Source organism: [Empedobacter] haloabium, assembly GCA_008011715.2.
Classification (GTDB): domain Bacteria; phylum Pseudomonadota; class Gammaproteobacteria; order Burkholderiales; family Burkholderiaceae_D; genus Rugamonas; species Rugamonas haloabia.
The window spans coordinates 5,858,784-6,089,469 of sequence record CP136508.1; the positions used below are offsets into that span (position 1 = coordinate 5,858,784).

The 230,686-nt window shown below is 66.1% G+C and carries 202 protein-coding genes, 3 tRNA genes and 1 pseudogene (2 of these 206 only partly in view); 60 read left to right on the forward strand and 146 right to left on the reverse strand.

Going from position 1 to position 230,686, the window contains the following annotated elements:
* A protein-coding gene (locus E7V67_025475; GenBank protein ID WUR13000.1) for a LysR family transcriptional regulator crosses the window boundary here: on the reverse strand, positions 1-470 show its 5' portion. 451 nt of this gene lie to the left of the window's left edge; only the first 470 of its 921 coding nucleotides appear in the window; the start codon lies at positions 468-470; its stop codon lies beyond the left edge, outside the window.
* 108 nt (positions 471-578) lie between these two features.
* On the opposite strand from E7V67_025475, the gene E7V67_025480 reads away from it, so the two are divergent.
* Positions 579-1,367, forward strand: coding sequence for an SDR family NAD(P)-dependent oxidoreductase (locus E7V67_025480; GenBank protein ID WUR13001.1), 789 nt, complete (start codon positions 579-581; stop codon positions 1,365-1,367).
* On the opposite strand, the gene E7V67_025485 is transcribed toward E7V67_025480, so the two are convergent.
* From E7V67_025485 to E7V67_025520, 8 genes are read right to left on the reverse strand one after another with little or no spacing between them, the layout of a single operon-like run.
* Entirely contained in the window at positions 1,368-2,630 is a 1,263-nt protein-coding gene (locus tag E7V67_025485) for an NAD(P)/FAD-dependent oxidoreductase (GenBank protein ID WUR13002.1), read from the reverse strand.
* Entirely contained in the window at positions 2,627-3,004 is a 378-nt protein-coding gene (locus E7V67_025490) for a c-type cytochrome (GenBank protein WUR13003.1), read from the reverse strand. Before E7V67_025490 ends, E7V67_025485 begins: the two co-directional genes overlap by 4 nt.
* A 10-nt stretch (positions 3,005-3,014) precedes the next feature.
* Positions 3,015-3,767, reverse strand: a complete 753-nt coding sequence (soxA, locus tag E7V67_025495) for a sulfur oxidation c-type cytochrome SoxA (protein ID WUR13004.1) — start codon at positions 3,765-3,767, stop codon at positions 3,015-3,017.
* Complete coding sequence (gene soxZ / locus E7V67_025500) at positions 3,764-4,090, reverse strand: thiosulfate oxidation carrier complex protein SoxZ (protein WUR13005.1); 327 nt, start codon at positions 4,088-4,090, stop codon at positions 3,764-3,766. Before soxZ ends, soxA begins: the two co-directional genes overlap by 4 nt.
* Complete coding sequence (locus E7V67_025505; GenBank protein WUR13006.1) at positions 4,087-4,542, reverse strand: SoxY-related AACIE arm protein; 456 nt, start codon at positions 4,540-4,542, stop codon at positions 4,087-4,089. The genes soxZ and E7V67_025505 overlap by 4 nt, the downstream gene beginning before the upstream one ends.
* Entirely contained in the window at positions 4,539-5,036 is a 498-nt protein-coding gene (gene soxX, locus E7V67_025510; protein WUR13007.1) for a sulfur oxidation c-type cytochrome SoxX, read from the reverse strand. The genes E7V67_025505 and soxX overlap by 4 nt, the downstream gene beginning before the upstream one ends.
* Position 5,037: 1 nt before the next feature.
* On the reverse strand, positions 5,038-7,212 hold the full coding sequence (locus E7V67_025515; protein ID WUR13008.1) for a molybdopterin cofactor-binding domain-containing protein: 2,175 nt from the start codon (positions 7,210-7,212) through the stop codon (positions 5,038-5,040).
* The gene (locus E7V67_025520) at positions 7,209-7,712 is read right to left on the reverse strand and encodes a (2Fe-2S)-binding protein (protein WUR13009.1); all 504 of its coding nucleotides are present in this window, start codon (positions 7,710-7,712) and stop codon (positions 7,209-7,211) included. The genes E7V67_025515 and E7V67_025520 overlap by 4 nt, the downstream gene beginning before the upstream one ends.
* Before the next feature lie 166 nt (positions 7,713-7,878).
* Here E7V67_025520 and E7V67_025525 point away from each other — a divergent pair, with 166 nt between their 5' ends.
* Positions 7,879-8,490, forward strand: coding sequence for an OmpW family outer membrane protein (locus tag E7V67_025525; GenBank protein WUR13010.1), 612 nt, complete (start codon positions 7,879-7,881; stop codon positions 8,488-8,490).
* A gap of 67 nt (positions 8,491-8,557) precedes the next feature.
* On the opposite strand, the gene E7V67_025530 is transcribed toward E7V67_025525, so the two are convergent.
* On the reverse strand, positions 8,558-8,995 hold the full coding sequence (locus E7V67_025530) for a DUF2244 domain-containing protein (GenBank protein WUR13011.1): 438 nt from the start codon (positions 8,993-8,995) through the stop codon (positions 8,558-8,560).
* A 226-nt stretch (positions 8,996-9,221) separates the two neighbouring features.
* On the opposite strand from E7V67_025530, the gene E7V67_025535 reads away from it, so the two are divergent.
* Entirely contained in the window at positions 9,222-10,919 is a 1,698-nt protein-coding gene (locus E7V67_025535; protein ID WUR13012.1) for a methyl-accepting chemotaxis protein, read from the forward strand.
* A gap of 143 nt (positions 10,920-11,062) precedes the next feature.
* Here E7V67_025535 and E7V67_025540 read toward each other — a convergent pair whose 3' ends face one another.
* Genes E7V67_025540 through E7V67_025565 form a run of 6 tightly spaced genes read right to left on the reverse strand, consistent with a single transcriptional unit; the run spans position 11,063 to position 19,494 of the window.
* On the reverse strand, positions 11,063-11,317 hold the full coding sequence (locus E7V67_025540; GenBank protein WUR13013.1) for a hypothetical protein: 255 nt from the start codon (positions 11,315-11,317) through the stop codon (positions 11,063-11,065).
* 14 nt (positions 11,318-11,331) lie between these two features.
* A complete protein-coding gene (locus E7V67_025545) occupies positions 11,332-13,356 on the reverse strand; it encodes a S8 family serine peptidase (protein WUR13014.1) in 2,025 nt (674 codons plus the stop codon).
* 1 nt (position 13,357) lies between these two features.
* Positions 13,358-14,557, reverse strand: a complete 1,200-nt coding sequence (locus E7V67_025550) for a hybrid sensor histidine kinase/response regulator (protein ID WUR13015.1) — start codon at positions 14,555-14,557, stop codon at positions 13,358-13,360.
* Positions 14,554-15,159, reverse strand: coding sequence for a chemotaxis protein CheB (locus tag E7V67_025555; protein WUR13016.1), 606 nt, complete (start codon positions 15,157-15,159; stop codon positions 14,554-14,556). Before E7V67_025555 ends, E7V67_025550 begins: the two co-directional genes overlap by 4 nt.
* Entirely contained in the window at positions 15,159-15,989 is an 831-nt protein-coding gene (locus E7V67_025560; protein ID WUR13017.1) for a protein-glutamate O-methyltransferase CheR, read from the reverse strand. Before E7V67_025560 ends, E7V67_025555 begins: the two co-directional genes overlap by 1 nt.
* 1 nt (position 15,990) lies before the next feature.
* Entirely contained in the window at positions 15,991-19,494 is a 3,504-nt protein-coding gene (locus E7V67_025565; protein ID WUR13018.1) for a response regulator, read from the reverse strand.
* 120 nt (positions 19,495-19,614) lie between these two features.
* Between E7V67_025565 and E7V67_025570 the strand changes: the two genes are divergently transcribed.
* Positions 19,615-20,031, forward strand: a complete 417-nt coding sequence (locus E7V67_025570; protein ID WUR13019.1) for a hypothetical protein — start codon at positions 19,615-19,617, stop codon at positions 20,029-20,031.
* Between the two features lie 79 nt (positions 20,032-20,110).
* On the opposite strand, the gene folE is transcribed toward E7V67_025570, so the two are convergent.
* Together folE and nudC are read right to left on the reverse strand one after the other, a co-directional pair.
* A complete protein-coding gene (gene folE / locus E7V67_025575; protein WUR13020.1) occupies positions 20,111-20,674 on the reverse strand; it encodes a GTP cyclohydrolase I FolE in 564 nt (187 codons plus the stop codon).
* Positions 20,675-20,735: 61 nt separating this feature from the next.
* Positions 20,736-21,569, reverse strand: a complete 834-nt coding sequence (nudC, locus tag E7V67_025580; GenBank protein WUR16346.1) for an NAD(+) diphosphatase — start codon at positions 21,567-21,569, stop codon at positions 20,736-20,738.
* A gap of 192 nt (positions 21,570-21,761) precedes the next feature.
* On the opposite strand from nudC, the gene E7V67_025585 reads away from it, so the two are divergent.
* Together E7V67_025585 and E7V67_025590 are read left to right on the forward strand one after the other, a co-directional pair.
* On the forward strand, positions 21,762-24,461 hold the full coding sequence (locus E7V67_025585; GenBank protein ID WUR13021.1) for a TylF/MycF/NovP-related O-methyltransferase: 2,700 nt from the start codon (positions 21,762-21,764) through the stop codon (positions 24,459-24,461).
* Between the two features lie 15 nt (positions 24,462-24,476).
* Entirely contained in the window at positions 24,477-26,165 is a 1,689-nt protein-coding gene (locus tag E7V67_025590) for a hypothetical protein (GenBank protein ID WUR13022.1), read from the forward strand.
* A 155-nt stretch (positions 26,166-26,320) separates the two neighbouring features.
* On the opposite strand, the gene E7V67_025595 is transcribed toward E7V67_025590, so the two are convergent.
* From E7V67_025595 to E7V67_025660, 14 genes are all read right to left on the reverse strand, one after another.
* A complete protein-coding gene (locus E7V67_025595; protein WUR13023.1) occupies positions 26,321-27,697 on the reverse strand; it encodes an amidase in 1,377 nt (458 codons plus the stop codon).
* Positions 27,694-28,851 carry an N-acetyl sugar amidotransferase gene (locus E7V67_025600; protein WUR13024.1) on the reverse strand — a complete coding sequence of 386 codons (1,158 nt, stop codon included), beginning with the start codon at positions 28,849-28,851 and terminating at the stop codon, positions 27,694-27,696. The genes E7V67_025595 and E7V67_025600 overlap by 4 nt, the downstream gene beginning before the upstream one ends.
* The gene (locus tag E7V67_025605; protein WUR13025.1) at positions 28,848-29,786 is read right to left on the reverse strand and encodes a hypothetical protein; all 939 of its coding nucleotides are present in this window, start codon (positions 29,784-29,786) and stop codon (positions 28,848-28,850) included. The genes E7V67_025600 and E7V67_025605 overlap by 4 nt, the downstream gene beginning before the upstream one ends.
* Positions 29,780-30,310 (reverse strand): GNAT family N-acetyltransferase, encoded by a 531-nt coding sequence (locus E7V67_025610; GenBank protein WUR13026.1) that lies wholly within the window; start codon positions 30,308-30,310, stop codon positions 29,780-29,782. Before E7V67_025610 ends, E7V67_025605 begins: the two co-directional genes overlap by 7 nt.
* Before the next feature lie 11 nt (positions 30,311-30,321).
* Entirely contained in the window at positions 30,322-31,623 is a 1,302-nt protein-coding gene (locus E7V67_025615; protein WUR13027.1) for a DegT/DnrJ/EryC1/StrS family aminotransferase, read from the reverse strand.
* Positions 31,620-32,606, reverse strand: coding sequence for a Gfo/Idh/MocA family oxidoreductase (locus tag E7V67_025620; protein WUR13028.1), 987 nt, complete (start codon positions 32,604-32,606; stop codon positions 31,620-31,622). The genes E7V67_025615 and E7V67_025620 overlap by 4 nt, the downstream gene beginning before the upstream one ends.
* A gap of 4 nt (positions 32,607-32,610) precedes the next feature.
* Positions 32,611-33,657 (reverse strand): pseudaminic acid synthase, encoded by a 1,047-nt coding sequence (gene pseI / locus E7V67_025625; protein WUR13029.1) that lies wholly within the window; start codon positions 33,655-33,657, stop codon positions 32,611-32,613.
* Between the two features lie 16 nt (positions 33,658-33,673).
* On the reverse strand, positions 33,674-35,221 hold the full coding sequence (gene pseG / locus E7V67_025630; protein ID WUR13030.1) for a UDP-2,4-diacetamido-2,4,6-trideoxy-beta-L-altropyranose hydrolase: 1,548 nt from the start codon (positions 35,219-35,221) through the stop codon (positions 33,674-33,676).
* Complete coding sequence (pseF, locus tag E7V67_025635; protein ID WUR13031.1) at positions 35,221-35,913, reverse strand: pseudaminic acid cytidylyltransferase; 693 nt, start codon at positions 35,911-35,913, stop codon at positions 35,221-35,223. The genes pseG and pseF overlap by 1 nt, the downstream gene beginning before the upstream one ends.
* Positions 35,910-37,061: a UDP-4-amino-4,6-dideoxy-N-acetyl-beta-L-altrosamine transaminase gene (pseC, locus tag E7V67_025640; GenBank protein ID WUR13032.1), complete on the reverse strand. Its 1,152-nt coding sequence runs from the start codon at positions 37,059-37,061 to the stop codon at positions 35,910-35,912. Before pseC ends, pseF begins: the two co-directional genes overlap by 4 nt.
* On the reverse strand, positions 37,058-38,065 hold the full coding sequence (gene pseB, locus E7V67_025645; protein ID WUR13033.1) for a UDP-N-acetylglucosamine 4,6-dehydratase (inverting): 1,008 nt from the start codon (positions 38,063-38,065) through the stop codon (positions 37,058-37,060). The genes pseC and pseB overlap by 4 nt, the downstream gene beginning before the upstream one ends.
* 128 nt (positions 38,066-38,193) lie before the next feature.
* On the reverse strand, positions 38,194-39,552 hold the full coding sequence (locus E7V67_025650) for an HlyD family type I secretion periplasmic adaptor subunit (protein ID WUR13034.1): 1,359 nt from the start codon (positions 39,550-39,552) through the stop codon (positions 38,194-38,196).
* On the reverse strand, positions 39,525-41,666 hold the full coding sequence (locus tag E7V67_025655) for a peptidase domain-containing ABC transporter (GenBank protein ID WUR13035.1): 2,142 nt from the start codon (positions 41,664-41,666) through the stop codon (positions 39,525-39,527). The genes E7V67_025650 and E7V67_025655 overlap by 28 nt, the downstream gene beginning before the upstream one ends.
* A 268-nt stretch (positions 41,667-41,934) precedes the next feature.
* Entirely contained in the window at positions 41,935-47,850 is a 5,916-nt protein-coding gene (locus E7V67_025660; GenBank protein WUR13036.1) for a heme utilization protein, read from the reverse strand.
* 687 nt (positions 47,851-48,537) lie between these two features.
* Between E7V67_025660 and E7V67_025665 the strand changes: the two genes are divergently transcribed.
* Positions 48,538-49,566 carry a type IV toxin-antitoxin system AbiEi family antitoxin gene (locus tag E7V67_025665; protein WUR13037.1) on the forward strand — a complete coding sequence of 343 codons (1,029 nt, stop codon included), beginning with the start codon at positions 48,538-48,540 and terminating at the stop codon, positions 49,564-49,566.
* 6 nt (positions 49,567-49,572) lie between these two features.
* Here the strand turns inward: E7V67_025665 and E7V67_025670 are convergent, their stop codons facing one another.
* On the reverse strand, positions 49,573-50,730 hold the full coding sequence (locus E7V67_025670; protein WUR13038.1) for a glycosyltransferase family 2 protein: 1,158 nt from the start codon (positions 50,728-50,730) through the stop codon (positions 49,573-49,575).
* Between the two features lie 43 nt (positions 50,731-50,773).
* Positions 50,774-51,868, reverse strand: a complete 1,095-nt coding sequence (locus E7V67_025675; protein WUR13039.1) for an ATPase, T2SS/T4P/T4SS family — start codon at positions 51,866-51,868, stop codon at positions 50,774-50,776.
* 247 nt (positions 51,869-52,115) lie between these two features.
* Here E7V67_025675 and E7V67_025680 point away from each other — a divergent pair, with 247 nt between their 5' ends.
* Positions 52,116-52,805, forward strand: a complete 690-nt coding sequence (locus E7V67_025680; protein WUR13040.1) for a response regulator transcription factor — start codon at positions 52,116-52,118, stop codon at positions 52,803-52,805.
* Between the two features lie 8 nt (positions 52,806-52,813).
* Here E7V67_025680 and E7V67_025685 read toward each other — a convergent pair whose 3' ends face one another.
* From E7V67_025685 to E7V67_025855, 35 genes are all read right to left on the reverse strand, one after another.
* A complete protein-coding gene (locus tag E7V67_025685; protein WUR13041.1) occupies positions 52,814-53,299 on the reverse strand; it encodes a lytic transglycosylase domain-containing protein in 486 nt (161 codons plus the stop codon).
* Positions 53,296-54,720, reverse strand: a complete 1,425-nt coding sequence (gene pilV, locus E7V67_025690; GenBank protein WUR13042.1) for a shufflon system plasmid conjugative transfer pilus tip adhesin PilV — start codon at positions 54,718-54,720, stop codon at positions 53,296-53,298. The genes E7V67_025685 and pilV overlap by 4 nt, the downstream gene beginning before the upstream one ends.
* A complete protein-coding gene (gene pilM / locus E7V67_025695) occupies positions 54,717-55,208 on the reverse strand; it encodes a type IV pilus biogenesis protein PilM (GenBank protein ID WUR13043.1) in 492 nt (163 codons plus the stop codon). The genes pilV and pilM overlap by 4 nt, the downstream gene beginning before the upstream one ends.
* A 29-nt stretch (positions 55,209-55,237) precedes the next feature.
* A complete protein-coding gene (locus tag E7V67_025700) occupies positions 55,238-55,798 on the reverse strand; it encodes a type 4 pilus major pilin (protein WUR13044.1) in 561 nt (186 codons plus the stop codon).
* Between the two features lie 61 nt (positions 55,799-55,859).
* Entirely contained in the window at positions 55,860-56,936 is a 1,077-nt protein-coding gene (locus E7V67_025705; protein WUR13045.1) for a type II secretion system F family protein, read from the reverse strand.
* Complete coding sequence (locus E7V67_025710; protein WUR16347.1) at positions 56,926-58,482, reverse strand: ATPase, T2SS/T4P/T4SS family; 1,557 nt, start codon at positions 58,480-58,482, stop codon at positions 56,926-56,928. Before E7V67_025710 ends, E7V67_025705 begins: the two co-directional genes overlap by 11 nt.
* Before the next feature lie 86 nt (positions 58,483-58,568).
* Positions 58,569-59,078 carry a type IV pilus biogenesis protein PilP gene (gene pilP, locus E7V67_025715; protein WUR13046.1) on the reverse strand — a complete coding sequence of 170 codons (510 nt, stop codon included), beginning with the start codon at positions 59,076-59,078 and terminating at the stop codon, positions 58,569-58,571.
* Positions 59,068-60,330, reverse strand: a complete 1,263-nt coding sequence (gene pilO2, locus E7V67_025720; GenBank protein WUR13047.1) for a type 4b pilus protein PilO2 — start codon at positions 60,328-60,330, stop codon at positions 59,068-59,070. The genes pilP and pilO2 overlap by 11 nt, the downstream gene beginning before the upstream one ends.
* Positions 60,331-60,334: 4 nt before the next feature.
* Positions 60,335-62,098 carry a PilN family type IVB pilus formation outer membrane protein gene (locus E7V67_025725; GenBank protein ID WUR13048.1) on the reverse strand — a complete coding sequence of 588 codons (1,764 nt, stop codon included), beginning with the start codon at positions 62,096-62,098 and terminating at the stop codon, positions 60,335-60,337.
* The gene (locus tag E7V67_025730) at positions 62,095-62,649 is read right to left on the reverse strand and encodes a TcpQ domain-containing protein (protein ID WUR13049.1); all 555 of its coding nucleotides are present in this window, start codon (positions 62,647-62,649) and stop codon (positions 62,095-62,097) included. Before E7V67_025730 ends, E7V67_025725 begins: the two co-directional genes overlap by 4 nt.
* 128 nt (positions 62,650-62,777) lie before the next feature.
* Positions 62,778-64,793, reverse strand: coding sequence for a type III secretion system outer membrane ring subunit SctC (sctC, locus tag E7V67_025735; GenBank protein ID WUR13050.1), 2,016 nt, complete (start codon positions 64,791-64,793; stop codon positions 62,778-62,780).
* Positions 64,793-65,203, reverse strand: coding sequence for a hypothetical protein (locus E7V67_025740; GenBank protein WUR13051.1), 411 nt, complete (start codon positions 65,201-65,203; stop codon positions 64,793-64,795). Before E7V67_025740 ends, sctC begins: the two co-directional genes overlap by 1 nt.
* A gap of 4 nt (positions 65,204-65,207) precedes the next feature.
* Positions 65,208-65,441, reverse strand: a complete 234-nt coding sequence (locus tag E7V67_025745) for a hypothetical protein (GenBank protein WUR13052.1) — start codon at positions 65,439-65,441, stop codon at positions 65,208-65,210.
* Between the two features lie 72 nt (positions 65,442-65,513).
* Complete coding sequence (locus E7V67_025750) at positions 65,514-66,101, reverse strand: FliH/SctL family protein (GenBank protein ID WUR13053.1); 588 nt, start codon at positions 66,099-66,101, stop codon at positions 65,514-65,516.
* Positions 66,098-66,667 (reverse strand): hypothetical protein, encoded by a 570-nt coding sequence (locus E7V67_025755; GenBank protein ID WUR13054.1) that lies wholly within the window; start codon positions 66,665-66,667, stop codon positions 66,098-66,100. Before E7V67_025755 ends, E7V67_025750 begins: the two co-directional genes overlap by 4 nt.
* Positions 66,664-67,476: a type III secretion inner membrane ring lipoprotein SctJ gene (gene sctJ, locus E7V67_025760; GenBank protein ID WUR13055.1), complete on the reverse strand. Its 813-nt coding sequence runs from the start codon at positions 67,474-67,476 to the stop codon at positions 66,664-66,666. Before sctJ ends, E7V67_025755 begins: the two co-directional genes overlap by 4 nt.
* A 2-nt stretch (positions 67,477-67,478) precedes the next feature.
* On the reverse strand, positions 67,479-67,883 hold the full coding sequence (locus E7V67_025765) for an EscI/YscI/HrpB family type III secretion system inner rod protein (protein WUR13056.1): 405 nt from the start codon (positions 67,881-67,883) through the stop codon (positions 67,479-67,481).
* Between the two features lie 124 nt (positions 67,884-68,007).
* A complete protein-coding gene (locus tag E7V67_025770) occupies positions 68,008-68,388 on the reverse strand; it encodes a hypothetical protein (GenBank protein WUR13057.1) in 381 nt (126 codons plus the stop codon).
* Entirely contained in the window at positions 68,388-69,503 is a 1,116-nt protein-coding gene (gene sctU, locus E7V67_025775; protein ID WUR13058.1) for a type III secretion system export apparatus subunit SctU, read from the reverse strand. Before sctU ends, E7V67_025770 begins: the two co-directional genes overlap by 1 nt.
* A complete protein-coding gene (sctT, locus tag E7V67_025780; GenBank protein ID WUR13059.1) occupies positions 69,500-70,300 on the reverse strand; it encodes a type III secretion system export apparatus subunit SctT in 801 nt (266 codons plus the stop codon). Before sctT ends, sctU begins: the two co-directional genes overlap by 4 nt.
* Before the next feature lies 1 nt (position 70,301).
* On the reverse strand, positions 70,302-70,565 hold the full coding sequence (gene sctS, locus E7V67_025785; protein ID WUR13060.1) for a type III secretion system export apparatus subunit SctS: 264 nt from the start codon (positions 70,563-70,565) through the stop codon (positions 70,302-70,304).
* Positions 70,566-70,577: 12 nt separating this feature from the next.
* Positions 70,578-71,237: a type III secretion system export apparatus subunit SctR gene (sctR, locus tag E7V67_025790; GenBank protein ID WUR13061.1), complete on the reverse strand. Its 660-nt coding sequence runs from the start codon at positions 71,235-71,237 to the stop codon at positions 70,578-70,580.
* Positions 71,231-72,247 (reverse strand): type III secretion system cytoplasmic ring protein SctQ, encoded by a 1,017-nt coding sequence (sctQ, locus tag E7V67_025795; GenBank protein ID WUR13062.1) that lies wholly within the window; start codon positions 72,245-72,247, stop codon positions 71,231-71,233. Before sctQ ends, sctR begins: the two co-directional genes overlap by 7 nt.
* 43 nt (positions 72,248-72,290) lie before the next feature.
* Positions 72,291-72,902, reverse strand: coding sequence for a hypothetical protein (locus tag E7V67_025800; protein ID WUR13063.1), 612 nt, complete (start codon positions 72,900-72,902; stop codon positions 72,291-72,293).
* 2 nt (positions 72,903-72,904) lie between these two features.
* Positions 72,905-73,387, reverse strand: a complete 483-nt coding sequence (locus tag E7V67_025805) for a hypothetical protein (GenBank protein WUR13064.1) — start codon at positions 73,385-73,387, stop codon at positions 72,905-72,907.
* Positions 73,384-74,748, reverse strand: coding sequence for a FliI/YscN family ATPase (locus tag E7V67_025810; GenBank protein WUR13065.1), 1,365 nt, complete (start codon positions 74,746-74,748; stop codon positions 73,384-73,386). Before E7V67_025810 ends, E7V67_025805 begins: the two co-directional genes overlap by 4 nt.
* Entirely contained in the window at positions 74,742-75,734 is a 993-nt protein-coding gene (locus E7V67_025815; GenBank protein WUR13066.1) for an FHA domain-containing protein, read from the reverse strand. The genes E7V67_025810 and E7V67_025815 overlap by 7 nt, the downstream gene beginning before the upstream one ends.
* The gene (locus E7V67_025820) at positions 75,731-76,108 is read right to left on the reverse strand and encodes a hypothetical protein (GenBank protein ID WUR13067.1); all 378 of its coding nucleotides are present in this window, start codon (positions 76,106-76,108) and stop codon (positions 75,731-75,733) included. The genes E7V67_025815 and E7V67_025820 overlap by 4 nt, the downstream gene beginning before the upstream one ends.
* Positions 76,105-76,827, reverse strand: coding sequence for a hypothetical protein (locus E7V67_025825; protein WUR13068.1), 723 nt, complete (start codon positions 76,825-76,827; stop codon positions 76,105-76,107). Before E7V67_025825 ends, E7V67_025820 begins: the two co-directional genes overlap by 4 nt.
* A 55-nt stretch (positions 76,828-76,882) precedes the next feature.
* Positions 76,883-78,973, reverse strand: a complete 2,091-nt coding sequence (gene sctV / locus E7V67_025830) for a type III secretion system export apparatus subunit SctV (GenBank protein ID WUR13069.1) — start codon at positions 78,971-78,973, stop codon at positions 76,883-76,885.
* Positions 78,974-78,998: 25 nt separating this feature from the next.
* Positions 78,999-79,298, reverse strand: coding sequence for a hypothetical protein (locus E7V67_025835; protein WUR13070.1), 300 nt, complete (start codon positions 79,296-79,298; stop codon positions 78,999-79,001).
* Positions 79,276-79,725 (reverse strand): hypothetical protein, encoded by a 450-nt coding sequence (locus E7V67_025840; GenBank protein WUR13071.1) that lies wholly within the window; start codon positions 79,723-79,725, stop codon positions 79,276-79,278. The genes E7V67_025835 and E7V67_025840 overlap by 23 nt, the downstream gene beginning before the upstream one ends.
* Entirely contained in the window at positions 79,722-80,051 is a 330-nt protein-coding gene (locus tag E7V67_025845; protein WUR13072.1) for a hypothetical protein, read from the reverse strand. The genes E7V67_025840 and E7V67_025845 overlap by 4 nt, the downstream gene beginning before the upstream one ends.
* A 20-nt stretch (positions 80,052-80,071) precedes the next feature.
* Complete coding sequence (locus E7V67_025850; GenBank protein ID WUR13073.1) at positions 80,072-80,551, reverse strand: hypothetical protein; 480 nt, start codon at positions 80,549-80,551, stop codon at positions 80,072-80,074.
* A gap of 22 nt (positions 80,552-80,573) precedes the next feature.
* Positions 80,574-81,362, reverse strand: coding sequence for a hypothetical protein (locus tag E7V67_025855; GenBank protein ID WUR13074.1), 789 nt, complete (start codon positions 81,360-81,362; stop codon positions 80,574-80,576).
* 249 nt (positions 81,363-81,611) lie between these two features.
* On the opposite strand from E7V67_025855, the gene E7V67_025860 reads away from it, so the two are divergent.
* Positions 81,612-82,256 (forward strand): RNA polymerase sigma factor, encoded by a 645-nt coding sequence (locus E7V67_025860; GenBank protein WUR13075.1) that lies wholly within the window; start codon positions 81,612-81,614, stop codon positions 82,254-82,256.
* A gap of 16 nt (positions 82,257-82,272) precedes the next feature.
* Here the strand turns inward: E7V67_025860 and E7V67_025865 are convergent, their stop codons facing one another.
* The 6 genes from E7V67_025865 to E7V67_025890 form a co-directional block, all read right to left on the reverse strand.
* On the reverse strand, positions 82,273-82,710 hold the full coding sequence (locus tag E7V67_025865) for a hypothetical protein (GenBank protein WUR13076.1): 438 nt from the start codon (positions 82,708-82,710) through the stop codon (positions 82,273-82,275).
* A gap of 95 nt (positions 82,711-82,805) precedes the next feature.
* Positions 82,806-83,888 carry a class I SAM-dependent methyltransferase gene (locus tag E7V67_025870; GenBank protein ID WUR13077.1) on the reverse strand — a complete coding sequence of 361 codons (1,083 nt, stop codon included), beginning with the start codon at positions 83,886-83,888 and terminating at the stop codon, positions 82,806-82,808.
* A gap of 209 nt (positions 83,889-84,097) precedes the next feature.
* Positions 84,098-85,720, reverse strand: coding sequence for a hypothetical protein (locus E7V67_025875; GenBank protein WUR13078.1), 1,623 nt, complete (start codon positions 85,718-85,720; stop codon positions 84,098-84,100).
* A 169-nt stretch (positions 85,721-85,889) separates the two neighbouring features.
* On the reverse strand, positions 85,890-86,039 hold the full coding sequence (locus tag E7V67_025880) for a hypothetical protein (protein ID WUR13079.1): 150 nt from the start codon (positions 86,037-86,039) through the stop codon (positions 85,890-85,892).
* 8 nt (positions 86,040-86,047) lie between these two features.
* Positions 86,048-86,260, reverse strand: a complete 213-nt coding sequence (locus tag E7V67_025885) for a hypothetical protein (protein ID WUR13080.1) — start codon at positions 86,258-86,260, stop codon at positions 86,048-86,050.
* A 55-nt stretch (positions 86,261-86,315) separates the two neighbouring features.
* A complete protein-coding gene (locus E7V67_025890; GenBank protein ID WUR13081.1) occupies positions 86,316-86,471 on the reverse strand; it encodes a hypothetical protein in 156 nt (51 codons plus the stop codon).
* Positions 86,472-86,709: 238 nt separating this feature from the next.
* On the opposite strand from E7V67_025890, the gene E7V67_025895 reads away from it, so the two are divergent.
* Both E7V67_025895 and E7V67_025900 read left to right on the forward strand, forming a co-directional pair.
* Positions 86,710-87,117, forward strand: coding sequence for a hypothetical protein (locus E7V67_025895; protein WUR13082.1), 408 nt, complete (start codon positions 86,710-86,712; stop codon positions 87,115-87,117).
* 69 nt (positions 87,118-87,186) lie between these two features.
* The gene (locus E7V67_025900) at positions 87,187-88,146 is read left to right on the forward strand and encodes a phytanoyl-CoA dioxygenase family protein (protein ID WUR13083.1); all 960 of its coding nucleotides are present in this window, start codon (positions 87,187-87,189) and stop codon (positions 88,144-88,146) included.
* Positions 88,147-88,359: 213 nt separating this feature from the next.
* Here E7V67_025900 and E7V67_025905 read toward each other — a convergent pair whose 3' ends face one another.
* The 3 genes from E7V67_025905 to E7V67_025915 form a co-directional block, all read right to left on the reverse strand.
* Positions 88,360-90,288, reverse strand: a complete 1,929-nt coding sequence (locus E7V67_025905) for a hypothetical protein (protein ID WUR13084.1) — start codon at positions 90,286-90,288, stop codon at positions 88,360-88,362.
* 107 nt (positions 90,289-90,395) lie between these two features.
* Complete coding sequence (locus tag E7V67_025910; GenBank protein WUR13085.1) at positions 90,396-92,153, reverse strand: hypothetical protein; 1,758 nt, start codon at positions 92,151-92,153, stop codon at positions 90,396-90,398.
* Positions 92,154-92,522: 369 nt separating this feature from the next.
* A complete protein-coding gene (locus E7V67_025915) occupies positions 92,523-97,040 on the reverse strand; it encodes a serralysin-like metalloprotease (GenBank protein ID WUR13086.1) in 4,518 nt (1,505 codons plus the stop codon).
* A gap of 159 nt (positions 97,041-97,199) precedes the next feature.
* Here E7V67_025915 and E7V67_025920 point away from each other — a divergent pair, with 159 nt between their 5' ends.
* Together E7V67_025920 and E7V67_025925 are read left to right on the forward strand one after the other, a co-directional pair.
* The gene (locus tag E7V67_025920) at positions 97,200-97,874 is read left to right on the forward strand and encodes a response regulator transcription factor (protein WUR13087.1); all 675 of its coding nucleotides are present in this window, start codon (positions 97,200-97,202) and stop codon (positions 97,872-97,874) included.
* Positions 97,871-99,328, forward strand: coding sequence for a HAMP domain-containing sensor histidine kinase (locus tag E7V67_025925; protein WUR13088.1), 1,458 nt, complete (start codon positions 97,871-97,873; stop codon positions 99,326-99,328). The genes E7V67_025920 and E7V67_025925 overlap by 4 nt, the downstream gene beginning before the upstream one ends.
* A gap of 132 nt (positions 99,329-99,460) precedes the next feature.
* On the opposite strand, the gene E7V67_025930 is transcribed toward E7V67_025925, so the two are convergent.
* Together E7V67_025930 and ssb are read right to left on the reverse strand one after the other, a co-directional pair.
* Positions 99,461-100,252 (reverse strand): hypothetical protein, encoded by a 792-nt coding sequence (locus E7V67_025930; GenBank protein ID WUR13089.1) that lies wholly within the window; start codon positions 100,250-100,252, stop codon positions 99,461-99,463.
* Positions 100,253-100,505: 253 nt separating this feature from the next.
* Positions 100,506-101,013 (reverse strand): annotated as a pseudogene (ssb, locus tag E7V67_025935) (single-stranded DNA-binding protein).
* Positions 101,014-101,432: 419 nt separating this feature from the next.
* On the opposite strand from ssb, the gene uvrA reads away from it, so the two are divergent.
* The gene (uvrA, locus tag E7V67_025940) at positions 101,433-104,297 is read left to right on the forward strand and encodes an excinuclease ABC subunit UvrA (protein WUR13090.1); all 2,865 of its coding nucleotides are present in this window, start codon (positions 101,433-101,435) and stop codon (positions 104,295-104,297) included.
* 9 nt (positions 104,298-104,306) lie between these two features.
* Here the strand turns inward: uvrA and E7V67_025945 are convergent, their stop codons facing one another.
* Both E7V67_025945 and E7V67_025950 read right to left on the reverse strand, forming a co-directional pair.
* Positions 104,307-104,927 carry a 2-hydroxychromene-2-carboxylate isomerase gene (locus E7V67_025945; protein ID WUR13091.1) on the reverse strand — a complete coding sequence of 207 codons (621 nt, stop codon included), beginning with the start codon at positions 104,925-104,927 and terminating at the stop codon, positions 104,307-104,309.
* 198 nt (positions 104,928-105,125) lie between these two features.
* A complete protein-coding gene (locus tag E7V67_025950; GenBank protein WUR13092.1) occupies positions 105,126-105,740 on the reverse strand; it encodes a TetR/AcrR family transcriptional regulator in 615 nt (204 codons plus the stop codon).
* Positions 105,741-105,824: 84 nt separating this feature from the next.
* Here E7V67_025950 and E7V67_025955 point away from each other — a divergent pair, with 84 nt between their 5' ends.
* Positions 105,825-106,784 carry an SRPBCC family protein gene (locus E7V67_025955; protein WUR13093.1) on the forward strand — a complete coding sequence of 320 codons (960 nt, stop codon included), beginning with the start codon at positions 105,825-105,827 and terminating at the stop codon, positions 106,782-106,784.
* Positions 106,785-106,854: 70 nt separating this feature from the next.
* Positions 106,855-107,610 carry a ZIP family zinc transporter gene (locus tag E7V67_025960; protein ID WUR13094.1) on the forward strand — a complete coding sequence of 252 codons (756 nt, stop codon included), beginning with the start codon at positions 106,855-106,857 and terminating at the stop codon, positions 107,608-107,610.
* Positions 107,611-107,632: 22 nt separating this feature from the next.
* On the opposite strand, the gene E7V67_025965 is transcribed toward E7V67_025960, so the two are convergent.
* The 3 genes from E7V67_025965 to E7V67_025975 form a co-directional block, all read right to left on the reverse strand.
* Positions 107,633-108,487, reverse strand: a complete 855-nt coding sequence (locus E7V67_025965) for an autotransporter (GenBank protein WUR13095.1) — start codon at positions 108,485-108,487, stop codon at positions 107,633-107,635.
* A 64-nt stretch (positions 108,488-108,551) separates the two neighbouring features.
* Positions 108,552-108,932 carry a glyoxalase superfamily protein gene (locus tag E7V67_025970; GenBank protein ID WUR13096.1) on the reverse strand — a complete coding sequence of 127 codons (381 nt, stop codon included), beginning with the start codon at positions 108,930-108,932 and terminating at the stop codon, positions 108,552-108,554.
* Between the two features lie 221 nt (positions 108,933-109,153).
* Positions 109,154-111,019 carry a phosphoenolpyruvate carboxykinase (GTP) gene (locus tag E7V67_025975; GenBank protein ID WUR13097.1) on the reverse strand — a complete coding sequence of 622 codons (1,866 nt, stop codon included), beginning with the start codon at positions 111,017-111,019 and terminating at the stop codon, positions 109,154-109,156.
* Between the two features lie 349 nt (positions 111,020-111,368).
* Here E7V67_025975 and E7V67_025980 point away from each other — a divergent pair, with 349 nt between their 5' ends.
* Positions 111,369-112,376: a D-2-hydroxyacid dehydrogenase family protein gene (locus tag E7V67_025980; protein ID WUR13098.1), complete on the forward strand. Its 1,008-nt coding sequence runs from the start codon at positions 111,369-111,371 to the stop codon at positions 112,374-112,376.
* Between the two features lie 123 nt (positions 112,377-112,499).
* Here the strand turns inward: E7V67_025980 and E7V67_025985 are convergent, their stop codons facing one another.
* Entirely contained in the window at positions 112,500-113,252 is a 753-nt protein-coding gene (locus E7V67_025985; protein WUR13099.1) for an L-asparaginase, read from the reverse strand.
* 208 nt (positions 113,253-113,460) lie between these two features.
* Here E7V67_025985 and E7V67_025990 point away from each other — a divergent pair, with 208 nt between their 5' ends.
* On the forward strand, positions 113,461-113,946 hold the full coding sequence (locus E7V67_025990; GenBank protein WUR13100.1) for an asparaginase domain-containing protein: 486 nt from the start codon (positions 113,461-113,463) through the stop codon (positions 113,944-113,946).
* Positions 113,947-114,007: 61 nt separating this feature from the next.
* Here E7V67_025990 and E7V67_025995 read toward each other — a convergent pair whose 3' ends face one another.
* The 3 genes from E7V67_025995 to dinB form a co-directional block, all read right to left on the reverse strand.
* Complete coding sequence (locus E7V67_025995; protein ID WUR13101.1) at positions 114,008-114,904, reverse strand: recombination-associated protein RdgC; 897 nt, start codon at positions 114,902-114,904, stop codon at positions 114,008-114,010.
* A 144-nt stretch (positions 114,905-115,048) separates the two neighbouring features.
* Entirely contained in the window at positions 115,049-115,591 is a 543-nt protein-coding gene (locus E7V67_026000) for a PEP-CTERM sorting domain-containing protein (protein ID WUR13102.1), read from the reverse strand.
* Positions 115,592-115,785: 194 nt separating this feature from the next.
* Positions 115,786-116,943, reverse strand: coding sequence for a DNA polymerase IV (gene dinB, locus E7V67_026005; GenBank protein ID WUR13103.1), 1,158 nt, complete (start codon positions 116,941-116,943; stop codon positions 115,786-115,788).
* Positions 116,944-117,160: 217 nt separating this feature from the next.
* Here dinB and E7V67_026010 point away from each other — a divergent pair, with 217 nt between their 5' ends.
* Both E7V67_026010 and E7V67_026015 read left to right on the forward strand, forming a co-directional pair.
* Entirely contained in the window at positions 117,161-118,255 is a 1,095-nt protein-coding gene (locus tag E7V67_026010) for a porin (protein WUR13104.1), read from the forward strand.
* 22 nt (positions 118,256-118,277) lie between these two features.
* On the forward strand, positions 118,278-120,014 hold the full coding sequence (locus E7V67_026015) for a methyl-accepting chemotaxis protein (GenBank protein WUR13105.1): 1,737 nt from the start codon (positions 118,278-118,280) through the stop codon (positions 120,012-120,014).
* Between the two features lies 1 nt (position 120,015).
* Here the strand turns inward: E7V67_026015 and E7V67_026020 are convergent, their stop codons facing one another.
* Complete coding sequence (locus E7V67_026020) at positions 120,016-120,843, reverse strand: helix-turn-helix transcriptional regulator (protein WUR13106.1); 828 nt, start codon at positions 120,841-120,843, stop codon at positions 120,016-120,018.
* Between the two features lie 215 nt (positions 120,844-121,058).
* Here E7V67_026020 and E7V67_026025 point away from each other — a divergent pair.
* The 7 genes from E7V67_026025 (at position 121,059) to E7V67_026055 (ending at position 124,730) form a co-directional block, all read left to right on the forward strand.
* A tRNA-Val gene (locus E7V67_026025) sits at positions 121,059-121,134 on the forward strand.
* 19 nt (positions 121,135-121,153) lie between these two features.
* Positions 121,154-121,230: transfer RNA gene (locus tag E7V67_026030), tRNA-Asp, on the forward strand.
* Between the two features lie 80 nt (positions 121,231-121,310).
* A tRNA-Asp gene (locus tag E7V67_026035) sits at positions 121,311-121,387 on the forward strand.
* Positions 121,388-121,680: 293 nt separating this feature from the next.
* A complete protein-coding gene (locus tag E7V67_026040) occupies positions 121,681-122,028 on the forward strand; it encodes a transposase (protein ID WUR13107.1) in 348 nt (115 codons plus the stop codon).
* Positions 122,025-122,891: an IS3 family transposase gene (locus tag E7V67_026045; protein WUR13108.1), complete on the forward strand. Its 867-nt coding sequence runs from the start codon at positions 122,025-122,027 to the stop codon at positions 122,889-122,891. The genes E7V67_026040 and E7V67_026045 overlap by 4 nt, the downstream gene beginning before the upstream one ends.
* Before the next feature lie 238 nt (positions 122,892-123,129).
* Entirely contained in the window at positions 123,130-123,615 is a 486-nt protein-coding gene (locus E7V67_026050) for a cyclic nucleotide-binding domain-containing protein (protein ID WUR13109.1), read from the forward strand.
* Positions 123,615-124,730 (forward strand): AI-2E family transporter, encoded by a 1,116-nt coding sequence (locus E7V67_026055; GenBank protein ID WUR13110.1) that lies wholly within the window; start codon positions 123,615-123,617, stop codon positions 124,728-124,730. Before E7V67_026050 ends, E7V67_026055 begins: the two co-directional genes overlap by 1 nt.
* Before the next feature lie 95 nt (positions 124,731-124,825).
* Here E7V67_026055 and ahpF read toward each other — a convergent pair whose 3' ends face one another.
* The 5 genes from ahpF to E7V67_026080 form a co-directional block, all read right to left on the reverse strand.
* On the reverse strand, positions 124,826-126,418 hold the full coding sequence (ahpF, locus tag E7V67_026060) for an alkyl hydroperoxide reductase subunit F (protein ID WUR13111.1): 1,593 nt from the start codon (positions 126,416-126,418) through the stop codon (positions 124,826-124,828).
* A gap of 68 nt (positions 126,419-126,486) precedes the next feature.
* Positions 126,487-127,050, reverse strand: a complete 564-nt coding sequence (gene ahpC, locus E7V67_026065; GenBank protein WUR13112.1) for an alkyl hydroperoxide reductase subunit C — start codon at positions 127,048-127,050, stop codon at positions 126,487-126,489.
* Between the two features lie 198 nt (positions 127,051-127,248).
* Complete coding sequence (locus E7V67_026070; protein ID WUR13113.1) at positions 127,249-127,971, reverse strand: hypothetical protein; 723 nt, start codon at positions 127,969-127,971, stop codon at positions 127,249-127,251.
* Between the two features lie 40 nt (positions 127,972-128,011).
* Positions 128,012-130,831 (reverse strand): EAL domain-containing protein, encoded by a 2,820-nt coding sequence (locus E7V67_026075; protein WUR13114.1) that lies wholly within the window; start codon positions 130,829-130,831, stop codon positions 128,012-128,014.
* A gap of 130 nt (positions 130,832-130,961) precedes the next feature.
* The gene (locus tag E7V67_026080) at positions 130,962-133,238 is read right to left on the reverse strand and encodes a YgiQ family radical SAM protein (GenBank protein WUR13115.1); all 2,277 of its coding nucleotides are present in this window, start codon (positions 133,236-133,238) and stop codon (positions 130,962-130,964) included.
* A gap of 300 nt (positions 133,239-133,538) precedes the next feature.
* Between E7V67_026080 and E7V67_026085 the strand changes: the two genes are divergently transcribed.
* Complete coding sequence (locus E7V67_026085; protein ID WUR13116.1) at positions 133,539-134,051, forward strand: DUF1269 domain-containing protein; 513 nt, start codon at positions 133,539-133,541, stop codon at positions 134,049-134,051.
* Positions 134,052-134,134: 83 nt separating this feature from the next.
* Here the strand turns inward: E7V67_026085 and E7V67_026090 are convergent, their stop codons facing one another.
* Complete coding sequence (locus E7V67_026090) at positions 134,135-134,419, reverse strand: DUF4404 family protein (protein WUR13117.1); 285 nt, start codon at positions 134,417-134,419, stop codon at positions 134,135-134,137.
* Positions 134,420-134,496: 77 nt separating this feature from the next.
* On the reverse strand, positions 134,497-135,171 hold the full coding sequence (locus tag E7V67_026095; GenBank protein ID WUR13118.1) for a CCXG family PEP-CTERM protein: 675 nt from the start codon (positions 135,169-135,171) through the stop codon (positions 134,497-134,499).
* Positions 135,172-135,461: 290 nt separating this feature from the next.
* On the opposite strand from E7V67_026095, the gene E7V67_026100 reads away from it, so the two are divergent.
* On the forward strand, positions 135,462-135,602 hold the full coding sequence (locus E7V67_026100; GenBank protein ID WUR13119.1) for a hypothetical protein: 141 nt from the start codon (positions 135,462-135,464) through the stop codon (positions 135,600-135,602).
* Here E7V67_026100 and E7V67_026105 read toward each other — a convergent pair.
* Positions 135,577-136,032 (reverse strand): helix-turn-helix domain-containing protein, encoded by a 456-nt coding sequence (locus E7V67_026105; protein WUR13120.1) that lies wholly within the window; start codon positions 136,030-136,032, stop codon positions 135,577-135,579. The genes E7V67_026100 and E7V67_026105 overlap by 26 nt on opposite strands.
* Positions 136,033-136,096: 64 nt before the next feature.
* Here E7V67_026105 and E7V67_026110 point away from each other — a divergent pair, with 64 nt between their 5' ends.
* From E7V67_026110 to E7V67_026125, 4 genes are all read left to right on the forward strand, one after another.
* The gene (locus E7V67_026110; GenBank protein ID WUR13121.1) at positions 136,097-136,933 is read left to right on the forward strand and encodes a class I SAM-dependent methyltransferase; all 837 of its coding nucleotides are present in this window, start codon (positions 136,097-136,099) and stop codon (positions 136,931-136,933) included.
* A 50-nt stretch (positions 136,934-136,983) separates the two neighbouring features.
* A complete protein-coding gene (locus tag E7V67_026115; GenBank protein WUR13122.1) occupies positions 136,984-138,672 on the forward strand; it encodes an alkaline phosphatase D family protein in 1,689 nt (562 codons plus the stop codon).
* Positions 138,673-138,796: 124 nt separating this feature from the next.
* Positions 138,797-139,264: a hypothetical protein gene (locus E7V67_026120; GenBank protein ID WUR13123.1), complete on the forward strand. Its 468-nt coding sequence runs from the start codon at positions 138,797-138,799 to the stop codon at positions 139,262-139,264.
* Position 139,265: 1 nt separating this feature from the next.
* Positions 139,266-140,177, forward strand: coding sequence for a restriction endonuclease (locus E7V67_026125; GenBank protein WUR13124.1), 912 nt, complete (start codon positions 139,266-139,268; stop codon positions 140,175-140,177).
* 49 nt (positions 140,178-140,226) lie between these two features.
* Here E7V67_026125 and E7V67_026130 read toward each other — a convergent pair whose 3' ends face one another.
* Positions 140,227-142,356, reverse strand: a complete 2,130-nt coding sequence (locus E7V67_026130; protein WUR13125.1) for a M3 family metallopeptidase — start codon at positions 142,354-142,356, stop codon at positions 140,227-140,229.
* Positions 142,357-142,365: 9 nt separating this feature from the next.
* A complete protein-coding gene (locus tag E7V67_026135; GenBank protein WUR13126.1) occupies positions 142,366-144,468 on the reverse strand; it encodes a M3 family metallopeptidase in 2,103 nt (700 codons plus the stop codon).
* A 181-nt stretch (positions 144,469-144,649) separates the two neighbouring features.
* Between E7V67_026135 and E7V67_026140 the strand changes: the two genes are divergently transcribed.
* Complete coding sequence (locus E7V67_026140) at positions 144,650-145,936, forward strand: GMC family oxidoreductase (GenBank protein WUR13127.1); 1,287 nt, start codon at positions 144,650-144,652, stop codon at positions 145,934-145,936.
* Between the two features lie 53 nt (positions 145,937-145,989).
* Here the strand turns inward: E7V67_026140 and E7V67_026145 are convergent, their stop codons facing one another.
* From E7V67_026145 to E7V67_026160, 4 genes are all read right to left on the reverse strand, one after another.
* Positions 145,990-146,835: a type 1 glutamine amidotransferase domain-containing protein gene (locus E7V67_026145; GenBank protein ID WUR13128.1), complete on the reverse strand. Its 846-nt coding sequence runs from the start codon at positions 146,833-146,835 to the stop codon at positions 145,990-145,992.
* A 148-nt stretch (positions 146,836-146,983) separates the two neighbouring features.
* Positions 146,984-147,445: a host attachment protein gene (locus tag E7V67_026150; protein ID WUR13129.1), complete on the reverse strand. Its 462-nt coding sequence runs from the start codon at positions 147,443-147,445 to the stop codon at positions 146,984-146,986.
* Positions 147,446-147,538: 93 nt separating this feature from the next.
* Positions 147,539-147,745 (reverse strand): SlyX family protein, encoded by a 207-nt coding sequence (locus tag E7V67_026155; protein WUR13130.1) that lies wholly within the window; start codon positions 147,743-147,745, stop codon positions 147,539-147,541.
* A complete protein-coding gene (locus E7V67_026160; GenBank protein WUR13131.1) occupies positions 147,742-149,814 on the reverse strand; it encodes a UvrD-helicase domain-containing protein in 2,073 nt (690 codons plus the stop codon). The genes E7V67_026155 and E7V67_026160 overlap by 4 nt, the downstream gene beginning before the upstream one ends.
* Before the next feature lie 118 nt (positions 149,815-149,932).
* On the opposite strand from E7V67_026160, the gene E7V67_026165 reads away from it, so the two are divergent.
* Positions 149,933-150,415, forward strand: coding sequence for an SRPBCC family protein (locus E7V67_026165; protein WUR13132.1), 483 nt, complete (start codon positions 149,933-149,935; stop codon positions 150,413-150,415).
* Here the strand turns inward: E7V67_026165 and E7V67_026170 are convergent, their stop codons facing one another.
* Positions 150,416-151,528: an HD domain-containing phosphohydrolase gene (locus E7V67_026170; protein WUR13133.1), complete on the reverse strand. Its 1,113-nt coding sequence runs from the start codon at positions 151,526-151,528 to the stop codon at positions 150,416-150,418.
* Between the two features lie 113 nt (positions 151,529-151,641).
* Positions 151,642-153,087: a dihydrolipoyl dehydrogenase gene (locus E7V67_026175; protein ID WUR13134.1), complete on the reverse strand. Its 1,446-nt coding sequence runs from the start codon at positions 153,085-153,087 to the stop codon at positions 151,642-151,644.
* Between the two features lie 121 nt (positions 153,088-153,208).
* Between E7V67_026175 and E7V67_026180 the strand changes: the two genes are divergently transcribed.
* Together E7V67_026180 and E7V67_026185 are read left to right on the forward strand one after the other, a co-directional pair.
* Positions 153,209-154,096 (forward strand): ArgP/LysG family DNA-binding transcriptional regulator, encoded by an 888-nt coding sequence (locus E7V67_026180; GenBank protein WUR13135.1) that lies wholly within the window; start codon positions 153,209-153,211, stop codon positions 154,094-154,096.
* A 154-nt stretch (positions 154,097-154,250) separates the two neighbouring features.
* Complete coding sequence (locus E7V67_026185; protein ID WUR13136.1) at positions 154,251-154,919, forward strand: hypothetical protein; 669 nt, start codon at positions 154,251-154,253, stop codon at positions 154,917-154,919.
* A 5-nt stretch (positions 154,920-154,924) separates the two neighbouring features.
* Here the strand turns inward: E7V67_026185 and E7V67_026190 are convergent, their stop codons facing one another.
* Together E7V67_026190 and hemE are read right to left on the reverse strand one after the other, a co-directional pair.
* Positions 154,925-156,946, reverse strand: a complete 2,022-nt coding sequence (locus tag E7V67_026190) for a primosomal protein N' (GenBank protein WUR13137.1) — start codon at positions 156,944-156,946, stop codon at positions 154,925-154,927.
* Between the two features lie 655 nt (positions 156,947-157,601).
* Positions 157,602-158,681 (reverse strand): uroporphyrinogen decarboxylase, encoded by a 1,080-nt coding sequence (gene hemE / locus E7V67_026195; GenBank protein WUR13138.1) that lies wholly within the window; start codon positions 158,679-158,681, stop codon positions 157,602-157,604.
* Positions 158,682-158,757: 76 nt separating this feature from the next.
* Between hemE and E7V67_026200 the strand changes: the two genes are divergently transcribed.
* The 6 genes from E7V67_026200 (at position 158,758) to E7V67_026225 (ending at position 168,948) form a co-directional block, all read left to right on the forward strand.
* Positions 158,758-160,680 carry a S9 family peptidase gene (locus tag E7V67_026200; protein ID WUR13139.1) on the forward strand — a complete coding sequence of 641 codons (1,923 nt, stop codon included), beginning with the start codon at positions 158,758-158,760 and terminating at the stop codon, positions 160,678-160,680.
* On the forward strand, positions 160,681-164,850 hold the full coding sequence (locus tag E7V67_026205) for a DEAD/DEAH box helicase (GenBank protein ID WUR13140.1): 4,170 nt from the start codon (positions 160,681-160,683) through the stop codon (positions 164,848-164,850). It abuts the gene before it with no gap.
* 83 nt (positions 164,851-164,933) lie between these two features.
* Positions 164,934-165,296: a hypothetical protein gene (locus E7V67_026210; protein WUR13141.1), complete on the forward strand. Its 363-nt coding sequence runs from the start codon at positions 164,934-164,936 to the stop codon at positions 165,294-165,296.
* A 48-nt stretch (positions 165,297-165,344) separates the two neighbouring features.
* Positions 165,345-165,827, forward strand: coding sequence for a hypothetical protein (locus E7V67_026215; GenBank protein ID WUR13142.1), 483 nt, complete (start codon positions 165,345-165,347; stop codon positions 165,825-165,827).
* A gap of 127 nt (positions 165,828-165,954) precedes the next feature.
* Positions 165,955-167,817 carry a DUF885 domain-containing protein gene (locus tag E7V67_026220; GenBank protein ID WUR13143.1) on the forward strand — a complete coding sequence of 621 codons (1,863 nt, stop codon included), beginning with the start codon at positions 165,955-165,957 and terminating at the stop codon, positions 167,815-167,817.
* A gap of 198 nt (positions 167,818-168,015) precedes the next feature.
* Positions 168,016-168,948: a CsgG/HfaB family protein gene (locus E7V67_026225; GenBank protein ID WUR13144.1), complete on the forward strand. Its 933-nt coding sequence runs from the start codon at positions 168,016-168,018 to the stop codon at positions 168,946-168,948.
* A gap of 90 nt (positions 168,949-169,038) precedes the next feature.
* Here the strand turns inward: E7V67_026225 and E7V67_026230 are convergent, their stop codons facing one another.
* Positions 169,039-169,659, reverse strand: coding sequence for a flavin reductase family protein (locus E7V67_026230; GenBank protein WUR13145.1), 621 nt, complete (start codon positions 169,657-169,659; stop codon positions 169,039-169,041).
* A gap of 136 nt (positions 169,660-169,795) precedes the next feature.
* Between E7V67_026230 and E7V67_026235 the strand changes: the two genes are divergently transcribed.
* Entirely contained in the window at positions 169,796-173,110 is a 3,315-nt protein-coding gene (locus E7V67_026235) for a DEAD/DEAH box helicase (protein ID WUR13146.1), read from the forward strand.
* A gap of 73 nt (positions 173,111-173,183) precedes the next feature.
* A complete protein-coding gene (locus E7V67_026240) occupies positions 173,184-174,326 on the forward strand; it encodes a branched-chain amino acid ABC transporter substrate-binding protein (GenBank protein ID WUR13147.1) in 1,143 nt (380 codons plus the stop codon).
* A gap of 11 nt (positions 174,327-174,337) precedes the next feature.
* Here the strand turns inward: E7V67_026240 and tatC are convergent, their stop codons facing one another.
* The 24 genes from tatC to E7V67_026360 all read right to left on the reverse strand — a co-directional run bounded on the left by tatC (position 174,338) and on the right by E7V67_026360 (position 191,587).
* Positions 174,338-175,093 carry a twin-arginine translocase subunit TatC gene (gene tatC / locus E7V67_026245; GenBank protein ID WUR13148.1) on the reverse strand — a complete coding sequence of 252 codons (756 nt, stop codon included), beginning with the start codon at positions 175,091-175,093 and terminating at the stop codon, positions 174,338-174,340.
* Positions 175,093-175,605 carry a Sec-independent protein translocase protein TatB gene (gene tatB, locus E7V67_026250; GenBank protein WUR13149.1) on the reverse strand — a complete coding sequence of 171 codons (513 nt, stop codon included), beginning with the start codon at positions 175,603-175,605 and terminating at the stop codon, positions 175,093-175,095. The genes tatC and tatB overlap by 1 nt, the downstream gene beginning before the upstream one ends.
* Before the next feature lie 34 nt (positions 175,606-175,639).
* A complete protein-coding gene (tatA, locus tag E7V67_026255) occupies positions 175,640-175,876 on the reverse strand; it encodes a Sec-independent protein translocase subunit TatA (protein WUR13150.1) in 237 nt (78 codons plus the stop codon).
* A 228-nt stretch (positions 175,877-176,104) separates the two neighbouring features.
* Positions 176,105-176,476: a histidine triad nucleotide-binding protein gene (locus E7V67_026260; protein ID WUR13151.1), complete on the reverse strand. Its 372-nt coding sequence runs from the start codon at positions 176,474-176,476 to the stop codon at positions 176,105-176,107.
* 27 nt (positions 176,477-176,503) lie between these two features.
* Positions 176,504-176,842 carry a phosphoribosyl-ATP diphosphatase gene (locus E7V67_026265; GenBank protein WUR13152.1) on the reverse strand — a complete coding sequence of 113 codons (339 nt, stop codon included), beginning with the start codon at positions 176,840-176,842 and terminating at the stop codon, positions 176,504-176,506.
* Positions 176,839-177,279, reverse strand: a complete 441-nt coding sequence (hisI, locus tag E7V67_026270) for a phosphoribosyl-AMP cyclohydrolase (GenBank protein WUR13153.1) — start codon at positions 177,277-177,279, stop codon at positions 176,839-176,841. Before hisI ends, E7V67_026265 begins: the two co-directional genes overlap by 4 nt.
* Positions 177,280-177,291: 12 nt before the next feature.
* Positions 177,292-178,053: an imidazole glycerol phosphate synthase subunit HisF gene (gene hisF / locus E7V67_026275; GenBank protein WUR13154.1), complete on the reverse strand. Its 762-nt coding sequence runs from the start codon at positions 178,051-178,053 to the stop codon at positions 177,292-177,294.
* A 1-nt stretch (position 178,054) separates the two neighbouring features.
* Positions 178,055-178,852: a 1-(5-phosphoribosyl)-5-[(5-phosphoribosylamino)methylideneamino]imidazole-4-carboxamide isomerase gene (gene hisA, locus E7V67_026280; protein ID WUR13155.1), complete on the reverse strand. Its 798-nt coding sequence runs from the start codon at positions 178,850-178,852 to the stop codon at positions 178,055-178,057.
* A 35-nt stretch (positions 178,853-178,887) separates the two neighbouring features.
* Positions 178,888-179,523 carry an imidazole glycerol phosphate synthase subunit HisH gene (gene hisH, locus E7V67_026285; protein ID WUR13156.1) on the reverse strand — a complete coding sequence of 212 codons (636 nt, stop codon included), beginning with the start codon at positions 179,521-179,523 and terminating at the stop codon, positions 178,888-178,890.
* Positions 179,524-179,543: 20 nt separating this feature from the next.
* Positions 179,544-180,143, reverse strand: a complete 600-nt coding sequence (hisB, locus tag E7V67_026290; protein WUR13157.1) for an imidazoleglycerol-phosphate dehydratase HisB — start codon at positions 180,141-180,143, stop codon at positions 179,544-179,546.
* A 20-nt stretch (positions 180,144-180,163) separates the two neighbouring features.
* Positions 180,164-181,252: a histidinol-phosphate transaminase gene (hisC, locus tag E7V67_026295; GenBank protein WUR13158.1), complete on the reverse strand. Its 1,089-nt coding sequence runs from the start codon at positions 181,250-181,252 to the stop codon at positions 180,164-180,166.
* A gap of 6 nt (positions 181,253-181,258) precedes the next feature.
* The gene (locus E7V67_026300) at positions 181,259-182,131 is read right to left on the reverse strand and encodes a site-specific DNA-methyltransferase (GenBank protein ID WUR13159.1); all 873 of its coding nucleotides are present in this window, start codon (positions 182,129-182,131) and stop codon (positions 181,259-181,261) included.
* A gap of 92 nt (positions 182,132-182,223) precedes the next feature.
* Complete coding sequence (hisD, locus tag E7V67_026305; GenBank protein WUR16348.1) at positions 182,224-183,546, reverse strand: histidinol dehydrogenase; 1,323 nt, start codon at positions 183,544-183,546, stop codon at positions 182,224-182,226.
* A 4-nt stretch (positions 183,547-183,550) separates the two neighbouring features.
* Positions 183,551-184,231 carry an ATP phosphoribosyltransferase gene (gene hisG / locus E7V67_026310; protein ID WUR13160.1) on the reverse strand — a complete coding sequence of 227 codons (681 nt, stop codon included), beginning with the start codon at positions 184,229-184,231 and terminating at the stop codon, positions 183,551-183,553.
* Between the two features lie 7 nt (positions 184,232-184,238).
* Positions 184,239-185,489, reverse strand: coding sequence for a UDP-N-acetylglucosamine 1-carboxyvinyltransferase (gene murA, locus E7V67_026315; protein WUR13161.1), 1,251 nt, complete (start codon positions 185,487-185,489; stop codon positions 184,239-184,241).
* Positions 185,490-185,492: 3 nt separating this feature from the next.
* The gene (locus E7V67_026320; GenBank protein ID WUR13162.1) at positions 185,493-185,729 is read right to left on the reverse strand and encodes a BolA family protein; all 237 of its coding nucleotides are present in this window, start codon (positions 185,727-185,729) and stop codon (positions 185,493-185,495) included.
* A gap of 40 nt (positions 185,730-185,769) precedes the next feature.
* Positions 185,770-186,531: an ABC transporter permease gene (locus tag E7V67_026325; GenBank protein WUR16349.1), complete on the reverse strand. Its 762-nt coding sequence runs from the start codon at positions 186,529-186,531 to the stop codon at positions 185,770-185,772.
* Positions 186,531-187,445: an ABC transporter ATP-binding protein gene (locus E7V67_026330; GenBank protein WUR13163.1), complete on the reverse strand. Its 915-nt coding sequence runs from the start codon at positions 187,443-187,445 to the stop codon at positions 186,531-186,533. The genes E7V67_026325 and E7V67_026330 overlap by 1 nt, the downstream gene beginning before the upstream one ends.
* A gap of 180 nt (positions 187,446-187,625) precedes the next feature.
* Positions 187,626-187,958, reverse strand: coding sequence for an STAS domain-containing protein (locus tag E7V67_026335; GenBank protein ID WUR13164.1), 333 nt, complete (start codon positions 187,956-187,958; stop codon positions 187,626-187,628).
* 60 nt (positions 187,959-188,018) lie between these two features.
* Positions 188,019-188,663 (reverse strand): ABC transporter substrate-binding protein, encoded by a 645-nt coding sequence (locus E7V67_026340; protein WUR13165.1) that lies wholly within the window; start codon positions 188,661-188,663, stop codon positions 188,019-188,021.
* Positions 188,664-188,711: 48 nt separating this feature from the next.
* Positions 188,712-189,467, reverse strand: coding sequence for a VacJ family lipoprotein (locus E7V67_026345; protein ID WUR13166.1), 756 nt, complete (start codon positions 189,465-189,467; stop codon positions 188,712-188,714).
* Entirely contained in the window at positions 189,467-189,937 is a 471-nt protein-coding gene (gene mlaD / locus E7V67_026350; GenBank protein WUR13167.1) for an outer membrane lipid asymmetry maintenance protein MlaD, read from the reverse strand. Before mlaD ends, E7V67_026345 begins: the two co-directional genes overlap by 1 nt.
* A gap of 64 nt (positions 189,938-190,001) precedes the next feature.
* On the reverse strand, positions 190,002-190,784 hold the full coding sequence (mlaE, locus tag E7V67_026355) for a lipid asymmetry maintenance ABC transporter permease subunit MlaE (protein WUR16350.1): 783 nt from the start codon (positions 190,782-190,784) through the stop codon (positions 190,002-190,004).
* Positions 190,784-191,587: an ABC transporter ATP-binding protein gene (locus tag E7V67_026360; protein WUR13168.1), complete on the reverse strand. Its 804-nt coding sequence runs from the start codon at positions 191,585-191,587 to the stop codon at positions 190,784-190,786. The genes mlaE and E7V67_026360 overlap by 1 nt, the downstream gene beginning before the upstream one ends.
* A 367-nt stretch (positions 191,588-191,954) precedes the next feature.
* On the opposite strand from E7V67_026360, the gene E7V67_026365 reads away from it, so the two are divergent.
* A complete protein-coding gene (locus E7V67_026365) occupies positions 191,955-193,094 on the forward strand; it encodes an IS481 family transposase (GenBank protein ID WUR13169.1) in 1,140 nt (379 codons plus the stop codon).
* Between the two features lie 129 nt (positions 193,095-193,223).
* Here E7V67_026365 and E7V67_026370 read toward each other — a convergent pair whose 3' ends face one another.
* The 3 genes from E7V67_026370 to E7V67_026380 form a co-directional block, all read right to left on the reverse strand.
* Positions 193,224-194,687 (reverse strand): glutamate synthase subunit beta, encoded by a 1,464-nt coding sequence (locus E7V67_026370; GenBank protein ID WUR13170.1) that lies wholly within the window; start codon positions 194,685-194,687, stop codon positions 193,224-193,226.
* A 14-nt stretch (positions 194,688-194,701) separates the two neighbouring features.
* Positions 194,702-199,426 (reverse strand): glutamate synthase-related protein, encoded by a 4,725-nt coding sequence (locus E7V67_026375; protein ID WUR13171.1) that lies wholly within the window; start codon positions 199,424-199,426, stop codon positions 194,702-194,704.
* Between the two features lie 188 nt (positions 199,427-199,614).
* Positions 199,615-200,325: a transposase gene (locus E7V67_026380; GenBank protein WUR13172.1), complete on the reverse strand. Its 711-nt coding sequence runs from the start codon at positions 200,323-200,325 to the stop codon at positions 199,615-199,617.
* 206 nt (positions 200,326-200,531) lie between these two features.
* Here E7V67_026380 and E7V67_026385 point away from each other — a divergent pair, with 206 nt between their 5' ends.
* The gene (locus E7V67_026385; GenBank protein WUR13173.1) at positions 200,532-201,305 is read left to right on the forward strand and encodes an alpha/beta hydrolase; all 774 of its coding nucleotides are present in this window, start codon (positions 200,532-200,534) and stop codon (positions 201,303-201,305) included.
* A gap of 113 nt (positions 201,306-201,418) precedes the next feature.
* On the opposite strand, the gene E7V67_026390 is transcribed toward E7V67_026385, so the two are convergent.
* The 3 genes from E7V67_026390 to E7V67_026400 all read right to left on the reverse strand — a co-directional run bounded on the left by E7V67_026390 (position 201,419) and on the right by E7V67_026400 (position 206,314).
* Positions 201,419-202,099 carry a response regulator transcription factor gene (locus E7V67_026390; protein WUR13174.1) on the reverse strand — a complete coding sequence of 227 codons (681 nt, stop codon included), beginning with the start codon at positions 202,097-202,099 and terminating at the stop codon, positions 201,419-201,421.
* Between the two features lie 71 nt (positions 202,100-202,170).
* On the reverse strand, positions 202,171-203,190 hold the full coding sequence (locus E7V67_026395; protein WUR13175.1) for a PAS domain-containing sensor histidine kinase: 1,020 nt from the start codon (positions 203,188-203,190) through the stop codon (positions 202,171-202,173).
* 7 nt (positions 203,191-203,197) lie between these two features.
* A complete protein-coding gene (locus E7V67_026400) occupies positions 203,198-206,314 on the reverse strand; it encodes a DEAD/DEAH box helicase (GenBank protein ID WUR13176.1) in 3,117 nt (1,038 codons plus the stop codon).
* 185 nt (positions 206,315-206,499) lie between these two features.
* On the opposite strand from E7V67_026400, the gene E7V67_026405 reads away from it, so the two are divergent.
* The 4 genes from E7V67_026405 to E7V67_026420 all read left to right on the forward strand — a co-directional run bounded on the left by E7V67_026405 (position 206,500) and on the right by E7V67_026420 (position 211,201).
* Positions 206,500-208,848, forward strand: a complete 2,349-nt coding sequence (locus E7V67_026405; GenBank protein WUR13177.1) for a Tex family protein — start codon at positions 206,500-206,502, stop codon at positions 208,846-208,848.
* Between the two features lie 94 nt (positions 208,849-208,942).
* Positions 208,943-209,260 carry a Grx4 family monothiol glutaredoxin gene (gene grxD / locus E7V67_026410; protein ID WUR13178.1) on the forward strand — a complete coding sequence of 106 codons (318 nt, stop codon included), beginning with the start codon at positions 208,943-208,945 and terminating at the stop codon, positions 209,258-209,260.
* The gene (locus E7V67_026415) at positions 209,253-209,864 is read left to right on the forward strand and encodes a UbiX family flavin prenyltransferase (protein WUR13179.1); all 612 of its coding nucleotides are present in this window, start codon (positions 209,253-209,255) and stop codon (positions 209,862-209,864) included. The genes grxD and E7V67_026415 overlap by 8 nt, the downstream gene beginning before the upstream one ends.
* Positions 209,865-210,073: 209 nt before the next feature.
* Positions 210,074-211,201 (forward strand): erythromycin esterase family protein, encoded by a 1,128-nt coding sequence (locus tag E7V67_026420; GenBank protein ID WUR13180.1) that lies wholly within the window; start codon positions 210,074-210,076, stop codon positions 211,199-211,201.
* A 47-nt stretch (positions 211,202-211,248) separates the two neighbouring features.
* Here E7V67_026420 and E7V67_026425 read toward each other — a convergent pair whose 3' ends face one another.
* Positions 211,249-211,605: a hypothetical protein gene (locus E7V67_026425; GenBank protein ID WUR13181.1), complete on the reverse strand. Its 357-nt coding sequence runs from the start codon at positions 211,603-211,605 to the stop codon at positions 211,249-211,251.
* Positions 211,606-211,966: 361 nt separating this feature from the next.
* Positions 211,967-213,022, reverse strand: coding sequence for an MBL fold metallo-hydrolase (locus E7V67_026430; GenBank protein WUR13182.1), 1,056 nt, complete (start codon positions 213,020-213,022; stop codon positions 211,967-211,969).
* Positions 213,023-213,107: 85 nt separating this feature from the next.
* Here E7V67_026430 and E7V67_026435 point away from each other — a divergent pair, with 85 nt between their 5' ends.
* The 7 genes from E7V67_026435 (at position 213,108) to E7V67_026465 (ending at position 220,629) form a co-directional block, all read left to right on the forward strand.
* Positions 213,108-213,506, forward strand: coding sequence for a MerR family DNA-binding transcriptional regulator (locus E7V67_026435; protein ID WUR13183.1), 399 nt, complete (start codon positions 213,108-213,110; stop codon positions 213,504-213,506).
* A gap of 83 nt (positions 213,507-213,589) precedes the next feature.
* Positions 213,590-214,774, forward strand: a complete 1,185-nt coding sequence (locus tag E7V67_026440; protein ID WUR13184.1) for an isovaleryl-CoA dehydrogenase — start codon at positions 213,590-213,592, stop codon at positions 214,772-214,774.
* 149 nt (positions 214,775-214,923) lie between these two features.
* Entirely contained in the window at positions 214,924-216,729 is a 1,806-nt protein-coding gene (gene aceK / locus E7V67_026445; GenBank protein ID WUR13185.1) for a bifunctional isocitrate dehydrogenase kinase/phosphatase, read from the forward strand.
* Positions 216,726-217,925 carry an acetyl-CoA C-acetyltransferase gene (locus E7V67_026450; protein WUR13186.1) on the forward strand — a complete coding sequence of 400 codons (1,200 nt, stop codon included), beginning with the start codon at positions 216,726-216,728 and terminating at the stop codon, positions 217,923-217,925. The genes aceK and E7V67_026450 overlap by 4 nt, the downstream gene beginning before the upstream one ends.
* Positions 217,925-218,593 carry an SDR family oxidoreductase gene (locus E7V67_026455; protein WUR13187.1) on the forward strand — a complete coding sequence of 223 codons (669 nt, stop codon included), beginning with the start codon at positions 217,925-217,927 and terminating at the stop codon, positions 218,591-218,593. Before E7V67_026450 ends, E7V67_026455 begins: the two co-directional genes overlap by 1 nt.
* 92 nt (positions 218,594-218,685) lie before the next feature.
* The gene (locus E7V67_026460; protein WUR13188.1) at positions 218,686-219,813 is read left to right on the forward strand and encodes an acyl-CoA dehydrogenase family protein; all 1,128 of its coding nucleotides are present in this window, start codon (positions 218,686-218,688) and stop codon (positions 219,811-219,813) included.
* Between the two features lie 135 nt (positions 219,814-219,948).
* A complete protein-coding gene (locus E7V67_026465; GenBank protein ID WUR13189.1) occupies positions 219,949-220,629 on the forward strand; it encodes a response regulator in 681 nt (226 codons plus the stop codon).
* Positions 220,630-220,635: 6 nt separating this feature from the next.
* Here E7V67_026465 and E7V67_026470 read toward each other — a convergent pair whose 3' ends face one another.
* Together E7V67_026470 and E7V67_026475 are read right to left on the reverse strand one after the other, a co-directional pair.
* A complete protein-coding gene (locus E7V67_026470) occupies positions 220,636-221,337 on the reverse strand; it encodes a hypothetical protein (protein ID WUR13190.1) in 702 nt (233 codons plus the stop codon).
* Positions 221,338-221,339: 2 nt separating this feature from the next.
* Positions 221,340-222,260 carry a MipA/OmpV family protein gene (locus E7V67_026475; GenBank protein WUR13191.1) on the reverse strand — a complete coding sequence of 307 codons (921 nt, stop codon included), beginning with the start codon at positions 222,258-222,260 and terminating at the stop codon, positions 221,340-221,342.
* Between the two features lie 261 nt (positions 222,261-222,521).
* On the opposite strand from E7V67_026475, the gene E7V67_026480 reads away from it, so the two are divergent.
* Positions 222,522-223,826, forward strand: a complete 1,305-nt coding sequence (locus E7V67_026480) for an ATP-binding protein (GenBank protein ID WUR13192.1) — start codon at positions 222,522-222,524, stop codon at positions 223,824-223,826.
* Here the strand turns inward: E7V67_026480 and E7V67_026485 are convergent, their stop codons facing one another.
* Positions 223,827-224,729, reverse strand: a complete 903-nt coding sequence (locus E7V67_026485; GenBank protein WUR13193.1) for a YihY/virulence factor BrkB family protein — start codon at positions 224,727-224,729, stop codon at positions 223,827-223,829. It abuts the gene before it with no gap.
* Between the two features lie 175 nt (positions 224,730-224,904).
* Between E7V67_026485 and E7V67_026490 the strand changes: the two genes are divergently transcribed.
* Positions 224,905-227,103, forward strand: coding sequence for an NADP-dependent malic enzyme (locus E7V67_026490; protein WUR13194.1), 2,199 nt, complete (start codon positions 224,905-224,907; stop codon positions 227,101-227,103).
* A gap of 16 nt (positions 227,104-227,119) precedes the next feature.
* Here the strand turns inward: E7V67_026490 and E7V67_026495 are convergent, their stop codons facing one another.
* Both E7V67_026495 and E7V67_026500 read right to left on the reverse strand, forming a co-directional pair.
* Positions 227,120-228,082 (reverse strand): LD-carboxypeptidase, encoded by a 963-nt coding sequence (locus E7V67_026495; GenBank protein ID WUR13195.1) that lies wholly within the window; start codon positions 228,080-228,082, stop codon positions 227,120-227,122.
* Between the two features lie 89 nt (positions 228,083-228,171).
* Positions 228,172-230,686, reverse strand: the 3' portion of a protein-coding gene (locus tag E7V67_026500; GenBank protein WUR13196.1) for a TonB-dependent receptor. The gene runs 254 nt beyond the window's last position; only the last 2,515 of its 2,769 coding nucleotides appear in the window; its start codon lies off the right edge, out of view; the stop codon is at positions 228,172-228,174.

Consider the following 230,686-nt stretch of genomic DNA (forward strand, 5'->3'; position numbering starts at 1 on the left):
CGGGCGCGGAAGGTGGCGTCCGCCAGGGGCCCCATCCGGATGGCGACGTCGGTCTGCTCGCGCTGCAGGTCCACCAGCGCATCGGACAGCGACAGGTCCACCGTCACGTCCGGATAACGTTCGCTGAACGCGGCCAGTAGCGGCACCACGTGGTGGGTGCCGAACGGGACCGACGTGTTCACGCGCAGCAGGCCGCGCGGCGCCACCCCGCCGCTGCCCAGGCCCAGCTCCGCTTCGTCGATGTCGGCCAGGATGCGCAGGCAGGCCTCGTGAAAGGCGCGGCCTTCCGGCGTCAATGTCAGTTGACGCGTCGAGCGTTGCAGCAAGGTGACGCCCAGCCGTTCCTCCGTGCGCGTGACCAGCTTGCTGACGGCCGATGGCGTCAGTCGCAAGGCGTCGGCGGCGGCCGAGAAACTGCCCAGCTCGACCACCCGGGCAAACACCGTCATTTCCCAACTGCGTGTGTCCATGACCTCATCCATGAATTGAATTCACAGATGATATTCCATTATGGCGGCTTATCGCTGGAGTACGCCGGCGCGATACTGCCTCCATCGACACCTCATGGAGAAACCAGAATGAACCTGCACCTCGCCGGCAAGACCGCCCTCGTTACCGCTTCCACCGCCGGTATCGGCCACGCCATCGCGGCGCAGTTGCTGGAGGATGGCGCCACCGTCATCGTCAACGGCCGCACGGCGGACGCCGTCGACGCGGCCATCACGGCGCTGGCGCAGCGCTTCGACGCCGCCCGCATCAAGCCGCTGGTGGCCGACATGGCCGTTGCCGACGCAGAGCAGATCGCGCGTGCGGCCTACCCGGACATCGACATCCTCGTCAACAACCTGGGCCGTTACGAGTTGAGCGACTTCTTCGAGACCACGGACGCGGACTGGGAGGCGATGTTCAACTTTAACGTGTGGAGCGGCGTGCGCCTGGCGCGCACCTATATGAAAGGGATGCTGGCACGTGGCCACGGCCGCGTGGTGTTCATCTCCAGCGAAGTGGCCGTGACGCCGATGGCCGCGATGGCGCACTACAGCGCCAGCAAGGCAACCCAGCTGTCGATCTCGCGCAGCCTGGCCGAGCTGACCAAGGGCACCGCCGTCACTGTCAACGCCGTGCTGCCCGGCCCCACCGAGACGGAAAGCCTGAAGGGCTTCATCGAATCGGTCAATCCGGACCTGGCGTATGCGGAGGCGGAACGCAAGTTCATGGCCGAGAATCGGCCGTCGTCGCTGATCTATCGGCTGGCCAAGCCGGCGGAAGTGGCGAATGTCGTCGCGTTCCTGGCCAGCGAGCGAGCTGCCGTCATCAATGGCGCCGCCATCCGCGCCGAGGGCGGTACCGTGCCGACGATCGCCTGATCAGCCCAGCGTATCCGCCCAGATATTGGCGGCCCAGCTGAAGGCGTAGGTGCCCTCCAGCGCGCTGGCTTCTTTCGACAGCCCGCCGGAGCCAGGCACCACCAGCAGCGTCTTCTTGGCAGCGTCATAGGCGTGCACCGAGGCGACGTGGATGACGTCGCGGTCGGAGACGAAGCTGTAGCACGTATTCGTCAGCACCGGCGCGGCGGCGGGGGCGCGGCCGGCCAGCAGGTCGACCACGGCCGCGGCGCACACCTTGCCGTGCTGGTTCGCCATGTGGGCGGACTTCGGCATCAGCGGCGCCGTCTGGATCGCGTCGCCGATGACGTGGATGCCCGCTGCTTGCGTCGATTCGAACGTGCGGAAGTCCACCTCGCACCAGCGGCCGTTGGCAGTGGCGAGGCCCGTCTGCGCGGCGATCGCGCCAGCGCGGTGCGGCGGGATCACGTTCAGCACGTCCGCCCGTACCCGCTCGCCCAGTTCCGAGACCGTCGTGCGCGCGGCCACGTCCACGTCCACCGTGCGAAAACCGGGCCGGTACTCAAGGATGCCTTTGTAGCGCTCGCGCCAGATGCGCTTGAACAGCGGGCCTTTCGACACCACGTCCTCGTTCGCATCGAGCAGCAGCACTTTCGAGCGCGGCTTGTGGCGGCTGAAGTAGAACGCCACCTGGCAGGCGCGCTCGTACGGTCCGGGTGGGCAGCGAAACGGCGCTGGCGGCACCGCCAGCGCATAGACGCCGCCGTCGGGCATCGCTTCCAGCTGCGCGCGCAGCGCCGTCGTCTGCGCGCCCGCCTTCCATGCATGCAGCACCCGTTCCTGCGCGCCCGGCGCCGCCAGGCCCGGCAAGGCATTCATCAGGAACTCGATGCCGGGCGACAGGATCAGCCGGTCGTACACCAGCAGGCTGCCGCTGGCCAGCACCACGGTGCGCCTGGCTACGTCGATGCTGGCCGCGCTGTCGGCCAGGATGCGCACGCCGTGCCGGGCCAGCCCGTCGTAGCGCAAGGTCAGGTCGCCGATGCGGCGGCTGCCGCCCAGCACCAGGTTCGACAGCGGGCAGGAGATCATCGTGGGGTTCGGCTCGACCAAGGTGACGTCGATGTCGCCGCCGCTCCACAGGCGCACGTAGCGGGCCGCCGTGGCGCCGCCGTAGCCGCCGCCGACCACCACGACGTGGGGCTTCGCCTTCGGGGCCACGCTCGTGCAGGCGGACAGCAGGGCTGCGGTGCTGCCTGCCGCGAGGAAGGTGCGGCGCTTCATTTGCGGACCTCGGCGCAATTTGAGGTAGACCCGAGGTGACAGGCTCCCATCCACGGGTCGGAGACCCGCGGATGGGAGCCTGTCACCGGTGCCTCAGCGAACCACGCGGCGATCAGCGCCAGCTGTTCGTCCGTGTAGCCCTTGGCCAGTTGCGTCATGATCGTTGCCGGACGCGTGCCGGCCTTGAAAGCGCGCAGGCTGGCCAGCAGCGCTTCCTGCGACTGCCCGGCCAAGGGCGGCAGCGCGTTGCCCTGGACGGGCGTGGTGCTGTGACAGGCGGTGCACGTGGCGGCGAGCCGCGCGCCTTCGCTGATCGGTCCGGCCGCGGCGACCGGCGCGCTTGCCGCCAGCAGCAGTAAGGCTATCGCTCGCATCGCAATTCCTTCACGGTCGTACTCCAGGCGTTTCCAGCGGCATGCCCTGCGCGCGCAAGGCCAGCCACGCTTCCAGGTCCACCAGCTCCTGCGCGCCCAGCGGCGGCACCTGTGCGCGCACCCCACTCATGCAATTGCGCAGGCGCCGCTGCAGGCTGCCCATGCCCTGCCATTCCAGGCGGTAGATCGGATAGGCGTTGGCGTGCGCCTGCGGGATCGTGGCGCCGGCCAGCTTGCGGCCCCAATTATCGTCGTGGCACTGCGCGCACGACAGGTTGAGCTGGCCGATGCGCTGACCGTACAGTTCTTTACCCCGTGCCGCCGCCGCGCGCGTGGCCGCATCCGCCGGCGGTGCCAGCGGCAGGCCGCGCGACTGCAGCGCCACGTGCGCCTCGAGGCCCAGCAACGCTGCCGACTCGGGCGTGAACGCCGGTGCCTGCTGCTTGCCGGTGCGGCACAGGTTGATGCGCTCGCCCAGCGTGATCACGCGGCCGGCGCCCCGGTCGAAAGCAGGATAGCGGGCGGCCACGCCGCGCATGCCGGCCGCGTCGCCATGGCAGGCCGCGCAGCTCCGGTCGGCCTTGCCGGCCTTTGTCTCCCACAGCGCGGCGCCATTCGCCACCCACAGCATCGCCGGATTTTGTGTGTCGTCGCGCTGCATGGCGCGTGTGGACTCGCTCATGAATTCGGCGCCCGACTTGCGTGCCTCCTGCGCGGCTGTGCTGGCGGCGACCAGCGCCAGCGCGATGCCGAGGCGCCTCATGGCGCCACCGTCAGCGTCTTGCGCTCCGTTTTCGCGAAGCCGTTATCGCCGCGCCACGTGAATTCCAGCGTGCCCGTGACGGTCGCGCGGGTAAAGAACGCCAGGTAGGGATTGGCGGCGATGGCCGGATGCAGCTCGGCCGCGAAGACCTGCTCGCCGTCGTAGGTGCAGGTAAAACGGCGGATGACGTCCTGCGGTACCGGCTTGCCGTCCGCGCCGGGCCGGTAGCCCGATTCCATCGGATGCGCGATCAGCGCGCGGATCTCGACGATCTCGCCGGCCTTGGCGCTGGCCGGCATATGGATCAGCGCGCGCGCGGTCACGGTGCCTCTCCTTCGATGCAGGCAGCCAGCGTGACGATGACGTCCGCCGTCTGCTGCCAGCAGCTGCCGTCGCTCAGCTTTGCCACCGCCGTCAGCCGCTGCGACGTGGCGAGGCGGATGCGGGTCGAGACCTCGGCCTTGCCGGCGCGCGGACCAAGCGTGCAGCGGATCACGTCCGCCTCCGGGTTCTTCTCGTTGAAGAGGGCGATGCCGGTGACGTGGTCGGTGGCCGTCATCGGACTGTCCACCCGGATCGTGACGGGGACCGCGTTGCCGTTGTCGATCAGCTGGGCGATCTCGAACGTGACGCGGCCGGTTTTCGGCGCGACGTCGCCCGTGTACGCGGCGATGGCCTGCGCCATGCGCTCCGGCGTGGCCGCGGCGGGACGCACCAGTACCGACAGCGTGCCTGCGGCGATCAGCTGGCGGCGGCGGACATTTGGCCTAGTCATGATGGATTGCGCAGCGTGGCCAGGTACGCTACCACGTCTTCGATCTGCTGCGCGGACAGCAGCGGCTTGCCCTGCTGCGCCGGCGCCACGCGCGCCAGGCCGCTGCCGCGGTGATACGACGGCATGATCGTGCCCGGATTGATGCGGGCCGGGTCGGCCACGCGCAGGCGCAGTTGTGGCACCGTCCAGCGGCTGCCCGTGCCGGCCAGGTTGGGGGCGAGATTGCCCTGGAACGGTTCTTCCGAAATTGGCGCCGTGTGGCACAGCAGGCAGGTGCCGAGCTGGCGGTTGGCGACGATGGCGCGGCCGCGGGTGGGGTCGCCCGGGGTGGTGTTGGGGAGGGGATTCGGCAGCGTGTCGGTTTGGCCTTGAGCTGGTGGAAGGACGGCACACGCCAGCAACACCGGGGACAGCCCCCTTGCCAGCGCTTGCCATCCCTTGCGGGCGACAGCAGTGGCGGGGTCAGTCCCCTCGGTCAGCTCCTCGGCATGCACGTCAGGCCTTTTTGAGGCTGTGGTTCTTCAGCGGCAGGTCGCGGATGCGCTTGCCGGTGGCGGCGAAGATCGCGTTCAGGACCGCCGGGGCGGCGACGGCGATGGTCGGCTCGCCCACGCCGCCCCAGAAGCCGCCGGAAGGCATCAGGATCGATTCCACCGCCGGCATCTCGTCGAGCTTCATCACTTGGTAGGTGTCGAAGTTGGATTGCTCCATCTGGCCGTCCTTCAGCGTGCAGGCGCCGTACAGCGCGGCCGACAGGCCGTACACGAACGAGCCCTCGATCTGCGCCTCGACCTGCTGCGGATTGACGACGTGGCCCGGGTCCGTAGCGGCCACGATGCGGTGGATCTTGAGCTTGCCGTCTTTACTTACCGAGACCTCTGCGCAGGCGGCGACGTAGCTGCCGAAGCCCATGGTCTGCGCCAGGCCGCGATAGATGCCTTTCTTCGGCGGCTTGCCCCAGCCGACCTTGTCCGCCACCGCGTTCAGCACGGCCAGGTGCTTCGGGCTGTCCTTGAGCAGCTTGCGGCGCAGCGCCAGCGGATCCTGCTTCGTCGCGTGCGCGATCTCGTCGAGGAAGCACTCGACGTAGATGGCGTTCTGGTTCAGGTTGACGCCGCGCCAGAAGCCCGGCGGCACCGGCGGGTTGCGCATTGCATGGTCGATCAGGAGGTTCGGCACCGTGTAGCCGAACGACGCTTCCGGTCCTGGCGGATTGAGGCCCTGGAACGTGGCGGGGTCCTTGCCGTCCTTGATATTGGCCGGCAGCACCGCCGCCAGGATGGACTGGCCGGAGATGCGCATATGCAGCGCCGTCAGGTTGCCCTGCTTGTCCAGGCCCGCCGTCAGCTTGCACTGGGTGACCGGGTGGTAGCGCCCGTGCAGCATGTCTTCCTCGCGCGACCAGATCAATTTGACGGGCGTGCCCGGCAGCGCCTTCGCGATCAGGACCGCCTGCGTGACCCAGTCGTGCACGGCACCGCGCCGGCCGAAGCCGCCGCCCAGGTGCAGCTTGTAGACCTCGCACTGCGTTTGCGGCAGCCCGGCCGCTTCCGACGCTGCCGCCAGCGCCGCCTCGCCGTTCTGCGTCGGCGTCCAGACCTCGCAGCGCTGCGGCGTCCATTTCGCCGTCGCGTTCATCGTCTCCATCGTCGCGTGGTTCTGGTGCGGGTACGAGTACACGGCTTCCAGCTTGCGCGGCGCGCCGGCCAGGGCCGCTTTGGCGTCGCCGTTCTGATTGCCGACGGCGGCATCGGGCGCGTCCAGCCCGGCCTTCAGGGTGGCCGCCACGTCCGCACTGGACACCTTCGCGTTCGGACCCTTGTCCCATTCGATCGGCAGCGCGTCCAGCGCGCTTTTCGCGCGCCACCACGTGTCCGCCACCACCGCAATGGCGGAGTCGCCCACCTGCAGCACCTTTTTGACGCCGGGGCGGTCCTTGATCGCATCCGCGTTGAAACTCTTCACCTTGCCGCCGAACACCGGGCAGTCCTTGATGGCCGCGTTGAGCATGCCCGGCAGGACCAGGTCCATGCCATAAATCTGCTTGCCGGTCGTCTTCTCTACCGTGTCCAGGCGGGCCAGGCGTTTGCCGGCGATCTGCCAGTCCTTCGGGTCCTTCAGCGCCACGTCCTGCGGCGGCGCCAGCTTGCCGGCCGCCGCGGCCACGCTGCCATACGTGAGCGTGCGCCCGCTCGGCACGTGCGTGATGACGCTGCGCGCGGCGCGGCATTCGGTGGCGGGCACGTTCCACTGGTTGGCCGCCGCTTGCACCAGCATCGTGCGCGCCGCTGCGCCGCCCTTGCGCACGTAGTCGTGCGATTCGCGCACGCCACGGCTGCCGCCCGTGGAGAAGCTGCCCCACACGCGCTTGCGCGCCAGGTTCGTGCCCGGCGTCGGATATTCCGTGGTGACGCGCGACCAGTCGGCATCGAGCTCCTCGGCCACCAGCTGCGCCAGCCCCGTCAGCGTGCCCTGCCCCATCTCGGAGCGGGCGATGCGGATGACGACGGTGTCGTCCGGCTTGACCACCACCCAGGCGTTGACCTCGGGCGCCTGGCCGTCCTGCGCGGCCACGTCGAACGGGATGTGGAAGCCGACCACCAGGCCGGCGGCGGTGGCGGCCGAGCGCCCCAGGAAGCGGCGGCGCGAGGGCGACAGCACGGCGTTCATGCCTGGCTCCCGGTGGTGCGATGTTCGATGGCGAGGCCCGCGGTCTTGGCGTCGCCGCCGCGCGCCACCACGTGGATGGCCTTGCGCACCCGGTTGTAGGTACCGCAGCGGCAGATGTTTGTCATGGCCGCGTCGATGTCGGCATCGGTGGGCTTTGGTTTTTCCTTCAGCAGCGCCGCGGCCGCCATGATCATGCCGGACTGGCAGAAGCCGCACTGCGGCACGTCCAGTGCGCTCCAGGCCTTTTGCACGGGGTGCGAGCCGTCCGGCGACAGTCCCTCGATCGTGACGATCTTCTGCGCCGCCGTCACGGTGGAAACGGGCCGCACGCAACTGCGCGTGGCTTCGCCGTCGATGTGCACGGTGCAAGCGCCGCATTGCGCGATGCCGCAGCCGTATTTGGTGCCCGTCAGGCCCAGTTGCTCGCGCAGTACCCACAGCAGCGGCGTATCCTCCTCCGCCTCGAATTGCCTGACCTGTCCGTTCACGTTCAGCTGCATGCCTGCCTCCTGAAAAGGTGGGGTTACGGGAGCACCGCGTGCATCTTACGCCGAAACGACCGCCGTGTATTCGTTTGGACAATTTTGATCTGGGTCAAAGTTTTTGCTGCGCCGCATCACTAAACTTCTTCTCGGCAACAAAACAACATGTGAAAGAGGAAGTGAAATGAAAAAAGCAATCCTGGCAGTTCTCGCCGTCTCGATGACCATGGTGGCCGCCGGTGCCGCCGCACAAACCTCGCCATGGCAGGTACGTGCCCGTGCCGTCCACATCGATCCGGCCGACAAGTCCGACCCTGTCGCTGGCGTCGGCGCTTCGGACCGCATCGGCGTATCGGACAAGACCATCCCGGAGCTGGACGTCTCCTATTTCTTCACCCCGAACATCGCCGCGGAACTGGTGCTGACCTACCCGCAAAAGCATGACGTGTATCTGGATGGCCAGACCATCGGCACCTTCAAGCACCTGCCGCCTTCGCTGCTGGCCCAGTACCACTTCATGCCGGGCGCGACGATCAGCCCCTACGTGGGCGCCGGCATCAACTGGACGACGTTCTCCAAGAACAAGATCCTGAACGGCCAGGGCAGCCTGGAACACGACAGCTGGGGCCTGGCGCTGCAAGCCGGCTTCGATTACAAGCTGAACCAGAACTGGTCGCTGAACGTGGACGTGAAAAAGCTGCAACTGCGCAGCGACGTGATGATCGCCGGCGTCAAGGCCAGCAAAGTGAAGGTCGATCCGGTGCTGTTCGGCGTCGGCGTCGGCTACCGCTTCTAATTCCCGCTAATACCGTTTTATTCCAAGCCTTTGCCTGCCCCCGGAGTCATGCCGGTGGCAGGTTTTTTTATTCCCCCAGCGCCCGCCGCAACTCCTGCGCCAGCGCGCGCCGCTCCCCCTCCAGCAGATACAGCCCCACCTCGACCGTGACCGCGCCCGCCGCCAGCCGGATCGGATCGCGCCGCCGCACCGGTGGCGACACGCGTAGCCACGGCGCCGGCAGGCGGACCTGGCGGCTGCGCCCGCCTCGTACCTGCTCCACCGTCAGGCTGCCGTGCTCCAGCACGATGCGGTCGAAGTCCGTCGCGTGGCGGCTGTAGATCACGAACGCCACGGTCACCGCCGTCATCTCGAGCGCCGAGAACACCAGCACGTAGGGGGCGCCCTGCCAGGCACAGACCAGGCCGATCGCCAGCGACAGCAGCATCAGCACCGCCCAGGCCGCGACGGTCTGGCGCGGCGTCAGCGAGCAGTTGCGCTTGAGCAGCCATTCACGTCGTCCCATTGTCGATTGCCAATCGCGTTTCACGTGATCTCCCGGGTTGCCGTTCATTGTACGGCGGGATGCAAACGGCAACGTGAGCGGCTCGACAAGAATACGTTGTTCCCGTGAGACAACATTCGATGAAATGCGCTGGACGATAGGCGATGCGGTCCCTTTTGATCAACAATGGACGCAAGGGCGACCGCCTCGAGCCGCCGTTTCAATCATCACATCAAGTGGGGAAGACATGTCTCTCGCCAACCTCCGGATCGGCGCCCGCCTCGGGCTCGGTTTCGCCACCGTGCTCGTGCTGCTGGTGGCCATCATCGCCCTCGCCCTGACGTCGCTCGCCCGCATCGGCCAGCGCACGCACGACATCGTGCACGACAAGAACGTCAAGCTGGCCGCGGCCAACACGATGGTCGACAATATTCGCAATATCACGCTGTCGCTGACCACCATCATGGTCACGCCCAGCACGGAAGCCATGAACGCCGAGCTGGCGAAGGTCGCGGAAGCCCGCAAGCGCTACGGCGCGGCCAAGGCCGAGCTGGTGAAGCGCCTGACAACCGACAAGGAAAAGGCGCTGATGGCGACCGTCGACAAGCTGCTGGCCGAAGGCGCCGTCAAGAACAACAAGCTGATCGAATTGCGCAAGGAAGGCGAGGTGCAGGACGGCACCGATTACCTGCTGAAGGAAGCGGCGCCCAGCCTGACCGGCGTGCTGGCCGCGATGGACGAACTGATCGCCTACGAGGCCGAGCAGGCCAACGCCGCCGGCGAGCAAGCCACCGCGGTATACGGCAGCACGCAGACGCTGATGCTGGCCCTGGGCGCCATCGCGCTGCTGGCCGGCTGCGCCGTCGCCTACCTCGTCACGCGCTCGATCACGCAGCCGCTGGGCGAGGCGCTCAAGGTGGCGGAGACAGTGGCGGGCGGCGACCTGTCGTCCACCATCGTTGCCGACCGCAAGGACGAAACGGGCCGGCTCTTACAGGCGCTGAAGGGCATGAACGACGCGCTGCTGAACGTCGTCACGCAGGTGCGCGGCGGCACGGAAGCCATCGGCACGGCGTCGCGCGAAATCGCGGCGGGGAATATGGACCTGTCGTCCCGCACCGAAGAGCAGGCCAGCTCGCTGGAGGAGACTGCGTCGTCGATGGAGGAACTGACCTCCACCGTGCGCCAGAACGCGGACAACGCGCAGCAGGCCAACGAGCTGGCACGCAGCGCGTCGCAGGTGGCCGTGAAGGGTGGCGCCATCGTCGCCCAGGTGGTGGACACGATGGGCACCATCAACACATCGTCGCGCAAGATCGTCGACATCATCGCCGTCATCGACGGCATCGCCTTCCAGACCAATATCCTCGCGCTGAACGCGGCCGTCGAGGCGGCGCGCGCGGGCGAACAGGGGCGCGGCTTCGCCGTCGTGGCCAACGAGGTGCGCGGGCTGGCGCAGCGCTCGGCCGCCGCCGCGCGCGAGATCAAGGAACTCATCACCGCATCGGTGGCCAGCGTGGACGAAGGTTCGCGCCTCGTGCACGACGCCGGCCAGACGATGGGCGACATCGTGCAGAGCATCCAGCGCGTGACCGACATCATGGGCGACATCGCCTCGGCCAGCCAGGAACAAACCACCGGCATCGGCCAGATCAACACGGCCATCACGCAGATGGACGAGGTGACGCAGCAGAACGCGGCACTGGTCGAGGAAGCGGCAGCGGCATCGCAGAGCATGCAGGAGCAGGCGGCGCACCTGGCGCAGGTGGTGGCGTTCTTCCGCACTGGTGCTGCCGTGGCGGCGCCCGTCGCGGTCGAGCAGACAGTAGCCAAGCCGGCGGCGCTGGCGCGGCCGGTGGCGGCTGCCGTCAAGCCGGCCGTCGTGGAGAAGCCGGCTGTCGTCAAGCCTGCGGTGAAGGCTGCGGATGAGTGGGAAGAGTTCTAATCCGCGCGCGGTAACAGCGGGCTGGCGCTGGGCTTGCCGGACCCAAGACCGACGACCGGGGTCAGACCCGGCGGGTCTGACCCCAGCTCTTCGCTTTTGGTTTTAAAACTGCAGCGCGGCGCCTTCATAACAGCAGTGATAGCTCAGGTCTTGATATGCAGGCAGTGATCCGGCACCGGCACCGGCGGCCCCTGCTCCGATACCAGCCAGCCCGGCAGCCGTTCGCGCAGCCGCTCGATCTCGCATGGGTCGAAATCGACCAGCATCGTCTTGCCGTCGCGGTTGAGCACGCGGGCCTGGTCGAACGCGCGCACCACGCCTTCCGCCTGGTCGGCGGACAGCGTGGCATCCCTCGTTTGGCGGATCAGCAGGCGGCGCATCGTTCCAGTGTAGTCCATCGCCGCCCTTTGTGTCAGTCCGGCGCGTGCGGCGCCAGCATCCCCAGTCCCTCGAAGGTACGCTCGAAGCCGAGCGTGCCGGCGGCGGCATTCACGAGGCGCAACATCTCGACGGCGCGGCGGCTGTCGCGCGGCATCGCCAGTACTTCGGGGTGGCAGGCCAGCAGCGCGGCCGCCACGCCGGTGACGGCCGGGCAGGCCATCGACGTGCCGCTCATCACGGCGTACGCGCCGCCCGGTACCGTCGAGACGATGCCGACGCCGGGCCCCGTCAGGTCCACCTCTTCCCCCACGTTGGAAAAGCCGGCCACGAACACGGCCGCGTCGTCGCGCGCGAACGGCGCCAGCACGTCCAGCGCTTCGGACGACTCGGCGGGAAACGTGCCCGTGTCACCGACGGCCGATACCGCCACCGCCTCCGGCCAGCGCGCCGGATAGCTGACCGGGCCGCGGCCGTCGTTGCCGGTGGCGACAATGCACAGCGTGCCCTTGTCGAAGGCGTCCTTGATCGCCTCGCGCACGGCCTCGTCGCGGGTCGAGCCGCCCAGGCTCAGGTTGAGCAGGTCGCAGCCGTCGGCCACGCCGCGGTCGATGGCGCGCACGATGTCGTAGTTGGTGGCGCCCGTGCCGCCATTGGGGAAGACGCGATAGCTCATCAGCCGCACGCCCGGCGCCACGCCGCGCTTGCCCGACGGCGGCCGGCCCCGACTGGCGATGATGCCGGCCACGTGGCTGCCATGGTCGCCGTCGATGGCGGCCGGGCCGGCGCCGCCCGCGTCGTTTTCCGCCACCACAAAGGCGGCGCCGCCCGCCACCACCAGGTCCGGATGGGTGTCATCGACGCCGGTGTCGATGACACCCACCGTGACGCCGGCGCCCGCGTTGTCGGGCGCGCCGCCGTACAGCTTCGACAGGAAGTCCGGCGCGCCCAGGTCGATGGGCTGCAGCGCCAGCGTCTCGCCCTTGCGCAAGGTGACGTCGCGACGGAACAGGCCCCAGTAGCCGGGTGGGCCATACACCAGCAGGGCCTGCAGCGGCACGCCCGCTTGCAGATCCAGCTTCGCCATGCCGCTGGCGTCGCTCAGGCTTTCGGCGCCGGCGCGCTGGGCGAAATCGGTAAACGCGATCACGCGCGCGCCCGCCACGGGCGCCGGCCTGCCGCCCGTGCCAGCGCGTACCACCTGCACGGTCAGGGCCAGGGCGGCGCCCAGCGCCGCAGCCGCATGGTCCGGCCCCTTCGCCACTTCCAGCATGGGCCGGCGCGTCAGTTCGTAATACACCAGCGGCAGCACGCGCACGCCCGGCGCGCGTGCCTTCAACTGCAGCACGTCGTCGCTGGTCAGCGCGGCCAGCTTCGGGCCGTCCGCATGGGTCGAGTGCAGGATCTGCGGCGTCGCCACATTGGCCGTCTGCAGCGTGCCGATCGTCGAGGCCACGCGCGCGATCGCGCCGGACGCCGCCGTCACCGGCGCGCGCTCGGGCTGCACGGCCTCCCCGATCTCGGCCATGTCGGGCGAGCGCAAGCCGCGCAACGGCATCAGCACGTACTGTGCCGCTTCCCAGGCGCGGGCGTGGAAATCGGCCAGGCGGTAGCGACCTGCCAGGACGCCGGCGGATGGCGTGCCGGCATCGCAAGCGTCCTTCAAGCGCCGCGCCGAGGCCACGATGGCATCGCCTTCGCCGCGCAGCACGTCCTGGAAGAAGTCGAGCAGCGCGTCGATCAGGGCGATGCGCGCGGCCAGCGAGCCGCAGCGGCTGCTGGCCGCCATGACATAATCGATGGCGTCGTTGACCTGGGCCGCTGTCACGCGCGGCTGGCCGGGCGCCAGTGCGATATCCGGACCGCCGTCCAGCCAGGTGGACAGGTTCAGCAGGCTGTGCGTGCGCCGCAGGATCTGGCGCTGTTCCGGGAACGTGGTGTTGTCCGCCACCGCGTCGCAGAACTCGCCCGCCAGCTCGACCAGCCGGCCAACGGCATGCTGCAGCGCGCGCGCATCGATGACGTCGCCCGCGCGGGCCGGCTCCAGCGGTTCGCCCACCTCAGGCCCCCGCGGCTTGGCCGCGCGGCAGCGTCAGCGTGAATACCGACCCTTCGCCCGGCTTGCTTTGCACCGTCAGCGTGCCCTGGTGCGCCTCGGCCAGTTGGCGCGAGATGTACAGGCCCAGGCCCAGGCCGGACGGCACGCCGTTGCCCTGGCCCCGCTCGTACGGCAGGAAGATGCGCTGCTGCATGTCCTCGGCGATGCCGGGGCCCTGGTCGATCACGTCGATGCGGGCCTCGCGTTCGCTGGCGGACAGGCGCACCTGCACCGGCTTGCCGCCGCCGTAGCGCAAGCCATTCGTCAGCAGGTTGATGATCACCTGTTCGATGCGGAACTCGTCCCAGCAGCCCTTGACCGGCACCGGCGCGTCCAGCACGAACATGGTGCCGGCGTCGGCAGCCTGGCGCGCCAGGTCGGCCGTCAGGCGGCGCAGGATCTCCTGCAGCTCGGTATCGCAGGGCCGGATCGACAGCACGCCGCTACGGATGCGCGAGACGTCCAGCATGTCGTCGATCAGCCGGATCATGGCCTGGATCTGGCGCTCGTCGCGCGCCACCATGCCGGCCAGCTTGTCCGGTGCGAATGCCTCCAGGTTGCCCCGGTCCAGCTGCATCTTGCGCATCTGCGTTTCCAGGAACAGCGTGTTCAGTGGCGTGCGCAGCTCGTGCGCCACCATCGACATGAACTCGTCGCGCATGCGCAGCGCGTAGCGCATCTCCTCCTGCGCGGCACGCAGCTCGTTCATCGTGGCCTGCTGCTCCTCCACGCGACGACGGATCTCCATGCGCTGGCAATGCAGGTCGACGAACACGTTGACCTTGCTGCGTACCGCGTCAGGATCGAGCGGCTTGTAGAGGAAGTCGACGGCGCCGGTCTCGTAGCCCTTGAAGGCGTAGTTCAGTTCCTTGCCGGCGGCGCTGACGAAGACGATCGGGATGTGGCGCGTCTTGTCGGTACCGCGCATCAGTTCGGCCAGTTCGAAGCCGTCCATGCCGGGCATCTGCACGTCCAGGATCGCCAGCGCGAAGTCGTGCTCGAGCAGCAGCGCCAGCGCCTCTTCGCCGGACGTGGCTTGGTACACCACGCGGTCGTCGGCGCGGATGACGGCATTGAGCGCGCGCAGGTTCTCCGCCAGGTCGTCCACGATCAACAGCTTCGTCGCTTCGCGCGTGGCACCCTGGTTGGCCATAGTGTTCATTGTCTCTTCTCCAACATCGTCAGCAGGCTGCGTATCTCCCGCAGGGTCAGCACCAGGTCCGGCTGGCGCAACCTGATCGCTTCGTTCGGCATCACGGCCACCTGTGCCTCGGCCGGGTCCTGCACCACCGTCAGGCCGCCGGCCGCGCCGATGGCCGCCAGGCCCGCGGCGCCATCCTGGTTGGCGCCCGTCAGCAGGATGCCCACCAGCTGGTCGCCATACACGTCCGCCGCCGACTGCATCGTCAGGTCGATCGCGGGCCGGGCGAAGTGCACCGGCTCCTCCTGGCTCAGCGAAAACACGCCGCCCTCCTCGACCGACAAGTGATAACCGGCCGGTGCGAAATACAGGGTACCCGGGCGCAGGTCATCCTTGTCGCCGGCCTCGAGCACCCGCAGCGCGAGGCGCTGCTGGAACACCTCGGCCAGCTGGTTCTGGCGCCCCTTCATCACGTGCAGCACGGTCACCACGGGATAAGGATAGTCCTTCGGCAGGCCGGGCAGGATCTCCAGCAGCGCGTTGACGCCGCCGGCGGAGGCGCCGATCACGATCGCGGCGAACTCGCGTCCCTGCAGCAGTGCCTGCAATGCCGTCGTGTCCATCACAGTTTCCTGAACAGCCGTTCGCGCTTGACGATCGGCTCGAAGCGCGGGCCATAGCTGGAGAAGTCGATGCTTTCCTTGCTGCCAAGACCCAGGAAGCCCCGATGGCACAGCGACTCATGGAACAGGCCCAGCGCCCGCTCCTGCAGCTTCTTCTTAAAATAGATCATCACATTGCGGCAGCTGATGAATTGCGTTTCCGCGAACACCGTGTCGGTTGCCAGGCTGTGGTCCGCGAACGTCACGTTCTCGGCCAGCGAGCGGTCGAACAGCGCCGCATTGTAGGCCGCCGTGTAGTAGTCCGAGAACGCGCGCTTGCCGCCGGCGGCCTGATAGTTTTCCGTGTAAGCGCGCATGCTGTCGAGCGGGAACACGCCCTTTTTCGCCTTTTCCAGCGACTGCGGGTTGATGTCGGTGGCGTAGATGATGCTGCGCTCGAGCAGCCCCTCTTCCTTCAGCAGGATCGCCAGCGAATACACTTCCTCCCCCGTGCTGCAGCCGGCCACCCAGATCTTCAGCGACGGATACGTCGACAGCACCGGCATCACATGTTCGCGCAGCGCCGCGTAGTAGCTCGGGTCGCGGAACATCTCGGTGACGGGAATCGTCAGGTACTGCAGCAGCTCGGAGAACGCGGCCGGCTCGTGCAGCACGCGCGACTGCAGCTGCGAGATCGTGTCGCAACCCATCTCGCGCATCGCATGGAGCACGCGCCGCTTCTGCGACGCGCCCGTGTAGTCGCGGAAGTCGTAGCTGTATTTCAGGTAGATCGCCTCCATCAGCATTCGCAGCTCGATGTCGGTATCGCTGTGCTGTTGGCGGTGCTGCATGTCAGATCCGGTCCAGGGCAGGCATCCACACACGCAGCAGCGAGTACAGGCGCGACAGGTCGATCGGCTTGGCCAGGTAGTCGTTGGCGCCGGCGGCCAGGCACTGCTCCTGGTCGTCCTTCATCGCCTTGGCCGTGATGGCGATGATCGGCAGGCGCGCGAAGCGGCTGTCGGCGCGGATGCGGCGGGTCGCTTCCAGGCCGTCCATGCCGGGCATCATGACGTCCATCAGCACCAGGTCGATGTCGGCCACCGCGTCCAGTTTCTCCAGCGCCTCGAAGCCGTTGCGGCCGATCTCCACGATGGCACCCTTCTGCTCCAGCGCGGAGGTCAGCGCGAAGATGTTGCGCACGTCGTCGTCCACCAGCAGGATGCGGCGGCCTTCGAACACGCGGTCGCGCGAGCGCACCGTTTTCAGCATCGTCTGCCGTTCGCTGGAGAGCTCCGATTCCACCTTGTGCAGGAACAGCGTGACCTCGTCCAGCAGGCGCTCGGGCGAGCGCGCGCCCTTGATGATGATCGAGCGCGAGTAGCGGTGCAGGTCCGCCTCCTCGGCGCGCGTCAGGTTGCGGCCCGTGTAGACGATCACCGGCGGGAACGACGCGATCTCCTCGTGCGACATGCGCTGCAGCAGCTCATTGCCCTGCATGTCCGGCAGTTTCAAGTCGATGATCATGCAGTCGAAAATCGTCGTGCGCAGCAGCGCCAGCGCCTTCTCGCCCGATTCGACCGCCTCGATCTCGATGTCCTCGTCCGAGATCAGCTGCACCACGCTGTCGCGCTGGCGCGCGTCGTCCTCGACCAGCAGGATGCGCTTGATCTTCTGTGTGAACTTCTGCTCCAGGCGCGCGAACACGTCCAGCAGCTCCTCGCGCGTGGTGGGTTTCAACGCGAAACCGACGGCGCCCATGTGCAGCGCCGCCTCCTCCGCGTCCGAGGCGGAGACCACGTGCACCGGGATGTGCCGCGTGCGTGGATTATCCTTCAGCAGCTGCAGCACGGACAAGCCGGAGCGGTCCGGCAGGCGGATGTCCAGCAGGATCGCGCTGGGCTGGTACTGCTCCGCCATCGCCAGGCCCTCGTCGGCGGCGAAGGCCACCAGGCAGCGGTAGTTCATCTCGTGCGCCAGGTCATACAGGATGCGGGCGAACGCGGGTTCGTCCTCGATGACGAGCACCGTGCGCTCCGGCGGCGGTGCCTTGTCGCGGTCGTCGTCGAACGCGCGCGGCACCTGGACCGGCGCCGGCGCCGGCACCGGCGGCACCGGTGGCAGCGCGCTGCGTTCCGGCTGCGGCGCCGGGCGGGGTGCCGGTACGGCCACGTGCGGCGTCGCCGGCGGCAGTTGCGCTTCCGTCTTGTGCGGAGCCGACCACTGCAGCGGCAGGGTCAAGGTAAACGTGCTGCCCTTGCCTTCCTCGCTGACGAGGGTGATGGAACCGCCCAGCAGGGTGGCCAGGTCGCGCGAGATCGACAGGCCCAGGCCCGTGCCGCCGTACTTGCGGCTGGTGGTGCCGTCGGCCTGCTGGAAGGCCCCGAACACGGTCTCATGCTGGTCGGCGCGGATGCCGATGCCGGAATCCTCGACGGCGAAGCTGACCTGGCCGTTCGGCCCTGGCGCCACGCGCAGGGCGATCCGGCCCGCATCCGTGAACTTGACGGCGTTCGACAGCAGGTTCTTCAGGATCTGTTCCAGGCGCTGGCAATCGGTGTACACCGTCTCCGGCAGGCCCGGTGCCATCTCGACGATGAACTGCAGGCCCTTCTGCTGGGCCAGCGGCTCGAAGGTGCGCTGCATGCCCTGCACCACCTGCTGCAGGCGCAGTTCCTCGGGATTCAGTTCCAGCTTGCCGGCCTCGACCTTGGAGATGTCGAGGATGTCGTTGATCAGGTTCAGGAGGTCGTTGCCGGCCGAGTAGATGGTCTGGGCGAAGCGCACCTGTTCCTCGTTCAGGTTGCCCTGCGGATTGTCGGACAACAGCTTGGCCAGGATCAGCGAACTGTTCAGCGGGGTGCGCAGTTCGTGCGACATATTCGCCAGGAACTGCGATTTGTACTGGCTGGCGCGCTCCAGGTCGCGTGCGCGTTCCTCCAGCTGCAGCTGGACGTCGTTCAGCGCGCTGTTGCGCTGGTCCAGCACCACGGCCTGTTCGGCCAGTTGCTCGTTGGTCTGTTCCAGCTCGGCCTTCTGGTTTTCCAGCGTGGCCTGCGATTCCTCCAGCACGCGCGACTGCTCTTCCAGTTCCTCGTTGGCGGTGCGCAGTTCTTCCTGCTGCACTTGCAGTTCCTCGTTCAGCTGCTGGGTTTCCTGCAGCACTTCCTGCAGGCGCTGGCGCGACAGCGTCGATTCGATCGCCGTGCCGATATTGCCGGCCACCAGCTTCAGGAAATCGATCTCGCGCTCGCCTACCGGGCGCAGGAAGCCCAGCTCGACGACGCCGTTGACCTCGCCGTCGCTTTCCACCGGCGCCACCAGGATCTGGTTGGGCGAGCCGCTGCCCAGCGCCGAGCTCAGCTTCAAGTAGTAATTCGGCAGGTTTTCCAGATGGACGATGCGGCGGTCCTCGGCCGCCTGACCGACGATGCCCTCGCCCGGCGCGATGTCCTTGGCGTATTCCTCCTCGTGGTTGGCGAAGCCGTAGCCCGCCGTGCGGTGCAGCGTGCCGTCCGGGCCACGCACGTAGATCGCGCCCACGGCCACGTCCAGGTAGCGCGCCAGGAAGCTCAGCAGCGCCGCCGACATGGCCGGCAGCGAGCGCTGGCCGATGCCCTGCTCGGCCAGCTTGCTCTGGCCCGAACGCAGCCAGGCTTGCCGCTCGACGCGCTCGGCCTGCACGCGCTGCTCCTCCAGCGCCTTGCCGTACACCTCGGACAGGCGGGTCAGCTCGCGCCGGCCCCAGTAGGCAAGGAAGCCGCTGATGATCAGGCTGATGGTGAGATAGCCCGTTACCGTCACGTAGGTGACGGTCTTGGCATTGTCGGCGCGCTCGGTGCGCATGCGGTCCTCTTCCAGGATGAAGGCCTGGAATTGGCTGCGCAGCTCGTCGAACTCGACCTTGGCGCGCTGCGACTTGATAATGCCCAGGTAGTCGCCGCCCGTGGTGCGGGCGCGGATCAGGTCCTGCGCCACCTTGTCCCATTGCAGTTGCTGGGCGCGGATGTTGCGCAGCCGCTCCATCTGGCGCGGGTCATCCTTGACCAGCTCGCCCAGGGTGTTCAGCGCCGTCTCGATCTTCGGCTTGGCCAGGCGGTAGGGCGCCAGGAACGGTTCCTCGCCCGTCAGCAAGAAGCCGCGCACGCCGGTTTCCATGTCCACGGCCAGCTTGCGCAGCTCCTGGGCGTTGCCGATGACCCGCTCCGAGTGCTCCACCAGTGTCAAGGCATTGAGCAGATAGGCCAGGATTGCCACGAACACGGCGGCGCTGACGACGCCTGCTGCCAGCGGCAATGTAATGTTGCGGTACAGAATACGGCGGAAGGACTGGTCGTCGGTGCGGGATCCGGGCATGTTATTGATTGGACAAGCAAAGGGAAGCTGCAAGTTTATCCGAAATGCAATGGCAGCCGTGTCTATCGTGCGCAGCCGCTATAATCGGCGGCAACACCATTTCTGTCCCTTCGCCCATCCATGCGTACATATCGGAGTCACCTCGCCATTGCCGTCGCGGCGCTGCTGCTGGCCGGCTGCTACAACGATTCCGCCACCTATTATGCGGACAGCACGCAGGACCACCGCCTGACCGTGCGGCGGCAGCAGGACTATTTCTGGAGCGAGGAAGGCCGCTTCACCTTGCTGGCGGCGCGCATGCCGGATTGCCAGCGCGCGATCCCGCTGGGCGAGCTGCCGCTGGAGGACACGAAGCTGGAACTGTTCAGTGAAGGGGACAGGCGTTGGAGCCTGCGCGCAGGCAAGCAGGTATGGCACGTCGACACGCAGCAGTGCGCGCTGGTCGAGGACGAGGCACCGGCGGCCGGGCAGAAGCTGGGCGATTTCCTGGCGGAGATCGATCAGTTGACGTTTGTCGAAGCGGCCGAGGGCAAGTAAGCAACCGTGGTCTCAACCGGGGTCAGGTCTGACATTCGGACAAAATGTCCGAATGTCAGACCTGACCCCGGTTTGCTGTTTAGTCGCGTGCCAGCGACAGGAACTCGGTGCGCAGGCCCAGGTTCGACTGCAGCTCGCCCAGCATCGACGAGGTGATCGTTTCCTCGCCCGGCGTGCGGATGCCGCGGCTTTCCATGCACATGTGGCGGCACTTGATGACGACGCCGACCGCCTTCGGTTCCAGCACTTCCATCAGCGTATTGGCGATCTGCACCGTCAGGCGCTCCTGCACTTGCAGGCGCTTGGCGAAGCAGTCCACCAGGCGCGTCAGCTTCGACAGGCCGACGATCTTGCCGTTCGGCAGGTAGCCGACGGTCGCCATGCCGAAGAACGGCGCCAGGTGATGCTCGCAGTGGCTATAGACGGGAATGTTGCGCACGACGATCAGCTCGTTGTACGCCTCGGCGCCGTCTTCGAACGCCTTCAGCAGTTCGACAGGGTCCTGGTCGTAGCCGGAGGTCCAGTGTTTCCACGCCTTGGCCACGCGGTGCGGCGTTTCCGCCAGGCCTGGGCGATCGGGGTCCTCGCCCAGCGTGGACAGCAGGCGACGCCAGTCGTTCTCGGAGAAAGCTTCTTTAGACATAATTGAACTGCCGAATTAAGAGTATCCGCCAGTATACCTAAGAAGCGCCGCCCGCGCCGGCTCAGCCCTGCCCTGGCCGGTTCGCCTCGATCAGCGCGCTGGCGATCGAGATGCTGTGCGGCGTGTCCGGCCAGTCATCGCCCGGTCCGAACCAGCGCGCTTCCTCGATCTCGGCCGGATCGACCCGGATCGTGCCGTCCAGGTACTCGGCCGTGAAGGCCACCATCAGCGAATTCGGGAACGGCCACGACTGGCTGCTGAAGTAGCGCAGCTTATGCACGCGCAGGCCCACTTCCTCGTACACCTCGCGGTGCACCGCCTCCTCGATCGATTCGCCGGCTTCCACGAAGCCGGCCAGCGCCGTAAACAGGCCGGGCGGCGAACGGGTGTGCTTGGCCAGCAATACGCGGTCGCCGTCGCGGATCAGTACCATCATGGCGGGACAGATCTGCGGATAGGCCGTGTGACCACAGGCCTCGCATTTGTAGGCCCGCTCGCCGGTCGCACGCCGCATCGGCGTGGCGCAGGCGCCGCAATAGCGATGGGTACGGGCCCAGTCCGCGATCTGGCTGGCACGGCCCGCAAGGCCGATGAAGCCGTGGTCGGCGACGCCGAACAGCGTGCGCAGGCCATGCCAGCCGTGCGCGTCGTCCGGCAGCTCTTCGCTGTCCGTCCACGCCGCCTGACAGTAGCGGCCCTGCCAGATGCCGACCGGGTGCAGCCGTTCAACGGGGATGCCCAGGCTGGCGAGATCGGTCGGCAGCGCCTCCACGCCCGCGGCACCGTCAACGCTGCGCAGCAGCAGTTTCCCTTTGTGGAACACGAACGTCAGCGGTGCGCCGCCATGCGGGGCAGGGTCGATCAGCGGGGTGAAGCCGGCAGGGGTATGCAGCATGACAAAGCCCATCAGGTAAGAAGCGTCCATCTTACCGGTTTCGTCCGGCGGTTGCCGGCCGGCAGCCACGTGTACTTCGTGTGTCAGCTTCCCGACTGGAAGGTTATAGTGTTTCTTTTGACCGGGACGGCGCTCCGTGGTTTAGAATCGTTGCCGCCCGGAACCATCGGCGACACGGACTACGACAGGACAATGACCAACACCTCCATCTCCCATGCCGACGCGGCCGCGATCCTGCAGGACGCCCTTGCCCGCAATGCCCTCGAACCCGCGGCCCAGGCCGCCGCCGCGCTGGCGGCCGACGGCAAGCTCCCGATCATCGAACTGTTTACCGTGACGCAGATGCTGACCGAGGCGGGCTATCCGCACCGCTCCGTGCAGCTGTTCCAGAGCTGGCTGGACAACACCACCTCGCCGGTCGCGTACGCCGTCTACTTCAACCTGGGCGTGACCCTCGCCAATATGAAGGACGACCTGGGCGCCGAGCGCTGCTACCTGCACGCGCTGGCCCAGAACCCGCGTTTCATCGAAGCGAACATGAACATGGCCACGCTGCTGGAGCGCAAGGGCCAGGTCGAGGACGCGCTGGCGCTGTGGCGCAAGATCACCGTGCTGGCCGATCCGTCCGTGCCGGCCGACCGCGGCTTCCACATCCAGGCGCTGAACAACCTGGGCCGCGTGCTGGAGCTGAGCAAGCGCTTCCCCGAAGCCGAAGAGATCCTGAAGCAGAGCCTGCTGCTCGACCCGGACCAGCCGAAGGTGCTGACGCACGTGATCCATCTGCGCCAGAAGCAGTGCAGCTGGCCCGTCTACGCGCCGCTGCCCGGCATCACGCACGAGCAGCAGGTCGCGGCCACGTCCGCGCTGGCGATGCTGAGCGCATCGGACGATCCGCAGACCCAGCTCGACGCCGCCCGCCGCTTCGTGGCGGACAAGGTGATGCCGGCCGTGGCGCAGGCGATGGCGCCAGCCGACGGCTACCATCACCACCGGGTACGCATCGGCTACCTGTCCTCCGACCTGTGCTCGCACGCCGTGGCGATCCTGACCGCGGAACTCTATGAGCTGCACGACCGCGAACAGTTCGAGGTGTACGCGTTTTCCTGGACCCGCGAGGACGGCACGCCGCTGCGCGCCCGCGTGGTGCGCGCGATGGACCATTACATCCGCATCGACGGCATGACGGACGAGGAGGCGGCGCGCTGCATCCGCGCCCACGAGATCGACATCCTGATCGACCTGCACGGGCTGACCCTGGGCACGCGGCCGGATATCCTGTCCTACCGCCCCGCGCCCGTGCAGATCACCTACCTGGGCTTCCCCGGCCCGACCGCCCTGCCCTGCATCGATTACGTGCTGGCCGACCGCTTCGTGCTGCCGCCCGAGCTGGCGCCGTACTTCACGGAACAGCCGCTGTACGTGCCCGAGTGCTTCCAGATCAACGACCGCCAGCGCGAGATCGCGCCGAAGCCGCAGCGCGGCGAGGTAGGCCTGCCGGACAATGGCTTCGTGTTCTGCTCGTTCAACAACAACTTCAAGATCACCGAGGACGTGTTCGCGCGCTGGATGAACATCCTGCGCCGGGTGCCGGACAGCGTGCTGTGGCTGGTCTCGGACCACCAGGCCGTGCGCGACAACCTGCGTGCCGCCGCCACCGCCGCCGGTGTCGATCCGGACCGGTTGTATTTCGCCGAACGGGCCTCGCCCGCGAACTACCTGGCACGCTACCAGCTGGCCGACCTGTTCCTGGACACGCTGCCGTTCAACGCCGGCACCACCGCCAGCGATGCGCTGTGGGCCGGTCTGCCGCTCCTGACCTGCACCGGCCAGACGTTCTGCGCGCGCATGGCGGGCAGCCTGCTGCAGGCCGTGGGCCTGCCGGAGCTGATCACGCATTCGCTGCAGGAATACGAGGACCTGGCCGTGACCCTGGCTGGCCAGCCCGACCGCATCGCCGCCTTCAAGCAGCACCTGCAGGAGCAGCGCGCCACCTGCATCCTGTTCGACAGTCCGCGTTTCGTGCGCCACATGGAAGCCGCGCTGCGCTCGGTGGTGAAAACCCCGGCCGCACCGCTGCACCTCCCCTCCACCGACCCGAAGGACATCATCATGCAATTACCGCAACATACGCCGATCGACGACCCGCGCCGGGTCATCAACTTCATGGTTCAGACCGTGTGGGGCCTGTCCGATCCCGTGCGCTTCTACAAGCTGATGGAGGAAGCGCGCGCGCTGTGCGTGCCGGGCACCTACCTGGGCGACAACCTGTTCACCTGGGGCAAGAGCAACTCGCCGTTCGAGGACAAGGTGTTCGTGCAGGCCTGGGAGTCGAACACACAGAACGACGCCGACCGCGCGATCGCCTGGCGCCGCTACATCCTGGCCACGTCCGCCTACCACTGCATCCAGCTGGAAGGCGACTTCGTCGAATGCGGCGTGTACCGCGGCACGGGCATCAAGACGGTGGTGGATTACTTCGGCAAGGAAAACTTCAACAAGACCTACTGGGGCTACGACACGTTCGACTACAACCCGGTGGAAAACCACGCCTTCGCCGGCCAGGAGGAAGGGCTGTACAAGGAGATCTGCGCCCGCTTCAACGGCTACGACAACGTGCGCCTGGTGCAAGGACTGCTGCCGCAGTCGCTGGAAAACAACTCGCCGGACAAGATCGCCTTCCTGCACATCGACCTGAACAGCGCGCAGTTCGAGATCGCCGTGCTGGACGCCCTGTTCGACCGCGTGGTGCCGGGCGGCATGGTGATCCTGGACGACTACGAGTGGTCGGGCGAATACCGCAACCAGAAAATGGCCGAGGATGCGTGGTTCGACGCCCGCAAATACCGCGTGATGCCGCTGCCGACGGGCCAGGGCCTCGTCATCAAGCGCTGACGGGAGGCGCGGCCCATGGAGCAAGTGCTCATCATCACCTCCTCGTACGACCTGCCGGCCGCGCAGGAGCTGGCTCCCACGCTGGGCGACTATCGCACGTATTTCTTCGACCCGACCCTGGTCGACGAGATCGCCAAGACGTCGCTGAAGCGGCCCGAGCTGCTGCTGTGGGACGACGCGCCGACCTATCCCGAGCTGGAACACCAGGCGTATGTGCGTGTACGCGAACTGGAACGGCAGGTCGACGACGCGCTGCGCCCCCTGCTGGCCGCGTACCACCCCACGCTGTCGCTGCGCGGCTGGCAGTCGCTCAACCTGTATTACCTGATGCTGGGCTGGCAGTGGTACAGCGGCCTGTGGAGCAGCATCGCGGGACGGCTGCGCGACTGCCACGTGCACGTGCTGGTGTGCGACAACCCCGCCAACTTCTACTGGCCGTCGTTCGTGCCGGCGCTGCTGCTGATCGAGCGGCTGCGCACCTGGGGCGTGCCGTTCTCGGCCGTGGCCTACGGCGAGCGCGCCGACGAGTCGGACGTCATGATGGACCTGTTCGGCAGTGTGCCGGAACAGTACGACGTACTGACGCACCTGCCGACCTGCTTCTACGACGCGCCGCACTTCCGCGCCGAGCTGGCGGCCGCCGGCAGCCGCATCGTCAACATCGAGCCGAAGTACTGGGGCATGCCGATGACGCCGAATCTGCAGGTCAAGATGGCGCGCCTGGACCATGCGCGCCTGGCCCAGGCCGGCGTGCCGTCCTTGCAGGAGCCGGGCCAGCAGCTGCTGACATTGCTGCACGGCCTGCTGGAGCCCTACATCGCCAGCAGCGACTACCGCGCCCGCCAGGCCGTGCACCTGGCCAAGCTGTACCAGTCGCAACTGGCCAGCCTGTTCCTGCTGGAGACGTATTTCGGCGGCATACGGCCGGGTCGCATGCTGATCTCGGACCACGACGCCGGCTTCCACGGCCCGCTGCTGACGTACGCCTCGCGCCACCGCATGCCGGTCTACGTGCTGCCGCACGCCAAGGTCAGCATCAGCAGCGAGTTCACGTTCCGCAACATGACGGCGCTGACGCACGTGATGCAGGGCCGCACGGTATTGGACGGCAATGGCCGCGCGCTGCGCCACATGACGCTGGCGTATCCCGAGCAACTGAGCCTGAACACGGCCAGCGCGCCGCTGCGCCGCCTCGGCGTGCTGCTGAGCGGGCTGTCGCTCAATGGCGTGCCCAGCACCGCGCTGCGGCCTTACCTGGACGGGCTGAAGGAAATCGAACAATGGTGCCGCCGGCATGGCGTGGAACTGGCGGTGCGGTGCCGGCCGGGCCAGTCGCTGTTCGAACTGATCACGGGGTCCACCGCGATCGCGCGGGCGGACCTGGAAGCGGCCTTGCGCGGCTCGCTGGGCGAGTTCGCGCAGGGCGTCGACGTGTGCCTGATGTACGACGCGCCCACCAGCGCGGCGATCGAGTTCCTGCGCAACGGCGTGCCCTTGCTGAACCCGTTGCCGGAAGCGCTCAGCACGGCCGAGCATTTGTGGTCGGATGCGGAGCTGATCCCGCGCGAGTCGCTGGCGGACACGCTGCGGCGCCTGGATGCGTACGTGGCCGACACGGATTTGCTGGACAGCTTCCGGCGGCACCAGTTTGCGCGCTATGCCGCGGGTACGGCGCAGGCGCGCTCGCTGCGGAGTTTGTTGTAAGCAACGAACGTGTCAGGCTTGGGGTCTGTCCCCGCACGGGGACTGACCCCGGTTTTTATCCGGGAACGTTGCGCTACTTGCACGATTAAAACCAGGGTCAGTCCCCTGCGGGGACAGACCCTAACCCAGCGACTGTCCTGCCTGACTTAGCAGTATTATGCGGTAAACGGCGGCAGCGCCGTATTGGCGCCGATGATGCCATTGGCCTGCAGGTGCCGCGCGAAGTCCAGCAGCAGGTAGTCGTTGTAGCGCCGGCTGAAGATCTGCGCGCCGAACGGCAGGTCCAGCGGGCCCTTGAACACGGGCAGGTTCAGGGTCGGCACGCCGCACAGCGTCCAGATCAGGCAGTTGTCCGGCCGGTCCACCGATTCCAGTCCCTGCAGCGCCTCGCCCCCCGTCGACAGGTCGACGATGATGTCATAGCGGCCGTTGAGGAAATCGTCCAGCTCGTGCGCCAGCGCGGTCTGGCGTTTCAGCGCTTCCTGGTACTGCGCCACGCTGACGTCGTTGCCGCGCGTGACGATGTCGTACATGACCGGGCTGACCAGCGTGTGTGCCGCGAACTCTTCCTTGAAGTAGTAGGCCAGCGCGCGGTCGTAGATCGTGCCGTGGATCGCGTGCGCCTGGTTGAAACTCTCCGGCAGCACCACGTCGCTGACCTCCAGGCCCGGCACCTCGCGCAGGCGGCGGCCGAAGTCGGTCAGTGCCTGCTGCGCGTACGGCTCGGCATCGTCCCAGCGCGGACCGCGCAGCACGCCCACGCGCCACGGCCGGTCGCCGATCTGCTGGCGCGCCGGGTCGTTCAGGATCTCGTGCGCGATCGGGAAGTCGATGCCCTTCACGCGGATCGTGTCGAACATCAGCGCGGCGTCGTCGACGTTGCGGGCGAACACACCCACCGTGTCGAGCGTGTCGGTGGTCTTCAGCATCGCCGTGCGCGGCACCAGGCCGAACGAGGGCTTGAAGCCGATCACGCCGCAATAGCTGGCCGGACGGATGATGGAACCGGCCGTCTGCGTGCCCAGTGCCACCGGCACCATGTGCGCGGCGACGCCGGCGGCCGAGCCGCTCGACGACGTGCCGGGGATGTACGACAGGTGGTGCGGATTGCAGGTAGGACCCGGGGCGTGGACGGCGAATTCCGCCGTCACGGTCTTGCCCAGCATCGTCGCGCCGGCCATGCGCAGGTAGTGCACCACGCGCGCATCGTTCCCGGGCGTGAAGTCCTTGAAGATGGGGCTGCCCATCTGGGTCGGCATGTCGCTGGTGTTGAAGATGTCCTTGACGCCCACCGGCAGGCCGCACAGCTTGCCGCCGGTGCCGGCCGCCAGGTGGCGGTCGGCCTCGTCGGCCTGGCGCAGCGCCAGCTCGGGGTCGAGGTAGGTCCACGCGTGGATCTTGCTCTCGTTGCGGGCGATGCTGTCCAGCAGGGCCTGCGTCACCTCGCGGGCGCTGACGGCGCGGCTCTGCAGCAGCGGCAGCAGCTCGGTCGCGGTGGCCGCCGCCAGGTCCATCGGCGTGCGCGCGTTCATGCCTTCACCTGCGAAGCGCGGTAGGCTTGCACGGCCTCGTTGAAGGCGGCGTCCGTCAGGCCGCCGCCGGCGGTGACCTTGGCGCGGTGTTCGCGCATCACGGCGTTGAATTCGTCTTCCGTGAAGCCCGTGATGCTGAGGTAGTAGTCCAGCGCCGGCGGGCGTTCCGTGTCCGTCTTCTTGGCCAGCTCGAACGCTTCCTCGCGCGTCAGCAGGCCCGCGCGCACGTCCTGGCTGGCGTGGTCGGTGCCGCGGCCGAAACCGCGCTTGAGGAACTTGGTGTAGTCGTGCACGCCGGCCATGCGGCACTCGACGCTCTTGTAGTTCTTGTACGTGCCCTCGACCTTGTCTTCCTTCCAGCCGTACACGTCGCGCACGAATTCCATCTGGCGCTCGTCGTCCCAGAAGATGAAGTCGCCCAGGTGGATGCCGGTGACGCCCAGCGCCTCGATATCTTCGACGGACGGCAGCTTGAAGGCCGACATCTCGCGCAGGCTGATCTCGCTGTTGACCATCTCCTCCGGGTAGCGCTTGGCCGACACCTGCGTGAAGTAGTCGCGGTCGAACTTGCGCACCGGATTGCGGTGGGTGGCGCGGCCGGAGGCCTCGGCGATCGATTCGCCCCAGATCAGCAGCGGAATCTTGTAGCGCACCGCCGTCTGCATCGGGAACGCGCCCACGCCGGAGTGGCAATGCCAGCAGGCGTCGCCGATCTTGAACAGCGACTGGCGCGCCAGGCGGTTCACCAGCGAGCGGCTGGGCGAGAACATGACGTGGTCGACGTCGAACTTCTCCAGGCAATTCTGCAGGTTGTACTTGCCCGTCTCCGTGAACCAGGTGTGGCTGAACGTGACGGCCAGCGCGCGCATGCCATACACCTTGGTCAGCACGTGCAGCTGGAACGTGGAATCCTTGCCGCCCGAGATAGGGATGATGCAATCGTATTCGTTGTTCAGGCTCTTGTAGTAATCGAGGATCTTGCGCAGTTCCTTTTCCCGTTCGACCCAGTTGATGCGGATCTTCTGCTCGGACGACTGGCAGGCCTGGCAGATGCCCATCTCGTCGAATTGCATCCCTTCGTTCGTCTCGGGCATGCAGCAGCGCGCGCAGTATTTGATATCGGGGAACAGTGGCTGACCGTAGGTATTGATCATGATAGTGCACCTTCAGTGGTAGAAGCGCGCGGCCCTTCCGCGTGCGACAGTAAATCGGATAAACGGACGATGTCCGGATGCGGCAGCACGCACGGCGGCGCCCACGGCGGCACGCTGCTGACGACTTGCTTGCCGGCGGCCAGCGCCACGACCATCGCGTAGGTCTGGCAGCCGGCCACCGTGTCGGCCCACGCCAGCGCCTCGGCCAGCGACAGCGCCGGGTCGATGGCCGCGTTCAGCGCCGCGTGCCGCGCAAGCCAGGCGTCGTACTTGCCAGGCGGGTCGGAAGGATGCGGCCGCAAATGCAGCGTGCAGCCTTCCAGGCCAAGGCGCGCCAGGTGCTCGACAAAAAAGTCCAACGCCAGGAACTCGCCCGGCTGCGACAGCTGGCCCCACGTATCGCGCAGCGGCTCCAGCACATACAGCACCCGCGCCGCCATGCTTCCCGTGCCGGCCGCCGCCGCCAGCGCGCGCACCTGCGCGGCCTGCCGCTCCAGGTACACGTTCGGCTGCTCGGTCACGGGCACGCCCGGGAACGTGGCCTCGGCCAGCGCACGCGCATGGGGATCGGTCACCCACAGCGCATCGGGCAGCACCGTTTCGCCATGGCGCTCGAACCGTTGCGGGTAATTGGTCCAGTGATCGATCACCGCCAGGGAGATCAGACCACGGTCGCGCGCGGCGCGGCGCGCGTCATGTTCCAGGTCGGTCGCCCAGCCGGTGCCGCTCAACACGGCGGCGGCGCCGTCCAGCGCGGCGTCCAGCGTCAGCACCGGTCCCCGTTCGCCCCACAGCTTCGCCGCCGGGCCGGCCACGCACGCCCGGATCGCGCCGGCAGGGCCCAGCAGGCCGGCGTCGTACCAGGCCAGCAGGTGGTTGAACGCGCCGGCATCGTGCGCCACCAGCGCGAGGGGATAATGGGCCGGAGTCAGCATGGGCTGTTGAAGCGGGCAAAGTACAGGATGTCCTGCGGTTGGCCGTCGACCAGTTCCTGGCCCACGCGCACGCCGTCCGGCTGCATGCCGCAGGCCTGCATGATCTTCACCATCGCCACGTTGCAGCGCAAGGTGCCGCCGGTGACCTTGCGGGTGCCTTGCGCCAGCAGGTAGTCCAGCATCGTCGCCCAGGCATCGCGGCCGAGGCCACGGCCGCCGGCACCGATCATCAGGCCGATATCGGCCGTGCCATGCACCGCCGAGCGATACACCGACATCGTGCCGACCAGCCGTCCCGCGTGACGGATCGCCATGAACAGGTTGCCGCTGCCGGCGAAACTGGCCACGTAGGCGCGGCACGTGTCCTCGCTGTGCGTGCGGAAGCGCTGGCTGCTGTACTTCATCAGCTCGCGGTCGTTCAGCCAGCCCACATAGTCCGGGCCGATATCGGCCGCCGTGAACGGCTGCAGCGTCACGCGTTGGCCCTGCAACAGCAGGCCGCTTTCGTCACCCGGTTGGTACATGGCTGGACTCCTCAAGCAGCCGGCAGTTCGTCTTTGTGGCGCAGCACCTTGCGGATGGCGGCGGCGAAGTCGTCGATGTCCGCTTCCGTCAGCGGCTCGCGCACCAGCATCGTCAGCAGCATCTGCTCCTCGTGCAGCTTTTCCACCACCGGGCAGGAGCCCTTGCTGTAGTCGTACCTCACGTCCGGATTGACGGTCCACGGGAAGCCCTTGCCGCCGATGGCGATTTTCTTCTGGTACAGCTGCGCCAGGTACAGCGGGCGCACGTAGGCCGGCGACAGGCCGACCTGCTCCGGGTGGCCCGGCGTGGGCAGCTCGGCGTTCACGGCGCGCACGAACAAGGCGCGCGGGATGCCCGTCACGGTCGCGTCGTACTTGATCGGATACACGTAGTACGCATGTTCGGCACCGTCGGCCACGCGTGCGGTCTGGATGCCTTCGATGCCGGCCAGCGCCTGCTCCAGGTGGCGCGCCAGCTTGCGGCGCTGCTCCAGGTAGGCGTCCAGCCGGTCCAGCTGGACGATGCCGATGGCGGCCTGCAGCTCCGTCAGGCGGTAGTTACTGCCGAGCATATTGGTCAGGTCCTGCACGCCGTGCGCCTCGACCAGGTTTTCCGCATGGTTGCGGATCAGCTGGCAGCGCAGCGCCACGTCGTCGTTGTTGGTGACGAGCATGCCGCCTTCGCCCGTGTGGATGTGCTTGTGGTAATTCAGGCTGAAGCCGCCCACGTCGCCGATGGCACCGACCGGCTTGCCCTTGTACAGCACGCCGGGCGACTGCGCGCCGTCCTCGATCACCTTCAGGTTGTGCTGGCGCGCCAGCGCCATGATCGGGTCCATGTCGCAGGCCTGGCCGAAGATGTGCACCAGCATGATGGCCTTGGTGCGCGGCGTGATGCGGGCGGCGATCGTCTCGGCCGTCAGGTTGTACGTGTCCGGGTCGACGTCGGCAAACACGGGGATGCCGCCGTAGAACAGGATGGCGGTGGCGCTGGCGGACATCGTGTACGGCGACACGATCACCTCGTCACCGGGGCCGATGCCCATCGCGCCGACCGCCGTCATCAGGCCGGTCGTCCACGAGTTGACGGAGATGGCGTGCTTGAAGCCGTACTTGTCGGCCCACTTGCGCTCGAATTCCTTGACCTTCGGACCGCCCAGCCACTGGTCGCCCGGGCTGCCGAAGAAGGACGACAGCTGGTCGCTGTCCATCACCTCGTTGACGGCCTGCTTCTCCTCGGCGCCCATCGTGCGGCGCAGCGTGAACGGGGCGGTGCGCAGCGGGGTGCCGCCGGCGATTGCAAGGTTTTTCATGCTGACATCCTTCCAAGACTTTCATCGATGATCTGCTGTACGTGTTCCAGCGTGGCCAGCGCGGCATTGCCGTCGCACAGCACGTGCGGCTGCCCGGCCAGCGCGGCGGCCAGCTGGTCGGCCACGTGCCACTGGTAGCGCTGCATGCCCGTGGGCAGCTCCCGCGCCTGCGGCGCCAGGGTGCGGTAGCCCGCCAGCGCCCCGGCCTCGGCCGGCTGCCACAGCACCAGCCGCCCGCCCTGTTCGTAACGCAGGCGGCCGTTGCCGGCCACCAGCTCGATCGTGTAATGCGAGAATGCTTCCTCGCGCGCCGCCAGCATCGTCACGTTGCCTTGCGCGAAGCGCAGTTGCACATCCGGTTCGGCGTCGTCGTCATGCCACGGCCGCCCCGCTGCGATCAGCTGGTAGCCCGCCAGGGGCCCCAGCCAGTATTCCAGCAGGTTGACGAAATGGGAACCGTTGTGACGCAGACCTTTCGAGTACCAGCATACGCCCTTCACGGGTCCGGTTATCGCACCGCTGCGCAGCCGCTCGGCCACGGCGATGACGGCGCTGTCGGAACGGCGCATATAGTTGACGTAGAGCGCGACGTCGCGCCCGGCGCAGGCGGCCACCATGGCGCGCGCCTCGTCGAGGCTGTCCGCCAGCGGCTTTTCGCACAGCACCGCGCGCGGCTGGCGCGCCGCCAGCACTGCGCGCAGCACGGCGCCATGGGCCGGCGTGGGCACGGCGATGACGAGCACGTCCACCGCCACCTGGGCCGCCAGCGCTTCCTCGACGGTGGCGTAAGCCGGCGCGCCGTAATGCCGGGTGAACGTGGCGCGGCTGTCCGGGTTGCCATCGACCCCGGCCGCCAGCCGGTAGGCCGCATGGCGGTCGAACGCCCGCGCATGCGAATAGATGCTGGCCTCGTCCAGCTGCAGGTCGTAGCCGACGCCGATCTGGCCCAGGCCCACCAGCAATACCCGCAACGGTGCGGTCACGGGTTCAGCCACCCAGCAGGTCCCAGTTCATCGGCGTGCCGGCCGCCACGTCGCGGTTGACCTTGCGGCCCAGCAGCAGCTCGTAGTACTTCGGCGGCAGGCCCAGGCCCGGGCGCACGCAGCGCAGGTTTTCCTGCGTCAGCACGGTGCCCGCCGGGATGTCCTGCGCGATGTAGATCGAGCGGCGGAACACCAGCGATTTCTTCTCCGCCTCGGTCGGGCCATAGGTGACCTGGCCCAGCGATTGCCAGGCGCGCTCGCTCTCGACCACCAGCGCGGCCAGCTCTTCCGGCTCCATCGAGAACGTGGAGTCGACGCCACCATCGGCGCGGCGCAGCGTGAAGTGCTTCTCGATCACGGTGGCGCCATGGGCCACCGCGGCGATCGACGCGCCCAGGCCCATCGTGTGGTCCGACAGGCCCACCTGGCAGTTGAACAGGGTGCGCATGTGCGGGATCGTCAGCACATTGGTATTGGCCGGCGTGGCGGGATAGGTGCTGGTGCACTTGAGCAGGATCAGGTCCTGGCAGCCGGCCTCGCGCGCGGCGCGCACGGCTTCGTCCAGCTCGGCGATGCTGGCCATGCCGGTCGACATGATGATCGGCTTGCCCGTCGCGGCGACGCGGCGGATCAGCGGCAGGTGGATGTTCTCGAACGATGCGATCTTGTAGCAAGGCACGTTCAGGCTTTCCAGGAAGTCCACGGCGGATTCGTCGAACGGCGTCGAGAAGCAGATCATGCCCAGCGCGTTGGCGCGCTCGATGATCGGTGCGTGCCACTCCCATGGCGTGTAGGCCTGCTGGTACAGCGCGTGCAGGTTGTTGCCCTTCCACAGGCTGTTCTCGTCGCGGATCGTGAACTCGCCGCTGGTCAGCGCCAGCGTCATCGTGTCCGCCGTGTAGGTTTGCAGCTTGAGCGCGTGCGCGCCGGCCTTGCCGGCCGCGTCGACGATGGCCAGCGCGCGGTCGAGCGACTGGTTGTGGTTGCCCGACATCTCGGCAATGATGAAGGGAGCGGCGCCGGGGCCAATGGTTCGGTTCTGGATTTGCATGGTATGTGCCTTCATGTCACGCCTGGATGCGCTGTCGGTAAATATCGAATTCGTGGCGGTAGCCGGCGCTGGCGAAGGCCGCGCTGGATGCCAGGTTGTCGGGGCGGATGACGGCCTCGATCGTGTCGACCCCGGGCCAGTGACGGGCCACCCAGGCGCTGCCCTGGGCCAGCAGGGCGGGACCGATGCCCTTGCCGAGATAAGCGGGCGTCAGGTACACCGAAACGGTGGCCTGCGCCCCGCTACGATCATACCGCAAGACGCCCGCCGCACGCCCGTCGATTTCTCCCAGAAGCAACACTCGTTCCGTATCGGTTAACACTTTGGCAAACCACTCGCGGTGCGCCTCGAGCGCGACGGGGCGGGTGTCGCCGGACACGCGCCGGATCGCCTCCGCGTTGCGCCACGCGTGGATGTCGTCGCAGTCGGCCATCGTCGCGCGCCGCAGCGTGAGGCTGTCCGCCAGGCCCTGGGCCACCAGCCGGCGCGCCACGCGGTCGGCACCCTGCCCGTCCACCAGCGCCAGGCCGGTCGCGCTCATGTGGCGCAACAGCCCCGGCGACGTGCGTGCCACCTGCAGCGCGGCCGCCAGGCGGGCACCGTTGTCCGGGCCCGATTCGCCCAGGTACAGCGTGCCGCCGATGTCGGCCAGCGCAGTGCAGCCTGGCCGTTGGTTCTCCGCCAGCGCCAGCGCGATGGTCGGCAGGCCGACACTGCAGCGCTCCCACATCGCGCCGCCGCCGGCGCCGATGGCCAGGTCAGCCTGCGCCATCAGGGCCGCCACGTTGTCGACCTGGCGGTGCAGCCGCACGCCCGGCAGCGCGGCGCACTGGCGCGCCAGGGCTGCGTGATGAGGATTGGCGCCGCCGATGACGACGTCCGTTTCGATGTTGTCCATGCCGGCCAGCGCGGCCAGCACGCTGCCGGTGTCGTTGTGCTGGTCGGCGCCACCGAGGAACACGAACAGGCGACGCACGCTGCCGTCGCGCGCGGCCAGCGCGGCGCGGGCGGCGGCGAATTCCGCGCGCAGCAGCGCATAGCGCGGGCCGCACAGCCGGGCGCAATGGGCGGGAACGAGGCCGTCGTAGCGTGCCGCGCCGGCCGGCGCCAGGTTCTGGTCCAGCAGCACGTCGCAGTCGTGCACGCGGTCGGCCAGGTCGTCGATGACGAGGATGTGCCCGACGGCCGGGCGCAACAGGCGCTGCCACGTTTCATCGATGCCGTAGTGATCGACGATCAGCCAGTCGGGACGCTGCCCTGACAGCAGCGCCAGCGTGTCGGCCGCGTCCTGCGCCTGGGTCGCGCCCAGCCAGCCGGCGTGACCAGGCGCCGCGAAGGTCGCATCCGGCGCGGGCAGCAGGTCGACGGCAAAGCCGCGCGCGGCGATCAGGTCGGAGAGGTGGCCGCCATGGGCGCGGCAGATGAAACGCACGACGGCGCCCAGGGCGCGCAGCCGGTCGGCCAGGGTCAGGCAGCGCATCACGTGGCCGGTGCCGATCGCGGGCGCCGCGTCGGCGCGGATGACGACGTGCAGCGCGGGAGTTTGCGGGCCGCTGGCCGGCATCAGTCCTCGATCCCCGCGAACGCCTGGAACGCCAGCTCGGCGCGGCGCCAGTCGTCCGGCGTGTCGATGTCCACCGCGCGCCATTCCGGAATCACGAGGCCCTTGCCGTTCTCGTGCGGCGACTGGCCGCGTTGCCAGGCGGCGGCCGTGCCCCAGTAGAACTGGCCGGCGTCGTAGTAGCCCGGTTCCAGGTCCTGGGTGCGGGTGCGCACGAATTCCGGATTGAACGGCGCCATCTTGCCATCCGCGCCGCGGCGCAGCGCGCGCTGCACGGCGGCCGGGAACGGCGCCACCGTGAAGGCATAGTCGGCGTCGCCCGCGTCCAGCAACGCATGCGCCGCGCGCAGGTCCGCCACGCGCAGCAGCGGCACGCCCGGGTAGATGCAGCACACCTGCGTGGCCTGCCAGCCCAGCGCCGCGCAGGCGTCGATCGCATGGGCGATCACGGGGACGGTGCCGGCATGGTCGTCCGACAGCTCGGGCGGCCGCATGAACGGCACCTCGGCGCCGAACTGGCGCGCGATGGCCGCGATCTCGTCGTCGTCGGTGCTGACGACGATGCGGTCGAACAGGCCGCTTTCCTGGGCCGCGCGGATCGCGTAGGCGATCATCGGCTGGCCGGCGAACGGCTTGATATTTTTGCGCGGGATGCGCTTGCTGCCGCCGCGCGCGGGGATGATCGCCAGTCTCATGTGAGCTCCGCGCGCAGTGCCGCCACCACCGCATCCTGCTCCGCCTCGGTCAGGCTGTAGAACATCGGCAGGCTGATGGCGCCGGCGTAATACCGTTCGGCGTTGGGGAACTGGCCGGGCTGGAAGCCGCGCGCCTGGTAGTAGGGCTGGTTCGGCACCGGGATGTAGTGCACGTTGACGCCGATGCCGGCGGCGCGCAGGCCCTCGAACACCTTCAGGCGGCCGTGGCGGGACTTCGCCTCGTCGATCCACACCGGGTACAGGTGGTACGAGGAGGTGCCGTTCGGGTCCTGCTTCGGCACCTGCAGCGGCAGGTCCGCCAGCAGGCGGTCGTAGCGCGCGGCCAGCTCGCGCCGGCGCGCCACGAACGTGTCGAGCCGGTCCAGCTGCGACACGCCCAGCGCGGCCTGGATATCGGTCATGCGGTAATTGAAGCCCAGCTCCTGCTGCTCGTAGTACCACGGCCCGTGCGCCGCCGTCAGCGCGGCATCGCGCACCATGCCGTGCGAGCGCAGACGCTGCAGGCGCTCGCGCATCACGGGACTGTTGGCCATCACCATGCCGCCCTCGCCGGTCGTCAGGATCTTCACCGGGTGGAAGCTGAACACGGTCATGTCGCTGTACTGGCAGTTGCCCACCTTGCCGCCGCAGTAGTCCGCGCCGATCGCGTGCGACGCGTCCTCGATGACCTTGAAGCCGTACTCGCTGGCCAGGCGGGCGATGCCGGCCATGTCGCAGGACTGCCCGGCGAAGTGCACGGGAATCACGACCTGCGGCAGCCGGCCCGCGGCGCGCGCGGCCATCAGCTTGACCTCCAGCGCCCACGTGCTCATGTTGTAGGTGCCCGGATCGATGTCGACGAAGTCGACGTCCGCACCGCAGTACAGGGCGCAGTTGGCGGAAGCGAGGAAGGTGTTCGGCGACGTCCACACCAGGCTGCCCGGCCCCACGTCCAGCGCCAGGCAGGCGATGTGCAACGCGGCCGTGGCGTTCGCCACCGCGACGCCGTAGGCGGCGCCGCAATAATGCGCGACCTTGCGCTCGAATTCGTCGATGCTGGGCCCCTGGGTGATCCAGTCGGAGCGCAGCACCTTGACGACGGCCGCGATGTCCTCGTCGGAGATGCTCTGGCGGCCGTAGGGAATCACTGTTCGGTCCCCAGGCCGAGTTGCACCAGGGCCTTCAGGCCCGCCTCGTCCAGCACATCCGGATTGGTGCCGGAGCTGTATTCGAAGCCGTCCGCCACAGGTTCGCCGTGCTCGCCGCAGCCGTTGTTGGCATAGTCGGGCCGCGTGGTGAACGCGATCGACGGCTGGATCACGAAGTGGTCGTGGAACTCCAGCGTCAGGCGCGAGTCGTCCACCGGGCACATCACTTCATGCAGCTTCTCGCCGGGGCGGATGCCGATGACCTTGGTGGGCAGGTGCGGCGCCATCACCTTGGCCAGTTCCAGCACGGTGGCCGACGGGATCTTCGGCACGAAGATCTCGCCGCCCTGCATGCGTTCGAAATTGCGGATGACGAAGTCCACGCCTTGCTGCAGGGTGATCCAGAAGCGCGTCATGCGCTCGTCCGTGATCGGCAGCTCGGTGGCGCCGCTGTTGAGCAGGCGCTGGAAGAACGGAATGACGGAGCCGCGCGAGCCCACCACATTGCCGTAGCGGACCACGGCAAAGCGGGTCGGACGGTTGCCGACCATGTTGTTGGCGGCCACGAACAGCTTGTCGGAGGCCAGCTTGGTGGCGCCGTACAGGTTGATCGGGCTGGCCGCCTTGTCGGTCGACAGCGCGATGACCTTTTCCACGTTCGCGGCCAGCGCGGCGTGGATGACGTTCTCGGCGCCGTAGATATTGGTCTTGATGCACTCCATCGGGTTGTACTCGGCCACCGGCACGTGCTTCAGCGCGGCCGCGTGGATCACGTAGTCGACGCCGTCCATGGCCTGCATCAGGCGCGCCTGGTCGCGCACGTCGCCGATGAAGTAGCGCATCTGCGGCGCATTGTAGGTCTGGGCCATCTCGAACTGCTTCAGTTCGTCGCGCGAGTAGATGATGACTTTCTTCGGCTGATAGCGCTCGAGGATGGTCCTGGTGAACTGCTTTCCGAAGGAACCCGTACCGCCGGTAATCAGAATGGTTTTATTGTTAAGCATGATTTTCCTTGTCCCTCAAAATGGAGTCCTCGCCAGACTGCGCATTATGCCCGCTGGCCCAGACGTTCAACCCATGGAACAGAGCCGGTAAACCGGCCCAATTGCACAGGAGGCTACTGACACCGCGGTCACGGCTCGCGGATCGACTCGTTGACCGACTTCTTCAACGGCCACAACAGGTACGACATCACCGTGCGCTTGCCCACCACGATCTCCGCCTTCAAGGTCATGCCCGGCAGCAGGCGCGCCTGCGGCGTCATATTCGTCAAGGTGGCGCCCTTCTGCAGCGCGATCCGGCTCAGGTAGTACGCGCCCTGCGCGCCGCCCTGCTGGTTCTCGCGCCGGAACGCGTCCTCGCTGATCGTGCGCACCGTGCCGGGCAGGTCGCCATGGCGCTGGTACGGGAACGCGTCGAGTTTCAGGTGGACCGGATGACCGACGCGGATATAGCCCACGTCGAGCGACTCGATCTGCACCTCGGCCTCCAGCTCGGCCGCCAGCGGCACCAGCGTGAAGAACGGCTCGGCTTCGCGTGCGATCGAGCCGGGCGACAGCTTGGCCACCTCCAGCACCACCGCATCGGCCGGCGCCACCATGCTGACCATCTGCCGGCGGCGGTCGGCCTTGGCCACCTGCTCGTTCAGCGTGTCGCGCTCGCGCGTCACGGCCAGCAGGTCTTCCAGGGTCTTCTGGCGCCAGCCCTTGCTGAAGGCGGACAATTCCGATTCCTGGCCGGCCAGCTCGCGCTTGATCTCCTGCTCGCGGTTCTTCGCCAGCAGCTGGTCGCGTTCGACCTCCAGCCGGCGGTCGCGCGCTTCCAGCAGCTTCATGCGGGCGCCATATTGCTGGGCGACGAGCTTCTCCTGCATCGCTTCCATTTCGGCCACCGACTTCAGGCGCGAGGCGAGCACTTCCTGGTCGCGCTGGTTGGTCTCCAGCGAGGCGCGCAGGCGCGCCACGTTTTCCTCGATGCGGCGCTTCTGCGCCTCGAAGTTGGCACGCCGTTCGCTGGCCAGGCGCTGCTGCAGCTGGCTGTCCGCGTCCGCGCCGGCACCGCGCCCGGCGGCGCCGCCCAGTTCCGCCGTCAGGCTGGCGATCTGCGTGTCCAGGCTTCTCAGGCGCGCGCGCAACTGGTCTTCGTCCGCCTGGGCAAACGTGGGGTCGAGCGTGGCCAGCACCTCGCCCTTGCGCACGACCTGGCCCTGGCGCACGTTGATGCGCTGCACGATCGACGTCTCCAGCGGCTGCAGCAGGATATTCGGCAGCGGATTGACGAGGCGGCCGTCGGCCACGACGACCTGGTCCACTTCGGAGAAGCTGGCCCACAGCGCCGCCACCAGGAGGCCGGTGGCCAGCACGGGCACCGTGATGCGGGCATACAGCGGCAGCGGGCGCAGTTCGATCTCGTCCGCGTCGGGCAGGAATTCGACGTCGGGCTTGCGCGCGTTGGCGCCGCCTTTTACAGATGACTTGTTTGCTGGTTCCATAAGTGCTGATAGGTGTCGCTGCGCTGCAGCAGTTCCTCGTGCCGGCCGCTGTCGACCAGTGTACCCCGCTGCATCACGAGGATGGTGTCCGCGTTGACCAGGGTGGAGAGGCGGTGCGAAATCATCACGACGGTGCGGCCGACGGCGATGCGCGACAGGTTGCGGATGAAGATCGCCTCGCTTTCCGGGTCCAGCGCGCTGGCTGCTTCGTCCAGGATCAGGATGCGTGGCTTGGCCAGCAGCGAGCGGGCGATGGACAGGCGCTGCTTCTGGCCGCCGGACAGGTTGGACGCGTTCTCTTCCAGCAGCGTGTCGTAGCCCTGCGGCATGCGCTCGATGAATTCGTCGGCACCGGCCGCGGCGGCCGCCTCGACGATCTCCTCGAACGTGGCATCGGGCTTGGTGGCCGAGATGTTCTCGCGCACGGTGCCGCGGAACAGGAAGTTCTCCTGCAGCACGACGCCGATCTGGCGGCGCAGGTGGCTCAGTTCGATCTCGCGGGCATCGATGCCGTCGAAGCGGACGATGCCCTCGGGCACCGGATACAGGCCCTGGATCAGCTTGGTCAGCGTGGTCTTGCCGGAGCCGCTGCGGCCCACCACGCCAACCACCGTGCCGGCCTTGATCGTGAAGCTGGCGCGGTCCAGCGCGTTGTTGGCGGCGCCCGGGTAGCGGAACGTCACCTGGTCGAAGGTGATGTCGCCTTCCAGCTGCGGGCGCAGGCCGCCCGCGCCGGCGCGCCCCTCCGGCGCGCGGTTCATCACCTCGCCCAGCATCTTCACCGACAGCGCCGTTTCCTGGTACTCGTTGATCAGGCCGACGATGGAAATCAGCGGCGTCGTGACCTTGCTGGTGATCATCTGGAACGCGATCAGCGCGCCCACCGACAGGGTCTGCTCGAACACGTCCTGCGCACCGATGATGATGATGATCACCGGCAGCAGCTTGCCCAGGAAGTCGACGATGGTGTTGCCCGCGATCGAGATCTGGCCCACGCGGAAGTGCGTGTTGATGGACTCGGCCGAACGCTGGTCCCAGGCCTTGCGCTGCGCCGGTTCGATCGCCAGCGCCTTGACGGTGCGCATGCCGTGCACCGTTTCCACCAGCATGCCCTGGCGCTTGCCCTCGGCCGAGTACAGGTCGTTCAGGCGGCGCTGGTACGGCGGCACCATCACGGCCACCACCAGCGCGATCAGCACCGTGAAGGCCAGCGTGATCATGGCCAGCTTGACGGAATAGGTGAACAGGATCGGCAGGAAGATCACCAGCGCCGTCGCATCCAGCGCCGTGAAGAACAGGCGGCCGGTCAGGAAGGCGCGGATCTTTTCCAGCTGCTGCATGTGGCGCGTGATGACGCCGGCCGTGGTGGTCTCGAAATAATCGATCGGCAACGACAGCAGGTGACCGAACGTGCGCCGCGTCAGCCGCATGTCGATCTTGTTGCTGGCGCCCAGCATCAGGATCTGGCGCAGGGCGCTGAAGGTGGCGTCGAACGCCAGCGCGCAGACGATGCCCACGCCCAGCACGGACAAGGTGCTGATGCTCTGGTGCACCAGCACCTTGTCGATGACGAGCTGGAAGAAGATCGGCGACGCCAGCGCCAGGAAGTGCATCGCGATCGCGGCGATGGCGATGTCGCGGAAGGCCGCCTTCTGCTTCAGGATTTCGGGAATGAACCAGCGCAGGCTGAACGGCTGGCTGGGGTCGGTCAGCGCATGCTGGCGCTTGACGAAGATGACCTCGCCCTTCCAGCGCGAGGCGAACTGCTCACGGTTGAGCAGCATGATGCCGGCCCGTTCCTCGAGCGGGTCGAGGATGGCGACCTTGCCGCCGTCGTCCGGCTTGGCGCCGACGATGATGACGGAATTGCCATTGTCGAGCCGGCCGATCAGGGGATACACGCCCTGCTGGCCCAGCAGCGCATCCCAGCTGATGGTCGCGCGCTTGGCCTTCAGGCCGATCTCGTTTGCCATGCGCAGGATCTGCGCAGTCCCCGGCTCTTCCGCCCGCAGCGCGAAGTCTTCGACCAGGCGCTCGGGGTTGATCTGCAGGCCATGATGCTGCGCGATCGCAGTCAGGCACTGTACCGCGGTATGGGAAAATTTTTCTTGCATGGATCCAGGCAGTGTACGCGATGGCATGGCGTTGATTCTACCCTGCCGTTGTGCCCGGACGGAGCGCGTTTCGCCCGCCTGGCACGATTTCAGAAAACCCGCACGCCCGGACCTCAGCCCTACGCCAACGTAAGGCTGAGGTCCGGGCGCGCGGGGCCTAAACCGAAACAAAAACGAAAACGGGCGACGGGGTTAACCGTCGCCCTTGCGCCCCGCTCGCGCGGGGCGATCAGCCGTTATAGCCGATGGATGTTACTGACCGGTGCGATCACTTGCTTGCCAGGAAGCCCTTGTCCGCATCGTTCTGGCCCGGGGCCTTAGGCGTGCCGGTCGCGGCGGCCATGGTGTTGCCACCGAAGCCCGTGCCGTTCGCGTCGAAGCGCTTCAGCGCGTCCGCCATGTTGGCGGCGCTGACCGCGAGGGTCGGCGTGCCGTTGGCGTTCGGCAGCTGCAGCTGGCCGGCCGGGGCGGCGGTACCGTTCGCCTCGGCGCTGAACGCCGCGATCGACTGGGCCATGCCGCTGACCTTGCTGCGCAGGTCGGCACCTTTCTCGACGCTGAACCACACGTCGGCCATTTCATGCGAAGCACCATCCACCGTTTCGAAGCTCGACGTCAGGCCGATCCAGTTGCCGTTGCTGTTCACCGACGTTGCCGTGGCGTTCAGGTTCAGCTTCGAGATGCCGGCATCGGTCAGGCTGCGCAGCTCGCCAGCGTCGGTGACGCCGTCGGCATTGCCGTCCACCCACACCTTCAGCTCGTTGAAGGCCTTGTCGCTGCTGTCGAGCACGCCGTCGGTATTGCCGTCCAGTGCACGCATCGCTTCGTAGCCGTCCTTCGCCTTGCTGCCGTCGGCCAGCGTCACCGCTTCACCGAACAGTTCGCTACCATCGTTGATGACACCGTCACCGTTGATGTCGCGCACCAGCAGTGCGTCGCCTGCACCCACCCAGCCGGTGCTGATCTTCGTGCCGCTGGCCGCCAGGTCGAACTGCACACCGGAGGACATCGACAGCGTCGAGATACCGTCACCGTTCAGGTCCAGCACGATCGGCGTCAGCTTCGGCTGCAACACCGCCAGCTGGGCCGTCGTCAGCGAGGACACCTGCTGCGAGGTCAGCGACTGGGCCTGGGCCGTCGTCAGCGCCTTGATCTGCGACGTCGTCATGCCAGGCAGCTGCGTGGTCGACAGCGCCTGCAGCTGCGAGGTCGTCAGGGCGGCAACACCTGCCGTCTTCAGCGCGGCCAGGTCGGCCGTTTCCAGCGCGGCCAGGTTGGCGGTCGACAGGCCGGTGATCTGGCTCGACGACAGCGCCGCGGCCTGGGCCGTGGTCAGGGACTGCACTTGCGTGCTGCCCAGGGCACCCAGCTGGGTGGTGGACAGGCCGGCGATCGCGCTCGTCTTCAGCGCTTGCAGGTCCGCCGTCTCCATCGCGGCCAGGCTGACAGTCGACAGGGCCGACACTTGCGACGAGGTCATCGCCGCCACCTGGGCCGTCGTCAGTGCCACGATCGAGGTCGAGTTCAGGGCCGCGGCCAGCGAGGCCGTGGACAGCGCGGACATCTGCGCGGTCGTCAGGGCACCCACTTGCGTGCTGGTCAGTGCCGCTACTTGCGTGCTGGTCAGCCCGCTGACAGCCTTCGTGCTCAGCGAACGCAGGTCCGCCGTTTCCATCGCCTGGATGTTGGCGGTGGACAGACCCACCACCTGGGCCGAGGTCAGCGAAGCCGCCTGGGCGGTGCTGAGCGACTGCACCTGCATCGAGGTCAAGGCACCGACTTGCGTCGAGGACAGGCCAGCGATCGTCGAGGTCTTCAGCGCGGCGAAGTCGGTCGTCTCCATCGCGGCCAGGTTGGCCGTGGACAGGGCGGCGATCTGGCGCGAGGTCAGGCCGGCAGCCTGGGTCGACGTCAGGCCGATCACTTGCTGCGAGGTCAGGCCGTTGGCGATCACGCTGGTGGACAGGCCGGACAGCTGGGCGCTCGTCATGGCACCGACTTGCGTCGAGGTCAGGGCGGCGAACTGCGTCGTCGTCAGGCCGGCGATACCGCTGGACTTCAGTGCCACGAAGTCAGCCGTTTCCATGGCGGCCAGGTTGGCCGTGGTCATGGCACCGATCTGGGCCGAGGTCAGCGCGGTTGCCTGCGCCGTCGTCATGCCTTGCACCTGGGCCGAGGTCAGGCCACCGATCTGCGTCGTCGTCAGGGCCATCGTCTGGCCGGTGGTCAGGCTGCCGAACTGCGCCGAGGTCAGCGCGGAGAGCTGCGTCGTCGACAGGCCGGCGATCGCGGAGGTCTTCAGCGCCACCAGGTCGGCCGTTTCCAGCGCGGCCACGTTGGCCGAGGCCAGCGCACCCACTTGCGACGAGGTCAGGGCATTCACCTGGCCGGTCGACATGCTGATGACCTGCTGCGAGGTCAGCGCACCCATCTGGGTCGTCGTCAGGCCGGCCAGTGCCGAGCTCTTCAGTGCAGCGAAGTCGGTCGTTTCCATCGCGGCCAGGTTGGTCGTCGACAGGGCGGCGATCTGGCGCGAGGTCAGGCCAGCCACTTGCGTCGAGGTCAGGCCGATCACCTGCTGCGACGTCAGGCCGGTGGCGATGACGCTGGTGGACAGGGCCGACAGCTGGGCGCTCGTCATGGCGCCGACTTGCGTCGACGTCAGAGCCGCGAACTGCGTGGTGGACAGGCCGGCGATACCGCTGGACTTCAGTGCGACGAAGTCAGCCGTTTCCATCGCGGCCAGGCCAGTCGTGGTCAGGGCACCGATCTGCGTGGACGTCAGGGCCGCTGCCTGGCCGGTGGACAGGCTGATCACCTGTTGCGAGGTCAGCGCGTTGACTTGCGTCGTCATCAGGCCGGCGATCGTCGCGGTCTTCAGCGCGGCGAAGTCGGTCGTTTCCATCGCGGCCAGGTTGGCCGTGGACAGGGCGGCGATCTGGCGCGAGGTCAGGCCGGCGACTTGCGTCGAGGTCAAACCGATCACTTGCTGCGAGGTCAGGCCGTTGGCGATCACGTTGGTGGACAGGCCGGACAGCTGGGAGACAGTCATCGCACCGATCTGGGTCGAGGTCAGGGCGGCAAATTGCGTGGTGGACAGGCCAGCGATGCCGCTGGACTTCAGTGCCACGAAGTCAGCCGTTTCCATGGCGGCCAGGTTGGCCGTGGTCATCGCGCCGATCTGGGTCGAGGTCAGGGCGGTGGCTTGCGCCGTCGTCATGCCCTGCACTTGCGCCGAGGTCAGGCCGCCGATCTGGGTCGACGTCAGGGCCACGGTTTGGGCGGTGGTCAGCGTGCCGAACTGTGCCGAGGTCAGCGCGGAGAGCTGCGTGGTCGACAGGGCGGCGATCGCGGAGGATTTCACGGCGACCAGGTCGGCCGTTTCCAGCGCGGCGACGTTGGCCGAGCTCAGGGCGGCAACCTGGGCCGAACCCAGCGAAGCCACTTGCGCGGTGGACAGGCTGATCACCTGCTGCGAGGTCAGCGCACCCATCTGGGTGGTCGTCAGGCCGGCCAGTGCCGAGCTCTTCAGTGCTGCGACATCGACCGTTTCCATCGCGGCCAGGTTGGTCGTCGACAGGGCGGCGATCTGGCGCGAGGTCAGGCCGGCAACTTGCGTCGAGCTCAGGCCGATCACCTGCTGCGAGGTCAGGCCGTTGGCGATGACGCTGGTGGACAGGCCGGACAGCTGGGCGCTCGTCATGGCGCCGACTTGCGTCGAGGTCAGGGCGGCGAACTGGGTGGTGGACAGGCCGGCGATACCGCTGGACTTCAGTGCCACGAAGTCAGCCGTTTCCATCGCGGCCAGGCCGGCGGTCGTCATCGCGCCGATCTGGGTGGACGTCAGGGCCGCTGCCTGGCCGGTGGACAGGCTGATCACCTGCTGCGTGGTCAGCGCGTTCATCTGGGTCGTGGTCAGGCCGGCGATCGTCGCGGTCTTCAGCGCGGCGAAGTCGGTCGTTTCCATCGCGGCCAGGTTGGTGGTCGACAGGGCGGCGATCTGGCGCGAGGTCAGGCCGGCGACTTGCGTCGAGGTCAGGCCGATCACTTGCTGCGAGGTCAGGCCGTTGGCGATCACGTTGGTGGACAGGCCGGACAGCTGGGCGCTCGTCATGGCGCCGACTTGCGTCGAGGTCAGGGCGGCGAATTGCGTGGTGGACAGGCCGGCGATGCCGCTGGACTTCAGTGCCACGAAGTCAGCCGTTTCCATGGCGGCCAGGTTGGCCGTGGTCATGGCGCCGATCTGGGTCGAGGTCAGGGCGGCGGCTTGGGCCGTCGTCATGCCTTGCACCTGGGCCGAGGTCAGGCCGCCGATCTGGGTCGACGTCAGGGCGATCGTCTGGCCGCTGGTCAGGCTGCCGAACTGGGTCGAGGTCATTGCCGAGAGCTGCGTCGTCGACAGGGCGGCGATCGCGGAGGATTTCACGGCAACCAGGTCGGCCGTTTCCAGGGCGGCAACGTTGGCGGAGGCCAGCGCGGCGAACTGGGCCGAGCTCAGGGCGGCGGCTTGCGCGGACGACAGGCTGATGACCTGCTGCGAGGTCAGGCCACCCATCTGGGTGGTGGTCAGGCCGGCGATGGTGGCGGTCTTCAGCGCGGCGAAGTCGGTCGTTTCCATCGCGGCCAGGTTGGCCGTGGACAGGGCGGCGATCTGGCGCGAGGTCAGGCCGGCGGCTTGCGTCGACGTCAGGCCGATCACTTGCTGCGAGGTCAGGCCGTTGGCGATCACGTTGGTGGACAGGCCGGACAGCTGGGCGCTCGTCATCGCGCCGATCTGCGTCGAGGTCAGGGCGGCGAACTGCGTGGTGGACAGGCCGGCGATGCCGCTGGACTTCAGGGCAACGAAGTCAGCCGTTTCCATGGCGGCCAGGTTGGCCGTCGTCATTGCGCTGATCTGGGCGGAGGTCAGGGCACCGGCTTGTGCCGTCGTCATGCCTTGCACTTGGGCCGAGGTCAGGGCGCCGACCTGGGCCGACGTCAGGGCCGTGGTCTGGCCGGTCGTCAGGCTGCCGAATTGCGTCGAGGTCAGTGCCGACACCTGGGTCGTCGTCATCGCGGCGATGGCGGCGGACTTCAGGGCGACCAGGTCGGCCGTTTCCAGCGCGGCCACGTTGGCCGAGCTCAGCGCGGCCAGCTGGGCGGAACCCAGCGCGGCGGCTTGTGCGGTCGACAGGCTGAGCACCTGCTGCGAGGTCAGGCTGTTCATCTGCTGCGTCGTCAGGCCGGCCAGGGCGGCGGTCTTCAGCGCGGCGAAGTCGGTGGTTTCCATCGCGGCCAGGTTGGACGTCGACAGGGCGGCGATCTGGCGCGAGGTCAGGCCACCGACTTGCGTCGAGGTCAGGCCGATCACTTGCTGCGAGGTCAGGCCGTTGGCGATGACGCTGGTCGACAGGCCGGACAGTTGCGCGCTCGTCATGGCGCCGACTTGCGTCGAGGTCAGGGCGGCGAACTGGGTGGTGGACAGGCCGGCGATACCGCTGGACTTCAATGCCACGAAGTCGGCCGTTTCCATCGCGGCCAGGTTGGCGGTGCTCATCGCGCCGATCTGGGCGGACGTCAGGGCGGCAGCCTGGGACGTCGTGATGCCCTGCACTTGCGCCGAGGTCAGGCCGCCGATCTGGGTCGAGGTCAGGCTGGCGATCGTGGCGGTCTTCAGGGAAGCCAGGTCGGTGGTTTCCATCGCGGCCAGGTTGGTCGTCGACAGGGCGGCGATCTGGCGCGACGTCAGGCTCGCTGCCTGGGTCGAGGTCAGGCCGATCACCTGTTGCGAGGTCAGGCCATTGGCCAGCACGTTGGTGCTCAGGGCACCCAGCTGGCCGGTGGTCAGCGCGCCCACCTGGGTCGAGGTCAGGGCGGCAAACTGCGCGGTGGACAGGTTGGCGATGCCGCTCGTCTTCATCGCCATCAGGTCGGCGGTTTCGATGGCGGCCACGTTTGCCGTGCTCAGCGCACCCAGCTGCGCGGAGCTCAGCGCGGCGGCTTGCGCCGTGCTCAGTGCCTGCACTTGCACGGACGAGAGCGCGGTACCGATGTTGGTGGTGGTCAGGGCCGCGATCTGCTGGGTGGTCAGCGCGGTGATCTGGTCGGATGTCAGCGAGGCCACGTCATCCGTGGTCAGGCCTGCAATGAAAGCCGTTGACAGCGCACGAATCTGCGATGAGCTCAGGCCGGCTAAGTTGGACATTTCTCTCTCCTTGGGAACTGCAAACTGCGATATTTGATGGTGATTTGCCAACCTGGCCGATGCCTTGTGTGGCTTTGCTACCTGCTGCCGCCAGACCCCTCGCTCGCGCTCGCGTATCGGACGGTGCCTGCCTGTGTAATTCTTTACGGCAATTACTCCCGAAACTTGAGAGTTGCTACCGCTAGTTGCCCACTGGCAGGCCAATTTTTTCCAAAGCTTTAGCATGCGGACCTGGCGCTGCGCCCTGTTCACCCAACATTGCTTTGGAGCATGAGGGTAAGGCGACGGGTTTCCCGACTGCATTAAGTAAACACGCTGTTCAGCTCGCCGTTCGGCTTCCAAGGCTTGTTTACGTAAGGCAATACCAAGTCACTGGCGTGAGTATAGCCCAGCAGGTTGCCGTGTGGAATTTATTTGAGGACTGCCGTCGTACCTCGACAACGAACCACGCGGCACGATGGAGAAGGTGCTAACACCTTGAATTCAAAGTGTTTCCTTGTCATGCGCCGGTCACATGGGAAAGGTTGGCGGAACGTCACGCTTTGTTATCGGAACGGCAGCGGCAGCGGCTGCAGGCACGCTGTTGTTCACGTGCGCAGCGCCTTCGCATTCACGTGAACAAAGAAATACCGTGAACACGGCGCCTACTCGTTCATAATTACTGCCCTGTTCACGTACACGAAAACCATGAACGACACAGTATTTCCGGCGGATGAGGCCAGCCTGGTGACGCGCGCCCTGGCGGCGCTGCGCGCCTCGGCGGGCGTCGACGGGGGCCTCCTGCCGCGCCAAGGCGGCACGTCCGTCCTGCTGCATATCGCCGGCCGGGCATTGCGCTACGAGTGCGCGGTACGACGCAAGGTCGACCGCTATGGCCTGCTGCCCGACCTGGCGCAGCGTCATGCCGGCGGACCGAAGACCTTGCTGGTCAGCGCTCCTCTCAGCGCCGAGATGGCGGGACGTTGTCGCGAGCTGGGCCTGGAGTTCATCGACACCGCCGGCAATGCCTACCTGAGCGATCCCGGCATATATATATGGGTGACGGGCCGTAAGACCCAGGAAGAGCTGCGGCCGGCGCGCGAGACGGCCACCTCGCCTGCCGCGTTGCGCATGATGTTCGCGTTCCTGGCCGCGCCGACGCTGCTCAACGCCTCCTACCGCGACCTGGCCGCCCATGCCGGCATCTCGACGGGCGTCATCGGCAAGGCGCTCGACGCGCTGCAGGCGCGCGGGCTGGTCGGCACCGGGCCGGACGGCCGCCGCCGCATCCTGCAGCCGGAGCAATTCCTGAACGAATGGGCCAGCGGCTACCTGGGCCGCCTGAAACCCCGGCTGGCGCAGTACCGCTTCGCCAGCGCCGACTTCGACCGCTGGAGCCCGGCCCAGGGCAGCTCGGCCTGGGGTGGCGAGGTGGGTGCCGCCTACCTGACCAAGCACTTGCAGCCACGGACCGCCACGATCTACCTGGACATGAGCGATCCCACCCTGCTGGCCTCGATGGTGCGGGAATACGGCCTGCGCGAACAGGCGGAAGGGCACGTGGAAGTGGTCGAGATGTTCTGGCACGCGCGCAGCTTCGTCGAGTGGTTCCCGACGGTACCGCCGCACCTGGTCTATGCCGACCTGCTCGGCAGCGGCGACGTGCGCCACGTGCCGGTGGCCCAGCAGCTGGCCGGGCAGATCGTCGAGCGCCTGCAGCAGGCGTCCGAGCGCTAGGCGGCGTCAGAACGCGCCGCGCATCCAGTCCGGCAGCGCGATCATGGGGCCGTTGCCGATGCCGCTGTCATGCTTGACGACGGTCTTGCCGGCCTCCAGCGTGGCCAGCAGGATCTCCTGCCATTGTTCGCGGTTGGGCCGTGTCATGTCGCGCGGGATGTGCTGTGCGTCCAGCGCCGAGCGGCGCAGGGCCGACCATTTGCGGTCGCGCTCGACGGAGCGCTCGAAATCGAAGTCGCGCAGGTGCACCAACCACAGCTGCTCCATCGTCACCGTGTCCGGCTCCAGGCAGCTGTGGAAGCCGATCGTCCACGTCGTGGGACGGGAAGCGATCACGGGTTTATGGAAGGCCGGACTGGCCACCAGCAGGCTGCGCTGCAACGACACCGGTGACGCCAGGTCGATCGCGGGCTCGCTGCGGATGTCGTGGATCAGTTCATACGCATGGGCCGGGCGCAGGATGGTCGGGTCCGGCTGCGCCGGCAGCGCGGCGCGGAGCGCGTCGAAGCCGTGCTCGTGCAAGACGAGTTCGTCGGCATCCACGTGCAGTACCCAGTCGTACTGCGTCAGCAGGAAGCGCTGGAAGTGGCCGCAGAAGGCGGAGATGTTGTAGTGGTCCGTTTCGCCGCGCGGGATGTCCACCACGTGCACGATGTTGCGCAGGTGATCGATCTGGTCGCGGTCCGAGCCATGGTTGATGACGTAGATGTCGGCCGCGGCCACCAGCTGTGTGTAGCAGCGCAGGAAAACCTCGAGCACGGCCTTCTCGTTGTACACGTGCGTGAACACGGCCAGCCGCCCGGGTTTGGTGTAGGGCAGGGCTTCGAACAGCTTCAGCCAATCCGCCGCATTGCCATAAAAACTACGGTCGACCTGCAGCTCGCTCTTGAAGAAGAACGTGCCGTTGTCCAGCGAGTCGAAAATGCAGAGCTGGGCGGGTCCGGCCTTCAGGACGGAGTGCAGCATGTATTCCGTATTGATGCCCTGGCCGATGACCTTCCATTCCTGCGCGGTGCGCTCCACTTCCAGCATCTGCAGGGAAGTCTGCCCGGCCGGCAGCAGGCCGAAACGGCACTGCGACGGAATCGCGGCGAATTCGGGAATGCGCAGGTACAGCTCGGATGTCGCCCCGTCCGGGGTGGCGATACGCAACAGTTCGGCCATGGTGCCCTTCGATGATGTGATCGGGTGCCGGCCGGCAGCCGCCTTAGCGCAGGTTGCCGAGCACCTCGTGCAGTTCCAGCCGATTATAAGCGGCCCGCATCGCATCGCGCGACGTGATCAGCTTCTTGCTGACCAGCTGAAACAGCGCATCGTTCAGGGTGCGCGACATATTGTCATCCTTGCGCTTCATGAAGTCCGCCGCCATATGCAGCTTTTCCGGCTCGGCGATAAAGGGCGCGACCTGCTGGTTATTATTGAAGACCATTTCGCTGGCCAGCACGAAATTGCGGCCGTTTTCGCTCGGCAGCAGGGCCTGGAACACCACGCCCACCAGCGCCGCAGCCAGCGCGGCGGCGCGCTGGTCGCGCTGCTCGGCCGGGAAAAAGCTCAGCAGTTTGGTAATGGCGCCCAGCGCGTTATTGGTATGCATCGTCGCCAATACCAAGTGGCCGGACTCGGCCGCGTGCAGCACCGTTTCCGCCGTGGCGAAGTCGCGGATCTCGCCGACCATCAGCACATCCGGCTTTTGCCGCAGGGCTTCTCTTAGTCCACTGGCAAAGTTGACAGTGTCGGTGGGTACCTCCTTTTGCGAGATAATGGAACGCTTGCGTTCCAGCGCATACTCGATGGGCTCCTCGATCGTCACGATGTGGGCGTTGCGGGTCGCGTTGATATAGTCCAGCATTGCCGCAATGCTGGTGGTCTTGCCCGAACCGGTGGGACCGGAGACGAGCACCAGGCCGTTGGACGCGTCCAGCAGCGTGCGCACGTACAGCGGCAGTCCCGTGCTTTCCAGGCTGAGGGGATGCAGCGGCAGGCGCCGGATCGACACGCCGACCTTGGTGCCGGAAGCCATGCGGTAGATATTGCAGCGGAAGCGACTGTCCTGCAAGGTCAGGGGGCGGTCCAGGGCCCGCTCGACAATCTTGTCTTCCCAATCCTCGTCGACCGCGTTGAGGAAAGGTTTCATCTCGCTCAACGTGACAGGCGCCTCGCGCAACGGTTGCCAGCCGCGCGGCGTCTTGACCATCGCCTGCGCGTCCTGTTCCAGGTGCACGTCTGAAAATGCCTGACCATCCTGGGCAAGCGCCGTCATCTCCCGCAGGAGGTCGATAGGGCTGGAAGATTGGTACGACATTGGTTTCACCTGGAAAATAGAAAACAGTTAAGATTCGAAAAAGTGCCAGTTCAACAGTGTTCGATGTCAGTGGAGAGCATCGGACGCGGATTGGCCCGCGTTGCCTGGTAACGATAAAACTGTATCGATAATTACAACATAATTTTACCTCGGTTAATTGTAATCCCGCCGTCATATAAAGAGTTTAGACAAGCGGCTGGATACCACGGCAGCACAATGCACATCAGAGGAAGTTGATCAATCGAACATGAAGATCGCATGCTACATCCGCAACTCCACCGTGTCCGACACCGTCAAAACCGTGCTCTCTCGGGCCAACCACGAGACGTCCCACTTTGACAACGAGGCGGCCCTGTTGCGCAGCGTCCGGCGCAGCCGGTTCGACCTGATCCTGATCGACATGGGCGCGGAACCGCGGGACGACAACAGCATCTTATCGTGGCTGAATCTGCGCACGGGGGACAATACGCCGGTCATTATCCTGTCTCCTTTACGCAGCCCGGAACTGGCAGCCCTGACACTGAACAGCGGCGCGGACGACTTCGTCAACCGGCCGTTCGAAGCGGTCGAGCTGGTGGCGCGCATCAATGCCCTGCTGCGCCGCTGCGCCCCGCTGCAGGCGCGCCGCTCCATCTCGTTCGCCGGCTACACCCTGGACCGCGACAGCGCCAGCTGCACCTTCCAGGACCAGGCCATCGAACTGACCCCGCGCGAATTCTCGATGGCCTGGCTGTTCTTCTCGTCGCCCGGCATTTATATTTCGCGCGAGACCATCGGCGCCGTGATCTGGAGCGCGGACAGCGAAGTGGCGGGCCGCACGATCGAGCAGCACGTCTACAAGCTGCGCAAGAAGCTGCAGGTGGGCGAGGAAAAAGTGGTGATGATCCGCACCGCCTACTCGCAGGGCTACCGGCTGGAGCTGTGCACGCCCGAGTAAGCCCGCCATCACGATCCCCCCGCCATGTCGCCGCCATCCGCCAGCGCGGCCGCATCCAGATTCTTGTACACCTTCCACGCATACTTGACCCGCAGCGCCGAATCGCGCGCGTTGTAGGCCCCCACCGCTTCCCATGTGCTGCCCATGCGGCGCATATTGTCCGCCAGGATCCACGCCGCCACCTGGATGCTGGTGCACGGGTCGTACAGCTGCTTCTCCTCGATCCCATGCTTGCGCAGCATCGGCAGCCAGCGGCTGTTGATCTGCATCAGGCCGATATCGTAGGTGCCGTTCTTGTTGGACCGGTTGATCGCGTTCGGGTTCAGGCCCGACTCCGTTTTCGCGATGGCGTAGAGGAGGTGGGCGCTGACGCCGTAGTAGCTGGCGGCTTCTTCCCAGCAGGCGGAGGCTGGGGTGGAGAGTAAGGCCAGGGTTGCCGCGATGGCGGCTTGGCTGGCTGCTCGTTTGGCGACGGTTATGAATTTAGCGTTCATTGGACATAGATAAATACATCGTCGGTGCCACAGATCATCAGGCGTGCGTTCCTGTCTGGAACGATGATGCCTCGTGGGTAGACCTTGACCATTCTCTTGGCGTACTTCGAGTACGCTTCATAATTGCAATTTTTGCCGAGGGATACTTGTTCGGTCGACAGTGCGATGGCTGGTGCCGACATCCACTCTTCCGCTTCCATGCCTTTGGCGTAGATCGCGAGATCGCTTCTGATATCACCTGCGACTGCAAGTTCGCCTTTAATCGCGGCGTCGCGCTCGACTGCAAGATCGCCATTGATCTTGGCTTTGCGTTCCACGTAGAGATCCTGGCCAACATGCACGTCCAGATTCGTCCAGATATGGTCATCCGCGTGGATTGTGCCTTTTGAAACAATCTTCGTTCGTGCCTCTACGGTTCCCGCAGTGAGATTTTCTGGCACGTTGAAGTTGCCGTCGTTATCGACCGCGAGCGCCTTCCATCCGGAGCCGGTGAACATGAACGCGAGCCCCTTGTCCATGGTCATTCGCACGTCACCAGGTTTGGCTCCCTTGACTGCAAGCAGGTCGTCATGATCAGCAACGGGGCTCTTCCAAGATGACGACGACCACCTTTCGTCTTTGCATGTCAATATCTCACGCGTATCGGGATCGATGGTTAGCCCGGCTTCAGTGGGACCATCGATGGGCTTGCACGGTGTCCCATCTTTAGCAAGGGCGGTACCGACGAACCTCAGCGCCGTCGACATTTGATTGGCTTCCGGCCGACCCGGCACGCGGCTGCGATACAGAAAATCAGCGGGCTGCTGCGCCGCTCCGTCATAAAACAGGCTGGAAACCAGGTGGCCACCATCGTCTTTCTTGCCCTGCAATGCCGGCACCGTGCCCACGCATGGCTTGCCGCGGAACGCGGTAGTTTGCATCTGCCACGACGCACCGCGCGCCTGTTCGAACGCCTTGCTGGCAATGTAACCACCGCCGCTACCAGCTTGTATTGCAATGGCTGGCAAGTCCTTATCGTCGATAGGGGTGCCGGCCGTCGTGACGATCAGCGCGTCGAGCTGGTTAGGATAAAACTTGGGGTCCGGCCGCCGGACCAGCACGCAGGTGCCTTGGCCATAGCCATTGGTGTCCGCAAAGCCTGCTGGCAGGAATTTGCCCGTCCGAAGCTGTTCCAGCGTGATGGGCAGAACGGTGGCCGCCGTGGGGGTTCCCGCGACCACGCCCGCAAAATTCGCGTCGAGATAGCGGCGTGCCGCGTCAACCACCTGCGCCTGGTAGTTGGCGGTCTGCTGGACTTTCATATCGTCGAGCGAGCGGTCGACCAGGCTGGCCAGGCCCACCAGCAGCACGGCACCGATGGCCAGTGCCGCCAGCACCTCGATCAACGTCATGCCGCGCTGGCGTGCGTCTATGCGCTTCATTGCGCCCCCGCCAGCCAGACCGGCACGCCATCGGCCAGTGCACGACGCGCCAGCAGGGGTGCCAGCGCAACATGGGTGTCGCCTTCGGCCGGCGAATGCAGCATGCCAGTCGCCTGCCGGTACGTGCCTGCCATCAGCGAGTTATGCGAGTATCTGGCCAGCGCCGCGCCCACGTCCGCGCCCGGCGCCTTCATACCGTAGATGTAAATGGTGCCGTCGGCCGTGCGGTAGTTGTTCCACTGCCCGTCCGCCAGCGTCGACCAGCCGCGCAGCGCGCCTTCCGCACGCAGCGTAGCCAGGTCGACGGCGGTATCGCGCTGGTCGTCATGCGCGCTGAAGTACCGCACCACGGCGGCGCGATAGATCGCCATGCTCTCCACCTGCGCCGCCACGCTGGCCCGCTGCTCCAACCGTTCGGTCGGCTGCGTGAAATGAGCCATGGCGCCGATCAGCGAGACGATCACCGTCGATAACGCGATACTCCACATTCTCAGGTCCTTTCGTTTCGCTAGAGGCTTTAGGACGCGGTAAAAGTCACATCATTGCTAGCGGCGCTGCACACCTCTTGAGCCTTCGCCGCCTTCACGGGGAACTCGTCGGCGATGTTTTTTCCCTGAGCAACCGAGGTCCAACCGCTGGCGCCACTCACCACATTCATACATACTTCCTTTGGCAGCCCGGCATAAACGATCGTAAACGCGGACGTGTCTCCCGTCACCGTCACGGTACCGCCCCAGCTGTTGGTAATCCCGTCAGTGCCGCTGCGTGTCAATGTGGAAGGCACAGCACTGGCCGCGATAAGAGCGCCGTTCATACTTGTGGTGCCATACGTCTGCCCCAGATACAGCTTACGTACCGCCGTGCGCAGCGACACTATCTCCTCGCTCGTCTGATTCGACTTGGCACTACCAAACGCCCCATTCAACAAAGAAACCGCCCCCAGTACGACAACGGCCGCCACGCCCAGGTAGGCAATGGCCTCCAGCAGCGAAGCGCCGCGCTGTCGCCGCGCCCCGACCGGACGCTTGGCCGTCGTGGTGGCGCCGACAGAATTACGTTGTTGGTGCATGCTGTTCATGATGTGACTCCGGATTCCATGGGTTGGTTGATGACTACACTGGTATTTCAAAAAATCGTTGCTACTGCACGCCGCGCGCCATCGTGGCGATCTCCTGCTGGATGCCGAAAAAGCCCGACACCAGCCACGCGATCACCAGCGCCAGCGTGACGATGGCAAAGCCGTTCAGCACCTTCATGCGCAGGGCGATGGTCTCGACGCCCTCCTCCATCCATTCGGTCGCCAGGAGCTTCAGCGCCTCGGAAAAGCCCTTGTACTCGGCGTACACGCACAAATCGTCGATGACTTCGCGCGACGGGAACACGTAGCCGGCATTCCTCAGCGCCTCGCCGCAGTTCAGGCCGGAGCGCACGCCCAGCAGCGCGCCGTCGAGCCGTTCGCGCAGCCACGGCTGCGCCATGCCGGACAGCCGCAGCAGCGACTTCTCCACCGTCACGCCGGCCGACTGCAGGGCCGAGAAGGCCATCAGGAAACCGCTGCCCACCACCAGCCGGTAGATCGAGTACGGCGCGAAGCGGTCGGCGAACACGCGCGCGTCGCCGCGCCACAGCGGCATCGAGACGAACAGCGCCACCAGCAGCGCCAGCGCCAGCACGACCGTCGGCAGCATCCAGTTCTGCACCCAGACCGACATCAGGTACAGCGAGCGCGCCGTGCCGTGCCACAGGTTCGGGTCCATCATCTGAGTGAACTGCGGGATCACGCGGGTTCCAAACATCCAGATATAACCGGCCGTCAGCGCCAGCACCGCCAGCGGATAGGCGATGCCGCCGATGATCGTGCTCTTGATGCGGCGCGATGCCTGCACCACGTCCACCACCGCCAGCAAGGTCGATTCCAGCCGGCCGGACTGCTCGCCGGCCATGATGATCATCTGCTCCGTGCGTGGCACCCACCATGCCAGCCCGTCCGACAGCAGGTGGCCGTTCTGCACCATGCGGCGGCAGTCGTCCAGCACCAGCGCCAGCGGCTCGTTGGGCTTGCGTTCGTTGTCGGAGGCGCGCTTGCGCAGGTCTTCCAGGATCTTCAACAGCGGCAGGCCGCTGGCCAGCATCTTGGCGATCTTGCGGTACAGGCGCAGGCGCACGCTGTCGGTGAACTGGGTGCGCGCCCACCAGCGGTTGACGTCAACGCGCATCGCGGCCTCCCGTCACATCGCTCACTACCGCCAGGCGCCGGGCCGGCTGGCCAGCGGAAAGCGTCAGGTGACCCACCACCTTTTCCGCCATGCGCGGATCGATCAGCCCCGCCGCCACCTTGTCGATGGCGTGATCGACGATGGTGCGGCCGTTCAGCTCCTGCAGCCAGTAGGCCAGCGCCGCGCTCTTCTCGCCCTGGCGGATGTAGCGGAAGAACTGGTCGTCCGGCACGATCATCTCGGCGATGACGGTGCGGCCCGTGGTGCCGTGACCGCCGCAGTGCGGGCAACCGGGACCCGTCAGGAACACCTGGCGCAGGTCCGGCACCACTTGCCGCACCCGCTCCGTCAGCGCGGCCGGCAGGGCGCCCGGCACGGAGGCCAGCGGCACCTTGCACTCGGGGCACAGCGCCTTCACCAGACGCTGGCTGATCAGGCCCGTGATGACGGTGTGGTCGGCCACCAGGCTGGTTGGCAGGCCCAGGTCGAGCAGGCGGTCGACGATGCCCATTGCACTGTTGGCATGCACGGTGGTCCAGACCTGGTGGCCCGTCATCGCCGCGCGCAGCGCGTTCTGGGCCGAGGCGCGGTCGCGCACTTCGCCGATCATGATCGTGTCCGGGTCCAGCCGCATCGCGTTCGAGATCGCCGCCGCGAACAGGCGCGCGCGCTCCTCTTCCGAGCCGGCATTGGTGACGGAGGTCTGGATGGCGCCGTCGATCGGGTACTCGACCGGGTCTTCCACCGTCAGCACGTGCAGCCGGCCGCAGGCTTCCAGCAGCTCGCCGGACAGCACACGCTGCAGGGTGGTCGACTTGCCCGAGCCGGTCGGGCCGCTGATGATGTTCAGGCCGATCGGTTGTTCCTTCAACTGCTGCAGCACGGCCACGTGGGCCGGGCTGAAGCCGAGCGGGTGCAGGTCGACGTTGTCGCCGGCATCGTTGTACAGCAGGCGCAGCACCATCAGCGTGCCTTCGCTGGTGGGCACCGTGGCGATGCGCACGCCGAACAGGCCCGGCGGCAGCTTGTCGCGGTCGGCGATGCTGGCATCCTGGCGCTCGGACGGCTTATAGGAACTGTCGGAGACCGACGTCATCGCGCCATACAGCGTGGCCAGCAGGCGCTCGCCGTACTCGCGGGTCTGGCCGCCCACCGGCACCAGGTCGTTGTGGATGCGGAAGTGGATCTCGGTGCTGTCCTTGCGCACGCGGATGTGGATGTCCGACGCGCGCGCGTTGCAGGCCCGGCTCAAGAGGTCCTTGGCCGTCACCTGCATCATCGAGTGTTCCTGGTGGCGGTCCAGCTGCACGCCGGGCGTGTTCTGGTTCAGCCGGCGCACGGTTTCGATGCGCACGTACACGACCTGGAACGGGCAGCCCATGCGTTGCAGGCGTGCCTGGTACGACAGCACGTGCACGTTCAGGCTCTGGCCCTCCGCCACCAGCAGGCGGCCGTCCTCGAGCAGGCAAAGCAGCTTGCGCTCCTCCGCGCTGGCCTCGAACGGGCCGGCGTGGCTGCGCACCTGCGCATGCTGGAAATCCGTCATGTCGCCTCCCGCTTCCGGCGGCTGGGCGGCGATGCTGGCGCGCGAAGGCGACAGCAAGCCGGCCGCCTGCCTGGCCAGCCGCAATGTCATCGCACCACTCCGCGCGTGGCCGGCATCGGCAGCGCCAGGCCGGGGCTTGGGTAGTTCGGATTGAATTCCGTGCTGTTCTGGGTGAAGCCGGCCAGCCGCACGCGCTTGGCGCCCGGCGCCTGCGCCAGCACGGCGTTCGGCTCCACCGCCAGGATGCGCATGCCGTTCGGCAGCACGCTACCGGCCTGCACGTCGAGCATGCTGCCGTCGGACAGTTCCAGCGTCGCATACAGCGCCTTGCCCAGCCCCTCGATGGCGCGCACCACCGGCTGGCCGACGACCGGCGGCGCGCTGATCGCCACGCCCATCGCCTGCTTGGCCGCGATCTCGTTCTGCTTGGCGATGATGGACGACTGCACCTCCAGCTGCTTCTCGCGCGCCTTTAGCAGCAGCGTTTCCGCCTCGATGCGGGTCAGCGTGGCCGCCGTGGTCTGGGCCAGCGCCGCGCCGGTGGTCAGCAGGCCGGCCAAGATAAAGGCCAGCTTGATGGGTCGATCATTTCGCATAAATCACTCCTTCGATTATCCAGCGCATGCCACGGTACGTCGCCTTCTCCACCCGCACGCCGGGTTGGCTGAGCAAGGCGCCGATCTGCTGCGGTTCGATGCCGGCCGCTTCCAGCGCGAACTGGTATTCCTGCCAGGGTTCGTTCGGTGCCACCTGGCCCGGCACGGGCGGCGGCGGCTTCTTGCGCAGCACCTTGAACGGGATGCCGACACCCTGCAGGCGCGACATCACGGCGTCCACCACGTCCTGCCGCCCCATCAGGGCCTCGGCCTCGTGCGGTTTGGCCGGCTTGCGCGCCTGTACCAGCGTGGCGCGGTCGCCGCCCGGGTCGACATCGGCCGTCGGCACCACCGCGCGCAGCATGGCGATCGTCGAGGCCTGGCGCGACCAGGCGTGGCGCAGCTGATCGCGCTCGCATACGTATTCGTCCAGCAGCCAGCCGCCCGGCGTCAGTTCGCCCAGGCCATCCGCGCAGGCCCGCAACGCCGTGGCCGGCGCGGGCAGGGTCGCCCACGGCTTGACCTGCACGGCCTGCTGCTGCAGCACGCGGCGCTGCGCCATGATCGCTTCTTCCTGCCGCAACGCTTCCTGCCTGGCCTGCCATGCCTGGTAATACAGCGCGGCGCCGCCGACGGCCGCCACGGCCGCGCCGGCGCCGATCAGGGCCCAGGGCGAACGGCGCGCATTGATCTGGCGCAGCCGCCACCACGAGTGCAGCCGTACGCTGCCGTCCTTGCGGCGCGGCAGCAGGCTGTCCAGGTCGCGCGCATTGAAGTTGTGAAAGCCCTGGTTTTCCAGCTCGGCGTCGCCGATGACGACGTTCCAGCCTCCCAGCGCGTAGTCGGCATGCAGCCGGTCCAGCACTTCTTCCTTGCTGCCGACGAAGTCGCCGTTGGGCAGGAAGTTCGCGTCGCGCACGGCGAAGTAGGCCCACTGGCCATCCGCCAGTTTCAGCGCGCCCAGCCAGTTGTGCACCGGCTGCTGCAGGCCGTCGTACCAGGCGCCTTCCAGCGCCAGCGTTTTCGAGACGGCCGCGCCGAGCGAATACAGCGCGCGCGTGGCGCCCTCGCTGCTTTGGGCGAAGCCCGCCTGCGCGGTGCTCTGGTCGCGCCGCACCACGACGAGGTCGGAGGCAATCTTCTTGCCCAGGTCCGCCGCCTCGCGCTGCAGTTCGCGCGGGCGCGACAGCGACTGCCAGAACAGCCCGCAGACGAAGCGGTGCTTGCCGATCTGGGTGATGTGGATGGCCATGGGCTCAGGCACCCGCGACGGCGACGGGCGTGACCAGGATGACGATCACTTCCTTGTTGCTGTTGGCTTTCACGCCGCCGCCCAGCAGCATGTTCTTCGGCGTGCCGACGCCGCGGTTGCCCACGTTCTCGTCGGTCTGCTCGAAACCGCTGATGACCAGCGTCTCGCTCGACTTCATCGACACGCGCTGCAGGAAGTTGCGGGTATCCAGCTCGGGTGTCTCGATCCGGTTGTTGCCGCTGGTGATCGCGCTGATGCCGCGCAGGGTCGAGATGTCGATCGAGAACTGCAGCATCACCGTGCCGTTGGTCAGCACGTGCGGCAGGATGCTCATGTTGAAACCGGAGGTGACGACACCCGGGATCAACGACGACGTCGTGCCCACCTGGGCCACGACCGACGTCTGCGAGCTTTGCAGATAGGTCGTCTGGCGCGCCACCTGCACCGGCACCGGCTGGTTGTTCAAGGTGACGACGGACGCCGTGGTCTGGCGCCGCACCTTGCCCTGGTCGGACAGCGCCTTGACCATCAGGTCGCTGCCGGAGAATTTCGAGTTGCCGAGGATCGCGGCCGAGAAGCCGACCGCATTGGTGCTGCTGTCGGCGAACGTGTTCTTCACGCCGTAGCGCCGGTTCAAGCCGTTGTAGACCAGGTTCCAGTCGATGCCGTATTCCTCGCCCTTGTTCAGGCTGACCGACAGCACCGTCACGTTGATGACGATCTGGCGCGACAGCGCCTTGTTCTCGTTGTCGATATAGGTGGCGATGCGATCCAGCGAATCGGGCGTGTCGACCACCGTGATGGCGCCCGTTGCCGGCGAAGCCAGCACCTTGCCGTGCGGGGACAACATGACCTTGATGGCGCTTTCGATGCCGGAGTAGACCGACAGCTTGGAGGCCACGCCCGTGTTCTGGCTGTTGGTGGCCGAGACGGCGCTGCCGGCGCTGGCACCACCCGAGCCGCCGCTGCCGCCACTGCCGCCAGAGACGCCGCCGCTGGAGGCGGCGCCGCTGGTCACGCTGGCCGTAAACGTCGAGTCGCCCGGCACCGCGTTGATCTGGAAGGTGCGTGCCTCGGTGTGGAAGAACTGGATCACGCCGTCGCTGTACTTCCACGACACGCCGAAGCGTGCCGCCACCGTGTCCAGCAGCCCCTTGAAGGAGCCGTTGGCATAAGTGATGCGGATGCCACCCCCGGCCGGATCGACCTGGAAAGTGGCTTTCGGCGTCGCGCTGGCGGCACGGGCGTTGTCGGCGGCACCGGCGTCGCCCGGCATGCCCGGCGCGCCCGGCGGCATGCTCAGGGGCGGTACGCCGCTGGGCGGCTTCAGGGCCGGCGCGCTGCGCCCGCCCCGGCGGAAGGCATCGGAAGCGATGGTCTGGGCATCCGCGTTGACACGGCTCGGGATGCCCGAGCGCAGGGTCAGGCGCTCGGCCAGTTCGGACAGCGAGGCGATGCTGCGGTCGAACGTGGCCGGCTGGTAGAAGATCGGCGGCAGCGGCGCCTCGGACAGCTTGATGACGTTCTTGCCCAGCCAGATACCGCTTTCATGCGACACCAGCGGCGACGTCGCCACCACCGCGCCCGGCGCGGCCTTGCCGACGTCCTTCATCAGGCCGGAGGTCTTGGTTTCCGCCTCGTCGGCGTTATTGTCGATGCGCTCGGCCAGCGGCGAGCAGCCACCCAGCAACAGGAGAGCGGAAACTGCGCCGGCGACCGCGGCGGCGGTGCCGCGGCGCGGCAGGAAAGTAGCAGCGACGCGTTTCATTGTGCCCCCTTCGCCATGATGCGCAATACCTTGTTACCGCTGTAGAAAATGGCTTTCATCGGGATCTCCGCGCCTTCCATGCTGTTGACGACCACCGCCACCGCGTCCTCGAACTTGCCGGGGACGGAGGTATGCGCCTGTACCGCGTAATCGACCGGCAGCTCCCACAGCAGCTGCCAGCCTGCCGCCGCCGCCCAACGCGCCATCGCGGCGTTCAGGGTGCGGTCGGCCACGACAATGTCCCAGCGCTCGCCACCGGCGGCCGGGATCGGCGCGGGCGGCACCAGCGGCGGTACGGCCGGCGGGGCGTTGGTCGTGACGACGGTCGCCTGCTCGACGGCCGACTTGCCGCGGCGGGCGTTCTGGCGCGCTTTCGGGGCGGATTTGGCCTTGGCGGCCGGCGCGGCCACCGGTTCCTCGCGCGGCAGCAGCGAATTCACGGCGCTGGCCGGCAGCGGCGCTGCGGCGGCCAGCGCGAGCAGCAGGCAGGCGCCGAGGCGGGCAGTGAAGCGGCCTGCGAACGGGCCTGGGCTTGCGGTTGTGAGGTACAAAACGATTCTCCTGTTCGCAATCAAGGGAGGCGGCGCGGGCGCCGCACTCCATATGTCATTTATGGTAACGAAACGGGGATACAAAATTCTCAACAAAACTCATCGCGGCCATTGGCGCGGGTTTGCGCCTAGCGGTTGCGCGCCGAGGCCGCGGCCGGGATCAGCGCCCATGGCGAGCTGGCGCTCCGGCTGGCCGCGTCGGCCGTGCGCGGTGGCGTTCCCGGAGGCGGTGGTACCGCGCCGTCGGCATCGGCGCGCCGCGACGGCGCGCGTGGTACCGGCGCCGGCAGCAGGGGCTTCATGGGCGCCTCGCGTACCTCTTCCTGGCGCTGTACCGGCGCCGGCACGGACGGCGGGGCCACGGGATTGCCCTCGGCTGCCGCGATGATGGCCCGTCCCTTCGCCACGGCCTGCGCCCGGCTCGACGCCGCCGACTGCGCCGGCGCGGCCACGCCGGAGGTGCCCGAAAGGCGCGGCGTGATCAGGAACAGCCGCTCGCGCGTGCTGGACGACGTGCTCTCGGTGCGGAACAAGCCGCCGAACAGGGGCAGGTCGCCCAGCACGGGTACCTTCTGCCTGTCGCGCGCCAGCCGTTCGGCACGGTAGCCGCCGATCATCAGGGTTTGCTGCGAATCGATGATGGCCTGGGTGCTGATGGTGGAGCGGGTCGCGTTGACGTTGCCGTTGGCGCCCTTGCCGCCGTTGGCAGCCGGGTTGTCGAGCGAACCGTCCTCGATGTCGACCTCCAGCCGCACGCGGGTGGCGGCGCCCTCGCGGATGATGCGCGGGATCACCCGCAGCATGGTGCCGGCCGTGATGTCGGCCAGGTCCGCCACCCGCTCGCCCACCAGCGACACATAGGAGCTCTGGCTCAGGTCCAGCACGGCCGCCACGTTGTCGATGGTCAGCACGGTCGGCGTGGCCAGCACGCGTGCGTCGCCCTTGGCTTCCATTGCCTTCAGGCGGGCATAGAAGCGCGCCGCATCGCTGATCAGGAGGGTGGCGCCGGCCACCGGCAGTGCCGTGCCCAGCGAGGCGGCTGCCGTGCCATTGACCACCGTATCGACGGCGCCGGCGCGCACGCCCCATTCCACGCCCATCTCGGCCAGCTTGCTGCGGTCCATGTCGACGATCAGCGCCTCGATCTCGATCTGCTGCGGCTGCACGTCCAGCTCGGCGATCAGCGACGCGTACATGGCGCGCTTGTCGGCCGTGTCGTAGATCAGGATCGCGTTCAGCGCCGGATCGGCCTCGATTCGGGGCCGGCCGCCTTCCTCCCGCGCGCGCGGGGCGCCGTTGTCGCGCCGCTCGGCTGGCGCCTCGGCCGCGCTGGCCTTGGCCGCGTTGGGCTGCTGATTGAAGATCGGCAGGAACGGCGGCGCGCCGTTGCCCGAAACCTGGCGCGCGGCACCTGGCTCGATCTTCGGCCCGCGCGAACGCTTGTTGCTGCCCGGGTCCACGGCCGGCACGTCGGCCAGCTTCTCGCCGCCCTGGGAGCCGAACAGCAGGTTGGTCAGGATCGTTTTCACGCCGGGGATCGTCTCGGACTGGCCGCGCGCATTGATCGTGCGGTCGGTCACGCTGGCGTACTTCAGGCGGAACATCATCACGCGGCGCGCCTTCGAATCGGCCTTTTTCGTATCCGGCATCAGGATGTCGCGCGCCAGGTGCACGTAGGCGCGCGGCCCGCTGACGATCACCGTGCCCGTGTCGGGCAGCTCGCCCCAGCCGAACCGTTCGTCGTACAGTCCCACGCCGATCATGGCCGCGCGCGCGTCCGCCACCGCGTCGTCGCCCACTTCCAGGCGTAGGGAGATGTTGTCGTCCGCCGGCACGATGTGCAGCGTGTCGTTGTAGACGAACCAGCGGAACGGGTAGGCCTGCGCCACCCGGTTCAGGAAATCGGTGCCGTTATCGGCCTTGAACCGCCCTTTCATGACGGGATTGGCCTTCAGGTCCAGGGCCAGCCGCACGTCGTAGACCTGGGCGAACTGCTCCAGCACGTCCTTCAGGCGCAGATTGGCCGCGTCGATCGACAGACCGCTGGCCTTCCAGCTGGCCGGCGGCGTCGCCAGCGCGACCGCCGGCACGACCAGCAGCGCGGCGGCCAACAGCAGCCGGCGCAGGCCACGACGCGCGGCCATCACGGCAACGCTCCGGCAAAACGGGCGCGGATACGCTGCTCCTGGGCGCTCAGGCCCTCGTCGCGGCGCGGCCGGTTCGGTGCCAGCCAGGCGCGCCACAGGGCGCCCTGGTTGAGGATGTCCTCCAGCGGACCGGCCGCCTCGAGCCAGCCGGCGGCGCCGGGCAGCCAGCGGTTCAACACCAGCGCCTGGCCGTCGTCGACCACGGCCAGGCCGGCGCCGAACTGGCGCGCGCTGTGGAAACCGGCGCGCGCCGCCTCTTCCAGTTGGGCGGGCGTGAACTCGCGCAGCAGGTAGACGCCCAGTTCGGCGCCGCCGGCCTGGCGCCGCAGGTAGACGGTTTCGCCGTCGATGACGACCGCTTCGTCCACCGGCAGGCCCGCCAGCCAATGCTCCAGTTGATCGCTCATGGGATCAGCGGGTCTCGTTGAGAACCGTTTTGAGGGGCTTTTGCAGCAGGTTGAATTGCGCGTTCATCGCGCTGTGCGTCACCGACTGCTGCGACAGCAGGCGCGTGAACTCTTCGGGGTCGGGCTGCTCGCCGTTGGTCTGGCGGCGCTGGAAGTCGGCGATGCCGGCGGTGCTGTCGTCGAACTTCTTGGTCAACGAGCGCAGCGACTGCAGCACGGGGTTCTGATTGCTGGACATGGGACACTCCGTTTCAAGGGGTTGCCAGGCGCGGCGCGCCCAAAAACGCGCCGCCTGTCCCTATGAGTGTCGCTACCGGCCATTCGGTTCGCCCAGCGCCGCCGCCAATGCGCTGGCCGCCGCGCCGAAGTCGGCATGCCACTGGCCGCTGTCCGCCTCCAGCCTGCAGGCGCCCCGCGCCAGGGTGGGGTCGGCCTTTACCGGCCACTCCCAGCTTCCGGCCAGCGCCAGATCGTCCGGGTGCAGGCGCAGTACGGCGTTGACCAGCTTGGGCGGCGCCTCGGCCAGCAGGCGGCGGTAGCTGGCCGCCACGCGCTGTTCTGGCGTCGTCTCCAGCACCAGCCGCTCGAACAGCTGCCGGGCCAGGGCGGTGACGATGTCCTCGGCACGCTCGCCCAGGCTGTCGGCGGCCTGCCGCAAGCCGTCCAGCAACGCGCCTCCTTCCGCCAGCACGCGGGCCTGGTCGGCCGCCAGCGCCTGCCGCGCTTCCTCGGCGGCCGTCGCCAGCAAGATGGCGCGCTCCTCCTCGGCCGCTGCGGCGACGCGCGCAGCCAGCACTTGCGCGTCGGCGATGGTGCCCAGGTCGGCCGCGCGCAGCACGCCGTCCGCCGCCAGCAGTTCCGGCGCCGGCGCCAGTTGCGCCACACAGAATGTCGTCATGCCGCCTCTCCGATGTCGATGCGTGCCGCCCGGTCCAGGCACAGGCGCCAGCAGCGCAGCTGCCGTGTGCCCGCTGGTGCCGCGGCACCCGGTACGTCACTGGCCTCGATGCGCAATAGCAGGCGCAGGCGCGGCCACAAACCGGCAAAGCCTTGCTCCAGCGCGCCCGCCAGCTCGGCCAGGCCCCACGCTTGCAGCGACGCGGCCGGCTCAGCCAGGGGCTGCAACGGCTGGGTGTTGGCGATCCCCATGCACCAGCGCCGCTCGGCCAGCGGCAGCGCCGCCAGCCGTGCAGGCTCGTTCCGGCGCGCGGCCAGCAGCGCCGCGTACAGTGAGGCAGCGCGACGCAGCAGCGCGGCATCGGACACCGCCGCGGCCTGCCAGCCGGCATCCCACACTGGTGGCAGGTCGGCCGGCACGCCGATCGCCTCGCACCAGGCGCGGTAGCCATGGCGCCGCGCCAGCGGGCTGGCGTCCGGCGGGAACGGCGGCGGCACTCCATCGAGGTGCCAGGGCGCGAACCACCAATCGAGGAAACCGTCGGCCAGCATGCCTGGCGCGCTCAACCGGCCGCTCCCGCGGCGGCATCCACGCCGCGCTTGGCGGCCCGCCGTGCCAGCATGCGCGCCACGGCAGGATGACGCTTCGCCACGTTGAGGCCGACGTAGCCGAGCGAGAGCAGCAGCAGCGCGGCCATGCCGTACAGGGTGGAGCGCACGCCGGCGGCCGACTCGGCCTCGATCTTGAACGGCCCCACCATCGTCCATTCGACGGGCGGCGGCGGCGCGTCGGCCAGGGTCATGACGACGGTGACCTTGCTGCGGCCATCCTCGCCCACCAGGCCGGGAATGCTGGACGCCACCAGACGGCGTACGCGCGGCGTGATCGCGTCCTCGTCCAGCGGCATGCGGTACTTGATGAAGACGGCAGCCGACGAGGGCTGGATCGGCTCCCCGGGAGCGATCCGCTCCGGCAGCACCACGTGCACGCGCGCCGAGACGACGTTGTCGAACTGCTGCAGGGTCGACTCCAGTTCTTCGGACAAGCCGTGCAGGTAGCGGATGCGCTCCTCCATCGGCGACGAGATCATGCCCTGCTTCTTGAACACCTCGCCCAGGTTGGAGCGGCTGCGGCGCGGCAGGCCGGCCGCCTGCATGACAGCGGTGGCACGCGGAATGTCCGCCTCCGCCACCTGCAGGCTGACGCCGGTCTTGTCCTGGTGCTTGGCGACGACAATGCCGGCGGCCGTCAGCGCCATCACGATCTCGTTGGCGTCGGTATCCTGCAGCGCCGCCTGCAGCGTGACGGTTTTACCGCAACCCGCCAGCAGCGCGGCGATGAGCAGCAACAGCAAGGGACGAAGGACGGAATTCATGGCTATTGCAGCTTGGTGAGGGAATCGACCGAGGTGCTGGCCTTCGACACGACTTTCGAGACCGTCTGCACCCGCAGCTGGTAGTCGTTCAGCGCCAGCATGGCGCGCATCAGCTGCATCGAGTCGCCGCTGACGGTTGCCTTTTCCAACAGGCGGGAGACGTTCTGCTGGTCCTTTTTCAGCTCTCCGGCCAGGCCGGCCGTGCGAGTCGCGATGACCTGGCCCAGCGACGGCTCGCGCGCCGCGCCAGGTGGCGCGCTCAGCGCCTGCTGGCGCTCCAACGCCTGGCGGAACTGCGCCGCGTCGGCGCTTTCCATCGTGTGGGTTTCGGTCGTGACGCGCACCTGGGTGCCGCCCACGGGCTGGGGATTGATCGCGGCGCTTGCCGCTGCTGTCTTGATGTCCATCGCTTCCTCACTGTTGACAATCGTCCTGGTGTGCCAAGGGCTGGGGTCGGACCCGCCGGGTCCGACCCCGGTACTTCGGCGGCGCCGTCGCTGTTGTGTGGCGCTGCCCGTGCGGCCGGTTCCGTCAATACAGCCGCCCTTCGAAGCCCAGGCAAAACTCGCCGCCGCAACCGAACGGGCTGGCCGGGTCGCACTGCCCGGCCTTGCCGCAACGGCGCTCGCAGGCCTGGCGTGACGCCGGCCGCAGCGCCTGCAAACGCTCGGCCGTCCCCGCGCCGGCCGAGCGCAAGGGCGGCACCGTCGTGCCGGCGACCAGCGCAAGATGATGGGCGCGGTCGCCGGCGCCGATGATCGGTTCGTGCTTCGGTGGCGCGTCGCCCAGCCGGTCATCGCCGCTGGCGGGCGGCGGTTCCGGCTTGGGCGGCAGGCGCGCCACCTTCACCGGCGCGAGTGCACGGGGTGCGGATGGCGGCGCAGCGTGCGGCAGTTCAGGCTTTTTCATCATCACGGCTCCCCTGGCGCGGCGCGTTGACCGGACGGCGGCTCGCCCAGGCTTTCCAGCTCGGCCTCGCGCACATCGGATTCCAGCAACTGCTGCACGACGGCATACACGTGCGCCACCGCCTCGTAGCTGGCCTTCGGCACGGGCGTATCGGCCTTGCCGGTGGCGTACAGCGTGCGCGCCAGCCACACGTGCCGGATCACGGGAATGCCCAGCTCACGGGCGCGCGCGATCATCGCGTGGGCGGTGGCGTCCTTGCCCTTGGCCAGCACCAGCGGCACCATGCCTTCGGCCGGGTCGTAGAACATGGCGACGGCGAAGTGGGTCGGATTGACGACCACGGCGTTGGCATCTTCCGTGCGCGCCACCGGCGCCTCGTTGGCCCACTGGCGCGCCAGCTGGCGGCGCTGGCCCTTGACCGTCGGGTCGCCTTCCGACTCCTTGTATTCGCGCTTGATCTCTTCCATGTCCATCATCAGGTCCTTGCGATGAAAATGCTTCTGCACGGCGAAATCGATCAAGGCCAGGCACAGGCAGGCGATCAACACGGTGTGGAAGATCGACTTGATCAGCTGGAGAAAGATGCGGTACACGTCCTTCGGTTCGCCTGCGGCCAGCTGCACGATGTCCGGCAGCGCGCTGCGCGACAGCACGTACACCAGCCAGCCGATCAACGCCGCCTTGCCCACCGTGATCAGCAGTTCGACCAGCTTCTTCTTCGAGAACAGCTGCTTGACACCGTTGACGGGATTGAGCTTGTCGAACTTCGGCACGATCGATTCGGCGGAAATGAGAATGCCGAACTGGCCCCAGTGGCCCGCCACGGCCGTCACCGTGCAGACGACGAAGCAGACGCAGAACACGACCAGCAGCAGGAGCACGGACGACGTCACCATTTCCTTCAGCGCCGCCTCGAACGGCTGGCCCACGGCCGAGACGCCGAACGTCATCAGCGACTCGATCGACTCGCGCCACAGCGATTCGGTGGCGAACGCCGTTTCCGCCATCGCCACCAGGGTGACGAGCTTGGCCAGGTCGCGGCTCACCGCGATCTGGCCCTTCTCGCGCGCGTCCTCGATCTTCTTGTCTGTGGGTTCTTCGTTCTTTTCGTCGCTCATCGCGCCGCTCCCAGCAGTTCCGGCACGATGTCCAGCAGCTTGGAAAAGTCGCCAGTCACGTAATGCGAGAAGGTCGGCCAGTACAGCAGCAGCACCAGCAAGCCCACCAGGCTCTTGATCGGGGCCGAGGCGAACGACACCTGCAGGTTTGAGGCGAACACGCCGATCATCGCGAACGCGAACTCGATCAGCACCAGCGGGATGATGACGGGCGCGCCATACACGATGATGTGCCAGAACAGCGTGCCGAAGCGGCGGACCACCTCGCTCATCTGGCCGGGCTCATACGGTGGCAGCAGGGAATACGCAGGCCAGGTGCCATAGCTTTCGATCAGGATGCGCGCCAGCGCGATGAACAGGCCGGCCTGCACCATCGTCAGCACCACCGCCTGGATCAGCATCGCGCCCACCGCGCTGGCGTCGCGGTCCACGCTGGCGTTGTTGGCCTGGATCTGGATGGGCGAGCGCTGGCTGTCCAGGATCGAGCCGACCGACTGCGCCACCCACATCGGAATCGCGGTCAGTACGCCCAGCAGCAGGCCGATGGCGGCCTCCTTGAAGATCAGCATGCCGCAGTAGAAGAAATCCGGACCGCTTTGCTGGACAAAGTAAAACGTCGGCAGCGCCGCCGGCAGGGCGATCGCCATCGCCGCACAATTCTTCGCCATCCCCGTCAGCACGTTGATGCCGAAGCCGGGCAGGATGACGAGGCAGACCAGCAGGCGCGGCGTGATCAGCGCCATCGTGATCAGCGCATTCTGCATGTCCAGCAGCAGCGACGCGGGCGTCTCCAGCATATCAATGACCGATCGACTGCACCAGCGTGAACGCCAGGTCGGTCAGCTGCAGCAGCTCGACGCCGATCCAGCGGCCCATCCCCGTCAAGGTGACGGCGACGGCGACGAGCTTGACGACGTAGGGCAAGGTCTGGTCCTGGATCTGCGTCACGGCCTGCACCAGCGACACCGTCACGCCGCACAGGGTCGCGATGATCAGCGGCGGCGCGGACAGCATCACGGCCATCCACAGTCCCTGCTGGAAAAAGTTCAGGGTTTCGGTCATGTCGTTCTCCAGTCAGGCATAAGACAGCGCCAGCGCGTTGAGCAGTTTGCCCCAGCCGCCGACGAGCGTGAACAGCAGCAGTTTCAGGGGGATCGTGATGGTCTGCGGGCTGACCTGCTGCATGCCCAGCGCCATCAAGAGGTTCGAGATCAACAGGTCGATGACGACAAACGGGATGTAGATCAGGAAGCCGATCTCGTAACCGGCCTGCAGTTCGGAGACGACGAACGCGGGGATCAGCACCAGTGCATCGCTGGAGCGGGCGTCTTTCGCCACGTCCGGCGGCCACAATTTCTTGGCCGAGGCCAGGAACAGCTCGCGCTGGTCCGGATTGCTGTGCTTGAGCATGAAGCCCCGCATCGGTTCGAACGTGTCCTGCGCGCGCGCCAGCAGCGGCGTGGTCGCGTTGGCCGCCGCCGCCGGCACGGCGGCCGTGGCGCGCCGCGCCATTTCCTGCGCAGTGGGCGCCATCACGAACAGCGACAATGCCAGCGAAATGCCGTAGATCGCCAACGTGGGCGGCACCTGCTGCACGCCGATCGCGTTGCGCAGCACCAGCAGCACCATCGAAATCTTCAGGAACGATGTCGTCGTCACGACCATCAGCGGCACCAGCGCCAGCATGGCCAGCATGACGGAAAACGACACGACATCGTAATTCCCGCTCAGCATGGCACGTCCCAGCGGGTGATGCGGATGCCCAGGCGGCCGGCCACGTCCACCGGTTCGCCCTCGCCCAGGCGCTGGCCGCCGGCGACGATCGTCACGGCACCGTCGGCCGTGCCGTCGAGCTGGAAGACGCTGCCGGTCGCCAGCGTGCGCAGCTGGCCCAGGGTCAGCGCCAGGCTTCCGAGGCGGAATTCCAGTTGCACCGGTATGCGGTCGAGGTCCACCGGCGCGTCGTCCGGTAGTTGTTCAGTTTCCATTGCTGACTCCAGAGAGAGAAATTCGACGGTGCCGGTGCGGCCGTAGCGCACCCGCGCCAGCCCGTGCGGGCCGCGCAGCCATCCCGTGCCGTCGATGTCGATGTCGGGACGGGACGGTACGATGACGTCGCCCGGCACCAGCGTGCGCAGCACGTCGGGCGGCAGCGCATGGCGCGCGATGCGGGCGACCAGAGGAACGGCCACGGCCAGGAAGCTGTCTTGCGGCACCCGGATCGGCTGCGCCGACTGCGTTGCCAGCAGCGCCAGCCAGGTGGCGGCATCGGCCTGCGCCAGCGTGCCGACCGCATGGCTGCCGTCCTGCAGCGACAGGTGCAGCGTGGCCGGCTCCGCTGCGGTGGCGGCCGGCGGGCGACGCTCCAGCCGCGTCATGGCGGCAAATGGCGAGCCGGCCAGGCGGCCCAGCACACGGCCCTCCAGCCACTCGCGCTGCGTTGGCGGCGCTGCATCGAACGCGGACACGTCGATGCCCGTCAGGGCCAGCAGGAACGGCACGCCGGCCTGCAGGGTCATCCGGCCTTGCGGACCTTCCAGCGCCAGTGCGTCTTCACCGGTCGCGCGGGCCTCGGCCGTCAACATCAGGTGCAGCGCCACGCCATCGGCCAGCGGCAGCCGCAGGCCGCGGCCGACACGCCGGGTCAGGTCCGCATAGGCGGCACCGACCCGCCCACGCAGCAGGGTGCGCGGCGGGCAATCGGCGTCAACGCCCGATAGTCCGGGCAGGCAGGCAGTGGGCATCGCGGTCCAGTTCAGAGGTGGCTCGGCGCGCCGGGTGCCCTGCCTACAGCACGGTCACCCTGACGCTTCTGCCTATACGTTGCCGCAACTGGCCCGCCAGTTCCATTTGCCGTCCGCGCAGCTGCTCGCCCAGGCGCTCCGACGCAGGGGTCAGCAGGTAGTCGATCGCCTCGGGACGCACGTCGACCGCCACCCCCAGCGTGTCGCCACCGGGCAGCAGCACCTCGAACATGCCGCTGTCCGGGCCCTGCGCCAGCAGGGCAGCGAGCAACGCGCCTTCCAGCTCGTCCTGCGTGCCCAGGTCGGCGCTCACTTCCGACGCGGCTGGCGTGCCGTCGCCGTCCTCGCCGTCACCGGAGCCTTGTTCCCGTTCGCGGCAGGGAGCGACCGCCAGGCCGTCGGCGCGACGCCCGGCAGCTTCCTCCTGTTCGCGCGACGGCGGCGCATCGCGACCCGGCGGCGGTTTATCGGCCGGCCGGCGCTGTGGCCTGGCGACGATCGCAGGCGCGTGCGGCTGGCTGGGGCGGGCCGGCGGCGCGGGCGGCGCCGGTGTCGCCAGCTCGGCGCGCCGCGCTGGCAGCCGCGCTGGCGCTGGACGCGCAGCCGGCAGCAGCGCCTCGATGCCGCGGTCCAGCGAGAGGGAAAAGGCGATCATGGTTACTCCTCGTTGCGCGCGGCCAGTTGCCGCAGTTCGTCGTTCAGGATGCCGAGCTTCTCCTGCTGCCGGTTGGCGGCCAGCACGCGCTCGAGCGCCGTGAAGAACGTGCGCTGGCTTGCGGCGCAGCGGCCCAGCTGCTCGCGCCAGCCCAGGTGCACACGTGCCGCGTCCTCCTTCATCCGTTCGTAGGCCGCCTTGGCCTTGCGCAGGTCGCCGCTGGTGGTACTCATCTGTAGGAAGCCCTCACGTGCGGCCTGCCAGAACGCGTGCGCCGCGTCGACGGCCTGGCGCCACGCCTCCTTGCGCTCGCGCAGCGCCAAGCGGGCTTCGCGCCACTGCTGGCGCGCCTCGTTGCGCTCGCGCTCCAGCCGGCCCAGGCGCTGCTTGCGCACGTGCAGCAGCCGCGCCAGGCTCTGGTCCGGGCGGCGCGGCTCCGGCACGTCCACCACCTCGCGCCGGCCCTTCTTCCCGATCAGGCTCATGCCGCCATGCCCATCAGCGTTTCGATCGCTTCGTCATAGTTCGCGCTGGCGCTGGTGTCCTGCCGCAGGAAGGCCAGCTGCTGCGGGCGCAATTGCACGGCGCGGTCGGCCACCGGGTCGGCACCGGCCTTGTACTCGCCCAGCCGGATCAGCAGCTCCATCTCCTGGTAGCGCGCCATCAGCTCGCGAAAATGCGAGGCGGCCTTGCGGTGCTCGCGTGTGGTGACGTTGCTCATCACGCGGCTGATGCTGGCCAACACGTCGATGGCCGGATAGTGGCCCTGCTCGGCCAGTTTGCGCGTCAGCAGGATATGGCCATCCAGCAGCGACTTGGCCTCATCGCCGATGGGGTCGGAGGCCGATTCGCCATCGACCAGCACCGTGTACATCGCGGTCACGGAACCTTCCGGCGTGCCGCCGGCCCGCTCGATCAGCCGCGGCAGCATCGTGTAGACGGAGGGCGTGAAGCCGCCCCGCGCCGGCGGTTCGCCGGCGGCCAGGCCGATCTCGCGCTGGGCGCGGGCAAAACGGGTCAGCGAATCGACCAGCAGCAGCACTTTTTTGCCGCGTGCACGGAAGGCCTCGGCAATCGCGGTGGCGGAAAACGCCGCGCGCGAGCGCTCCATCGACGTGCGGTCGGACGTGGCGCAGACAATAATCGTCTTCTTCACCAGTTCCTCATCCAGCTCGTGCTCGAGGAACTCGTTCAGCTCGCGGCCCCGTTCGCCGATCAGGCCGAAGATGATGGCTTCCGCCTCGCAGCCGCGCGCAATCGCCGCCATCAGCGTGGTCTTGCCGCAGCCGGGACCGGCGAACACGCCGATGCGCTGGCCCACGCCCATCGTCAGCATGCCGTCGATGGCGCGTACGCCGGTCGCCAGCGGCGTGGCGATGCGCGGGCGGTCGGTAGCGGGCGGCGCATCGCGGATGACGGGCACGGTGTCGCGCCACGTCTCGACGTTGCCGGCGGCGGCCGGCGCGCGGAACATGTACCGGCCGAAGCCGTCCAGCACGCAGCCGAACAGGTGGTCGCCCGCCTCGATCGTGTGGGCGCGCCGCAGCGGTTCGATCACGGTGCCGGTCGAAACGCCCTCCAGGGGACTCAAGGCGGACAGGATGGCGCAGCGCTCCGTGAAGCCCACCACCTCGGCCAACATGGGCTTGGCTTCCTGGCCCGGGTTGAACAGCTGGCACAACTCGCCGATGCGCACCGGCGGCATCTGCGCCTCGATCAGGGTGCCCAGCACCTGCGACACCTTGCCCCGGCTGCTGAAACCGGGCTGGCGCGGCAGCGCGGCGGTCCACTCGGGCATGCGCGCGCGCAGGCGTTCCAGCACCGCATCCACGTCGCCGCTCACCATTTCACCTCGATGGGCTGGGTGCCGTTGAAGCTGATGCGATTGCCATTGATGGCGACCAGGCGCACACCCTTGTAGTCGTCGCCCGGGTAGAGGCGCTGGCCGTCGTCGGTGACGATGCTGGCGTTGGCGCCCGAGACGACCTGCCGGACCTTGAACGGCAACATCGTGTCGGCGCCGCCGATGCGGGCGTCGATGGGGAAATCGATGTGGTGCGCGGCCACGAAGGCATCCAGGATGCGGCGGAAGCGTGCCGCCTCTTCCTCGTCCAGCGAGGCGCGCAGCGTCCAGGCGCGGTCGTCCAGGCTCAGGTCGAAGCGGCGCAGCAGGTCCACTTCGGCCAGGCGCTGGCGGAAGGCCTGGCGCAACGCTTCCGGCGATGGCGCCTGCGCGGCCTTGGGCTGGGCCGCAACGGGCCGCAGGCTGGCCGTGGCGGGCGCCGGCATCGCGTCGCCAGAGCGCGCCGTGTACGCGTAGGCCGCCGCCGCAACGAGCCCGGCGCCCAGCGCCACCGGCAGCATCACGATGCGCGAGCGCCGCCGCCGCGGCTTTTCGGCGCGTACCGGCACGGGTTCGGCGGGCTCCGGCGGTACTTCCGGTGCCGGCGCCTCGGCCTGGACCGGCTCGTCCACCTCGGCTTGCGCCGCCTGCGGCGGCGGGTCGGCCGGCGGGTCCTGCCAGGGCGTGTCCGGCGCCGTCACCGTCAGCCAGATCCGGCCGACGCGCGCGCAGGCGCCGGGGGCCAGCTGCGGCTGGTCGGCCGGCACGTCGGCGGCGGCGCCGCGCACGATGCCGTCCAGCCCCAGCAGCGACCAGCCGCTGCCGTCCAGCCGCAGTACCGCATGGCGCGGCTCGATGCCGGGATCGACCAGCACGACATCGGCGTCGTCGCCGGACCCGATCAATTGCGGCTGCTCGTCCAGCGGCAGGCTGGCGCCGCGGTGCAAGCCGTTCAGGATGCGCAGTTCAAGATCGTTCGTATGGCTCATTGCCTCTCCTTGCTTTCATTGACCTCGTCCGGACCCGCCAGCAGCGCCGCCAGCGGGCTGTCCTGGGCGCGGCGGCTGGTGGCCGGGTCGAGCGGGTTCCAGGCCGGGTTGTCGTGGTTGACCAGGGCGCCCAGCACGAAGGCCTCGACCACCTCGCGCCGTTGCGCCGCCGCCGTCTGCCGCTGGCGTGCCAGTGCGCGCAGTGCGACCACGTCGATGGGGCCGTGGGTGCCTGCCGCCGCTGCGCTGGCCGGCAGCCGCCGGGCCAGCAGCGCGCAGGCGTCGTCGACCAGCGCGGCCAGTGCGGTGAAGGCCTGCTGGCGCGCCGCGTCCAGCCGGTAAGTGCGCGTCGGATCGTCCGGTAGCGGATTCATGGCCGTGCTCCCGGCGGTTCGCCCTCGTCGGGCACATGGTCCGGCGCGTGCTTGCCGACCTTGCCGTGCGACGGATCGGCACCGCCCGGCGCGGCCTGGCCACCAACCAGGTCGAGCGCGTTGTTTTCGCCCGTCTCTTCAAGTTGATGGCGCAGCTCGGCGGCCTTCGATTCCCCGGCCTCCTGCGGCGCGGTGGCCTGCAGCAGTGGCGCCAGTTCCTGGTTGAGGGCACGCAGGCGTGGCCCGATCATTTCCAGCATCTCGGCGCCGATGGAACGGCCGCCCGGCACGGTCGCTGTCAGCCCGCCCAGCGTGGTTTCCAGATGGTCCCAGGCGCTGGCCAGCAGCGGCACCAGTTCGCCAGGGTGATGCGGCGACGCTGGCGGCGCGGCCGCCTCCTTGCCGCTCGCGGCGGGCGGCGGCGCTGCCGGCTTGCGTGGCACGGCACTGCGCAGCGACGCCGCCATCGCGCCACCGGATAGCCGGGGCGGCAGCGGCGGCGGCGCGGCGGACTCCGACGCCGCCGGTTTCGCGGTCGCGACCTGCAACAGCGTCGCCAGGGTGGCGGGATCGAAGGAGCGCAGCTTGGTGGCCAGTTGCTGGAACATCGGCGCCAGAGCGCTGCTGCGCGCGGCCGTCATGGCCGTCTGCACCGCCGCGCCAGCCATGCGTCCCAGGCTGGCGGCGGCCGTCATGGCGCCTGCTATCGGTAATGGCATCGAGATTCCCCTGTTGGTCGTGCTGATGAATGTCGGCGCATGGGTGGCGGTTGCCTTACAGCTCGATCATGCCGACCGGCTGGATGCGGGCGTGCTGGGTCAGTTCCGAGAACGCGAACACGGGGACCGGGAAGAACTCCTCCTCGATCAGCTTGCGCACGGAGCGGCGGATGTCGGCCGCCGTCACCAGCACGGGCGGCGCCACCGGCGAACTGACGTTGCGCGACAGCTCGCACAGCCGGTCCAGGATGGCCTGCTCGGTCTCGGGATCGATGTCCAGGTAGCTGCCCTGGCTGGTCTGGCGCATCGCGTTGCGCAGCTGCTCTTCCAGCTCGGGCGACAGCAGGATCACCTCGATCAGGTTGGATCGGGCCACCTCGAAGCACAGCTGCCGCTTCAAGGCCAGGCGCACGTAATCGGCGATCACGTCGGGATCGCGCTCCTTCGGCGCCCAGTCCAGGGTCGTTTCCAGCAGCAGGCGCGCGTTGCGCAGCGAGACCCCTTCGCGGGTGAGGCGCTGCACCACCTCCGTCAGGCGCGGCAGGGTGACGGACTTGTTGACCTCCTTGCCCAGTTCCGGATAGCGCCGCTCGGCCCAGCGGGTGAAGCGTATGACCTCGTTGACACCGACGAACATCTGGCAGTTGCGCAGCATCTCGACCTCGATATCGGACGAGAACACGTGCTCCCAGCGCTGCACCAGCACCCCGGCGGACGCCAGCGCGGCCTCGTCGTCGATGCGCACCCACACGCGGCGCCGGCGCGAGCCGGGCACGTTGTGCTCCTCGGCGGTCAGGCCCAGCTCGTGCAGGCGCTCCACCGCCTCGCGCGTGGCGCCCCAGCCCAGGCGGATCTCCTCGTCCACCAGCGGCACCTCCGACATCAGGAACTGCACCCGCCCCTCCGGCACGCTGTTGTTGAAGTCGAACTCGATGGGTTTGAGATCGGGAATGCCGCGCCGCTGCAGCATGCCGTTGCGCATCACCCGCACGGCCATGCGGATGGTCTCCGCCTCGGCGGTATCGCGCATGGCCTCCGGCATGCGCAGGATGAACGGCGTCGTCGCCGAGAAGTTCACCAGGTCGACGATGCTGGCGTTCTGCGCTTCGCGTTCCTTGTCGGCGCGCTGCAGTTCCGCGTCCGCCAGGGGTTTCAGCAGGCCGACCACGCCGGCACCGGCCAGCAGCAGCGCCAGCGTGACGAACACCAGCATCGGCATGCCGGGAATGACGCCGAACAGCAGCATGATGCCGGATGCCGTCAGCAGCGCCTTCGGCTCGGCGAACAGCTCGCCCACGATGTCCTGGCCGATATTGGTCACCTCGCCCTCGCCATGCTCGCCCGCCACGCGCGTGGTGATCATGCCGGCGCCCAGGGAGATCAGCAGCGCCGGGATCTGCGCGATCAGCGCGTCGCCGATCGACAGGATGGCGTAGACCTGCATGGCCTGCGCCGCGTCCATGCCGCGCTGGACGATGCCGATCGAGATACCGCCGATCAGGTTGATGGCGACAATGCAGATGCCGGCGATGGCGTCGCCCTTGACGAACTTCATGGCGCCGTCCATCGCGCCGTGCAGCTGGCTTTCCTGGCCCAGCAGCGCGCGCTTTTCCTTGGCCTCCTCCGGCGTCAGGATGCCGGCACGCAGGTCGCTGTCGATCGACATCTGCTTGCCCGGCATCGCGTCCAGCGAGAAGCGCGCCGACACCTCGGAGACCCGCTCGGAACCCTTGGTGATGACGATGAACTGCACCACCGTCAGGATCAGGAAGATGACCAGGCCCACCACCAGGTTGCCGCCGACGACGAAATTGCCGAACGTCTCGACGATGTGGCCCGCATCGGCTTCCAGCAGGATCAGGCGGGTGGTGGAGACGGAGATCGCCAGCCGGAACAGGGTCGTCAGCAGCAGCACGGCGGGGAACGTGGAAAACGCCGTCGGCCCGGACATGTACATCGCGACGACGACGATCAGGCCCGAGGCGCACAGGCTGCAGGCGATCAGCATGTCCAGCAGCCAGACCGGCATCGGCAGCACCAGCATGAACACGATGCCGACCACCAGGCCCGCAGCGGCCAGTTCGGCGCGCTTGGCGCACTTCGCCGCGAAGCGGTTGAGCATCATTACGACAGCCATCGACTGCATTGGAGTTCCTTCTCTGTCTGGGGTATCAGCGCGCCGCGCCGGCGCGCCGCTCGATCAGCGCGATCCACGCTGCCTCGTCGGCCGCACGGGCCGGGTCGGTGCTGGTGTCGCGGCGCAAGGCCGCCAGATCGACCGGTTCGGCCAGTTCGACGGCGGCGTAGGCCGCCATCAGCACCAAGCCCCGGTCTTCGGGCCACAGCTGCAGGCAGCCGCGCGCCAGCTCGTAGGCGTCCTCCGGCTGCTGGGCGTTCAGGTGCCCCCAGATCAAGCCGGTGGCGGTCGCCAGTTCGTCACGCAGCGGTTCAGGCGCTCGCTTCGGCCGCATGCTCTTCCTCCCGGGTCGATGGATCGGTAACCTTGGCCTCGTTGTCGCTGCGCGCCATCTGCTGCCAGCGCAGGCGCAGGCGGATATGCCGTTCCAGCACCCGCACCGCGTCCAGGCCCGTGCCGCGGTCATCGCGCTCGCGCGTCAGCGAATCGGCGATCAGCGCTTTCTGCAGCGCGCGCAAGCGCGGGATCGCATTGCCGCGCCAGACCGGGTTGTCGCTCGTCAGGGGGCTGCCCAGAACGCGCCCCAGCATTTCCATCTTGGGGTCGAGCAGTTCCGGCGGCGGCAGCGACAGCGCCTCTTCCTCCGGCTGCAGCGCGGCATGCGTCTTCGGTGCCAGCAGCTCGGTCTGCAGGCTGTGGATCTCGGCGAATTCCGCCGCATCCAGGCCGGCCCCGCCGACGCCACGGGTGGTGCGCATCATTGCAGCAGCTCCGTGGCGGCTGCCAGCGCGGCGGCATCGAGCGTGGATGCATGGCCGTCCACGCCGAGCCGGCGCACCACGTACCAGCCGCCGTCGTTGAACTGGGCCGGCAGCCAGTCGCCATAACGGGCCAGGTCGCCGGCGCGCCGGCGCAGCAGCGTCTCGCCGTGCACCTGGTGGCCGCTCTCGGCCGGCCAGCCCAGCGCCGCCAGGCGCCCTTCGGCCAGCGGGTAGACCAGCAGGCGCAGGCCGTCGTCGAGCACGGCCTGCGCCACTGCCCCTTCCATTTCCGCCGCGTGCAGCAGGCGGTGCATCAGTTCTTCCATATGGCTTCCTCTTGGTGTCGTCAGCGCCGCATGACGCTCTCGCGCCACTGCTGCTCGCGCACTTCCAGCTTGCTGGGCAGCGGCGCCGTCTCGGCGCGGGCGGCGTTGGCCTGGCGCTCGATGTCTTCCAGCAGTTCGCGCCGGGTCGCCAGTTTTTCCTGCGCCCACAGGACCGTGGGCAGGCTGGCGACGGCGTCGCGCAGCAGCAGCCACGCCCTGGCGCGGCTGAAGCAGTCGTGGTTCCTGACGTCCGCCAGTTGCGCCATCAGGTGGGTGGCCTTGCCCTTGCCCCACGCGCCCTCGGCGGCGGTCAGCAATTGCACGGCCACTTCCGGCGCGCTGATGCTTGTCACGACTTGCGCCTGGTCGGCCAGGTCGCGCCGCAGCGCGTCGGCAATGGCGATCGCCGAGCGCACCAGCGTGAAGGCGCTGGCATCGGACATCGCCAGCCAGTAGCGCCCCATGCTGCGCTGGGGATTTTTTCGCAGATCGGATTTCACGGCTTTCTCCTCGAATGGTGGCCTACAGGCCGGACAGCATTTGCGAGCACAGCGTGGCGATGGCCTTCTCGCAGTTTTCCGTGCCCAGGTGGCGGATGATGGCTTTCAGGGTGGTCAACGGCGTCAGCGGCTTGTCGATGCTGCCCTTCTCCGTGATCAGGAAGCGCAGCTCGCGCGCCGACTTGGGCGCCGAGCCTTCCACCGCCGCTTCCAGCGAACCGGAGACGTCCGACTCCTGCAGCGCCTTGCGCACGCTGGAGTCGCGGTCGACCACGTCGGCCATCATTTCGCCGATGGCCTCGCGCAGCACCTTCTTCTTGTAGTTCGACAGGTTCTGGTCGTCGACGCCGGCCAGCGCGTCGCGCAGCACGCGCCATTGCTCGATCGGCTCGTGCTGCTCGGCCAGAATGGCCTTGAGTTCCTCGCGCCCGCGCCGGCCGCTGTCGTCACGCAGCATGTCGAGCGTCTGCTCGACCGCCTCCATGTGCAGCGCGAGGTCGTCGCCCGTGTTGCGCTGGGCGGCCCGGCCGGGCTTGCGCTCGTTGTCCGCCGCGTTCTTGCCGCGGTTGCCCTGGCGCTGCGCCTGCGGCGCCGCGCGCGGCGTGGCCTGCTGGCGCCGGCCCAGGCTCTTCGGCTGGAATGCCATGCCCTCGCGCACGCCGCTTTCGCTGTCGATCGCCGCGCGCGGCAGCATCGACACGTTCGCCTGCTGCGGCGCGGCACGCGGCGGCACGCCGGCGCCGGGACGCGGCTGCGGCGGCGGCGCCGTGACGGGCACCTGGTTGAACTGGTTGATGGGACGAGTAGCCATGCTGCTGGGTGGCCGCCACGCCGGCGCCGGTTCCATCGGCGGGCCGGCGTGACATGAGTGCGCCGCCGGTTCCATCGAAGGGGCGCCGGGGGCGCTGCCATTTCCTCAACTTTTTTCAATGTCTCAGCAATGTTCAAGAAATGACGGCGGCGCGGCGATCCGCTGTTATCTTGCCGACATCGACAGGCCGCTTGTCAAACAGGCCTGATGGAACAGCAGACCAAACCTCATACCAAGCGAGAGCACATCATGCACATGACGATCAGCGACACCGCCCGCGCCACCGCGCCCCACCGGATGATCGGCCACGCTGAGGGGGACAGCCGTCCCGCCGGCCTGGCCTTCGTGATGCCGCAGCCGGCGGCACAGGAACCGGCGCAGGCACCGGCACAAACACCGACCATCGACGTGACGGCGCTGTACCGCCAGCACCGCACCCACCTGCTGCGCTTCGTGCAGCGCTACCTGGGCAACCAGAGCGATGCCGAGGACGTGGTGCAGAACACCTTTGTCGAGGCGCTGCGCTGCGCCGACCGCTTTTCCGGCTTGTCGAAGCCGTCCACCTGGCTGTTCGGCATCGCGCTGAACCTGGCGCGCAACCAGGGCCGCCGCAATGGCGCGGACCGTTACGAGACCGTGGAGGAGGATTTCCTGGAGCAGCAGGTCGACATCCATGCCGACCCGGCGCTGCAGTATGAATGGCGCCAGATGGCGGGCAAGGTGGAGCGCCTGATCGACGACCTGCCGGCGCCGATCCGCGCCACCTTCGAGGCGGTGCTGGAGGGGGAATTGACGTACGAGGAAGCGGCACGCGAGCTGCAGATCCCGATCGGTACCGTGCGCTCGCGCGTGTCGCGGGTACGGGCCGCGGCCCGGCTCGAATGCGAGCGTTAAGAAAAAGCGCGGCCGCTCAGGCGGCCGGGCCGCGCCCGGCCGTCAATTGCGCATGCCAGTCGCGCGCGGCGTCCGCCGTGTCGAGGATGGCGTCCATCAGGCTGCGCTCGTCGCGCAGCGCCGCCAGCGGCACGCTGCGCAGGGCCACGTAACAGCCTTCGTCCGCATGCCAGCGGCATTCGATGCCGTCCTGGCCCAGCCGTTCCTGCAGTGCCGCGCCGGCCGGCAAATAGCCTGACTGGCCGCAGGACGGCAGCCGCGCCGTCACCGTCAGGCTGGCCGTATCCTGCGCCACCGACGCGAACGTGACGATCTCACCGACCATCAGTTCCAGCACGGGCGTGCCGGCGTGCTCCTGGCCGGCCAGCTCGGCCAGCTCCGCCAGCAGCCGCGCGGCGGCGGCCGGCGTGCCGTCCAGCGCCGCGCCCTCTTCCCTGTCATCCGTTTGTTCCATGTCCGCTCCGCCCATCCCGACCCCGGGCATTCTACCAACAGCGCACACTACGCCGGCGCGCGGCGGCCGGCGCACGGGTACCGCGACGGCGCGCCTCACAGCACCTGCAGTGCCCGCCACACGGGCACGCGCAGGCGCAGGATGGCCTCCACCGTCTGCGGCAGGCCAGCCGTCAGCGCCGCCAGTTGCGCGGCCTGGCTGCTGTCGCATCCCGCCGCGTCGCGATAGCGCTCCAGCTTCTGCCGCACGGCGGCCAGCACGGTATCGCTGTCGCTGACGTCGGGGCGGTCGGTCAGCACCGTGTAGATCAGCCTTTGCACCAGCCCCGCGCGCAAGCCGCCGCCCAGCACCGGCGAGGCCAGCACCTGGTATTGGTCGCCATGTACGGCGTCGCGGGCGATGGTGCGGTTCAGCGCGCGCGCCGGGCGCGCGTCGGTCAAGGCGCCGTCCAGCAGGAACAGGGTGGCGTGGCCGGAGGATGCCAGCAGCGCCGCCAGCCGGGCGGCCTGCGCCAGCGGCACGTCCAGCGCGGCGGCCAGCGAGTCCAGGCGGTGGCGCAAGGCCGGGTTATCGTCGAAATAGCGGATGCCGGTGGCGATCAGGGCGTTCACGAAGTCGCGCGCCTGCGCCACTTGCCGTTCGCGCCCGGCCGGGTGGCGCGCCGCGTGTTCCAGCACGATGCGCTGCAGCGGCAGCGCGCCGGCCCAGCCGGGCATGGCGTTGTAGTTGACGTAGACGATGCCGCCCGGTTTCAGGTAGCGGGCGATGAAGTCGACGACATGGCGCCGGTTTTCCGGCGTGACCCAGCTGTACACGCCGTACATCGTGATGAAGTCCAGCGGCGGCAGGTCGATCTTGCCGGCCGCCAGGTCGGCGAAGCTGCATTCGAGCAGGGTCAGGTTATCCAGCTCGCCCGCTTCCGCCAGCGCCCGTGCCGAGGCCACGTGGGCCGGCTGGAAGTCGTTGGCATAGAAGCGCCCGTGCGGATGGCTGGCCGCCAGCACGGACGCCGTCAGCCCCATGCCCGCACCCAGCTCGAAATAGGTGAACGGCCGGTCCAGCGGCACCGGCTCGACGCCGTTCAGGACGCAGGCGATGCTGAGGTGGGTCGGGCTTTGCTCGGGGAAGAATGCGGCGGGGTAGGCGATGTCGGCAACGTAGCCGTCGTTCCAGTCCATGGGGGCTCCTGTGGGTGTCGGGGTGGATGCGCCGGCAGCCGCTGGCTGCCGGCGCGGCGCTCAGGCCTTGCGGCCGAGGCGCCGGATGCGGTGCCAGTGGAAGGTTTCGTCCAGGTCCTGGCGCTTGGTTTGGGATTGCGTGGTCATGGCGTGCTCCTTTAGATGAGGGAGGACTGGGGTCGGACCGGAGGGGCCGACCCCGACGTGGCTTAGCCGCTGATGGTGCCGTCCTCGACGGCTGCGGTGTAGTCGCCGCGGCTCAGCAGGCCGTCGTGCTTGCCGGTGACGGCGGATTCCATCTTCTTGAACAGCTCGCCGTTGTTCTCCATCATCTTCTGCGCGGCCAGCTGCACTTCTTCCGGCACCTGCACGGTGTTGCCGTTCTTGTCCTTGGCATAGCCGGTCTCGGCCATCATCTTCAGGTTCTCGAGGGACAACAGGCCGATGTCCTTGTCCTTCTGGAACGCGTCGATGGTCTTGGCGGCCGCGGCATCGGTCGGCAGGCCGTCCGGCGAGAACTCGCTTGGGGCCGGGGCGCTGCGCGTGCCCGTGTTTTTCGAGATGGTGCCGTCCTTGATGGCCTCGTCGTAGTCGCCCTGGCCCAGCTTGCCGTCGTGCTTGCCGTCGGTGGCGGCCTCCAGCTTCTTGAACAGCTCGCCGTTGTTTTCCATCATCTTCTGCGCGGCCAGCTGCACTTCTTCCGGCACCTGCACCGTGTTGCCGTTCTTGTCCTTGGCGTAGCCGGTCTCGGCCATCATTTTCAGGTTGTCGACGGACAGCAGGCCGATGTCCTTGTCCTTCTGGAACTGGTTGATGGTTTTCGCGGCCGACGAGTCCGACGGCAGGCCGTCGGTCTGGCCGCCCCATTGCGTGCTGTCCGGGCCGCCGAACGTGACGGTTTCCTTGCCGCTGTCCTTGCCGATGCTGCCGTCCTTCAGCGCCTCGCCGAAGTCGCCCTGGCCCAGCAGGCCGTCGTGCTTGCCATTCGTGGCGGACTCCAGCTTCTTGAACAGCTCGCCGTTGTTCTCCATCATGCGCTGGGCGGCGCCCTGCACTTCTTCCGGCACCTGCTTCAGGTTGCCGTCCTTGTCCTTGCAGTAGCCGGTCTCGGCCATCATCTTGAGGTTCTCGACGGACAACAGGCCGATGTCGTTTTCCTTCTGGAAGTCGTTGATCGTCTTGGCGGCACCGTATTCGGACGGGCGCGTGGTGGCGATATTGCCGTTCATGATGGCGTTCAGGAAGTCGGCCGGCGACAGGCCGCGCTCGCCGGTGCCGCGCGTCTCGCCGCCGCCGTTCTTCGAGATGGTGCCGTCCTTGATGGCGTTGCCATAGTCGCCCTGGCCCAGCTGGCCGTCGTGTTTGCCGTCCGTGGCCGATTCCAGTTTCTTGAACAGCTCGCCGTTATTGGCCATCATGCGCTGCGCGGCCAGCTGCACTTCCTCGGGCACCTGGAAGGTCTTGCCGTCCTTGCCCGTGCAATAGCCGGTCTCGGCCATCTTCTGCATCTGCTCGACGGACAAGAGGCCGATGTCGTGCTCTTTCTGGAAGTTGTTGATCGTCTTCGCGGCGCTCGATTCGGACGGCAGGCGGCTCTCGTCGTCGACACCCAGGATGTTCTTGGCCATGGCCTTGATCCAGGACGGCACCTGCATGTCGTCGATGGCGTCGGCCAGCGATTCCTTATTGCCCTGCGGGATGTGGTGGCCGTGCGAGATATCGTGGCAATCCGACCCGCCGTCGCCGCCGCGCGGCTTGAACGAGCCGCCGTAGAAGGGATCGGAGGTGGTATAGGTTGTGGTGGTAGTGGTCGTCGTGATCGTCGCTGACATGTTTTCTCCGGACGTGTAAGGCGGCTGGCGCGCCGCCGGGGTTGAGGCCGGCGCTGGTGCTCCGGCAGATACTGAGTGACGGGGACAAGTTGCCGGTTCCATCAGAACCGAGGGAGAAAACAGCCTTCGCGCGCGCGCGAACGCACGGCCGCGCGGGGCGGCCGCGGCCTTACAACGCGGCTTGCGCCGTGTCCTCGGCCTTCTTGATGAACTTGGTGAAGACGGCGACGTTGTTGACGTCGCTCTTGGCGGCCGCGACGGCCTCCATGTCCCGGATCGCACCGGGCGCACCGCTTCGATTGACTTTGCTGTCGGCCACGGGCTCTCCTACTGCTGGTCGTTGATGGATTTCGCCATCGTGTTGAAGATCTTCAGTTTCGCCAGCGACGACGCCTGCTGCGACACCCACAACTGGAATTCCATGGCCTGCGCCGCGCCGTGCTGCGCCGCGTCGCCCAGCGGCGTGGCCACGGTGCGCGCCATCGCCGGCCCGGGCTGCGCGGTGGCGATGCCGGCCTTTGCGTTCAGATACGTGCTCATCGCATCCTCCTGATGCGGACCGCACCGGACCCGGTGCGATCCACTGTGACAGTGCTTAGATCAGGCCCATGGCGTTGTCTTCGCCGGCCTTCTCCATTTTCAGGCGGATGTTGCTGGCGTTGACGGCCGATTTTGCCGCGCCTGCTGCTTCCTGATCCGCGATCGCGCCTGCTGCGCCCACACCTGCTGCTGCTCCGACTTTACCTGCCATGTGAACCTCCGTATTGGTTGAGAATTGCCGCCCTGGCTGATTGCTTCGGGTCGGTAACCATGAGTGGAGGCCCGTCCGCCACAAGTTCCATCGAGCCCGACAATCTTCACCGCACATTCCGCGTGGAACCCTGGTGGCCGCATGCCACACCCATTGGGGCATGCGCGGCGCCACGGAGCCCGCGCCGCACGGCGACCGCGTCCGCGGCGCCGCCCACCTCGCACATAAAGGATGCATCATGAACGTAGGCTTTAATCCAGGCGGTTTCGGCTTCGGCGGTCCACAGGGCTTCATGTCCACCCAGGATTTCTCGAAGGAGCTGAAGAACCAGACCAATGAAGACCTGATCAAGGCACTGGGCGATCCGAAGCTGTCGCCGATGGCCAAGGAGCTGATCGGCAAGGAGCTGGAAGAACGCATGAACGCCAAGGGTGCCGAGGGCGCCGGCGGTGCGGAGGGCGGCGGCGGCGAAGGCGAAGGCGACGACCTGAAAAAACTGCTGAAGAAGCTGCAGGACGGCACCATCTCGTCGGAAGAAATGAAAAAGCTGGCCGGCATGCTGGGCGTGGACGTGGCCAAGCTGGAAGCGGTCAAGGGCAAGGGAGAGGGCGGTCCGGAAGGCGAAGCCGACATCACGGGCGGCTGATCGCGGCCCAGGCCATCGCGCCGCCGCGCCCCGCGCGGCGGCATCCGTCGTTTACTGCCCGGAGACCCCATGAACGCCCCCTTCCAACAGGCGCATCAGCCGCTGCGCGACGCGCACAATATCTGGTTCTGGCAAACCCTGAATCCCGACCTGACGATTAGCGAAAGGCCGCTGGCGCACACGCCACCGCCCGCCCTGTCGCACGACCGCGCCCTGGCCGGCACCGTCGCCCGCCTGGCGGCCGACACCGTGCGTGAAGGCTACTTTCAAGCCCCGCCCGTGATCGGACAGGCCGAAGCGGCCCGGCTGGCGCGGGTGGTGGAAGACCTCGTACAACGCGGCATCCCACCCGTGTTCTGCCTGGTGTATGACGAATTCTGGCGCATGTTTGCCGGCCTCGACCCGCTGCTGCGCGTGTTGCTGGGCGACGGCTACCGCACGATGCCCACCGATATCTGGGCCTGGCACGTGCCCGCGCGCGACGGCGCCACCGGCTGGGGCCCGCACCGCGACCTGCCGCGCCCGGACGCGGTACGCGCCAACGGCCTGCCACGCCTGCTCAATGTATGGTTGCCGCTGACGGACGTGGCGCCGGACAATGCCTGCATGTACGTGCTGCCAACCCACCTCGACCCGAATTTCCCCGAGCACGTGGATGGCGGCGAGTTCAGCCTGCGCGACTGGCAGAACATCCGCGCCCTGCCCGCCCGCGCCGGTAGTCCGCTGGGCTGGAACACGCAGGTGCTGCACTGGGGTGGACGCAGCAGCGGCCGGGCTGCCGTGCCGCGCATCAGCGTGGGGATCTACTTTCATAGTGCCGATTGCGACTTGCACGCGATGAATCCGGACGTGGCGCGGCAGGGGTTCACGTCGCTGCCGTTCGGGCCTGGGCTGGAGTTGCCGTTCGCGGCGCGGCTGGAGGCCATTGCGGGTGCCATCTACATGTACAACCGGCGCATTCCAGGCGATTTTCCGACGACCTGGGAGGATGTGTTCGCGTTTGCGCGGCAGCATCGGCGCGGGGTTTGAGCGCCTGGAATCGACGGCAGGCCAGTCTGGCTGCCAGCTCACTGTCGACCTGAGGGTGGCTGCTTCCAGAGTCACGGAGGTTCTTGCACCCAAAACCGAAGAGCAGGGGTCAGATCCGCCGGGTCTGACCCCTGTTTTGGTCCCGGGTTGTGGATCGGCGCCAGCACCGATCCGTACTCCCCTAACTTGGCGACATGTCGCTCCCCCAGGGATTCAAGGCTTCGGATTATCCGCCGAGAAGTGGCTGGTGCGGCCGAACTGGTCCAGCGTGACCTGCCATGCCGTATCGGCCGCCGCGCGCATCGTGTCGCGGCCCTTCTCCGGCGGGAACGACTCGATGAAGCCCTGGTAGTCGGCCACGTAGCGAGACGGATCGCCGCCCGGCAGGCCGAGATTCAGGTCCAGCGTCTGGTTCAACTGGTTGCCCACCCACATGGCCTCGTGCATCGAGTGGCCGCCGTCATGCGTCAGGAACATCATCGTCCCCAGCAGCGCGTCCTTGGCGTCGATCCGGCCGCCCTTGTCCAGCATGTGCGCCACCGCGTGCAGGACGATATTGGTCGATCCGGACACGCCGCTGACGAATGGCGCGCCCTGTTGCAGCGCGCGGCGCAGTTCGGGGCTGGTCTCGTCCAGCTTCGGCCGGTTGCGGTCGCCCGGGTGCATGGCCGCCTCCGCCACCGGCGTGCGCACGGTCATCGGCTGGTGATGCGACGTGATGCCGGCCTTCGGCGCGATGCGGTTCGGGTTCGGCGCCGACTCCGTCTCGCGCGCGGACGCGGGGCCGACGACGTCACGGTAGTTGACGTTGGCATCCCGCATCCAGGGCGCGCCGGCGCCCATGCACAGCGACATCTTGACGGTCAGGTAGGGCACGGCGATGCAGTCGGCGCCGGTCTCCTTGGGGGCGCGCAGCAGGTTTTTCAGCGCACGCAGCTCGTGGCCGGGCGCGGCCTGGAAGAACGCCTCCAGTTCGGGCGCCTGGGCCTGCCAGCCGCGGCGTTCGTGCCGCATCATGTTCTGCACCGCCACCGCCGCCTGTTCCTGCTCGTGCGGCTGCAGGCGCGACAGCGCCCGGTCCAGGTGCCCGGCAAGGGCTTCCATGCTGTCCTTGACGCTGTCCGGCGGGTTGCGTACCAGCTCGTTGATCAGCACGGACTCCAGCGCCCGGCCATAGACATTGTCGTGCAGCTGGGTCGCGTGGTCCGGCAGCGCCGACGGATGCGGAATATCGTCGGCCAGGCCGCGCGCCAGCCGCGCCAGGTCGCGCAGGCCGCGCTGCGCGCAATCGTCGCTCACTTCGGTCAGCCATTGCTTGGTCTGGCCGAAGCTCAGGCGGTGCTGCATGACCCGGTCCATCGTCTCGAAGCCCAGCTCGCGCAGGAAAGCCTTGTGTTCAGGACGGGCATGCTGGCGCGCGTGCCGGATCTCGTAGCCCAGGTGGGTCATGCAGTCCATCGGCATGCGCCCCGTCATGCGCTCGGCACGGGAAGGACCGATACGCTGCGTGACATGCGCGTGCACCGCTTCGCTGACGGCCTTCATCATGCGGCCGAACGTGCCGGCGGTCAGCCGGTTGTTGGGGTTCGACAGGAAGTCGCGCGCGCGCTCGATTTCAGCGCCGGCACGGGTGCCGTGCAAGCCGAATTCGCGCTCGGTATTGGCCAGCAGCGTCAGCGCGGCCTGCCGGGCCTTGGCTTCGCCGCGATGCACTTCGTTCACGGGCATGCTGGCGTCGGTGTACAGGCTGAGCTTGACCGGCGCATCGCCGCCGACCTGGGCCTGCCCCAGCCGCGGATCGCCCTGGCGCTGCGACTGGCCCAGCACGAGGAAGGACTCGATATCCTCCAGGTTGGCCTTGGTGTTCCAGTCGACCGTGTCCAGCACCGTCGTGCGCGGCCCGATGACGGGCGCCGCCGGCTCGGCCGGCGCGGCCGGGCGTGCAGACGAGCTGGCGCCGGCCTGACGCTGCAGCGGATGGGTGCCGCTGTGGCGCGGCGCCGACGAGCGTGGTGGCGGCCCACCGGGCGCGGGCGCGGGTGCGCGCTGCCGGCCCGCCTGTGGCGGCGGTGCGTGATGCGGATCGTTGACGGGGAAGCCATGCGGAACATGGCCGCCCCCTCCATGCGTGCGATTGAACATTGTCTCTCCTGTGCTCTCGGGTTGTCGGCCCCACCCGGTTGGGGAACTACGCAGGTGAGTGGAGCGGGATGGCAAATGGTTCGGCGCGTGCGACCGGGCGCGCCCGCTCAAGCCGGATTTTGCGGCGAGAAGTGGCTGGTGCGGCCGAACTGGTCGAGGGTCTGCTGCCAGGCCATATCGGCAGCCTCCCGCAGCGTGTCGCCACCCTGATCGAGAGGGAACGAATCGATGAAGCCGCGGTAATCGGCCACATACTGAGAACGGTCGCCACCCGGCAATCCGAGGTCCAGTGCCAGGTGCTGGTTCAGCTGGTTACCGACCCACATGGCCTCGTGCATCGAATGGCCGCCGTCATGGGTCAGGAACATCATCGTGCCCAGCAATGCGTCCTTCGCGTCGACCTGGGATGTCTGCCGCATGTTCGCCACCGCGTGCATGACGATATTGGTCGAACCCGACACGCCGCTGACGAAGGGCGCGCCGTGCTCGAGTGCCTTGAGCAGCTCCGGGCTGGGCAGTTCCAGCTTGGGCCGGTTGCGGTCCCCTGGATGCATGGCGGCTTCGTGCGGCGGTGTCGCGACGGTAATGGGCTGGTGATGCGCGGTGATGCCGGCCTTCGGCGCGATCCGGTTCGGGTTCGGTATCGTATTCGTCTCGCGCGCCGCGGCAGGGCCGACGACGGTGCCATAGTTGCGGTTGGCGTCTTCCATCCATGTTGCCGCACCGCCTTTCGCCATCAACACAGACAACTTGACAGTAAGGAAAGGTATCGCGAGGCAGTCGGCGCCTGTGTCCTTGGGCGCGTGCAGTAGTGCCCGCAACGCAGCCAGTGCATCGGTGGGTGCCGCGTTGACGAAGGCGTGCAGGGCGGGCGACTGCCCTTGCCAGCCGCGCGGCTCTTCCTTTATCCAATGCTGTGCCGACTGCGCTACCCAGTGCTGCCAAGCGGGCGGCATTCCCGCCAGTTCGCGGCCCAGATGCATGCTCAGCGCCATCATGCTGTTTTTCACGCCCTCTGGCGGGTTGTGCACCAGATGGTTGATCAGCGAGGACTCCAACGCCCGGCCATACACATTGTCGTGCAGCTGGGTGGCATGGTGCCGCAGCTGGGCTATTCGGGGGTCCGGTGCGCCGGGGGCGGCGGGTCTGGCGGGCCCGGGAATGGCGTTTGCCAACTGGTCCGCCAGGCCGGCGAGCTCTTGCAGCCCTTGCCCTTCGCACCGTTGCCGCACGTCCGCCAGCCACTGCCTGGTCGCACCGAAGTCCAGCTCGTGGCGCAACACGCGCGTCATCGTCTCGCTGCCCAGATCCCTCAGGAACGCGACCTGTGCCTGGTTGGCACCGCCTTGCGCCGCGCGCAGGGCATGGCCGAGATGGGCCATGCAGTCCATCGGCATGCGGCTGGTGGTGCGCTCCGCACGCGACGGCGCGAGCTCCCGCGACAGTTGCGCGGCCACCGCCTCGCTGACGGTCTTCATCATGTCGGCGAAGGTTTCCGCATTGAGCTCGTGGTCCGGGTCGGCCAGCAGATCGCGCTGCCGTTGTATTTCCTGGCCCGCATCGGTGCCGGCCAGGTGGAACTCGCGCTCCGTATTATCGAGCAGGGACAGCGCCGCCGTGCGCGCTTTCGCATGCCGCGCCGCCAGTTCCTGATCGGACAAAGGCTTGCCTTGCACGCCAAGCCGGGTAAGCGGATTGCCTGCGACCCGGGCCGGCCCCAGGCGCGGGTCCCAGCGATGGAAGTCGCGTGCGAGCATCAGCTGGGTGCCGAGTTCCTTCAAGTTTTCCTTGCTGTTCCAGCCCACGGTGTCCAATACGGTCGAGCGCGGGCCGATGACGAGCCTGCCTGGCTGGGGTGACGTCATCGGCCGCAGCGGGCCGCGGCTGGCCGAGCTCGCGTGCTGGCGCTGCAGCGGATGAGGGCCGTTGGGTGGGAGTGCGCTCACATGCGGCGGTTGTCCACCAGCCGCCTGGACCGGCCCTGGCTGGGCCGGCTGGGCCGGCGCATGGTTTGGACCAGCTGCCGGAAAGCCATGGGGGATCTGGGCTGTCCCACTGTGCGTCGGGTTCAACATCGTGTCTCCATCCTGTGCCTGCGGGTCGCCAACCCCACCCGTTCGGGGCATTACGCCGATGAGTGGAACAACGCGGCAAATGGTTCGGCTTGGGATGGAGAGAAGCGGGCGCCCGCAGGCGACAGACTGCCGCCTGGCAGCCTGTCGCCTCGATCGCCGTCAAGCCGTTTGCACGCCCACGAGGGTGGCACCATCTCCCGACAAGGCGTCGGTTACGAGGTGCGAGAACGTGGCCAGGCGGTCCGCCGTCCATACCGACGCCATCGCGTACGGGTCGGCGCCCTGCTCGGCCCGGGCGACAAGATCGCTGAAGGCCAGGTGGGCGACGGTGCTGCCGGCCGCGTCGACCAGGTCGAGCGCGGCGATCGTGACATGGCTGTAGTCATGCACGGTCATCTTCGCGTACGACGTGTCCTGGTCGACCAGGTTGATGATCAGGTCGCCGCCGTCGATGTTGACCTTGACCTTGTCCGCGCTCAGCGTCACGTTCGAGAACAGGCGGTTGCCCGTGATCTTGAGGACGTCGTTGCCACCGGCTTCCTCGTAGATCGTGTCCTTGCCGTCGCCGAGCGACATCACATACGTGTCGGTGCCGCTGCCGCCGCGCAGGTCGTCGTTGCCCAGGCCGCTGTACAGCGTGTCGCTGCCGGCACCACCGCGCAGGTCGTTGTCGCCCGCATACTTGTAGCCCAGCGTGTAGGCGATGAAGCCGCCGACCAGCATATCCGCACCCTTGAACTGGGACAGCTGGAGGTCGATGCCGAGCTGCTTGCCCAGCCAGTCGAGCCCGCCGGCCGTGGCCTGGCTGCCGGTGCTGATGGCGCTGCCGAGCCATTGGGTGGCGTCCGTGATGGCGCCGGAGACGTCCGTGTCGGCCACGTAGTTGACACCGCTGCCGATGCCGTTGACGGCGCTGTTGATGCCGTCCTGGGTCGTCGACAGGGCCGACTTCAGGGCACCCGCGATATCGAAATCGGCCGTGGCGACGCCGGCCGCATTCGTCGCGGCGGCCAGCGCGCTGTTGCCGGCGCCGTTCAGCGTATCGACCAGCTTGCCCGCGTCCACGGTAACGTTCGATACATTGGTCTTGATGCTGCCGGCAATACCGTTCCAGCTCTTGGCCAGGTCGGCCGTCAGCGTGCTGCCGACGTACTTGGTGATGGCCTCGAAGCCGCTGCCGATGCCGGTCCAGGCGTTGTTCAGCGTCTTGCCCGCCAGGATCTGGTCGACCAGGCCCCAGCCCAGGCCGATCATCTTGTCGTTGCCGTCGCCGCCGCCGACATAGCTGCCGGCATTGGTGGCGAACACGGTGTCGTCGCCGGCGCCGCCCAGCAGCACGTTGCCGACCAGGTTGATGTTGCTCAGGTTGCCCGACTTCAGCGCCGAGTACTGCGTACGGATGAAGTTGGCGTTCATGGCCGCCCCGACCCAGTCGCCGGCCGACTCGTAGTCGTTTTCGGACAGCGATTCGACCGCGTTGAACACGGTGATCTCGGCCAGGCCGATGATCACGTCGTTGCCCGCGCCGCCGACCGCGACATTGTTCTGCCCGCTGGACACGATCAGGTCGCTGCCGTTGCCGCCCAGGCCGATGGTCGAGGTACCGGCCAGGATGGCGGTGTCGTTGCCGTCGCCGGCGTGGACGAAGTTCATGCCCGTGTCGATGCTGAGCTTGGTGCTCGACGTGGTCAGGTCCTTGCCGTTTTCCACGGCCTGGGTCGTCTTGCTCGCATAGGACAGCTTGCTGCCGGCGTTGAGCGCGACGATGAAGTCGTCGCCCGAGTCGGTCGCCAGCACGTTGTGCGAACCGTACACGACGGCGGTATCGTTGCCGCCCGCGGTCCATGCCACGTTGAGCTGGGTATCGCCCTTGGTCGTGCTGGTCGTGGTCTTGTCGCTGCCTTCGGGTTGGGTGGTGGTGGTCTTGGTCTGGCCGCCGCCGTAGGCCACCATGACCACCGTGTCCTTGCCGCTGCCGCCGATGATGGCGTTGTCGGTGCCGACCACGGTCGCGACGTTGGTGCCGTCGCCGGTGACGATCACATTGCCGGTCAGCTTGACGCTGGTGGACACGCTGCCGAACGACAGCGCGGTGATCACGTCGTTGCCGCTGCCGCCCTCCAGTACGTTGGCCTTGCCGATGGCGGTGATGACGTTGTTGCCTTCGCCAGCCGAGACCGCGTTGGCCTTGCCGACGGTGGTCACCACGTCGTTGCCGGCGCCGGTCACGACGCCCGTCTTGCTGCCGACGGCGGTGACGACGTCGTCCGCTGCGCCCGTCACCACCAGGTTGTTCACGCCGGCCACGGTGGCCACCGTCTTGGCGCTGCCGCCGACCAGGATGTTGTTTTGGCCGAAGACGGTCATGGCCTCCGTGCCGTTCTGCGCCGTGGCGGCGCCGGCCAGGCCGGCCTTGCCGACCAGGTCGGTGGCCGAGGCTGCCGCCGCCAGGGAATCGACCAGGCCCACCGCCGTGGCGCCCACTTCGGCGTAGTTGCCGCTCACCACCAGGTTGTTGCGGCCGGCGGCCGTCAGGGTATCGGCGCCCGCGTCGCCCCACAGCACGTTGTTGTTGCCGATCGCGGTGGCGACGTCGTTGCCGGTGCCGGTCCAGGCCACGTTGGTGTTGCCGATCGCCGTCACCACGTCGTCGCCGGCGCCCGTGTAGGCCACGTTGTTGGCGCCGATGGCGGTCACGACGTCACGGCCGGCGCCGGTGGCCAGCGTGTTGCCGATGAAGGTTGCGGCTTGCTTGACGATGGTCGAACCGGTGGCCTTGCCCAGCATGGCCGCCACGTCCGCCACGCCGTCGCCCAGGCCCGTGACGACCACATTGTTGCCGCCCACCGCCGTCACCACGTTGTTGCCCGCCGTGTTGACGATGGTGTTGCTGCCGCCGATGGCGGTGGTCACGTTGTCGCCGCCGTTGGCCAGGATGACGTTGGCGCCACCGATGGCTGCCACCACGTCCTTGCCGGCGCCGGTGTACACGACGTTGGTGCCGCCCGTGGCCAGCACCTTGTCGTTGCCGCTGCCGCTGGCGATCGCGCCGGTCAGCTTGGCGGTCATGGCATCCACGGCCTTGGCCGCATCCTTGTTGCTGAACACCGAGGCGACAGTCTTGCCCAGGCCGGTGCCGGCGGCCTTGACCATGCCGCCCAGTTCGGTCAGCACCACGTTGGTGCCGCCCGCGGCCACGACGGTATTGCCGCCGACGGTGGTTGCGACGAGGTTGCCCGCGCCCGCCGCCACCAGCGTATTGCCGCTGCCGTTGGCCAGTTCCACGTTGGCCATGCCGACCGCGGCGATCAGGTTGCCGCCCTGGTTGCTGACCAGCGCATTGGTATTGCCCAGCGCCGCCACCTTGTTGTTGGCGCCGCCCGTGTAGCCCACGTTCAGGTAGCCGCCCAGCAGCACGGTATTGTTGCCGCCGTCGTCGCCGACGACGTTGGCGCCGCCGCCGGCAATGATGGTGTCGTTGCCGTCGCTGCCGGTCACGACGTTCGCGCCGCCCAGGGCGACCACGTTGTCGCTGCCGTTGCCGGCGGTGATCACGTTCGCACCGGCCACCGCGAAGACCTTGTCGTCCCCCGCGCCGGCGTTGATCACGTTGGCGCCGCCGTAGGCGGTGATGTTGTCGCGGCCAGTGCCGGTGTTGATCGTGTTCGAGGCCGCGCCCACGTAGACCGTGTTGTCGCCGCTGCCCGCGTTGATCTGGTTGGCCACGCCGTAGGCCTTGACGTTGTCGTTGCCGCCGCCGGTGTTCAGCTTGTTGTTGCCGCCTTCCGCGTGCAGCGTGTTGTTGCCATCGCCCGCATCGACGACGTTGCTGGCGGCCTTGACGGTCACGTTGTCGTCGCCGCCATTGGTGTTGATGACGTTGCTCGCGCCCTTGGCCACGATGGTGTCGGCACCGTTGCCGGTCGTGATCTTGTTGCTGGCGCCGCCCGTGGTGACGTTGTTGTTGCCTTGGCCGGCCTGGATGATGTTGGACGCGCCGTCCGCCTCGATCGTGTCGGCGCCGTTGCCGGTCGTGACCTGGTTCGAACCGCCCCTGGCGGTGACCCGGTTGTTGCCATGGCCCAGTTCGATGAGGTTCGATGCCGCATTGGCGACAACGACGTTGTTGCCGTCGTCGGCGCCGATCTGGTTCGAGGCGCTGTTGACGGTCACGCTGTTGTTGCCCGCGTCCAGGTCGATGTCCGCCGCCGCGCCCGAGGCCACGCTGACGTTGTCGTCGCCCGCGCCGCCGGCGATCTTGTTGTAGATACCCAGGTCGACCCGGATGGTATCGTTGCCGTTGCCGCCGTCGATACGGTTGTAGCCGCCCACGCGCACGGTGATGGTGTCGTTGCCGTCGTCGCCGTAGATGGCGTTGTAGGCGCCGGCGTTGACCGTGATGTTGTCGTGGCCGCCCTCGCCGTGGATGACGTTGCCGCCCAGCGCGGTGGCGGTGTAGCTGTTGTCGCCGTTGCCGAGGTTCTTCTTCGCATAGCCGAGCTCCGCGACCTTCTTGGCGATGTTGCCGACATCCTGGCCGAAATCGCTGAACGCGTTGCCCATGTCGTTCAGCTCATTGCCCAGGTCCTTGACGGCATCGCCGACCTTGTCGACAGCCTTCTCGACAGTCTTGACGACCGTGCGCGTCGTATTTTTGATCCACTTGCCAAATCCCATGTTGCTCCTCGGTAATAACGTTCAGTTGACTCTCGTACAACGTGATTTAACCAAAAGAAAATGACCGTAGACCAACACTACGATTACAACATTGTCATTTTCTGTTCGTTGACATGTAGGAATTAACTGTTTTATAATGGCAAGATTTGCTCGGACGTTATGAAAGTCCTGCTCGTCGAAGACGAATCCAAGATTGCCAATTTTGTCTGCGCGGGCTTGCGCGAACACGGCTTTACCGTCGATCACTGCGAGGACGGCACGCGCGGCTACGAGTACGGCACCACGCGCGAATACGATGTCATCCTGCTCGACATCATGGTGCCCGGCCGCGATGGGCTGTCCATCCTGAAGGGCATCCGCCGCCAGGGCAGCAACGTGCCCGTCATCCTGCTCACCGCCCGCAACGAACTGGACGACCGCCTGGAGGGCCTGAACCTGGGCGCCGACGATTACCTGGCCAAGCCCTTCTTCGTCGAGGAACTGGTGGCGCGCATCCATGCGCTGATGCGGCGCGTGAGCGGCGAACGCCAGAACATGCTGACGGTCGGACCGCTCAAGCTCGACCGCCTCACCCGCGTGGCGCAGTTGGGCGAGCGCGCGGTGGAACTGACCTCGCGCGAATTCAACCTGATGGAATACCTGATGCGCTCGCCGGACCGCGTGTACACCCGCACCCAGATTCTCGAACACGTGTGGGGCTACGATTTCGAGCCGCAGACCAATATGGTCGACGTGTGCATCCAGCGCCTGCGCAAGAAGCTCGACCTGCCGGCCAACCTGAGCATCGACGCGGTGCGCGGCGTCGGCTACCGGCTCAAGCACAGCGACGCATGACGCGCTGGTTGCGGCCGATGCGCTCGTTCCGGGCCCACGTGGCGCTGATGGCCGTCGTACCGGCGGTCATCGGCATTGCCGTGCTGGTCGTCTTCAGCATGCTGGCGGTGGCCGAGCGGCGTCACGCGGTGATCGACAAGATCCAGCGCAGCCACCTGGCCGGCCCCGCCCTGCGCGACACCCACGCGCACGACTGGGTATCCCTCGAACAGCAACTCGACGCCAGCTTCAGCGGTTTTTCGGACACCGTGCCCGAGCGTCCGCGGGTCGTGCTGCTGGTCCAGGACGGCCACGGCCGCGACCTGTACCGCTCGCGTTACTGGCCTGTCGGCCTAGATGCCCGGCTGCCGACGCCGTTTCCAGCCGGCTGTGCCGGCGCGGCACCCGCACGCTGTGCGGCACTGCCTCCCGGCAGCCCGCCGCTGACAGACGTGGTGCTGGGCCGAGACGAGTGGCGCATCGGCGCGATCGGCACCGTGGACGCGGCCGGCACGCCGCGCCACCTGTGGCTGGCGGTGAACTGGACCCTGCCGCGGGCAACGATGCATGCCACGGCCAGGCACTTCTACCTGGCGACCCTGCCCATGTTCCTGCTGGTCGGCGTGACGGCCTGGCTGCTGGCCGGCCGCGCGATGCGCCCCGTCGAGCACTTGACGGCAGCGATGGTCGCGGTCAATGCCAATGCACGGTTCGAACACGTACGCCCCGCCGACGAAGCGCTGGAGTTCGCTCAGCTGATCAATGTCTTCAATGAGATGGGCGACCGGGTGCAGCGCAGCTTTACGCATGCGATCCGCTTTTCCGGCAACGCCGCGCACGAGCTCAAGACGCCGCTGACGATCCTGCAGGGCGAACTGGAGCGCTGCTTCGAGCGCGCGGCACACGACCCGGTGCTGGAGCAAAGCCTGACGCGCATGATCGACGAGGTGCGGGGGCTGGACAGCATCGTGCGCAAGCTGCTGCTGCTGTCGCGCGCGGATGCTGGGCAGTTGCAGTTGCCGATGACGCCGGTTGATTTGCGGCCTTTGCTCGATGAGCTGGCGGAGGATATTGCGATGCTGGCGCCGGCGGGCGACGCTGTGCCTTCGCTGCCGCCGGAATTGCTGGTTCGTGGCGATATCGAGTTGCTGGGCCAGGTGTTGCGTAATTTGGTGAGTAATGCGCTCAAGTACAGGGTGGCGGATGGATGGATCAGGTTGTCGGCCATGCGGGACGATGAGGTTTGGCATATCGACGTGGCCAATGCGTCCGATGGCGTTCCGGCTGACCAGCGTGAGCGCTTGTTTGAGCGCTTCTATCGCGCCGACGAGGCGCACAACAGGCGCATTGCCGGGGTTGGGCTGGGTCTAGCGTTGGCGCGCGAAATTGCCCATGCGCATAAGGGTAGTTTGGTGCTGGTGGCGCCAGTAGCAGGGCGGGAAACGTTCAGGTTGACGCTGCCGGGCGCGTGGTAACCAGCCGGCGTCTTAGCGAATACCAACGGGCGCTAAAGCAGAGCGCGTCAAGCGAAGGGGTCGGTTGAGCTGAGTGCCGGCCCGGAGTCGCTTCCTGAACTATGTCTGCGTGCGCAAAGAATGAATTTTCTTTCAAATATTAGAGTTCGATATTATCGTCCTATCGAGATAGCGCAATTTATGATTACGAGTCGAGAGCCTTATGCGAACGTCGTCCCACTTTAAAAATACAAGAACTTGTTCCATCTTACCTGTTGGGCGTGATCCATATGCGGTAAGGCCCAATGATGACTCGTTAGAAAATGATTGGTAACGGCTTATGGCATCTTCAAACGTTTTGCGAGCTTTCTCGACGCCATCTTTTATGCCTGAACGAGCGAAATCGTGGACATTGCTTAACGCGCTGAGGTAGCGGCGCATTGCCTGCATAAAATCAACTTGATCAGGGCACTCCTGCAAAACGGCCTTATTGAATTTTGGATCAAGCTCGAGATATCGCTTATGCGAAGAGGCACTCAACACAAATACACGTCTGTCTCGCGTCCCTGGTGGCGCCCAGTCGCCGCCAAATGACAGGCCATGTACAGCAGAACCTGAATGCTGCACATGATTGCGAAGCGCTTCCATAAAGCGATATTCGAATGCTTCGGCATGCTCCTGCCTTAGTAAGTTCCTGACCGCTTCCCTATCGCCGTCACAATCGGAGATACGTTGGAGAATTTGGTCGACAAACAGCCTAGCCGTACTCAAGAAATTTACAGCTCGCCTATTCACTTCCGCTGTAAGTTCAAACATTTCTTCGTATCCGTGGAGACGTCGCGCCATTACGGAGGCTGCAAGACCTAATGCCGAGTTCTCGATTTCAACATAGTTCCCGATAAGCAAGTCGTAATTCTCTTCGAACGAGAAGGCGGCATTCAGCACCTTACGAGCGCTTTGCAGCCTAATAAATTCCGACTCCGATATCTCGAGTGGCGGCGGTGGTGCGTGTACTGCTGGTTGGAGATAAAAATTCACAGTTAGCTGTCGAGTATTGTGCGTTAGAGCTTGTAGGAGCGAACAGTTTATCCTCCGGGATATCTAGCTTCGTTACCCCAGTGCCAAACGCGGCACCGTCAGATCATAAAAAAGCCCCGCCAAAATTGGTAGGGCTTTAGTCATCACAACCGCGAGCTCATTAGAATGGAATATCGTCATCCATATCCGAGAAATTCGGCGCCGGCTTAGGCGCCGGACGCGGTGCCGGAGCCGACTGCTGCGGACGAGGTGCCGGACGGCTCGGCGGCGCATCATAGCCGCCCATGTCGTCACCCCCCCCCCATGCCCATGCCATCACCACCGCCCATACCCTGGCGGCCGCCCAGCATCTGCATTTCCTGCGCGATGATGTCGGTGGCGTACTTCTCGACGCCGTCCTTGTCCGTGTACTTGCGCGTTTGCAGGCGGCCTTCGACGTAGACCGAGGAGCCCTTCTTCAGGTACTGGCCGACGATCTCGGCCAGGCGGCCGAAGAACGAGATGCGGTGCCACTCGGTGGTTTCCTTCTGCTCGCCCGTGTTCTTGTCCTTGCTGCGGAACGACGTGGCAACGGCAATATTGGCGATGGCATCGCCGCTCGGCATGTAGCGGATCTCCGGATCGCGGCCCAGGTTGCCGACGATGATGACTTTGTTGACAGATGCCATGTAGTACTCCTGCGTGAATTTTTACCAAAGGACGATTATATGACAGCGCGTATGCAAACAGCATACCGGGGCGGTGTCGCGCACCAGGATTTTTTCGCGACGGCGCACGAGCACCCGCCTGTGAATACTGGTATTATATACAGTGTTCGGATGGATTTGGGCTGATCCGCGTCAAATGCGGGTCATGGGTGGGTGCGGCACTTGAAAAACCGGTGTTCGACAGCAACTAGACTGGGCAGCGCTCCCGGCCGGCATGCAGCCGGCACACGCAGGCACCACGATTCAAGCGTCCCCACAGCATCGTTTTCCGAACCTCGTTATAGTTGCGGGTTGACCGACCGCCGCGCCACCAGCGCGGCATCGGCCGTTCCGGCTCCACCGCAGTTGGCACAGGCTCAGACCACTCAAGGCATATATCCATGGAAGAAATCCGCATCCGCGGCGCGCGTACCCACAATCTGAAGAACATCAATCTCGATCTGCCACGCAACAAGCTGATCGTCATTACCGGCCTGTCCGGCTCCGGCAAGTCGTCGCTCGCCTTCGACACGCTGTATGCCGAGGGCCAGCGCCGCTATGTCGAGTCGCTGTCGGCCTATGCGCGCCAGTTCCTGCAGCTGATGGAAAAGCCGGACGTGGACCTGATCGAAGGCCTGTCGCCCGCCATCTCGATCGAGCAGAAGGCCACCTCGCACAACCCGCGCTCGACCGTCGGCACCGTCACCGAGATCCACGACTACCTGCGCCTGCTGTACGCGCGCGTCGGCACGCCCTACTGCATCAACCACCCGGACCACGCGCTGTCGGCGCAGTCGGTGTCGCAGATGGTCGATGCCGTGCTGGGCATGCCCGAGGGTACCAAGCTGATGATCATGGCGCCCGTCGTGGCCAACCGCAAAGGCGAGCATGCCGACCTGTTCGAGGCGATGCAGGCGCAGGGCTTCGTGCGCTTCCGCGTGCAGAGCGGCACCCATGACGCCAAGATCTACGAAGTGGAAGACCTGCCGAAGCTGAAGAAGACGGAAAAGCACACCATCGACGTCGTCATCGACCGCGTCAAGGTCAATCCTGAACTGAAGCAGCGCCTGGCCGAGAGTTTCGAGACGGCGCTGCGCCTGGCCGACGGCCGCGCGGTGGCCTATGAAATGGACACCGGCGTCGAGCACGTCTATTCGAACAAGTTCGCCTGCACTTCCTGCGGCTATTCGCTGCAGGAGCTGGAGCCACGCCTGTTCTCGTTCAATAACCCGATGGGCGCCTGCCCCGAGTGCGACGGCCTGGGCCACATCGAGTTCTTCGATCCGAAGCGGATCGTCGCGTTCCCGAACCTGTCGCTGGCGTCCGGCGCCGTGAAGGGCTGGGACCGCCGCAACCAGTTCTATTATCAAATGCTGTCCAGCCTGGCGAGCCACTATGACTTCGACCTGGACATGCCGTTCGAGAAGCTGCCGGCCGCCGCGCAGAACGTCGTGCTGCACGGTTCCGGCAAGAACACTGTGCCGTTCACCTACGTCAACGAGCGCGGCCGTACGGTGGTGAAGGAACACACCTTCGAGGGCGTCGTCAACAACCTGGCGCGCCGCTACCGCGAGACGGACTCGATGGCCGTGAAGGAAGAGCTGGCCAAGTTCATCAACGAAAAGAAATGCCCGACCTGCACGGGCGCGCGCCTGCGCGTGGAGGCGCGCCACGTCAAGGTCGGCACCGGCAAGCAGGAAAAGGCGATTTATGAAATCGCCGAGAAGCCGCTGCGCGATACGCTGACCTTCTTCGAGCAGCTGAAGCTGAAGGGCGCCAAGCGCGACATCGCCGACCGTATCGTCAAGGAAATCGTGTCGCGCTTGACCTTCCTGAACAACGTGGGCCTGGATTACCTGTCGCTGGACCGTTCGGCGGACACCCTGTCCGGCGGCGAGGCGCAGCGTATCCGCCTGGCCTCGCAGATCGGCTCCGGCCTGACGGGCGTGATGTACGTGCTGGACGAGCCGTCCATCGGCCTGCACCAGCGCGACAATGACCGCCTGATCGACACCCTGAAACACCTGCGCGACATCGGCAACAGCGTGCTGGTAGTGGAGCACGACGAGGACGCGATCCGCACGGCCGACTACATCGTCGACATGGGCAAAGGTGCCGGCGTGCATGGCGGCGACGTGATCGCGGCCGGTTCGCTGAAGGAGATCCTGAAGAACAAGGAATCGCTGACGGCGCAGTACCTGAACGGCTCCCTGAAGATCGAGGTGCCGAAGAAGCGCCATGCGGCCGATCCGAACCGCCAGCTGGTCATCACGGGCGCCACCGGCAACAACCTGAAAAATCAGACGTTGATGGTGCCCGTTGGCCTGCTGACGTGCGTGACGGGCGTGTCCGGCTCCGGCAAATCCACGCTGGTCAACGACACCTTGTACCCGGCCCTGTCGCGCCACCTGTACGGTTCGCAGACGGAACCGGCGCCGCACGATTCCATCAGCGGCCTGGAGCACTTCGACAAGGTCATCGCCGTCGACCAGGCGCCGATCGGCCGTACGCCGCGCTCGAACCCGGCCACGTACACCGGTGTGTTTACACCGATCCGCGACCTGTTCTCGACGGTGCCGACGGCCAAGGAACGCGGCTATAGCGCGGGCCGCTTCTCGTTCAACGTCAAGGGCGGCCGCTGCGAGGCCTGCCAGGGCGACGGCGTGCTGAAGGTCGAGATGCACTTCCTGCCGGACGTGTACGTGCCGTGCGACGTCTGCCACGGCAAGCGCTACAACCGCGAAACCCTGGAAGTGCACTACAAGGGCAAGAGCATCACGGAAGTGCTGGAGATGACGGTCGAGGACGCGCACGAGTTCTTCAAGGCCGTGCCGACCATCGCGCGCAAGCTGCAGACCCTGCTGGACGTGGGCCTGGGCTACATCAAGCTGGGCCAGAGCGCGACCACGCTCTCGGGTGGCGAGGCGCAGCGCGTGAAACTGTCGCTGGAACTGTCCAAGCGCGACACGGGCCGCACCCTGTACATCCTGGACGAGCCGACCACGGGCCTGCACTTCCACGACATCGACCTGCTGCTGAAGGTGATCCACCGCCTGCGCGACCAGGGCAACACGCTCGTCATCATCGAGCACAACCTGGACGTCATCAAGACGGCGGACTGGATCGTCGACCTGGGGCCGGAAGGCGGCGCCGGGGGCGGGCGCATCATCGCGACCGGCACGCCGGAAGACGTGGCCGCCAATCCGGACAGCGTCACCGGCAAGTACCTGGTGCCGCTGCTGGCCGCGCCGGCCAAGAAGAAGTAATCCCCGCGATCAGGCGGCGGCCTTCGTGTCCGCCGCCTGTGTCAACCACTGCTCCATCTGGTCGAACCGGTCGAAGCCCCAGAACGGTTCGCCATCGACGATCATGAACGGCACGCCGAACACGCCGCGCGCGATCGCTTCCTCGCCCGCCGTTTTCAGCTGTTCCTTGATGGCCGCGCTGTGCAGGCCTTCGCGCAGGCGTGCGCCGTCCACGCCCAGCGCCTCGGCCAGCTGCACGATCGCGTCGTCCTGGCTGATGTCGATCCCTTCCGAGAAATAGGCCTCGAAGCAGCGCCGCGCAAAGGTGGCCGCCTTGTCGGCGCCGTATTCGTTCTCGATCCACAGCGCGGCACGTGGCGGCGCCAGCAGCAGTTGCGGGAAGTTGGGCGGCTGGCGGTAGACGATGCCGTTCAACTGCGCCGTGCGCATTGTGTCGCGCTCGGCGTACGGGCCGCGCAGCGGCACCATCGGCGCCGGCAGCGCACCCGTGGCCTTGAACAGCGCCAGGATCAGCACGGGGCGCCAGCGCACGGTGCGGCCGTGGCGCGCCGCCAGCGCGTCGATGCGCGCGGCGGCGAAGTAGGCGTAGGGCGAACCGAAGTCAAAGTAAAAATCGATGGGGGTGCTCATGGTGTCTCCTCTCTGGTCAAATGTCGCCGAAATCTTCATTCCGGTCGGGGATGGCGCGCAGCAGGTCCGCCACGCTGTAATGGATCAGGACATATAGGACGGGCAGCGCCAGCAACAGCAGTTTCATCTTGGCCTCCATTTCGCACACATGTGCGAAATCAGTTCAAAAAAACGGGCGGCAAGCCACCCGTGCACTTCTCATTCGATCTCGTTGAAGCTCTTGTACGTCGAGATCAGCCGGTTGAACGCCCGCTGCATGCGTTTCGGCGCCGTGCCATCGCGCAGGAAGCGCACGTCGTGCATGGCGCCGATGATCAGGCTGTAGATCTCGAACACCAGCTGCTCGGGATCGGTATCCGGCCGCAAGTGGCCCGCTTCCATCGCCTGCAGCACGGTCTTGCGCAAGGAGGCGCGCCAGCGCGACACCCCCTGCTCGACCCGGTCGCGCAACGGCCCTTCCAGGTCGTCGAACTCGAACGCGCCCGCCGTGTACAGGCAGGAGTTGCGCGTGCTTTCGTCCGTGACCTTCTTCAGCCACAGCATGACCTGCGTCTGCAGGCGCGGCAGGCCGGCCGGCTGCTGCAGCGAAGGCAGGAACACCTCTTCACCGAAACGGCGGTCGTATTCGTCCAGCACCGCGCTTTGCAGGCTTTCCAGCGAGCCCACGCGCGAGAACACCCCGCTCTTGCTGATGCCCGTGCGCTTGGCCAGCTCGCCCAGCGACAGCTTGCCGATGCCTTCGCCGGCCGCCATTTCCATGGCCGCGTCGACGATCAGCGCGTAAGTGGCTTCGCTTTTTGCGGAAGTGTTCATGGGTCGAACTTTAGCACAGGTGTGCGAAATTGCAAGGACATTTCTTCAGCCCATCGGTGCGACAATGGCGGCTTTGCCCGCGCAATGTACCGCTTCTTTCGCTCCCGCATCGTCTGGCCCTTGCTGATCGGCCTGCTGTACGGCATGTTCCTGCGCCTCGGTTTCGGCGTCAATCCAGGCGGCTGGTTCAATATCGTGTCGAAAGCCTTCCTGATCGTGACGCCGTTTTCGCTGGGCGCGCTGGCCGTGTTCATGGCGGCGCGCCGCCAGCGCACGTCGGTACGGCAGGATGCCGCCGTGGCGGCCAAGGCCATGCTGCTGTTCCTGCTTGCCATGTTCGTGACCCTGCTGGAGGGACTGATCTGCATCGTGCTGGTGCTGCCGGTGTTCATGGTCGCTGCCGTGCTGGGCGGCATGCTGGCCGGCTGGCTGCACCGCCGCATGGCGGCGAGCAAGAGTACCGTCTCCGCGTTCGCCCTGCTGCCCCTGCTGCTGGGGCCGATCGAGGCGACGCTGCCGCCCGCGCAGAGCGAGCAGGTCGTGTCCACGACCATGCACATCGCTGCGCCGCCGGAGGTCGTGTTCGACCAGCTGGCCGACGTGCGCGCCATCCGGCCCGGGGAACTGGGCTTTGCGTTCGTCCACCTGATCGGGCTGCCCAAGCCCATCGAGGCCGACATGCGCGGCACGGGGGCCGGCGCCGTGCGCGTGTCGCGCTGGGAAAAGAACGTGCGCTTCGAGGAAGTCATCACGCACTGGGAACGTCCCCGTGCAATGCACTACCGCTTCCATATTCCGCCAGGCAGCATTCCGCGCGATGCGCTCGACCAGCACGTGGAACTGGGCGGCGCCTACTTCACGGTGCTCGATGGCGGCTACGACCTGGCGCCGGCAGCCGACGGCGGCACCGAGCTGACGTTGACGACGCGCTTCCTCAACAAATCGCAGCTGAAGCTGTACGGCGACCTGTGGGGGCGGATGGTGCTGCAGGACTTTCATCGCTCCATCCTGGGCTTGATGCGGCGGCGCGCGGAACAAGTTTGACGACCGCGGTGTGGGCAACATCGGGCATTTCCACTTAGACTGGTGCTGTTCAGATAACGGAGGGGACGGCATGGCACCTTGGATGCAGGCGGGCGGCTGGGGCCTCGTGGCCGGGGGCGCGCTGCTGCTCGGTGCCGCTGTCGGCTACTGGGTCAAGGTGCCGCAGCGCCTGATCGCGGCCATCATGGCGTTCGGCAGCGGCGTGCTGATCTCGGCCCTGTCGTTCGAATTGATGGACGAGGCCTTCAAGCAGGGCGGCTTCCGCTCCACCGCCATCGGCTTCCTGGGCGGCGCCCTCGTCTACACGGCGGCCAACCGTGTGCTGACCTACTACGGCGCCAAGCACCGCAAGCGCTCGGGTGAGCGCCAGCCGAAACAGAAGGACGACGCCAGCAGCGGAGCGGCCATCGCCGTCGGCGCGCTGCTGGACGGGATTCCGGAATCGATCGTCATCGGCCTGTCGATGCTGAAGGGCGGTGCCGTCAGCGGCGTGACCGTGGCGGCGATCTTCCTGTCCAATATTCCCGAGGGACTGTCGAGTGCCGCCGGCATGAAGCAGGCGGGCCGCTCGGCCGCTTACATCTTCGGCATCTGGGGCGGCATCACGCTGGCCTCGGGCGCGGCGGCGCTGGCCGGCTTCACCCTGTTCAGCGGACTGTCGGAGCAGGTGGTCGCGGCCACCACGGCCGTTGCCGCGGGTGCCATCCTGGCCATGCTGGTCGATACGATGATCCCGGAAGCCTTCGAGGAAGCGCATGACTTCGCCGGCCTGATCACGGTGACGGGCTTCCTGTGCGCCTTCGCCCTCAGCAAGGTTGGCGGCTGAGGCGTTCCGCGCCCCCCCCCGCTCAGCCGTCGATACGCAGCGTCAATCCCGTGGGCGTGTACAACGCGGTGGCCTGGCGGCCTTCGATCACGATCGTGTCGTACACGCCATGGCGCCGCGCCGCCGTCAGCACGGCATGGCGGCTGCCGATGGGTGGTGTGAAGCCGTTCGCGAAGCGCACGTGCAGCGTGCCCCCGGCCAAGGTGGCGACGCCCTGCACGTGCATGCCGCTCTCGGGGCCATGCAGCGCCAGCGCCAATGTGGCGCTGGCCAACTGGGTGTAGTTGCCCTGGACGAGCAGCCGTTCGGACGCCACGCCGGCCAGCGTGCCGCCGCCGACATACACGTCGCCGCCGCCCAGCGCGTCGGCGGACGCCGCTTCCAATATGCCGCCTTCGACCTGGGTACCGCCCACCCAGCTGTTGTGACCATGCAGGGCCAGCGTGCCGCTGCCGCGCAGCGTCAGCTTGCCGCCGCCGCCGATGTCGTTGCGCCAGGCGTCGCGCGCGTGATAGCCGCCGAGCGCCGCTTCCATGTCAACGATCACATTGCCCGTGAAGGCGCGATAGCCGCGCGCCGCCGCGTCCAGGTCCAGGTAGCCGGACGGCAGCGCGGTGCTGCGCAGCACGGCGCGGCGCTGCATGGCGTCCAGGTAAGGCAGGCGCTGGGCCAACAGCGTCTCGGCGCCCTCGGCGATGCCGTCCGGACGGGCCGGGGTGCCGTCTGCCACGCGGTGCAGGTAGCTGGCGCGCGGCGCCGGCACGATTTCGACGAAGCCGGGATCGACCGGCGGCGGTGGGATCGCGGTGACGGGCGTGACGTCCACGCCACTGCAGGCCGACAGCAGCGCAAGCAAGGCAAGTACGGTACGGGGCATGGCAGGCTCCGGACAGGAGATGCCCCGGATTATCGCGACGTCATGTGACGCCGCGATGACGCATTCAGTCGTCGCCCAGCTCGCAGAAGCGCAGCCGGTTGCCGAACGGATCGGCGATTTCCATCTGTTCGCCCCAGGGCACCGTTTCGACCGTCGGGTGGGCGTAGCCGTATTCCTGTTGCGCCAGTTGCGCTTGCCAGGTGCGGATGCCGGCCATCGGCAGGAAGACCACCGTGCCCGGCGTGCCGTCGCCATGGTGCTCGGACAGGTGCAGGGTCAGGCCGCCCTGGCTGAGCTGCAGGTAGAGCGGCATGCCGTCGGCGAAACGGTGTTCCCAGTCGATGGTGAAGCCGAGGAAATCGACGTAGAACTCGCGGGCTTTGCGCTCGTCGAAGAAGCGCAGTACGGGGATGGCGGGGGAGAACTGGACTTGCGGGTCGGGCATGGGTTGGCTCCAGAGGTAATCGAACTGTTAACGGTGTTCAGCCGTATCTTGCCACGCCCCCGCCGCGGATAAAAACCGGGGACATGGTTCTGGCCTGCATGCCAGAACCGCTACGTCGGCAAAGAACAAATTCTTCGAAACCCCGACTTCGCTCCCCGAAGGGACAGTCCCCTAAGCAAAAAGCGCACCCGCGGGTGCGCTTTTTCCGTCAGCTCAGCCGATCAACCCGCCAGTCGGGCTTCCAGCTTGGCCTTGTTGTCGGTCAGTTCCTTCGGCAGGCGGAACGCCAGCTTGTCGAACAGCTCGGCATGCAGCTTCAGCTCTTCGCGCCAGGCGTCCTTGTCGATCGACGTGATCGTCTCGAACTCTTCCGGCGAGAACGGGATGCCGTCCCACTTCAGGTCGCCGTAGCGCGGCGTCGTGCCGAACAGCGTTTCGATGCCGCCCGCTTCGCCTTCGATGCGCTCCAGCATCCACTTCAGCACGCGCATATTGTCGCCGAAGCCAGGCCAGACGAAGTGGCCGTGCTCGTCGGTGCGGAACCAGTTGACGCAGAAGATCTTCGGCAGGGTGGCCGGGTTCTTGTCCGCCAGTTTCTTGCCCAGGTCCAGCCAGTGCTGGAAGTAGTCGCTCATGTTGTAGCCGATGAACGGCAGCATCGCGAACGGGTCGCGGCGCACGACGCCCATCTGGCCGGCGGCGGCGGCCGTCGTTTCCGAACCCATCGTGGCGGCCATGTAGACGCCTTCGACCCAGTCACGCGCTTCCGTCACCAGCGGCACGGTCGTCGAACGACGGCCGCCGAAGATGAAGGCGGAGATCGGCACGCCGGCCGGATCGTCCCAGGCCGGATCGATGACGGGGTTCTGCACGGCGGACACGGTGAAGCGCGCGTTCGGGTGCGCGGCCTTGGTGCCGGAGGCCGGCGTCCAGTCCTTGCCCTGCCAGTCGATCAGGTGCGCCGGTGCTTCCTTCGTCATGCCTTCCCACCAGACGTCGCCGTCGTCGGTCAGCGCGACGTTGGTGAAGATGGTGTTTTCCTTCAGCGAGGCCATGCAGTTGAAGTTGGTCTTCTCGTTCGTGCCCGGGGCCACGCCGAAGTAACCCGCTTCCGGATTGATCGCGTACAGGCGGCCATCGGCGCCCGGCTTGATCCAGGCGATGTCGTCGCCGATCGTGGTGATCTTCCAGCCCTTGAAGGTTGCCGGCGGAATCAGCATCGCGAAGTTGGTCTTGCCGCAGGCGGACGGGAATGCCGCCGCGACGTAGTGCTTCTTGCCTTCCGGCGATTCCACGCCCAGGATCAGCATGTGCTCGGCCAGCCAGCCGGCGCCGCCCTGCTGCGCTTCCTGGTAGCCCATGTTCGACGCGATGCGCAGCGCGAAGCACTTCTTGCCCAGCAGCGCGTTGCCGCCGTAGCCGGAACCGTAGGACCAGATTTCACGGGTTTCCGGGAAGTGGACGATGTACTTGGTGCTGTTGCATGGCCATGCCACGTCCTTCTGGCCGGCGGCCAGCGGCGCGCCGACGGAATGCACGCACGGCACGAACTCGCCGTTCTCGCCCAGCACGCCGTACACGGCCTTGCCCATGCGCGTCATGATGCGCATGTTGACGGCCACGTACGGCGAGTCGGACAGTTCCACGCCGATGTGGGCGATCGGCGAGCCCAGCGGGCCCATCGAGAACGGCACGACGTACATCGTGCGGCCCGTCATGCAGCCGTCGAACAGGCCGTTCAGGGTGCCGCGCATCTCGGTCGGGTCGGTCCAGTTGTTGGTCGGGCCGGCCTGTTCCTTCGTGGCCGAGCAGATGAACGTGCGGTCTTCCACGCGGGCGACGTCCGACGGGTCGGAGCAGGCCAGGTAGGAATTCGGACGCTTGGCTTCGTTCAGCTTCTTCATGGTGCCGGCGGCAACCATTTCCGCGCACAGGCGGTCGTATTCTTCCTGCGAGCCGTCGCACCAGTAGATGCGGTCCGGCTTGGTCAGGGCGGCGACCTCGGCCACCCAGTTGATCAGTTTTTGCTGCTTGATGTAAGCTGGTGCGTTCACTGTTGCAACGCCTCCCATGACTGGCTGATTCATAAAAGCTCCAATGCGAATAAAGAATCCGGTACTCGGCAGTCTCGTCGTCTGGTGTGCGCTCGGAAAAGCATTCGAAATGCTTCGGCGGTACGGCGGTGCTGTCGCTGCGCTGATTGCTCGAGGGCGCGCTCCCTGTCAGGGTCGGGAGTTGTTACGCATGAGGAAGAGCGGGCACCGTTTCCAAGGCGCCAAGCCTGGACGTGCTCATCTGTCTACTTCCCCGATCTGGCCGATTGTACACCTGCACCCGAGCATTTCTAACAAAAATGTAGGAAAAAAGCTTGACTAATGTAGTAGGCTATTCGAGATATTCACGATCCTGTTATTTCCCTACCAATTCATTTAAACCATGAAAATTGCCATTCTTGACGACTACCAGGACGCCGTCCGCGAACTCGATTGCTTCAGTTTGCTGGACGATCACGACGTCAAGGTCTTCAACAATTCCATCCGCGGCACGGGTCAGTTGGTGGCCCGGCTGACGCCGTTCGACGCAGTCGTGCTGATCCGCGAACGCACCCAACTGAACCGGGCGCTGCTGTCGAGGTTGCCCAACCTTAAGTTGATTTCGCAGACGGGCAAGGTCAGCGGCCATGTCGACGTGGCGGCCGCAACCGAGCTGGGCATCGCCATCGCCGAAGGCGTCGGTTCGCCCACTGCCCCCGCCGAGCTGACGTGGGCGCTGATCATGGCGGCAGCCCGCAAGATCGTGCCGTATGCCGCCAACCTGAAGGCGGGCGCCTGGCAAACGGTGTCCACGAATCAGCCGTTCAACACGCTGGGCACCGTGCTGCGCGGCCGCACCCTGGGTATCTGGAGCTACGGCAAGATCGGCAAGATGGTGGCCGGCTATGGCCGCGCGTTCGGCATGGACGTGCTGGTCTGGGGCGGCGAGGCCAGCCGCGCGGCGGCGATGGCGGATGGCTACCGTGCGGCGGCGTCAAAGGAAGCGCTGTTCGAGGAAGCGGACGTGCTGACCCTGCACCTGCGCCTGGCGGACGCCACGCGCGGCATCGTGACCGCCAGCGACCTGGAGCGGATGAAACCGGACGCGCTGTTCGTCAACACCAGCCGGGCCGAGCTGGTCGAGGACGGGGCGCTGGAGAGCGCGCTGCGCAGCGGCCGTCCTGGCCAGGCGGCGCTGGACGTCTTCCCCAGCGAGCCGCTACCGGAAGACTCGCCGCTGCTGCGCATGCCGCAGGTGCTGGCGACGCCACACCTGGGCTACGTCGAGAAGGAAAGCTACGAGCTGTATTTCCGCCACGCGTTCCAGAACCTTCTGGACTTCGAGGCGGGACAGTGCCAGACGATCCTGAATCCCGACTACCGCCAGCACGTCGACGCCACCAACGGCTGAGTTCGTGTCCCGTTCTGGTGTCAGACCCCGAGGTGGGACACGAACCCGGCAGTGGATCGATGGTTGAGCTCGTGTCCCGTTTGGGGTCTGACCCCGGGGTGGGACACGTGCTCGGCAGTTAGTTCAGGCCTCGGGGATGCCCGTCAGGTTGATGCGCCGTGCCGGCATGGCGTGGACCTTCGTCCATAGGCCGGCCCAGCCGGGCGGCCAGCCGATCTCCGGGCCGTTGTATTGCGGCAGGCCGGCGCGCACGGGGATGACGGGCACCGGCGGCATCTCCGTCAGCGGACCGCCGTTCGGCCGTTGCATGTCCAGGCTGTACATATAGCCCGGCAGCAGCGCATCGCAGACCTGGGCGAACCAGGCCGTGTGGTCCTCGTCGCGGCCGAGTGCCTGGGCGAGCCCCTGCGGATCGAATTTCGCCAGCGCATGGATCAGTTCTTCGGAGGTGGCGGCGGGGTTGTCGCCCCAGCCCATGACGGGATTGACGTTGTAGTCGGCGCCCGAACCATACCAACCTTCGCGCCACGAGCGCTGCATCCAGTCGCGCGTGCCGGTAAACAGGTGCCAGCGCCAGTGCAGGCCGGAAGGCTTGGGCCAGGAGTATAAATACAGCTTCTGGTAACCGGCCTCGTGCAGCGCGCGCACCATCGCCATCAGGCGCGCATGCGGCATGCGGTCGGGCGGGGCGCGGCGAAACAGGATCGCTTCGCCGTCCGCGTACTGTACCTCGTCGGTGGACAGGTTCAGGTCGAGCGTGCGGCTTTCGCTGCCGAAGCGGGCGGCGATCCAGCCCGTCAGCAGGTTGACGGCCGTGATGACGCCATAGCCGCGATGACGGTGGAAGATGACGGTGCCGGGAGCGAGCGCTTTCATGATCGTTGCAGAGTGAAAACTGTGGACAGCGGCCAGGGATCAGGCTAGGAACGCGACGAGGGCGCTGCAACGCCGGCCTCGTTGCAACAGCTTCCCAGTGTACTCAACGACGCGACAAGTTGCCAGATGAGTGCATAGAAAGTTTTTGTGGTTCAGGGCGCAGCGCGCGCTATCATTGAGCATTCTGCAACTCGTTATCGGCTTTACCATGACTCTGCGCATCATCGCCACCGGCGGCACCTTCGACAAGCATTACAACGAACTGAACGGCACGCTCGGCTTTGCCGACAGCCACCTGCCTGCCGCCATCGCCCGCGCGCGCCTGACCGTGGGCGTGCAACTGGAACAATTGCCGCTGCTCGACTCGCTCGACATGCAGGACGCCGACCGCGCCCGCGTGCTGGCCTCCTGCCAGGCCGCCGCCGAGCGCGCCATCGTCATCGTGCACGGCACTGACACGATGCCGGAAACGGCCGCCGTGCTGGGCCCTGCCGCGCTCGACAAGACCATCGTGCTGACGGGCGCGATGATCCCATACGAGATCGACAATTCCGACGCCTTCTTCAACCTGGGCTTCGCTTGCGGCGTGGCGCAGGCGCTGCCGCCGGGTGTCTACGTAGCGATGAACGGCACTGTGTTCGACTGGCACAATGTGCAGAAGAACCGTGCTGCCGGCGTGTTCCAGACGAAGTAATAAAAAAAACGGCGCCCGGTCCGCAGGGGACGGGCGCCGCCAGGGCGAGCAAGACCGCCGCTCAGGCCGTCGCTTCGCCGCCCAGGGCTTCCACCACGTCCTTCAGCAGCTTGGACAGTTCGCCCGTCATCAGCATGAAGTCGCCATCGAAGCGCTCGTCATCGTTGCGGGTGACGGCTTCGTTTTCCTTCAGCACGTCCAGCGGCTTGACGCTCTTGATCGCCAGCGCTTCCGTCAGCACGAACGAGATCTTGCTGTCCCACGTCATCGCCAGGCGCGTGCACTGCTTGCCGGCCGCGATATGGCGACGCACCTCTTCCGGCTCCAGCGTGTGGCGCACGTAGCGCACAGCAGCCTTGCTTTCGCCGGTGGCGCGCAGTTCCGTGTCCTGGTCGACCGTGAAGCCGGCCGGCGCCTCGTCGTCCTGCAGCCATGCCGTCATGACGCCGACCGGCGAGCGCTGCACGCGCAGGCTTTCCAGCGGCATGCGATCGACCGCCTTCAGCAGCAGCTTGATGACTTCGTCGGCCTTGGCCGGGCTGGCCGCATCGACGACGAGCCAGCCGTTGACGGGGTCGATCCACGTCCACACATTGCCGCGGATGGTAAAGGCGCGCGGCAGCAGCTCGTCGTGCACGCGTTCCTTCAGTTCCTTCATCGCCTTCTTGCCGGGCGCAAAACCTTGCTGCTCTTCCATTTCCAGCGCGCGCGCCTTGGCGACCTGGTTGACCACCGTGGTCGGCAGCAGTTTTTTCTCGGTGCCCAGCAGGATCAGCATCTGCTTGTTGACGACGTGCACCAGCGAACCATTGCCGCGTGGCGAGTCCCAGCCCTGGCGCATCAGTTCATTGCTGCTGGCCGGCGTGAACGCATGCGGACGCAGCGCTTCTTCGAGTTGTTCAGGGGTAAATGCCCACGGCGCGGGCAGACGGTAAATCTGGAGATTCTTGAACCACATAGCGTTGTTTGCCTTGATCAGCTAATTCCGGGGGGAACGGTATTCTACCGGTCCCGACAAGGCAAGTCATCGGTTAGTTCGGCAACCTTGACAGGCTGACAAGGCTGCCGAGCGGGCCGCCGTAGCGGCGGCCCGCAGCTGTCGTCAGGCGCGACGGCGGCGCAGGCCGAGACCCAGCAGGCCCAGCCCCGTGCCCAGCATCAGGTAAGTCGATGGCTCCGGGATGGCGGTTGTAATATTGAACTTCGTTTGGGGAGTGATGAAGTAGTAGGTATCGAAAGGCAAGTCATTAGAGTAGTACGCCGTAGCGGGCTTGCTCATGTCGATGGTCTGGTAGCGCGTCCAGCGGGAATACTCCATGTCCAGCTTTTGCGCTGCCAAGTCGTATGAAAAGCTGAACAACCTGCACGCGCCGCTCGGCTGGCCTGGCCATGCGCAGACACTATCTCTGGACTTGAAATTGCTGATTTCTTCCATGGTGATGCGACTATCTCCGTTCAGGTCCTCACCTTTGAACGAGCCGCTGATAAATTCCTCATCAATCCAATCACCGTATTCACCACTAGGGATGCTAGAGTAGGTCCGGGCAACGAGATAACCTGTGTAGGACCAAGAATAAATCAGTGGATCGGCTTGGGCCGCCAGCGCAGCCGTGCCGAGGATCATCGCTATCAAAGCTTTCTTCATATATTACCCTTCGAGAGTTGAGTGTAATCAATAATTCGAGCTGAACTTAGGTAAAGTATTAAGCAGAACCCGCGTTAATTAACATTAAAGCAATCTAATTATTATATAGCGTTTTCTTGCCCGACTTTTCCCGTTATTGATCGCACTGCGCTGTCATCCGCAGAACTGCAGCGGGAGTAGCGTGGAATGACCGCTCACCCTTGCTCGAACAGGTCGCCCTGCACGGGAAACCGCGCCTGCGCCAACTCGTCGATCGGCGTCAACGCACTGACGCGTACGCCCAGCAACCGGATGCGCTGCTCCAGCGGCACCCGGCGCAGGCATTCGCCGGCCGCGCGCCGGATCGTCGCCGCGTCTGCGGTCGGTTGCGGCAACGTCACGTCGCGCGTGACGGTATGAAAGTCCGCATAGCGCAGCTTGATGCCCACCGTGCGGCCGGCGTAACGCTTGCGGTGCAGGTCTTCCGACAGCCGCACGCACAGCCGCGTGAAAATATCGGACAGCGCGGCGCGGTCGTGCTTTGCATGCAGGTCGCGCTCGAACGTGGTCTCGCGGCTGATGCCCTTCGGCTCTGAACTCGTGACGACGGCGCGGGTGTCGACGCCGTGCGCCACGTCGCGCAGCCATTGCGCCGTGTTCAGCCCGAAATGCTCCTGCAGCAGCTTCGGGTCCGCGTGCGCCAGCTGGCCCACCGTTTCGATGCCCAGCGCAATGAGCTTCGTATTCGCTTTCGGGCCGATGCCGTTGATTTTGCGCACCGGCAGCGGCCAGATGCGCGTGGGCACGTCGTCATGGGAGATGAGCGTCATGCCGTTCGGCTTTTCCAGGTCGGAGCAGATCTTGGCCAGCAGTTTATTGGGCGCGATGCCGATGGAGCAGGACAGTCCGGTTGCCGCGCGCACCGCGTCCTTGATGCGCTGGGCCAGCGCGGGCGTCTCGTCGGGATGATCGGTCAGGTCGATATAGATCTCGTCGATGCCGCGATCCTCGATATGGGGCGCGATGCCGGCCACGGCCGTCTTGAACAGGCGCGAATAGTGGCGGTAGGAGTCGAAGTCGGCCGGCAGCAGGATCGCATCGGGCGCCAGCGCGGCCGCCTTCATCATGCCCATCGCCGAAAACACGCCCAGTGCGCGGGCTTCGTAAGTGGAAGTCGTGACGACACCGCGACCGGCGTAGTCGCGCAGCCGCGCATAATCGCGCGTGCCATCCGCCCGCAGCGTCGGCGCGTTGGCCGAGCGGCCGCCGATGACGACGGCCTGGCCACGCAGTTCCGGGTAGCGCAGCAATTCGACGGATGCATAGAAGGCATCCATGTCGAGGTGGGCAATGCGGCGCGGCGGCTGGGACATACTGTGATTATATCCAGTATTCAACAAGCAGGACCAGCGATGTCACCAGAACAATAAAAATGTTTTCAATCAATCACTTAGCGGTCAGATAACTGACAGATTGTCCATCGTTTTTTCGCAACAGCTGCCCGACAATTCGCGCATGTTTGCGCTGTGCGCTGACTGGACGGCGTAGCATCGAAGCTTTCCCACTGCCCTGACTTCCATGACCGACGCTATGTCCCTTCGCCGGCTCAGCCTGGCCATTTTCCTGTCCGGCGCCCTGTCGGGCGCGCCTGCGTTCGCGCAAAGCCACGTGACCGTCATGGGCGGCGTCGACGCCTTCGCCGGCTCGCTCAAGAACAGCGGCGACCCCGTGCACCAGGCGGTCGTCGGCAGCGGTGGCATGACGACGTCCTGGTTCGGCTTCAAAGGGGCGGAAGATCTGGGCGGCGGCCTGCGCGCGGAATTCTTCCTGACCGGCTTTTTCCAGACCGACACGGGCGCGTCGGGCCGCTTCGGCGGCGACAACATGTTTTCACGCGACGCCAACGTGGCGCTGGTCGGCAGCCTGGGCCGGCTGCAGGTTGGCCGCGCCTCGGCGCCCAGCTTCCTGCCCAATATCCTGTTCAACCCGTTCGGCGATTCGTTCACGTTCTCGCCCCTGGTCCTGCACTCGTACGTTCCGACGGGCCGCTTCGGCGCCCGCACGTGGGCCCCGACCAATGCCGGCGACAGCGGCTGGAGCAACCATCTCGTCTACACCACGCCCAGCTGGAACGGCCTGCGCGCCAGCCTGCACTTCCAGGCCGGCGAGAAGGCCGGCCAGTCCAACAAGAACAATCTCGCCATCAGCACGCTGTACAGCAAAGGACCGCTGGCCGTCAGCGCGTTTGCCCACCGCGTGCGCGACAGTAATCCGAATCCCGGCGGCGCGATCGTCGACGTCACCCGCGCCCCCGTCAACTACGCGGCGATCGACGAGCAGCGCGCCTGGTTCCTGGGCGCCACCTATGATTTCCGCCTGCTCAAGCTGTACGGCACCTGGCAGCGCACCGTCGACGACGCGGCCGGCAGCGAAGCCCTGCGCGATCGCACGGCCAGCGCCGGCGTCGCGATCCCGGCCGGGCCCGGCGCGATCCTGTTCGGCGTGGCGGACACGCGCCGCAGCGGCCGGCTGATCGGCGACACCCGCTCGCGCCGCACCGCCTCGCTGGGCTACGACTACCGGCTGTCCAAGCGCACCGACCTGTACACCGTCGCCATGGGCGACCGCATCACCGCCCTGCCGACGGCCATGAGCTACGCGCTCGGCGTCCGCCACTCGTTCTGACCGTTTCGAACAAGGAAAAACAATGACTCTGTCCAATTTGAAGATCGGGGCCCGGCTGGCCGTCGGTTTCGCCATCACGATCCTGATCATGCTGATCATGTCGCTCATCGGCATCAACCGCGTAGAAAAGATGGACGACCTGGCCGAGGCGATCGTCAACGACCGCTATGCCAAGGTGGCGCTGATCAACGACATGCGCAGCTACGCGAACCGCGGCGCGCAGGCGCTGCGCAACGCGATGCTGGCGCCCGACCCGGCCGCCAGCGCCAAGTTCCTCGAAGGCCTGGCCGATGCCGACCGCGTTGGCGCGGAAAAGGCGCAGGAACTGGAAAAAATCATCGTGCGCGCCGATACAAAGCAGAAATTCGCCGACCAGCGCGATGCCTTCGCGGCCTACCGCGAGGTGCGCGAAAAGACCGTCGCCCAGTTCCGCAGCGGCGACCGCGACGGTGCCATCGCGGCCCTGTTCGCCAGCGTGGTGCCGGCCCAGAACGCCTACTTCGGCAAGCTGGACGTGCTGCTGAAGGACCAGCGCGACCTGATGGCCGCCGATGGCCAGGCGGCCGGCGACGCGGCGCACACAGCCACGACCACGATGATCGCGCTGCTGATCGCGGCCACCCTGGTCTCGGCACTGGCTGGCTACCTGATCACGCGCTCGGTCACGCAGCCGATCCTGGAGGCCGTGCACGTGGCCGAAACGGTCGCGGGCGGCGACCTGACCGCCGTCATCGACACGCATCGCAAGGACGAGACCGGTCGCCTGCTGGCGGCCCTGCAGGAGATGACGCACGGGCTCACGCGCACCGTGCGCGCCGTGCGCGACAGCACCGACACGATCAACACGGCATCGGCCGAGATCGCTTCAGGCAATATGGACCTGTCCAACCGCACCGAGCAGCAAGCGGCCAGCCTGGAAGAGACCGCCTCGTCGATGGAAGAACTGACATCCACCGTGCGCCAGAACGCGGACAACGCGCGCCAGGCCAACGTACTCGTCACCTCCGCCGCCGAACACGCCAACCAGGGCGGCACGGTGGTGGGCCAGGTCGTGCAGACCATGGGCTCGATCAAGGAGAGCTCGGGCAAGATCGTGGACATCATCGGCGTTATCGACGGCATCGCGTTCCAGACCAATATCCTGGCGCTGAACGCGGCCGTGGAAGCGGCGCGCGCTGGCGAGCAGGGGCGCGGCTTCGCCGTCGTCGCGAGCGAAGTGCGCAACCTGGCGCAGCGTTCGGCCAGCGCGGCCAAGGAAATCAAGGAGCTGATCAACGACTCCGTCGAGAAAGTGGACGCGGGCGGCCGCCTGGTCGATGAAGCGGGCACGACGATGGGACGCATCGTCGCCTCCGTGCAGCAGGTGGCGGCGATCATGAACGAGATCACGTCCGCCAGCCAGGAGCAGAGCGCCGGCATCGAGCAGATCAATACGACGATCGTGGCGATGGACAATGCCACGCAACAGAACGCGGCGCTGGTCGAAGAAGCGGCGGCGGCAGCCTCGAGCTTGCGCGAGCAGGCCGAGCGCCTGTCCGCCGCGATCGCGGTGTTCCGTCTCGACAATGCGAACGCCGCCGTCGCGCCAGCGGTAGTGGCGCCGAAGCCTGCGCCAGCACAGCCGCTGAAGCTGGCTGCCGCGCCGGTCAAGCCGGCGGCACCACGGGAAGAGCGCCGGGCCGCACCGTCGGCGCCTGCCTCGGCGCGGGCCAAGCCGGCCGCGAAGGCGCCGCAAAGCGACGAATGGGAAGAGTTTTAAGCTAGCGTCTTGCCTCGGCCAGTGCGCGGAACCACGCGGCGCTGGCCTCGTCCGCCGGGAAGAACGATTCCAGGCGCAGCTCATGTACGGTTACGTCGTGCGGCGTGCCCAAGGTCGTGATCGTCGTGAACAGGTTCAGCGTCACCTCGCCCTTACGCAGGGTCAGCGGCAGGAACGGCAAGGCACGCCGCTCCAGGTTGGGGGCCTGCGTGGCGGTGGCGGGCAGCGCCGTCAGCTCGCGCAACAAGGCCGTGGCCTCGCTGCCGGGGCCGTCGCTCATGGCTTCGCGCTGCAGCCACAGCAGCTGATCCGCGCACACCTCCTCCCAGTTGACGATCATCGGGCGCAGCGCCGTCAGCGTCAGGCGGATCACGTTGAGCGAGCCGTCGCGCGGGATCGGCGCATGGGCTGGCATGTCGAGCAGGAAGCGCATCATCGCGATGGCCGGCTCATTGGCCATGACCAGGTTCCACAACCGGTCCACCACCAGCGCGGGGTACGGCGCGGCTTGCGCCAGCATGAACTCCAGCGCTTGCCGCACGGCGGCCAGCTCGGGGTCCGACAGGTCGCGCTCCTGGTAGGCCGGCGCGAAGCCGGCGGCCAGCAGCATCGCATTGCGCTGGCGCAGCGGCACGTCCAGCACGAGTCCCAGCTTCAGGATCAACTCACGGCTGGGCTGGGAGCGGCCGCTCTCCAGGAAGCTGATGTGACGCTGTGACACGTCCGCCTCGGCGGACAGCCCCAGCTGGCTGAGGCCGCGCTTGCCGCGCCAGTAGCGCAGCGCCTGGGCGAAGTCGCTGAAGTAGTGGTCGCGTGCCGTAGTGTCCATGGTATCGGTCGATTGGCTGTGTTGCGTTCATTCTGCGGTGTTCGCCAACGCGCGACAATAACGTTCGAGGTAATGAAACAGGGCGAATCAGGCGGACTCGTTAGCGAAAATCAGCATTTTTTTCGAAAAGCCCTTGCGGAATGGAGAAACGGCGCAGTAGAATACGGCCTCTTCTGAACGTTGTGACAAACGTTCGAAGTTCGAAAGATGGTAGCGGGCGCTTAGCTCAGTTGGTAGAGCGGATCCCTTACAAGGATTAGGTCGGGAGTTCGAGCCTCTCAGCGCCCACCACGAACTTCAATGAAGACCTGGAGCGGTAGTTCAGTTGGTTAGAATACCGGCCTGTCACGCCGGGGGTCGCGGGTTCGAGCCCCGTCCGCTCCGCCAGGATTCAGAAGGAAGCCCGACTTAACGGGCTTTTTTCACACAGCTTGTTTGCGGTTTCGACGCTGTCGGAATTGCAGATTGGAGCGGTAGTTCAGTTGGTTAGAATACCGGCCTGTCACGCCGGGGGTCGCGGGTTCGAGCCCCGTCCGCTCCGCCAAATTTGAAAAAGGCCCTGATTCGTCAGGGCCTTTTTCTTTTCCACAATCAGAGTGCTCCCCCTGCGGGGAGCACGGCTTGGGGCTCGAAGGGTTTCGCCTGCAGGCGAAACCGCGGCCGGCGGCACGTCGGCGAGCCCCGTCCGCTCCGCCAAATTTGAAAAAGGCCCTGATTCGTCAGGGCCTTTTTCTTTTGTCGGTCGCAAAGTGCCGGGGTCAGACCCGGCGGGTCTGAGGTGTACCGGAAATTGTAGCCAGGTCGAAATGGGGGACAATCCGTATCCTAGAGGACCCTATGACCGCGAAATCACCAAATACCCCACCGGAGGATGCTGGAGCGCAGCGCCAGCATCCTGTTGTCTACACCAAAGAATTTAAGCTTGCTGCCGTTGCACGCCTCAAAGATGGCAAGCAGACTGCGCAGGCCCTTGCTAACGAGCTGGGCGTACGGCGCAATCAGCTCTACAAATGGGCGAAGGTGCTCGAGCAAAACGGCCCAGAGGCAAGTTTCACCAGTCGTGGCCGCAAGCCCGAAAGCGAAGAAAGTGAGCTAGCACGGGTCAAACGCGAGCTAAGCAGAGTGAAGGAGGACTTCGAACTATTAAAAAAGTTGGAGGCGTCCTTCGCGCGGATGAAGCGATGAAGTACGCCGTGATCGAGGAACATTCAAAGCGCCATTCTGTGCGTTCACTGTGCCGTGTGCTGGATGTGAAGTACAGTACCTATTACGCTTTCCGCCGTCGACCATCGAGTATGCGCAGCCGAGAAGATCTGGCACTGCGTCAGCACATTCGTAGCCTGCACGACTCACATCGTCATGCGCTAGGTGCAGTGAAGACGTGGCGCCTACTCAACGCTAGCGGCGTCGTATGCGGCAAGCATCGTGTGGCACGGCTGCGCAAGATCGAGGCCATTGAGGCTAAGCGTAAGACCAAGTTCCGCGTGATGAAGGCCCATCAGCACACCGAGCCGCCTGCGCCCGACCTGCTCAAGCGAGCTTTCACCGTAACAGCACCGAACAAGGTCTGGGTTAGCGACATCACAACAATCCATACCAGTGAAGGTTGGCTCCATCTAGCCATCGTGCTTGACCTGTTCGCTCGTCGGATAGTTGGGTGGGCCATGAATCAGTGCCAGGACGCCTCGCTGCCCATCGCTGCGCTAAGAATGGCCTATGCACAGCGCAGGCCTGAACCGGGGCTCATCTGCCACACAGATAAGAGACAGGTATACGGATCCAAACTATACCGAGGGGTGCTGGACGAACGCGGCCTTAGGGCAAGTATGAGCCGACGAGGTAACTGCCACGACAATGCCGTGGCAGAGAGCTGGTTCTCTACGCTCAAGAATGAACTGACGCGTCACACCATGTATCCAACAAGAGCTAACGCCATCGCCGAGATATCGAGTTACATCGAGCTGTACTACAATCAGCGGCGCCCTCATCAGACGCTGAGATACCTCAGCCCCATGGAGGTCGAAAAAAAGTACCTGACCCCCAATTGAACCTGGCTACGATATCCGGGCTACCTCAGTCTGACCCCAGTTCTCCGCTGTTGGGTGCAAAGCCGTCTGCAGCAGGCTAATGATTTTCCTTAACTTAGCGGCATTAGGGTCTGCCCGCAGACGTCCGCTGTCTTCCCCACGCAACAACCCCTGCACACTTCAGCGTCACGGCCCCGCACCGCACAAAACCGGCGACAATGATGTCGAAACCTTCATCGTCGTTCCACCCGGAGTATTCGTGATCTTTGGCTTCCTGAAACCGCCTCCCCTGTCGCCGCGCCTGCACCGGCTGCGTGAAAGCGACCTGCTCAACACGCTGACACCGCTGGAACTGAAGATCGTCGACGGCCTGATGCACGAGCGCCGCTACCTGGCCGGCGAGATCATCTTCGACGAGGGCGAGGAAGGCCAGGCGCTGTACCTCGTCACGGCCGGTCATGTGCAGATTAGCCGCACGATCAACGGCGCGCCGGAAATCCTGACGGAGCTGTCGCCGGGCGCCTTCTTCGGCGACCTGGCCCTGCTGGACAATTCCCCGCGCAACGCCCAGGCCCGCGCTTGGGACAACTGCGAACTGGCCGTCTTCTTCCGGGCCGACTTCATGAGCCTGATGGAAACCGACGCCGTGATCGGCTACAAGATCTCGCTGGCGCTGGCGCGGCATATCGCCAGCATGCTGCGCGGCGCGATGGACCCCGCGCGCCCTCCGGCCGGGGCCCTGTGATGAACGAGCAGCAGCGCTCGGGGCCGATCGTCTGGTCGGGCATCATCGCCGCCACCTGCGTGCTGCTGTATTTGTTGCAGCAGGTGCTGTGGCTGTCGGTGCCGTTCCTGGTCGGGATCATCCTGTACTACATGCTGCTGTCGCCCATGCAGCGCCTGCTGCGCATGGGGTATTCGCGCAATACCGCCGCGCTGATCGTCGGTGCCGGTTTCCTGTTGTTGCTGCTGCTGGTCGTGCTGGCGATGATCGCCTGGATACCGGCCCCCTCGACCACGTGGCATGAGATGCCATCGCGTTACCTGTCGGCCGGCATGCGCTTCCTGCGCAACATGATGAGCGCGCTCGAGGATCAGTTCCCGTTCCTGCGGCCGGCCCACCTGGGCGATTCGATGAATGCCAGCCTGGCCAGCTACACGCGCGGCTTCGTCAAGCGTCACCTGACGGACGTGCTGATGGCCGCCGCGGCCTGGGTGCCATCGCTGCTGCTGGCGCCCTTCCTGACCTTCTTCTTCCTGCGCGACGGCCGCCGCTTCAAGCGCTTCCTCGCCCGCGCCGTGCCCAACGCCTTTTTCGAAAAGACGCTGTATCTGCTGCACGAGGTGGACCAGACGGCGCGCCGCTACTTCCACGGCATGCTGAAGCTGACGATCATCGACACCCTCGTGCTGTCCGTCGGCCTGTGGGCCATCGGCATGCAGGCCGCGCTGGTGCTGGGATTCATCGCCGCCGTGCTGGCATGGGTACCCTATGTCGGCTCCATCGCCGGCTGCCTGCTGGTGGTGCTGGTCGCTGCGGCCGATGCGCCGGACAACAACATGATGGCCTACAGCGCGATCTTCGTCTTCATCGCCGCGCGCCTGCTGGACGACTTCATCTTCATGCCGCTGACCCTGGGCCGCAGCCTGCGCATCCACCCGCTGGTGACGGTGCTGATGATCTTCATCGGCGGTGCCCTGGCCGGCGTGACGGGCCTGATGCTGGTGCTGCCGCTGCTGGGCGTGGTGATGGTGGTGGGCGAAACGATCGGCGTGCTCGTCACCGATGCCCGGCTGCAAGCCAGGCACCGCTACGCCCGCGCGCTGCGCGTAAAACAGGCCAGCAACGACCTGAAATAAAATAAACGGTGACTGTCACTGTTTTTCATAAAACGGTGACTGTCACTGTTTTTCGAACGCGGAAGTAAAAACGGGAGCCGAGGCTCCCGTCTTGCTTACGCCGCGGTGGCGAGCTTCTCCTGCTCGGCTTCCACTTCGTCGTCGCCCGAGCGGATCAGGTGGTCGAAGGCGGACAGTGCCGCCGTCGCGCCGGCGCCCACGGCGATGACGATCTGCTTGTACGGCACCGTCGTCACGTCGCCGGCGGCGAACACGCCCGGTACCGACGTCTGGCCCTTGGCATCGATCTCGATCTCGCCGTGCTTGGACAGCGCCACGGTGCCCTTCAGCCATTCCGTGTTCGGCACCAGGCCGATCTGCACGAACACGCCTTCCAGTTCCACGCGGTGCAGCTCGTTCGTATTGCGGTCCTTGTACGACAGGCCGTTGACCTTCTTGCCGTCGCCATGGATTTCCGTGGTCTGCGCCGACAGGATCACGGTGACGTTCGGCAGCGAGCGCAGCTTGCGCTGCAACACCGCGTCCGCCCGCAGTTCCGCGCCGAACTCGATCAGGGTGACGTGCTGGACGATACCGGCCAGGTCGATCGCCGCTTCCACACCGGAGTTGCCGCCGCCGATCACGGCCACGCGCTTGCCCTTGAACAGCGGGCCGTCGCAGTGCGGGCAGTACGCCACGCCGTGGTTGCGGTATTCCTTCTCGCCCGGCACGTTGATCTCGCGCCAGCGCGCACCGGTCGACAGGATCACGGTCTTGGCCTTCAGCACGGCGCCGGTGGCGGTGTGCACTTCGGCGATGCGGCCCGGCACCAGCTTGACGGCGCGCTGGGTGTTCATCACGTCCACTTCGTATTCCTTGACGTGCTGCTCCAGGGCGACGGCGAATTTCGGGCCATCCGTTTCCTTGACGGAGACGAAGTTCTCGATCGCCAGCGTGTCCAGCACCTGGCCGCCGAAACGCTCGGCCAGCACGCCGGTGTTGATGCCCTTGCGGGCGGCGTAGATCGCCGACGCCGCACCGGCAGGACCACCGCCGACGATCAGCACGTCGAACACGTCCTTCTTGTTCAGTTCGGCGGCCTGGCGGGCACCGGCATTGGTGTCCAGCTTGGCCAGGATTTCTTCCACGTTGGTACGGCCCTGGCCGAAATGCTCACCGTTCAGGAACATCATCGGCACGGCCATGATCTGGCGGTCCTCGACTTCCTTCTGGAACACGCCGCCGTCGATCGTCGTCACCTTGATGCGTGGGTTGATGACCGACATCGCGTTCAGTGCCTGCACCACTTCCGGGCAGTTATGGCACGACAGCGAGATGAAGGTCTCGAATTCGTAGTCGCCGTCCAGGTTGCGGATCTGTTCGATCGTCGCTTCGTCCAGCTTGATCGTGTGGCCGCCCACTTGCAGCAGGGCCAGCACCAGGGAGGTGAATTCATGGCCCATCGGGATGCCGGCAAAGCGCACGCCAATGTCGCTGCCGGCACGGTTGATCGAGAACGACGGCTTGCGCACGTTGGCGGCGTTGTCCTCGATAACGGTAATCTTGTCGCTCAAGCCGGCGATATCGGCGAGCAGTTCCTGCATTTCCCGCGCTTTGGCGGAGTCATCCAGCGATGCGACGATCTCAATCGGCTGCACCACTTTTTCCAGATAGGCTTTCAGTTGGGTTTTGAGATTTGCATCCAGCATGACATTTTCCTTTCTTGTTCGCTGCCGGGCACACGCCCAGCAGCGGTACTACACAACCAGATTACTGCTTAGATCTTGCCGACCAGGTCCAGCGATGGGGTCAGGGTAGCGGCGCCTTCCGACCACTTGGCTGGGCACACTTCGCCTGGGTGGGAAGCGACGTACTGGGCAGCCTTCAGCTTGCGCAGCAGTTCCGAAGCGTCGCGGCCGATGCCGTTGTCGTGCACTTCCATCACTTTGATGAAGCCTTCCGGATTGATGACGAAGGTGCCGCGCAGTGCCAGGCCTTCTTCTTCGATCATGACCTGGAAGTTACGGGACAGCAGGCCGGTCGGGTCGCCGATCAGCGGGTAGTTCACTTTCTTGATGGCGTCCGACGTGTCGTGCCATGCCTTGTGGGCGAAATGGGTGTCGGTCGAGATGCCGTACACTTCCACGCCCAGCTTCTGGAATTCTGCGTAGTTGTCAGCCAGGTCTTCCAGTTCGGTCGGGCACACGAACGTGAAGTCGGCCGGGTAGAACACGAACACCGACCACTTGCCCTTCAGGGACTCTTCGCTCAGGTCGATGAACTTGCCATTGTGGTAAGCGGTAGCCTTGAACGGTTTTACTTGGGTGTTGATCAGAGACATTTGTGTTTTCCTCGTGAGGTTTGTGAATCAATGAGACGTCAGTTTAGCTAGATCTCGGCTATTTGAAAAATTGATTGTTCCGATCATGTCAATTGAGTTTGACTATCGGGACAGATAGCGAGACGGCTATTATCGCCGTTTCAACGTTGGCTGGCAGGGAGGGTGTCGTGGGGAGCGGGCAAGTACGGCAGAGGGCGCTCAGCGCCGTCGTTGCCCCTGGCGCGCGCGCTTGCGCGGCATTTCCTCGGGATAGGCCGCCAACCGCACGCCATCGTGGCGTTCCAACCGCCGCAGCGCCGCGGCCTGGGCCAGCGTCGCGCCGATCAGCGCGGTCGACCAGCCGAGCCCGGCCGCAATCAAGCCGCCCCACACGATGACAGCCGCCGCCGCCGCACCGAAGACGTAACCGGGCGCCACGAGCATGAACACGATCGCCGCCGCGATCACGGCCGCCCGCGTTCGGTCCACGGAGGGCGCCCCGGCACCGGTACGCCGGGCAAGCTGCCGGATGAGCGCGTCCCAGTCCAGCAGACCGCGCTCCCGGTCGTAGTGCCGCGCCAGCGCTGCCCTGCCGGACGCCAGCCAGCTGGCCTGAAAGCGGCACGCTCCGACGGCGGCGCCAGCGCCGCCGGCCGCGGCCAGCGACAGCAGGACAAACCATTGGACGGGCTGGTCTACCTCGTCCATCCACCACAGCGGCAGGATGGCGCACACGAAGAACCACACCAGCGATAGCGCGATACCTGCCCGCAGCAGGAGTGCATGGGCCAGCCGGCCGGGTCGCAGCAGGCACAGCGCGGCCTGGCACACCGTCAGCACGGCCCCGCCCCATAGAGCCGACCGCCCGATTGCGACTTGCGCGGCAGGCGTGACCAGATCATCGGCCAGCGCCCAGGCAACGCCGGCGCCGAACAGGTTCATCAGCGTGACGCAACCCAGCAGATGCCACGGCCGCACGGCGTCAACCCGCAGCCGTGTTCGTTACCTGCGCCTGCAGCAGCGCATCGAACTCCTCGACCGGCATCGGCCGGGCGAACAGGTAGCCCTGGCCGAAGTCGCAGCCGGCGGCGGCCAGCAGGTCGCGCTGGTCGGCCGTTTCAACGCCCTCGGCAATCACGTCCAGGCCCAGCTTGTGCGCCATCACGATGATCGCCTCGGACAGGGCCATGTCGCTGGAATCGGGCGCCAGGTTGCGGGTGAAGCTGCGGTCGATCTTCAGGTAGTCGATGTCGAACTTGTTCAGGTAGGACAGCGACGAATAGCCGGTGCCGAAATCGTCCAGCGCCACCTGGATGCCGGCATCGCGCAGCTGCAGCAGCTTGTCCGTCACCATCGTACTGGCGTCGAGCAGCAGGCCTTCCGTGATTTCCACGACGATCGCCTGGCCCGGCACGTCCAGCTGGCGCAGCGCACGCAGCCAGACATCGTAGGTGCCGCCCTCGCGCTGGAATTCGACCGGCGACTGGTTCAGGCTGACCTGAAATTCCGGATGCACATGCTGGCGCCAGCGCCGCACCCAGCGCAGCGACTCGTTGAACACCCACTGGCCGATATCGACGATCAGTCCGCTCGATTCGGCCAGCGGAATGAATTCCAGCGGGCTGACCAGCCCGCGCTGCGGATGTTCCCAGCGCAGCAGCGCCTCGGCCTTGTGGATGATGCCCGTGCGCAGTTCGACGATCGGCTGGAAATACAGCTTCAATTGCTCGCCCTTGATGGCGCTGCGCAGGTCGTTCGTCAGGCGCATGCGGTTCAGCGCCGCCACCTGCAACGCCGGCGTGAAGTAGCTGAAGCGGTTGCGGCCGGCGCCCTTGGCGGCGTACATGGCCTGGTCCGCATGCTTCAGCAGGTCTTCCACGCTGCTGGCATCGTCCGGGTACAGCGTGATGCCGATACTGGCCGAGACGAACGCCTGTTCCTCGCCCAAGGTGAACGGCGCCAGCAGGCTGTCGATGATGTTCTGCGCGATCGCGTCCACTCGCTCCGCATCCTGCAACGCCGGCAGGATGACGGTGAACTCGTCGCCGCCCAGGCGCGCCACCGTGTCCGATTCGCGCACGCAGGCGGTGATGCGCCGCGCCGCATCCACCAGCAGCACGTCGCCCTGGTGGTGGCCCAGCGTGTCGTTGACTTCCTTGAAATGGTCGAGGTCGATGAACAGGATCGCGATGCGCGAGCCGTCGCGCCGGCTCTTGACGATATCGTGATGCAGGCGGTCGAGGAACATGCGCCGGTTCGGCAGCTGCGTCAGCGGGTCGAAGTTGGCCTGCTGCCAGATCAGCGCTTCCGTTTCCTTCTGGTCCGTGACGTCCTCGATCATGCACAGCTTCAGGCGCGGGCCCGGCTTGTCGGCATCGACCGGTACGACGGAGGCCTCGACCCAGACCGTCGAGCCGTCGGCCCGGATCATCCGGAAGGTGCTGCGAAAGCCCGTGATCTCGCGCTCCTGCAGGCGCCGCATCTGCATCGCGCAGTCCGGCAGGTCTTCCGGATGGATCAGGTCAGTCCACGCGCATGCGGCCATCTGCTCCGGCGTGCGGCCGGCGATCTCCAGGTAACGGGGATTCAGGTCGGAAAACGCGCCGGTCACGGTATCGATCAGGGCAATGCCCACCGGCGCCGCCTCGAACATCGTGCGGAAGCGCTCTTCGCCCTTGCGGATGGCTTCTTCGGCGCGGCTGCGTTCGCGCGCCAGCAGCGCCACGTGCACGGCCGCACCCAGCAACAGCAGCGCGGCCGCGACGCCCAGGATGCGGTACAGCCAGGCCAGGTTGGGACCGCTATCGGTGTTGTACAGGAAGCCACTGAACGACGCGCCGCGCGGCAGCTGGCCCAGTTCCGTGTACACGTCGGCGATATGCTGCCAGCGGTCCGGATTCATGTAGCCCACCTCGACCAGCACGGGTTGCACCAGCGGCACCATCTGGCGCGCCTCGTACAGCAGGTGCTGGCGGTCGTGCTTGCGCGAGTATTTCGCCAGGATGAGGTCGACAATCTCTTCCTGGTGGCTCATCGCGTATTGCCAGCCGCGCATGCTGGCGGCGCGGAACGCTTTCACGCGCGCCGGGTTGGCGCTGATCTCGTGCTCGTTGGTGAACAGGTTGTCGCCGTAGAAGTCGATACCGGCCGAGCGGGGCGAATAGATGTCGTAGGGGAAGCCGGCGCGGTCCAGGTAATCGGGCTCGTTGGTCGTGTAGATCGACATCGCGTCGACACGGCCCTTGATCAGGTCGTCCGGATTGTAGCTGTGCTCGACGCGATCGAGCCGTTCCGGCGCCACGCCTTCCTTGCGCAGGAAGGCGACCAGTTCATCGGCCTGGTTCAGCGTGTCGGCCTGCGGGCCCAGCATGATCTTGCCGCCGATGATGCGGCGCAGGTCGGGCACGCTGCCCTGCTGGCGCATGGCCAGCGCATAGGGGGAGTGCTGGAACACGACGGCCAGCACGACGACGGGCTTGCCGGACAGGCGCGACAGCAGCAACGTGCTGCTGCCCGTGCCGAACTGGGCGCGGCCGGACAGCACCGCCCGTTCCGGCGCGTCGCCGTCGGCGCCTTCCAGGATCGTCACGTCCAGCCCGGCATCCCGGTAGTAGCCTTTTTCCAGCGCCGCGTAATAGCCGGCGAACTGGAACTGGTGGGTGTGCTTCAGTTGCAGGACGACCTGGTCGCGCTGCTGCGCGCCAACCCCCGCGCTCCACAGCACGCAGGCGCCCATGACCAGCAGCTGCCGGCTGCGCCGGCGCCAGCCACCGTCAAGGAACGCGACCAGGGTGGCAGCCACGGCTAGGAATGAGCAGGGTTGACGGATCGGGGCATTCCCCGATTGTACTGCCTTCCACGGCTGGGCTGCGCCGGGTGTGGCTTCCCAGCATCAGGCGTGCCGGGATTGCAGCATTTGCCAGGTGGCGGCCTTACTTCCGGCCCGCCTTGGCCGGCTTCGCGCTCGCCCGGGCCGGCGCGGCCTTGGGCTTGACCTTGATCGTATCGAGGATCGACGGCCGTACCTTCGTTTCGATCGACTCGCGCGCGGTCAGCGAACCCGTCAGCGCATTCGGCCGGCCGCCGCGCGGCGCGGCCGCGGCGCGCTGGGCCGGCATGGCGCGGCCGGTGCCGGCACCGGCAGGGGCGCGCGGTCGGGCCCCCGGCGCCAGCGTCGGCATCGCGCGTTTGCCTTCCGGGGCTGCCTTCATGTGCTCCTCGCCCGGCGTCCAGGCCGGGATCAGGTGCTTCTCGCCATTGCCGATCAGGTCGCCACGGCCCATGCGCTGCAGCGTCTCGCGCAGGATCGGCCAGTTTTCCGGATCGTAGTAGCGCAGGAAGGCCTTGTGCGCCTTGCGGATCTTGCCGCTGCGCGGCGTCTCGACCGTTTCGGACGTGTCCGTGACCTTGTGCAGGGGATTCTTGCGCGAGTGGTACATCGTCGTGGCCATCGCCATCGGCGTCGGCATGAAGGTCTGCACCTGGTCGAGGCGGAAGTTGTTTTTCTTCAGCCACAGCGCCAGGTTCAGCATGTCCTCGTCCGTCGTGCCCGGGTGGGCCGCGATGAAGTAGGGAATCAGGTACTGCTTCTTGCCGGCCTCGACCGAGAACTTCTCGAACATCGCCTTGAACTCGTCATAGGCGCCGATGCCCGGCTTCATCATCTTGTTCAGCACGTTCGGTTCCGTGTGCTCCGGCGCGATCTTCAAGAGACCGCCGACGTGGTGCGTGACCAGTTCCTTGACGTACTCGGGCGAACGCACGGCCAGGTCGTAGCGCAGGCCGGAGCTGATCAGGATCTTCTTCACGCCCGGGATCGCACGGGCCTTGCGGTACAGCGAGATCAGCTTGCTGTGGTCGGTGCCCAGGTTGACGCAGATGGACGGGTAGACGCACGACAGGCGGCGGCACGATTCCTCGATCTTCTTGTCCTTGCAGGCCAGCCGGTACATGTTGGCCGTGGGGCCGCCCAGGTCGGAAATGGTGCCGGTAAAGCCTTTGGTCTTGTCGCGGATGTGTTCGATCTCGCGCAGGATCGACGGTTCCGAACGGCTCTGGATGATGCGGCCCTCGTGTTCCGTGATCGAGCAGAACGTGCAGCCGCCGAAGCAGCCGCGCATGATGTTGACGGAGAAGCGGATCATTTCCCAAGCGGGAATGCGGGCATTGCCATAGCTCGGGTGCGGGGCGCGCGCGTAGTTCATGTCGTACACGCCGTCCATCTCGTCCATCGCCAGCGGCAGCGGCGGCGGATTGATCCACACGTCGCGTTCGCCGTGCTGCTGCACCAGCGCACGGGCATTGCCCGGATTCGATTCCAAGTGGAACACGCGCGACGCGTGCGCGTACATCACGGGGTCGGTGCTGACCACTTCGAACGACGGCAGGCGCACCACGGTCTTGCTGTGCTTTTCGCGCGCCATCGCCTGGCGCTCCTCGCGCGTCATGATGCGGATCGGCTTGACCACTTCAGGCGCGGTGGCAGCGTTCTCGGTCGCGCAGGCGGCCTTGTCTTCCTGCGCCATCGCGTACGGATCGGGATGGGCATCGATCTTGCCGGGCACGTCCACCCGGGTCGAGTTGTGCATGCCCCATTCCGGCGACGGCATCCAGCCGTGCGGCACCAGGAAGGCGGTGCCGCGCAGGTCGCGGATCGTCTTGATGTCTTCGCCGGCGGCGATGCGGTGGGTCAGGTCGACCAGCGCCCGTTCGGCGTTGCCGAAGATCAGCAGGTCGGCCTTGGAATCGGTCAGCACGGACTTGCGCACCTTGTCCGACCAGTAATCGTAGTGGGCGATGCGGCGCAGCGACGCCTCGATGCTGCCGATGACGATCGGCGTGCCGGGGAAGGCTTCGCGGGCACGCTGCGCGTACACCGTCACCGCCCGGTCGGGGCGCTTGTTCGGCTCGCCGTTCGGCGTGTACGCGTCGTCGGAGCGGATCTTGCGGTCGGACGTGTAGCGGTTGACCATCGAGTCCATATTGCCGGCCGTGACGCCGAAATACAGGCGCGGCTTGCCCAGCGCGCGGAACGGCTCGGCCGACTGCCAGTCCGGCTGGCTGATGATCCCCACCCGGAACCCCTGCGCCTCCAGCAGCCGGCCGACCAGGGCCATGCCGAAGCTCGGGTGATCGATGTAGGCGTCGCCCGTGATCAGGATGACGTCGCACTCGTCCCAGCCCAGCTGGTCCATCTCGGCACGGGTCATGGGCAGGAAAGGCGCGGCGGCAGCGCGGGCAGACCGCTTGGGGACGGTCGCGAAGAGGTTTTACTGGGGAGTTCATCGACAGGATTGTACCAAAATCGGGCCGGTTCCGCGCGGCCCTGCCCGGATTTTCCCAGGAAAATCTTTTAATTTTCAATAACTTGTGTCGAGGCTGGCAACTATCGACGGCTTGGGGAATTTCCCGCTGCCCAGATTGCATTGTGCGCCGCAAGGGCTATAACGATAGGTGCATGCCAGGCTGCCATGCCTGCACCACCGGACATCACCACCAGGGAGGCCATTATGCGACGTCGTCTTTACTATCTGCTGCCCGATATTCCTGCCGCCCGCGCCATGCTCGACGAGCTGCTGCTGGCCCGTATCGAGGAACGGCGCATCCACTTCATGGCGCGCGAGGGCGCGCTGCCGGACGACCTGCCGGGCTGCGGCTTCGCGCTGAAGACGGATTTCGTGCACGGTGCCCAGCTCGGCATCGTGATGGGCGCGATCGTCGGCTTCCTGGTCGGCTTCGCGCTGGCGCTGACGGAGCCTTACGGGCTGGAAGTGCCGACCGGGACCATGCTGCTGATGGCCCTGGGCGGCGCCCTCTTCGGCGCCTGGGCCTCCGGCATGAACGGCTGTGCGATTCCCAACAAGAAGCTGGAGCAATACACCGACCGGGTACAGCAGGGCCAGGTGCTGATGATGGTCGACGTGCCGGTGCGGCGCGTGCGCGAGATCGAGGACATGATCGCCCAGCGTCACCCGAACTTCAGCTTTGCCGGCGAGGAGCCGCCTTTGCTGGCGTTTCCTTGAGGCCTGTTTCAGGAAACCCAAGGGGACAGGCACCTGTTTCGGGGCCTCCCGGCCCTGAAACAGGTGCCTGTCCCCGGCGTCCATCAGATGCCCATATTCCCCAGGATACGGGTCAATTCGCGCAGGGTTGGCTCCAGCGCGGGATGCTTGGCGGCGAATTTGGCCGAGATTTCCTGCGTGCGCTCGGCCAGACCGTACGTCGTCGTGCCGTTCTCGTCCACGCTGCCGTCCGCCGCCCGCTGTTCCAGCAGCTGGTGAATGTCGCCATCGAGCTGGCGCAACAGATCCTGCAGCTCCTCATCGACCGGGCCGGCGTGCGACAGCGCGCCATGCAGGTTGCGCAGCGATTCTTTCAGGTTATTGTCCATAGGTGGTCCCCCTGTAGTGTAGCCATATGGACTTATACACCGAATCGCGCCCGGCCGGCCACCCAGCTCGGGGACTCTCAGCGCCTAGCCGCCTGGCGCCGGCGCCGTTGTACTTGTGCAAGCACGCCGGCCCCGGCCGCCAGCATCGCCCAGCTGGACGGTTCAGGCACGTTCGACACGGGTTGCAGCCCGTCGTTATTGCTGAACGTAACGAAGGGGCCATCTCCTATGCTGAACTGGGTCGTGAAAAAGCCGTCGCAGCAGCTTTCCAGGCCGTACAGATGAAGCGTGTGCAGCCCCTCGGTCAGCACGGCACTGCCCCTCAAGACACCTGGGCCGCTCCAGGAGCCGTTCCACCACATATCACCCAGGCTGCTGTGAATCACGGTATCGTCCAGCATCATCATGCCGCCATCGCCAAAGTCGACACCGGCACGGAAGGACCACTGTCCTGCCAAGGCCGCCGTCACCTCGAACTCCACGGTGAAGTGATACGCCACATCGTTCTCGCTGCCGAACCGTTGATGGTTGCTGACGTTGTCGAACGCCGGCAGCTCCGCACTGCCATACCCCGGCTGCCCGCCGCCAAGCGCTGCCTCGACGGCGTTGCGGTAGCCCTGCGCGTCCTCCTGGGGGCCCGCTACCGAATAGCCAGTGGACATCGTGGTCCGGCTGGCTTCGGCGTGTCCCGCCAGGGCCAGCGTGCACACCGCAACGAGCCGCGCCAGCTTTACTTTGCGTGGAGTCATCATGAGCTTTCGATCAGGTTAATGGATATTCAACTTATCACCAGTCATGCGGCAGCTCAAGCAATGGCGCGGTAGACGGGCGTATGCGTGTCATCCGGACGACAACCCGTTATGCAGGGACGCCGACAGCGGATATCACGCAGGGCTATATCTTTCCATGTAGAAATATCAACATCGGCCGGAATCATCACCGTGGCGTATCGCTGACATCGAAACTCATAATTGGATTTATATCTGCCGGGCGCCTACGATGTAGTCATCGAAGCAGCCAACGAACAAAGAGAGGAAATGCCATGAACACGACGACCTATACCACCCCGACCCGCCCCGCCACCGCGCCGCGCTCCTGGATCAAGGTGCTCGCCGCCGACCTGCGCGACGCCCTGGAACGCCTGGGCAAGCCTTTCGTCAACGGCCAGTACCCGTTCTATTGATACGGCGCCGCCGCAGCGGCGGCACCGTTTCCCCCAGCGCGCCCTGCGCCGCCGCGTGCAGGATGCGCCGGAACCTCGGGCACTCCAGGTGACTGGGAGCGCGACACTGGGCCGCGTGGCGCAGGCCATCGCGCAGCGCACCGAGCTGCCGGATCGTGCGGTCCAGGTCATCCGCCTTGGCCAGCAACAGCTGCCGGTCGATCGCCAGTGCTCCGTCCGGCGTGAACATGCCGCCGATCTCGTCCAGCGCCAGGCCGGACGCCCGCCCCAGCGCGATCAGCGCCAGCCGCTCCAGCACGCTTTCGGCGAACTGCCGGCGCAGCCCTTGCCGCCCGACCGGCGCGATCAGTCCCTTCTCTTCGTAAAAGCGCAGCGTCGATGCCGGCACGCCCGACCGTCGCACCACCTCGGCTATATCCAATACTGTCATGCTTGACCTCAAGTCGACTTGAAGTGGCACGATACCATCTGCGCACATCCACGGGAGAATGCAGATGACCGACACCAATCCTCAAGCGGCGTTCTGGAACAGCGACGCCGGCCATGCCTGGGTCGACAACCAGGCCATGCTCGATCACATGTTCCAGCCGTTCGAAGCCCTGCTGGCGGACGCGGTGCGGCGGGGCGAACATGTCCTCGACGTGGGCTGCGGCACCGGGGCCACGACCCTTGCCGCCGCGCGCCGGGCCGGCGCCGCAAGCCACGCCACCGGCATCGACATCTCGGCGCCGATGATCGCCACCGCCCGCATCCGTGCCGCGCAAGCAGGCCTGGCGGCCAGCTTCGTCTGCGCCGACGCCCAGCACTACCCTTTCGAAGCCGCGGGGTTCGACGCGATCGTGTCGCGCTTCGGCGTGATGTTCTTTGCCGATCCGGTTGCCGCCTTCGCCAACCTGCGCCGGGCCACGCGTGCCGCCGGGCGCCTGCACCTGTACGCCTGGCGCGGCGCGGACGAGAACCCGTTCATGACGGCCGCCGAACGTGCCGCGGCGCCGCTGGTCACGCTGCCGCCAAGGCTGCCCGGCCAGCCGGGCCAGTTCGCATTTGCCGACGCGGCCTTTGTCCGGGCCACCCTGCAGGCTGCGGGCTGGCACGACATCGGCATCGACGCGGTGGACGTGCCCTGCGCCTTCCCGGCGGCAGGGCTGGACGCCTACGTAGGCCGCATGGGGCCCCTGGGCCGGGTGTTGCCGACGCTGGATGCAGCGCGCCGGCAGGCTGTCCTGGCCGGGGTGCGCCGCGCGTTCGATCCGTTCGTGCAAGGCGAAACGGTGCGTTACACGGCGGCCTGCTGGCGCATCACCGCGCGCGCCCATGTCATCAGAGGGTAACAGGCGGCGATTACCATGCGGCGTCTTTCACTCCTGTCAACGACCCCGCAATGACCCAATCGAATTCACGTCGCAAGTTCATCCGTAATTTCTCGCTCGGTACCGTGGCGGTGTCCACGCTGCCGCTGGCCGCCTGTGGCAGCGACAGCGGCCCGAACACCAACGTCCAGGTCAGCTACGCGCATGGCGTGGCCAGCGGCGACCCGCTGGCCGACCGCGTCATCCTGTGGACGCGCGTCACCAGCAGCAGCTCGGACGACGTCGAAGTGGGCTGGAGCGTCGCCGAGGACAGTGCGTTCACGAAGGTGGTCAGCTCGGGCGTCGTCACGACCGGTGCCGCCAAGGACTACACGGTGAAGGTCGATGCCACGGGCCTGGCACCGAACCGCAGTTATTACTACCGCTTCCGCGCGCACGAGGTGGATTCGCCGGTGGGCCGCACCAAGACGCTGCCGACCGGCAGCGTGACGCAGGCGCGCTTCGCGGTCTTCAGCTGCTCGAACTACCCGGCCGGCTACTTCAACGTCTACGCCGAAGCGGCCAAGCTGGACGACGTGGACGTGGCCCTGCACCTGGGCGACTACATCTACGAATACGCCGCTTCGGGCTACGCCTCGGCCGACGCGGCCGCCATGGGCCGCACCTCGCAGCCGGCCAACGAGATCATCACGCTGTCCGACTACCGCCGCCGTTACCAGCAGTATCGCAGCGACGCCGACCTGCAGGCCGTGCATGCGCGCCTGCCGTTCATCACCGTGTGGGACGACCACGAGCTGACCAACGACACCTGGCGCGAAGGCGCGGAGAACCACGACCCGGCCACCGAAGGCCTGTTCCTGGCCCGCAAGCAGATGGCGATCCAGGCCTACCACGAGTGGATGCCGACCCGCGTGGCCGATGCGTCGAAGCCGGACCGCATCTATCGCTCGTTCGACTTCGGCAACCTGCTGTCGCTGCACATGCTGGACACGCGCGTGATCGGCCGCGACAAGCAGCTGGCCTACGCCGGCTACGTCAACGCGGACAAATCGTTCAACACGGCCGGCTTCACCACCGACGTGGCCAATCCGCAGCGCCAGCTGATGGGGGCGGAGCAGGTGACGTGGCTGCAGGGCCAGATGAGCAAGTCGACGGCGACCTGGCAGATGCTGGGCCAGCAGGTGCTGATGGCGCGCATGAACCTGCCGGCGCCGATGGTGCTGGCCGGCGCCTACACGACCTACCTGGCGCTGGCGGTCAAGGCGCGCAACAACCCGGGCTCGCTGACGGCGGCCGAACAGGCGCAATTGAACGGCCCGACGGTGCCGTACAACCTGGACGCGTGGGACGGCTACCAGGCCGCGCGCGAGACGGTGCTGAACATGGCGAAGGCGATGAACAAGAACCTGGTGGTGCTGGCCGGCGACACGCACAACGCGTGGGCCAGCGACCTGACGGACCTGAACGGCAACGCGGTCGGGGTGGAATTCGGCGTGCCGTCGGTGTCGTCGCCGGGCTTCGAGAGCTACTTCCCAACGGTCGATCCGACCCTGGTGGCGGCCGGCATGGAACAGCTGATCGGGCCTTTGGTGTACGCGGAGACCGCGTCGCGCGGCTTTACCGTGGTGACGGTCACGCCGACCGAGACGCGGGCCGAGTACCGCTATGTCAGCACGATCAAGTCGAAGACCTATACGGCGACGACGGGCAAGGTGCTGCGGACATTGCCTGGGGCGGCGCATCGCAAGCTGATCGCTTGATACCGGCTGGCGAAACGCAAGCCGCCCGGCGACGGGCGGCTGCGCCTTCGCGACGTTGGCCAAGTTGATTTTTCGCCTGGCATAGCCCACACTGGCAGACTTGCAATCGGAAGGGGCTGGCATCATGAACTGGAAAATCTGGGGGCCATTGAGCTTCACGATCATTCTGTTTACCGTCGCCTCCGCGATCAAGCTGTTCACATTCAACGAATCGACGTTTTATGTAGCGCTGGCGCCTGAACTATCGCTATGGGCGACCGGGGTGTTCTTCTCGTTTGCGGTCTCCGAGCAGGTCCTGTTCGGCGTCCGGACCGAGTGCGATACCCGACAGCGGCCCGGCTCCCAGACCATCGAAGTGACGTTCCGAGTCGCTATGCCGGGTCAGCCTCTGTTCAGCCCACGGTTCATGTATCTGTTTATTTTTTGCATGGCGCTGTGGATCCTGAATATCCTGTTGTCAGGAAAGGCCGATGCGCTGATCAAGGCAGAAGGCGGCATCGGTGTCGGCGCCGGCAGCCTGGTCCTGTTGTCGACGGCGCTTGCTGCTTTCTCTGTCGGCTTAGCACTGCGCTCGATGCGCGAGGTGGGCTGACATGGTGCTGCACGATACAGCGTTCGGCGTCGCACTGTGCGCCACGCTTGGTCTTGGCGGCTGGCTTGGCTATCGCGTGCTGGGCCGGATCCTCGCCAGCGAGTACGTCACCACCGATAACGCGCCGAAGCTGCTCGAGATCGGCAATCTCTCCAGCTGGAATGCGTTCCGACTGGCCAACCGTACCTGGCGCCCCACGCTGCGCGGCATCGACTTGGCAGGGAAAACCCTACGCGACGCGGACCTGACATTTTGCGACATGACGAACGCCAGGCTCGATGGCGCCGTCCTCGACGGTGCTGACCTGAGCGATGCGATTCTCGATGGTGCATCGCTCGCCGGCGCCTCCACGATCGGCACGGTATTCGACCGGGCCAGCATCAAAGCAAGCAAGTTCAAGGGTGCGATCGTGCGTGGTGCCTCGTTTGCCGGCACGGTCGGTGAGGCCAGCGATCTTGCGCAAACCCGACCGGACCGCACGGCGGCAGAGCCTTCCACCACCGACAGCCAGCAATGGCTGGCAGAGCTTACCCCTGCCCAGTTCGTGAGATTTGTGCGCAAAGTGCTCATTCATAACGACTACACGGTCGAAGAAAGTGGCGAGGGCGATATGAGGGCAGACCTGGTCGTCCGGCGCCAGGACATCGCTGGCGCCACCGACGAAATCGTCGAGACAAAACGGCTGTCGTCGCCGGGCCGGCGCATCGATCTGCAGCTCTTGATGCAACTGGAAGCGACCCGCAACCATTACGGGGCGCAGGGAGCCTACTTTGTCACGAACGGGCAGTTCAGCGATGCGGCGCGCGCCTTTGCAGACGCGCGTCCCGGACTGAAGTTGGTGGACGGACCGCGCCTGCAGGAGCTGAGCAAGGGCCTTGGGTTGAGCAAGAAGGACTTTACCGAACCACCCTAGCGCAGTGAACGGCCGGGGTCAGACCCGGCGGGTCTGACCCCGGTACTTCTTACTTCTCGGTCAGGCCGCGCCGCTCCAGCAGCGGCTCGATACGGGCATCGCGGCCGCGGAATTCGCGGAACATCTGCATCGCATCCACGGAGCCGCCGCGCGAGAGCAGCTTGGTACGGAACCAGTCGCCGTTCTTGCGCGACAGGCCGCCGTTGTCCTTGAACCATTCCACCGTGTCCGCGTCCAGCTTTTCCGCCCACAGGTAGCCGTAGTAGCCGGACGAATAGCCGCCCGAGAACACGTGCGAGAAGTAGGTGGTGCGGTAGCGCGGCGGTACCGGCGCGAAGTCCACGCCGGCGTCCTTCAGCGACTGGGCCTCGAACGCCAGTACGTCCGTCGGGATCTGGCTGGCGCCCAGCTGGTGCCATTTCTGGTCCAGGATCGCGGCGGCCAGGTATTCCGTGGTGCGGAAGCCTTCATTGAACTTGGACGAGGCGATCACCTTGTCCAGCAACTCCTGCGGCATCGGCGCGCCGGTCTGGTAGTGCTTGGCGTAGTTGTTCAGCACCTCCGGCCAGGCCAGCCACATCTCGTTGACCTGCGACGGGAACTCGACGAAGTCGCGCGGCACGCGGGTGCCGGAGAAGCGCGGGTATTTCACGCTTGAAAACATGCCGTGCAGGGCATGGCCGAATTCGTGGAACGCGGTGCGCACCTCGTCATACGTCAGCAGCGTCGGCTCGCCCGCCGGCGGCTTCGGAATATTCAGGTGATTCGCCACGACCGGGTGCGTGCCCAGCAGCTTGTTCTGGTTGACGTAGCCGTTCATCCACGCGCCGCCACGCTTGTTGCCGCGGGCGTAGAAGTCGCCCAGGAAGATGGCCAGCTGCTTGCCGTCCGCGTCGAACACGTCCCATACCCGCACGTCCGGGTGGTACACCGGCAGGTCCTTGCGCTCCTTGAACGTCAGGCCGTACACCTTGTTGGCGGCGAAGAACACGCCGTTTTCCAGCACGCTGTTCAGTTCGAAGTAGGGGCGCAGCTGGTTCTGGTCGAACGCGTAACGCTCCTTGCGCACCTTGTCGGCATAGAAGGCCCAGTCGTGCGCGGCCAGCTGGAAGCCGCCCTTGTCGGCGTCGATGACCTTCTGGATGTCGGCGGCCTCGCGGCGCGCGTTGTTGACGGCCGGCTTGGCGAATTCGCCCAGCAGCTTGTTGACCGCCTCCGTGTCGTGCGCGGTCTGGTCTTCCAGCATATAGGCCGCATGGCTGCTGTAGCCCAGCAGCGCGGCACGTTCCGCGCGCAGCTTGGCCAGTTGCAGCACCAGCTCGCGGTTGTCGAATTCGCCGCCGCGGCTGCCGCGCGCCATCGACGCGGCCAGCAGGCGCTCGCGCGTGGCGCGATTCGTCAGCACCGCCAACGGTGCCTGCGTCGTCGTGTTGACGACGGGGATGGCGAACTTGCCGTCCAGGCCGCGCGCCTTGGCCTCGTCGGCCGCCTTGGCGATGGCCGCGTCGGACATGCCGGCCAGTTCCTCGCGCGTATCGACGATGAGCGCCGACGCATTGGCTTCCTTCAGCACGTTCTGCGCGAACGTGGTCTGCAGTGCGGCCAGCTTGGCGTTGTAGCCTTTCAGCTTTTCCTTGTCGGCAGCCGACAGCTTGGCGCCCGCGCGCACGAAGTCGGTGTGATAACGCTCCAGCAGGTATTTGTCCTCGCTGGACAGGCCCAGCTTCTCGCGCTTGTCGTACAGTGTCTTGATGCGCTGGTACAGTTTGGCGTTCAGGCGGATTGCGTCGCCATGGGCGGACAGCTTCGGCGCCAGTTCGCGATCGAGCTGCTGCATCGCGTCGCTGGTGTTGGCGCCGGTCAGGTTGAAGAACACCGTCGATACGCGATTGAGCAGCCGGCCGGTGCGCTCCATCGCGACGATCGTGTTGTCGAACGTGGGTGCCTTCTTGCTGTTGGCGATCGCCTCGATCTCGGCGGCCTGCTCGCGCATGCCGGCGTCGAACGCGGGGCCGTAGTCCTCGACACGGATCTTGTCGAACACGGGGTACTGGAACGGCAGCGTGCTGGGTTTGGCGAACGGATTCGACTCCGGCAGGCCGGCGGCGGCCGGCGCGGCGTGGGCGAAGCCGGCGAAGGCCAGGCTGGCGGCGAGGATCAGCAGTTGTGGACGTTTCATTCGTTTCCTTTATTGGGCAGTCAGGCCGCGGCGCTGCAGCAGCGGTTCGATTGCGGCATCGCGGCCGCGGAAATTGCGGAACAGTTCCATCGCGTCGGCGGTGCCGCCGCGCGACAGCAGCGTCTTGCGGAACCAGTCGCCGTTCTTGCGCTGCAAGCCGCCGTTCTCGTTGAACCAGACGACGGTGTCGGCGTCGAGCTTCTCGGACCACAGGTAGGCATAGTAGGCGGCCGAGTAGCCGCCGCCGAAGCTGTGCGAGAAGTAGGTGGTGCGGTAGCGCGGCGGCACCAGCGCGTAGTCCACCCCGGCTTCCTTCAGCGCGTCGGCCTCGAACTTCAACACGTCCGTCGGGATCTGGCTCGGCGTCAGCTGGTGCCACTTCTGGTCCAGCAGGGAGGCCGCGATGTATTCGGTCGTCACGTAGCCCATGTTGAACTTGCGCGAAGCGGCCACCTTGTCCAGCAGTTCTTTCGGCATCGGCGCGCCGGTCTGGTAATGCTTGGCGTAGTTCGCCAGCACCTCCGGCCACACCGCCCACATCTCGTTGACCTGGGATGGGTACTCGACGAAGTCCTGCGGCACGTCGGTACCGGAGAAGCGCGGATATTTCACGTTCGAGAACATGCCGTGCAGCGCGTGGCCGAATTCATGGAAGGCCGTCTTGACCTCGTCGAACGTCAGCAAGGTCGGTTCACCGGCCGGCGGCTTCGGGATGTTCAGGTTGTTGGTGACGACGCTTTGCGTGCCCAGCAGCGCGGACTGCGACACGAATTCGTTCATCCAGGCGCCGCCCTGCTTGGACGGGCGGGCATACATATCGGCCAGGAAGATCGACAGCTGCTTGCCGTCCGCGTCGAACACGTCGAACACGCGCACGTCCGGGTGGTACACCGGCAGGTCCTTGCGCTCCTTGAACGTGATGCCATACAGCTTGGTGGCGGCATGGAACACGCCGTTGATCAGCACGTTGTCCAGCTCGAAGTACGGCTTGAGCTGCTTCTCGTCGAAGGCGTAGCGCTGCGCACGCACCTTGTCCGTATAAAAATCCCAGTCGGCCGCCGTCACGGCAGCGCCGGCGACGTGCTCCAGGTCGGCGCCTTCGCGACGGGCATTGGCCACGGCCGGCTGCGCCAGTTCGCCCAGCAGCTTGTTGACGTTGGCCGTGGTCTGCGCCGTCTCGTCCTCCAATGCATAGGCGGCGTAGTTCGGGTAGCCCAGCAGCGCGGCCCGCTGCGCGCGCGCCAGCGCCAGCTGGCGCACGGTCTCGCGGTTGTCGAATTCGCCGCCACGGCTGCCGCGCGCCATCGAGGCCTGCAACAGGCGCGCACGCACGCCGGCGTCGGTCAGCTCGGCCAGCAGGGGTTGCCCGGTGGTGTTGGTCAGGGCGATGACGTACTTGCCTTCCAGGCCGCGTGCCTTGGCCGCTGCCGCCGCCGTGTTGATGGCCGCCTCGGACAGGCCAGCCAGCTCCTCGCGCCGCTCCAGCACCAGGGCGGCCGCGTTCTGCTCCTTCAGCACGTTCTGGTTGAAGGTGGTCTCGAGCGCGGCGATCTGGCCGTTCAGGGCCTTCAGTTTCGCCTTGTCCTGTTTCGACAGCTTGGCGCCGGCGCGGACGAAATCCTTGTAGTAGCGTTCCAGGAGGTGCTTCGATTCCGCGTCCAGCGCCAGCTTGTCGCGTCGCGCGTGCAGTGCCGCGACGCGCTTGAACAGCTGCGAGTTCATGTTGACCGTGTCACGGTGGGCGGCCAGCTTCGGCGACATCTCGCGTTCGATCGCGTCGATTCGCTCGTTGGTGTTGGCGGCCTGCAGGTTGACGAAGGTCGTGTGCACGCGGTGCAGCGCACGGCCGCTGCGCTCCATCGCGACGATCGTGTTGTCGAACGTGGCCGGCTGCGCATTGGCGGCGATGACGGCGATCTCTTTCAGGTGTTCCGCCATCGCGGCCTGGTAGGCCGGCAGGAAGTGTTCGTCGCGGATCTGGTCGAAGGGCGGGTACTGCAGCGGCAGCTTGCTGGCCTCGAGCAGCGGATTGGCGGCCGGGGCGGCATGGGACAGCGGGGACAGTGCCAGCGCCAGGCTGGCGGCAAGGACGAGCATTCGTGGAGAGGACATAGCGTCTTTCGGTTAAGTGGCCAGCGTGCGCCAAAGGCCCGGCCGGCGCCGCGTCCTTCATGGGGTCGCGCCGCGCACCGGGTCCACCAAAGCATGCCGCCTCTGCGGGCGGCATCAACCTGCGATGATAGCAGGCTGGTTTCACCGCGTCAGCAGCGGGCCTGCGTGCTACCATCGCGCCATGTCAGCACCTTTCCGTCACTCCTATGACGCCATCGTCGTCGGCAGCGGCCCCGGTGGCGCCAGCACCGCGCGCACGCTGGCGCGGCGGGGTGCGCGCGTGCTGATGCTGGAACAGGGCGGCGCTGCGCCGATCGCCGGCACGCTGGCGCAGATGGCCGGCATGGCGGCCGTGCCGGGCCGTGGCGCGTTCCTCCAGCGCGACGCTTCGCTGCTGGTGCGCGGCATCACGGCGGGCGGCAGCTCGACGATCAATTTCGCCACCGCCGCCCCGCCGCCGGCCGCGCTGTTCGCGCGCCATGGCATCGACCTTGCGCCGTACGCCGATGCGCTGCGCGCCGAGCTGCCGATGGCGCCGCTGCCGGACGAACTGATAGGCCCGATGGCCAGCCGCATCGCCGGCGCGGCGCGTGCCATTGGCCTCGACTGGCAGAAACTGACCAAGATGATCCGCCCCCAGGCATGCCGTACCGGCTGCTGGCGCTGCGTCTACGGCTGCCCGTTCGGCGCCAAGTGGACGGCGCGCGACCTGGTGGACGAGGCCTGCCGGCACGGCGCGCAACTGGTCGCGGGTGCCGATGTGCGCCGTGTCATCATCGAGGACGGCCGCGCCGCCGGTGTCAAAGTGCGCATCGACGGCGCAATGCATACGGCCACCGCGCCGCTGGTGGTGCTGGCCGCCGGCGGCATCGGCAGCCCGCGCGTGCTGCACCGCTCGGGCCTGGCGCCGGCCAGGGTGCCGTTCTTCAGCGATCCCGTGATCGCCGTGATGGGCAGCGTGGACGACATCGACGGCGGCGCCGAGGTGCCGATGGCCGCCGGCCTGACCTTGCCGGACGAAGGCATCGCTTATGCGGACCTGACGCTGCCCCGGCCGATGTACCAGGCCTTCGCCATGCAGGTGGGGCGCATCGACCGGCTGGCCGCGCATGCGCGCACGCTGTCGATCATGGTCAAGATCCGCGACGACATCGGCGGCGCCGTTGGACCCCGCTGGATCGGCAAGCCGCTGACGGCAGGCGACCGCGCCAAGCTGCGCGACGGCGTCGCCACGGCGCGGCGCATCCTGGCCGCGGCGGGCGCCCGGCACGTGTTCCAGAGCTGGCACTTCGCCGCCCACCCGGGCGGCACGGTGCGCATCGGCGCCGGCGTCGATGCCCACCTCGCCACGCCGACACCCGGCCTGTACGTGTGCGACGCGTCCGTCATTCCCGAGCCATGGGGCCTGCCGCCCACGTTCACCCTGCTGTGCCTGGGTGAACGGCTGGCGCGGCACCTGTCCGCGTAATGATGCGTTCGTGTCCCGAACGGGGTCTGACCCCGGGGTGAGACACGGGCTGGTCAGTTGGCAGCGAGGCGTTGCACCAGCAGCTTGCCCACTGCGGCCGCCGAGGCCGGGTTCTGGCCCGTGATCAGCTCGCGGTCCTGCACCACGTAGGGCGTCCACGGTTGCGCGTTGCCGCGGTAATCGGCCCCGGCCTTTTGCAAGCCCGTTTGCGGCAACAGCTTCATCGTGCCGCCGTTCAGCAGCGCCTTGGCCTGCTCCTCTTCCGTATTGCTGATCACGGTCATCCGGTAGCCGGCGTAGATCCACTTCGCTTGCACGGCCGGCTTGCCTGCTTCCAGGCGGGCGACGAACGCCGGGTCAAGCGTGGACAGCAGCGCGGCGGGGCCGTGGCAGACCAGCGCAGTGGTCTTGCCGCGCGCATGGAAATCGGCCAGCAGGCGGCCCAGCTGGGGGCTGCGGATCAGGTCCTGCATCGGCGCATGGCCACCCGGCACGTAGACCGCGTCATAGCGGGCGTAGCCCTGCTGCTCGACCCGCGCCAGGCTGACGACGGGCGAGCGCTCGGCGGACGTCAGCGCCAGCCGCTCCAGCAGCGCGCGGTAGTCGGCCAGCGCGGCGGCGTCGCCGCCGAAATACTGGGCGTCCAGCGACGATTTGTCGACGGCCGGGGCCCGGCCGAGCGGCGTGGCGAACGTGACCTGGTGGCCGGCGTCCAGCAGCATTTTGACCGGGACCAGCAGTTCGTTCAGGTAGAAGCCCGTGTCATAGCGTTTGCCGTCCTTCAGGTCGAGGTGGTGGGCGTCGGACAGCACGACCAGCACCTGGGCGGCAGAGGCGGGAATCGCAACGGACAGAGTCAGCAGGGCGGCGGCGGCGCCACGGAGAAGTTGGGCTTGCATGAAAGGCTCCTTGTGAAAGGGCCTTACTGTATTCGTGTCGCAAGCGGCTAAAAAGTGGGTGGGCGGAACATCATTTGTTCCGCAGAGGATAAGACACCGGGGACAGGCCGGTATGCCGCCCGGCCTGCCCCAGCGGGTTTCCCGACACTCAGGTCTGGTGCTGCTTCAGCTGCGCCAGCAGGTCATGGGGCGAGACATGGGTGTAGTCCTTGTTCAGCTCCTGGGTGATCGCGTTGGTGACCTGCTTGTCCAGCAGCTTGCGCAGCTGGCCCAGCGTTTCCGGCCCCGCCGCCAGGATCAAGTTCTGGTAGCGGTTCTGCGTATAGCCCTGCAGCAGATAGTCGGCCAGGCTGCGCACGAACAGCTCGGCCTGGTGCTCCAGGGGCGTCTGGTTCGGCTCATAGCCGCTGGGCTGCGTTGCCGCACCCACGCTCTTGATGCTCTTCGAGGCGGCCAGCTGTCCCAGCTGGTCGGTATCGATATCGGAGACGCGACCGCGCTGGGTCGGGTTCACCATATCCTCGACTTCCAAGAGGGCGCTGTTCTGATCCTTCTGGGCGTAGATACGGGCCCGGCCGTTATTCGCGGTGACGATCCAGGTAGTTTGCATATTTCCTCCTGCGGTGACATTGCCAGCCTACAGGATGCCTCAAGCGGGCACTGGGTGACTGCTCGTTTCGACCAGGAAACGCTATCCGGTGTCTCAGTAATGCGGCGGGCGCTCGTTGATCGGCGCCTGCGCCGCGTCGCGGGTGCGGATGCGCTCGGCCATGGCGGCGATCAGCTGTTCCAGCTTGTCGATCTGTTGTTGCTGTTCGTAGATGCGCTCGTTCAGGGACTCGACCAGGTGCTCCTGGTGGGCCAGCTTGATTTCGATGTCGATAAGGCGGTTCTCTACAGCGTCGCTCACGTGATTTCCTTCGTTTTCGGGGTGGCCAGCAGTTCCTTCATGCGCGCCAGGCGCTCGCGTGGACTGATGACTTCGGTTTCTTTCGGCGGCGCGTCGCCCACGTCCAGCTGCATCTCGGCAATGAAGCGCGACACGTCACAGTGCACGTGCTCGCCGCCGCGTTTTCTCTTCTTGCACCACGTCAGCTGCAACGTGCGCTTGGCGCGGGTGATGCCCACGTACATCAGGCGCCGCTCTTCCTCGATGCGCTGGGCCAGCGTCTCGACGGGCGCGTCCGGATCGCCCTTGTGCGGCAGGATGCCCTCTTCCACGCCGACCAGGAACACGTGCGGATATTCCAGCCCTTTCGAGGCGTGCAGGGTGGACATGCGGATCGCGTCCGGGTCTTCGTCCTTGCCTTCCAGCATGGACATCAGCGCGACCATCTGCGTCAACTCCAATACGTTTTTCTCTTCACCGTCGCGGTCCTTGCCGCCGCGGCCGCGGTCCTTCAGCCATTGCACGAAGTCCAGCACGTTCTGCCAGCGGCTTTGCGCGGCGCGCTCTTCCAGCGTGTCGTACAGGTAGTGCTCGTAGTGGATGGCTTCCATCAGGTCGTCCAGCACCTGCGCCGCGTTGTCGCCGCTGCCGGCCGGGCCGGGCCGGCTGGCGCGCGACTCCAGGTCGTTGATGAAGTTGCAGAAGTCGCGCAACGGGCCCAGCTGGCGGTCGGTCAGCTTGGCCTCGATGCCGCCCTTGAAGACGGCTTCGAACAGCGAGCACTGCCACTGGCCCGAGAACGCGCCCAGCACTTCCAGCGTGGACTGGCCGATACCGCGGCGCGGCGTCGTCACGGCGCGGATGAAGGCGGGATCGTCGTCCTGGTTCGCCAGCAGGCGCAGGTAGGCGATGATGTCCTTGATCTCGGCCTTGTCGAAGAAGCTCTGCCCGCCCGAGATCGTGTACGGAATGCGCTGGTTGCGCAGCGCCTGCTCGATCACGCGGGCCTGGTGGTTGCCGCGGTACAGGATCGCGTAATCCGACCATTTGTTCTTGCGCTCGAAGTGGTCGGCCGAGATCATGATGGCGACCTGCTCGGCTTCCTGCTCGTCGTTCGGCATCGCATGCACCTTGATCGGCTCGCCCAGGCCGTGCTCGGACCACAGCGCCTTCTCGAACAGTTTCGGGTTGTTCGCGATGACGGCGTTGGCGGCCTGCAGGATGCGCGTGGTGGAGCGGTAGTTCTGCTCCAGCTTGATCAATTTGAGGTCGGGGAAGTCCACCTGCAGGTTGGCCAGGTTTTCCACCGAGGCGCCGCGCCAGGCGTAGATGGCCTGGTCGTCGTCGCCGACGGCCGTGAACATCGGCTTCTTGCCCAGTCCCGTCACCATCAGTTTCAGCAGCTCGTACTGGCAGGTATTGGTGTCCTGGTACTCGTCCACCAGCAGGTAGCGCAGGCGGCGCTGCCATTTGTCGCGCACCGTCTCGTTGTCGCGGAACAGTTCCACCGGCAGGCGGATCAGGTCGTCGAAGTCGACCGCCTGGTACGACGACAGCGTCGCCACGTAGCTGGCGTAGATGCGGGCCGACTGCGCCTCGTCCTCGTCCTTCGCATTGCGCAGCGCCAGCTCGGGCGTGACGAGGCCGTTCTTCCACAGCGAGATGTCGTTCTGGATGCGGCGGATCAGCTGCTTGTCCGTCGTGATGGCGAGGTCCTGCACCAGCGAATAGCAGTCGTCGCTGTCCATGATGGAAAAGCGGTCCTTCAGGCCCAGGTGATTCGCTTCCTGGCGCAGGATCTTCACGCCCAGCGAGTGGAACGTGGACACCGTCAACAGCTTGGCCTGGCGCGGCTGTTTCAGCAGCTTGGCCACCCGTTCCTGCATTTCCAGCGCGGCTTTGTTGGTGAACGTCAGCGCGGCGATCGTGCGCGGATCGTAGCCGCGGTCCTCGATCATGTAGGTGATCTTCTGCGTGATGACGCGCGTCTTGCCCGAGCCGGCGCCGGCCAGCACGAGGGCCGGACCGTCGAGGTACAGCACGGCTTCGCTTTGCGGCCCGTTCAGGCCGAATTGTGGTGCATTGGACATGATGGCAGGAGGGATGAGCAAACTCAGCCGGCCATTGTACCGCCTCGGCCATTGATATTTGCGCCGCCGGAGGAATATAGTGCTGTCAACCACCCTCTTCGCCGCCGGCACCAGCACTATGAAATTCGAGCATCTGATTGAAATCAACGATCCGCTGAACCCGCTGATCGACACCCTCACCCACGAACAGCTGTGGCGTGGCCTCGTGCTGCGCGCCGAATCGCCCAAGCTGTTCGTGCCGCACCTGGACGAGTGCCACATCCAGGACCGCACCGACAAGGGTTTCAAACGCACGCAGCGCTATGGCGCGCTGGTGATCGAGGATACCGTCGTGCTGGAATACCCCGACCGCATCCGCTACGAGGTGGCGCCGCAGGGCGAGATCAGCAAGTCCAGCCTGACGATGACGATCGAGTCGCACGGCACCGAGCGGCTGTACGTGCGCTTCGAGTACGAGGACGCGCACGACGCGCTGGAAGACGAGGCCAACAAGATGTACGACGAGTTCCGCCGCTCCGCCTACCAGGAGTCGGACATCGACACGATCCGCGTGCTGCGCAGCCTGGCCGAGGAAGGCAGGCTGGATGCGACCTTGAACTGATCAGGGCAGCGCCGCCCGCCCCCACACCTGGTCCATCCGGAACGTGGCGTCGACCTGCTCGGCGCTGAGCACGTCGCGGATGGCGGACAGGTCGGCGCGCGTGTCGCGCTGCAGGAAAACGTCCAGCTTGGCGCCGCGCGGGCCGATGAAGGTCTGGACATACGGCGTCGTCGAGTTCAGGCCCTTGCGCGCCACCACGCCCACCTCCCCGTTCAGCAAGCGCACGTAGGTGCCGATCGGGTAGATGCCCAACTCCCGGATCAGCACGGCGCCCAGTTGCGCGTCCAGCGCGTGGCGCGCTTCCAGCAGGATGTCACGCAGGGCCGCGTTCGGCAGCATCGGCTTGCGGTAGGGCCGCGTGGAGACGCGCGCGCAGTAGCGGTCGGCCAGCGCGATCAGCTTGGCCGGGCACGGGATCGCATCGCCCGCCAGCCCGCGCGGGTAGCCGGAGCCGTCCTCGTTTTCATGGTGCGCCAGCACGCAGTCCAGCCAGACGGGGTCCTGCACGCCCGCCTGGCGCAGCAGCGCGATACCCCGCTCGGGGTGCGCCCGCACCAGCGAGCGCTCCGCGTCGGTCAGCAGGCCGCGCTCGTCCTGCAGTTGCAGCATGCCCACGTTCATCGTCAGCGCGGCCAGCAGCATCGACTGCTGCTCGGCCGGTTCGCGCTTGATGGCGCGGGCGACGATCAGGGCCACGACGGCCGTATCGATACAATGCCGCACCGCATACGACGCGGCCTGCTGGTTGTGCAGGATGCAGGCGGCCGCCACCTCGGGATTGACGTCGACCGCTGCGCGCACGAGGGCCGCCACCTGCTCCAGCTCGGCCTGGACGGCGCCGCCGCCGGCGACGATCCGTTGCAATAGCGGCTCGAGCGCGGTCAATGCCTGGTTCAACAGGCGCACGACCGATGGCGGCTCGGCCACGGCGGCGACCGGGTCGCGGTACTCGGGATCGTCGATGAAACCGCGCGCGACCAGCGCGTCCAGCTGGCTGTCGGACGTGGGCACATAGCCCTTGCGCACCAGCAGGGCGCCGTTGTCGCCGCAGACGTCCCAGGGCAGCAGCTCGCCGAGGCGTACGTCACCGTAGGTCAAGCGTCTGATGGTCATGGTGCCCTCTCCTGTGCTGGCAAGACCCTTCTTACCAAGGGTCAAGAGTCCATACCAAAATGCAATAGAGAACTGCCTTGAATACCACGACTGTTGTTTTCAGTGCAGCACCGTCATGTGCCGGGCGTGCAGTCGGGACAAGGCTGCGGCGCCTCCGGCGGCGGGTGTTTCAGCCGCTCGGCCAGGTCGCGCAGCGCCGTGCGCACCCCTTCCTCGACCACCGGGTGATAGAACGGCATGTCCAGCATGGCCGCCACCGTCAGCTGGGCCTGCACGGCCCAGGACAGCAGATGGCCGATGTGCTCGGCCCGTGGGCCGATCATTTCCGCGCCCAGGAAGCGGCCGCTGCCATATTCGCCGTACACGCGCAACATGCCGCGGTTCTGCAGCATCACGCGGCTGCGCCCCTGGTTGGCGAACGACACCATGCCGATGGCAAAGCGGCCGCCGTGGCTGCGGCACAGGTCGCCGTAGCCGGCGCCCAGGGTGGCGATCTGCGGCTCGGTAAACGCGATCGCCAGCGGCGTGCGGCGCAGCCCCGGTGTCACCAGCGGGAAGGTGCCGGCGTTGTGGCCGGCGATCTTGCCCTGGTCCGCCGCCTCGGGCAGCAGCGGCAGTTCGTCGTTGACGTCGCCGGCGATAAAGATCGGACTGGTGCCGCACTGCATCGTATGCTTGTCGTACAGCGGAATGCCGCGCCGGTCCAGTTCGATGCCGGCCAGGTCCAGCCGCAGCGCGTGGACGTTCGGCGTGCGGCCGATGGCGGCCAGCACGTAATCGTAGCGCTCGGTGCGCGTGTTGCCGTCGCCGTCGCGCGTCACCAGCGCCAGCTGCTGGCCGTCGGCCTGGACGGACACGACCTGGGTCTTGAACCGGATGTCGAGTTCTTCCTGCAGCACGCTGGCCGCGTTGGCCAGCACCGCCGGATCGGCCAGCTGCGCGATGCTGCCGCCGCGCGCGTACAGCGCCACGCGCACGCCCAGCCGGTGCAGCGCCTGACCCAGTTCCAGCCCGATGACGCCGGTGCCGATGACGGCGACGGAGCCCGGCAGGTCGGTCCAGTCGAACACGGCGTCACTGTGGATCACGCGCGGGCCCGCGGCCGCCCACTCTTCGGGCACGAGCGGTTTCGAGCCGGTCGCGATGACGATGCGTTCGGCATGCACGGTGGTGTGGTCGCCCACTTGCAGCGTGTCCGGCCCCGTGAAGCGGGCATAGCCGCGAATCTTGTCGTCGGCCGGCAGTTCCTCGACATTCTCGATCACGAAGCCGACAAAACGGTCGCGCTCGCGCCGCACCCGATCCATGACGGCGGCGCCGTCGATGCGCACAGTGCCGGGATGGACGCCAAAGCCGGGCGCGACCTGCAACGCATGCGCCGCCTCGCCGGCCGAGATCAGCAGCTTGCTGGGCATGCAGCCGACGCGGGCGCACGTGGTGCCATAGGGGCCGCCTTCGATCAGCACCGCATGCTTGCCGGCGGCGCGCGCGGCGCGATAGGCCGACAGCCCGGCGCTGCCCGCGCCGATCACGGCCACGTCGCAACGAATTTCCTTCATTTTGCCTCCAGACATGATGGGCCGAGTCTACACCGTTTGCCCGGCACGGCGCCTCAGCCATGCGAAGGGACCTGACAATATTAGCCTTGCTTATAATTTTCAATAACTATAAGCTCACCTTATGGACCAACTCGATTATCGCGCCCTGGCGGTGCTGGACGCTGTCGCCACCCACGGCAGTTTCGACAAGGCAGCGGCTGCCCTCGGCATCAGCCAACCGGCTGTCTCGCAGCGTATCAAGGCGCTGGAGGACGCGGCCGGCCGCCTGCTGATCGTGCGCAGCGCGCCCGCCGTGCCGACCGGGCTGGGGCAGCGGCTGATCAGCCACTACCGCAACGTCAAGCTGATGGAAGCCACGCTGGACATCGACCTGGGCAAGACGGTCAGCATGCCGGAATTGTCGGTGGCGGTGGACGCGGCCAGCCTGGCGACCTGGTTCCCGCTGTGCCTGCCGCCGCTGCTGACGCCGCCGCGCTGCCAGCTCGACATCCAGCTGGCGAGCCAGGACGAGGCGCTGCACCGGCTGCGCGAGGGCAGCGTGTTCGGCGCCGTGGTGGCGGAGGATGGCGCCGAGCTGAAAGGCCCCAACGGCACGCCGCTGGGCGGCATGCGCTACGTCTGCGTGGCCACACCCCAGTTTGCCGCGCACTGGTTCGGTGACGGTTTTACCCGCGAGGCGGTGCAACTGGCCCCGGCCGTGGTGCATGACCGCGAGCTGACGGCACGCTTCCTGGCCGAACATCTGGATACGACGGGCCCCTTCCCCCATCACACCTTGCCGCTGTCGACGGCGCTGAACGACTGCCTGCTGGGTGGCCACGCCTACGGCCTGCTGCCCTATCTGCAAGCCGCCAATGCCCTCGGCCAGGGTCACCTGGTCGACCTGCTGCCGGCCGCGTATGTCGATGTGCCGCTGGCCTGGCAGGCGTGGGAGCTCGATACGCCGTTTACGCGGGCGTTGTCGGAGCAGGTGGTGGCGGTGGCGCGGAAGTATCTGGTGCAGGATTGAAGAGCCGTTGAAAGCAAAAAAACCCGCCAGAGCGGGTTTTCTTATAGATCCGGGTGGTCCCGTCGAGCGGGACCAGAACTGACCTGGCGTCATCACCAGTATGGTGGCTGGGAGAGGACAAATCCAGGGCTGCAAACTCAGTATAGCATGGCTCATGGCATACTTCGAGGCGTGCGTCAGGGACTGGACGGACTTGGAAAAGCATTTTTCCGCAGCAAGGCTAGGGCGGTATCGCGCCTCCTGCGGCGGTGACGTTGCAAAGGCCGCGCAAGCCTACGTGCCTAATCTGACCTTGGCGGCAGCCATGGTACCGATGCTCAGCGTGCTCGAGATTGCGTTAAAAAACGGCATGCATCACCGCCTGGCAGTTCGCTATCAGCGCAACGACTGGTGGGAGTCCTGGGGCACTGATCCGCTATTCGCGCGCCAGCAAGATGAAATCGCGCAGGCAAAACTTAAACTACGGCGGCGTGCCGAATTGGCGACCCCGGACAAGGTCGTGGCCGAGCTGGCATTCGGATTCTGGAGTTCGCTATTCAATAAGCAATTCCAGGGCACGTTGTGGCATGAATTGCGCTTGGTCTTCCCACGCTGCCCCAAGCCGCTGCGCCAGAGGCATACTGTCTCGGCAGCGCTCAACCAGATGCGCGACCTGCGGAATCGTGTCTTTCATCATGAGCAACTTTTGTGGCTGACGCCATCGCTGATCGATCTGCATGGCAGGGGTATCGAGACGATCGGTTGGCTCGATCCGAAGCTGGTGCCCTGGCTAGCCGGTTTTGATCGCCTTCCAGCCACCTGGGCCGCGGTGCGCTCCGCCTGACCTGGTCAGATATCCACCGGATCCACCTCCAGCGACCACTTCACCCGCGACTTCATCTCGCGCAAGCGCGTCATCCACTCCTTCAGGAACGCCTGCAACGCCGGGCGCGACGGCGACTCCACCAGCAACTGCGCCCGATCGACGTTGTACACCCGCGTCATGCTCATCGGGATCGGGTCGTTGATGGTGATGCCCTCGTGCGGCACGCAGTCGCGCGCGGCCGCCAGGAATTCCAGCGCCTTGGCCAGTTCCGGCGCTTCCGCCCGCAGCATCGCCTGGTACAGGTAAGGCGGCAGGCCGGCCTGCTCGCGCTCGGCCAGCAGCGCCGTGGCGAAGCGGTCGTAGTCGTGGCGGACGATGGCGCCGTACAGCGGATGCTCCGGATAGCGCGTCTGCACCAGCACTTCGCTGGGGCTGCCGCCGTCGGTCTGCGCCGTGCGCCCGGCACGTCCCGCCACCTGCATCAGCTGTGCGAACAGGCGTTCGCTGGCGCGGTAGTCGTGCGAGAACAGTGCCGTGTCGGGATTGAGGATGCCGACCAGGGTCAGCTTTTTGAAATCGTGGCCCTTGGCGACCATCTGCGTGCCGATCAGGATGTCCACGTCGCCCCGGTGCACCGTGTCGAACGCCTCCTGCGCGCTGCCCTTGCGGCGCGTGGAGTCGGCGTCGATGCGCAGGATACGCGCCTCGGGGAACATCGCCTGCAGCCCCTCTTCCACCCGCTGTGTGCCGCGGCCCAGCGGCTGCAGGTCGATATTGCCGCAGGTCGGGCAGTGACGCGGGATGCGCATCTCCAGGCTGCAGTGGTGGCAGCGCAATTTGTGCTCGCCCTTGTGCAGCACCATGAAGGCGGTGCAGCGCTGGCAGTCGCTGATCCAGCCGCACGACTCGCAGCAGATCACGGGCGCGTAGCCGCGCCGGTTCAGGAACAGCAGCGATTGCTCGCCGCGCGCGAGGCGCAGTTTCAGGGCGTCGATCAGCGGCTGCGTCAGGCCGTCGCGCGGCTTGTCGTGTTCCAGGTTGATCAGCTTGACGGCCGGCAGCGTGGCCTGGCTGACGGCGCGCTGGCGCAGCTCCAGCTTGCGGTAGCGTTTGGCCAGCGCGTGATGCCAGGTCTCCAGCGACGGTGTCGCCGAACCCAATACCACCGGGATCTTGAGCTGCCAGGCGCGCCACACGGCCAGGTCGCGCGCCGAATAGCGCAATCCTTCCTGCTGCTTGTACGACGGATCGTGCTCCTCGTCGATGACGATCAGCTTCAGGTGCGGCAGCGAAGCCAGGATGGCGAGGCGGGTGCCCAGCACGATGCGGGCCTGGCCCTGGTGCGCGGCCAGCCAGTGCAGCATGCGCTCGCCCTCGGACAGGCTGCTGTGCAGCGTGGCCAGCATCACCCCCGGGAAGCGTGCGCGGATATTCGCTTCCAGCTGCGGCGTGAGGTTGATTTCCGGGACAAGGATCAGGATCTGACCGTCCGGCTCGCGCGCCAGCACCTGGGCGCAGGCCTGCAGGTACACCTCGGTCTTGCCGCTGCCGGTCACGCCGTACAGCAGGGTGGGCGTGAAGCCCTGCGCGCCGCCGATGGCATCGGCGGCGGCCTGCTGCTCAGGGTTCAGCGTCGGCATGTCGACCGGTGTGGGGTCGTGTGTGTCCGTCAGCTTGGCCAGCTTCTTGATGGCCCGGTCCAGCGCGACCGTCGTGGTCACGCGCAGGTTCTTCGGCAGCCCCGGCAACGCCACCTCGCCCACTGGGCGCTGGTAATACTCGGCAGCAAAGCCGGCCAGCGCGATCCATTGTGGCGACAGCGGCGCCAGCTGGGTGCGCACGGCCAGGGCGTCCTTCAGTTTGTCCGCCGGGACGTCGCTGCTGTCGCGGATGGCGACGATCAGGCCGACCACCTCGCGCGTGCCGAACGGCACCAGCGCCAGTTGGCCGACTTGCGGCCGTTGCGCGCTCTCGCCTTCCCAGCGATAGTCGAAGACAGCGTTCAGTGGCGTATCGAGCGCGATTTGCAGGAAGCAGTGGGTCATCTAATCAGCAGTGAACTATCCACAAATTCTGGGGATAACTTTGTGGACATTGCGCCGACAATCCCCTGATGCAACGGGTTTCAGTGGGGCATGAGGCTTGAGAAAGCGCAAATTTCACAATTTTTATCTTTGAAAATCAAAGACTTGCAAAACCGCCCCCAGTAGAGGAAATCAGCGCGAGTTTTTAATCTTTCTGTGCATAAGTATCGCTGCCTGTTTACCGATCCGATGTCGCACCGCCGCATTTCGCCACCTGGTCACACTTTCCAGGCAGCATGTTGATCAGCGCGAACCGGCTATTGTACCGGTGAAATATGCAACATAGTTTGCGACTGCGCAATAAAGCGCGGTTTTGCCGGCAGGACAAAATAACACCGGTCCCGCCAGAAAATCTCCGCAATTGGATAACTCGCGGTTTACTAAGCGGTTTTCCGGATTTTCCACAGTTTTTGTGGATAACTTTGTGGAGAATGGACCGGTAATATTTCTACAGGTCCCCACCAGCGTTTACTTAATGCAAAGCATCAGCGTCAGCACAGGTCGATTACCCGTTGAAAATCAACCAGTTAGCAAATCCGAAATTGGCGCGCCCCAGGCACTGCCTCTTCTTTGGGCAGCAAGAAAAATTGTGCATAAGTTGGGTTTGCCTCGGCCGTCAACCCCGCTGGCGCAGGGCGCGGCTGACGCTGTGAACCGTTTCCACCATCACCGCCACCGACTCCGGCGGCGTGAACTGCGAGATGCCGTGGCCCAGGTTGAACACGTGACCCGTGTCGTGCGGGCCGAAGGCGTGCAACACCCGCTCCACCTCGGCGCGGATCTGCTCCGGCTGCGCGAACAGGATGGCAGGGTCCAGGTTGCCCTGCAGTGCCACCTTGTCGCCGACGGCCGCGCGCACTTTGGCGATGTTCGCCGTCCAGTCCAGGCCGATCGCGTCCGCGCCGATCGCGGCGATTTCCTCCGCCCAGTGGGCGCCGCCTTTGGTGAAGACGATGGCCGGGATGCGCACGCCGTCCTTTTCGCGCTTGAGCTGCGCCACGACCTTCCGCATATAGGCCAGCGAGAACTGCTGGTAGGCGCCGTCGGCCAGCGCGCCGCCCCACGAGTCGAACACCATCACGGCCTGGGCGCCGGCATCGATCTGGGCGTTCAGGTACTCGGCCACGGCGCGGGCGTTGGTGTCGAGGATGTGGTGCATCAGGTCCGGGCGGCTGTACAGCATCTTCTTGATGGTGTGGAACTCGCGCGAGCCCTGCCCTTCGACCATGTAGCACGCCAGCGTCCACGGGCTGCCGGAGAAGCCGATCAGTGGCACGCGGCCGTTCAATGCGGTGCGGATCTGGGTGACGGCCTTGAACACGTAGTCCAGCGAACCGGGCTCCGGCAGGCGCAGTGCCTGCACGTCCGCTTCCGTCTTCAGGGGGCGCTCGAACTTCGGTCCTTCGCCCTCGACGAAGTACAGGCCCAGGCCCATCGCGTCCGGCACCGTCAGGATGTCCGAGAACAGGATCGCCGCGTCCAGCGGGTAGCGGTCGATCGGCTGCAGCGTGACTTCCGTGGCCAGGTCCGGATTGGTCGCCAGGCCCATGAACGAGCCGGCCTTCTGCCGCGTGGCGCGGTATTCCGGCAGGTAGCGGCCCGCCTGGCGCATCAGCCACACGGGCGTGTAGTCGGTCGGCTGGCGCAGCAGCGCACGCAGGAAGGTGTCGTTCTGGAGCGGGGCGAATTGTGGCATGGGGCGCAATCAAAGCGGGACGAAAGACGGTATTATCGCATCCCCGCCGTCAAATTACCGCGATTTGGAACCGTCCATGACCACTCTGACCGCCCCCTTCGGAACCTGGCCTTCGCCCATCAGCGCCGCCCTCGTGGCGGCCGGCGCCACCCCACTGTCCTCGCTCGCCATCGCCGGCCGCGACATCTACTGGCTGGCCGGGCGCGCCAGCGAAGCGGGCCGCAATACGCTGCTGCGCCGGCGCGGCAGCCAGGCCGAGGAGCTGACGCCGGCGCCATTCAATGTGCGCACCCGCGTGCACGAATACGGCGGCGGCGCCTACGCCGTGGCGGGCGACACCGTGTATTTCTCGCATTTCGCCGACAACCGCCTGTACCGCCAGGCCGGCAGCGGTGCCGCCGAAGCCTTCACGGCGGCCGGCCGCCAGCGCTTCGCCGACTTCGTGGTCGACGCGCCGCGCCAGCGCCTGATCGCCGTGCGCGAGCTGCATGGCGAAGACCCGCACGCGCAACCCGTCAACACGCTGTGCGCCGTGGGGTTCGACGGCAGCGAGACGGTGCTGGCCGAGGGCCACGACTTTTATTCGTCGCCGCGCCTGTCGCCGGACGGCCGCCAACTGGCCTGGCTGACCTGGGACCACCCGCGCATGCCGTGGCAGGGCACGCAGCTGTGGCTGGCGGACCTCGGCGCCGATGGCCTGCCCGGCACGCCCCAGCTGATCGCCGGCGGCTCGGATGAGTCGATCTGCCAACCCGAATGGGCGCCGGACGGTCGCCTGCACTTCGTCTCCGACCGCAGCGGCTGGTGGAACCTGTACCGTCGCGGCGCCGCCGGCATCGAGGCCATCTGCCCGCTGCAAGCCGAATTCGGCGCACCGCACTGGACCTTCGGCAACAGCATGTACGGCTTCACGCCGGCCGGCGACATCGTCTGCACCTATATCGACAAGGGCGTCAGCCGCCTGGCGCGCCTGGCCGCCGACGGCACCCTGAGCCCGATCGCCACGCCCTACGACGAGATCCGCGAACTGAAAGTGGGCGACGGCTTTGTCGTGCTGCTGGGCGGCAGCCCCACGATCGCGGCCGAAATTTCCCGCATCGACCTGGCCAGGGGCGAAGTGGAAGTGCTGGCACGCTCGATCGAGGCGCTGCCGGAGCTGGGTTACCTGTCCGTCCCCGAAAGCATCAGCTACCCGAGCGCCGGCGGCCGCACCGCCTACGCCTTCTTCTACCCGCCCGCGAACCAGGACGTGCAGGCACCGGCCGGCGAAAAGCCGCCGGTGATCGTCATCAGCCATGGCGGCCCGACCGGCATGGCGGCCAGCACATTGAAACTGGCGACGCAGTTCTGGACCAGCCGCGGCTTCGGCGTGCTGGACGTGAACTACGGCGGCAGCACGGGCTTCGGGCGCGCCTACCGCGACGCGCTGAAGGGCCAGTGGGGCATCGTCGACGTGGAGGATTGCATCGCCGGCGCGCAGTACCTGGTACAGAGCGGCCGCGCGGATGGCGGGCGCCTGATCATCCGCGGCGGCAGCGCCGGCGGGCTGACGACCTTGTGCGCGCTGACCTTCCACGACGTCTTCAAGCTGGGCGCCAGCTACTACGGCGTGTCCGACCTGCAGGGCCTGGACGACGACTCGCACAAGTTCGAGTCGCACTACAACGAATACCTGATCGCGCCGCAACCCCAGGCCAAGGCGGTCTACGCCGAGCGCTCGCCGATCAACCACACCGACCGGTTGTCCCGCCCGATGATCTTCTTCCAGGGCCTGGACGACAAGGTGGTGCCGCCGCCGCAATCGGAGGCGATGGTGCAGGCGCTGCAACGGCGCGGCATCCCGGTCGCCTACGTGCCGCTGGAGGGTGAAGGTCACGGTTTCCGCAAGGCCGAGAACATCGTGCGCACGCTGGAGGCGGAGCTGTATTTCTACCTGCGCATGTTCGGCCTGCACGAGGGTGCGACGGCGGCCGTCGCGATCGACAACCTGCGGGACTGAATGGCCGACACGCTGCAAACCGAATTCGAGGCGCTCGCCCTCGTCGAAAAAGCCATCCTTGCCCTGCTGGCCCTGATCGGCGACCCGGTCGGCCGCACCGCCCTGCTGGACATGATGACCGCGGCCGGTATCGCCGGCGAGGACGGTGCGCGCCTGACGGTGACGTCGCTGGACGACCATCTCGTCAAACTGGAACGGCTGGCCTTCATCAGCCTGGTGGTGGGGCGCGGCTACGTCTGCAACGCCAAGCTGCGCTGGCCGGCGATGCGCGCCGCCATCGGCGCGCACGTGCTGGACGACCTGTGCAAGGCCTACGAGGCGCAGGTGCCGATGCGCCAGAGCTGGAACGGCAGCGTCGAGCCACGCAGCTACCGCCACGGCGTGGCGCGGCTGCGCATGGCGCTGTTGCGTGGCCTGCCGCCACCGGACGTGCTGCCGCTGCTGAACGCATGCATGGCGTGCTACGAGGCGGCGCAGTTGCACCCGATCGTGGACATCTTCAGCCGCCCGTTCGAACCGGGCATGCTGGTGCTGGTGCATCCGGTGCTGCAGGACGACGTGCTGATGCTGCTGTTGCTGCACACGCAGCGCGAGCCGGCGCTGGCCCCGGCCGTGCGCGGCTTCGCCGAGCGCCACTTCGAACGGCGCGTCGCGGCCGACGGCAACGTCAGCCCGGCGCTGCGCCTGGCGCTGGCCGAACAGGCCATCCTGTGCGGCCAGTTGAAGGACGCCGCGCGCTACCTGGAGGGCAACGACAGTCCGCTGGGCCTCCTGTTCGCCAGTACGATCGTCATGCTGACAGGCGGCGTGGCGAACGCGATTCCCGGCTACGAGACGGCGTTGAAACTGGTGCGGCGCGAGTCCGGCAAGCGCAAGCAGGTATTCCAGGGCATCGGCGGCTATCTGTATGTGCTGGCGCTGCTGCGCAGCGGCGACGCGAAGCACCTGAAGACGGCCGAGAGCTACCTGGACGTGGCGGTACACGCGCAACAGAATCCGGATACGCCTGTCTACACGCAACTGTCGATGCTGCGCCAGGTGCGCGCCGGCACGATGCAGACGGACGTCATCGTTTCGCGCGGCTGGGAAGACCCGGGCCGCGCGTCGCTGGCGGCGCTGTTGTTCCAGGCCTTGCTGTATTACTGGCTGGCGCTGCCGCAGCTGAAGCAGCGCACGGCGGAATTGAAGGACCTGGTGCAGCACGCCGAGAGCGCAGGCTTCATGCTGATCGCCAGCCAGGCCGAAAGCCTGCTGGGCCACCTGGGCGACGCGGCCGCGGGCCAGCGCGCGGCCGCGCTGCGCGAAAGACTCGGGCTGCCCGACATGGCGACGTGGTTCGAGCGCCAGGAAGCCTGGCAGCGCCAGCTGAAGGCGTTGATCAACCTGCACCAGGGCCTGCCCGGGGACGCCGGCGAGGCGCGCCTGGTCTGGACCATCAACCACAGCCCGCACGTGGGCATCACGCTGATCGAACCGCGCGAGCAGAAGCGCGACGCGCGCGGCCAGTGGGGCAAGGGCCGCGCGCTGGCGCTGCGGCGCCTGCGCGAGGACGCGGCGGCGCTGGGCTACCTGACGGCGCAGGACCTGCGCATCGCCAACCACATCATCCCGTCGCGCCAGCAGTATTCGTCCGGCCTGCGCTACGACCTCGACGTCGATGCCGCCATCCCCGCGCTGGTCGGCCATCCGCTGGTGTTCTGGGAGGACGCGCCCGATACGCGCGTGGAACTGCTGGCGGCCGAACCGGAACTCTTGATCCGCCGCCGCAACGGCGAGCTGTGGCTGACCTTGCAGCCGGCATTGTCGGAGCCGCATGCCGGCGTGATCGTCGTGCGCGAGGCGCCGAACCGGCTGCGTGTGGTCGTCATCAACGACGAGCACCGCCGCATCGCCGCCATCGTCGGCGAGGGGCTGGCGGTGCCGGAGCACGCCAAGGAGCAGGTGCTGGCGGCGATCGGCAGCGTGTCCTCGGTCGTCACCGTGCAGTCGGACATCGGCGGCGGCGCCGTCAACGCGATCCAGACCGACGGCGACGCGCGCCTGCACATCCACCTGTTCCCCTACCAGCAGGGCCTGCGCATGCAGGTGCAGGTACGCCCGCTGCCGCAAGGCGCCTACTACGCCCCTGGCGAGGGCGCGGAAAGCGTCATCGCCGACGTGGGCGGCAAGCCGGTGCAGGCGCGGCGCGACCTGGCCGGCGAGCGCGACGCCGAGCGCCGCCTCGTTCTGCAATGTCCCGTGCTGCAACAGGCGGAGCAGGAGCACGGCGAGTGGCTGCTGGGCCAGCCCGCGCTGTGCCTGCAACTGCTGGTGGAGCTGCAGGAGCTGGGCACCGACCGCATCGTGGTCGGCTGGCCCGAAGGCGAGGCCTTCAAAGTCAGCAAGCCGGTGCACACCAAGCAGCTGCGACTGTCGATCAAGAGCAAGAAGGACTGGTTTGCCGCCAGCGGCCAGCTGCAGATCGACGAAGAGAAGGTGATGGACCTGCGCACCTTGCTGGACCTGATGCGTGCCAGCCAGAGCCGCTTCATCGAACTGGGCGACAAGCAGTACCTGGCGCTGTCGGAGGAGCTGCACCGCCGCCTGGCCGACCTGCAGGACTTCGGCGAGGACGACGATGCCGGCGTCAAGGTGCATCAGCTGGCCGCGTTCATGCTGGAGGAACTGGCCGGCGCCGTCGGCGGCCTGGAAGCGGACAAGCTGTGGCGCGAACACGTGGCCCGCATCGCCGCGCAGGCCGAGTACCGGCCGCAGCTTCCCAGCACCTTGCAGGCCGAACTGCGCGACTACCAGCGCGAAGGCTTCGAATGGCTGGCGCGGCTGGCCCATTGGGGCGTGGGCGCCTGCCTGGCCGACGACATGGGCCTCGGTAAAACGCTCCAGGCGCTGGCGCTGGTGCTGCTGCGCGCCCCAAACGGGCCGACCTTGGTCGTCGCGCCCACGTCCGTGTGCCTGAACTGGGCCAGCGAGGCGGCGCGCTTCGCGCCCACGCTGAACGTGCGCATGTTCGGCGCCGGCGATCGCGCCGAGACGATCGACAGCGCCGGACCGTTCGACCTCGTCATCGTCAGTTACGGCCTGCTGCAGCTGGAATCGGAGCGCTTCACCAAGCAGCGCTGGCACACCATCGTGCTGGACGAAGCGCAGGCCATCAAGAACGCGGCAACCAAGCGCTCGCAGGCCGTGATGGCATTGCAGGGCGACTTCCGCATGGTGGCGACGGGCACGCCGCTGGAAAACCACCTGGGCGAATTGTGGAACCTGTTCCGCTTCATCAATCCGGGATTACTGGGTTCGCTGGACCAGTTCAACCTGCGCTTCGCCGGCCCGATCGAGCGCCAGCAGGACCATAAGGCCGAAGTGGGCGCACGCAACCGCCTGCGCCGCCTGATCGCGCCATTCATCCTGCGCCGCACCAAGGCGCAGGTGCTGACGGAACTGCCGGCGCGCACGGAGATCGTGCACGAGGTCGAGCTGTCCGGCGAGGAGATGGCGCTGTACGAATCGCTGCGCCGCGAGGCGCTGGACAAGCTGGCCGCGATCGATGTCCCGGTGGACAAGAAGTCGATGGCGATCCTGGCCGAGATCATGAAGCTGCGCCGCGCCTGCTGCAACCCGAACCTGGTCGCGCCGGGGCTGAAGCTGGCCAGCAGCAAGCTGGCCGCGTTCGCGGCGCTGCTGGAAGGCTTGCTGGAGAACCGCCACAAGGTGCTGGTGTTCAGCCAGTTCGTCGACCACCTGTCGCTGATCCGCGCGCACCTGGACGAGCGCGGCATCCGTTACCAGTACCTCGATGGCGCCACGCCGATGGCGGCGCGCAAGCAGCGCGTCGACGCGTTCCAGGCCGGCGACGGCGACGTCTTCCTGATCAGCCTGAAGGCGGGCGGCGTCGGCATCAACCTGACGGCGGCCGATTACGTCATCCACATGGACCCGTGGTGGAACCCGGCGGTGGAAGACCAGGCTTCGGACCGCGCCCACCGCATGGGCCAGCAACGTCCCGTGACGATCTACCGGCTGGTGGCGCGGCACACCATCGAGGAAGGTATCGTCGACCTGCACGGCCGCAAGCGCGAGCTGGCGGACAGCCTGCTGGACGGCAGCGACACGGCGGCGAGGATGACGGCCGAGGACATGCTGGCGATGCTGCAAGAGGGCATGCGCCGGTAACGCCTGGTGTTTCCATCCATTAACCTGGCGCTCCCGCCCGAAAGGCCGGGCTATGATGGTCGCAACCGAAAAAGGAGCACATCATGGCCGATACCCTCTTACGTGTTTTCGACAGTTTCGAAGTGGCCGAACAGGCCCGCGCCGCCCTCTTGGCGGCCGGCTTCAGTCCCGACGGCATCGCACTGGAAGCGACCGGCGACGAAGCGGGCCCCGTGCAGGGCAATTTCGCGCTGGACCTGACGGAAAAAGGCACACCGGCGCGCGGCAGCAGCATCCGCCAGTCCGACAATTCCGAGTTGCGCACCGTCGTCCATCGCAATAACTGCATCCTGCAGGTACAGGTGGACAACGACCGCGACAGCGCCCGCGCCGCCGGCATCCTCGACCACTACGCCGCCAGCGACGTCACCCGCTCATCCGACAGCCGGCACAAGCCGGTCGCATGACGCGGGCCGTACCTCGACGATTCCCGTCGATCCATGCCATCATTAGGCATGGAACACGATAATTCTCCCATCTCGCAGGGGCACGCGGTGCCCCTGTGCCACAAGGCCTGGACCGCCTACATCAGCTGTGTGCTGCTGGTCGTCATCATGATCTTCGTGCTGCGCCTGGCCTTCAATTACTCGGAGCTGGCCGCGGCCGGCGTGCTGGCCGTGTCGACCTTGCTGATCGGCTACCGCGTCCTGCTGATTCGCAGCGTGCAGCTGTACTACGACGACGTCGGCGTCTGGGTCTACTCCGGCATCCTGCCGTGGCAGCGCGGCGTGCGCGGCGTCAAGTGGCGCGACATGGACGAAGCCACCTATGTGACCGGCTTCTGGAGCTGGCTGCTGCGCTCGTACACGGTGCGCGTGGGCCACCGCTTCACTCGCGAAGGCGAGATCCTGCTGACGAAGATGGCGCGCGGCAAGCAGGCCGTGACCATCCTCAACGAGCGCCACCAGCAGCTGATCCGCAGCGGCCGGCTGGCCTGACGCGCTTCCTTGCACCTTTGTAGCGGCATGTAACGGCCCCCTCCCGGCGGGCCGGAATAATGATAATCTTGCACGCTGCAAATTCGGGCGGGACGGTTTACGCCCTCTTCTTTACAAGGTACCACCGATGATCAAGACGAAAATCGCGCTGGCGGCGATCATGCTGAGCATGGCATTCGCGCCGGCCGAGGCGGCGAAAAAGCCGCAGAAATCCGCCAAGTCCACCCGTTCCGCGCCGGCCAAGGGCAAATCCACGCGCGCCGCCAAGGTCGCGGCACCGGTCGCCGCCGCTGCGGCAACGGCCGCCGCGGCGACAAGCGAACGGCGCCAGGACCGCGCCTTCGACAACCTGGCCAGCCAGTTCCTGGCGGCCCTGTGGAAAATGGACCCGGAAACGGCCATCACGGTCGGCAAATACGATACGGCGGCCACGCTGACCGTGCCCGACCTGGCCACGCGCCAGCTGCAGCTGGCCTTTATCGACAACTGGCAGCAGCGCTTCGCCAAGATCGACCAGCGCCAGCTGTCGCCGCGCCAGCGCACCGACCTGGGCCTGCTCGTCAACAAGCTGAACTCGGACCGCTGGTACCTGACCACGTTCCGCGAATTCGAGTGGAACCCGGCGCTGTACAACATCGCCAGCCCGATCGACTACATCCTGCACACGGAATACGCGGCCAAGGCGCAGCGCCTGCGCACGCTGCTCAAGCGCATCGCCAACGTGCCGGCCTATTACGAAGCGGCGCGCGCCAACATCAGCAACCCGACCCGCGAGCACACGCAACTGGCCGTGGCGCAGGCGCCCGGCGTGATCGCGCTGCTGGCGGAGCTGGACAAGGAAGCGCAGGCGTCGAACCTGGCCGCCAACGAGAAAGGCCTGTTCGCGCAGCGCATCGCCGCCGCGAAAACGGCCGTGGAAGCCTACGCGGCCTGGCTGGGCGAGCTGGACAAGACCCTGGCCACGACGGGCGCGCGCTCGTTCCGCATCGGCAAGGATCTGTACGAAGCGAAGTTCGCCTTCGATATCCAGTCCGCCAGCACGGCCGAGCAAACCTGCCAGAAGGCCCTGGCCACGCGCGAGGAACTGCTGGCCAATATGGATCGCATCAGCGACGAACTGTGGCCGAAATACCTGGCCGGCACGGCCAAGCCGGCCGACCGCCATGCCAAGATCGGCCTGATGATCGACAAGCTCTCCAGCAATCACGTGCCGCGCGAGCGCTTCGTCGACGAAGTCAAGGCGCAGATCCCGCAGCTGCAGGATTGGGTCGCCAAGCACGACCTCTTGAGCCTGGACCCGAACAAGCCGCTGGTCGTGCGTGAAACGCCGGCCTACCAACGCGGCGTGGCCGGCGCCAGTATCGAGGCGCCAGGCCCGTATCGTCCGCAGGACCGCACTTACTACAACATCACGCCGCTGGACGGCGCCACGCCGGAACAGGCGGAAAGCAGCCTGCGCGAATACAACCACTGGATACTGCAGATCCTGAACATGCACGAGGCCATCCCCGGCCATTACGCCCAGCTGGTATACGCGAACAAGTCGCCGTCGCTGGTGAAATCGATCTTCGGCAACGGCGCCATGATCGAAGGCTGGGCCGTCTACAGCGAACGCATGATGCTGGAATCGGGTTATGGCGAGAACGCGCCCGAGATGTGGCTGATGTACTCGAAGTGGAACCTGCGCAGCGTGACCAACACGATCCTGGACTACAGCGTGCACGTGCTGGGCATGACGCGCGAGCAGGCCCTCGACCTGCTGACCCGCCAGGCCTTCCAGACGCAGCAGGAAGCCAACGAAAAGTGGCGCCGGGTGCAGCTGTCGTCGGTACAGCTGACCAGCTACTTCAGCGGTTACAGCGAGATCATGGAACTGCGCGAACAGCGCCGCCAGGCTCTGGGCAGCAAGTTCTCGCTGAAGGCATTCCACGAGGAGTTCCTGGGCTACGGCAGCGCGCCCGTCAAGGTGATCCGCGAGCTGATGCAGTAAGCCGGCGCGCCCCGCTGCCGCCGGCGGGGCGCGCTACCACCTTCTTCCAAATAGTCGAAATGCAACATTTTGTTGGATCGAACTAACATATTTGGCTGATATGAAACAATTGGTGAGAATCTACACAAGGCTTGCATATTAAGATACGCCCTTCCTTGTTATTCTCAGCTGTCTTTATTACACGACGGAAAAGCCGCCATGACCCAGAAAACCTCCTCCTCCTTCCCCACCATGACCAAGACGGCAGGCCAAGCGCTGGTGCTGGGCGCCTTGCTGGCGTTGACCGGCTGTGCCGGCACGGCGCCGACCCTGGGCGGCGCCCCGACGGTCGCCACCGGCTCGGCCGGCGGCGCCAACGCCAACAACGCGAACACGCAGTTGGAGAAGTGCGACCGCTCGCTGGGCACGCTGAGCGTCGTCGAAGACCAGGCGTCGTCGTGGTACATCCAGCTGTCGCAATACAAGCTCGGTTCGACCGTGCCCGTGCTGCGCAAGATGATCCAGCAGTCGAACTGCTTCGTCGTGGTCGAGCGTGGCGCCGCCATGAACAATGTGATGGCCGAGCGTGACCTGAACCAGTCCGGCGAAATGCGCGCGGGCAGCAACTTCGGCAAAGGCCAGATGGTCGCCGCCGACTACACGATGAGCCCGACCATCAACTTCAGCCAGAAGGGCACGCAGGGCATCGGCGGCGCGCTGGGCGGCTTCGGCCTGATCGGCAGCGTGGCCGGCATGGTGGCCGGCGGCATCAAGGCCAACGAAGCGTCGACGACGCTGCTGATGATCGACAACCGCTCCGGCGTGCAGCTGGCCGCCGCAGAAGGCAGCGCGAAGAACTTCGACTTCAATATGTTCGGTGGCCTGTTCGGCGGCGGCGCGTTCGGCACGGCCGGCGGCTACTCGAACACCCCGGAAGGCAAGATCCTGATCGCCGCCTTCATGGACTCGTACAACCAGCTGGTGCAAGCCGTGCGCCAGTACAAGGCACAGGAAGTCGCGGGCGGCCTGGGCACCGGCGGCGCGCTGGGCGTGCAGGGCGGCATCACGCCACCGGCGGCCGCGGCCCTGGCACCGGCTGGCGCGGCAGGCGCCAAGAAGACGGCGACCACCAACACGAAGAAAAAGAAATAAGCCCTGCGCCGGCCTCAACCGGGACAACAACCGGGGTCAGGTCTGGCAATCGGACATTTTGTCCGATTGCCAGACCTGACCCCGGTTTTTTTAACGGGGCCGGTGCATGCGGAACAGCTGTTCCGGCCCGATCGTGAAGTAATCCGCCGGCCCGCCGCCACGCAGGATGTGGCCGGCGGCACCGGTGTCGTAAATCCCTTCCTTCAGCAACACGCGGGCGATATGCACGCCCACCACTTCCCCCAGCACCAGCCACGTCGGCACCTGCGCGCCATCGGCGCCTTGCAGCTGCACGATCTGCGTGACGCGGCATTCGAACGACACCGGGCTCTCGCCCACGCGCGGCACCGAAATCAACCGTGACGGTACCGGCGTCAAGCCCGCCAGCGTGAACTCGTCCACTTCCGGCGGCACGGCCGCGCAGGTCTGGTTCATCCGTTCGGCCAGCTCGCGCGTGGCCAGGTTCCACACGAACTCGCCGGTCTGCTGCACGTTGCGTACCGTGTCCTTGTAGCCGATGCTGGCAAAGCCGACGATCGGCGGCACATAGTTGAAGGCGTTGAAGAAGCTGTACGGCGCAAGGTTCAACGTGCCGGCACTGTCGTGCGAGGAAATCCAGCCGATCGGGCGCGGTCCGACAATGGCGTTGAAGGGGTCATGCGGCAGGCCATGGCCGGCGCGCGGTTCGTAGAAGTGGATCGGGTCGGGCATCGTAAGTTCCGTGGTTGTCGGGCCAGACGATACCAGTATCGCCGCTTCTTTGCCGGCGTCAGTGCGGCCGCCGGTATTTCAGCCAGCCGGCACGGAAGCGGCGATAATGCCCGTTTCCGATTCCCACAGCCCCATCATGCATGTGACCAGCGACACCATCCGCCGCGCCTTCGACAGCGCCACCTATAACCGTGGCCTGGGCTATGCGCGCGACGGCTTCGTGGGCGACGTGCGGTTTCGCGGCGACCGGCTGGTCGGCGAGGTACGCGGCAGCGGCTGGAACGTCTACCAGCAGGTCATCCGCCTGATGCCCGGGCGCGACGGCATGCAATTCCACGGCTCCTGCACTTGTCCGATGGCCCATAACTGCAAGCACGTCGTGGCCGTGCTGCTGACCGGGGTGGAGCGCCATGTGCTGGCGCCAGCGCAGGAAATCGGACTGTCCCTGCCGGCCTCGCTCTGGCTGGCGCAGCTGGCACAACTGCAGGCATCGGCACCGGCGAAGGCGCCGGCTCGCGTGTCGAGCTTCCGGCTGGCTTACGTGCTGTGCCCGGATGCCCGTACTGGCGAGCCCGACTTGCTGCTGTGCAAAGCCAAGACGCGCAGCGACGGCAAGATCGTGAGCGCGACCGTGCTGGCAAACATGTCTTCCCTGCGGTACACCCTACCCGACTACATCGCCCCGGAAGACCACACGCCGATCCGGCTCTACGACGACATGTGGGGCCGGAGTGCCTTCGGTGTGTCAAAGTGCCCGGCCGGCAGGCCGGGCGGGCAGCTGCTATCGCTGCTGGGGCGCGAAGGCCGGCTGCATTGGGCACTCCAGCGCGACCAGATCAAGACCGGGCAGCTCACCCCCGTCTTGCGTGGCGACGGCCGTTCGGCGACGCTGGGCTGGCATCCGACCGCCGAGGGCGCCGATACCGTCGGCCTGCGCTGGCAGTTCGACGATGGCATGCCCATCGAGCACGTGTTTGCCACCGAGCCGGTGTACTACTTCCACAGCGGCTTCCTGGGCGAACTGAAGCTGCCGCCCAGCCTGGCTGCGATGCCGATCGGCGCGTTGGTGGACCTGCTGCACGACTCGCCGGTACTGGACGCCAATGAACGCGAGCATATGGCGCAGCGCATGGTCGACCTGGGCGTGCACCAGGTCGTGCCGCCGCCGCAGGTGGTCGCGCCGACCGTGCGTGACGATATCGTCCCGGTTCCCACGCTCGTACTGGACAGCATGCTCGTGCTGGACCGCCGTGGCCACCAGAACTGGCACGACTACGCCGTGCCGGGCTTCGACTACGACGGCGTATACACCGATGCGCTCGACAGAAGCCCCCTGCCGCGGCGGCGGGTCGGCCACGCCTTGGAACAAATCGTGCGCAACGCCGCCTTGGAGAAGGCCGCGGCGCAGCGCCTGGCTGCCCTGGGGTTCCACCTACCTGCACCAGACTCGCCGCTGGGGTCACAGGAGACGGCGCTGCAACTGGCGACGCAGGCCGAGTGGTTGCAATTCGCCCAGTTTGAGCTGGACGGCCTGCGCGCCGCCGGCTGGCAGATCGTCCTGAACGACGACTACCGCTATAACCTGGCGCAGGTGGACGACTGGTATGCCGAGGTGGACGAGCAGGACGAGGGCGGCCACGCCTGGTTCGCGCTGGAGCTGGGCATCATCGTCGACGGCCGCCGCCAGCCGCTGCTGCCGCTCCTGGTGCAATTGATCCGCCAGGCGCCACAAGGCTTCAGGCCCGCCGCGCTGGCGGCGCATGCCGACAGCAGCCCGATGCTGCTGCAGTTGCCTGGCGGCGAGCACGTCGTGCTGCCGTGGGGCCGCATCAAACCGATCCTGGCCATACTGGGCGAACTGTACTTCCGGGGCGAGTCCGAAGCTGCGATCCACCTGCCGGTGATCGACGCGGCGCGCCTGGCCGAACTGGAACAGGCCGCACAACTGCGCTGGCTGGGCGGCGAACGGCTGCGCGCGCTGGGCAGGCGCCTGGCCCAGTTCGGTGGCGTTGCCGAGGTGCCCAAGCCGGCCGGCCTGCAGGCCGAGCTGCGCACCTACCAGCGCGAGGGCGTGGCCTGGATGCAGTTCCTGCGCGAATTCGGCTTTGCAGGCATCCTGGCCGACGACATGGGCCTGGGCAAGACGCTGCAGACGCTGACGCACATCCTGATCGAAAAGGAAGCAGGCCGGCTGGATGCGCCGGCGCTGGTGGTCGTGCCCACCAGCCTGGTCGGCAACTGGTGCGCGGAAGCGGCCCGCTTCACGCCCGGCCTGCGCGTGCTCACGCTGCACGGCAAGGACCGCCAGGCGCAGTTCGAGCACATCGCCAGCGCCGACATCGTGCTGACGACCTATGCACTGCTGCCGCGCGACGAAGCCACGCTGCGCGGCCACACCTTCCACCTGCTGATCCTGGACGAATCGCAGTACATCAAGAACAGCCGCGCCAAGGCGGCGCAGACGGCCCGCCTGCTGACGGCACGCCACCGCCTGTGCCTGACCGGCACGCCACTGCAGAACCACCTGGGCGAGCTGTGGTCGCAGTTCCATTTCCTGATGCCTGGCCTGCTGGGCGAAGAAAAGACGTTCAACGTGCACTTCCGCAAACCGATCGAAGTGCAGCACGACAGCGACCGCAACGCCTTCCTGACGCGGCGGGTAAAGCCGTTCATGCTGCGCCGGACCAAGGACAAGGTGGCCAGCGAGCTGCCGCCGAAAACGGAGATCGTGCTGCCGGTGGAGCTTGGTAGCGGCCAGCGCGACCTGTACGAAACGGTGCGCGTGGCGATGGACAAGCGCGTGCGCGACGAGATCGGTCGCAAGGGGGTCGCGCGCAGCCAGATCGTCATCCTGGACGCGCTGCTGAAGATGCGGCAGGTTTGCTGCGACCCGCGCCTGGTCAAGGGCACGGGCCTGAAGGCGGCGAAGAGCGCGGCCGGCTCGGCCAAGCTGGACACGCTGCTGGAACTGCTCGACACCCTGCTGAGCGAAGGCCGCAAGGTGCTGGTGTTTTCCCAATTCACCAGCATGCTCGAGCTGATCGGCACCGCCTTGCGCGAGCGCGCGCTGGACTACGTCACCTTGACGGGCGAAACGGAAGACCGCCGCACACCGATCGATGCGTTTCAGCGGGGCGACGTGCCGCTGTTCCTGATCAGCCTGAAAGCGGGGGGCGTGGGCCTGAACCTGACGGCGGCGGACATCGTCATCCACTACGACCCATGGTGGAACCCCGCGGCGGAAAACCAGGCCACCGACCGGGCCTGGCGCATCGGCCAGGACAAGCCGGTGTTCGTCTACAAGCTGATCGCCCAAGGCACGCTGGAAGAGAAAATCCAGGAGCTGCAGCGGCGCAAGGGCGAGCTGGCCGATGCCGTCATGGGCGAAGGCGGCCAGCTGAACGCGGCGCTGACGCAGGAAGACCTGCAGGCCATCTTCGCACCGCTGTAGGAGCGCACGATTGCCGCGCGGCTCTGGCGCGGCTCAGCATTACAATGGACGGCCCATCCCGACAGGATCGTCCATGCGCCCAATCTCCGCCGCCTTCACGTTCGCCTGCTGCCTCGCCCTCCCCGCCGCCCATGCCCAGACCATCGTGACGATCGGCACGGCATCACCGCTGTCCGGCCCGGGCGCCCACCAGGGCAAGGACATCGAAAACGGCGCGCGCATGGCCATCGATGACCTGAACGCCAAGGGCGTCACGATCGGCGGCAAGAAGATCAAGTGGGCGCTGCAGCCGGAAGACGACGCGGCCGATCCGAAGACCGGCGCCAGCGTCGCGCAAAAGCTGGTGGACGCGCGCGTGGCCGGCGTGGTCGGCCACCTCAACTCGGGCACCACGGTGCCGGCCTCGCGCATCTACGCCCATGCCGGCATCCCGCAGATCTCGCCGGCCGCCACCACGCCGCTGTACACGCACCAGGGCTTCAAGACGGCGTTTCGCGTCGTCGCCAACGACAACCTGGTCGGCCAAGCGCTGGCACGGTATTCGATTGCGACCTTGAAGGCCAAGAAGATCGCGGTGATCGACGACCGCACGGCGTTCGGCCAGGGCCTGGCGGACGAATTCGTGAAAGGCGTCAAGGCGACCGGTGGCGCCATGGTGGTCAGCCGCCAGTTCACCACCGACAAGGCCACCGACTTCAACGCCATCCTCACGCAGATCCGCGGCCGCCAGCCCGACGTGGTGTTCTATGGCGGCATGGACGCCGTGGCCGGGCCGATGCTCAAGCAAATGAAGGCGCTGGGCCTGCACGCGAAACTGGTCTCGGGCGACGGCATCTGCTCGGAAAAGCTGCCGCTGCTGGCCGGCGATGCGCTGGGGGACGACAACGTCATCTGTGTGGTCGCCGGTGGCGTGACGGGTGCGCAGGAAGCGGGGTTCAACGCGTTCACGCAGCGTTACCAGCAGCGCTACGGCCAACCGGTGCAGACCTATGCGCCCTATGCGTACGACTCGGTGGTGGTGCTGGCAACGGCCATGCAGCAGGCGCAATCGACGGCGCCGGCGCGGCTGCTGCCGGCGCTGGGCAAGGTGAAGTATCGCGGGATTACCGGGGATATCGCGTTCGATGCGAACGGCGATTTGCACAACGCCGCGTTGACGCTGTTTACGTACCGGCAGGGCAAGAAGGTCAAGCTGGCAGTGGTCCGGGGACAGTAGCCCCCCCACGGTTAGACCTGCTCTTCGGGCGCCTGCGTCATCTTGACGAACATCGGCGACACCAGCAGCCCCATCTCGAACAGCAGCCACATCGGAATGGCCAGGGCGAACTGGCTGACGATGTCCGGCGGCGTGACGATGGCGGCAATCACGAACGCGCCCACGATCACGTACGGGCGCCATTCCTTCAGCTTGGCCAGCGAGACGATGCCCATCCGGACCAGGATGACGACGACCACCGGCACTTCGAACGCGGCGCCGAAGGCCAGGCACATCGACATCACGAAGTCGAGGTAGTTCTCGATGTCCGGCGTGACGGCGATGGAAGTGGGCGAGAACTCGCTGATGAAGGCGAACACGCGGCCGAACACGAGGAAGTAGCAAAACGCGACGCCGGCCACGAACAGCAGCGACGACGACACCACCAGCGGCGCGATCAGGCGCTTCTCGTGCGTGTACAGGCCGGGCGCGACAAAGGCCCACAGCTGGTACAGCACCCACGGCAGCGCCAGCACGAAGCCCAGCAGCAACGTCACCTTCATCGGCACCAGGAAGGGCGCGATGACGCCGGTGGCGATCATTTTCGAGCCGGTCGGCAACGCGGCCAGCATCGGCTGGGCCAGCAGGTCGTAGATATGGGCCGGCCCCGGCCAGAACATCAGGGCCGCGGTGGCGATGAGGATACCGATGGATGCCTTGACCAGCCGGTCACGCAATTCGATCAGGTGGCTGATGAAAGTTTCTTCGGCCGGGTTGTCAGTACTCATTAGTAGAACGAGGCAGGAGGTTTGCCGTTGCGGGGACGGAAACGCGCGACGCGGGCGGCGCCGGAGACAACGTGCATGCGGCCGCCGTTGCGCTGCTTGTACCACAGCGGTACGGCCGACGTGCGGACCAGGCGCTTGCGGCGGAACTCCTTGGCCTTGCGCGACTGCTCTTCCACCTTGGTGGACGAGAAGTGATCGCCCGGCAGGTCGTGCGGATGGTGATGGTCGTCGTCGCGGAACACCTGCTCGACTTCGGCCATGTTCTGGGCGATGGAGTTCTCCACGTCGGCCTTGATCGACTGGGCCTGTTCCTGCACGTTCTTCTGCAGGTTGCGCAGCTCTTCCAGCTCGATTTCGCGGCTGACTTCGGACTTCACGTCATGCAGGTAGCGCTGCGCGCGGCCGTACAAGGTACCGGCCATGCGCGCCACCTTGGGCAGCTTTTCGGGACCGATGACCACCAGCGCCACGACGCCGATGATGGCAAGTTTGGAGAGACCGAGATCGATCATAGGGTTCCGTCAGGGGTGCCGGCGGAGCAGCGCTTCACAGCTTGTGCTTTTCCTTGGCTTCCACTTCGATGGTGCCCTTGTCGGTCACCTGGGACGGCGGCGGGGTCGGCGTGCCGGCCTGCTTCTGCTCGTCGTCGGTCTTGACGCCATCCTTGAAGCCTTTGACGGCCTTGCCGAGGTCGGAACCGATATTGCCCAGTTTCTTCGTGCCGAAGACCAACATGACGACGACCAGGACGATCAGCCAGTGCCAGATGCTCATGGAACCCATAATTTTCTCCTTGCAGGGCCTTACGCCCGAATCCGGTTAATACACTCAGTATACGCGATCGTGCGATGTCATGTGCCTGTCATCATAACGTCCGGCAATAGCTATTTTGGCTGAGTTTGGGGTCTGTCCCCACCGGGGACTGACCCCGAAGTTGCCTCTGGTGTTTTCGGAGCGCGGCAAAACTTCGGGGTCAGTCCCTTGCAGGGACAGACCCCAAGCAAGCACTCGTCAGTGCATGCCCTTCCACGGCCGCGGCCCGCCATACATGTGCATATGCATGTGATACACGACCTGGCCGCCGTCCGGGCCGCTGTTGATCAGCGTCTTGTAGCCGCGCGTCGGCGCGCCCTCGGCGTCGTATACGACCGAGACGCCATGCTCCTTGGCCAGGCGCGGCGCCAGCGCCAGCATCTTGCCCAGCAGTGCCGCGTGGCCCTCCTCGCAATCGGACAAGGTCGAGATATGCTGCTTCGGAATGATCAGCAGGTGCACCGGCGCGGCCGGGTTGATGTCCTTGAAGGCCAGCAGCTCGTCGTCTTCGTAGACGACGGTGGCGGGAATCTGTTTGGCGGCGATCTTGCAGAACAGGCAGTTGTCCACGTAGGGTCCTCGTGATGGGTTAGGGGCTCACGCGTCCGGGCGCGCGGCTTTTTCGGCGATGCCCGACACGCCTTCGCGGCGTGCCAGCTCATCGAGTACCTGCTGCGGCGTCAGGTCGAACTGCGCCAGCAGCACCAGCGAATGGAACCACAGATCGGCGCACTCGTACAACACCTTGCCGGCGTCGCCGGCGGCGCGCGCATCCTTGGCCGCCATCACCAGCTCCGTCGCTTCCTCGCCGATCTTCTTCAGGATGGCGTCGTCGCCTTTCGAAAACAGCTTCGACACGTAGGAGGTGGCGGGGTCGCCGCCGTTGGCCAGCTTGCGGCTGTCGATCGTGGCGGCCACGCGGTCGAGTATCGTCATTTCTTCTTGTCCGTATAGATGGCTTGCGGGTCTTTCAGTACCGGCTCCGCGTCCTGCCAGTCGCCGTCGCGGGCGTCGCCGTCGAACTTCTGGAAGAAGCACGAATGACGGCCCGTATGGCAGGCAATGCCGCCGGCCTGCTCGACCTTCAGCAGCACCACGTCCTCGTCGCAGTCGAGCCGGATCTCCAGCACCTTCTGCACGTGGCCGGACTCTTCTCCCTTGTGCCACAGCTTCTTGCGCGAGCGGCTCCAATACACGGCTTCGCCCAGCTCCACCGTCTTGTACAGCGCATCGCGGTTCATCCAGGCGAACATCAATACGTCGTTGCTGCCCGCCTCCTGGGCGATCACGGGCACGAGGCCATGCTCGTCCCATTTCACGCGGTTCAGCCATTTTGCCTTGGCTACGCTAGGCGTCGTCGTCGGGATACTCATTGGTTTACCTTGTCATGCCAGCCGCATCGGGATGCCCTGGGCGGCCATGAAGCGCTTGGCTTCCTGCACCGTGTGCTGGCCGTAGTGGAAGATGCTGGCGGCCAGCACGGCGTCCGCACGGCCTTCCTTGATGCCGTCGGCCAGGTCCTGCAGGCTGCCCACGCCGCCGGAGGCGATCACCGGCACGTCCACCGCGTCCGACACGGCGCGCGTCAGGCCCAGGTCGAAGCCGGACTTGGTGCCGTCGCGGTCCATGCTGGTCAGCAGCAGTTCGCCCGCGCCCATCGCCGCCATCTTCCTGGCCCACTCGACGGCATCGAGCCCGGTGGCCTTGCGGCCGCCGTGCGTGAACACTTCCCATTTGCCGGGCGCGACGTTCTTCGCATCGATGGCCACGATGATGCACTGCGAGCCGTGCTTCTGCGACGCGTCGTACACCAGCTGCGGGTTGCTGACGGCCGAGGTGTTCAGGCTGATCTTGTCCGCGCCCGCGTTCAGCAGGCGGCGCACGTCGCCGACCTCGCGCACGCCGCCGCCCACAGTCAGCGGAATGAACACCTGCGACGCCACCGCCTCGATGATGTCCAGGATCAGGCCACGGTTGTCGGAGGAAGCCGTGATGTCGAGGAAGGTCAGCTCGTCCGCGCCCTGCTCGTCGTAGCGGCGCGCGATCTCGACGGGGTCGCCGGCATCGCGCAGCTCGGTGAAGTTGACGCCCTTGACGACGCGGCCATTGGTCACGTCGAGGCAGGGGATGATCCGTTTGGCCAGCATCTTATTCTTCGCTCGTGGCGTCGGAATCGACCGTGTCGCCGGTCAGTTCGTCGGCCCGCTGCTGCGCCTCGTTCAGGTTGATCGTGCCCTCGTAGATCGAGCGGCCGCAGATGACGCCTTCGATGCCTTCGTCCTGCACCGCGCACAGCGCTTCCACGTCGGCCAGGTTGTGCAGGCCGCCGGAGGCGATGATCGGGATGCGCACGGCCTGCGCCAGGCGCACGGTGGCTTCGATGTTCACGCCCCCCATCATGCCGTCGCGGCCGATATCGGTGTAGACGATCGATTCGACGCCGTACTGCTCGAACTTCTGCGCCAGGTCGATCACCTCGTGGCCGGACATCTTGCTCCAGCCGTCGGTGGCCACCTTGCCGTCCTTGGCGTCCAGGCCGACGATGATGTGGCCCGGGAAGGCACCGCAGGCGTCGTGCAGGAAGCCCGGGCTTTTCACGGCCGCGGTGCCGATGATGATGTAGCTGATGCCGTCGTCCAGGTAGCGCTCGATCGTGTCGAGGTCGCGGATACCGCCGCCCAGCTGGACGGGGATCTCGTCGATGTCGTGCTCCAGCGCGAAGTCCTGCACGGTCTTCAAGATGGCCTTGACGGCACCTTCGTTCTTCGGCTTGCCGGCAAACGCGCCGTTCAGATCGACCAGGTGCAGGCGGCGGGCGCCTTGTTCCAGCCAATGACGGGCCATCGCGGCCGGGTCTTCGGAGAATACGGTGGCAAGTTCCATATCGCCTTGTTTCAGGCGAACGCAGTGACCGTCCTTGAGGTCGATGGCAGGAATGAGCAGCATGGCTTTGTCAGTTAGGTTATGGGTGGGGGACTGCTTCAGGGGTTCCAGTGAACGAAATTCTTGTACAGCTGCAGGCCGCTGGCGGCGCTTTTCTCGGGGTGGAACTGGGTGGCGAAAATATTGTCGCGCGCGACGGCACAGCAGAACGGCTGGCCGTACACCGTTTCGCCCACGCTGTGCGCCGGCACGTCCGGCTGCACGTAGTAGCTGTGCACGAAATAAAAGTACGATTCGTCCGGGATGTCCTGCCACAGCGCGTGCGGCACCTTCTGGCGCACCTGGTTCCAGCCCATCTGCGGCACCTTGAAGCGCGAGCCGTCTTCCTGCAGCTGGCCGTCCAGGCGGAAGCGCACGATCTTGCCTGGCAGGAGGTTCAGGCCGGTGCCGCCCTCCTCGCTGTCGCCGAACAGCATCTGCTCGCCGATGCATACGCCCAGCAGCGGTTTGCTTTCCGCCGCACGCAGCAGCGCTTCCTCGACGCCCGATTCGCGCAGGCTTTTCATACAGTCGGTCATGGCGCCCTGGCCGGGCAGCACGATGCGCTCGGCGCTCTCGATCTCGGCCACTTCGCCGGAAATGCGCACGTCCGCTTCCGGCGCGACGGCGCGCAGGGCCTGCGCGACGGAGCGCAGGTTGCCCATGCCGTAGTCAACTACAACGATTTTTTTCATGGCTAAAGCCCGCTGTTCGGTTACAGGCTTCCTTTGGTCGATGGGATGGTGCCGGCCGCGCGCTCGTCGCGCTCGACGGCCATGCGCAGCGCGCGGCCGAACGCCTTGAACACGGTCTCGCACTGGTGGTGGGCGTTGGTGCCGCGCAGGTTATCGATGTGCAGCGTGACGCCGGCGTGGTTGACGAAGCCGCGGAAGAATTCCAGCGTCAGGTCGACGTCGAAGGTGCCGATCATCGCGCGCGTAAACGGGATGTGGTATTCGATGCCCGGGCGGCCGGAGAAATCGATGACGACGCGCGACAGCGCTTCGTCCAGCGGCACGTAGGCGTGGCCGTAGCGGCGGATGCCCTTGCGGTCGCCGATGGCCTTGGCCACCGCCATGCCCAGGGTGATGCCGACATCTTCCACCGTATGGTGGTTGTCGATATGGGTGTCGCCGGTGGCGTGGATGTCCAGGTCGATCAGGCCGTGGCGGGCGATCTGGTCCAGCATGTGGTCCAGGAAAGGCACGCCCGTGTTCAGTTTCTGCGTACCGGTGCCGTCCAGGTTCAGGGCGACGCGGATCTGCGTCTCGTTGGTGTTGCGCGTGACTTCCGCGCTGCGTTCTGCGATGGTCATGGGAAAGGCTCTGGGGTGGATCAGACCGCCATCGACGCTTTCAGGGCGTCGAGGAAAGCGGCGTTTTCTTCCGGCGTGCTGACGGTGATACGCAGGCAATTCGTCAGCACACTGTGCATTTTACTCAAATTTTTCACCAAAATTTTGCGGGCCAGGAGATTCGTATGGGTGGTCTCCGCATCCGCCACACGGATCAGGATGAAATTCGCTGCCGACGGGAAAACCGTGACATTCGGCAACTCGGCCAAGGCCGCGCTCAGCACCGCGCGCTGTTCGCGCAGCAGGGCAGCCTGCTCGTTCAGCACGTCCAGGTGGTCCAGCGCAAAGTCGGCCGCCGCCTGCGTCATCACGTTGACGTTGTACGGCGGGCGCACCTTCTCGAACTGCGCCAGGAGGGCCGGCGCGGCCGACATATAGCCCAGCCGGATGCCGGCCAGGCCCAGCTTGGACAAGGTGCGCATGACGATCAGGTTGTCGAACTCCGGCAGGCGGCCCATGAAGCTCCGCTGCGCGAACGGTTCATAGGCTTCGTCCACCACCACCAGGCCCGTGTCGCCCATCGCGCGGATGAGCTGCACCATCGCTTCGGGGTCGTACAGGTTGCCGGTCGGGTTGTTCGGATAGGCCAGGAACAGCAAGGCTGGCTTGTGCTGGGCGATCGCCGCCAGCATGGCCGGCAGGTCGAGCGAGAAGTCGGATTGCAGCGGCACGCCGACGAAGTCCATGCCGGCCACCTGGGCCGAACGCTGGAACATGACGAAGGCGGGTACGGGCGCCATCATGACGGCGCGGCGGTCCTGGTGCGCGCAGGCGGCGGCCATGATGGAGATCAGCTCGTCCGAGCCGTTCCCCAGCAGGACTTCGTAGCCGGCCGGGACGCCCAGCCTGGCGGCGACCTTGCGGCGCAGGCCGTCGTACGACGGCGGATAGCGGTTCAGCGCGACGGCGGCCAGGCGTTCGCCCAGCTCGCGCTGCAGCGCTTCCGGCAGCTGGTACGGATTTTCCATCGCGTCCAGCTTGACGTAGCCGCTCGCATCCGGCACGTGGTAGCTGCCAATGGCGCGCACGTCGGCACGGATGGTGTTGCTGATCAGGCTTTCCAGGGACATCGGTTTCTACTCCAGTGAATTGATCGTGGTCGTATCGCGCGGCGCCGCCTTGACGCGCCCGCGTGGCTTCGGCTTGGCAACCGGCGCTGGCGCCGGTTCAGGTGCGGCCGTGCCATCGAGCGCCGCCAGGCGCTCGGCCGTGAGGCGGCAGTACTCGGCATTGAGCTCGAAGCCGACGAAGCGTCGGCCGGTGCGGCGCGCCGCCACGGCGGTGGTACCGCTGCCCATGAACAGGTCCAGCACCACGCCACCCGGCGGGCACGAGGCCTTGATCATGCGCTCGATGATTGCCAAAGGCTTTTGCGTCGGGTGATCGACCCGCTCCGCATGTTCCCTGTGCAGGCGCGATACGCTCCACAGATCCTTCGGGTTGTAGCCCACTTCCAGCCATTTCGCGCCGACGAAGATCGAGCGTGAGCGGGCCTTCTTGGTCGCGGCGTCGTACGGGATGCGCACGGCGTCGAGATCGAAATAGTAATCCTTGCGGCGCACGAAGAAGCCCACGGTGTCGTGCACCGACGAGAAGCTGCGCACGCTGCCGCCCATCGACGGCACCCGGCGGTCCCAGATGATCTCGTTCATCATCGTCATGCGTTTTTTCAGCATCACGAAGATCTCCGGCGAGAAGCGCCACGTGGTGAAGATGTACAGGCTGCCGTTGTCCTTCAGCTTCGGCAGCGCCGCGTCGATCCAGCGCTCGGTCCATTGCAGGAATTCTTCCACCGTCTGCTGGTCGGAGGCATTGCCGTAGTCCTTGCCCAGGTTGTAGGGCGGGTCGGTCAGGATCAGGTCCACGACACCGTCGGGGATGCGCGTCAGGCCGGATAAGGCGTCCTCGCAGTAAACCTGGTCCAGCCAAGGGGCAGGTTCGCCCGACAAACCCAACCCCGTAAAGCCGGGGTCAGACCCGACGGGTCTGACCCCTGGTTCTGCCTTTGGGGTCGCTTCAGCCGAATCTGCGCCTTTGATCTTCATACTTCTTTCAACCGCAGCTCGGCACTGCGCGCGTGCGCCTGCAGTCCTTCGCCATACGCCAGTTCCGCCGCGATACGGCCCAAGGTCTGCGCGCCGGCCTCGCTGACCTCGATGACAGATGAACGCTTCTGGAAGTCGTACACACCCAGCGGCGACGAGAAGCGCGCCGTGCGCGAGGTCGGCAGCACGTGGTTCGGGCCGCAGCAGTAGTCGCCCAGCGATTCGGACGAGAAGCGGCCCAGGAACATCGCGCCGGCGTGGCGGATCTTGTCGGCCCACTGGCGCGGCTCTTCGGCCGAGATCTCCAGGTGCTCGGCGGCGATGGCGTTGGCGATGGCGCAGGCCTCGTCCATGTCGCGCACCTTGACCAGCGCGCCGCGGTCCGTCAGCGACGTGCGGATAACTTCCTGGCGCGGCATCGTCGGCAGCAGTTTCTGGATCGACGCTTCCACACGGGCGATATAGTCGGCGTCCGGGCACAGCAGGATGGCTTGGGCCAGCTCGTCGTGCTCGGCCTGGGAGAACAGGTCCATCGCCACCCAGTCCGGGTCCGTGCTGCCGTCGCAGAGAACGAGGATTTCGGACGGGCCCGCGATCATGTCGATGCCCACCGCGCCGAACACGCGCCGCTTGGCGGCCGCCACGTAGGCATTGCCGGGGCCGACGATCTTGTCCACCGGCTGGATGGTCTCGGTGCCGTAGGCCAGCGCGGCCACTGCCTGCGCGCCGCCGATGCCGATCACGCGGTCGACGCCGGCGATCGCGGCGGCGGCCAGCACCATCTGGTTCTTCACGCCATCCGGCGTCGGCACCACCATCACGATCTCGCCCACGCCCGCCACCTTGGCCGGCACGGCATTCATCAGCACCGACGACGGATAAGCGGCCTTGCCGCCCGGGACATAGATGCCGACGCGGTCCAGCGGCGTGATGCGCTGGCCCAGCACCGTACCGTCAGCTTCGGTGTAGGTAAAACCCTGCAGCTCCTGTTTCTGCCGCTCGTGGAACACGCGGATGCGCTCGGCCGCGGTCTGCAACGCCTGGCGCTGCGCCGGCGGCAGCGCGGCCAGTGCCGCATGCAACTCCTCCTGCCCGATCTCGAACGCCTGCATCCCTGTTGCGCCACCGTTCGGAATCCGGTCGAACTTGTTGGTGTATTCGACCACGGCCTCGTCGCCGCGGCCGCGCACCTGCGCGATGATCTCGGTGACGGCATGTTCGATGGCGGTATCGGTTTCGGCCTCGAACGCCAGCAGGGCGTCCAGCGTTTCCTGGAAATCGATGGCGGAGGAGTCGAGCTTGCGGAGTTGGATCATGATGAGGTCAGGACTGGGATTGGGAAGCGCGTTCGAACGCTGCGATGATCGGCTGCAGGCGCGCGCGCTTCAGTTTCAGCGCGGCCTGGTTGACGACGAGGCGGGACGAGATGTCCATGATCTCCTCCACTTCGACGAGGTGGTTGGCGCGCAGCGTGCTGCCGGTGCTGACCAGGTCGACGATGGCGTCCGACAGGCCAACGAGTGGCGCCAGCTCCATCGAGCCGTACAGCTTGATCAGGTCGACGTGCACGCCCTTCTTGGCGAAGTGCTGGCGCGCCATTTCCGTAAACTTGGTGGCCACACGCAGCCGCGCGCCCTGGCGCACCGCGGTCTCGTAGTCGAAGCCGGCCTTGACGGCGACCGACATGCGGCACTTGGCGATGTTCAGGTCGATCGGCTGGTACAGGCCTTCGCCGCCGTGCTCGAACAGCACGTCCTTGCCGGCCACGCCGAAGTCGGCGGCGCCATGCTGCACATAGGTCGGCACGTCGGTGGCGCGCACGATCAGCACGCGCACGTCCGGGTCGTTGGTGGGCAGGATCAGCTTGCGCGACGTCTCCGGGTTTTCCGTGACGGTGATGCCGGCCGCCGCCAGCAGCGGCAGCGTATCCTCGAAGATGCGGCCCTTCGACAGGGCCAGGATCAGCTGGTTGTTGGCCGGCGCCTGGCTGGTGATGGTCGTCATGGCTGCCTTACTTGATGCGGGTGATGTTGGCGCCGACGGCGGACAGCTTCACTTCCATGCGGTCGTAGCCGCGATCGAGGTGGTAGATGCGGTCGATCAGCGTTTCGCCCTTGGCGGCCAGGCCGGCGATGACGAGCGAGGCGGAGGCGCGCAGGTCGGTCGCCATCACCGGCGCGCCGATCAGCTGCTGCACGCCCTTGATGACGGCGGTGTTGCCGTCGGTCTGGATCGCCGCGCCCAGGCGGTTCATCTCCTGCACGTGCATGAAGCGGTTCTCGAAGATCGTCTCCTTGACGATGCTGGTGCCTTCGGCGATCGTGTTGACGGCCATGAACTGCGCCTGCATGTCGGTCGGGAAGCCCGGGTATTCGGTGGTGCTGAAGCTGACCGGTTTCGGGCGTGCGTCCATCTGCGCGCGGATCCAGGTGTCGCCCACCGTCAGGCGCAGGCCCATCTCGCGCAACTTCTCCAGCGCCGCGTCCATGATGTCGACGCGGGTGTTGCGGATGGTGATGTCGCCGCCGGCGGCCGCCACGGCGCACAGGAACGTGGCAGCCTCGATGCGGTCCGAGATCACTGTGTGGCTCGCGCCATGCAGTTCCGGCACGCCCTGGATCACCAGGCGGTGCGTGCCGATGCCGTCGATCCTGGCGCCCATCGCCACCAGCAGGTTGGCCAGGTCCGTCACTTCCGGCTCGCAGGCCGCGTTCTCCAGCACCGTCTCGCCTTCGGCCAGGGTGGCGGCCATCAGCAGGTTTTCCGTGCCCGTCACCGTGATCATGTCCGTGACGACGCGGGTGCCCTTCAGTTTTTTCGCCTTGGCGTAGATGTAGCCGGCGTCGATCGAGATCTCGGCGCCCAGCGCCTGCAGGCCCTTGATGTGCTGGTCGACGGGACGCGAGCCGATCGCGCAGCCGCCCGGCAGCGACACCTTGGCTTCGCCGAAACGCGCGAGCAGGGGTCCCAGCACGAGGATCGACGCGCGCATGGTCTTGACCAGTTCGTACGGCGCTTCCAGCTTGTCGATTTTCGCACCGTTCATGACGACCTTGTCGCCGTTCTGCTCGACGGCCAGGCCGGTCTGGCGCAGCAGTTTCAGCATCGTGGACACGTCGTGCAGGTTCGGCACGTTGGCCAGTTGCAGGTCGCCGGCCGTCAACAGGCCCGCGCACAGGATCGGCAGGGCCGCGTTCTTGGCGCCGGAAATCTGGATGTCGCCGACCAGGCGCTTGCCACCGGTGATGAGCAGTTTGTCCATGGCTTAGCCTCCGAATTCTTCAGGGGTCAGGGTCTTCATCGACAGCGCATGGATCTCCTCGCGCATGCGGTCGCCCAGCGCCGCGTAGACCAGCTGGTGGCGCTGGATCGGGCGCTTGCCCGCGAACGCGGGCGAGACGATGACGGCCTGGAAGTGCTGGCCGTCGCCCTCCACTTGCAGGTGGGTGCATTCGAGGCCGGCGGCGATGTAGCCGTGGATTGCTTCTGGGGTCGTGGTCATGATGAGTCCTGTGATGTCTTAGTGGTGCTTCAGTGCCGCCTCAGTGGCGCAGCCGGTAGCCGCTGCGCAGCAGCCGGATCGCCAGCAACGCCAGCACCACCAGGAAGGCGGAGACGATGGCAAGGCTGGTCCAGGGGTTGATGTCGGACTGGCCGAAGAAGCCGTAGCGGAAGCCGTCGATCATGTAAAAGAACGGATTCAGGTGCGACACGGTCAGCCAGAATGGCGGCAGCGAGTGGATCGAATAGAACACGCCGGACAGGAACGTCAGCGGCATGATCAGGAAGTTCTGGAACGCGGCCAACTGGTCGAATTTCTCGGCCCAGATGCCGGCGATCAGGCCCATCGTGCCCAGGATCGCGGCACCCAGCAGGGCGAACACGGCGATCCACAGCGGCCAGACAAAGCTCATGTGGGCGAACCAGGCCGTGACGATGAACACGCCCAGGCCCACGCAGATGCCGCGCACCATCGCGGCAATCGTGTAGGCCGAGAAGATCTCCCAGTGCGACAGGGGCGTGAGCAGCACGAACACGAGGTTGCCCGTGATCTTCGACTGGATCAGCGACGACGACGAGTTGGCGAAGGAATTCTGCAGCACGCTCATCATCACGAGGCCGGGGATCAGGAAGGCCGTGTAGCTGACGCCAGGATAAACGGTGACGCGCCCTTCCAGCACGTGGCCGAAGATCAGGAGGTACAGCATCGCGGTCAGGATCGGCGCGGCGATCGTCTGCGTCGCCACCTTGTAGAAGCGCAGCGTTTCCTTGTATACCAGGGTGCGGAAGCCCGTGGAGATCATCACAGTGCCCCCTTGTCCATGATTTGCAGGAAGATGTCTTCGAGGTCGGCCTGCTGCAGCTGCATCTCGTCGATGACGACGCCGTTGGCGCGCAGGCGCGCCAGGATCTGCTCGACCTCCGAGTAGTCGTTGATGCGCAGGCTGTACTTGCGGCCCGTCTCGGTCGGTTCCGGGTGCGTGATCAGGTGGCGCATGTCGGCCGGCAGGTCGCCTTCCTTCATGTGCACGATCAGCTGCGAGCCGGAGATGCGGCGGATCAGCGCCGACATCGTGTCCAGCGCCACCACCTTGCCCGACTTGAGCATGGCCACGCGCTTGCACATGGCCTGCGCTTCCTCCAGGTAGTGCGTCGTCAGCACCACCGTGTGGCCTTCGCGGTTCAGGCGCGAGATGAACTTCCACAGGGTCTGGCGCAGTTCGACGTCGACGCCGGCCGTCGGCTCGTCCAGCACGATCACGGGCGGCTTGTGCACCAGCGCCTGGGCGACGAGCACGCGGCGCTTCATGCCGCCGGACAGCGCGCGCATATTGGTATCGGCCTTGTTGGTGAGATCGAGGTTGTGCATCACCTCGTCGATCCACTGGTCGTTATTGGGCAGGCCGAAATAGCCGGACTGCAGGCGCAAGGTCTCGCGCACCGTGAAGAACGGATCGAACACCAGCTCCTGCGGCACCACGCCCAGTTTTCTACGGGCGGCGCGAAAGTCGCTGACGACGTCATGGCCATGGATTTTCACGCTGCCGGCATCGGCCCGGATCAGGCCCGCGATGATGGAAATGAGGGTGGTCTTGCCGGCGCCGTTCGGCCCGAGCAGGCCGAAAAACTCCCCTTCTTCGATCGAGAGCGACACGCCGCCCAGTGCCTGGAGCGATTTGTAGCGCTTCTCGACATTGCTGATTTCGATTGCTGTCATGCGTGCTTGTTCGTTTTTGGTAGTGCAACGTGACCGTTGCTTTTGGCGGCTGGAAGGCCGGGGAAGCGGGCACCGTGGCTCAGTTGGCAACGGTAACGGTCAATTATAGGGGAATTTCGGTCAGACTATGCCGGACCTGCGAAAACGCGGGATGCCGGCCGGGCGGGGTTCAGGCGGGGGTCAATGATGATGCAGTTCGGCGGACGTGGACACGTCGCGGGCCGGCTGATCGCACAACTGGGGAGATACCAGGGCGCAGACGCCATACAGCTTGGTAAGGCTTTTCAGGATGGCCGGCAGGTTGACCAGCTGCAGCTTGACGCCGGCATTGGCGGCGGCGCGCTGCCAGGCCAGCATCACGGACACGGCCGCCGAATCGACCGCCACCACATTGCGCAGGTCGAACACGGTCTGGCCCGCGGCGATCGCGGCCAGGCCATGCTCCAGCGCGGCCGTGGCGTTATCCACGGTCAGCGCGGTCAGGGACAACATGTTGTTGGCGGAATCGGCCATGTCGGTGCAAAAATGAATTGGGGACTGCTCGAGTCCCCAATCATAACAGAAATAACAGATTTATTTCTTGGCGGTGGCCAGCGGCTTGTTGGCCAGCTGCTTGTTCTTCGCGGCCAGCGTCTTGATCAGGCCGTCGATGCCGCCCTTGCTGATCTCCGTGTTGAAGGTGCCCTTGTAGGTTTCCACCAGCCAGGCGCCCAGCACGTTGATGTCGTAGATCTTCCAGCCGGCCGGCGTCTTGGCGACGCGGTAGTTCAGCAGGATCGGCTCGCCGCGAGCCGTGTTGACCTGCGAGCGCACTTCCACTTCCTGGTCCGACGGGTCGGCGCGCAGCGGCTTGAATTCGATCGTTTCGTTACGCACCTGCGACAGGGCGCCCGAGTACGTGAAGATCAGCAGCGTGCGGAATTCGGCCGACAGCTGACGCTTCTGTTCCGGCGTGGCTTCGCGCCAGTAACGGCCGGCAGCCAGCGCCGTCATGCGCTCGAAGTCGACGTACGGCAGGATCTTCGTTTCGACCAGGTCCATGACCTTGCGGGTATTGCCGGCCTGGATGTCCTTGTCGGCCTTGGCCGTGGCCAGCACCTCCGAACTGATGCGCTTGACCAGCGCGTCCGGCGCTTCGTTGGCGTTCTGGGCAGCGGCGAAGCCCGTGGTGGCGAAGGCCAGGGTGGCGGCGGCGATGAGTTGCTTGATGAATTTCATGTCTCGTATTACCTATCTTGAGTTGAGGTAGCTTTTTGAGTCGAACGGTTACGTGCCCGTGCCGGCGCCCGTCGGATTGACGACCGGCTGCTCCGGCACGTTTTCTTCCTTGTCCGATTGCTGCGGTACGTCGCCGTCGTACACCTGGCTCTGGCGGCGCTGCAGGTAGCCGTCGCGCAGGAACTCGTAACGGTCCAGCGCGGCGTCTTCCAGCAACGTCGAGGCGTCCAGCAGTGCGGCGCGCTGATCCACTACGCGGGTAACGGCACCGATGTTGCGCACGTTGACAGGTTCTTTGTAACCCCATGGGTCGCCGGCCATGTCCAGCGGCAGGCCGACGGTGTCGCGCAGGGTCGACGGGCCCAGCAGCGGCAGCATCACGAACGGGCCGGACTGCACACCCCACTTGCCCAGCGTCTGGCCGAAGTCTTCCTTGTGCTTCGGCAGCCCCGCCTCGGAGGCGATGTCCAGCACGCCCAACAGGCCGAAGGTGGAGTTCAGCGCCACGCGCATGACGTCCGACATGCCTTCGGCGCCCTTGCCCTGCAACAGGTTGTTGGCGGCGCTCCAGACATCGGACAGGTTGCCGAAGAAGTTCGACACGCCGGTCTGCACGAAGCCCGGCGTCACGTTCTTGTAGCCGGTCGCGACCGGCTTCAAGGCGTAGGTATCGACGGTGTCGTTGAACTGGAAGACGGCGCGGTTCCAGTTTTCCATCGGATCGCGCTTGTCAGGGCCGACGGCACAGCCGGACAGCGCGGCAGCGGCGGCCAGCGCCAGCAGCACGGAGGTTTTGCGGCTCATCAGTTGGAGTCCTTTCCTTCAGCGGCTTTGCTGTAAATGAATTGGTTGATCAGGTCTTCCAGCACGGCGGCGGACTGGGTGCGGGCGATCTTGTCGCCAGCCACCAGGTTCTTTTCGTCGCCACCGGCCTCGATGCCGATGTACTGCTCGCCCAGCAGACCCGAGGTCAGGATCTTTGCCGAGCTGTCCTTCGGAAACTTGTACGTCGAATCCATCTCCAGCGTCACGGCGGCCTTGTACGACTTGTCGTCGAACGCGATCTGCGCCACACGGCCCACGACCACCCCGGAAGCCTTGACGGCCGCTTGTGGTCGCAGGCTGCCGATATTGTCGAACTTGGCCGTGATCTCATACGTTTTGGCCAGCGAGAACGAGCTGTTGTTGCCTGCTTTCAGTGCCAGGAACATCAGCGCGGCCACACCGATCACGATGAAGAGACCGACCCAGACATCCAGAGATTTGCGTTGCATAAAACTAATCCTATAGGTTTTTACTGTACCGCACTGAGCGGTAGCGCACATACGGCAAGGGGAATCAACGGCTGAACATCAGCGCCGTCAGCATGAAGTCGAGCCACCAGATCATCAGCGACGAAATGACGACGGAACGGGTCGTGGCGCCCGCCACGTCTTCCGGCGTCGGGCGCGCCTCATAGCCCTGGTACAGGGCGATGAACGTGATGGCGATACCGAACACGACGCTCTTGACGAAGCCGTTGAAGACGTCCTTCCACAGGTCCACGCCCGCCTGCATCTGCGACCAGAACGCGCCCGCGTCCACGCCGATCAGCTTGACGCCGACCAGGTAGCCGCCAAAGATGCCGACGGCGCTGAACATCGACGCCAACAGTGGCACGGCAACAACACCGGCCCAGAACCGGGGCGCCAGCACGCGCTGGATCGGATTGACCGCCATCATTTCCATTGCCGACAGCTGTTCGCCCGCCTTCATCAGGCCGATCTCGGCCGTCAACGACGTGCCGGCGCGGCCGGCAAACAGCAGCGCCGTGATAACGGGGCCCAGCTCACGCGTCAAACCGAGCGCGACCAGCAAACCCAGCGACTCGGAGGCGCCGTATTTGTTCAGCGTGTAATAGCCCTGCAGGCCCAGCACCATGCCGACGAACAGGCCGGACAAGGTAATGATCAGCAGCGAATAGTTACCGATGAAGTGCAGTTGCTCGACGATGAGGCGCGGCCGGCGCAGCAGGCCGCCAGACAGGCCCAGCATCGTGAAGAAGGTGCGGGTGGCATAACCCAGGCTTTCGACATAGTCGCGTACGGTGGTGCCGAGACCGGCCAGCAGGCTGCGACCCATCATGCGCGGCCTCCCAGGCCCAGGTCCTCGGCCAGCGTCTTGCCGGGATAGTGGAATGGCACGGGGCCGTCGGCCTCCGCGTGCACGAATTGTTTAACGTAAGGGTCGGTCGATACCATCATGTCCGCCGGGGTGCCGTGGGCAACGATCTTGCCCTGCGACAGGAAATAAACGTAGTCGGCGATCTGGAACGATTCCTTGACGTCGTGCGACACCAGGATGCTGGTGGAACCCAGCGCATCGTTCAGATTGCGGATCAGGTTGGCCGTGACACCCATCGAGATCGGGTCGAGGCCGGCGAACGGCTCGTCGTACATGATCAGTTGCGGGTCCAGCGCGATCGAACGGGCCAGCGCGACGCGGCGCGCCATGCCGCCCGAGATCTCGCCCGGTTTCAACCTGGCCGCGTTGCGCAGGCCGACCGCGTGCAGCTTCATCAGCACCAGGTCGCGGATCAGCTCTTCCGGCAGGTCGGTGTGCTCGCGCAATGGGAAGGCAACGTTTTCAAATACCGTCAAGTCCGTGAACAAGGCGCCGTGCTGAAACAGCATGCCCATCTTGCGGCGCAGCAAGTACAAATCAGCCGTCTTGAGCTTGTGCACAACCTGGCCGTCGACCGTCACCTGGCCAGTTTTTGGGCGCAGTTGACCGCCGATCAGACGCAATACAGTCGTTTTGCCACTGCCGGAGCCGCCCATGACGGCGACTACCTTCCCCTTCGGGAAATCCATATGGAGCCCCGCCAGAATGGCGCGCTTCCCATAGGAAAAGTGCAAATCACGGATTTCAACGAGGTTCGGCACAGGACAAACTCTTTATTTTTAATGCTATATTGTAATGCAGAAATGCGAGCCTCTGCTGGCGGCCCCTCGGAAGAGGCAGGGAGATCCCAAGTTAAGAGGCGAATCATACAACACTAATAACCGAAAAGTCAGCAATTTACATTTAGCAAAACTTGTTAAATTGCTGCAATGCGACATGAAAAAAAGTCCGCCGAAAGGTTAGTTCGGCGGACTTTCGTTTGAAGAGCGCAAGCATTGACGAAACCCAGCAGCGTGAACCTGGGGTCAGACCCGACGGGTGTTTGGGCGGGAGACATAGGTAACACTTGTCGGGAGACATAGGTAACACCTTTTATGATCATTGCAAAGCAACTAACAGGAGCGTGCAATGCCTTGGAAGGAGTCCACCACTATGTCGTCCCGACTCGAGTTTGTCATGCTCGCCCAAGCTCCGGAAGCTAACATCGCTGCCCTCTGCCGGGCGTTCCAAATCAGCCGAAAGACTGCATACAAATGGCTCGATCGATATGCCAACCATGGTGCCGAGGGGCTGTTCGAGCAATCGCGTAGACCCCACTCATCGCCTGCAAGCTCGTCGGATGAACTAGAGCTGCAGGTGCTGGCCCTGCATTTGGAGAATCCATGCTGGGGCTCACGCAAGCTGCGTGAGCTCTTGCCCGAGCATCTGCCACGCCCCCACCACAGCACTGTTGACGCGATCTTAAAGCGCCATGGCTGCCAGGTTATTGGGGCGCCGGTTAAACAGGATTTGGCCTCGACACGCTTCGAGCATGACCTACCGAACTCGCTTTGGCAGATGGACTTCAAAGGACATTTCGGGCTGACCACAGAGGCCGCAGGGCGATGCCATGCGCTGACTATCCTTGATGACCATTCCCGCTATAGCGTCTGCCTTACCGCTTGTTCTAACGAGCGATTCAGCTCTGTCCAGGCAGGGATGCAAGCGACGTTTGAGCGCTACGGGCTGCCTGATCGAATTACTGCTGACAACGGTCCACCTTGGGGAAGTACTGGTCTCAAAGGGCTGACAAAGCTCAAGGTGTGGCTCATTCGACTCGGTATCCGCATCAGCCATAGCCGTCCGTATCATCCCCAAACGCAAGGTAAAGATGAGCGCTTCCATCGCACTCTAAAGCTAGAGCTGCTTGATCGTCGCGGCTTCGGTTCGATTGCTCAGTGCCAGTTGGCCTTCGATGAGTGGCGTAACAAATACAACATACTTCGCCCCCACCACGCTTTAGGCATGAAGCCGCCAATCACACGGTATGAGCGCAGCGGACGCGAACTGCCCAGTGTCTTGCGGCCCATCGAGTACCTATCCAGCGATATTGTGAGAAAGGTCGATGCGAAGGGCTACATCTCGTATGCCAATCAACGCCACTACATCGGAGAGGGCATGCAGGGACAGCCGGTCGCGATCAGGCCCGATCCTGACAACGACGGCCTTCTTGAGGTCCGGTTCTGCCATCACAAAGTAATGGAGCTGGACCTCAAGGCCGTGACGTAAAATGCAATTTCATGTGTAACCCATGTCTCCCGACATGTGTTACCTATGTGTCCCGGCTATACACCCGACGGGTCTGACCCCGGCTTCTGCCTAGGGTTTTAATAAGGCTAGCGACGCCTCAGTTACGGCTCAGCGCGGCAGTACGGAGTGCCCCATCAGGTACTCGTCGACGGCGCGGGCGCACTGGCGGCCTTCGCGGATCGCCCACACCACCAGCGACTGGCCGCGGCGGATGTCGCCGGCGGCAAAGACGCCTTCCTTGCTCGTCTTGTAGCTGGCTTCGCCGTCCGTCGTGGCGCGGGCGTTGCCGCGGGCGTCCTTGTCGACGCCGAAGGCGTCCAGCATCTGCTGCACGGGAGAAACGAAGCCCATTGCCAGCAGGACCAGGTCGGCCTTCATCTCGAATTCCGAGTTCGGCACTTCCGCCATTTTGCCGTCCTTCCATTCGACGCGGCAGGCGATCAGCTTTTCGACTTTGCCGTTCTTGCCTTCCAGGCGCTTCGTCGCCACGGCCCAGTCGCGCTCGCAGCCTTCCTCGTGCGACGACGACGTGCGCAGCTTCGTCGGCCAGTACGGCCAGACCAATGGCTTGTTTTCCTGTTCCGGCGGCATCGGCATCAATTCGAACTGCGTGACGGACGCTGCGCCATGGCGGTTCGACGTGCCCACGCAGTCCGAGCCCGTGTCGCCGCCGCCGATGACGACGACGTGCTTGCCGGTGGCCTTGATCTGGTCCTTGACCTTGTCGCCCGCGTTGACCTTGTTCTGCTGCGGCAGGAAGTCCATCGCGAAGTGCACGCCCTTCAGCTCGCGGCCCGGCACCGGCAGGTCGCGCGGCTGTTCCGCGCCACCGGCGATGATCACGGCGTCGAAGTCCTTCTGCAGGTCCTCGGGGAAGATGGTTTCCTTGGCCCAGTTGTTGACGGTGGTTGGGAAATCCTTGCCCACCAGCGTGGACAGGCGGAATTTCACACCTTCCGCTTCCATCTGCGCGATACGGCGGTCGATATGCGACTTCTCCAGCTTGAAGTCGGGGATGCCGTAGCGCAGCAGGCCGCCGGCGCGGTCCGCCTTTTCAAACACCGTCACGTCGTGGCCGGCGCGCGCCAGCTGCTGCGCGGCCGCCAGGCCGGCGGGGCCGGAACCGATGATGGCGACGGTCTTGCCCGTCTTGACTTCCGGCGGCTGCGGCTTGACCCAGCCGTGCTCCCAGCCTTCGTCGATGATCTTGTGCTCGATCGACTTGATGCCGACGGGATCGTCGCCGATCCCCAGGGTACAGGCACTTTCGCACGGTGCCGGGCAGATGCGGCCCGTGAACTCGGGGAAGTTGTTGGTCGAGTGCAGCACGTCCAGCGCCTGGCGGTAGTGCTGGCGGTACACCAGGTCGTTCCAGTCCGGGATGATGTTGTTGACGGGGCAGCCCGTGTTGCAGAACGGGATGCCGCAATCCATGCAGCGCGCGCCCTGCACCTTGGCCTGCTCGTCCGTCAGCTTGAGGACGAACTCCTTGTAGTTCTTCAGGCGCGACTCGGGAGGCAGGTAGCTCTCTTCCTGGCGCTGGAATTCCATGAAACCGGTGATTTTGCCCATTTTCTCTATCCTTCTTACGCGGCGATGGCTTGCGTTTCGGCTTCGACGGCGGCGTTGTCGGCCATCTCCACCAGTGCGCGCTTGTATTCGTTCGGGAAGACCTTGACGAACTTGCCACGGCTTTCCACCCAGTTGTCCAGCAACAGGCGGGCGCGGGTGCTGCCCGTGTGCTTGAAGTGGCGTTCGATCAGGCGCTTCAGGATCGTCTCGTCCGCTTCCGGCGTGCCGTCGCGGTGCTGCGCGTGCCAGGTCGACTTGTCGACGTGCTGCTCGGCGGCCGGCACCACTTCTTCCAGGCTGACCATCGACAGGTTGCACTTCTTCTCGAATTCGCCATCCGGGTCGTACACGTAGGCGATGCCGCCTGACATGCCCGCCGCGAAGTTGCGGCCCGTATTGCCCAGCACGACCACCGTGCCGCCGGTCATGTATTCGCAGCCGTGGTCGCCCAGGCCCTCGACCACCGCCGTGGCGCCCGAGTTACGCACCGCAAAGCGTTCGCCCGCGACACCGTTGAAGAAGGCTTCGCCGGCAATCGCGCCATACAGCACGGTGTTGCCCACGATGATGTTGTTGACGGCCCAGCCACGGAACTCGGTGTTCGGCCGCACGATGATGCGGCCACCGGACAGGCCCTTGCCCACGTAGTCGTTGCCTTCGCCGACCAGGTCGATCGTGATGCCATGCGCCAGGAATGCGCAGGCCGACTGGCCTGCCGTGCCCTGCAGCTGGATGTGGATCGTGTCGTCCGGCAGGCCGGCATGGCCGTAGCGCTTGGCCACTTCGCCGGACAGCATCGTGCCCACGGTGCGGTTCAGGTTTTTCACCGGCGAGATGAACGACACACGTTCGCCCTTCTCCAGCGCCGGCTTGGCTTGCGCGATCAGCTTGTGATCCAGCGCCTTTTCCAGGCCGTGTTCCTGCTCCTCGTTGTGGTACGCGCACAGGCCCTCGTTGACCTTCGGCTGGTAGAAGATCGCGGAGAAGTCCAGGCCCTGCGCCTTCCAGTGCGTGATCGCCTTCGATTTGTCCAGCAGGTCGGAGCGGCCGATCAGCTCGTTGTACGTGCGGATGCCCAGTTGTGCCATCAGCTGGCGCGCTTCCTCGGCCACGAAGAAGAAGTAGTTGACGACGTGCTCCGGCTTGCCCTGGAACTTGGCGCGCAGTTCCGGGTCTTGCGTGGCAACGCCGACCGGGCAGGTGTTCAGGTGGCACTTGCGCATCATGATGCAGCCCTCGACCACCAGCGGCGCCGTGGCAAAGCCGATCTCGTCCGCACCCAGCAGCGCGGCGATGACGACGTCGCGGCCCGTGCGCATCTGGCCGTCGGCCTGCACGCGGATGCGGTTGCGCAGGCCGTTCAGCACCAGGGTTTGTTGGGTCTCGGCGAGACCCAACTCCCACGGCGTGCCGGCATGCTTGACGGACGACAGCGGCGACGCGCCCGTGCCGCCGTCATGGCCGGCGACCACCACGTGGTCGGCCTTGGCTTTCGACACGCCGGCGGCGACCGTACCGATGCCCACTTCGGACACCAGTTTTACCGAGATCGACGCGCGCGGATTGACGTTCTTCAGGTCGTGGATCAGCTGCGCCAGGTCTTCGATCGAGTAGATGTCGTGGTGCGGCGGCGGCGAAATCAGGCCGACGCCTGGCACGGCGAAGCGCAAGGTGGCGATATAGCCGGACACCTTGTGACCGGGCAGCTGGCCGCCCTCGCCCGGCTTTGCGCCCTGCGCCATCTTGATCTGGATCTGGTCGGCCGAGTTCAGGTATTCGGCCGTGACGCCGAACCGGCCGGACGCGACCTGCTTGATGCGCGAACGCAGCGAATCGCCTTCCCGCAGCGGAATGTCGACCACCACCTGGTCCTTGCCGATCACGGACGCCATCGTCGCGCCCTGCTTGATCGGGATGCCCTTCAGTTCATTGACGAAGCGGTTCGGGTCTTCGCCGCCCTCACCCGTGTTCGACTTGCCGCCGATGCGGTTCATCGCGATCGCCAGAGTGGCGTGGGCTTCGGTGGAGATCGAGCCCATCGACATGGCGCCGGTGGCGAAGCGCTTGACGATCTCTTTCGCCGGCTCCACCTCGTCCAGCGGAATCGCCTTGCTCGGGTCGATCTTGAATTCGAACAGGCCGCGCAGGGTCAGGTGACGGCGGCTCTGGTCGTTGATGATCTGCGCGTACTCTTTATACGTGGAGTAGTTGTTGGCGCGGGTCGAGTGCTGCAGCTTGGCGATCGCATCCGGCGTCCACAGGTGGTCTTCGCCGCGCACGCGGTACGCGTATTCGCCGCCCGCGTCCAGCGACTCGGCCAGCACGGGGTCGTTGCCGAACGCCAGGTTGTGCAGGCGCAGGCCTTCCTCGGCCACTTCGAACAGGCCGATGCCTTCCACGTTCGACGCGGTGCCCTTGAAGTACTTGTCGACGACCGACTTGTTCAGGCCGACGGCCTCGAAGATCTGCGCGCCGCAGTACGACATATAGGTGGAGATGCCCATCTTCGACATCACCTTCAAGAGGCCCTTGCCGACCGCCTTGGTGTAGTTGTAGATGGCCTGCTCCGGCGTCAGGTTGCCCGGCAGCGCATGGGCCAGGTCGGCCAGCGTTTCCATCGCCAGGTACGGGTGCACGGCTTCGGCGCCGTAGCCGGCCAGCAGGGCGAAGTGGTGCGTCTCCCGTGCGGAGCCGGTCTCGACCACCAGGCCGGTCGAGGCACGCAGGCCTTTGCTGACCAGATGCTGGTGGATCGCCGACGTTGCCAGCAGCGCGGGGATCGCCACGCGGTCGGCGCAGATGGCGCGGTCGGACACGATCAGGATGTTGTGGCCGGACTTGATGGCATCGACAGCTTCCGCGCACAGCGAGGCCAGCGACGCCTCCACGCCTTCCTTGCCCCAGGCCAGCGGATAGCAGATCGACAGCTCATACGACTTGAACTTGCCGCCCGTGTGCTGGCCGATGTGGCGCAGGCGCTCCATATCGTCGAACGACAGCACCGGCTGCGACACTTCCAGGCGCATCGGCGGGTTGACGTTGTTGGTGTCCAGGAGGTTCGGTTTCGGACCGATGAACGACACCAGCGACATCACCATCGCTTCGCGGATCGGGTCGATCGGCGGGTTCGTCACCTGGGCGAACAGCTGCTTGAAGTAGTTGTACAGGGGTTTGAGCTTGTTGGACATGACGGCCAGCGGCGAGTCGTTGCCCATCGAGCCCACGGCTTCCTCGCCATTGACGGCCATCGGCGCCAGCAGGAAGCGCAGGTCTTCCTGCGTATAGCCGAACGCCTGCTGGCGGTCCAGCAGCGCGGCCGGCTGCTTCTCGCCTTGCGCGCTGCCGGCGTACTTCGCCACATTGTGCTGCAGCTGGCTTTCCGACAGTTTCAAAGCGTTGAGCTTGATGCGCACCGCGTTGATCCATGCCTTGTACGGCTTGGCGTTGGCGTAGGTGTCTTTCAGCTCTTTATCGTCGATGATGCGGCCCGCTTCCAGGTCGATCAGGAACATCTTGCCCGGCTGCAGGCGCCATTTCTGGATGATCTTCGATTCCGGAATCGGCAGCACGCCCGATTCGGAGGCCATCACGACCAGGTCGTCATCGGTCACGATGTAACGGGCCGGACGCAGGCCATTGCGGTCCAGGGTACCGCCGATGTAGCGTCCGTCGGTGAAGGCCATGGCGGCCGGGCCGTCCCATGGTTCCATCATCGCGGCGTGATATTCGTAGAACGCCTTGCGATTGTCGTCCATCGTGCTGTGATTTTCCCAGGCCTCCGGGATCATCATCATCATCGCCTGGGCCAGCGGATAGCCCGCCATCAGCAGCAGTTCCAGGGCGTTGTCGAAGCACGCCGTGTCCGACTGGCCTTCATAGATCAACGGGAACAGCTTCTGCAGGTCGTCGCCCAGCACGGCCGACTTCATGACGCCTTCGCGGGCGCGCATCCAGTTGAAGTTGCCTTTGACGGTGTTGATCTCGCCGTTGTGCGCGATCAGGCGGTACGGGTGGGCCAGCGGCCATTCCGGGAAGGTATTGGTGGAGAAGCGCTGGTGCACCAGCGCCAGCGCGGAGACGCAGCGCACGTCCTGCAGGTCCTTGTAGTAGACGCCGACCTGGTCCGCCAGCAGCAGGCCTTTATAGACGACGGTACGGGCCGACATCGACGGCACGAAGAATTCCTTGCCGTGGATCAGCTTCAAGGCCTGGATCGCGTGGCCGGACGACTTGCGGATCACGTACAGCTTCCGTTCCAGCGCGTCCGTCACCATGATGTCCGGGCCGCGGCCGATGAAGATCTGGCGAATGACGGGTTCCTTGGCGCGCACCAGCGGCGACATCGGCATTTCGCTGTCGATCGGCACGTTACGCCAGCCCAGCACGACCTGGCCTTCGATGCGCACGGCACGCTCGATCTCCTGCTCGCAGGCGATGCGCGAGGCATTCTCCTTCGGCAGGAACACCATGCCGACGCCATACTCGCCCGGCGGCGGCAGCTCGACGCCCTGCTTGGCCATCTCGTCGCGGTAGAACTGGTCGGGAATCTGGATCAGGATGCCGGCGCCGTCGCCCATCAGCTTGTCGGCACCCACGGCGCCCCGGTGGTCGAGGTTTTTCAGGATCTGCAGACCCTGCTCGACGATGGAATGGCTCTTGCTGCCTTTGATGTGAGCGACGAAACCGACGCCACAGGCATCGTGTTCGTTGGCTGGGTCGTACAAACCTTGCGCGTCCATGGAATTCTCCGTACCGATTTTTGCAATGAAAAACCAGAGTAGTGCAATGCACAAAAAAACTCAACGAGAACAATTAGGGTCGGAGTCGAATTAATTGACACTGGTGCCGCCAGAATTTTAAATAGGGACAGAGCGGATGCCGCCATAAAAAAACCAGGGACGGACCCCGGTTTTGCGGAAAAGTTGCGCTATGACCCTGCGCGTTCGGTTGGCGTCTTCTTGAAAGGACGGCCCCGTTTTGCCGGCAGGACCTGCCGTTTGGCGCGCTGCTCCAGCGTTCTCTTGTACTGGTCCGAGCCCAACGGCCAGCCCTTCAGTACAGCCGCTTCCACGGCCTGGACCTGGGCGGCGGAAAGGTATTGGTTGGCCAGTTCGATATAGGCAGCCTCGCGCTGGAATGGTGTATTGCCCAGTGACCAATAGGCGGGATGGTCGGTGACGATACCGTCCGGCCGGGCGCCGACATGGTGCGCATAAGTCGACCATGGGTACTCCTCCGGCCGCCCGGCCAGGCCCGCGCGCACGGGTCCGAACTCCATGTAACGGCTGCAGATCAGCAGGAAATTGTCGGGATCGATCACGGAGGTCTTGTATCGTCCCTGCCACAGCGTGCCGCCGCGGCCGTATTTCTGGTTGTAGTACGGCACGTAGTAACGCCCCAGCCACTGCATCATCTGGCCCAGGCCGCCTTCGTCGGCCGGGGTCACCAGCAATTGCAGCTGGTCCGGCAGCAGCACGTAGGCGTGAATCGCCACTTTGTAGGTGCGCGCGGCCGTGCGCAGCCAGCCCAGGAAGGTGGTGTAGTCCTCGTCGTCCTGGAAGATGGGCTGGCCGTTCAGGCCGCGCTGGATGACGTAATGGGGCTGGGACGGGACGATCAGGCGGGGCAGGCGGGCCATGGCTGAAGAAGGTGCTGAAACCGTCATGATAACGGAGCGGTGCGACTCTGTCCCCTTTTATGATGGCAGCGCTTTGCAAAACTGCAAAGTGAGTTTGCATAAATATCGCTTGCTATTCAATCGCGCGCTATTTAATATTCGTTCATCGCAGCGCAACGCACCGGGTCCCGGCGCGGCGCCACCGACCATCAACGAAAGGACACATCATGAAAGCCATCGCCACCCTCGCCGTCGCCGCCGCCCTGATCGGTTCCGCCAGCGCCGCCCCTGCCGTGAAACCCACCGTCGTGCTGGTACATGGCGCCTTTGCCGACTCTTCCAGCTGGGATGGCGTGTCCGCCCGCCTGCAGAAAGACGGCTACCGCGTCGTCGCTGCCGCCAATCCGCTGCGCAGCGTGAAGGGCGATGCCGATGTCGTGTCCAGCATCGTCAAGGGCATCGACGGCCCGGTGGTGCTGGTCGGTCACTCCTATGGCGGCGCCGTCATCACCACGGCGGCGCAGGGCAACGCCAACGTCAAAGGCCTGGTCTACGTGGCCGCCTTCGCACCGGAAGCGGGCGAAAACGCGTTCGAACTGTCCGGTCGCTACCCCGGCGGCACGCTGGGCGGCGCCTTGGCCGCGCCTGTCACCCTGCCAGATGGCGGCAAGGACCTGTACATCGACCAGGCCAAGTTCCCGCAGCAGTTCGCCGCCGACGTGCCGGTCGCCAAGGCCAAGCTGATGGCGGTGGGTCAGCGTCCCATCACGGAGGCGGCACTGAAGGAAGCCTCGGGCGCGCCGGCGTGGAAAAACGTGCCGTCGTACTTCGTCTACGGCACGGCCGACAAGAACATCCCGCCGGCCGCGCTGAAATTCATGGCCGAACGGGCGCAGTCGCGTAAAACGGTAGAAGTGGCGGGCGCATCGCACGTCGTGATGACGTCGCACCCGGCCGAGGTGGCCAAGCTGATCGAGCAGGCAGCCGAAGCGAAAAACTGAGGAACCGCTGAGGTCCGCCGCTAAAAACCGGGGTCAGGTCTGGCAATCGGACATGAAATGTCCGATTGCCAGACCTGACCCCGATTGTAGACCCCGATTGTAGACCTCATCTTTCAGGACAGGTTGAAGCTGGCGGAGAGGCTGTAGCCTTCGCCGTAGGCGCTGCGCAGCGGCAGATCCTGGCCCAGGCCGGAGCGGGCCTTCTTGCGCAGGCGGTAGACCAGCATGTCGACGCGGCGGCCCGCATCGGGATCATCGCCGCCGATGCCCGCGACGATCACCTGGCGCGGCACCGGCCGAGTATTGATCGTCAGCAGGTGCAGGAAGTTACACTCTTTTTCCGTCAAGGTGATGGCCTGGCCCTGCAGCTCCAGCTGGCGGGCCGACAGGCGCAGCGTCCACTTGCTCGGCACTTGGACCGGCTCCTGCGGACCGACGCGGCGATCCAGCGCTTCCAGGTGGGCGGCCAGTTCGGGGAACTTGATCGGCTTCGTCAGGTAGTGGTCGGCGCCCAGGCGCAGGCCCATGATGCGGCTGTCGAAATTGACGCGTCCCGTCAGGACGATCAGGCCGATCTGCGGATACAGCTGGCGCATGCGCGGAATGACGTTGATGCCGTCCTCGTCCGGCAGGCCCAGGTCGAGCACGACCACGCCAACATTGCCCTGGCTCAGCGCGGACCACATTTCCCCCGCATTGTTCGTAATGCTGACTTCGTGTCCCAGCTCCGTCAGGAAATCCGCCATTTCCTCGGCGTATTCCAGGTTGTCTTCCACGATCAGTAATTGCGTCATCGATGCGCCATTCTTACAATTGTTCCGCTACGTCGAAGGATTATCACGGAGGTAACGTGGTGGTGCAAGGTTTACACAGCGATAGGCAGCCAAATCCGAAAGTTTTTGCCGCTTTGCAGCAAATTGTGAACCGATAAGTTTCCGCCGTGCACTTCGACAATAGATTTTGCCATATATAAACCCAAACCGGACCCCGTAATTCCTGCAGCTGAGCGGCCGCGAAAGCCCTTGTCGAACAGGCGCGGCAACTCGTCGGCTGGAATGGCCGGGCCCGTGTCGGACACGACGAATTCTACGCCGCCCTCGCTTGCCTTGCTGGCAACGAGTTGGATTGGGACATCGGCCGGCGTGTATTTGATCGCATTGTCCAGCAGCACTTCCAGGCACAGCCGCATGCCGGCGGGATCGGCACGCAGGCGCCGCGGCAGGTCGCCGCAGGTCACGGTGATGGCCGGGCGCCGCTGCCGGGCGGCCTGCGCCACCGCCTCCAGCAAGGCGGCGGGATCGATCGTGTCATCCTGCCGCGCCCGGCCGATACTCTCCATTCGCTCGGGTGACAGGTACTCGTCCATCATCGCCAACAGCCGGTCCACCGCTTCCTGGATCTTGCGATAGCGCTTTTTCGTGGCCTCGTCCGCGTGCTGCTGCGTCATTTCCAGGCGCTGGATGGCGCCATCGATGGTGGACAGCGGCGTGCGGAACTCATGGTTCAGCATCGACGCGAACTTTTTCTGCTGCTGTGCCAGCGCGCGGCGCGGACGGATGTCGCGCACCACGCCGACCAGGCGCAGGCCGGCGCCGGTGGCCACCAAGGTCGATTCGATCTCGACGGGGACGGGGCCGTCGCGCCCGTCCAACTCGGTTTCGCGCCGCACCGTGCGGCGGCTCTCGTCGCCCTGCTCGAAGCGCACCAGCCGGGCCGGCAAATCCGCCAGCAAAGCATCCGCGATCGCTTGCACCTGCGCCGGCTCGCGCCCCAGCAGGCGGCCGGCGGCCGGGCTGACGTACAGCACCCGCGCCGCCTGGCAGTCGACCATCCAGTGGACGTCGCTGCTGTAGTCCAGCATCAGGCGGAACTCGTCCGGCCCCATCGCCATCTCAGTCCACCAGCGGCGCGAAGATCTGTTGCAGGTCCTCTTGCGTCAGTGCCATCTTCTGCGACTCGCCTTCGGCCAGCACGGATTGCGCCAAATCCGCCTTTTTCTGCTGCAGCACCTGGATTTTCTCTTCCAGCGTGCCCTTGGCGATCAGCTTGTAGACGAACACCGGCTTGTCCTGGCCGATGCGCCAGGCGCGGTCGGTGGCCTGGTTCTCGGCCGCCGGGTTCCACCACGGGTCGTAATGGATGACGGTGTCGGCCGCCGTCAGATTCAGGCCGACGCCTCCAGCCTTCAGGCTGATCAGGAACACGGGAACGGCGCCCTGCTGGAACGCGGCCACCTGGGCGCCGCGGTCGCGCGTTTCGCCCGTCAGGATCGCGTACGGGATGTCGCGCGCTTCCAGCTCTTCCTCGATCAGCTCCAGCATCGACGTAAACTGCGAGAACACCAGGATCTTGCGATTCTCTTCCAGCAGGTCTTCCAGCATCTGCATCAGGTCGGTCAGCTTGGCCGAACCGGCGGCCTGCTGCTTGCGCGTCGACAGCGTTTTCACCAGGCGCGGGTCGCAGCACACCTGGCGCAGCTTCAACAGCGCCTCCAGGATGACGATCTGGCTGCGCGCCACCCCCTTGCGGTCGATCTCCTCGCGCACCTTCTGGTCCATTGCCAGGCGCACCGTTTCGTACAGGTCGCGCTGGCCGCCCGTCAGCTCGACGCGGCGCACCATCTCCGTCTTCGGCGGCAGCTCCTTGGCCACGCTGTCCTTGGTGCGGCGCAGCAGGAACGGCTTGATGCGGCGATTCAACAGCATGCGGCGCACCGGATCGTCCTGCCGCTCGATCGGGTGACGGAACTGGGTGTTGAACGATTTCTCGTCGCCCAGGAGGCCCGGCAGCAGGAAGTGGAACTGCGACCACAGCTCGCCCAGGTGGTTTTCCAGCGGGGTACCCGACAGGCACAGCCGGTGCTTGGCGCGCAGCAGGCCGGCGCTTTGCGCCGCTTTCGAGCGCGTGTTCTTGATGTAGTGCGATTCGTCCAGGATGACGAGGTGGAAATCGTGCTCGCGCAGCTTTTCCTCGTCGCGCGGCAACAGCGCGTACGTCGTCAGCACCAGGTCCGCTTCCGGGATCTTGTCGAACAGCTCGGCGCGGTCCTTGCCTTGCAGCAGCAGTACTTTCAGGCCGGGCGCAAAACGAGCCGCCTCGTCCTGCCAGTTGCCCATCAGGCTGGTCGGCGCGATGACGAGGGTCGGGTGCGTCATGCGGCCCGACTCTTTTTCCACCAGGATATGCGCCAGGGTCTGCACGGTCTTGCCCAGGCCCATGTCGTCGGCCAGGATGCCGGCCAGGCCATACTCGCGCAGGAACTGCATCCAGGACAGACCGTCGGTCTGGTAATCGCGCAAGGTCGCCTGCAGGCCGGCCGGGGTAGCGACTCGTTTCACGGACGAGAACTGGTTCAGGCGGCGGCCCATCTCGCGCAGCTCCTCGCCGCCGGTCCAGATGAATTCACCGCTTTTCGCCAGCTCGTCCAGGCGCGCCGCGTCCAGGGTGGCCATGCGCACGGCGTGGCGGATCTTGTCGTTGAAGTAGAGCTCGCCCAACGTCGCCAGGATCGGCTTGATGCGCTGCCACGGCAGCGCCACGCGTTTGCCGTTCGGCAAGGTGGCCAGCATCTGGTCCGTCTCGCCATGCAGCGCCAGCGCTTTCGGGCTGAAGTCGTTCGGCATATTGCGGATCATCTGCACCAGCACCGGCAGCAGCGGGATGCGTTCCTGCTCGACAGTGATACCCAGTTCCAGTTCGAACCAGGCGTTGCCCGTCTCGGGGCCCTCTTCTTCCACCTCGGCATACCAGTCGTCCACGCTGGTCATTTCGTAGCGGTATTTCGACGTCTTCTCGACCTGCCAGCCTTCCGCCACCAATTGCTCGATGCCGAACTCGGCAAAACGAATCCAGTCGGCCTGGTTGGCCAGCAGCAGGCCGCCGCGCACGCTCGACAGCGGCAGCGCCGTCGGCTTGCGGAAGCCCAGGTCCGTCAGCGTTTCCAGCGCGGCGGCCTCGGCTGCCTCGTCGCGCTGGATGATTTCCGTGACTTCCCCGCGCTGGCGCACCACGCGCTGCGACGGGTCGAAGGAGACGCGCTCGCCGTCGTAGTCATACGACAGCACCGCATAGTCGTGCCAGCGCTGCGCGGCGCCATCGGCCAGCTGGGCCGAATCGAGCACGAGGATCGGGCGCGGCTTGACGTCGTCGCGCAGGCGCTGCGGCAGCGGTTGCGGCAGCGGCATCAGTTGCTGCAGGCCATGCGCCAGCAGCAATTGCGACACGCGCATCTTGTCGTTCGGCATCAGCAGCGGCGCCTGGGCCACCAGTGCCTGCAGGTCGGCCAGCGGAATCTGCGCGCCGCCCTGGTTCAGGTGCAGCACGCCGCACGACAGGTTGTCGATGTACCACGGCGGTTCCGTCGGCAGCATGTAGTCGATCTGGTCGGCGCCGGCGTTGCGGCTGCCTTCCGGGGCCTCCACCTTCCAGCCCAGCCGTAATCCCTTGCCCTCCTCGCGCCAGGCCAGGTTGGCCGTGCGTTGCGGGCCCGCCTTCATTGGATAGACGAGGCCGTTGCCCACGTCCGCCCAGGAATTTGCCCACAATAACTTTTCCTGTTCGGACAGCATCTGCAAGAGCGCCGCGCCGATCTTGCCGCGCGGTTCCGTCGCGCTGCCGGTCTGCGAATTCGGCCCCGTGCGCATGGCAACAAAGAAGCGCACCAAGTCCTCGTCGCCCGGTTCCAGGAAGGCGGGCGGCGCCGACAGCAGGGAAAACACTTCGTTGACGGGGCTGGCGGCGGCCACGTCGCCGTTCGGCCGCAGGCGCGCCTTGTACAGGCACAACGCCACGTGGCGCCCGCCCGAGGTGGGCGCCAGCACGTAGATCAGCCGGTAGCTGGTCTGTTTCGGATCCGGGTCGGCCGGCACGAGTTTCGCCTTCGGATGCGCGGCTGCGTCAACACGCTGCAGCCAGGTGGCCACGGCATAGGGCAGCTGCGTCGCCGGCTGGTGGGCCGGGGCGGCGGGAGCAGCGGGAACTTCGCGGGTTTCGTCGCGGGTCAAATCCATTTGGCGCATGTCGTATTGAGACGGTTCAAAAACAGCAACACGCAATATTATCCGCCAACAGGGTTTTTGTGTTTGTGAAAGTTCTAACTTAGTGGGGCGTGGCACAGTCCTTTTCTGGTGTCAAGACTGGCGCCGCCACATGGAGCGGGTATCATTCCGCGCTTGTCTGCCTGGAAAGTGATCACATGCTGCCTTCAATCGAACAACGCCTGGCCGCCGAGCTGGCCGCCAAACCGGCCCAGGTGGCCGCCGCCATCGCCCTGCTGGACGAGGGCGCCACCGTGCCCTTTATCGCCCGTTACCGCAAGGAAGCCACCGGCGGCCTGGACGACATCCAGCTGCGCCTGCTGGAAGAGCGCCTGCGCTACCTGCGCGAGCTGGAAGACCGCCGCGCCGCGATCGTCGCGTCGATCACCGAACAGAACAAGATGACGCCGGCCCTGCTGGACGCGGTCATGCATGCGGAAGACAAGACCCGCCTGGAAGACCTGTACCTGCCGTACAAGCAGAAGCGCCGCACCAAGGCGCAGATCGCGATCGAAGCGGGCCTGGCGCCGCTGGCCGACAGCCTGCTGGCCGACCCGACCTTGAATCCCGAAACCGAGGCCGGCAAGTGCCTGCGTGAGGCGTTTACGACGCCAGACGGCAACAATGCTGGCGTGGCGGACACCAAAGCCGCGCTGGACGGCGCCCGCCAGATCCTGATGGAACGCTTCGCCGAGGACGCCAACCTGCTGCAAGCGCTGCGCGAGTACGTGCAGGACCATGGCGTGGTGGAATCGAAAGTGGTCGAAGGCAAACAGGAAGAAGGCGAGAAATTCGCCGACTACTTCGATTATTCGGAACCGCTGGCCGCCGTGCCGTCGCACCGCGCGCTGGCACTGTTGCGCGGCCGTCGTGAAGGCGTGCTGGACGTGACCTTGCGCCTGGACAGCGAAGCGGAAAAACCGAAGTGGGACGCGCCGCACAACCCGTGCGAAAGCCGCATCGCCGCGCATTTCGGCATCAAGTCCGCCGGCCGCCCGGCCGACAAGTGGTTGTCGGATACCGTGCGCTGGACCTGGCGCGTGAAGAGCTTCATGCACCTGGAAAGCGAGCTGATGGGCGCGCTGCGCGAAAAGGCCGAGCTGGACGCCATCAACGTCTTCGCGACGAACCTGAAAGCGCTGCTGCTGGCCGCGCCAGCGGGCCCGCGCGCGACGATGGGCCTGGACCCGGGCCTGCGCACCGGCGTGAAAGTGGCGGTGGTCGATGCCACCGGCAAGGTTGTCGATACCGCGACGGTTTATCCCCACCAGCCACGCAACGACTGGGAAGGCACGCTGCACACCCTGGGCCAGCTGGCGGCCAAGCACAATGTGTCCTTGATTTCGATCGGCAACGGCACCGCGTCGCGCGAGACGGACAAGCTGGCGCAGGACCTGATCAAGCGCCGCCCCGAACTGAAGTTGACCAAGATCGTCGTCTCCGAAGCAGGCGCCTCCGTGTACTCGGCCTCGGAATTCGCGTCGCGCGAGCTGCCCGACCTGGACGTGTCGATCCGCGGCGCCGTCTCGATCGCGCGCCGCCTGCAGGACCCGCTGGCCGAGCTCGTGAAAATCGACCCGAAATCGATCGGCGTGGGCCAGTACCAGCACGACGTCAGCCAGTCGCAACTGGCGCGTACGCTGGACGCGGTGGTCGAGGACTGCGTCAACGCGGTCGGCGTGGACGTCAACACGGCCTCGGCGCCGCTGCTGGCGCGCGTGTCCGGCCTCTCGGCCAGCGTGGCGCAAAGCATCGTCAACTACCGCGACATGAAGGGCGCGTTCACCTCGCGCGCCGCGCTGAAGGCAGTACCGCGCCTGGGCGACAAGACCTTCGAGCAGGCGGCCGGCTTCCTGCGCGTGATGAACGGCGACAACCCGCTGGACGCCTCGGCCGTGCACCCGGAATCGTATCCGGTGGTCGAGAAGATCCTGGCCGACATCAAGAAGGACATCAAGGGCGTGATCGGCGCCACGTCCGTATTAAAGACGCTCAACCCGGCCAAGTACGCGGATGAAAAATTCGGCGTGCCGACGGTGACGGACATCCTGAAGGAACTGGAAAAGCCGGGCCGCGACCCGCGTCCGGAATTCACCACGGCCACGTTCAAGGAAGGCGTGGAGGACATTCGCGACCTGCGCCCGGACATGATCCTGGAAGGCGTCGTCACCAACGTGGCGGCCTTTGGCGCGTTTGTCGACATCGGCGTGCACCAGGATGGCCTGGTGCACATCTCGGCGCTGTCGACCAGCTTCGTGAAAGACCCGCACACGGTCGTCAAGGCCGGCCAGGTCGTCAAGGTGAAGGTGCTGGAAGTGGACGAGAAACGCAAGCGTATCGCGCTGACGATGCGTCTGTCCGACAGCGCACCGCAGCCGGGCTCCAAGCCGGAACAACGGAGCGACCGCAACGACCGCCGCGCCATGGGCCAGCAGCAGAAATCGCAGGCGCGCGAGCCGGCCATGGCCGGTTCGATGGCGGCCGCGTTTGCCAAGCTGCGGGGCTGACCAGTGGTTCAGGGACGGGGACGCCCGTCCCTGCAGGCCGGTGGCGATTGCCTGTAAAATGCGCCTATCCCAAATTTTTCTTTTCGAGGCAGCTATGAGCGACGTACAAAACTGGATCAAGGAAACCGTGACGAGCACCCCCGTGGTGCTGTTCATGAAAGGCACCGCCCAGTTCCCGCAGTGCGGTTTTTCCGGCCGCGCGATCCAGATCCTGAAGGCTTGCGGCGTCGAGAATATCGCCACCGTGAACGTGCTGGAAGATCCGGAAGTGCGTCAGGGCATCAAGGAATACTCGAACTGGCCGACCATCCCGCAGCTGTACGTGCGCGGCGAATTCATCGGCGGCTCGGACATCATGAGCGAGATGTACGAATCGGGTGAGCTGAAGGCCCTGCTGCAAAACAATGGCTGACCGCCCGCGGCGGATCGTCATCGCCATCACGGGCGCCACGGGCGCCGTGTATGGCGTGCGGCTGCTGCAAACGCTGCGCGCCCTTAATGCGAGCGCTACTGGTGCCGCACCGGCAGCGCGCATCGAAACCCATCTGGTGATTTCCGATGCCGCCGTCCTCACCCTGCATGAGGAAACCGGCCTGGCCCGGCGCGACGTGGAAGCGCTGGCCGACATCGTTCACAAGCCTCACAACGTGGGCGCTACCATCGCCAGCGGCTCCTATCAAACCGATGCGATGGTCATCGCGCCCTGCTCGATGAAGACGCTGGCCGCTGTCGCGCACGGCCTGTCGGACAACCTGATCGCCCGCGCCGCGGACGTGACGTTGAAAGAACGCCGCCGCCTGGTGCTGATGGTGCGCGAAACCCCGTTCAACCTGGCGCACCTGCGCAATATGACGGCTGTTACCGAGATGGGTGGCATCGTCTTCCCGCCGTTACCCAGCTTTTATCACAAGCCGCAAACCATCGACGATATCGTCGACCACACAGTGGCGCGCGTCATCGACCTGCTCGGACTCGAAGCGCCCACCGCCCCCCGCTGGAACGGCCTGAACGGCTGAGCACTCCGGCGTCATTCCCGCTTTTTACCGATCGTTGCCGAAGCTGACACGGCCAGCAGGTCTCATGCTATTCTCTCTGGTATTACTTTGGACTTAGATCCTGGGAGGCTGGTATGCACTTTGGTATTTGTCGCGCGACAGCGCTATTGTTGTTGATGACTTGTGTCGGCGCGGCATACCCGGCGCCGTTGCCGGTGCAGACCTGGCCCGTGACGACCGTCCACCCGGATGACGCCAACGACGACGACCTGAAACCGTTTACGGACGCCATCGGCACCGCGCGCGTCGTGGCCCTGGCGGAGCAGACGCACGGCGGCAGCGAGGAGTTCCTGCTCAAGACGCGACTGCTGAAGTACCTGCACGAAAAGATGGGTTTCGACGTGCTCCTGCTGGAAAGCGGCTTTTACGAGATGGGTCGTCTGGCCGAGCGCGCCGCGCAAGGCGAGAAGCTGGACGACATGGCGCCGGGCAATGTGTTCTTCATGTACGCCAACAGTGCCGAAGGTCGCGGCATGCTGCAGTACCTGGACCGCCAGCGCGCGCTGGGCAAGCCCATGCTGGTTGCCGGCATCGACAGCCAGCATACCGGTGTGCTCAGCAATACCGAACTGCTGCCCCGCCTGCAGGCCTATCTGCGCCAGCGGGCGCCGGCGCTGGCGGCGGGCACCGGATGGCAGGCCTATGCCCAGGCTGCGGCGCCGTTGTTCGCCCAGCAGCGCACCGCGCCGGAGGCCGCCGTGCGGGAGGCGTTCCGCCGCCATGGCACCGCCTTGCAGGAAGCGCTGTGCGGCACGCCGGACGGCACGGTCGAGGGGCCGGGCTGGTGGTGCCGTATCGTGCGCAGCATCGACGCGCAAGCGACCACGTACTGGAGTGGCGGCAGCAACTACCAGCGCGACAATGCGATGGGCGCCAATGCCATCTGGCTGGCCGACCACATGTTCCCCGGAAAAAAAGTCGTCGTGTGGGCGCACACGATCCACGTCGCACGCGGCTTCCAGCGCGCCGCCGATCAGTTGCAGGCCGGCGAGGTGATGCACCGCCACTGGGGTCCGGCTTACAAGGTCGTGCAAATGAGCGCCGCGCATGGCGCCATCGTCGATTTCAACGATATGCGCACGCTGCCGCTGCCGAAGCCGGCGGCGGCATCGCTCGAATACCGGCTGAGCCAGCGTGCGGAGCCGGTGCTGGGCGTGACGGCGCAAGTCCCCCTGTCGCTACCGCAACACAGCTTCGACTATGGACTGGGCCTGACGGGGATGCCGGGACAGCTGGGACGGAACTGGGACGTGCTGTTTTTCACGCGCGAGATACGACCGGTGCGCATGACACGCTGAGGAAGGCCGGGAAAAACGATGGCAGCGCATAAGCGCTGCCGTGCCGCTTATTTCTGGTAGTTGACCCGCACCAGCATGCGAATGAACTCGCGTGCGATCTGGCGGTGGTGCTCGTCCAGCCGTTGCAGGTCGGCGATCAGCTTGACGTCGGCCGATTCGAAGCGCGACAGGTTGCTGCCCGCCTCGCCGGACGGTGCGGCCACTTCCGGACCGCCAAAGCGCAGCCACTCGGCCGGCACGCCCAGCCATTGGGCGATCATCCGTAGTTTTTCCTGGGTGGGGATGGCTTCGCCCACCAGCCACTTGCGGGCCGCGTGGACGGTAATCGGCCGGCCATCGAACCGGATATTGAATTCTCGCGCCAGTCGGGTGGGGCTGTCAGGAGAATAGTGAGCATTTTTCAATGCCTGCTGTAGCCGCTGGCTAAAGCTTTCGCGTTCATTCGAAGAATTCATAGTTGCACTATTTCATGTCACGACATGAATGTCAGTCTCAAGCGTGCTCAGACCGATTGTGACAAATCGCCGCAGTTAAAAATTAACATTTTAACCTCCAATCGATCACATTACCGACCTGCAAGCTAACTTGCAAGCTAAAACAGACCCTTTGAGAGGTCGCCTGTTTCATTGGCACAACGGACACATCCATTGTTATTCTAGCAACATGCCGGGCGACGTAAGCTCAGGGGCAGCTGAAACCGCCCCTCACTTACAAAAAATGCCAGCAAATAATGCGGTGCTGAAGTGCAACGAAACCGCTACTTTGTCATTGAGCGGTACGAAAACGTATCATGCCGCCTGAGTCGCTTTCACGTCGCACGATTCCATCGCGCCATAGTTTGTGCAGGTGCGCGAGGGCTTCACCCAGTGCAAAGCTGAGCATGTGAGCGTCGAGCGGACGGCGAAACATGAGCGGGACGATCTCGGCGGCCGTGCGCGCCTCGCGGCAGGCATCGACGACTTCCTCCAGGCGTGCCGCATGGTGGTCGCGCAGCTGGGCGATGCGGGTATGCAGGCCGCGAAACGCACGGCCGTGGGATGGCAGCACCAGCGCATCGTCCGGCAGGCCATGAAATTTATTCAGGGAGTCGAGATACTGCTGCAGCGGGTTGCCCTCGGGCTCGACGGCAAACACCGAGACGTTGGTCGAGATGCGCGGCAGTACCATGTCGCCCGACAGCAGCACGTTCAGTTCGGCGCAGTACAGCGACGCATGCTCGGGCGAATGACCAAAGCCCGTGATGACGCGCCAGCCCCGCCCGCCGATGTCGACGATCTGCCCGTCCTGCAGGCGCTGGTAGCCGAGCGGCACCGATGGCACCAGCGTGGGATAGTAATTCTTGCGGCTGCGCATTTTCTCAAGCATCTCGGCATCCACCAGGCCATGCCGCTCGAAATGCGGCAGCGCCGCCGTGCCATCCACGCCGGGCAGCGCGGCCGACATCATGCGGGCGAAACCGTATTCGCCGGCCGTCATCGCCAGCGGCGCCTGCCAGCGCGAGCACAGCCAGTCGGCCAGGCCGACGTGGTCGGGATGGCAGTGCGTGACCAGCACGCGCAGCAGCGGCTTGCCGTCGAAGCGATCGGCCATGATGGCTTCCCAACCCGCGCGCGAGGCGTCGGTGGACGCGCCGGCGTCCACGACCGTGTAGCCGGCCACGCCGTCGATGACGTCATCGAGCAGCCACAGGTTGATGTGGTCGAGCGCGAACGGCAGCGGCAGGCGCAGCCAGCGCACGCCCGGGGCGACTTCCAGCGCCTCGCCCGGCGCGGGCACCTGGTCGCCCAGGGGATAATGGAGTTGCGATTCGAGTGGGTTCATCGGCGTTCTTTCCTGGCGCCCGGCTGTGGGGCTACAATGTAGTTTACGTTACGTAAACGGAAACCTCGATTGTCCATTGTAAGCCATGCCGACCTATACCATCACCGAACTGGCGCGCGAGTTCGACATCACGCCCCGCGCCATCCGATTTTATGAAGACCAGGGCCTGTTGAGCCCGTCCCGCGAGGGCGCCGGCGGCCGCAACCGCGTCTACACGCCGCGCGACCGTACCCGCTTGAAACTGACCTTGCGGGGCAAACGGCTGGGCTTGTCGCTGTCCGAGATCAAGAGCCTGGTCGACATGTACGAGTCGCCCAAGGATACCGAGGCGCAGATGCACCGCTTCCTGACCGTGCTGGCGCAGCACCGCGAAACCCTGGAACAGCAGCGCGAGGACATCGAGATGTCGCTGTCCGAGATCAGCGCGCACGAAGAGGAATGCAAGCGCCTGCTGGCCGAACGCCAGGGCGCTGTGGCCAAGTAAGCGCGGCGGCTTTACGTTTACGTTAACGTCACATCGGCGTATGATTTGCGATCTATAACTATTTTCCAGAAGACGAGGAAGACATGCTCCATCTCCCAGGCCTGACCTTTGACCACGGCGAGGACATCGCCGCCCTGCGCGAAGCCGTCCAGCAGTTCGCGGCCGCGGAAATCGCGCCGCGCGCGGCCGAGATCGACCGCAGCGACCAGTTCCCGATGGATTTGTGGCGCAAGATGGGCGAACTGGGCGTGCTGGGCATTACCGTGGGCGAGGAATACGGCGGTGCCAACATGGGCTACCTGGCACACATCGTCGCGATGGAAGAGATTTCGCGGGCGTCGGCGTCCGTCGGCCTGTCGTATGGCGCGCACTCGAACCTGTGCGTCAACCAGATCAAGCGCAACGGCACGGAAGAGCAGAAGCGCAAGTACCTGCCGAAGCTGATCTCGGGCGAGCACGTGGGCGCGCTGGCCATGTCCGAGCCGAACGCCGGTTCGGACGTCGTCAGCATGAAGCTGCGCGCCGACTTCAAGGGCGACCGCTGGGTGCTGAACGGCACCAAGATGTGGATCACCAACGGCCCGGATGCGGACACGCTGGTCGTCTACGCCAAGAGCGACCTGGAAGCCGGTCCGCGCGGCATGACGGCCTTCCTGATCGAAAAAGGCTTCAAAGGCTTCTCGATCGCGCAAAAGCTGGACAAGCTGGGCATGCGCGGCTCGCACACCGGCGAGCTGGTGTTCGAAGACTGCGAGGTGCCGGTCGAGAACGTGCTGGGCGGCGAAGGCAAGGGCGTCAACGTGCTGATGTCGGGCCTGGACTTCGAGCGTACCGTGCTGTCCGGCGGCCCGCTGGGCATCATGCAGGCGTGCATGGATGTGGTCGTGCCGTACGTGCACGACCGCAAGCAGTTCGGCCAGCCGATCGGCGAATTCCAGCTGATGCAGGGCAAGCTGGCGGACATGTACTCCACGATGATGGCTTGCAAGGCCTACGTCTATGCCGTCGGCCAGGCATGCGACCGCGCCACCACGCCGGAGCAGGTGCGCGCGCTGCGCAAGGACGCCGCCGGCGCCATCCTGTACAGCGCCGAGAAGGCCACGTGGATGGCGGGCGAAGCGATCCAGGCGCTGGGCGGCAACGGCTACATCAACGAATACCCGGTCGGCCGCCTGTGGCGCGACGCCAAGCTGTACGAGATCGGCGCCGGCACCAGCGAAATCCGCCGCATGCTGATCGGCCGTGAATTGTTCGCGGAAACCAAGTAAGCTGGGGATTTACAGCCGAGGCCGTGTCCCACCGCGGTGTCAGTCACCAAGTGAGACACGAGCTCGGCCACAGTACTGTCGAGCCCGTGTCCCGTTTTAGTGACTGACCCCGCGGTGGGACACGAACTCGGCAGTCCCTCGCGAGAAAGATGATGAGCCAGGCCTTTCCCAAACTGCTGTCGTCCCAGATCGCCTTCGACATCGCGCGCACCATCCGCGAGGGCTTCGACAAGCACTACCGGCTGTTCCGCCAGGCCAGCCAGGACGCTCGTCGCCATTTCGAGCGGGGCCAGTGGGCCGTGGCGCAACGGGCCGCCAGGGAACGGATCGATTTCTATGACCGTCGCGTGCAGGAATGCGTGCAGTTGCTGGAAGACGAGTACGACCCGGCCGAGCTGACCGACCAGGTATGGCGCGAGGCCAAGCTGCATTACATCGGCATGCTGTCCGGCCACAAGCAGCCGGAGCTGGCCGAGACGTTCTTCAATTCCGTCAGCTGCAATATCCTGCATCGCAGCTATTTCCACAACGAGTTCATCTTCGTGCGCCCCGTCGTGTCGACGGAGTACATCGAGACGGAAGAACCGCAGCCGACCTACCGCGTCTACTACCCGGCGGCGGACGGCATGCACTTCACCTTGAAGCGCATCGTCACCAATTTTCAGCTGGACGCGAAGTTCGCCAACCTGTCGCGCGACGCGACGATGGTGCAGGCGCGCCTGCAGCCGTTCTTCGGTGACGCGCTGGCGCCGAACGCGCAGTTCCACGTGCTGTCCAGCCTGTTCTTCCGCAACAAGGGCGCGTACATCGTCGGCAAGGCCATCAATGGCGACAACGAGCTGCCGTTCGTCATCCCGATCCTGCACAACCGCAACGGCGAGCTGGTGCTCGATACGATCCTGCTGGAAAAAGAGCACATCGTCGTGCTGTTTTCCTTTACGCGGGCCTACTTCCTGGTCGACATGGAAGTGCCGTCCGCCTACGTGCAGTTCCTGCGCACGATCCTGCCGCGCAAGCCGCGCAGCGAGATCTACACGATCCTGGGCCTGCAGAAGCAGGGCAAGACGCTGTTCTACCGCGACTACCTGCAGCACCTGAAGCATTCGTCCGACCTGTTCGAGTCCGCCCCCGGCATCCGCGGCCTGGTCATGCTGGTGTTCACCTTGCCGTCCTTCCCCTACGTGTTCAAGGTCATCAAGGATTTCTACCCCGCGCCGAAGGACACCACGCGCGCCCAGATCAAGGAAAAATACCTGCTGGTCAAGCACCACGACCGGGTGGGCCGCATGGCGGACACGCTGGAGTATTCCAACGTCGCGTTCCCCCGCGCCCGCTTTGCCGAGGAGCTGGTGGCGGAGCTCAAAAAACATGCGCCGTCGCTGGTGGAAGAGGACGGCGACCAGCTCGTCATCCGCCACCTGTATATCGAGCGGCGCATGGTGCCGCTGAACATGTGGCTGTCCAACGCGGAACAGGCCGGCAACGATGCCGAGATCGAACATGGCATCGTCGAGTACGGCAACGCCATCAAGGACCTGGTGGCGGCCAACATCTTCCCCGGCGACATGCTGTACAAGAACTTCGGCGTCACCCGGCACAAGCGCGTGGTGTTTTACGACTACGACGAGATCGAGTACCTGACCGACTGCGTGTTTCGCACGATTCCCGAGCCACGCAACGAGGAGGACGAGATGTCGTCGGAGCCGTGGTATCCGATCGGCAAGCATGACGTGTTCCCCGAACAGTTCGGCAAGTTCCTGCTGGGGAACGCAAAGATCCGCAAATTTTTCATGAAGCACCACGCCGACCTGCTGACCGCCGCCTGGTGGCAGACGCGCCAGCAGCGCATCCGGGACGGCGTGATCGAAGACGTTTTCCCGTACCCCCAATCGGTACGTTTCTGTTATCAATCACCGGCGGCCCCCGCGCTGCCCTCACTGGAGACTATTAAATGAACGATCCTATCGTTATCGTTGGCGCCGCCCGTACCCCGATGGGTGCTTTCCAGGGCGATTTTTCCAGCGTGTCCGCGAACGACCTGGGAGCCGTCGCGATCAAGGCGGCCGTCGAGCGTGCCGGCATCAAGCCGGAACTCGTTGAACACGTTTATTTCGGCAACTGCCTGATGGCCGGCCAGGGCCAGGCCCCGGCGCGCCAGGCCCTGCTGAAAGCCGGCCTGCCGACCTCCACCGGTGCCGTCACCCTGTCGAAAATGTGCGGCTCCGCCATGCAGGCCGCCATCTTCGCGCATGACCAGCTGGTGGCCGGCAGCGCCGACGTCGTCATCGCCGGCGGCATGGAATCGATGACCAACGCGCCCTACCTGATCCCGAAGGCCCGCGGCGGCTACCGCATCGGCCACGGCATGATGTTCGACCACATGATGCTGGACGGCCTGGAAGACGCCTACAGCAAGGACGAGAAAACGGGCGGCGGCCGCTCGATGGGCACGTTCGCGGAAGAATGCGCGAGCAAGTTCAGCTTTACGCGTGAAGCGCAGGATGCGTACGCGATCGAGTCCGTCAAGCGCGCCCAGGCCGCCACGACCGGCGGCAAGTTCGCCTGGGAAATCGTGCCCGTGACTGTGTCCGGCCGCGGCGGCGACACCGTGATCGACAAGGACGAAGGCCCGCAAAAAGCCAAGCTGGACAAGATCCCGGCGCTGAAGCCGGCGTTCAAGAAGGACGGCACGATCACGGCCGCCTCGTCGTCGTCGATCAACGACGGCGCCGCCGCGCTCGTCATGATGCGCGAATCGACGGCCAAGCAGCTGGGCGCGACGATCATCGCCAAGGTCGTGGGCCACGCCACCAACGCGCTGGCCCCGAACGAGTTCACGACGGCCCCGGTCGGCGCGATCCAGAAACTGCTGAAGAAAAACGGCTGGAAGGTGTCGGACATCGACCTGTTCGAGATCAACGAGGCGTTTGCCGCCGTGCCGATGGCCGCCATGCACGAGCTGGACATCCCGCACAGCAAGGTCAACGTCCATGGCGGCGCCTGCGCGCTGGGCCACCCGATCGGCGCCTCCGGCGCCCGCATCATCGTCACCTTGCTGGGTGCGCTGAAGGACCGCGGCGGCAAGCGTGGCGTGGCCTCGCTGTGCATCGGCGGCGGCGAAGCGACGGCCGTCGGCATCGAGCTGGTGTAATGGCGACCGCACTCGTCATCGGCGCCTCGCGCGGCATCGGCCACGAACTGGCGCGGCAGTACCTGCAGGAGGGCTGGCGCGTGATCGCCACGGCCCGCAAGCCGGCCGACTGCGACGCGCTCGCCGCGATGGGTGCACAAGTCCACACCCTGGACGTCACCAACGTCGAGGCGGTGGCCGGACTGGGCTGGAAGCTGGACGGCGAGCATCTCGATGTCGCCATCCTGAACGCGGGCGTGTACGGCCCGCGCCATGACGGCTTTCCCGTCCAGGCCGACTTCGACAACGTGATGCACACCAATGTGCTGGCCGCGATGCGGCTGCTGCCGATCCTGGCGCCGCTGGTGGCGACAACCAACGGCCGGCTGGCCGTGCTGTCGTCGAAGATGGGGTCGCTGAGCGAACGCCACAGCGCGGTCGGCTCGCTGTACCGCGCCAGCAAGGCGGCACTGAACTCCGTGCTGATCGACACGGCGCTGACGTTCGGCCGCGAGGGCGTCACGTGCGTGGCCTTTCACCCCGGCTGGGTGCAAACGGACATGGGCGGCGCCACGGCCGACATCACGGTGGAACAAAGCGCGGCCGGCATGATCCACACGCTGGCCAACCTGCCGGCTTCGGAGCATGCCGCCTACCTGACCTACGACGGCAAGCCGATCGGCTGGTAGCGCCAGCCAACGGTACAGCAGAGCCCGTGTCCCGTTTTGGTGACTGACCCCGTGGTGGGACACGGGCTGAACAACAAAAGAATGGAAGAGACATGGTACTGAGCGAAGAACACCAGATGATCCGCGACGCGCTGCGCAGCTATGCGCAGGAGCGGCTGGCGCCCCATGCGGCGCGCTGGGACAAGGAACATTATTTTCCGCAGGCGGAACTGAAAGAACTGGCGGCACTGGGCGCGTTTGGCGTCGCCGTGCCCGAGGCGTTGGGCGGTGCCGGCCTCGACTATGTGTCGCTGGCGCTGGTGCTGGAGGAAATCGCGGCCGGCGACGGCGGCACGTCCACCATCATCTCCGTCAACAACTGCCCCGTCTGCAGCATCGGCATGATGTACGCCAACGCGCGTCAGAAAGAGCAGTGGCTGCGCCCGCTGGCGCAGGGCGAGATGCTGGGTGCCTTCTGCCTGACCGAACCGCACACGGGCAGCGATGCCGCCGCGCTGCGCACGACGGCCACGCGCGACGGCGACCATTACGTGCTGAACGGCGTCAAGCAGTTCATCACCTCCGGCAAGTATGCGGACGTGGCCATCGTCATGGCCGTGACGGACAAGGCGGCCGGCAAGAAAGGCATCAGCGCATTCTGGGTGCCCACGTCCACGCCGGGCTATATCGTCGCCGGGCTGGAGCAGAAGATGGGCCAGCATTCGTCGGACACGGCGCAGATCGTTTTTGACAACTGCCGCATCCCGGCCGAAAATCTGATCGGCGAGGAAGGCATGGGCTACAAGATCGCCCTGTCGGGCCTGGAAGGCGGACGCATCGGCATCGCGTCGCAATCGGTGGGCATGGCGCGCGCCGCGTTCGAGGCGGCGCTGGCCTATGCGCGCGACCGCGAGACGTTCGGCCAGCCGATCTTCAATCACCAGTCGGTACAGTTCAAGCTGTCCGAGATGGCGACGCAGATCGAAGCGGCGCGCCAGCTGATCCTGCATGCGGCCGCCATGAAGGATGCCGACCTGCCCTGCCTGAAGGAGGCGGCGATGGCCAAGCTGTTCGCCTCCGAGATGGCGGAACGGGTCTGCTCGGACGCGATCCAGGTGCATGGCGGCTACGGTTACGTGTCCGACTTCCCCGTCGAGCGCATCTATCGCGACGTACGGGTGTGCCAGATCTACGAAGGCACGAGCGACATCCAGAAGCTGTTGATCGCCCGCGCCCTGTAAGCGGTACGGCAATTCTCCCGTCGGCAAGAGGTGGGCGGAAATCGTCTCGTTTATGTATCAGATTGTCATAATATGAGAAGGTTTTTCCGCTGACGCGCAGCGCTCTTATAAAATGTTGCAAGAAGGAGAATTGCTATGTATCGAGTGATGCTGGTGGAGGACGACGCCCGCCTGGCCGACCTGGTCACGGAGTACCTTGCGGGCTATGAATTCAAGGTGGACGTGGTCAGCCGCGGCGACGAAGCCGTGGCACGCTTCAAGGCCGCGCCGCCGGACATCGTGGTACTGGACCTGATGCTGCCCGGTCTGGACGGCATGCTGGTCTGCCGCCAGTTGCGCGACATCACCAAGGTGCCGATCCTGATCATGACGGCGCGCGAGGATTCCTACGACGAGGTGTCGCTGCTGGAACAGGGCGCCGACGACTTCATCAACAAGCCTGTGCAACCGCGCGTGCTGCTGGCGCGCCTGCGCGCGCTGCTGCGCCGCACGCAGAACAAGCAGGCCAGCGACATGCTGACCTTCGGCGCGCTGTCGATCGCCACCAGCGACCGCACCGTCACCTGGCGCGGCGAGCCGTGCGTGCTCAGCAATACCGAGTACAAGCTGCTGCTGGTACTGGCCGAGTCGGCCGGCACCGTGCTGTCGCGCGACGCGCTGCTGAAGAAGATGCGCGGCATCGAATTCGACGGCCTCGACCGCAGTATCGACAACAGCATCTCCAAGCTGCGCCGCAAGTTCGACGATTCGGAATCCGAAAAGATCAAGACCGTCTGGGGCGAGGGCTATCTGTTCTCGCCGTCCGCCTGGCTGTAAGCGGGCTTATTCGATCACCGGGGCGATGGCCACCGGGGCGTTCTGGCTGATCACCTGCACCCGCTCGGGCCAGTCGGCAAAGCGGTACACCATCACCCGGAAGCCGGCGTTGGCATCCCCGTCGAACGCCGGCCCCTCTTCCGGCGGCAACGTCACCTCCCGCTCGGGATCGCGCACGCGCACCGCCGCGTCGCTTTTCTTCATGAATGCAAAACGCACGCCGGCACAGTGGCGGCTGTTGTAGCCCGCGTCCGTGTAGCGCAGGTACTGCAGCGCCTGGTCGCAGGCCGTGCGCAAGTCCTGGCCTTCGTAAATACCGTCCACGCGGGCAACGATGGACAGGCGCGGCTGGAACGTGAACTGGCTGACCTTGCGGTTCAGCACCAGCAGCGCGTTCTCGTCATACGCCGCCTTCAGCAGGGGGAACGTGGCGCGGCCCGTCACGTCCAGCGGCAGGTTCAGCTGCGTGGTGCGGCCCGTCAAGGTCAGACGCAAGCCGTCCAGCGACTGGCTGGCGTCCTTCGGTGTCACCTGGTAGTGATTCTGCAGGAAATTCTTGGCCTTGCCGTATTTCGCAAACGGCACCATGGCCCGATAGGCGTCCCGGTAGCTGACCCAGCCGCTGTCCTGGGTCGCCTGTGGCTGTGCGCCCGCCGGCACGGCCGCGCACAGCAACGACACCAGGATGGCGCGACGGGCGGCCTTCATCGTCAGAACCGGTAAGCCAGCGCGCTGGACGCCGACAGGTTGGTGGCCCGCTCGACCAGGGGGCTGCGCTTGGCATCGCCCAGCAGCCGGCTGGCCTGCATCCCCGTCGTCAGCATCCATGACGGGCTCAGCGCCCAATTCCAGCGCGCGGCCACGCGCACGTCCTGCAGGCCGCCGTCCGGCGCATAGCGCAGGTTCATCGTGTGCCCCGCTTCGTACTCGGTCACGCCGAAATAGGCCTGGTTATAGGCGCGGTTGACCAGCGAGACCCCGGCCGACAGCGACAGCGCATGATGGGGCGCGAGTTGCTGCGCCAGGTGCTGGATCGACAACACGGCGCGCAAGCCGCGGCGGTCGTTGCCGGCGCCGTACAGTACGTTGCCGGTCAGGCGCCACTGGCGTGCCATGTAGACGTTGGCGAAACCGCCGTAGACGACGCGGCGGCCGATCGTCGCCATCCCTTCCAGCCGGTTGTTGCTGGCCTCGATGGATTGGGGAACGTTCTCGTCGATGGGATGGCTGTCGACCGGGCCCTCGCCGATGCCGGTGGACGGCAGCCAGGTCGTGGGCGGGCTGCCGTCGGCGCCGCTGTCGCCCGCGGTGGCCAGGCGGAACAGGCGGTTGCCGGACGCGTCGCGGCCCGGTGCCAGGGCGATCAGCGGCCCATATTCGACCGATGGCGAGGGCGACCAGTGCATCCCTGCGCTCATGCCAGACACGAACAGCCCGTTGCTCCAGGCGACCTGAAGCACAGGCAAGATGGCGTTGCGGTGGCCCGCGGCGCCCTCGTAACGAGGTACCGCCTGCACACCGAGTCCAATATACATATCACGGCTCCCATCCGGCATGGGATTGCTGGCGGGCGTTTGCGCGAACGCCGTACCGCACGTGCCTGCCACGGCAAGTACGAAAAACTTGAACATGTCTGCATTCCGAAAGATTGAATCCTCCAATTTTATCTGGCCGGAAATATCCAATCCTTCACAGCGGCGACAGCGCTATCACGCGACAACGTAAAACGCATGGGCGACGGCAAGACAGTCCAGGTTCACAGCGGCTCCATTAGGCAACAAGAATTGTCATCTTACCCAGCTGCAACAGAGCAATCCACCGCGCTTTGTCGTCGTTTTGTCATAAAACTGTCGACGCGGTTTTACAGGACTTGGTTCTTATACAATGGCAACATGAACCGCCTGTTTTTCCGCTTTTTCGTCCTCGTGATGCTGTCGATCAGCGTGGCGGCGTTCATCGTGTATTTCGCCATCAACCGGCTGTTTGGCGATCCGCTGGAAAGCATCGCGCGCAACCAGGCGGCGGCCCAGATCTTCCTGCTGGAACAGTATGTGGACCAGGCCCCGGCGGACGGCTGGCTGGACCGCCTGAACAAGGTGCGCGAGGTGTCGGACGTACGTTTCGACCTGATTCCGCTGGCTAACGCGCGCCAGCAATTGCCCAGCCGCGAACGCGAGGCGTTCGAGCGCGGCGAAGTCGTCATCGACATCGCCAACAAGGCCCTGTTTCGCCGCGTCGATTTAACCGGCGATAAATATATCGGCAGCAACGAAGAAGCGATTTACGCGCAAAACCTGCCCATCGATATCAAGGTGGCGCTGCAAATGGAGGCGGTCCGCTACGTCATCGTCGCGCTAGCCTTGTTGATTCCGATCGGCATCTGGTCGCGCTCCCACTGGCGCGGGCTGCAGATCCTGATGAAGGTCGCCGACCGGTTCGGTTCCGGCCAATTGAAAGTGCGGGCGCAGATGAAGCCGGGCGACAGCATTTATCCGCTGGCCGAGCGCATCAACCACATGGCCGACCGCATCGAGACGCTGCTGGAAGCGCAGCGCGGACTGCTGCATTCGGTGTCGCACGAAATTCGTACGCCGATCGCGCGGCTGGAATTCGCCTTGGAACTGCTGCACGATACCGTCGGCGACACCGTGCTGGAAAAGCGCATCGGCAGCATGCAGGGTGACCTGACGGAGCTGAAGTCCCTCGTCAGCGAACTGCTGGGCATGGCCCGGCTGGACAGCGAACAGCCGCTGCGCTACGAAACCTTCGACGTGACCGAGGCGCTGCGCAACTGCGCCAACGGCTTGCCGCCGGCCGAGGTCTCGCTCGACGTGTCCGTGCCGGACGGCCTCGGCACCTACTATGGCGACTGCCGCCTGCTGATGCGCGCCACCGGCAACCTGCTGCGCAATGCGCAAAAGTATGCCAACGGCCAGGTGGCGCTGTCGGCCGCGCGCAAGCTGGGCGGCGTGACGATCGTCGTCGATGACGACGGCGCCGGCATTCCGGAAGAGGAACGCGAAAAGGTGTTCGAACCGTTCTACCGGCTCGATCGCAGCCGCGACCGCAACACGGGCGGATTCGGCCTGGGCTTGTCGATCGCCAGCAAGGCCGTGTCGCTGCATGGGGGCACGCTCAAGATCGAGACCTCGCCCTTGGGCGGCGCCCGCTTCGTCATCACGCTGCCGCCTGCCTGACTAGGCGGGCGTGCGCAGTGGCACCGGCGGCGCGATCTCGCCCCGGGCCACTTTCTCGTACTCGGCAATGACCTGGGCGCCGAACAGCAGCAAGGTGGCGCCGATTTCCAGGCTGAACATGACGACGATGGCCGTCGTCATCGAGCCGTACACCACGTTCACCTGCGACAGCGTCGAGAAATACCAGACCAGCACATGGCGGGCGATTTCCCACAGCACGGTGGCGGTGACCCCGCCGATCAGGGCGTGCTGCCACGACAGCCGGCCCACCGGCATCACCATGTAGATCGACGACAGCAGCAGCACCTCGCCCGCCAGCCCCAGCAGGTACAGCAGCGCGCCGGACAGGCCGTGCAGCGACCATTCGTAGCCGAACAGCCGCACGCTTTCCGCCCCGATCACCTGCAGGCTGCCCGCCACCAGGGTGACGACCAGCGCGCCGATGCCCAGGCACAGGATGTAGCAGTAAGGCAGCACGGCCGAAATGAGGTAATGGCGCCGCCGCACCGCCACGCGGTGGATGAAGATCACGCACATGGCGTTTTCCAGCACGGTAAAGGCGAGCGAGCTGAAAAACAGCATCGTCAGCACGAGGAACCAGCCGACCAGGTCGCGGTGGTCGAGGAAATGGGCCACTTCCGCCACGATGGCGCGCGACTGGCCGGGCACCAGCCATTCCAGGTAGTGGCCGATGGTGTCCAGCAGATCTTTCGGGTCGATCACGTGCGACAGGGCGACCACCACCAGCATCAGGAGCGGCACGATCGAGAGCAGCGAGTAGTACGCGACCGCACCCGCCAGCAGCAAGCCCTGGTTGGCGCGAAACCCCTTCAGGCACTGCAGCACGAAGCGTAGCGGATGGCCCAGCACGAAGGCCGTGGCCTTGCGGTTGAGTATTGTCATGTCGCTAATTCTACCGGGGCGGACGGTGCCGTGACGCTCGGCAGGACTGGCAATATTTGCAGTTGGGAACGGCAAGCTCGGCCTTGATGTACGATATACCAGCGCAGGATGCAGGGACCCCACCCCCAGGCCGCCCCTGGTCATTCACGTCAATCCAAAACTTGCAGGAGACTTAATGAGCACCGAAAGCAGCCAGAACGAGAAAGACACGCAACTGCGCACCGACGCGCTGGAGTACCACCGCAGCCCCATGCGCGGCAAGATCGAGGTGGTGGCAACGAAACCGCTGTCCAACCAGCGCGACCTGTCGCTGGCCTATTCGCCCGGCGTCGCGTACGCCTGCGAAGAGATCGCGGCCGATCCGGCCATGGCAGCCGAATACACGTCGCGCGGCAACCTGGTGGCGGTCATCAGCAACGGCACCGCCGTCCTCGGCCTGGGCAATATCGGCCCGCTGGCGTCCAAGCCCGTCATGGAAGGCAAGGGCTGCCTGTTCAAGAAATTCGCCGGCGTCGACGTGTTCGACCTGGAACTGGCCGAGTCCGACCCGGACAAGCTGGTGGACGCCATCGCCATGCTGGAGCCGACCGTGGGCGGCATCAACCTGGAAGACATCAAGGCACCCGAATGCTTCTACATCGAGAAGCAGCTGCGCGAACGGATGAACATCCCCGTGTTCCACGACGACCAGCACGGCACCGCCATCATCTCCAGCGCCGCGCTGCTGAACGCGCTGAAGGTGGTCGGCAAGGACATCGGCCAGGTCAAGCTGGCCGCCTCCGGCGCCGGCGCGGCGGCGATCGCCTGCCTGGACATGATGGTCAGCCTGGGCGTGCAGCGCCAGAACATCTACGTGGTCGATTCCAAGGGCGTCATCTACCAGGGCCGCGAGGCGAACATGGAAGCGAACAAGGCGCGCTACGCACAGGACACCAGCGCCCGCACGCTGGCGGACATCGTGCGCGACGCCGACGTGTTCCTGGGCTGCTCGACCGCCGGGGTGCTGACGGCCGACATGGTGAAAACGATGGCCGACCGCCCCGTGATCCTGGCGCTGGCCAATCCGGAACCGGAGATCCGGCCCGAGGTGGCGCGCGCCGCCCGGCCCGACTGCATTGTCGCCACCGGCCGCTCGGACTACCCGAACCAGGTCAACAACGTGCTCTGCTTCCCCTACATCTTCCGCGGCGCGCTCGATTGCGGCGCGACCCGCATCACGGACGAGATGAAGCTGGCCTGCGTGACGGCCATCGCCGCACTGGCCGAAGCGGAAGCCAACGACGCCGTGGCGGCCGCCTATGCGGGCCAGGACCTGACGTTCGGCCCCGACTACATCATTCCGAAGCCGTTCGATCCGCGCCTGATGGCGGCCATCGCCCCGGCCGTGGCCGCGGCGGCCGCTGCCTCCGGCGTCGCCACCCGCCCGATCGAGGACATGGAGGCCTACCGCGACAAGCTGGGCGAGATGATCTACCACACCGGCTTCTTCATGAAGCCCGTGTTCGCCCAGGCCAAGGCCAATCCGCGCCGCGTGGCCTATGCGGACGGCACCGACCAGCGCGTGCTGCGTGCCGTGCAGACGGTGGTGGACGAGCATCTGGGCCATCCGGTGCTGATCGGCGCGGCGGACGCGGTGGAGAAGGCGATCCGCCAGGCCGGCCTGCGCCTGCGCCGCGACCAGGACTACACGCTGGTGGAAGCGGACGGCGACACCACGCGCCAGGGCTGCCGCCTGCTGGCCGAGGGCCAGGTCGATGCGCTGATCTGCGGCATGCAGGGCAGCTACGACGACCACCTGGCGCACGTGAAGAAGGAAATCGGCCTGGCGCCGGGCGCCAGCGTGCTGGCGGCGATGAACGCGCTGGTGCTGGACAAGATGACGCTCTTCATCACCGATACCTACGTCAACGACAGCCCGTCGGCCGAGGAGCTGGCCGCGATCACGCGCCTGGCCGCCGCCGAGCTGCGCCAGTTCGGGCTGGAGCCGAAGGCGGCGCTGCTGTCGCATTCGATCTTCGGTTCGTCCGAGCGCCCGTCCGCGCGCAAGATGCGCGAGGCTGCCGCGCTGCTGGCGCAATCCGATCCGGAATTGCCGGTATTGGGCGAACTGCATGGCGACGCGGCGCTGGCGGAAGACATCCGCCGCCTGTACCGGCCCGAAGGCGGCTATGCCGGCAGCGCCAACCTCCTGGTGATGCCGTCGCTGGACGCGGCCAACATCACCTTCAACGTGCTGAAAGTCGCTGCCGGCAAGGGCGTGACGGTGGGACCGATCCTGCTGGGCGCGGCCAAGGCCGTGCACATCCTGAGCCCGAGCGCGACGGTGCGCCGCATCGTCAACATGACGGCGCTGGCCATCGCGGGCGCGCGCTGACCCGCTGCGCCGGGGTCTAGGCGACCCCGGCTTCCAACAAGGTCACGGTCTGCGCGGCCGTGTCCATGCGCGCCTGGATCCCCATCGGCAGCGTGAACTGGTCGCGGATATGGCCGAACGACCAGCCGGTAACGGCGGGGATCGCCAGCGGGCGCAGGTGCTGGTCGGTCGTCTCGTCCAGGGTCAGCGCGCTTTCGCCCGGCGCCGGCGTGCAGCCCTCGAACACCCCGAGCATGATGCCGGCCGCCTGGCCGAACGGCTGGTTCATCTGCAGCTGCATCAGCATGCGGTCGATGCGGTACGGCTCCTCGTTGACGTCCTCCAGGAACAGCAGGCTGTCGCGGATATCGGCCGCGTATGGCGTGCCCGCCAGCGCGGCGACCAGGGACAGGTTGCCGCCCGTCAGGCGCCCCGTCGCCCCCCCCGGCACCACGGTGCGGGTGGCGTACTGCGGCGCGCTCAAGGCGCGCTGCGCGTTCTCCGCCGCCATCGGAATCACGTACTCCGGCTGCGGCTCCATCAGCACGTTCAGCAAATGCCGCGTTGTGTAGTCGGACGGCGTGGACATCGCCAGCGGCCCGTGGAAGGTGACGAGGCCGGCGTGGCGGTTGATGGCGAGATGCAGCGCCGTTAAATCGGAATAGCCCACCAGGATCTTCGGGTGCGCGCGCACCATCTGGTAGTCGATGTGCGGCAGCAGTTGCAGGGCGCCGGAGCCGCCGCGGATGGCCCAGATGGCCTTGACCTCCGGGTCGCGGAACATCGCGTTGAAGTCGATCATGCGCTGGGCCCACAGCCCGGCGTAGTTGCCGTGCACGGCGTTCAAGTGCGCACCCAGCTTGACGCGCAGGCCCAGCGACTCGACGTGGGCGACGGAGCGGTCGATGGTCTCCTGCGAGACCACGCCGGCCGGGGTGATCAGGCCGACGGTGTCGCCCGGAGAGAGCCGGCGCGGCTTGATCAAGGGTGGGAATGGCATGCTGTGGCGGCCTTTCGAAAGAGCGGGTGCCGCCGCCAGCGCGCCAGTGGCGGCCAGCAGGCGGCAGAAGCGGCGGCGGGTGATCTCGGTCAGAGGAATTTGTATTTCACGCTGAACGAGAATGCGCGGCCGCGCGGATCGGCCACCCGTGGGTCCCACCCTGCCCCCACCACCTCGTCCACATTGTGGGCGGTGAACGGCGGATCGGTGTCGAACAGGTTCTGGATGCCGAACGTCAAGGTCGTCTTCGGGAAGCCCGTGTAGGTCAGCGACACGTCATGCTTGGTGTAGTGTTTGACACGCGGGTCGAAGCCGGCCGGTGGCGTGCCCTTGCCGTTGTTCGGCACCTGGTCGTTGTAGCCGGACGCGTAGCGCTGCATCAGCAATGCGCTCCAGTTGCCCTTGCTGACGGTCAGGCTGGCCGTGTGCTTCCAGCGCAGGTAGATGTCGCGCGTGCTGAACTGGCTGACCTGCTCCTTGTACGGCTGGCCCTCGAATTCGGCGAACTTGAAGCTGTCCAGGTAGGTGCCGTCCAGCACCGCCGCGTATTTGTAGCCGGCGACGTTGCCGTCGTAGCGCAGGCCCAGGTCGATGCCGCGCGTTTTGAGGCCGGCCGCGTTGATCCAGCCCGCCTCCACGTGATCGATCACGCCGGTGGCCTGGTCACGCACGATGTACTGCGGCAGATACTGCCAGTTGTTCAGCACCGTCTGCGGCGTGCGGTTCAGGATGCGGTCCTGGATGTTGATCGCCCACCAGTCCAGCGAGGCGCTGAAGTTCTTGAACGGCTCGATGACAAGGCCCAGGGTGCCCTGCTTCGACGTTTCCGGCCGCAAGGCCGGATTGCCGCCGGTCTTGTAGTCCAGGCGTTCGATGGCGCAGTAGGCCGGATTGCCAGGATTCTTGGCGCAGCCTTCCTGGTCGATGATCCCGTTCGGCAGTTCCTGCGACAGCCGGCCCGCATACAGCTGGTTGAAGCTCGGCGCCAGGAAGCCTTTACCGGCCGAGCCACGCAGCAGGAACGTCTGGGTCGGCTGCCAGCGGAACGCCACCTTCGGATTGGTCGTGGCGCCCACCAGGCTGTAGTTGTCGCGCCGGATCGCCAACTGCACCTCCAGGTCCTTCAGCACGGGCACCAGCGCCTCGGCGTAGACGGCGCGCACGTAGCGGGTGGCTTCATCCAGGTTGGCATTGCCGGGCGAGAGCAGGATCGTGGTCGCATCGACGTCCTGGCCGAACGAATACGTCTCCTTGCGCAAATCAAAACCGGCCGCCATCGACACGGCGCCCGCCGGCAGGTTGAACACCTCGCCGGAGATCGAGCCGTCCAGCTGCGTCATCGTGGTGCGGCCATGCTGGAAGGCGCCGCGGTACTTGGTCGATTCGATCAGGTCCATGGCCTGCTGCGTCTGCCCCTGGCCCGGTGCCACCCACGGGTTGACGATGCCGCTGGCCAGCGCCGCGTAGATCTTGCTGGTGTAGCCGTAGCCGTCGACCAGGTCCGTCTGCGTGGTGCTGATCGATTTCGCCAGGCCGACCTTGTAGTCGTATTTGCCGGCCAGCGTACCTTCGGCCGCCAGCAGGCCGCGGTAGCTTTCCGCCACGTTGTACTGGGTGCGATTGCCCCACGGCGTGGCCCGCCATTTGTAGATGATCGGCTTGCTGCGGTCGTAGCTGGGGATATAGGCCGACAGGTCCTGGTAGTACGGTCCGTTGACGGGATACGCGTTGCCGTTGGCCAGGCTGGTCGAGATCTGCACGGCCGTCAGCTCCGCCGTGCCTTCCGTGCGCGAGCCGGTGAATTCGGCGAACACGCGGTGATCCGCGTTGACCTTGAACGTGCCGCGCGCCAGCGCCGTCGTGCGCTCGATCGGGAACGCCATCAGGTAGTCGCTGCCGTAGTCGTAGGCGCAGGAATAACGCGTGCGCGTGGGCGACGTGACGTCCTTCCACAGCTCGGTCTGGTACTGCGACATGCCAGGCACGGTGTCACACTTGCCCTGCAGGCTCAAGAGGCCGGCTTGCAGGTAGGTGGTGGGGTCGCCCGGCATCCTGAACCCCGTGCCCAGTGCCGTGCCGGCACCCGTCAGGATGTTGGCGAACGGCGTGCCGGTGGTGTCGGGCGACAGGCCGCGCTGCGGCTGGTAGCCGCGGGCGAAGTCGCGCTGGCGCGATTCCAGCTTGTCGTTGACGTCGTGCGTCACGGTGGCCATCACGTTCCAGCCGTCCGCATTCAGGTCGCCCAGGCCGCCCAGCAGCGAATAGCTGCGCGTCATGCCGCCGCCCGCCTCGGTGGCGTTCAGGGTGGCGGCCGCTTCCAGGCCCGTGTAATCGGTGCGCAGGATGAAGTTGACGACGCCGCCGATGGCATCGGTGCCGTAGATGGCGGAGGCGCCGTCCTTCAGGATCTCGACGCGGGCGACGGCGCCCAGCGGGATCGCGTTCAGGTCCACCGCCTTGCCGCTGCCGCCGTGGTTGCCCATGCGGCGGCCGTTCAGCAGCACCAGCGTGGCGTTCGGGCCCAGCCCGCGCAGCGAGGCGAAGGCGGCGCCGCCTGAGACGCGGTCGGCGTCCGCGCCGAACACGTTGTTCCCGGAGGTCATG

Bases quoted from the DNA above. Each gene is read 5' to 3' on its own strand.
- E7V67_025480 (WUR13001.1), top strand. From the start codon at position 579: ATGAACCTGCACCTCGCCGGCAAGACCGCCCTCGTTACCGCTTCCACC.
- E7V67_025485 (WUR13002.1), bottom strand. From the start codon at position 2,630: ATGAAGCGCCGCACCTTCCTCGCGGCAGGCAGCACCGCAGCCCTGCTG.
- E7V67_025490 (WUR13003.1), bottom strand. From the start codon at position 3,004: ATGCGAGCGATAGCCTTACTGCTGCTGGCGGCAAGCGCGCCGGTCGCC.
- soxA (WUR13004.1), bottom strand. From the start codon at position 3,767: ATGAGGCGCCTCGGCATCGCGCTGGCGCTGGTCGCCGCCAGCACAGCC.
- E7V67_025505 (WUR13006.1), bottom strand. From the start codon at position 4,542: ATGACTAGGCCAAATGTCCGCCGCCGCCAGCTGATCGCCGCAGGCACG.
- E7V67_025515 (WUR13008.1), bottom strand. From the start codon at position 7,212: ATGAACGCCGTGCTGTCGCCCTCGCGCCGCCGCTTCCTGGGGCGCTCG.
- E7V67_025520 (WUR13009.1), bottom strand. From the start codon at position 7,712: ATGCAGCTGAACGTGAACGGACAGGTCAGGCAATTCGAGGCGGAGGAG.
- E7V67_025525 (WUR13010.1), top strand. From the start codon at position 7,879: ATGAAAAAAGCAATCCTGGCAGTTCTCGCCGTCTCGATGACCATGGTG.
- E7V67_025530 (WUR13011.1), bottom strand. From the start codon at position 8,995: ATGGGACGACGTGAATGGCTGCTCAAGCGCAACTGCTCGCTGACGCCG.
- E7V67_025535 (WUR13012.1), top strand. From the start codon at position 9,222: ATGTCTCTCGCCAACCTCCGGATCGGCGCCCGCCTCGGGCTCGGTTTC.
- E7V67_025540 (WUR13013.1), bottom strand. From the start codon at position 11,317: ATGGACTACACTGGAACGATGCGCCGCCTGCTGATCCGCCAAACGAGG.
- E7V67_025550 (WUR13015.1), bottom strand. From the start codon at position 14,557: ATGAACACTATGGCCAACCAGGGTGCCACGCGCGAAGCGACGAAGCTG.
- E7V67_025555 (WUR13016.1), bottom strand. From the start codon at position 15,159: ATGGACACGACGGCATTGCAGGCACTGCTGCAGGGACGCGAGTTCGCC.
- E7V67_025560 (WUR13017.1), bottom strand. From the start codon at position 15,989: ATGCAGCACCGCCAACAGCACAGCGATACCGACATCGAGCTGCGAATG.
- E7V67_025565 (WUR13018.1), bottom strand. From the start codon at position 19,494: ATGCCCGGATCCCGCACCGACGACCAGTCCTTCCGCCGTATTCTGTAC.
- E7V67_025570 (WUR13019.1), top strand. From the start codon at position 19,615: ATGCGTACATATCGGAGTCACCTCGCCATTGCCGTCGCGGCGCTGCTG.
- folE (WUR13020.1), bottom strand. From the start codon at position 20,674: ATGTCTAAAGAAGCTTTCTCCGAGAACGACTGGCGTCGCCTGCTGTCC.
- nudC (WUR16346.1), bottom strand. From the start codon at position 21,569: ATGCTGCATACCCCTGCCGGCTTCACCCCGCTGATCGACCCTGCCCCG.
- E7V67_025585 (WUR13021.1), top strand. From the start codon at position 21,762: ATGACCAACACCTCCATCTCCCATGCCGACGCGGCCGCGATCCTGCAG.
- E7V67_025590 (WUR13022.1), top strand. From the start codon at position 24,477: ATGGAGCAAGTGCTCATCATCACCTCCTCGTACGACCTGCCGGCCGCG.
- E7V67_025595 (WUR13023.1), bottom strand. From the start codon at position 27,697: ATGAACGCGCGCACGCCGATGGACCTGGCGGCGGCCACCGCGACCGAG.
- E7V67_025600 (WUR13024.1), bottom strand. From the start codon at position 28,851: ATGATCAATACCTACGGTCAGCCACTGTTCCCCGATATCAAATACTGC.
- E7V67_025605 (WUR13025.1), bottom strand. From the start codon at position 29,786: ATGCTGACTCCGGCCCATTATCCCCTCGCGCTGGTGGCGCACGATGCC.
- E7V67_025610 (WUR13026.1), bottom strand. From the start codon at position 30,310: ATGTACCAACCGGGTGACGAAAGCGGCCTGCTGTTGCAGGGCCAACGC.
- E7V67_025615 (WUR13027.1), bottom strand. From the start codon at position 31,623: ATGAAAAACCTTGCAATCGCCGGCGGCACCCCGCTGCGCACCGCCCCG.
- pseI (WUR13029.1), bottom strand. From the start codon at position 33,657: ATGCAAATCCAGAACCGAACCATTGGCCCCGGCGCCGCTCCCTTCATC.
- pseG (WUR13030.1), bottom strand. From the start codon at position 35,221: ATGCCGGCCAGCGGCCCGCAAACTCCCGCGCTGCACGTCGTCATCCGC.
- pseF (WUR13031.1), bottom strand. From the start codon at position 35,913: ATGAGACTGGCGATCATCCCCGCGCGCGGCGGCAGCAAGCGCATCCCG.
- pseB (WUR13033.1), bottom strand. From the start codon at position 38,065: ATGCTTAACAATAAAACCATTCTGATTACCGGCGGTACGGGTTCCTTC.
- E7V67_025650 (WUR13034.1), bottom strand. From the start codon at position 39,552: ATGGAACCAGCAAACAAGTCATCTGTAAAAGGCGGCGCCAACGCGCGC.
- E7V67_025655 (WUR13035.1), bottom strand. From the start codon at position 41,666: ATGCAAGAAAAATTTTCCCATACCGCGGTACAGTGCCTGACTGCGATC.
- E7V67_025660 (WUR13036.1), bottom strand. From the start codon at position 47,850: ATGTCCAACTTAGCCGGCCTGAGCTCATCGCAGATTCGTGCGCTGTCA.
- E7V67_025665 (WUR13037.1), top strand. From the start codon at position 48,538: ATGAACGACACAGTATTTCCGGCGGATGAGGCCAGCCTGGTGACGCGC.
- E7V67_025670 (WUR13038.1), bottom strand. From the start codon at position 50,730: ATGGCCGAACTGTTGCGTATCGCCACCCCGGACGGGGCGACATCCGAG.
- E7V67_025675 (WUR13039.1), bottom strand. From the start codon at position 51,868: ATGTCGTACCAATCTTCCAGCCCTATCGACCTCCTGCGGGAGATGACG.
- E7V67_025680 (WUR13040.1), top strand. From the start codon at position 52,116: ATGAAGATCGCATGCTACATCCGCAACTCCACCGTGTCCGACACCGTC.
- E7V67_025685 (WUR13041.1), bottom strand. From the start codon at position 53,299: ATGAACGCTAAATTCATAACCGTCGCCAAACGAGCAGCCAGCCAAGCC.
- pilV (WUR13042.1), bottom strand. From the start codon at position 54,720: ATGAAGCGCATAGACGCACGCCAGCGCGGCATGACGTTGATCGAGGTG.
- pilM (WUR13043.1), bottom strand. From the start codon at position 55,208: ATGTGGAGTATCGCGTTATCGACGGTGATCGTCTCGCTGATCGGCGCC.
- E7V67_025700 (WUR13044.1), bottom strand. From the start codon at position 55,798: ATGAACAGCATGCACCAACAACGTAATTCTGTCGGCGCCACCACGACG.
- E7V67_025705 (WUR13045.1), bottom strand. From the start codon at position 56,936: ATGCGCGTTGACGTCAACCGCTGGTGGGCGCGCACCCAGTTCACCGAC.
- E7V67_025710 (WUR16347.1), bottom strand. From the start codon at position 58,482: ATGACGGATTTCCAGCATGCGCAGGTGCGCAGCCACGCCGGCCCGTTC.
- pilP (WUR13046.1), bottom strand. From the start codon at position 59,078: ATGCGAAATGATCGACCCATCAAGCTGGCCTTTATCTTGGCCGGCCTG.
- pilO2 (WUR13047.1), bottom strand. From the start codon at position 60,330: ATGGCCATCCACATCACCCAGATCGGCAAGCACCGCTTCGTCTGCGGG.
- E7V67_025725 (WUR13048.1), bottom strand. From the start codon at position 62,098: ATGAAACGCGTCGCTGCTACTTTCCTGCCGCGCCGCGGCACCGCCGCC.
- sctC (WUR13050.1), bottom strand. From the start codon at position 64,793: ATGGCCGCGCGTCGTGGCCTGCGCCGGCTGCTGTTGGCCGCCGCGCTG.
- E7V67_025740 (WUR13051.1), bottom strand. From the start codon at position 65,203: ATGAGCGATCAACTGGAGCATTGGCTGGCGGGCCTGCCGGTGGACGAA.
- E7V67_025745 (WUR13052.1), bottom strand. From the start codon at position 65,441: ATGTCCAGCAATCAGAACCCCGTGCTGCAGTCGCTGCGCTCGTTGACC.
- E7V67_025750 (WUR13053.1), bottom strand. From the start codon at position 66,101: ATGACGACATTCTGTGTGGCGCAACTGGCGCCGGCGCCGGAACTGCTG.
- sctJ (WUR13055.1), bottom strand. From the start codon at position 67,476: ATGAATTCCGTCCTTCGTCCCTTGCTGTTGCTGCTCATCGCCGCGCTG.
- E7V67_025765 (WUR13056.1), bottom strand. From the start codon at position 67,883: ATGGACATCAAGACAGCAGCGGCAAGCGCCGCGATCAATCCCCAGCCC.
- E7V67_025770 (WUR13057.1), bottom strand. From the start codon at position 68,388: ATGATGAAAAAGCCTGAACTGCCGCACGCTGCGCCGCCATCCGCACCC.
- sctU (WUR13058.1), bottom strand. From the start codon at position 69,503: ATGAGCGACGAAAAGAACGAAGAACCCACAGACAAGAAGATCGAGGAC.
- sctT (WUR13059.1), bottom strand. From the start codon at position 70,300: ATGCTGGAGACGCCCGCGTCGCTGCTGCTGGACATGCAGAATGCGCTG.
- sctS (WUR13060.1), bottom strand. From the start codon at position 70,565: ATGACCGAAACCCTGAACTTTTTCCAGCAGGGACTGTGGATGGCCGTG.
- sctR (WUR13061.1), bottom strand. From the start codon at position 71,237: ATGCTGAGCGGGAATTACGATGTCGTGTCGTTTTCCGTCATGCTGGCC.
- sctQ (WUR13062.1), bottom strand. From the start codon at position 72,247: ATGCCCACTGCCTGCCTGCCCGGACTATCGGGCGTTGACGCCGATTGC.
- E7V67_025800 (WUR13063.1), bottom strand. From the start codon at position 72,902: ATGATCGCCTTTTCCCTCTCGCTGGACCGCGGCATCGAGGCGCTGCTG.
- E7V67_025805 (WUR13064.1), bottom strand. From the start codon at position 73,387: ATGAGCCTGATCGGGAAGAAGGGCCGGCGCGAGGTGGTGGACGTGCCG.
- E7V67_025810 (WUR13065.1), bottom strand. From the start codon at position 74,748: ATGGTGAGCGGCGACGTGGATGCGGTGCTGGAACGCCTGCGCGCGCGC.
- E7V67_025815 (WUR13066.1), bottom strand. From the start codon at position 75,734: ATGAGCCATACGAACGATCTTGAACTGCGCATCCTGAACGGCTTGCAC.
- E7V67_025820 (WUR13067.1), bottom strand. From the start codon at position 76,108: ATGAATCCGCTACCGGACGATCCGACGCGCACTTACCGGCTGGACGCG.
- E7V67_025825 (WUR13068.1), bottom strand. From the start codon at position 76,827: ATGCCATTACCGATAGCAGGCGCCATGACGGCCGCCGCCAGCCTGGGA.
- sctV (WUR13069.1), bottom strand. From the start codon at position 78,973: ATGCAGTCGATGGCTGTCGTAATGATGCTCAACCGCTTCGCGGCGAAG.
- E7V67_025835 (WUR13070.1), bottom strand. From the start codon at position 79,298: ATGCGGCCGAAGCGAGCGCCTGAACCGCTGCGTGACGAACTGGCGACC.
- E7V67_025840 (WUR13071.1), bottom strand. From the start codon at position 79,725: ATGATGCGCACCACCCGTGGCGTCGGCGGGGCCGGCCTGGATGCGGCG.
- E7V67_025845 (WUR13072.1), bottom strand. From the start codon at position 80,051: ATGGAAGAACTGATGCACCGCCTGCTGCACGCGGCGGAAATGGAAGGG.
- E7V67_025855 (WUR13074.1), bottom strand. From the start codon at position 81,362: ATGGCTACTCGTCCCATCAACCAGTTCAACCAGGTGCCCGTCACGGCG.
- E7V67_025860 (WUR13075.1), top strand. From the start codon at position 81,612: ATGCACATGACGATCAGCGACACCGCCCGCGCCACCGCGCCCCACCGG.
- E7V67_025865 (WUR13076.1), bottom strand. From the start codon at position 82,710: ATGGAACAAACGGATGACAGGGAAGAGGGCGCGGCGCTGGACGGCACG.
- E7V67_025870 (WUR13077.1), bottom strand. From the start codon at position 83,888: ATGGACTGGAACGACGGCTACGTTGCCGACATCGCCTACCCCGCCGCA.
- E7V67_025875 (WUR13078.1), bottom strand. From the start codon at position 85,720: ATGTCAGCGACGATCACGACGACCACTACCACCACAACCTATACCACC.
- E7V67_025885 (WUR13080.1), bottom strand. From the start codon at position 86,260: ATGAGCACGTATCTGAACGCAAAGGCCGGCATCGCCACCGCGCAGCCC.
- E7V67_025890 (WUR13081.1), bottom strand. From the start codon at position 86,471: ATGGCAGGTAAAGTCGGAGCAGCAGCAGGTGTGGGCGCAGCAGGCGCG.
- E7V67_025895 (WUR13082.1), top strand. From the start codon at position 86,710: ATGAACGTAGGCTTTAATCCAGGCGGTTTCGGCTTCGGCGGTCCACAG.
- E7V67_025900 (WUR13083.1), top strand. From the start codon at position 87,187: ATGAACGCCCCCTTCCAACAGGCGCATCAGCCGCTGCGCGACGCGCAC.
- E7V67_025905 (WUR13084.1), bottom strand. From the start codon at position 90,288: ATGTTCAATCGCACGCATGGAGGGGGCGGCCATGTTCCGCATGGCTTC.
- E7V67_025910 (WUR13085.1), bottom strand. From the start codon at position 92,153: ATGACGTCACCCCAGCCAGGCAGGCTCGTCATCGGCCCGCGCTCGACC.
- E7V67_025915 (WUR13086.1), bottom strand. From the start codon at position 97,040: ATGGGATTTGGCAAGTGGATCAAAAATACGACGCGCACGGTCGTCAAG.
- E7V67_025920 (WUR13087.1), top strand. From the start codon at position 97,200: ATGAAAGTCCTGCTCGTCGAAGACGAATCCAAGATTGCCAATTTTGTC.
- E7V67_025925 (WUR13088.1), top strand. From the start codon at position 97,871: ATGACGCGCTGGTTGCGGCCGATGCGCTCGTTCCGGGCCCACGTGGCG.
- uvrA (WUR13090.1), top strand. From the start codon at position 101,433: ATGGAAGAAATCCGCATCCGCGGCGCGCGTACCCACAATCTGAAGAAC.
- E7V67_025945 (WUR13091.1), bottom strand. From the start codon at position 104,927: ATGAGCACCCCCATCGATTTTTACTTTGACTTCGGTTCGCCCTACGCC.
- E7V67_025950 (WUR13092.1), bottom strand. From the start codon at position 105,740: ATGAACACTTCCGCAAAAAGCGAAGCCACTTACGCGCTGATCGTCGAC.
- E7V67_025955 (WUR13093.1), top strand. From the start codon at position 105,825: ATGTACCGCTTCTTTCGCTCCCGCATCGTCTGGCCCTTGCTGATCGGC.
- E7V67_025960 (WUR13094.1), top strand. From the start codon at position 106,855: ATGGCACCTTGGATGCAGGCGGGCGGCTGGGGCCTCGTGGCCGGGGGC.
- E7V67_025965 (WUR13095.1), bottom strand. From the start codon at position 108,487: ATGCCCCGTACCGTACTTGCCTTGCTTGCGCTGCTGTCGGCCTGCAGT.
- E7V67_025970 (WUR13096.1), bottom strand. From the start codon at position 108,932: ATGCCCGACCCGCAAGTCCAGTTCTCCCCCGCCATCCCCGTACTGCGC.
- E7V67_025975 (WUR13097.1), bottom strand. From the start codon at position 111,019: ATGAATCAGCCAGTCATGGGAGGCGTTGCAACAGTGAACGCACCAGCT.
- E7V67_025980 (WUR13098.1), top strand. From the start codon at position 111,369: ATGAAAATTGCCATTCTTGACGACTACCAGGACGCCGTCCGCGAACTC.
- E7V67_025985 (WUR13099.1), bottom strand. From the start codon at position 113,252: ATGAAAGCGCTCGCTCCCGGCACCGTCATCTTCCACCGTCATCGCGGC.
- E7V67_025990 (WUR13100.1), top strand. From the start codon at position 113,461: ATGACTCTGCGCATCATCGCCACCGGCGGCACCTTCGACAAGCATTAC.
- E7V67_025995 (WUR13101.1), bottom strand. From the start codon at position 114,904: ATGTGGTTCAAGAATCTCCAGATTTACCGTCTGCCCGCGCCGTGGGCA.
- E7V67_026000 (WUR13102.1), bottom strand. From the start codon at position 115,591: ATGAAGAAAGCTTTGATAGCGATGATCCTCGGCACGGCTGCGCTGGCG.
- dinB (WUR13103.1), bottom strand. From the start codon at position 116,943: ATGTCCCAGCCGCCGCGCCGCATTGCCCACCTCGACATGGATGCCTTC.
- E7V67_026010 (WUR13104.1), top strand. From the start codon at position 117,161: ATGTCCCTTCGCCGGCTCAGCCTGGCCATTTTCCTGTCCGGCGCCCTG.
- E7V67_026015 (WUR13105.1), top strand. From the start codon at position 118,278: ATGACTCTGTCCAATTTGAAGATCGGGGCCCGGCTGGCCGTCGGTTTC.
- E7V67_026020 (WUR13106.1), bottom strand. From the start codon at position 120,843: ATGGACACTACGGCACGCGACCACTACTTCAGCGACTTCGCCCAGGCG.
- E7V67_026040 (WUR13107.1), top strand. From the start codon at position 121,681: ATGACCGCGAAATCACCAAATACCCCACCGGAGGATGCTGGAGCGCAG.
- E7V67_026045 (WUR13108.1), top strand. From the start codon at position 122,025: ATGAAGTACGCCGTGATCGAGGAACATTCAAAGCGCCATTCTGTGCGT.
- E7V67_026055 (WUR13110.1), top strand. From the start codon at position 123,615: ATGAACGAGCAGCAGCGCTCGGGGCCGATCGTCTGGTCGGGCATCATC.
- ahpF (WUR13111.1), bottom strand. From the start codon at position 126,418: ATGCTGGATGCAAATCTCAAAACCCAACTGAAAGCCTATCTGGAAAAA.
- ahpC (WUR13112.1), bottom strand. From the start codon at position 127,050: ATGTCTCTGATCAACACCCAAGTAAAACCGTTCAAGGCTACCGCTTAC.
- E7V67_026070 (WUR13113.1), bottom strand. From the start codon at position 127,971: ATGAACCTGTTCGGCGCCGGCGTTGCCTGGGCGCTGGCCGATGATCTG.
- E7V67_026080 (WUR13115.1), bottom strand. From the start codon at position 133,238: ATGACCCGTGCCGAGATGGACCAGCTGGGCTGGGACGAGTGCGACGTC.
- E7V67_026085 (WUR13116.1), top strand. From the start codon at position 133,539: ATGCGACGTCGTCTTTACTATCTGCTGCCCGATATTCCTGCCGCCCGC.
- E7V67_026090 (WUR13117.1), bottom strand. From the start codon at position 134,419: ATGGACAATAACCTGAAAGAATCGCTGCGCAACCTGCATGGCGCGCTG.
- E7V67_026095 (WUR13118.1), bottom strand. From the start codon at position 135,171: ATGATGACTCCACGCAAAGTAAAGCTGGCGCGGCTCGTTGCGGTGTGC.
- E7V67_026100 (WUR13119.1), top strand. From the start codon at position 135,462: ATGAACACGACGACCTATACCACCCCGACCCGCCCCGCCACCGCGCCG.
- E7V67_026105 (WUR13120.1), bottom strand. From the start codon at position 136,032: ATGACAGTATTGGATATAGCCGAGGTGGTGCGACGGTCGGGCGTGCCG.
- E7V67_026110 (WUR13121.1), top strand. From the start codon at position 136,097: ATGACCGACACCAATCCTCAAGCGGCGTTCTGGAACAGCGACGCCGGC.
- E7V67_026115 (WUR13122.1), top strand. From the start codon at position 136,984: ATGACCCAATCGAATTCACGTCGCAAGTTCATCCGTAATTTCTCGCTC.
- E7V67_026120 (WUR13123.1), top strand. From the start codon at position 138,797: ATGAACTGGAAAATCTGGGGGCCATTGAGCTTCACGATCATTCTGTTT.
- E7V67_026125 (WUR13124.1), top strand. From the start codon at position 139,266: ATGGTGCTGCACGATACAGCGTTCGGCGTCGCACTGTGCGCCACGCTT.
- E7V67_026130 (WUR13125.1), bottom strand. From the start codon at position 142,356: ATGAAACGTCCACAACTGCTGATCCTCGCCGCCAGCCTGGCCTTCGCC.
- E7V67_026135 (WUR13126.1), bottom strand. From the start codon at position 144,468: ATGTCCTCTCCACGAATGCTCGTCCTTGCCGCCAGCCTGGCGCTGGCA.
- E7V67_026140 (WUR13127.1), top strand. From the start codon at position 144,650: ATGTCAGCACCTTTCCGTCACTCCTATGACGCCATCGTCGTCGGCAGC.
- E7V67_026145 (WUR13128.1), bottom strand. From the start codon at position 146,835: ATGCAAGCCCAACTTCTCCGTGGCGCCGCCGCCGCCCTGCTGACTCTG.
- E7V67_026150 (WUR13129.1), bottom strand. From the start codon at position 147,445: ATGCAAACTACCTGGATCGTCACCGCGAATAACGGCCGGGCCCGTATC.
- E7V67_026160 (WUR13131.1), bottom strand. From the start codon at position 149,814: ATGTCCAATGCACCACAATTCGGCCTGAACGGGCCGCAAAGCGAAGCC.
- E7V67_026165 (WUR13132.1), top strand. From the start codon at position 149,933: ATGAAATTCGAGCATCTGATTGAAATCAACGATCCGCTGAACCCGCTG.
- E7V67_026170 (WUR13133.1), bottom strand. From the start codon at position 151,528: ATGACCATCAGACGCTTGACCTACGGTGACGTACGCCTCGGCGAGCTG.
- E7V67_026175 (WUR13134.1), bottom strand. From the start codon at position 153,087: ATGAAGGAAATTCGTTGCGACGTGGCCGTGATCGGCGCGGGCAGCGCC.
- E7V67_026180 (WUR13135.1), top strand. From the start codon at position 153,209: ATGGACCAACTCGATTATCGCGCCCTGGCGGTGCTGGACGCTGTCGCC.
- E7V67_026185 (WUR13136.1), top strand. From the start codon at position 154,251: ATGGCATACTTCGAGGCGTGCGTCAGGGACTGGACGGACTTGGAAAAG.
- E7V67_026190 (WUR13137.1), bottom strand. From the start codon at position 156,946: ATGACCCACTGCTTCCTGCAAATCGCGCTCGATACGCCACTGAACGCT.
- hemE (WUR13138.1), bottom strand. From the start codon at position 158,681: ATGCCACAATTCGCCCCGCTCCAGAACGACACCTTCCTGCGTGCGCTG.
- E7V67_026200 (WUR13139.1), top strand. From the start codon at position 158,758: ATGACCACTCTGACCGCCCCCTTCGGAACCTGGCCTTCGCCCATCAGC.
- E7V67_026205 (WUR13140.1), top strand. From the start codon at position 160,681: ATGGCCGACACGCTGCAAACCGAATTCGAGGCGCTCGCCCTCGTCGAA.
- E7V67_026210 (WUR13141.1), top strand. From the start codon at position 164,934: ATGGCCGATACCCTCTTACGTGTTTTCGACAGTTTCGAAGTGGCCGAA.
- E7V67_026215 (WUR13142.1), top strand. From the start codon at position 165,345: ATGGAACACGATAATTCTCCCATCTCGCAGGGGCACGCGGTGCCCCTG.
- E7V67_026220 (WUR13143.1), top strand. From the start codon at position 165,955: ATGATCAAGACGAAAATCGCGCTGGCGGCGATCATGCTGAGCATGGCA.
- E7V67_026225 (WUR13144.1), top strand. From the start codon at position 168,016: ATGACCCAGAAAACCTCCTCCTCCTTCCCCACCATGACCAAGACGGCA.
- E7V67_026230 (WUR13145.1), bottom strand. From the start codon at position 169,659: ATGCCCGACCCGATCCACTTCTACGAACCGCGCGCCGGCCATGGCCTG.
- E7V67_026235 (WUR13146.1), top strand. From the start codon at position 169,796: ATGCATGTGACCAGCGACACCATCCGCCGCGCCTTCGACAGCGCCACC.
- E7V67_026240 (WUR13147.1), top strand. From the start codon at position 173,184: ATGCGCCCAATCTCCGCCGCCTTCACGTTCGCCTGCTGCCTCGCCCTC.
- tatC (WUR13148.1), bottom strand. From the start codon at position 175,093: ATGAGTACTGACAACCCGGCCGAAGAAACTTTCATCAGCCACCTGATC.
- tatB (WUR13149.1), bottom strand. From the start codon at position 175,605: ATGATCGATCTCGGTCTCTCCAAACTTGCCATCATCGGCGTCGTGGCG.
- tatA (WUR13150.1), bottom strand. From the start codon at position 175,876: ATGGGTTCCATGAGCATCTGGCACTGGCTGATCGTCCTGGTCGTCGTC.
- E7V67_026265 (WUR13152.1), bottom strand. From the start codon at position 176,842: ATGACGATACTCGACCGCGTGGCCGCCACGATCGACAGCCGCAAGCTG.
- hisI (WUR13153.1), bottom strand. From the start codon at position 177,279: ATGAGTATCCCGACGACGACGCCTAGCGTAGCCAAGGCAAAATGGCTG.
- hisF (WUR13154.1), bottom strand. From the start codon at position 178,053: ATGCTGGCCAAACGGATCATCCCCTGCCTCGACGTGACCAATGGCCGC.
- hisA (WUR13155.1), bottom strand. From the start codon at position 178,852: ATGCTGCTCATTCCTGCCATCGACCTCAAGGACGGTCACTGCGTTCGC.
- hisH (WUR13156.1), bottom strand. From the start codon at position 179,523: ATGAAAAAAATCGTTGTAGTTGACTACGGCATGGGCAACCTGCGCTCC.
- hisB (WUR13157.1), bottom strand. From the start codon at position 180,143: ATGACCATCGCAGAACGCAGCGCGGAAGTCACGCGCAACACCAACGAG.
- hisC (WUR13158.1), bottom strand. From the start codon at position 181,252: ATGTCCCTGGAAAGCCTGATCAGCAACACCATCCGTGCCGACGTGCGC.
- hisG (WUR13160.1), bottom strand. From the start codon at position 184,231: ATGACGACCATCACCAGCCAGGCGCCGGCCAACAACCAGCTGATCCTG.
- murA (WUR13161.1), bottom strand. From the start codon at position 185,489: ATGGACAAACTGCTCATCACCGGTGGCAAGCGCCTGGTCGGCGACATC.
- E7V67_026320 (WUR13162.1), bottom strand. From the start codon at position 185,729: ATGACCACGACCCCAGAAGCAATCCACGGCTACATCGCCGCCGGCCTC.
- E7V67_026325 (WUR16349.1), bottom strand. From the start codon at position 186,531: ATGATCTCCACGGGCTTCCGCACCCTGGTATACAAGGAAACGCTGCGC.
- E7V67_026330 (WUR13163.1), bottom strand. From the start codon at position 187,445: ATGACAGCAATCGAAATCAGCAATGTCGAGAAGCGCTACAAATCGCTC.
- E7V67_026335 (WUR13164.1), bottom strand. From the start codon at position 187,958: ATGGCCGATTCCGCCAACAACATGTTGTCCCTGACCGCGCTGACCGTG.
- E7V67_026340 (WUR13165.1), bottom strand. From the start codon at position 188,663: ATGAAATTCATCAAGCAACTCATCGCCGCCGCCACCCTGGCCTTCGCC.
- E7V67_026345 (WUR13166.1), bottom strand. From the start codon at position 189,467: ATGAGCCGCAAAACCTCCGTGCTGCTGGCGCTGGCCGCCGCTGCCGCG.
- mlaD (WUR13167.1), bottom strand. From the start codon at position 189,937: ATGCAACGCAAATCTCTGGATGTCTGGGTCGGTCTCTTCATCGTGATC.
- mlaE (WUR16350.1), bottom strand. From the start codon at position 190,784: ATGGGTCGCAGCCTGCTGGCCGGTCTCGGCACCACCGTACGCGACTAT.
- E7V67_026365 (WUR13169.1), top strand. From the start codon at position 191,955: ATGCCTTGGAAGGAGTCCACCACTATGTCGTCCCGACTCGAGTTTGTC.
- E7V67_026370 (WUR13170.1), bottom strand. From the start codon at position 194,687: ATGGGCAAAATCACCGGTTTCATGGAATTCCAGCGCCAGGAAGAGAGC.
- E7V67_026375 (WUR13171.1), bottom strand. From the start codon at position 199,426: ATGGACGCGCAAGGTTTGTACGACCCAGCCAACGAACACGATGCCTGT.
- E7V67_026380 (WUR13172.1), bottom strand. From the start codon at position 200,325: ATGGCCCGCCTGCCCCGCCTGATCGTCCCGTCCCAGCCCCATTACGTC.
- E7V67_026385 (WUR13173.1), top strand. From the start codon at position 200,532: ATGAAAGCCATCGCCACCCTCGCCGTCGCCGCCGCCCTGATCGGTTCC.
- E7V67_026390 (WUR13174.1), bottom strand. From the start codon at position 202,099: ATGACGCAATTACTGATCGTGGAAGACAACCTGGAATACGCCGAGGAA.
- E7V67_026395 (WUR13175.1), bottom strand. From the start codon at position 203,190: ATGGGGCCGGACGAGTTCCGCCTGATGCTGGACTACAGCAGCGACGTC.
- E7V67_026400 (WUR13176.1), bottom strand. From the start codon at position 206,314: ATGGATTTGACCCGCGACGAAACCCGCGAAGTTCCCGCTGCTCCCGCC.
- E7V67_026405 (WUR13177.1), top strand. From the start codon at position 206,500: ATGCTGCCTTCAATCGAACAACGCCTGGCCGCCGAGCTGGCCGCCAAA.
- grxD (WUR13178.1), top strand. From the start codon at position 208,943: ATGAGCGACGTACAAAACTGGATCAAGGAAACCGTGACGAGCACCCCC.
- E7V67_026415 (WUR13179.1), top strand. From the start codon at position 209,253: ATGGCTGACCGCCCGCGGCGGATCGTCATCGCCATCACGGGCGCCACG.
- E7V67_026430 (WUR13182.1), bottom strand. From the start codon at position 213,022: ATGAACCCACTCGAATCGCAACTCCATTATCCCCTGGGCGACCAGGTG.
- E7V67_026435 (WUR13183.1), top strand. From the start codon at position 213,108: ATGCCGACCTATACCATCACCGAACTGGCGCGCGAGTTCGACATCACG.
- E7V67_026440 (WUR13184.1), top strand. From the start codon at position 213,590: ATGCTCCATCTCCCAGGCCTGACCTTTGACCACGGCGAGGACATCGCC.
- aceK (WUR13185.1), top strand. From the start codon at position 214,924: ATGATGAGCCAGGCCTTTCCCAAACTGCTGTCGTCCCAGATCGCCTTC.
- E7V67_026450 (WUR13186.1), top strand. From the start codon at position 216,726: ATGAACGATCCTATCGTTATCGTTGGCGCCGCCCGTACCCCGATGGGT.
- E7V67_026455 (WUR13187.1), top strand. From the start codon at position 217,925: ATGGCGACCGCACTCGTCATCGGCGCCTCGCGCGGCATCGGCCACGAA.
- E7V67_026460 (WUR13188.1), top strand. From the start codon at position 218,686: ATGGTACTGAGCGAAGAACACCAGATGATCCGCGACGCGCTGCGCAGC.
- E7V67_026465 (WUR13189.1), top strand. From the start codon at position 219,949: ATGTATCGAGTGATGCTGGTGGAGGACGACGCCCGCCTGGCCGACCTG.
- E7V67_026470 (WUR13190.1), bottom strand. From the start codon at position 221,337: ATGAAGGCCGCCCGTCGCGCCATCCTGGTGTCGTTGCTGTGCGCGGCC.
- E7V67_026475 (WUR13191.1), bottom strand. From the start codon at position 222,260: ATGTTCAAGTTTTTCGTACTTGCCGTGGCAGGCACGTGCGGTACGGCG.
- E7V67_026480 (WUR13192.1), top strand. From the start codon at position 222,522: ATGAACCGCCTGTTTTTCCGCTTTTTCGTCCTCGTGATGCTGTCGATC.
- E7V67_026485 (WUR13193.1), bottom strand. From the start codon at position 224,729: ATGACAATACTCAACCGCAAGGCCACGGCCTTCGTGCTGGGCCATCCG.
- E7V67_026490 (WUR13194.1), top strand. From the start codon at position 224,905: ATGAGCACCGAAAGCAGCCAGAACGAGAAAGACACGCAACTGCGCACC.
- E7V67_026495 (WUR13195.1), bottom strand. From the start codon at position 228,082: ATGCCATTCCCACCCTTGATCAAGCCGCGCCGGCTCTCTCCGGGCGAC.